The organism is Candidatus Nitrosopumilus sp. bin_32a, assembly GCF_054095935.1.
This window is the reverse complement of sequence record NZ_JBSWSN010000001.1, coordinates 1-162,710: the sequence shown is the minus strand read 5'-3', so window position 1 is coordinate 162,710 and position 162,710 is coordinate 1. Positions and strand designations below refer to the sequence as shown.

The following is a 162,710-nucleotide window of genomic DNA, read 5'->3' as shown; positions in this document are numbered from 1 at the left end:
TGATGAAACAAAAGATCCGCAGAGCTATGTTGACAGATACAACAACGAGGCAACCTACAAGAAATGGTTTGATGAGAACTTTGCAGAGTATGATTCCATCTATCAGGCAGTTGGATTAGAAGAGCCATTACTTATTCCAGCATCCTTTGTTGATGAAACAAAAGATCCGCAGAGCTATGTTGACAGATACAACAACGAGGCAACCTACAAGAAATGGTTTGATGAGAACTTTGCAGAGTATGATTCCATCTATCAGGCAGTTGGATTAGAAGAGCCAGTTGTTAAAGAGAAAAAGTTTGGTATTTGTGGTACTGGGACAAAACTAATCGATGGAGTATGCACAATTGTGGAGAAACCATCAGTAAAGCCTTGGTGGCAATTCTGGTGATAAATTAAAAGCTAAGTTTTAATCACAATAGTTTTTTTAGTAAACAATGGGTAAACTTGGTAGAAATCTTAGAATTTGTGGAGAATGTGGAATTGCATATACTTCAGTTAGTTTTACTAGATATATTGATCAGTGCCCAATTTGTAAATCTAGAAGATTTGAATCAATTCCAGTAAAATCTATAGATGAACAGAAACAATCCTCAACATAGATTTTTTAGTAGAACTGAATTTTTAAGAACATTGTCTGAAGATCCAGAAATTGCAAAAATTATGCAAAAAAAGATGGAAGAGATGCTCAAACCAAAACCAGAAGTCAAAATTGAGCCTGGAATCATTGATTTGAATGACTCTAATTTTGATCAAATAATATCTGCTGAGAATCCAACTCTGGTTGATTTTTGGGCAGAATGGTGTGGTCCCTGTAAATCAATGCATCCAATATTTGAGAGTCTCTCAAAGACATATCCAAATGTGAAATTTGCTCGAGTCAATGTAGATAGTAATCAAAACATATCAATGAAGTTTGCAGTGCAATCAATTCCCACATTTATCATGTTCAAGTCAGGACAAATTGTAGATAAAATGATGGGAGCAGTAGGCGCCCCTGGAATTCATATGATTTGTAAAAAACATTCCAAATAAGACATTTTTTTTGTAGTCAAATTGCACAACTAACGATATTTCTTTAAAAAAATTATAGTAATGTGACGAGAAAGGCGGGAAAGATTGATTTGGACAAGCAGGCATTATCTGAACTTGCATGTGAGGATGCAATAATTTCAGACAAGCAAAGGTTTGGAAGAGTTCGTACTAGCATGATGAAACATTTACGATCAGAGCATGGGAATGAAATTGCAAATAGAGTTCTCTCAAGAATCAACAAAAGAGCATCAAACGGCTCTAGTGAGATGAAAGAGTCAACGAACAAGCCACAATTAGAATATGATTTCAATTAGAATCATTTTTTTCATTTAGAATCTTTTTGTTTCATTTATTCTCAGTTTGTTTTTTAAAATTTGTTCAGTACATACAGCATCAAGGATATCATCACTAGACAGTATGATTGTTTAATGAAAACAACATTTACAATCGCTGCAATTGCAATGTTTGCAGTAATTTTGGGAATGGGCGCTCTTTCTCCAGCTATGGCTGTAAAGATGGACAAAATTGATGTTTGTCACTTTGCAGAAGAAGAGATTGAGATTGATCCAGTAACTGGAGAAGAAACAGTAACTCCAGCAGAATGGAAAGTAATCAATATCAATGGAAATGCTGAGAAAGCACATGTTGGAAAACACACTGACGGTGAAAGCTTTGATGAAAAAATCTCTGATGAGTTCACAGTTGAAGATTGTTTAGCAAGAAATGTAGTTGCTGAACCAGAACCACCAGTAGAAGCATAAAAGATAACATCAATCTTTTTTCTTTTTTATTTTTTTAATCTAGTAACCGTATACGGGTTCAATCTCTCTTTGAATTCGTACTATATCGTTGAACACTTCCTGCTCTTCTGGACTTAGCTTGTGCATGAATTTCTGAAGAATTTGTTTTGCCTCGTGTGATGGCGGGAATGTATAGTATACTTCTTCCTCAAAGATTTGTCTTCCAATTGTAACATCTTTTACAGAACATGCCACCTCGTCTCCTGCTTTTGCAGAAGATACAGTTTTTTTGTCCAGTTGCAGTTGATGTATGTATCCTACTTTGTGTCCTGCCATATTCATAAATGGAATTTTGTGTTTTAGATTTCCAACATCAACACGAACGCCAAATACCGCAGGATTGTTATTTCTAAACACCATTCCTTTCATGAATGTAAATTTTGAAATTGGTGTCAGCTCTGCAAACATTGCATCTTCTTCATTTGCAGAATCTTCCTCAACCCAGGCGTTATAGTTGTCAATTAAGCTGTAAATTACTTTGTCCTCAAACAATTTGATGTGACTTGTTTCTGATTCATCTTGCGCATCTTCTAACAATTTGACATTAAATGCCAAAACAACTCCCAGATGTCGGTCTTTTTCTTTGATAGCTTTGGCTTCAATTACATCTCGTCTAGTTACAGGGCCAATGTCAGCTTTTGCAACAGGGACTTGAGAGCGCTTTAGCATCTCCATTATGGCCTCAAGTGAGCCTATGGTATCGCATTTTAGAATAACTCCATTAGTTTCCGTATCAACAAATACAGATTTCATCTCAGACTCTATGAGTTTAGTATATTTTGCAATCTCCTCATTATTTGTTGCAACATAAAGAGTACTTCCTGGAAGAACCCCCTCAAGATCAGGTGATGCAATTTTGAATCCAGCTGCTGCTTCCACTTGAGAAACAGGTTTGAATTTATCACGAGGATCACGCATTTCATCAAGAGGTTTTGGTAAAAGTAATGCCTTAGGTTTTGTAACTATTACGCCATCACGTTTTGCAACAACGATGCTGTTTTCTTTTTTTATGATACCGTCAATGAGTATTACATTTGCAGTTTGGCCCAACCCAATCTCATCTTTTACTTCAAGTACAATTCCACGTGGTTCTTTTTCATCTTGATTCAATCTGTTTTGCAGATACTGTTGTGTCAAACCAACTAAAACACTGAGTAATTCAGGGATACCAACTCCAGAACGAGCAGAGATTGGAACTATAGCAATTTCTGATTTAAAGTCCTGTACACGGTAGAATGCTTCTGATTTGTATCCCAAAATGGACAAAGTTCCCACAACATCATACACTTTTTGATCCAAATCAGCTTGAATTGATGCATCTTGCTCCTTGATTGATTGGCTGATGAATTTCGTATCAGACTTTCGCCATCCAGATATTTGATCACATTTGTTTAGCGCTACAACAAAGGGTACTTTTCTACTTTGTAAAATTTTCAGACTTTCATTTGTTTGTGGTTGAAATCCACGATTAACATCAACTACCAGTATTGCAATATCAGCAGCAGATCCCCCTCTAGAACGAAGATTTGTAAACACTTCGTGCCCTGGTGTATCAATTACCAATAGTCCAGGAACTTTATTTTCGGATTGTTCTAGTTTTTTGTATAGAGGACCACACATTTCTTTAATTGTCTCAGTCGGAAGAAAACTTGCACCTATGTGTTGAGTAATTCCACCAGCTTCTCTTCCCTGAACACCCGTACCACGAATTCTGTCCAAGAGAGATGTTTTTCCAGAGTCTACGTGACCAAGAACTGCCACTATGGGCTGACGAATATGCAAATCAGATCACTCAAATGCTACCCTCGATTCGTGATCAAAACTTTCTTGTGAATCCGATGCGTGAATAATATTTTCACTAAATCCCAATCCAAAGTCTCCTCTGATAGAACCAGGGTCTGCCTCAAATGATTTTGTTGCACCAATCATAATTCTTGTAGTTGCAATTGCATTGTTTCCTTCAATGATAGCAGCTACAACAGGTCCTGATGTGATAAATGATGTTAGCTCACCAAAGAATGGTTTGTCTTTGTGAACACCATAGAAATTTTCAGCTTGTGCTTGAGTGAATGTAAACATCTTTAGTTTCAAAAGTTTGAATCCTTTCCTTTCAAATCTTGTTACAACCTCGCCAACTAGATTTCTAGCTACGGCATCCGGCTTTACAATGAATAATGATTGTTCAGTCAATTCTACTTCTTTCTAATTCCGCCTTTAACGTATTTTTTGGTCCACTTTAGTTTTCTTGGATCACGTTTTAGGACTAGACCATTCTTTTTGCATTTTGAAGAACAAAACCATAGAACTGTTCCATCATTTTTAGCAAGCATAGTACCAGATCCTTTTGCAACTGGTCTATCACAGAAATTACATGGTTTAACTAAAAGACTCATATCATATCACCTAATGAATTTTCTTTGCTTCTCTCTCAGTTTCTCTTAGCATAAGAATTTCTCCCATTCTAACAGAACCTTTTACATTTCTTGTAAGAATTCTACCTTTATCCTTACCAGTAAGAACTTTAACTCTAACTTGAATTACTTCACCAGCAATGCCAGTTCTACCAACAATTTGAATAATTTCAGACTGAACTACTTCTTCAGCGTTTTGACTCATTCTTCAGTCTTACCGCCTTTAATTTTAGCTATCGATGATACAACTTGGTCTACAATGTGTTGTGCATCACCTGCATCCAAAATTGCTGCAGCGGCAGAAGTAATATCAATACCTAATGATTTGCCTAACTCCTCTTTGCTTGGTACAAATGCATATGCTGCACCTTGTTCCTCACATAGAATTGGAAGATGGGCTACTACCTCTGGTGGTTCAACATCTTCAGCTATTACAATTAGTTTACTAGTACCACGTTCAATTGCCTTTGTTGCTTCGTTTGTTCCTTTCTTGACTTTACCGCTAGTAGATGCTACTCTTACGGCTTCTAAGATTGGACCAACGAGGTCTTCTGGCGTCTCAAATTTAACATAATATGATTTTCCCATACTTCGTCACCCTAGGGGTTCATTCTCCATTCTATCCATCGATGTGTTTGGTTTTAAAAGTGTTATCTGGAAATAATAGAATTGACTTTTGCAAGATATTCAGACATCAAAGCATCTAATTTCTCCTGACTTTCAGATTCGGCATAGATTCTAACAATGGGTTCAGTTCCACTGGGTCTGATCATTACCCAACTTTTAGGATCAATGGTAATCTTGATACCATCAGAAATATCAGAATTTGGAAATTCCTCTCTAAGTAAAGAGATTAGTTTTGGGACTTTTTCAGCAGAACATGGCATCTTGTCTTTGGTAGTAAATGAAGGAGGCAAACTCGCAATTTCTTCAGTGAGTGGTTTTCCAGAGGTTGCCAGCAAGTCAAGCATCAAAGCCAAGGTCATGCATCCGTCCCTTACCTGATTATGTTTACCGTACATGAAACCACCATTCTCTTCAAATCCAATTAGCGCATCAGTTGGAACCATTTTTCTTGAAACCTCTACACTTCCTACTTTGGTTCTAATTACTTTAGAGTCAAATCTTTCAGCTAAAACTTCAATGTTAGAACCAGAATTCAAACAAGTTACAACCAAAGAGTTTGGATTTTTCTTTAAAATGTGTCGTGCAAGTACAAGTGCAGACTTGTCACCAGTAAGAATATCTCCATTGTTATCACAAAAAATACTTCGATCACCGTCACCATCAAATGCTATTCCAACATCTGCATTATTTTCCCTTACAGTTTTTGAGAGTTCAGAAAGATTTTGTGGTGTTGGTTCTGATCCACGTCCTGGAAACGTACCATCAATCTTTTGATTTATCAGAAATGTTTCACAATCAAGCAGTTCACAAAAATTTGGAGCAGATACAGATTGTGCACCATTGCCTAAATCTAAAACAACTTTGAAATGTTTTGATTCTATTAGTTTAGAATCAATATGTGAAATGATTCCTTTAAGATATGTTTCAATCGTTCTGTTTTCTGTCCCTGTAGTTCCCCATTTTGCAGGTTTTCCTAGCCAGTTTTTTTCCAAGTAAATATTTTCAATGACTAGTTCATCTTCACGTGAAATCTCAACACCGTCTTTTGCACACGGTTTGATTCCATTGTATTGAGGAGGATTGTGTGATGCCGTAATCATAAATCCGCCAGAATATCCTAAACTTTTCACTGCAAATTCCAAACACGGTGTTGGAACAATTCCTGCAACATTGCAATCAACTCCTATTGAATTAAGAGCAGAACTTACTACTTTACATATAGCAGGACTGGATTCTCGTCCATCATATCCAATTAAGATAGGGCCTTTGCCAAAGTATGTTCCAATTGCAAGTGTCATATCGTGAACAAATTCCAGTGTAAAGTCTTCAGAAAAGACTCCACGAATTCCATTTGTTCCAAAAAATTTCGCCACAATACTCTGCAATAATAGATAAATTTGTGTTTAATGGCAAATCCGTTGCGGGAGTCGCCCAGCCTGGTCAAAGGCGTAGGGCTTAGGACCCTATATCTTAGGATTTCGTGGGTTCAAATCCCACCTCCCGCATCTCCTAGATTTCTGTGAATGATTAATAATGAGAAAATCTTCAGCAAACAAGTCATGAAAAAGACAGTAGTTGGAATTACAGTAGTCGGCAAAGACAGAGAGGGAATTGTAGCTACATTTACAAATTTTGCATTTTCTAAGGGCGGAAACATTGAGAAAGTAAATCAAAATGTAATCAAAGGCCTGTTTGGCATGTATCTAGAAGCATCATTTTCAAAAACAATGGATGTAAAGAAATTTGATTCAGACATTCAAAATTTAGCTAAAAATGAAAAGATGGATGTCAGCACACATCATGAAACAAATTCACAGAAAAACATTGCAGTGTTAGTGACTAAAGAACCAATTTGCCTGCAAACAATTCTTGCAAATGCAAAATCACTCAAAGGTAAAATTTCAGTAATTGTCGGCACTGAAAAAACATTAGAGCCATTAGCAAAAAAGGCAAAAATTCCATTTGTTTTGGTAGAAGACAAAATACAAGTCGAAGCTGAAAAAAAAATTATTGAAATATGTAAAAAATACGATATTGATTTGATCTCACTTGCAAGATACATGAGAATTCTCAGTCCAAATTTTGTTTGGAGATATCCAAATAGAATAATTAACATCCATCCATCATTACTTCCAGCATTTCCAGGAGCCTCTGCATATGAACAAGCATTTGAAAGAGGTACAAAGATTGTGGGTGTTACGTCTCACTATGTAACTGAAAACTTGGATCAGGGGCCAATAATATTCCAAGACTCTTTCAAAGTGGATCCAAGCGATACGTTAGAACAAATGAAATCTAAAGGACAGAAACTTGAAGCAGACACGTTGCTAAAAGCAATGAAGATGCATTTAGAAAATAAACTTGAGGTTCGCTGGAGAAAAGTTCACATTAAATCAAAGTGAATTAAATGGTAAATATCAAAACACAGTTTGATCCTAATTTAAGAAAATTAGTTTCTAACAAAAAACAAGTAGCAGTCATTCCAGTAGGTTCAATTGAGCAACATGGTGCTCACTTGCCAATATCAACTGATTCAGATATTGTAACTGAAATTGCAAAAAAGATCTCAGAGAAATACAAATATCTTTTACTACCTACAATAAACTATGGAGTATCATTTGAACATGCACCATTTTTTAATTTGAGTGTAAGAGAATCAACTCTACGAACCATTCTAACTGATTTATGCGCCTCACTACTATCAAATAACATCAAGACAATTTTCATAATTAATGGCCATCATGGAAATCTAAAACCAATAAAGAATTTAGATGTCAAACTCAAAAAAATCTCAAAAAACAAACTGCAAGTATTTCCATTGTCCTACTGGCATTTTATGGAAAGAGATTTTGATCACGCAGGATTTGTAGAAACATCACTAATGCTAGCAATTTCAAAAAATGTCAAAATGAACTTGGCAAAGAAAGGACTAGACACAGATGGAATGACAAGACAAGAAATCATTGAACTTGGAAAACTAGCAAATCAATCATTTCCCAAAGCTACCAAAAATGGCATTTGGGGTGATCCAAGAAAAGCTACAAAGAAGGAAGGACAAGAAATTTTGGATGAAATCATTAAAAATCTCGGAAAAAAGTGTCAAACTTGCCTCACTGGGCGTAGCTCATAGTTTCACCAATGGAAATTTAATATAACGCCTTGATATCCATGTCAATAAGTGATTATTGATGTCCGTTGATATGGCAGTAAAAGTATTGGATGAGAGTATCAATCAAGTTGTATTGATAAAACTCAAAGGAAACAAGACCATTAGAGGTACTCTTTTAGGTTTTGACCAACACATGAACCTGCTACTCGATTCTTCAGAGGAAATTCCCGCTGAAGGCGATTCTACTAGTCTCGGAAGCATTGTAGTTAGAGGAGATAATGTAGTAATGATATCTCCCCCACCAGCACAAAATTAGGTGATTTGCAATGACGAAAGGCACAACTTCTATGGGTGGTTTTACAAAGAAGAAAGTTCACATTAGATGCAGAAGATGCGGTAAGAACTCACTTCACAAACGTCATCACCAATGTGCAAGTTGTGGATTTCCAGAGGCTAAACGCAGAAAGTATTCCTGGATTAAATGGTATACATAGATGCAAGAAATTGTTTTAATTCTTAGTTCATTAGCAGGTGTTGCTACAGCAGCTGCAGTACGTAAAATGCCAAGAGACAAAAATCAATTACTTAGTCTTGGTGCCAGCTCACATATCAAAAGTCAAATCAGTTCATTAAAAATTGAAAAAGACATTCTAACTAAAACCATTTCAAGATTATACCAAGCAGATTCAGAATTTTCTAAAATTCAAAAAGACAAATTGTTACTAAAGTATCAACACCAATTAGGAATAGTTTTAGCTAAACTAGAAAAACTTGAGCAGGCAAGTCATCATCCAGACTTGGGTCCAGTCGGTGATGGTTTGATCACATTAATGGATCAAAAATTATCAAAACTAGATGATAGATTGTATGAGTTATCATCAAAGATGTTAAGTGCCAAAATTGAAACACCAAAAGAGAGCATCCCAGAAGTAAAACAAGAAACAAAACAAAAGATGTCAAACGTGTTTAACTTTGATAAACCAAAAGAAAGTAAAACGGATTCAATTGTTATTCCTCCAACAAAATCAAAGCAATCATTTGAATTAACAACTCTAACAAACATTTCAAGAACAGAACCAAAATTCCCATTATTTGAAAACGAGTCAAAACAAGTTGTAAAACCAATGCCACAACCAAGAGTAATTCCAACAGAGACAATCAAACCAAAAGATGAGATTGTTCAAGAAATCATACAGTCAAAGCCAAATGTTGAAGATAAAATGGAAATCATCCAATCCGTAACTCCTAAACCAGAAATTAACTTTGAGACTAAACCAGACCTAAACAAAGAAGTTGCAAAGATTACAGAACACAAAGCACTTCCAGAACCAATTAAAGAAAAACCAGTTACATTAGATGATGACTTTGATGAGGATGCAGATGATTTAGATAAAATCAAAGGCGACATCATGAGAGTATTATCAAAACTGGATCAAGCAGAGGTAGAGTAATTGACCTACGATGATGCCATAAAGGCATTATCAAGTGATGCGTTAAAATTTGTTAAAGATGATTACGTTATCGGATTAGGCAGTGGACGAGCAGCTACCTCGCTTGTAAAATCACTATCAACATTAATCAAACTAAAAGAATACAATATACGAGGAGTTCCAACATCATTACAAATCAAATTAATTGCAGAAAAAGGCGGCATTCCACTAGTAGAAGCTGATCAAGTAGAACATATTGACATTGTATTTGATGGTGCAGATCAAATTGATTCACAAAAATATGTAATCAAAGGTGGAGGTGGCGCACTATTGCGAGAAAATATTTTGTTTAGTCTTGCAAAAAAAGTCATAGTGATGGCAGATAAGACAAAATTTGTAAAGAATTTTACAAGAACAGTTCCAGTTGAAATTCACCCACTAGCTAGAAACTCTGTAACAAAATCAATTAAAAAATTGGGAGGAGAAACACAAATTCGTTCACTTGATAGAGGTTATCCATTCTTTACAGAAAATGGAAACATAATTTTAGATTGTAATTTTGGAACAATAAAAAATCCTAAAGCATTATCCCAACAAATTAAACAAATTCCAGGAGTTTTAGAATCAGGAATATTCCTTAGAAAGCCAGATATGATCTACAAAGCCAAAGAAAACGGCAAATTTGATATTCTTTAAAATTCTATTTGTTACTAAATTTTCCAACTAGAGGAACAAAAACATATTTTGATTGCTTTTTAATTTCCATCATTCCTTTAGATGTTTTTTGTAACAGGACCAATGACTGAGAAGAGTCACCTACAGGTGCAAGTATGAGCCCATTTTCTTTTAGTTGATCTATTAGAGGTAAAGGAATTTCAGGACATGCAGCAGTAATTATTATTCGATCATAAGGTGATGCTTGTGAATATCCAAGAGTGCCATCACCTAAAATTACATGAACGTTATCTATATTCAATTTTTTTAGATTTCTTTGCGCAAATTTTACTAGTTCTGGATGTCTTTCAATTGAATAGACAGTGCCTGCTCCAACTAGATAAGAAAGAATTGCACTTTGCCAACCAGAGCCCGTACCAATTTCTAGAATATTTTGGCCATTTTTGACATCCAACCATTCAGTCATTCTAGTTACAACTCCAGGTTGGGAGATGGTTTGGTTTTTCATGATTGGTAAAGGTTCATTGTCATATGCATATTCTAATTCTGATTCTGGAACAAACTCATGTCTTGGAATATTTCTCAATGCAGACTCTACACAGTCATCAGTTAGGAATTTTGAATTTTTTAGATAAATGATTAAGTCATTTATTGCAGTACAGTATTTTTTCTCAATTTCAATTTTTGCCAATTAAAACACTTGAAATATCCTTTTTAATTTATACATCAATGTTCTGTATCAAGATTCTCATGTCTTATTGAATTCATGAAATCTTGATGCTGTAACATTAATTCTATCATTTCTTCTCGTAAATCAACATCATCCATAATAGCATTAAGCATAGGTTCCATCATTTGGTTTGACATCGTTGCCATATGAGATGGGTCTTCTAACATCATTGTATGCATGTCTTTAGTTATCTCAGAATTAATCCAGATATGATGAATCATGTCCATAGTTTTATCAGAAGTTGACATTGTCATTGAATGTGAACTCCCCACAAGTGAATCCATTGAATGATGTTCATAGTTAGGACACCATTGACATGCATGCATTCCTTGCCCCATTCCAGAGCCCATCATTGGTTGATGAATTGAATCCATCCACATAGAATGTGACTTAAGATAGGTTTCCATATGTGAATGATTTCTCATCGTATCAATCATTTTTTCTCGTAATTCAGGATCATTAGTCATTGGAGCTAACATGTTTTTTAGTAATTCAGGATTTTTTTTCATTTGAGAAACCCAATCACTCATTGTATTTTGCATAATTGTAGGGTTTTTTTGCATCATTTCATGCCAGTGATTCATTAATTTTTCATTTGATGCCATGCTATTCATTAAATTAGTCATCATTTCTGGACGTTTATCCATCATAGGTTGATTATGAATTCCGTATCCTCTATCAATTAATTTCAAATACGTAGATGGCATCACACATGTAGGATTTCCATTACTTTTCTGTAACAGTAAATATCCAGATTTACAAGTTATCATTTCAAGATCTGCAAATTTCTTCCACTGTTGATGCGGTGTCATTTCTTGAGCAAATGAATTTTCTAAAAATGTAGGACTAAAAGTGATTGTAAGAGTCAAGATAAAGAGGAAAAGGAAATAAAAATTCAATAAGATAAAATAGTGTTTTTCTTTTAAAAACTAATCGTAAATAATCAGATTTTATTTTGAGAATAAATTAATTTTTCTATCTACTAGTTTACCATGACCAAGTTTCCCAATGACTTCAAAGTTCTCAGCAACTAGTTCTCCTCTAACTATTGTTTTAACAGGCCATCCCGTTAGATTTCGCCCTTCATATACAATATAGTCAGAGAATCCACCAAACAAATCCGAAGTTACAGTTTTTTCTTTTTTCAAATCAATTATCGTTATATCAGCATCAGAATCTTTTTCAAGAGTTCCTTTTTGTGGATACATTCCAAAAATTTGGGCAGCGTTTTGACTTGTAAAGCGTACAAACTGCTCCAGTGAAATCTTCTTTTGATTTACACCGTCATTAAGTAAAATTGGAATTACTGTACCTATTCCAGGGAATCCTGCAAGTGCACTCCACACATTATCACCATCTAGTTTGAGTTTGAGTTGATTTGCAACATGATCAGTGCCTATAGTATCGATTTGATTATTTGATAATGCAGTCCATATTGCTTTACGATCGTCTTCAGTTCTAATGGGTGGCATAACTTTGGCAAGATATCCAGATTGATTTTCATAAGATAATGTCAAGTAATGAGGACATGTTTCTACAAAGATTTTTGTTCCCAGTTTTTTCTCTTCTTCAATTTGCTCCAGTGCACCTTTAGAACCAATATGAACAAAGTAGATCACACAATCATAGTCTCGTCCAAATTTGGATATTGTCTTGATAGCTTTGGCTTCAAATTCAGATGAACGGCTAGAAGACCATGCTGCTAACCCATCTTGATTTTTTTCTTTTGCAGTTTTAATTCCACACCCACATGACTCATAGTCTTCTGCATGAACTAAAACTGGACAACCAAGTTCTGCTGCTGCCTTTACTGTTTGTTCAACTAGTTCATTAGTTACATTGACTTGGGCATCAACTAGAGTAGAAGAATTTGGTGGCATGTCCATGTATACATGGCCTACTTCTCCTCCAAGATTCATGTAAATTTTAAAAGATGTGATTCCTTTTTCAATACAATAATTCATCTCATTGATTTGTTGTGGTGTAAAAATTGAAGCATGTATTGCATAATCAACATAATGGTTCTCAGATGCTGCATCAAGTTGGGATTGTAATGAATTTGTAAACGGATCACCTAGTCGAAGCATTCGCATCATTGTAGTAATTCCACCAATTGCTGCAGCATGAGATTCAGTTTTTGCAGCTTCGTTAATTGGAGAATAAACTCCATAGTGAACATGAGTGTCAATCGGTCCTGGAATTGAAACAAGGCCTGCACCGTTGATTTTATTATCACATGCAGGAACATCAGTTGTGAATCCGACAATTTTTCCCTCATCTATGAGAATATTTTTCTCAATCATTCCTTGAGGAAGGATCACATGTGAATCAGCAATTACAGTGTCATACGTCATCCGAAAGTTTTATGAAATGCAGGCTATTATGCGTTGAGAAAATTATAGGTGGGAGTAGTCAGAGAAACACAGAATAATTAAAAAAAGATAGTAGATTAAATGAAATTAGGGATAAAACTTTTGGTAATAGGAATTATTGCAGTTCTTGCACAAGTTTTTGGCGGTCTGTTATTTTAAAATCTCTCAATTCACTAGTAAGAACTAGAGAATTTAGTCACTTTTTTAGAAAATGCATAAAAGAACAACACAAAAGAGTATTCTGAGGGCCGGTGGTTTAGGAGTATAATGCCTCGTTCGCAACGAGGATGTCGAGGGTGCGATTCCCTCCCGGTCCACTTTTCCAGAAACTATTATACATAAATGAAAAATACTGTTTTTATGGAAGTTTTTGACGGCAAAAAAGCTGCACAAGATTACATGTCAAAGCACACTTTGGCATTCTCTACTCCAGAATTAACTTTAATGAGATTTGCATTTTGGTTAGGAGATTCAGTACCAGATCCAAAAAACGAAGGTAAAGGAATTCCAAGAATGATGACATATTTGATAGAACAAGACTTTGAACCAGTCTTAATTGATGATGAGACATATGTGCCATCAGGTGCAGTGAAAAGTTCATCACTGATTGGAAATGCATTCAATGAAAAAATCCCAGATGGAAACTTTTGTGCTGAATGTGGCAATAGTCTTTCATCTACTGCAAAATTTTGTCCAGAATGCGGAACAACACAATAAAAATAATTTTTTAATTTAGAAATTTTATGCTTTAGCGCCACACTTTGTGCAAAACTTTGCGTTTGCTCTAAGTGGTGAACCACATGAAGAACATCCATTTCCACTTTGTTGTGGTGCCATTTGTCTTGGCATCAATGCAGGATCAGGTGATGGTAGAGTTCCAACATCTCCAAATGCTTCTTGTGCAGAAACAATTCCTGGGGGACCTCCGCCTACTGGGTTTCCAGCGGTTCCTGCTCTTGGTTGTCCCATTCCACTGGCCATCATTCCAGGTTGGCCCATTCCAGGCATTAAACCAGGAGATTGCGTGTTTCCAGAACCAGAACCTACGGATTTTTTTAATTCAAAAATTACTTTGATAGCTAGAAATTCTAATGCAGAATATGCAACTGTGTAATCGCCTAATTTTTGAAAGAATTCTTTGTCACTAAGCATGCCTTTCTTGTACATGTTGTTTGTATCTAGAAATGATTCATAGTATCCCTGAGATTCATCAAACAAACTCTGTAGTTTGTCAAAGAGCATGTTGAGTGTATCCACTTCACCAAATGACATAATCTCAGTCAATTTTTGGAATATTAATTACTTTAGGATCAAAAAAGAGGAAAAAACGTGTTTGAATTTATGCAAGTGCTCTATCAATCATACTTTGGTATGATTCTTTAGATGCTGCACCTACTTGTTGGCTAACTATTTCGCCTTTGTTGAGGAGGATTAAAGTTGGAATGCTAAATACATTATATTTTGATGCCAATTCATTGGCCTCATCAACATTAACCTTGACAAATTTTACTTTGCCATCATAGTCAGCTGCCAGTTCTTCAACTACTGGACCTACCATTCTACATGGACCACACCATTCGGCCCAAAAGTCTACAAAAACAGGAATGTCAGAATTTATTACATCTACTTCCCATGATTTTGCATCTGAAATTTGTGTTACAGCCATTCTAAGATTATTTTATTGCACATACCTAAAAACGTTCACCAGAATTAACACCGTATTTTTTGTTGGAAAATTAATTTTGATATATACTTAAATGACGTTTTGGTAAATCTCAAATATGAGTTCTGAACTTAGACTTAAAAAATTAAGAGGATCTGGAGGCTACATCATGGCTACCGTTACTGATGAACAACAAATGAAAGGAAATCTAGGAGGTCCTGATCTATTTTTGGCACCAATCGGAAGACTGGATGCAAGTACCATTACTAAACATTTTTGCAATACTTGTGAAAAAGAATTTGAAGGTCCTCCAAAAATTGAGTTTGAAAATCCAAATGAAGAAGTTGCAGAAAATCTAATTCTTGCAGAACGAGGTCAATACATTTGTAATTCATGTAATGCTTCAATTGCTGAATATAGAGATTTTAAGAAACAAGATGAGGCAGGAGCAGTTGGAGTTGCAAAACCATTAGAACCTCAAGTTCAAAGTGCACAACCAGAAACTGTTACACAACAAGTGACAGAATCCACAACAGTTCAACCAGCTGTAACACAACCAGGTCCGGTAACTTCAGTTACATCAATTGAAGGAAAAGTGGTATTTGATGAAAATGCAAACAAAATTGGAACTGCAAAACAAGTTGGGATTGATTCTACACAATCAATGGTCTTAGTAATTACTAAGGAAGATGGAACAGAAGGCAGCATACCTTGGAGTAACATCAAAAAAATTGGCCAAGTTGTTCTTTTAGGAAATCCTCAAGTTGTATCTCAGCCAGGAAAATGCTCTAACTGTGGATTTGGAAACAAAGAAGGATCCAAATTTTGTGAAGACTGTGGAAGTAAAATCTGATAGCTAGTAAATTTAATCAATGATACTATAGGCGATAATATAATTGGCAAAAAAATCAATCCCTAAAGGAGTAGTAAAAGACATCGTAATTGTCGCAGTAGGGGTTTTGGTAATTTGGATTGGCCTTCAAGTTGCATTTGGAACACAAAATCCATTTTATGTAGTAGCTAGTGGGAGTATGATTCCAGTTTTAGAAGTATATGATGTGCTGATAGTTTCAGGTCATGAACCTTTTGAAGATATTGAAGTAGGCGATATCATTGTGTTTAATCGACCATCAGATCACAATAGAGTAATTGTGCACAGAGTTGCATCAATTATGGATGATGATCCTAAAACAATTAGAACTAAAGGAGATGCAAATCCCGGATCAATTCCAGGTACTGACTTTCCAATTACTCAAGAAGAATACATAGGTAAAGTAGCATATACTTTGCCTCAAGTAGGATACATCACACAATTGCTAAAGCCTCCAATCAACTATGTCATAATTGCAGTAGTTATTGGGATAATGATAGTAAAGCAATTTGTAAAAAAGAAAAATGAGAAAGAACTCGCATTTACAGATCCATTAGATGCAGTTAATCCTAATACTATTGATGAGTTGTCAAATATCAATAAAATAGAAAAAGATTCAGAATATTCAGAACATGTAGAAAAAACAGAAAATGTGGGAGAATTAGATGATACTGATAAGATTGAAGATGTTGCAAAAACACAAGTGGTTGAAGACAAATTTGAAGATATAGAAGATGCCATAAAAGATAAGAAAACAGAATCAGATGAAAATCCAAAGAAAAAAGAAAAAGAATACTAAATTTTCAGGCAAACAGGTTCACATATGCGGATTATGACAAGAGCAATAGATCGTCCTGCTTTGCTTGGTAGTATAGTTACGTCAAAATTACTAAAAAAGGATCCTGAGGAATCATTAGTTTCAAGAATAGTATTATTTATCAAGTAGCAGAAAATAAAATTTCTAATTGAAATATTTTCTTGTTTTTTCAATATTATTTTTGGTTGGTTCTGCCTACGCACAAACTCCATTTCGGGATACTGCAGGCTTGACGTTGAATGGGATAGAATGGTGTGAAGAAAATTATCAACTGTATTATTTTATGGGAAATGATTTTTTTGAACATCATCATCATTCTATTGAATCAAGGATATGTGGAAATTTATACAACGATGATTTGTGGCTATATTCAGAGCCAGACAGATATCAAAAACTAATTGAGCAAAGTAGAATATACTATGGTTTAGAAATTCAAGAAAGTGCTGCAGAGGCAGAAACAGGTAAAGTAGATACAAAATCTGTAAACATCAAAGAAATTCCTCAAGAAATCACTCAGCAACAAAAAGAATTAGAAAAAACAAATACAGAAGAATCAAGCAAGGAAGAAGATAAACCAATAATCACTGAGATAGAAGATTCCTTGTCAACAGAAGAGATTGATAATTCTGAAGGCGGTGGCTGTCTTATTGCTACTGCAACATATGGTTCTGAAATGGCACCACAAGTTCAATTCCTAAGAGAGATCAGAGACAACCAGTTGGTGAGTACAGAATCTGGAATGTCATTTATGAGCGGATTTAACCAACTGTACTATTCATTTTCACCAACAATTGCCGATTTGGAGAGAGAAAATCCTCTTTTCAAAGAAGCTGTGAAACTTTCAATCACACCACTACTATCTTCACTATCTGTAATGTCATATGCAGAAACAGATTCTGAAGTGCTGGGATACGGAATTGGTGTGATATTGATGAATTTGGGAATGTATGTTGGAATACCAGCTAGTGTAATCTATCAAATAAAAAATAAAAGAAAAAAGAACTAAGAGTTCTTGTTAATGTCACCACAGATTCCTGGAGTTGAACCATCTGCTTGACATTCAGGAGCGAATCCTTCAATTTCAATGATTTTTCGATTTCCTTTTCCATCATCTGTTAGTTCAAATTTCATCCAAGATTCGTCGTTGGTATTATCACCATCGACAAATGCATTTGCTGGATTCCATTTGTGCACTAGATAATAAGTTCCATTTGGAACTTTGGAGATGTTGATTTCATTTCCTTCAACTGATTGATGGTATTGATCTACCCAACCAGGTTGAATTCCTTGTAATCCTACTTCACAATCCCAATAGATTCTTTGAGATGTTGGGGATTCATCACCATTATACTTGAAGACATTAGTAATACAGAATCCAACTTTAATTGATGAAGCACCAGGTGCTATTTCTCCTGGAACACCATTGTCATCAACTCGAACTGAAAATTCTCCCACATTATCAATGTGCCAATGATTATGTGTTTCATGGAAAATGAATTGACTTACAGTTTCGCTCCAAACATTTTGATCTGTTAGTCCAAAGTTTCCTTCATCATCATACAGATTTTGAAAAGAATCTTGGGTTGTTCCTTCATTAGCATTAGGATCTGGAAATAGCGGTTGGAACTCTAAAGTGCCAGGTCCAAGATTAGCCCAAACATTGGTAAATCTTAAAAATTCTTTTTGTTGCTGATTATGAATTTGAAGATGTTTTGGAATTCCTGGTGTGACGTCTGGAATTAGTGCATTGCTAGGGATGGATGTTTGATCATTTCCACCATTACCATTGCCATTACCATTGCCATTACCATTGCCATTACCATTGCCACCTTTAGCTGCTGCTGCATCCATAATCATCGGTGTTGCAAACATGAAGCCAATTGCAAGTAATACTGGAAGTATTAGAAGTGGTTTTCGAAATTTTGTTTTTGAAAAAGTCATTAATCAAGACAAGATTGTTTAGTATTTAAAATCCTGTCAGTAAGAAAAATTACAAGTTATTTTGAAAAAAATTTTCTCAATTTTAAATCAGTGAAAATTTGAAATAGTTTCTAAAGAATAGAATCTTTAGTTTTGAAAACACGGTCAAAGTAATCAGATGATTCTTTTGGCTCTTCAACATCATTTGTGATTCCTGCCAAGTTTTTGGCCAGGTTCTTTTTGTACCCTACTTGCATTTGTCTCTGAATTTGGATTCTTTGTGCTTGTGGTGAGCCTGCTCCATGCATAGATTCTGTAAGATACCCAACTGCATTTCTTCCCAAAGTCATATTTTCAATTAATCTCAAAATTCTCATCCTATTTTCAACATCAGCTCCCTTTCTTCCAGCAAGATACTTTCTGAGTAGTGGGCCTGCTTCCGGATGTCTAAAGTCTTTTTCAGATGGTAATGTAACAACTAGACCGCCAGCAATATCTTGTGCTAATCTACTAATTTCATATGGGAATCGTGTAACATTATGCTTGCAAACTTGTGCAAGCATATCCTCATTTAGATAAACACCGGATTTCATCTTGTGTCCTTGATGAGATGATGCAATACCTGCTGCAAAAATTGTTTCATTAAGATGAGTCATCTCAATAATTTTGTCTTTGATATGAGATACGTTAGGGACTCCGTTGTAATCAGCAATTGTTGCCGCTGCTCCAATCAATACATCACCTAGGCCTGTTTTGCATACGTAACTACGTCTGTGATAACAAGTAAAACGTTCTACAAGCATAGATGCAAATTCAAATTCGCCATTCATGAAAACTTTATCCCACGGAATAAACACACTATCTAAAATAATCAAGGCTTCTTGTCCACCAAACTTCGCATTGCCGTCATCAATGTCACCTTCTTCCATACTTCTTGTGTCACAAGATTGTCTACCGTAAATGTAAGTGACTCCTTTTGCATCTGCAGGAATTGCTCCAACAATTGCCCAGTCTTTGTCAGCTTCTGTTAGTCTAATAGTTGGCATTAAAAGAATCCAGTGTGAGTTGATACATCCAGTTTGATGAGCTTTAGCACCTGAAACATAAACTCCGTTTTCATCAGTTTTTACAATTCTTGTGAATAAATCAGGATCATCTTGTTCTGAAGGACCTTTACTTCTATCTCCTTTAGGATCAGTCATGGCACCACCTATCACCAAATTTTCTTTTTGAACCATCTTTACAAATTCCAAGAATCGTTTATGATAATCAGTTCCATGTTTTTCATCAATTTCAAATGTAGTAGAGTGTAAAGCATTCATTGCATCCATTCCAACACATCTTTGGAAACATGTTCCTGTGTTCTGTCCAAGTTTTCTCTGCATTTTATTTTGCAAAACTAAATCTTCTGCACTCTCTGCAATATGTAAAAATCTGTTAACTCTCAATCCAGTAAGTGATGAATCAGCAGATGCTAATGCTTCTTCACGTACTGCAAGATCATAAGTTTCTGCAACAGCATTAATTGATGGCCTAATCATTGGATGATCGACTGGTTCTTTAACTAATTCTCCAAAGAGGTAAATTTTGAGATCGCGTCCTCTAAGGCTCTCAATATAGTCATCACCTGTTCTAATGGTTTTCAAGACATTAGCCATGTAGTATTATTCAATTTGATGTTGTATAATAATCTAAATCAGTACAAGATAATTTTAGGAATGAATTGCGATCAGAGTCCTATTCGGACATCAAGAATTTTACAGCCTTTGCCTTTCTCCATTACAAGAACTGGGTTCATGTCTAATTCTTTGATCTCTTTAAAGTCTGAAACTAGTTGTGACAATCTCTGAATACATTCAGAAAGTTTTGCAATATCAGATGGCTTTTCACCTCTTACGCCTTGTAGCAATTTTTGAGTCTTAATTGATGCAATCATGTCATTAGCTTCTAGATCAGTTACAGGTGCAAGTTTGAATGTGACATCTTTGAGAACTTCAACATAGATTCCTCCCATTCCAAGCATGATGACAGGGCCAAATCCAGGTTCAAGTTTTGAGCCTATGATGAGTTCTTTGCCACCTTTTACCATCTCCACAATCAGAACGCCTTTGATCTCAGCTTTACTGTTGTATTTTTTAGCATTTTTGATAATTGTTTTGTATGCATCTTTGATTTCAGAATCATTTGTCAAATTTACTTTAACACCACCAGCATCAGATTTGTGAATAATTTGCGGAGATGCAATTTTCATTACAACTGGGTAACCAATCTTCTTTGCAATCTTTACTGCCTCTATTTCATTTTTAGCAAGTGCACTTTGTGGCAAAGGCAAACCATATGCTTTGAGAACTTCTTGCCCTTCTTCTTCTAAAAGGTTTGGTCTCTTTTCTTTTTTTACCTTGTCAAAAATTGCTTTTGCTTTTGCTTTGTTTACTTTGAATTTTGTAATTTTTCCTTCTTTGGTATTTACCCAAATTGCAAACTTTATCATTGCAGCCAAAGTTCTAATTGCTCCTTCAGCATAGTTGTAATAAGGAACATCGCCTTTTGCTAAAATTTCCCTATTTGTAATGCCTTCATCTAATCCCATCAAGCTTGCAAGCATTGTCTTTTTGTATTTCTTTGACATTGTAACAATTACTTCTGCTAGCTTATCATAATTCAAAGTTCCTGACGGTGTACACATAGTAATAACAGATCCTACCTTTGGATGTTTGAGTACACGATCCAAAACATTGTGGAATCTATTAAAATCAGCATCACCGACAATATCGACAGGGTTTCTAGAGCTTCCCCATGGAGGAATTACTTCATCTATCTTTGGACGAATACTATCAATTTTGGCCATTCTAATTTTTGATTTAGAACAGGCATCGGTGGAAATAATTGCAGGTCCTCCCGCATTTGATACAATAACTAAACCACCTGCTGTTGGAAGTGGTTGTTTAGAAAATGCAGTTGCATAATCAAAGAGTTCCTCCATAGTATCAACTCGGATAGCGCCAGATTGTTTCAGTAAAGCGTCATAGATTTCATCTGAACCCATCAAGGCTCCAGTATGAGACATTGCAGCCTTTGCACCTTCTGGACTACGTCCTGATTTGAGTACAAGGACTGGTTTTTTGAGTTTTTTAGTAATATTTTTACAAACTTTAAGAAATTCTTGACCGTCTCCCATGTCTTCAAGATACATTACAATAACTTTGGTTTGTTTGTGATTTGCAAGAATTTTTAAAATGTCAACTTCACTCATTACAGCTTTGTTTCCAAGACTAACTACTGCTGAGAAACCAATTCCTTGAGCACTGGCATCTTCAACTAGTGCTGCACATATTGCACCACTTTGTGATATGAGTGCAATTTTTCCAGACTTTGGTGTGACTTTGAGAAAAGTAGAATTCATCATTGTCTTTGGATCAAGATTCATGACACCAAGACAGTTAGGTCCAATGATTTGGATTTTGTATTTTTTAGCTATATCTTTAATTTCTTGTTCACGTTTAGCTCCTTCTTCATCAACTTCTTTGAAACCTGCTGTGATAATGATGACGCCTTTGACTTTTTTCTTTCCACATTCTTCTAACACATCTGCAACCAATGTATTTTTAATTACAATTACTGCAAGATCAATTAGTTTTGGAACATCTAAAACAGACTTGTATGCTTTTTTGTAAAATACCGTATCTCTAGATGGGCTAATTGGATAAACTATTCCTTTGAAGCCATTCATAATATTCGATGTGATTGTAGCACCGACACTTCCTCTTTTATCAGATGCACCAATTACTGCAATAGATTTTGGCGATAAGATAACAGATTCTACCATGTTAAGTTCAATCTGAGATTTTGTATAATAAAGTTATTCTTGGAAATTTCTGATCTCTAGTATTTAGCTTCCCAGCATTTTTCCTGCCAAATTCTCTTTTCTGGGAACCCAAACAATTGATAAATTAGAAAATTTCCCAACGAGTCCCCATGCTTCTCGTGCTAGATTTCTTAATTCTTCATTATTTATTGCAAATTCGTGGTTTAGTTGATTTACGGTATTTTTTGAATCACTGTAAATAATAATTTCTTCGTTTGAATCAACGTACTTGTTTAATGCAGAAATTATTGCCAAATATTCAGCCTGATTGTTTGTTAGATTAGGTTTTTTTTCATAAAAGGATTCCCCAGTTTCTTTTACAAAATAACCGTATCCACTTTTTGCTCCACCAGAACCATCAACGTAAATGCTAATTCCCATCTTTATACAACCTTGTAATCTTCACACTCAAATTTAGAACTACCATGTAAATAATTGTAGACATTCCTTGTGATGCAATTGAGGCCAAATATGGATCATAATTTATTGTCAAGAAATAATATTGTAAGACCCATCTAACTACAGTATAAACAACTTCAGCAATTCCTAGCGAGGTAATTAATTTTTTTAGATCATGTTTAAGTTTTACAGTATCTGTTTTTCCAGATTCTAATTGATACTTTTTTCTATTATCAAAATAAAACAAACTGCTAAAAACTGAAAAATAAATTACATAATCTGCAATTGTAGTATATGTAGTATTAAGGAAATCAGCTTGATCAGATAAAATTTGAGCAATAACAGCTGAGATAATTATTGATGCTGCAAATGCTATGAGAACATTTTTGTTTAATTTTAGATATTCTTGTAACACGTCATGGATTATTGATTGTTACAAATAAACTAAGGTTAGTCCAAAGTAATCTTCAAAAATATTATCAATCCTGCAAGTTCTGCAATTCCTACTCCTAACATGTATGGGAATATTTCATTTGAGAAAATCATTTCCATGGAGAAATAGGCTAATGCACCAATTACATTGTGCAAGAATAACATTCCCGCAACAACTATCATACCTAATGGAAGTTGAGCTCTAGTCTTCCCATACATTCTTCCAAATATTGCAATAAGAACACCAAGTATGCCCATATTAGCAATTGAAACAATTGACAATACTAGAGAAGTAGATTCCATTTAGTGTAAAACACCTCGGGAGCTTTTATTTACTTTTGTCCAATTTTCCTTCAATTTCTTCAAATGTCTCCATATTTACTTCTAGAAAGTTGGATATGAAAAAGATCACACCGTATTTTTCTCCAGCCTTTGTAATCAAGTTATTTTTTTCAAGCACCTTAATGTGATGTTGAATGGCCTTGTAATCAAGGCCTAATTCTTTTGCAAGTTGATTAGTATTTAGTGGATTTTCCTTTAATTTTGAAATTATTTTTAATCGATTTAATCCCCCGCGTGAACCTGCAAATACAAACCATAGTAGTCTTTTTGCATCAGGATCAGTGGCCATAAGTTATGAAATTTCTTGATATTTACTACTAAAAGGTATTCTGAGACACACAATAGTAGAAAGTATAAAAAACATAATCAGTCAAATTTGAATGAACAAAAAAATGATGTTAAATTATGATGCGCCATTATACAGACCGCCCTCAGAAGCTAGATCATTAATTTTTCAAGTAACATTAGGTTGTTCATTTAATGAATGCTCATTTTGTGATATGTATAGATCAAAAGAATATTCTGAAAGAAAATGGGAAGATGTAAAGGCAGAAATTGACATGATGGCAGGATATCTACCCGATACTAGAAGAGTATTTCTTGCAGATGGTGATGCATTAAATCTTGATTCAGAATATATGATTAAAATTGTAAAATACATTAGAGAAAAATTTCAAAACATTGAAAGAATTTCTTGTTATGCAATGCCTATGAACATTCTAAAGAAAACATCTGAAGAACTAAAAAAAATGAATGAGGCAGGACTAGACATGTTCTACCTAGGAATTGAAAGTGGTTCCGACATTGTACTAAAAAAAGTGACAAAAGGAGCAATTGCAAAAACAATTATCAAATCTGTCAACAAGGCAAAAGAAGCAGGATATGTAATGTCATGCATGGTAATTTTGGGATTGGGTGGAAAGAAATATTCTAAAGATCATATCAAAGGGACTGCAGAAGTGATCAGTGCTTGCTCACCACATTATGTAGGTGCACTAACTCTCTATTTAGAAAATGGAATCAAACAAGAATTTATCGACAAGTACGAAGGGGAATTTATCAGAATAGATGATGATGAATCATTAGAAGAGCTATATGATTTGGTTAATCAAATTGAAACAAAAGAAGAGATCGTATTCAGAGTAAATCACGGTTCTAATGCATATACAGTAAAGGGTACTTTTCCTCAAGACAAGCAAGAGATGTTAGAAAAAGTTGAATGGATGAAACAGCATCCAGAGACAGTACGCCCAGAAGGACTACGAGGATTCTAAATTAGACTTTCTTGATACATGTACACTACTTTGAAGATTTTTACTGAATAATCACCATCAAAGATTTTGCTAGTTACACCATTTTCAGAGCTCAATACTCTAAACTTGTACTCGTAATTGCCATCTGAACTTACATCAGTCTGAGCAAAATGAACAGCGTCATTTTCTTTGAATATTTGAATTATTACTGGATAACCTTCAACATGATTTGCAATCTTTCCTTCAACAAATGCCCAAGGTAAAGTATTGTCCTCAGAAGAATGGAAAAAGATTGTCGACTTTTCAAGACCGATAATTCCAGTTAATGGAATAATTTCAGTTTGAGGTTCATGAGTATGACCGTTGATTAGAACTTGACCAGAATGAGGATGTGCAAAGGCAAAATCTACTGAAAATGGTAAAAGGAGAGTCAATGTCAAAATACTAGAAAATAAAATAAACTTGTTCATATCAAGAACTAACAGGATAGGGATTTAAGAATTTTTCAGATTAAATATCATCAATTATTGACTTGAGATTTTCTGGCAGTTCTGGTAGTTCAGTGTGACTCTCATTGTTTTGAAGATTTTCAGGCCCAATTCGTCTAACTCGTTGAGTTCCAAGAAGAGTATCAATATTTCTTTGAATATCTTTTTCAGATAATATGTTCTTTAGTTTTTCAGTGACAATATTTTCATTTTCATATTTTTTTATTCCATATTGAACAAGGATAGTTTTTTCCTCAGATGAAAATTCAGTCATATGGAGTTATTAATTTTTACAGAGTAAAAAACATTGTTAGTTATTTGGAAAGTTTCTTTTCAAGTTCATCAATTTTTGGAATGCCAGTAAATTCTAATTTCCCATTAATTACTAGACCTGGAGCAATAAAAATGGGGTATTTTTCTAAATATTCTGGATTTTCTGTAACATCAATCAAATCATATGATACCTCAAGTTTGTCTAACATTCTTTCTAAGACCTTACAGTTTGAACAGCCAGGAGTAGTTAGAACTTGAACTTTCATGATTCTAAAAATTGATCAGGATTTTGTTCAAATGCCCACCTACATGATGCACAACAAAATCGATATTCTTTGTCTTTATGCATTAATGATTCTCCTTTCTCTCCAATTTCCATTCCACAGACAGGATCTTTCATGTACATACATTTCGTTTTTTCTTGCTAAAATACCAAACTATTGGAAATATAATCAAGCCTACAAATAAAATAGGCACAATATCTTCAGGTATTTCTGATACATGTTCATGTTCATGTTCACCAACATGAAACTCTGGAGGAAGTAAAGTGGTAGAAACAAGATTATTCCATCCAGTATGGATAATTGTACTTTCATACCACTCATGACCGCCAGGAATTCCATTAATAATTAAAAATGCACCAATAACAATTAACATCCAACCAGTTAGATGTTCAATTCGTTGACGGTTTACAGTGATACCCTTTGTCGCATTTATTCCAACAATAGCAAGAACAGATAATAAAATTAAAGGAATTGCACGACCGACTCCATGTACTGCTCCTAAGCTTGCGCCAATTTCCATACTTCCACTTCCTGCAACATAGATCAAAAGCCAATAAAACATAGGGTTGGGGCATCCAACTCCAGCATTACCTAAAAGCAATCCCATGAAAAAAGATTTTGGATAGTCACCTCTATTCTGAATAAATTTTGGAGTTCCAGAATAAGATGGAAGTTTTATCTCAAATAGTTTGAGTTGTGATAAACCAAAAACAAATGCTGCAATACCAGCGATTAAAAACATGTAAACAGAAATTTGATCTAAATCTGCTGTCTGACCTAAAGTGCCGATTCCAAATCCGTAAAGTGTAATTGTGATTGTTAACCCGGTACCAAAAAGCAATGCCATTGCAAGTCCCTTCTTTCCTCCTTTTCCCATACTGAGTGGAATAATTATGAAAACAAGGGGTAAAGTGCATGGGAGAATAATCATAGATAGTCCAGCGAGATATGAAATTACCAACCAAGACGGATAGGATAATTCTTGTCCTGCACTAACTGCGATTGTATTTGTCGCAGCGAAAATTCCACCTAGAAATATTAGTGAAAATAAAATGAATAGGGTAATAATCAGAAATTTTTTTGTCGTAACTTGTTCAGACACAATCATGTTTGATGAGTCGAATATTTAATTAAAATAGAATTTTTGAGGTTAAAAATGGGCCCACGGGGATTCACCCACTGTTTTGGGGATAAAATGAGACGCAAATAGGCATGAAATTATTCATCTAATTCAAAAGGATTCCCAAATTCTGAGAATGACAGTTACATATTATATCTAAAATTACCTTATTACAACAATGGAAGAATCAGTCATACATTATGCATTTCTTGTAGTTCATCTGATAGTAGGATTTGCGTTAGTCTACATAGCTATGAAGGCGTTTAAGAAAACAAAGTATCCTCCCATGGCATTACTGGCAGCAGGTTTTTCATTAATTGTGATTGGAGATACGGTTTTAGGAGATATTTTATCATTTTTAGAACACGATATTCTTGAAACAATTGAAGAAAGTATAGAGATTGCAGGCTTTATTGTACTGATCTTGGCTGTTAAACGAAGCTGAAATGAAAGAGACTGACGAGATAATTGCAATATTGTCTGATGAGCAAAGCAGGGAAATAATCAGTTTACTTTCAAAAACAGAACTGACCATTCAACAAGTATCTAACCTTCTGAACATCCCCCAATCAACTGCATACAGAAAGATACGAAAATTAGAAGAGCTAAAAATTGTCAAAAAGACCAAAGTGGTCAGGACTCTTGAAGGTCAGGATGAGAGTTATTACAAAAACTGGACTTTTCAAATCAATGTAACGTTTAGGGACGGAGAGCTTTCCTACAGTCTAGAACATGTGAAGATGGAAGACAAGATTGTAAGGCTCTGGCAAAAGTTTTCAGAAAAATAGCCCATTCCCAAAAAATGAGAACGATAGTGACGCATTAAATGCACTTTGACGTATAAGATGTATGAATAAATCAATTATTGGAATAGTTGTAGGTTTGATGATAGCAACTTCTGCAGTGTATTTTGTAGAAACCTCAGAAGAACTATTTGAAGAACAAGACATGGTAAAAGGACCATTCTTTCTAATTGTTGCAGTTGCATATCTTCCAGTTGCATATTTGATGTTAAAGAAACAAAGTACGTTACCACACATAGTTGCAATTGCAGGAACAGTTGGAATCATGGCACTGTATGCAGTTACTAGAACAGACATGGCAATGGTGTTTGGGATGGAGGCAGGAAGTATAGGACATCTAGGAATGGTATCAAAAGTACTTCAGGCAGGAATTGTTTTAGGTTCAGTTCTAACACTTGTACAAGCAAGAAAAGAGTCATGGCTCAAACCAAAACTTGAGGAGGTCAAATAATGACCAAACTCTCTTTGTTTTTGACATTGCTTCTTGCAATCACAGTAACTACAGTTCCTGTATTTGCGGATGAAGACGATGATGATGACGATGAAAGAATTGGATTTGGGGAAAGAGAAGATGACGAACGTGAAGACGATGACGATGATGAAGGAATCGGACTAGGGAGCGGAATGTCTGACATGGTTCTATATGTCACAATATCTGCAATTGCGGGAACCATTGGTTATACTGGATTCAAAATCATCAGTGCAAAAAAACCAAAACTGGTAAAAGAATAGGAGATACAAATGAGAAACAGGTATCTTTTCCTAATTTTTCTTCTTTTTTTGATTCCATCACAAGCTTTTGCTGACGATGATAATGATGCAATTGAAGATTTAGGATGGGTTGCAATTGGAGCAGGAGTAATTGCAAATGTTCCATTTATTGCATTTAACAAAGTAAGAAAATTTGCCGTAAAGGCAGGAGGTTCAACTGTTCAGATAGCAAGACAGATGGCACCATCATACAAGCCTATTTTGAATTTCCACATTATTCTAAACTCTATTGGGTATTTTGCAGGGATGCTTCACGGATTATTGCTATCTAGTAATTTAGAGTCAATTTCGCTGTCCCTTGCAATAGTAATGACTGTGCTGATGATCAGCGGGGTTTTGTTGAGATACACTTCATCAAGAAATGCTAAAATGTTCAACAGGTTATTGCATGGACAATTCGGGTTGGTGATTTTGCTAGTTGCATTAATTGCCTTACATGTGCTAACTGCAGACGACTAATTCTGTTTTAGATATACAAAATGAATCCTTAAAGGCTTGAACTATTTTTGGAAATAAAATAGATTCATCTTTGTAAAAACTAAAAATTCATCATTCTTTTTGGGCCCAGCCCCCAAATTGGGTACAAAAATGGGCCCACGGGGATTTGAACCCCGGATCTTCGCCGTGTAAGGGCGACGTCATAACCGACCTGGACTATGAGCCCAGAAACCTACCTTTGTAAAAACCATTTAAACTTTGAGACAAGAGAAAATCTAGAAATTTGATAAAAAATCAAGAAAATCATGAAGGATTATAGTTTTTTTTCCAGTCCAATTGGATTGGGTCATGTAACACGAGATATTGCAATTGTAAATAATTTTGAAAATGTTTCAACAAACTTTGTCACTGGTAGTGGCGCTGCAAAAATCCTAAAAAAACTAGATTATAAAGTACAAGATGTATACAATCCACCATCTTTCATTATTGAAAATGGAACTTTAAAGAATCCAGCAAAGTGGTTATGGAATTATTATCAATATTACAGAGATTGTAAAAATATTTCACAGAAAATCATTGAAAAAAACAAACCAGATTTAGTAATCAGTGATGAGGATTTTGCATCATTAGCTGTTGCACAGGAGATGAAAATGCCAACAATTTTAATTACTGATGTGTTGGAAACTCATTTCACTAAAGGAATAGCATCTTTTGTTGAAAAAAAGATGAATAAATCAATGCAAGGAATTATTGAAAAATGCGACATTGTGATTATTCCTGAAAATGGTGATAGTCAAGACAATATCAAAAGAGTCGGTCCCATAGTAAGACAAACAGATCTAACAAGGAATGAATTAAGAAAGAAATTTTCTTTTGAAAAAAATACCATAGTCGTATCCATGGGGGGTACTGATGCAGGATTATTTCTAATTGAGAAAGTATTGGGCATTATTTCAAAAATTGATCAAGACATTGAAATTATTTTAGTAACAGGTCCAGCAGTAAACAGAAAATTTGAAAATGTGAAAAATTTGGGATTTGTGGATAACTTACATGAATTAATTTTTGCAGCAGATTTGATTATTTCGTTGGCTGGAAAATCAACAATAGATGAGGCTAATGCTTATGGAACACCTGGAATTTTTATACCAATCAAAGGACATTTTGAGCAAGAGGATAATGCAAAAGAGCAAGGATTTGTATTTGAAGACATTGACAGATTAAAAGAATTAATTCTAGAAAAACTTGAAACAAAAAGAAATCCAAGTAATAGAGAAGGTGCTAAAGTGGCATCAAAGATTATTCAAAAATTGATGAATTAGCAATCAAATGCTTAATAGAAGGCAAATTGGATTTGATAAAATACTATGACTAATCTAATAGTTGCCAAATTTGGTGGTAGTGCAATCGGCCCAAATGGTGAAACCATTCCAAAAATTATTCAACGAATAAGTAATTTGAAAGTAAATTCCAAAGTTATTGCAGTTTTTTCAGCACCGCTAACAATTCATAATGAAAAAAAGCGCTCATTGACGGATATAATTTTAGAGCAGGGCAAAAATGCCGAAAACGGAATAGCACCGTCATTAGATATTGTAAAGTCAACTTATCAAAAAATTCTTGAAATGGTTGATGATAAAAATAAGGAAAATTGTAAAAAAACTATTGATTTTCATCTAGAAAAAGCACAAAAAGCACTGGATGAGGCATTGAAAGATAAAGAATTTGCAAATGAGACAAGATCCCAAGCACTGGCATTTTCAGGTGAAATTTTAATGTCACATGTAATGAACCACATTCTAAGAAGTAACAACATCATATCTGAAGCAGTTGAATTTGAGAATTGGCCAATTATTACTGATAACAATATTGAATTTACAAATTTTCTCATAGGAGAATCTAGAGAAAAAATAGGCAAGACTGCAGAGTTGCTAGAAAAAAATGAAGTAGTGGCAATTGGCGGGTTTATTGGAAAAACGGTAGATGGTATTACTACCACATATGAGCGTGGAGGCTCAGATAGAACTGCAGCTGATCTAGGAATATTATTTCATAAGAAATATGAAACTAGCATAGACTTTGAAAAAGATAGTGCGGTGGTTTCAGCAGATCCAAAAATAGTAGACTCTGAATTAAGAGAGATTATTCAATTGTCATACAATGAGGCAAGACTTGCAGGAATGTTTGGTATGAAGATTTTAGATCCTATTGCAATAAAAGAAATTGTAGAAAATGGTGTAGACATGCCAATCACAATTACCAATATGAAGAATCCAGAAAAAATTACTACAATAAAAAGAAGTTTGGAGGAGCAAAAAGGACATCCGATAAAAATAGTAACAGGAAAAGAAAATTGTGCTATTTTTAGAATTGAAACTAGTTGTATTCAAAAATTATTAACATCATTAGAAAAAGACAAACATTACAGTGAATTTGTCATCCTATCACCATTTACAAAAGACGGTCTTGAATTTTCTAGAATATTATTTTTAGATGGAGAATATGTTAAAAGAAATGAAAAATATCTCTTAGGATTTGATTCACTTGCCACAATTACATACAACCGAGGAGTCATTACACTGATTGGAGATGAGATGTGGAGAGTTCAGCAAGTAGTTTCTAGAACTAGTGCAAAGATTGGTGAATCAGGATTAAACATATTGAACATAGATGCACAAGAAGAGACTTCAAGAATAATTATTGTTATAGAAGATTCAGATAACAACATTACAAAAGCTATTAAAACAATTCACCAAGAAATTTCAAAGATCAATTTTATTTAATTAAAGAGTGGAGTTACGGGATTTCTCCTGTAAACGCACTCATGGGTTTATTCTTGGACCTTTATCTAGAGTTAGTCCGGCGTTACCCAAAACACGCGATACTATATGTTACAATTTCTAGTATTTAGACCTGATCTATATAGATCTGTTCACATACGCTCAGCTGCGTACCACAAAATAATCCCAATACCTAACAAAGCATACCATTTGAAGTTCTTCTTATTCATGAAAATATTGACTGAGCCCAAATTCTCATCTTTGTAAGTGCTTAGACGAATTTTTCTCATTTCAAAAGCCTGGCCAACCAAGCCTATTACCAGACAAACAATTCCTGCAAAACCCAGAATCCATTCCATACTACAAGTTATGATTAATCAGATATGTAGTTTCAGTTGTCAAAATCAACAAAAAAAGATAATTCTTTAAATTAGCATTGATTTTTTGCTCTCCTATGAAAGAAGTTGGTAAAATATGGATGAATGGGAAATTAGTACCATTCAAAGATGCCAAAGTTCATGTTTTAACTCACGCATTACACTATTCGACATCAATTTTTGAAGGAATTAGATGCTACGATACCCCAAATGGATCTGCAATTTTCAGACTGCCAGAACATGTTGATAGATTATTCAAATCTGCAAAATTATATTCAATGAAAATGCAGTTCTCAAAAAAAGTAATTTCAGATGCAATTATTAAAACAGTAAAAGCAGGCGGTCTCAAAGAATCTTACATCAGACCATTAGCATATTATGGATATGGAACAATGGGGTTAACTCCTATTACTAACAAAGTAGATGTTTCAATTTCTTGCTGGGAATGGAAGATGGGTGAATCAAAAGCAGGAAAATTCTCTGGAGCAAAATGTAAAGTATCTAGTTGGATTAAAATTGATTCAAGATCTCAACCAATGCAAGCAAAAGCTGCATCAAACTATGCAAATGCAGCTCTTGCAAGAATGGAGGCATTAGAAAATGGATATGATGAAGCAATCATGTTAAATTCTCAGGGCAAAGTTGCAGAAGGTAGTGCTGAAAATATTTTCATAGTTAAAGACGACATTATTCAAACTCCTCCACTTTCAGCAGGAGGATTAGAGGGAATTACTAGAGATAGTATTATTCAAATCATTGAAGAGAATGGTGGTTTTGTAATTGAACGTGATCTAGAACGAGACGATCTCTATAATGCAGATGAAATTTTCATGACAGGGACTGCAGCTGAAGTAAAGTCTGTAACTCAGATCGACAAAGTGAAAATTGGAAATGGAAAGATGGGCAATGTTACTAAAACAGTACAAAAATCATTTACAGATGTAGTCATGGGTAAAGATGAGAGATTTTTGCCTTGGTTGACGTTTATCTAGATTCATGAAGTTTTTTTACCAGCAATAAGGATTAGAAATTATGGATTCATGCTCTCCTGGAGAAACTCAGGAAATTTGCTGGTTTTGTAGGAAAGGTAGACATGGTGATTGTATGAAAGAAATTCCTACGCAGGGAAAATCAGACGGCCCGCATGATTGCACGTTTGATACAAAGCTTATTCCTTGCAAATGTCAGCACTGAACAATTAGTATCAAATACAGCTTTATTTGAAAAAATTTATGAGTTACAATGAGGAATTTTGGAACAAATATTCTGATGAGAATGAAGCAAGGTATAATGCAGAATTTGCAAAATTTGTCAGAGATTTAGCTACATCATTACGTTGTACAAGTGTTGTAGAAATTGGTTGTGGAACTGGAATTGATTTGAGACTGCTTCCAGATACAATACAGTTTGGAGGAATTGATCTAAATGATCATGCATTAGATATTGCAAAGGAAAAATTACCTATTGGAAATTTCAAAAATGGCACCATAACTGATCTGCCTTTTGAGGATTCATCAATAGATTTTGTGTTTACTCATGGATTAATGAATTATCTAGATGATAAGACATTAGAAAAGGGAGTTGCAGAAATGTTCAGAGTTTCTAGAAAATGGATAATGAATTGTGAAAAATTTGAAGAAATAGAAAAACAGATCGATGAAAACCAAAAATCACGGAACATGCAAAATAGATGGTTAGATTACAAAGTAAAATTTGTCAGTAATGTGGATATGCATGAGGATATAGAGCCAGATAAACCAAGATTTACACTATTAAAAAAACTATAATTTTATTTTGATTGTAGTTTGACTTGTTGGACAGAAAGGATTTTGGGTAGAATTATTGTAAAAGTGGTAGGATTATTGGTTACATTAATTTCTCCTTGATGTTGCTCTACAATATTTTTGCAGCTTGCTAAACCAAGACCAGTTCCCTTTTGTTTAGTTGTAAATAATGGCTCAAATATTTTATTCATATTTGTTTCAGGAATACCTTCTCCTGAATCAATGAATTGTAATATTGCCAAGTTATCTTTGGAAGATATTTTAATTTCAATTTTCCCACCATCAGGCATTGCTTGAATTGAATTAACTATTAGATTGATAAATACCGCATCTAGTTTAATCACGTCACAGTCAATGTTTAAATCATTTTTGGAGACTACAACATTTACATCGTTTGGGATGTTTACTTTGTCCAAAGAGTTTTGAACGAGTTCTCTTAGTGAAACATTAGTCAAATTTAGAGGAGAATTTCTAACATAGCCTAAAACATCATCTACTTGATGAGAAATTCTATCAATGCTTTTTTCAATCAAATCAATACGCTTTGTAACAGTTTCATCAGATAATTTTGAGTCAGCTGGAGATTGTTTTAGTAAATCTATAGACATTTTCATTACAGACAATGGATTTCTCAAGTCATGTGCAAGACGGCCAGATAATTCACCTATTGCAGATAATCGTTCAGATTTTAAAATTTCACCAGTTTTCTCTTCTACAAGATTTTCAAGGTTATCTCTTTGAGCAATTAATTCAGTGGTTCTCATTTTAACTAGACGTGAAAGATTTTTGTTGATGGTGATTACTATTACTGCAAAAACTGCCATCATTGCTACAACTCCAAGCATTAGACTTTGAGTAGAAAGAGATTCATCGGACTCTACAAATATTGCATTAACTAATGAAATCAAAATTACCATACAGACAATTGCCAAGGTTAATGGAATTCCAAATCTACTAATCGTATCAAATTGTATATTTTCTGAAAAGAACATTGCTATATTTTGAGAAGATGGAAGATTAGCAACTTTCAATCTAATATGAAATGCAAAAATTAACAAAACAAAACTATAGACATACAGTAGATCAACAGGATGCCCATCATAGTAGGAACCATCTAATTCTGCAAACAAGAAGAATGTGTCTGAAATATTGTAAATAATGAATCCAAATAATACTAACATCCAAGAAAAATTTGCAGATCTTTTTGTAAGATATAATATTCCAACTATAGCTGGAACAACTTGAATTGATGCCATGATAGGGTATGCAAGAGCAATTGATGTAGCAAATGCTTCTTCGCCTTCCATGTCATCATATGCCGCTAATACGGAAGGTACCAAAAATGAAAATGATAAGCCAATTGCAAACATCCAGACTTTTTTATTAGTTGATTTGAGTATAGGGCGTAATGAAATAAACAAAAATGCAATCATGAATGGATATGCACCTACATAGAAAATATCAGCTTCAGATGGGAATGGATCACCTTCCCAAATATGATCATACATTTGCCATATTTGCTCAGCTATAAACCAAAATGCCGCACCAATGGTAAAAACAAAAAATCCTTTAGCTTGGAAATGTTTTTGTTTGTGTAATTTTATTGTAAGAATTGCAGAATATACTGTTAAAATACCAGGAACTATTGCATATGTGGGAATTGAAATCCACATGAATTGTTCATCATCTAGAATAGGTCTTAGTTGATAAATAATTGTAAATCCAAGTAAAGTGCCAACTAATAAAATTAGAGATCGTTTATTATCATTTAATTGCTTGTTGATTAGGTTTTGTTCATTCAATTTTCAATCCTCTTAACATCATATATTTTCCAAAATTTGTAAAATATACGTTATCAGGTAATTTTTTTTGCATTTTCCCTTAAAAACCATTGACTAGAGGAATAGTTAATTTGCCATATGTCACAATTAGAACTTACGTAGTGTTTAATAGTAAAGTATGAAAATAGTATTTTGGGCATGGGTAGGACAGTACTAGTTGTAGAAGACGATGTAGATTTAATTGGAATCTACAAAGAAATTTTAGAAATACATGAATTTGATGTAGATACAGCTGTAAATGGTGAAGAAGGAGTAAAAAAATTCATAGAAAAAAAGCCTTCACTAGTAATTATGGATGGGGATATGCCAGTAATGGATGGGTATCAAGCATTCAAACAAATCAAAGAAATAGATACAAACGCAAATGTTGTTATCGTTACTGGATTTTCAGAATTTGAACCAAAAAGTCAAGAAGCAATCAAAGAAGGGTTGATCAAAGTAATTTCAAAACCGCTTGGGGTTGATGAGTTATTAGAGTTGGCAAGAAAATATACCGAAATTAAAGTAGAAAAATAATTTTATTTACTAGAGTTTTTAATTTTTAAAATTAAAGCGGGTCTAAAGGGATTCGGACCCTTGACAACCGGATTAAGAGTCCGGTGCGCTACCTGGCTGCGCCATAGACCCACCGAAATTGATAAGCCTAGAGTTGTTATTAATCTTAAGATTTTAAAATAAATGAAAATTTAGTTTTGTGCTTTAGCTTCAATTTCATTGTACTTTTCAATGATTGCAGTAAGTGCAGTTGAAACTGGAACATCATTCATCTTTTTCTTTTCGGCTAAAAGTTTCTGGTATGCATCCAATGTAATGTATACTGGAATTGAACCGTTTCCTTCTAGTAATCCTCTAACGTTGTATAGAGCAGTTTCCATTCCTCTCTCAGCAGATTTTGCAAACTTTGCTTTATCCAAAATTGCTCCTAAAGGACCAAATGGCATGTCATAGTCTACGGACATGGTTACTCTTGTAAGATTATTACCTAATGCCTTGAATTCGTTGGTAATTTGCCAGTTCTTGAAAGGACCTTCAATTTGCTTGGCAGTGATTTTTTCATTTCTGATGAATTCAGTTGTTTCACAATCCCACTCTAAACGTTTACCGCTAAAGTCACCGATAATTCTAAAAGTTGTTCCAACACCCATTCCTTCTTTGATATCCATAGGAATCACTGTCATACCTACTGTGTCATTTTTGATTTGATCAGAAACATGTTCTGGTCTTGCAAAGTAGGTAAAAACATTCTCTACTGGTGTTTTAATATCGATTGATTTTGTTACGAGGGTCAACGATTGAGTTTCTTGCCAATAAGGATTTAAAGGTTTTGAAGATTTTCCTTCCAGAATTGATTTACAATATATTCGTCTAGTTTACACGGTATTTTAAATGGCTAAAAAGCGATCAGTTTTCTTAATCTTTGTTTTGCTTTTTTCAGCATATTCAGGATTTGGTTCTGCATACGCTCATTCTATGTTTAATTCTGCTGAGCAGTCATATGGCGGATATAGAGTCCAAGTAGCCACAGCACCAGAATTTCCACAGATTGATGAACCATCGCAATTTCTCATCAAGGTGACAAAGGGATTTGACTATGAGGATGTTGAAGATTTCACCATGGGAATCAGAGTATACTATAATGAACAGCAAGTAGATGCAATTCCACCAACTGTAGTTGAAGGATCTCATTGGGATTTTGACTATGTTTGGAGAAACATAGGGAATCACATAGTCAGAGTTGATTTATACGACATGGAAGGTTCTGATGGAATTCTGACTTATACATTTAACATGGGAACACAGAGCCCATTTGGATATCTATTCATTGGTGCAATTACTACCGGTGCTTTTGTATTTGTAGGAGTGATGTTGTACATCTATCTACCAAAAATATTAAAAAAATCTAAGCAGTGATTGATTTTGAAGATTTTGCAATTCTAAATGCAAATAATGTGGTCAATAATACCATAGCAAATAACCAGATTCCAATTCCCAAGTGAATTGCAACTAGTACAGCATGCAATTTTGTGTCAATTACCAAAGCACCAAGCGTAATTTGGGTAATTACTAACCCTGTTGCAAGGGAACTTGTAATTTTAATTTTTAAGTCTGCATTCTTGTTGATTAAACTTGCAACCATAGTTGCAATTACCAATACCCCAGTAGTTGCAGCAGTTGTTCTATGAACCCATTCAACAAGATATTCTTCAGAAGGCATTATTCCATTAGGACATAGAGGCCATTCAGGACAAGTCAATCCAAGTCCTGCTGCTGAAATATATCCACCAATAAACATCAGCGAATACAAAACAATCATTGTTGTTAATGCAAGATATTGAATGGCCAAAATTTTTCTATTCTACTGTAACAATACCAATCATCCAAGGATGAACCATGCAAAAGTACGGATATTCACCTGCTTCATCTAATGTAACTGAGAATGTACCACCTGCCATAAACAAACTACTATCAAATAATCCATCTGGACCATCTGCGGGGGTTCCACTTGTAACTGTGTGAGCTGCTGAGTCATCATTTGACCAAGTAATTTCTTCGCCTACTGAAACCGTAACATGATATGGAATATAGCATTCATTTGTTTCATCACATCCAGGTACACCAGATCCTTCTGGGAGAGAAATTGTACCATCAAATGCTACAGGTTCTGGTGCCATTACTTCTTCCATTACTTCTGGTTCTGTAACTTCTTCCATTACCTCTGGTTCTGGCACAGATTCCATTACTTCTTCTTCAACTGAAACATCACCTACAAGGATTTTACCAACCATTCCTTGTTCTCTATGACCAGGAACAGTACAAATGTAATAGTAAACTCCTTCCTCACCTGCAATAAACTCTGATGTTCCACTTTCACCAGGTTTTAATGGGTTTGATGCTGTTGCAACTTCACTTCCTGCTATAACTCCTCCAAAACCTTCATCATTTTGAGTAACACCAAATGAGTGGAATGATTTTCCAGCATTATCAACATTAAAAATTACTTTATCTCCAACTTCCATGTTGATTGATGGGTTGTTATCTGGTTCTCCAGGTAATGCATTAAATGCCAAAGTCCTAAAGTCTGATGATTCAATAAAGTGCAAATCTTGTGTAATAGTAGCACCAGTATGTACAGCTGCTGCACCATGATCATCACCACCTGCCATCATTGCTACAACAGGGGCTGGTTGTGAAATCCAATAGTCCCACATTCCAAAGAAGATTGCTCCACCAACAATGCAGATACCCAACATGATTATCATCATTTTTCCAGTTCTTGCTGGAGTTGTTCTGTAAACTTGGGAATTATCGTGACTCATTTCATATATCTCCTAATGTGATGGGTTCTTTGCCTCAAATGGATAGTAGTACTTGCCACCGACTCCAAATGGATCTTCGGTATTTGCAAGTTTTCCTTTTCCAGAACTGTAAATCATGTTTGCTAAGAATATTGCCATACTGACACCAATAATCATGGCACCAACTGTTGCAATTTGGTTCATAGCAATCCATTCTGGGATTGGCGGATAATCGAAAATTCTTCTTGGCATCCCATACAAGCCAAGTACGTGTTGTGTAAAGAATACCAGAACTGTTCCTACAAAGGACATTACAAAGTGAACCTTACCCATTGTTTCATTGTACATTCTTCCAGTTACATATGGGAACATGTAGTATAGGAAACCAATTGAACCAAATGCAATCGTACCCATCACAAAGAGATGGAAGTGTCCTACTACCCAGTATGTATCGTGTGTTGTAAAGTCTAATGGCATGGCAGCATTTGCAACACCGCCTGCACCTGCAGAGAAGAATAATGCAATACCACCAACTGCCCACATCATTGGGGTTGAGAATTTGATTCTACCATTCCACATTGTTGCAACAAAGTTGAACACGTGCATGGCAGATGCTGGAACTGCTGCAAGAGTTCCTACCATGAATACAGTTTTTTCAGTAAATGACATTCCGGTTGCATACATGTGGTGTGCCCATGATGAGAAACCGACAATGGATAACAGAACAAATGCAAAGACGCCGGAGTTGTAGCTGTAAATTGGTTTTCTTGAGAACCTTGGAATAATTTCATACATCATACCGATTGCAGGAATTACCAATACATACACCTCAGGATGGAATGTGAACCAAAACAAGTGTGCATATGCGATTGGATCTCCACCCATTGCAGGATTAAAGAATCCACTTACACCAAGTCTGTCAGTTAGTAACATCAAAAGTGCTGCTGCAAAGGTTGGGATTGCAACAAGAATAATCAAAGATGAAGATAAGAAAGACCATGCTAACAGTGGAACTTGACCAATTGACATGTCAGGATGTTTACATTTTAGAATTGTAACTACAAAATTAATTGCGCCAAGTACTGATGAGATGCCTAGAATTTTTAATCCAAATATCCACATGTCAGCAGCTGGACCAGGTGCACTGATAATAGAATATGGAGGTGTTGCATACCAAGTAAAATCAGCAAAGCCTAACCAGATAAGAGCTCCTGCTGGAGGAATCATCCAAAATGCAATTGCATTGAGTTTTGGATAAGCCATGTCTTTGTATCTTACCATGATTGGGACAAAGTAGTTACCAACTGCAGATGCAAATGGAATGATAAACAAGAAAATTAACGTTGTACCGTGAACTGTGAAAATTCTGTTAAAGGTCATTGCATCACCGATGATTTGTGCGCCAGGTAAGAACAATTCTGCTCTAATTGCAAGAGCCAAGGCACCACCTAAGAACAAGAATGCTAGTGATGTAATTAGGTATAGTAAACCAACATCAGTGTGATGTGTTGAGAACATTATTTGCCAAATTGGACGTGGCTTTTGTAATTCTAGAACCATTAGATAATCTCCTCAGTGTTGGACATTGAAAGTTGTGATAAAAGCGTTGTCAAGCCTTTGGATCCTCCACAATTAAAGTTCCACGCATATTATAGTGAATTAAACCGCAGTATTCTCTGCATTGAATGTCATGAGTTCCTGCATCAGTTGGAGCAAACCATACTGTGTTTACTCTACCAGGAATTGCATCCATCAAAACAACATAATCGTGAATGTTAAATGAATGGTTAACGTCTGTAGAATGAATTTCAAATTTGTAAGCTTTGCCAACTTCAACATGTAGTTCTCCAATTTCTTTAGTACCATCTTCATGTTCAAAAGTCCAGAACCATTGTTGTCCTGTTACAATAATTGTTTCAGCATCTGCTGGAACATGTTCAACAAGTCTTTCTGCTTCCCAAGCTTCTGCTCCAACCCAACACATCAATGCTACTACAACACCGATGTAAATCCATTCTGGCCAGTTAGAGTGTCCAGCCATTATTACCAGTCCGTGCCCTCATATGGAGTTGGTTTTGCTTTTGGATGAGATTCTCTGAATCTCCAGCATTGCCAAATCATTGTTCCAGATACTACTGTACCAACAGTAAATCCGACTGTCATTAATCTATAAAATAGATTCCAAATAACCACTCTACGGTCAAGATATTCTCCTGGCTCATCACCTGCAGCAAATGCTAAATCTACAGCTGGAATTATCATCAAGACTGCCAATACTAAGAATAACCCGACGAATTTCTTCATAGTGATTGAATGACGTGAACTATAATTTCTATTTAAGGGTTTTCAAGATTATTAACTACCAACCCTGATCGAATCGAGAGGGATGCATTACATTAAGTCCTGAAAGGGAGAATTTTTGTTCTTTTTCTCTAAAGATGTTAAGTGAAGCATTTGCGATGATTAATTCAAAGAGATTGGTAGGAGATAGATCCACTATTGTAGATAACATTGCCTTGATTGGATCCATGTGAGTTACAAGGACTACATTTTCATCAGGATGCTTTTCAATAACATGGCTTACAATTCCCAAAACTCGTTTTTTGACTTGATCAAAAGTTTCTACTCCATTATGAGCAATTTCTAATTCACCATTATAGAATTTCATAAAGACATTGCCATGACTGGTAAAAATTTCATCATATGGCATTCCAGTGAATTTTCCCATATCAAGTTCAATTAATCTCTCATCAATGGTAACATCAATTGAATTGTGTTTGCCAACAATTTCTGCAGTATGTTTTGCTCTTTGTATTGGACTGGAATAGATTGCTGATACATTCATGTGTTCAAGTAATTCAGCAGTATGTTCTGCTTGTTTAATTCCAATTTCAGTTAATGGGACTCCTTCTGTTCGTCCAGCTAGAATTCTTTCAGTGTTATTTTTTGCCTGTCCGTGTCTAAGGAAGATAATCTGTCCCAATTTGATCGATTTTCAAATAGAGATAATAATAACATTGTCTGGTATATATCATGAAAATCGGAATTATTGGCGGTACTGGCGGAATGGGTAAAGGTTTTGCTCTAAGATGGTCCCAAAACAATGATGTAATAATTGGTTCCAGGGATGCTGCAAGAGCATCTGAATCAGCTGTAGAATATACAAATCTTGCAAAAGAAGCATTTGGAGAAATTAAAGGAACAATTACTGGAAACGATAATGTTTCAGTTGCAAAAGAAAGTGATGTTTTGATTTTATCAATTCCATATGAGAATATTGATTCTGTATGTTCTGGGATATTATCACAAGTCAAAGACAGTTGTGTTGTTGTGTCTCCAATTGTTCCAATGACAAAAACAGATGTAGGATTTGAGTGCATTTCAATTAAAGAGAACAAACCATTTTCATACAAACTTGTTTCTGAACACATGAGAGATAAATCAAAACTTGTTTCAGCATTTCATGTAATTTCTGAAAAAAAACTAGTCAATCCCACACTGGAATTAGATTACGACATCTTTGTTTGTGGGGATGATAATGATTCAGTGCAAGTAGTAAATGGATTGATTGATGAAATCAAAGGATTAAGAGCGATTTACTTGGGACCAATTGAATTGTCATATCTTGCAGAAATGTCTACTCCATTGTTACTAAATGCAATGATTAGAAACAAGATAAAGAATCCAGGCATCAAAATTATCTAATATCATTTTCATTTAACATGAGTCACGAGTATTATAGACGGGGCAGAAACTGGTTTAGTGCAATTGGTGTGCTTTTTTGTGTAATGGGAGGAATAGTTCTCATTCAGCAATTACTCATATGGGGAATAGACTTTGTTCAAGAATTTTTATTTAATGCAGAATTTACGAACGAAAAAGTTTCAATGTCAATGATAGGCTTTGGGATTTTTATGATAGCATTAGGGTTTAGAAAACATGAAGAAAAGAGATGAATTTCTTACTCAGCAGAAGATATTACGATTAGCGACAATTGGCAAAAATAAAACTCCACATATTGCGCCTGTATGGTATAGATATAATGGAAAAAAATTCCACATTGGAACGAACACCAAAACACAAAAGGCAAAAAATGTAATGAAAAACAACCATGTTTCATGCTGTGTAGATATTGGAATTAATGCACCAGATATTTACGGCGTACTAGTGCAGGGAAATGCCAATATCATTTTAGAAAAAACCAAAGTCAAAACAATTGCAAAGAAAATTCTTTTGCGATATTTTAAAACACTAGAGAATAAATCTGCAAAAGAACTACTAGATGATACTGACTGTATTATTGAGATAATTCCTGAGAAATTTACAGTTTGGAATTACTAACAAATTCTTCAATTTTGTTCATTGCAGAATCCAACACTTGCAAACTTGGCAGATATACTAATCTAAAATGCCCACTACCATATTTCTCACCAAATCCAGAGCCATGAACAGTCAGTACACCTTTTTGTTCCAATAGTTTTGTTACAAATTCTTTATCAGTTTGATATCTATTGTCTTCAATTTTTGGAAATGCATAGAACGCACCTTTTGGATTTGGACATGACAATCCAGACATTTCATTTAATCGTTTAACAACCAAGTCTCTGTGTTTTTTCATTTCTGAAACAAATTTACCAATGTAATCTTGCGGTCCTTGAAGTGATTCCAATGCCGCATATTGTACAGGAAGACTAGTTGCAATTCTGACTCTTGCCAATTTTGGCAGATGCTCACGTAACTCAGATAATTGAGGTGATTGATTAAATGCAATGTACCCAATCCTCCAGCCAGACATCAGATGGACTTTGGAGAATCCATTTAGAACAATCACAGGTGAATCGCCAGCTACTTTTCCAATTCCAACGAATTTATCATCAAAAACTATTTGATCATAAATCTCATCACAGATGATGTAGAGATTGTGCTGATTTGCAATATCCACTAGTTCTTTGAGTGCTTTTTCATTGAATACGACACCAGTTGGATTGTTTGGACTGATCAAACAGATAGCGACAGTCTTTGGCGTGATTTTGGATTTAATATCATCAATGTCAGGTGTAGAGTTATTCAAGTCTACTGCAAACTCGACAGGGACTCCCCCGTGCAATCTGACATAGGAAGCATATGGAGGATAGTATGGACCTGGGAGTAATACCTCATCACCTTCTTCAACTATTGAGGAGATAACCATGTCAAGGCCTTCAGAAACTCCATTTGTAATTAGAACATCATCAGCATTAATTGAGAGTCCTTTGGCATTTTCTTTTTTGGCAATTTCTTGTCTTAATTCCAAGAGACCTTCGGATGAAGAATAGAAATTATCACCTCTGTTAATTGCATCAATCAAAGCTTGTTTCACATTGTCAGGCGGTTGAAAGCCAAACTGGACAGGATCTCCAATGTTGAGATAGTCAACCTTCATTCCTGTTTGCTCTACTGCTCTAGCAGCTAGAACAATATCTCTAATTGCATATTCAACTCCAACTACTTTTTTTGATACCTTCAAAGTATCTAGACAGATATTTAGACCCGTTAAAATCTTACTTGTTTGGACTCGTTGCACAGTCTGGATAGTGCGAGCGGCTTCGAACCGCTAGGTCGAGGGATCGAAGCCCTCCGAGCCCTTTAGATTATCTTATAAAGTAAATTATTTCTCTGCATGATGAAATGAAAATATCACCATTCAAAATTGGATTGATACTAGTCATTGTAGGAATAATATGGACAGGACTAATTTTTGATGAAACTGAGAAAAAATATGATTCAATTCTGCTAGAACAATCAAACTCTTTTGAAGTAAAATCAGAATTTTTTGGTTCTGATATTGGATATTACAAATTATACATGCCTGAATTTGGAGGTGAAGAAATTTTTGTTCAGATACTAGATACCAATGAGAATGTGATTGAAGAGCAAATGGTTCAGACAAAAATGTCAGTAGGATATTTTTATTTTAATGAAAATGGCGAGCATATAGTAAAGATTACAAATATTGCAAAAAATCCAATTGGCATACAAATAGAATTTGGGAACACAAACTCTCAGAAGATGCTTCCATCAGGAATAATGGTTCTTGCAGGTGCCTTACTAATGATGATTATGTCATATATGAAAATAAAAAATTACAAAATAGAGCAACCAGAAGAGAATATCTCATAGATTTGTATGCATTGGATGGTATGTCCAAAGAACAATACTAGATTAAAAATCAACCAAGTGCTAAAAAACAAAAATGCCACGATTGAGAAAGGCAGAAACAATTTGAGTTTGGTGTGTTCTCTGTTTTTTAATATCAAAACTGCTCCTAATGATGCCAGTACCAATCCTAATTCCAATGGCTGATGAGACCATGAGATTAATCCATCAATTCCAAATACATCATGAGATAGAGAATCACCAAAGCCTGAAACAATTTGTAAAACAGAACCTATAATGACTAGTTTAATTCCAGTTTTCAGAGAGCCGTGAACTGATTTTCTGATTATCAATATTGCCCCCATTATTGCAGCGCAGCTAGTCAAAGAAACTCCAAAGTACACTACAATATGAGACGGACTCCAGAAAAATTCGGGACTTTTTTGAAGATGAGAGATGGCATCCCAAAATCCCGCTGAAACAATTACAATTGGACCAATTACTGCCAAGATTGAAACTAGAGAAACTAGAGTACTGGATTTTGCAATTGTAGAATTTGAAAGTCTAGCAATTAGTTTCATTTTGTTTCTATTCTATCATAGGGCTATTTGAAATAATGTAATATTATCAATTAGAAAAATTCAATGTTGTGGGTAATTTTATGAATTAACTATATTAGATAAAACAATGTGAGAAAAACATGAGTCCAGGAATAGGATTAATGAAAAGACGCCTAGAGAAGGAAAAGGATGCAATAGCACTGGCAATTTCAGGGATTGCCAAAAAATATGATGTCAAACCAGACGATATCAAGACTCTGGAAACAAAGTATCATGATGATGCAGGAGATTGGTATGTTGCACTAGGATGGAATGAGAAAAAGGCAATCATCAAGATGGATTCTGTACTTGGTACAATTACGGAAATTAAAGAAATCTAAGTAGTAAAAATATTCTAATTAAATCAAAATCTTAGCGTGAGTCAGACTAGTCATCTTCATCGTCATATTTTTCATGACCTTTTCCTTTTTCTTTGTCTTCATGTTTATCATGGCCTTTTCCTTTTTTGTCTTTGTGATCATCTTCTTTGTCATCATCATGTGATTTCTCATCATTCTTGAAATCCTTTAGCTGTTTTTTGAGTTCTTTCTCTTTTGCTTTGTATTCATCTTTTAGTGTCTTTAGCTGTTTTTTGAGTTCTTTCTCTTTTGCTTTGTATTCATCTTTTAGTGCCTTTAGCTGTCTTTTGAGTTCTTTCTCATCAGTTGTATCATTGTCATCTGTCTCATCATCAGTCTCATCTTCTACAGAAGTGACAAGTACTGTGACTGTTGCAGAATTGCTGGATACCACTCCATCAGTAACAGTATAAGTAAAAGAGTCAGTTCCGTTAAAGTCTGTGTCTGGAGTATAAGTTATGCTAGTACCGTTTGTAGTTACAGTTCCGTTAATTCCCTGCGTTATGGAATCAATAGCAAGTGAATCGTTATCAATGTCATTGTCCAGTGCTGGAATTATGACTGGAGTGTTTTCTGGAGTTGTTGCATTATCATCTACAGCATCAGGAATGTCATTGACTGAAGTAACTGTAACAGCAACATTAGCTAGATTGCTTGTTTTGTCACCATCTGATGCCCTGTAGGAAAAACTTGTTTCCCCTACAAAGTCTGTCTGCGGAGTGAATAGCACATCAGAGCCATCTAGTGTAACATTGCCCTTTGTCACTAAAGGATCAACTTCTAGAATTATGTTCAATGAATCGTCTTCTACATCAGAGTCATTTTCAAGAACATGAATACGAATTGGGACGTTTTGTTGAGTTTCAGCTAGATCATCTTGTGCAACAGGTGCATCGTTAATGGGATTGACAGTAATGGTGACTGTAGCCTCATTGCTGTTATGAGTTCCATTGTTTAGAGCATAAGTGAATGAATCAGTTGAAGCAAAATTTTGGTTAGGCTGATAAGTAAAAGTTCCATTTTGGTTTAGAAGTAGCGTTCCAAAGCCAGTGTCAGTCAGGAGAATTGCCAAGAAATCATCATTGAGATCCGTGTCATTGAATAAAACTCCGTTAGGAGAGGCAGTTAGAAGCAAATCCTCATCTACAGAATAGAAGTCATCTACAGCTGTTGGTATTTGTGCAAAGGCAGAACTTGAAGAGAATATTCCCGAGATCAATACTGCAAACAAGAATAATCCTGAGAGTTTTTGCATGATTGAAAAATCTCAAAATTGCATATAACCTGCAGGCAGAAAAGATCAGTGGCAAGGTAGAGTAATGGTTATAAGAAAAGATCCTTGTAGAATTGATTTTTGTTTACTAAAATTTAGATTGCAAGTATTTCCAAGTTTGGGAATTTTTGAAAATGTATGTTTGCATTTCAACTTACATTTAGATAAATCCCATAGCATTATAGAATAATTGTTGAGACATCCATCTGATGAAAACTCTACTGAGCAGTCAGAGTTAGTAATCTCACTAAATGGCATTGCCAGATGTCACGCGTGCTTGTCAAATGAGAATCTTTGCTGGTTTCATTCAGAAGCAGTAAAAACAACGCTAATCAATGATACACAGGATCAGATTATAGAATTAAATTCAATAAACTAGTCATAGATACTAGTAAAAATATTCCAATTAAATCAAAAAATAAAAAAAGATTATTTGAGTTCTTGAATACGTTTTATGATTTCATTCATCTCAAATACCATTTTTTTCTGGGCTATGACATTTCTTGATTCCAAGAACTGTTTTTGAAGATCTGAAAGAGAATCTCGGAGTTCGGTTATCTGCGTAGGCTTTGGTTCCAAAACAGTTCTTGTTATAGGAACGAATTGATTTGAATCTGTTTGAACTTTGGATATTTTTGCAGTACATCCGTAGCATGGAGCTTCGATGTCATTTTCGTATCTAGGCAATTTTCCGTTAATGTCAAAATTTGACTGAATGTTTTCTTGTGCAAGATTGTGTTTTATGTTGAGTTCTCGCACAATGTTTTGCATTTCAATTTTTGGCATCTTGGCATATTGAACATATTGCTTCATGGCATCAGAAAATGTTCCTCCCTGTTTTAAAACAGAATCCCTTGCATCTCTTGCTAGAGATATTTTTATTTGCAGATAATCAAACTGATCCCAGAATATGCCATTGTTTGTTACATTAAGATTTGAAACATATTTTGCAAATGCGTTCCTAGGTGTAAACTCTTCGTATGTTTTTTCCATTCGCTTGAGTTCCTCTTTTAGAGAGTCTTGTGCAATGGTTCGTTGCTCATCAATGAATTTTTGCTGTGCATTACGCTTGTTTTGAGTCTCTTTTGCTTGTAAAAATTGTTGTTTTGATAATTCAATTTTTGCAAGAATGTCTTGTGAAACAGAATTGTTTAGTTCATCACCTTCAATTTTTTTAAAATCTGATTGTGCAAAAGCATTGGTGCTAAAAACAGACATTATGATTACCGAAGCAATGATTGAGGCGTACAGTAGTTTTGTCATTGAACACAAAATCTTAAAATCATTTAAGAGGAATCCGTAGAAATTATTAGAATTAATCATACATCTGATTTTAATACAAGTTTTCAAGCTGTTTTGAAAGTATTTTTGAATTTAATAAGAACAATTTTGTTTACTAAAGAAATTTAATTATATCAAGTTTTTAGAGAATAGCATGACTAGTGCGATTGTTCTTGGTGGCTCACGTGGAATTGGCAAAGCAATTTCTGATGCTCTCAAATCAATAGAAATTGACGTCTTTGCTGCATCAAAAAAAGACATTGATACATCAAACTTGGGCAGCGTAAGAGAATTTTTAAAAGAACATAATCAAACAGACATTCTGATTTTAAACACAGGAGGTCCGGCTCCAAAACCATTCAGTACCGTTACAGAAGATGACTGGAATCTATATCACAATCAACTATTTCTAGGATTTGTCACCATACTGCAAAATATCAAAATTAGTAACGGGGGCTATATCTTTCTGATAAGTTCTGGTGTAATCAAAGAGCCAAATGCAAAATTGATAATATCATCAGCGTATCGTGCAGCTTTTTCTGAAGTTTTCAAGGTGTTAAGTAAAGAGTATGCTGAGAAAAATATTAGCTGTGTAAACATTGCACCAGGGCCAATAAACACAGACAGAACTAGAGAGTTAATAGAGAATGTAAAAGAATTTGAGAAAACATTGCCTATGAAAAGACTGGGAGAGCCTGAAGAGATCGGAAATTTTGTAAAAGCAATTATTCAAAATAATATAAAATATCTTTCAGGTGTTACGATAAACTTTGATGGTGCAAATTCAAACTGTATTTTTTAAGACTATTTTTTAAATTCAACATTTGGAGTGTCTGGCTGACCTGCAATTGCAATCAATCCACCCTCACGTAGTTGTTGCAGTAACTGCATGACTTCTTTTTCGACTTGGTTTCTTTGCAGTCCTGTTTGTTGAGCAAATACTTCTACTAGTTCTGTCACTTTACGTTGGCCATTACAAGACTTCCAAAAGTCTACAATTGCCTGATTGACCATAAATCCTTGCTCATGCTCATTAGCTAGTACCATTGAACCGTCATCTTGTTGGACCAGTTTTCCAACTCCTTGAGGCAATGCAGTCTCATAATTGATTGGTGCTGGCGTATTCATAGCTGCTCCCATGTTTTTGATTTTCATTTTTCCTTCCTCAGTCATTTTATCCATTGACCATGCAGGCTCCCATACAATGTCAATTTTGACATTATTTACTCCGGGAACTTTTTTGGCATATCTTGTTGCATCTTGAACCAGGGTTTCATGTAAAGGACAACCTTGTGTAGTCATTGTCATTTTGATGTTCACATCATTATTTTCAGTAACATCAATTCCATAGATTAGTCCCATTTCTACAATGTTTAGAGGAACCTCAGGATCCATGCATTGCTTTAGTGAATCCTCAATTGCTTGTGCAGAAACTGTACTCATATTGTATACGGGAATATGAAAATCAATAAAAACTTTCTAATTATTAGCTTGAAATAACCATTAGATTTTTATCGAATAATCAAGGATTATGGCTTAAAACAATCAATAGTTCCTAGCAATATGCTAAAAAGATTTGAGATACTGGGCAGAAAAGACACAGTTTGCCGTTATTGAGATAATAGTTAAACAGCCAAAATTTTACTAGTAATTTTAGATCCATTTTATATAATTAAATCTCGTATGAGAGATATGAGCAGAAAAGAAGATTATAACATTCTAATCAAAAAAGATGGTCAGTTCTATACAGGCTATTGTTTAGAAATACCACAAGCCAGGGGTCAAGGAGATACAAAACGAGAGGCAATTACAGATACTAAAAAAGCAATTCGATTATGCAAATCTTATCTTGAAGACCAAAAGAAATCTATGGCATCAAAATTAATCACCGTCTCACTTTGAGTCTTCCTGTAATTGGCTATAGAGAAATTTTTAAGGCATTGCGAAAAAAAGGATTCTATTCTACGCGCCAAACAGGTAGTCACGTCATAGTAGAGAACGGGAATGGATTATGGACATCCATTCCTAGGAAAAAAGAACTTGGAAAAGGATTGATACTGCAAATAATTTCTGATTGTGGATTGACAAAAAAAGAATTTTTAGAATTGCTCTGATCTAAAAGGATTTTTAAGATTTGATTATTTCACCATCGATAGAATCAAATCGTATAAAAAATGGATTAGTTTGGGTATCAGTTTTTAACTTTGAAATAATTTTGGGATTGATTCCTCATATGGTGCTGTAGCCACACCTTTTTCAGTAATAATTCCTGAAATTAGTTCAGGAGGAGTCATATCAAATGCAGGATTTATCACATTGATATCATCAGGGGCAGTCTTTTTGTCACCAATTCCGGTGACCTCATTTCCTTTACGCATCTCAATTATTACATCCTCAGCCTTTGTTATGAGATCAATTGTAGATAATGGGGCTGCAACATAGAATGGAATTCCATGTTGTTTGGCCATTGTTGCTACCTGATAAGTTCCAATTTTGTTAAAGACATGTCCTGTCTTTACAATTCTATCTGCTCCCACTACAACTTTGTTCACTAGTCCATTTGCCATGGAATACCCAACTGCAGTGTCAGGGATTAGGCTAACATCAAATCCATCATGTTTTAATTCAAATGCAGTTAACCGTGAACCTTGCTGAATGGGTCTAGTCTCAGTTGCTATAACTTTGACATTTTTTCCACTCTCCCTAGTTGCTCTAATTACACCTAGTGCGGTTCCATATGCTACAGTAGCTAGTGCTCCAGCATTACAGTGAGTCATTATGGTATCGTTGTCATCAAAAAGAACCGAGCCGTTCTTGCCCATCGCTTTGTTAATTTCAATATCTTCTTCTGCCATTTTTTTGGCAGTTTCAATTACCAGTTCTCTGATTTGTTCTGCTGTTTCTCCAGTCTTTGCAACATTCATAATTTTTTCCAATCCCCAACCCAGATTCACTGCAGTTGGTCTTGTTGCAAAAAGGATTTTTCTTGCACCCTCCAAGTCAGATAGCAACTCTTCTTTTGTTGCTGCCTTGCTTTGCAAAGCTGCCAACCCCAATCCAAATGCCCCAGATACACCAATTGCAGGTGCACCTCTAACTACAAGAGTACTAATTGCATCAGCAACTTGATTAAAATTATCATATTCTACTACTACAAGTTCATTTGGAAGTTTCGTTTGATCAATCATTACAACTTTGTTATCCTTCCATTCTACAGTTTTTAACATCATATTTCATACCATCAAATATTCTAATTTATTCTTTCATTAAGATGGATAAACCCTCTTTTAGTGAAATTTTAGGTTCAAAGCCCAAATCTTCCTTTGCTAATTCAATTGAAGCTAAACTATGAAGTAAATCACCAGGTCTTGGATCTGTAAAATTTAGTTTAAGATCTTTTTTTGATATAGATATCATTAATTCAGCCAATTCTTTAATAGATGTAGATTTTCCACTAGCTAAATTATACACATTGCCTTTTTTACCTTCAATGTTTGATATTGATTTTACAATTCCATCAACTAAATCATCAACATGTATAAAATCACGCGTATTTTCGCCATCACCAAAAATTGGAAGGGATTGATTTAATTGAATTTTTTCAGTAAATTTAGTAATTACTCCTGCATATTCATTAGATTGGCCTTTTCCATATACATTGAAAAATCGTAATGAAATGCAGTTCATATTATATGCATTGGCAAAAGATTTAGCATAAAATTCCAAACTAAGTTTTTCTGCACCATATGGAGAAACTGGATTAGGTATAGTTTTTTCAGAAACTGGTATTTCTGAAGGATTTCCATAAATTGCAGCAGATGATGCAAAAATAAAATTTTTGATATTATTTTCTATGCAACTACGTAGCATATTCAAACTTCCTTCAACATTAATTTTATGAGTGTTAGCAGGATGCTTAATTGATTCTAAAATATCTATTTTTGCAGCTAGATGGATTACTAAATCAACACCTTCAAGTGATTTTTTTAATAAAGAGTAATTTGTCAAATCACCTTTAATTAAAGAAATATTATTTTTCAATAAATTTAAAAAATCTTCTTCAGAGCTACTTGAAAAATTTTCATATACAATTAGTTCATGTTCATTTTGTAATTTTTTAATTAAATGTTTTCCTATAAAGCCAGCCCCACCTGTTACAAATATTTTCATATATTTTCAGAAATCTACTAACTAATATTTTAATCAAATTTAGTGAATGATAACTAAACATTATATGGTATTCATGAATGAAAAGTAGAGTTGATTACTAAAGCAGAGTTAATAAAATATGATCGTTCACACATGTGTGATATCTATAATCAATGGCCAAAAATTGCTAAAGATGCATATAACTCAGACATTGAGCAGATTAATTTTAAGGATATCAATCATTTAGTTTTCGCTGGGATGGGCGGATCAGGGGCAATTGGAGATATGTTTGCATCTATTTTATCAAAAACACAAATTCAAATCTCAGTTGTAAAAGGATTTCATCTTCCATCAACAATCAATAGTAAATCACTAGTAATTACAACAAGTGTCTCTGGAAATACATTGGAAACTGTAACTGTTTTAAAAGAAGCATATAAAAAAAAATCCAAAATTATATCGTTCTCATCAGGAGGAAAAATTGAGGATTATTGTAAAAAGAACAAAATAGAACATAGGAAATTAGAACAAATTCATTCACCCAGAGCATCTTTTGTGAATTATTTTTATTGTATATTAAATACACTTCAACCGATATTACCAATTAAAAAAGATGAAATTACCGAATCCATTAAAAAAATAGAAATACTTTCTAAAAATATTTCATCAAATAATTTGACTAGAAATAATCAAGCGATATATTTGGCTGAATGGATTACTCTAATTCCGATTATATATTATCCATATGGATTAAAAGCTACAGCAATTAGATTTAAAAATTCATTACAAGAAAATTCAAAATCTCATGCAATAACTGAAAATATTGTTGAAATGTGTCACAATGGAATAGTTTCATGGGAAGAACAAAGAAATATTCAACCAATATTAATAGAAGGGAAAAATGACTATTCAAAAACAAAACTATTACAAAAAATAATTAAAGAATATTTTACAGATAATAAAATAGATTTTAGAGTTGTTTCTTCACCTTCAGGATCAATTATAACCAAATTAGTTTATTTAATTTATTTTTTAGATTTTGTGTCAATTTACAAATCAATAATGAATAAAGTAGATCCAACACCGGTTAAATCAATTGAATACCTAAAAAGTAAATTTTAAGAAAATTATTCATCCAGATGGAAATTTAATTTAGCAGAAATTCTACTTAGCACATAAAGAATTATGCCTGCCATAATGAAAAAGAATCCTACAGAAAGCATAGTAATTGCAAATAAAGTTAAACCAACAGGCAATCTTGACATTTCATTATAAAATTCAATTACAAAGAAGGAACTAATTCCAGAGATTATAAAGAAAAACAATGATGGAATTCCAAAAGCTGCAAGAGGTTTTGTTTCAATTATAAGTTTAAAAATTGTTAAAACAACTGTCAATCCATGTTTTAGTGGATTTTGTGATGATGTCTGAACATTATCAGGATACATTTCTTTTCTTGGAACTTCAAGTATTTTTAATCGATTTACTGCCGCTTTAAGTAAAATTTCAGCAGACATTCCCATCCCTTCAGTCTCTAAACCAGGTACAATTTTTTTTAATGCATCATAACTATATGATCTTAATCCACTTTCTGCATCTCTTATATTACTTCCTGAAAATAAATTTACCATTTTTGTAATTAATTTAATGCCAAATTTTCTATAGGGTTTTACATCATCAGATTTTTCCAAAAATCTAGAACCAATTACAATATCAGCTTTTTCAGAAATGATAGGTTCAATTACTTTTAGCAAATCATTAGAATCATGTTGTAAATCAGCATCAAAAGTTATTGTTACTTGAGCTTTCCTTTTTAATGCTTCAGTGAAACCAGATTTTATTGCACCACCATAACCCAGATTAATTTTATGAGTCAATACTTCTGCACCTGCTTCTTTAGCAATAAAAGCAGAATTATCTGATGAGCCATCATTAATTACTAAAACTAAATCAGCGAATTTTTTACATTGTTTAACTGCTTCAGCAATAGTGGATTCTGCATTATAAGTTGGAATACAGACCATTACATTAACAGATTTACTGACATTAGATTCAGAATAATTTTTTGATTTAACAATTTCTTCAATCATAGGTTTGAAATTTAACTTCATTTTGGCTATTTAAAATAATGCTAAAAGAGAATATTTGATTTAAGCAAAAAATATCCCAAATTTAGGCACAATTATTAAATTTGATAATATCTAATTAATTATTATAGTAAAAAATTTGTAATGATTTATGCTTAAAGCAGAAGACATTATGAATTCTGTAATTTCAATTGATAAAGAAACCAGTATTGGAGAGACAATTTCCAAAATGTTGAAAGAAAAAATTAGTCGTATTTTAATTTCTGAAGATAAAAAAATTACAAAAATTGTAAGTCAAAAAGATATTTGTAGTTTTTTACTAGAAAAACAAAATGAAGCAATAGATGAAATACCTATTGAAAGGATATCAAAAAAAATATTATCAGTAAATCCAACTGAAAATATTAAAACGTGTACAGAATTAATGATTTCGAAAAATATTGGATCATTAGGAATAAAATCTGATAAAATTATTGGGATTTTAACAAAAACAGATATTGTGAAAATTATTCAAAATGAGTTAAAAGGGAAAAAATCAGCTGTGGAAATAATGTCCAATGATTATTTATGGGAATTTTCAAATGTAACAATAAGTAAAATTTTTAAGAAAATGTTTGACTTTAACATTTCTAGATTAATTCTTAAAGATGAAAATGAAATTCCAGTGGGTATTATAACAATGAGTGATTTGTTGAAATTAGGATTTACTGATTTCAATACAAATTCTATCAATGAGACAAAATTAGATACAAATTTGCTATTTCACAGATTTAATTCAGAAAAAATTTCAGGTAACAAAATAAGTACAAAAGAAATTCTTTCTGTTCCTATGACTGAAGATATTTCAAAAATTTGTTCATTATTGTTAAATCAACGAATTAATGGTTTAGGAGTTTTGAATGACAATAACATAATTTGGGGAATTTTAACAAAAACAGACATTCTCAAAGCATTTATCAACAAATAATGATTTCATTTAAAATAATCTGTGTAACTTTTAAATTCATTAATTTTCAATGATATGCGTGTTTGTAAGATTTTTAGGTCAAGCATGTACACTGATTGAAACAAAAAATGAAAGAATAATTGTAGATCCTTGGATAGTTGGACCCTGCAATGTCAATACATGGTATACCCTACGAAGCAAAGCAGCAACAAGAAAAAACATTCCAACAGATGTTGATTATATCTATATTTCACATGAACATGAGGATCACTTTCAAGAAGAAACTCTGAAAGAATTTGATAGGAAAATCCCAATTTACATTTGTAAATTTCCCACAAATAGATTTTACAATGAAATTCTCAAGTTAGGTTTTAAAAACATAATTGAATTGTCCTCTTGGAAACCTGAAAAACTTAGTGATGATTTAGAAATTACTGCAATAAAAAATCCAGATTTAATGTTTGAAGATTCTGCATTATTAATTAAAAGCAAAGAAGGAACAGTTTTTTGCCAAACTGACTGTAAGATGGATTTTGAATCACTAAAAAAAGTCAATGCCGCAAAACCAGATATAGGATTTTTCATGTATTCTGTTGCAAATTGGTATCCTGATGCATATAATTATTCTAAAGAAAAACATGATGAAATTGCAAAAAAACGTAAAGCCAACAAAATTAATGGATTTGTTAATTATGTAAATGTGATTAAACCAAAATATGCTATGGCCTATGCAGGAGGTCCACTTTTTCCCCATAAATCACAACTAGAGTTAAACAATCCTGTTACCGGAGTTTTCGGATGTCCTGATGAACCAAAAACTGCTTGGGATAATAGTGGGAATTCCGGTACAAATGTTCTAGTAATGGCAGCTGACGATGAAATAAGTATTGATGGTACACACATAAAAAACAATGAACCAATTTTATCAACTAATAAAATGGATGCGTTAAATGAATTATCTATAGAAGTACAAGAAGATTTGAACAATAGATGGAAAGCAGAAGGTGAAGCATCTACAAAATTATCAACAAAAGTCATAGATTATTTTAATAGAATTATTTCAGAAAATCCAATCGCACGAAAACATATCGATATGAAAGTTCAATTAATTGCAGACGGTAAAAATGGTGGAGAATTCATCTTAGATATTTCAAAAGATAAAGAATCAGGAACGTATGCTACTGAAGGTAAAACAGATGATTGGAATTATCATATGATAATTCCAGCACATTTAGTAGAAAAAGCAGTTTCAGAAGAATTGTTGTGGGAGACATTATTCTTATCTGCAAGATGGAAGGGGGACAGGAAACCAGATGTATGGAATGAACATTTCATTAATTTGCTATATGATCCTGATCCTACTAGAATTAGTAATATTTACAAGATGTATGACAAGTTACATTAGAATATACATGGAATTAAAAATTAAGAAATCAGATATTCCAATAGGAAAATTAATTGAAGTATCTACAAGTCCTAAAGTAATTATTTTCAATAATGGAGAAAAATATTTTGCCATAAGTGGAATTTGTCCACATGCAAAATGGCCTCTTGAATTAGGATTTGTTAAGGATGAAACATTAACTTGTGGTGGCCACGGTTGGGAATTTAACATAGAAAATGGAGAGTGTATTACAAATCCAGGAAGAGATTTGATAAATTATAATATTTTAGAAAATACAGATGAAATAATTATTTCTGATTAAAAATTATAAATTATTTTGTTCATTAATTATTTCTAATAAATCAATAATATTTTTTTTAGTAACAAATTTTGGATTATTATCAAGATGTTTTTTATCAAGAATTATTGTTTCTGCTGCTTCATCTAGTGGCTGGTGTAATTGTATTTTAGTAAAATTTAATTTTTCAACAAGATTTTGAAATCTTTCATAATACTGGGAATCATTAAATTTATGAGCTACACTAGTAGTAAAAGCCAAAGCATGTCCATGAGAAATCCCCTCATTAGAAAATACGTAAGAAAGTGCATGTCCTAATGTCGTAGAAGAATTACCAAACCCAAGACCATCAATTAGAGAGCCCATTACTATTTTTTCATAATTTTTTGTCAGTATTCCTTCTTCTAAAATATCAAATGCATAATTACATAAGAATTTTGTATAGGGGTTTGAAATTTTGCTGTCAAAAGCTTCTGTACATTGAGCACAAGCATCTATAACAGAATTTTTGAGAATTTTTTCATTAGAATTTTTAATAAAATTAGAATCAACTATAGCAACGTCTGCAAAAATTTTGTCATCATGAAAGCTCTTTTTCTTACCATTTATCTTAAGAACAGAAATTCGAGTTACTTCACTGCCACTTCCAAAAGTAGTAGGAATCATAATTTTTAATTTATTCATTTTAAATGCACAATATTTTGCAACATCCATTGCACTGCCACCACCTATTCCAACAATATGAGTAAAATCATATTTTTGAAATTTAGAAATAATTGTTTCAGCTGTATCAATTGAAGGATTAGATTCTACACCATCAAATAACATAGATTTGTTTAATCCAACATAATCTAACCAACCACGAGATCTTGCATTTTTGGATGTCACAACCAAACATTTTTCTGGAAAGGTGAATTCCCGAGCAGAATTTTTTCCAAAAATAATTTTTGGTGGCTGTTTTATACTCCACATATAAACAGATTAAAAAGATCTCTTATTATAGATTAAATCCTCTGCTTAATTTATCAGATCAAAATGAATGACGGAGCCAATATTTTACACTCAAAATTAAATAAAAATAAAATCATCAGAGTAGCAGGTGCATTTGATGCAATGTCTGCAAAATTGGTAGAATTAAATAATTTTGATGCAGTTTGGGCAGGTAGTTTTGCTATTTCAGCCACACATGCATTACCAGATGCTAGTATTCTCACTATGACAGAATTCCTGTCTGCAGCATCAAGTATGGCAGATGCATGCTCAATACCAATAATAGCAGATTGTGATACAGGGTTCGGAGGACCAAGTAATGTTAGTCACATGGTAAAAAAATATGAAAATGCTGGAATAGCAGCAATAAGTATAGAAGATAAAATATTCCCAAAACAAAACAGTCTACTTCAAAACGGTAAACAAGAGTTATTGTCAGAAAGGGATTTTGTTGCAAAAATTATAGCTGCAAAAAATGCCAAAAAAAATAAAAATTTTATGATCATAGCAAGAATTGAAGCACTTATTGTAGGATTAGGAGTTGATGAAGCAATAAAAAGAGCAAATGCCTATCAAAAAGCTGGAGCAGATGCAATTTTAATTCATTCCAAGAAAAATACTCCTGATGAAATTTTTGAATTTTGTGATTCCTGGAATGGAAATATTCCAATAATTGCAATTCCTACATCATACCCAGATGTAACACTAACTGAACTTCAAAAACACAACATAGGTATTGTAATTTATGCAAATCAATCATTACGTGCAGCACATTGGGCAATGGCTGATCATCTCAAAAAATTATCAACAGCAGAAAAACTTAGTGATGTTAAAACTCAAATGACTACAATGGATGAAATATTTCACCTTCAAGAAATGTATGAAATAAAAAAACAAGAAGTAAATATTGAAGAAAATCTAAAAAAATTAGGTTACATAAATGAATGAAGAAACACAACGTATGATATTTCATTATCTTAAAAAAAAGAAAATTGAAAATTTTATAGGAGTGCCAGATTCAACATTAAAATATTTTATCGATGAATGCTTGAAAAATAAAAATATCATCATAACAACTAGAGAAGAAGAAGCTATTGGAATTGCTACTGGAATGTCCTTATCAAAGAGCAATTCTTTAGTATTTATGCAAAACGCAGGATTTGCAAATTCAATTAGTACCATAACTTCATTAGTTCAACTTTATGAAATTCCTTTAGTTTTATTGATAGGTTGGAGAGGATATCTTCCAGATGATGCTCCAGAACATCTTAAAATTGGAAAAATACAACCCGATCTCTTAAAAATTATAGGATTAAAATCAAAAATTTTAACTGATAAAAATTGGAAAACATGTTGTGATTGGGCAGTAAATAATATTAAAAATGAAAAACCATGCGCTCTAATTATTAGGAGAATGTTTCATGATTAGAAAAGAAGCTGTTAAAATTATTACAGAAAATATTGGAAATAATCCTATTGTTTCTGCAAATGGTTTCATGAGTAGAGATTTGTTTGAAATCAGTGATAAAGAATCAAATTTTTACATGATTGGTTCAATGGGTCTTGCATCTTCAATTGGATTAGGGTTATCTTTAAAAAATCCAAAGAAGAAAATTTTTGTTTTTGATGGAGATGGAAATATTTTAATGAATTTGGGTTCCTTGGTAACAATTGGAAGTCTAAAACCTAAGAATATGGTCCATATTGTTTTTGACAACAATAGTCATGAATCAACTGGTTCTCAACCCACTAATTCATCAAACATAAATATTGAAAAAATTGCAAAAAATACTAACTATAATGTATTTACCATAAAAACAAAAGGACAATTAGTTAATATATTAAAAAAAATTCAAAATGTAAAAGGCCCTATCTTTCTTTTAATTAAAATATCAACAAGCAAAGAAAGAAGCAAAAGAGTTTCATGGAAACCTAAAACTATTAGAGATAGGGTAATGAAATCATTATAGAAATTTATGAAAACAATCATAATTGCAGCTGGAAAAGGAAAAAGAATTGCTAACGAATATAAAAATACACCAAAATCATTAATTCCAGTAAATGGAAAAACAATTTTTGAAAGACAAAAAAATGCCTTAAAAAATAACGGTATTGTAGATTTAATTGTAATTACAGGCTCAGAAAATAAATTTAAAGATACAGATGTCAAATACATTTCAGATAATGAAAATGAAAAGCACGATATTTTAGGTAGTTTAATGGTAGCAAAAGAACATCTAAAAGGAGAATTAATAATTTCATATTCAGATATAATATTTCAAGAAAAAATTATTGAACAATTAATTAATACCAAAGGAGATATTGTGATTGCAGTAGATCTTAACTGGAAAAAATCATACGAAGGTAGAACAGATCACCCCCTTTTTGAAGCTGAAAATGTTTTGTGTAATAATAAAGATGAAGTTATACAAATTAAAAAAAATATTAGTAATAATAAAGACAAAATTGGGGAATTTTTAGGACTTATAAAAATGACTGAGAAAGGTTCAAAAATATTTTTAAAAATGATTAATGACTTACAAAAAAATCATATTGGAAAATTTCATAATGCAATATCATTAGAAAAAGGATATCTTACAGACATGATTCAAGAAATGATAGATTCGTCGGTTAAAGTTATTCCTTCATTTGTATCAGGGACATGGTGTGAAATAGATACAAAACAAGATTTAGATAAAGCAAATAAATTATTTACATAAATTATTTATGATCTCTAATTCTGACTAATTCATTCCAAAGTTTTTGCTCTATTTCTGGGAATTGTCCAATTATATTTTCATTTTCAAAAGGATCATTTTTTAAATCATACAATTCTTTAGTATTGTTATAGATATTGTAAATTAATTTCCAATTTGAAGTTCTTACAGATGCCACATTAGGAGTTTTAGGAGGTTGTTTTTCATGTAGAGGATTTCCTGTTTCAGAATAAGCAACTTGTTCTGGTACTTGTTGATTATTAATCAGTGGAATTAGTGAAATTCCGTCTAAACTTGCTTTGTTTTGATTTAATGGGATTTCTAAATATTCTAAAATTGTAGGCATGAAATCAATTGTTCTGATCTGCTGAGAAATTTCTTTGGATGAAAATCGGTTAGATAGAAAATGAGTAATTGTTTTTAAAGTATAATCATAACAAAATGCACCATATGCTCTTTCACCCAATTTTTCACCCACACTAACACCATGATCTGACATAATCAAAATCAAAGAATTTTTATCTAAATCTAAATCATAAACATGTTTTAAAATTTGAGATAAATAATTTTCAGCATTAAAAAATAGTTTATCATATCTACTTTCATTAGATTTTCGGTTATTAAAAAAATCATCACTATAATTTGTAAATTTTTTTAATACATCATTCATTATTCCTGTATGAATATTACTATAGTGTAAATAAACAAAGAAATTTTTATCATTCTTATATTTATCATTCAAATTAGAAAGAATTTCTTTATGCCTCTGTGTTAAATCATCATTTAATTCATCATGTACAATAAATCTATCAAATCCCTGTTTTGGTAAAACTAATTCATTAATTACATCTGCATATGTATAATACCCATCAATTGAAAGATACTCAGTTAAAGTTTGAAATTGTCCTTTTTTAAAATTAAAAGTAGACCAATAGCTATTGGTTCCTGATCTAGTCCCATAACTTCCACTAAATACTGCATGCATTGCAGCTATGGTGTGAGGTCCATAAGTTATAGAATTGGAAAAAAATATTGATTTTTCTTGAATATGATTAAAAATTTTTGAATTTAAAGAACGATCTAAACGACCTCCATCAATCATAATAATTATTACATTTTCTTTTTTCATATCAAAACAAATTTCTAATTATTATTAAATTTAAGAGCTAGAGCCTTTTGGATCAAACCATAGCATAGTTTCAGAAATAGCTCGTTTAGCATTTTCTTTTCCCACAAATGATAATTCCCTTTGCGAATCTCCATTAATTTTTCCGCCAATTCTTAAAATCAAAATCTTACCTTTACCTCTAAAATTATGAGCAACAAATGGTTTAATGTATGCTGAATCTCCAGGCGCTAAAGATTTTTCATAAAAATTTTCAGTGTATTTCCAATTAAGTATAACAGATGAATCTCCAACATTATAGACATATTGATGTAGACCTATGTTTAGATCTAATTTTTCATCATTAGGATCATTAATAATTATTTCAAATGCTTTAGAATGAGGAAGAGCAGTAGTTGATGCAAGTTCAAAAAATTCATAATTTTTGGAATTTTCAGGATATGTCCAATGTGCATATTCATCATAATGTTTTACAATTACTTTAGATTCAATTTTATCATTCGGCATTAAATCCCTAGAATTAACTTGTAAGGATTTTGCAATTGCTTCTAAATCATTGAGTGTTGGAAGTTTTTTTCCTGTAAGATAACTTTGTAAAACATTATTCTGAATGTTTGTTCTTTTTTCAAATTCAGTAATAGAAAGATTTGATAAATTATAATAATAATTTATCAAAGAAGAACTTGATTGTTCTTTTGTACTAAAATCTAGTGCATAATTTGATCCTATATCAGGTGGCAATAAAGAAATCTCTTGTTGAGCGTCACCAGTAAGTTTACTTCCATAAGTTAAAGCTAAAATTAACCCATTAGATCTTGCTCCTTCTCTTGTAGCAAAAGTGTGAGGAGTGAATGGTGTAATATACATTGAATCTCCAGTATTCATTTCAGAAACATGTTTTTTCCCATCTGAATCTTTAAAATAGAAATTAACTTCTCCAATGAAATAAGTAAATTGATGCATGAAATGACCATTATTCCATTGAACGTCTGGATTGTTTGGATCATTATCTTTTACAGTACATAATTCCAAAATCCATTCAGGTCTAAAAGGAGCAGTTTTACTCATTGCAGTATCACGATATTCATAATATGGTTTTCCTGCTCGTTCCATAATTCTGGAAGATTTTTTAGATTCTTCCGAAGTCATAATCAAAATACCAGTTGGGCAATCATCTGAAATAATATAGAAATCTCTATCATTTACAGGCCAAATTTTTGTAGCCATATCAACTAATTCAGATGAGATTTTTTGTTTTCCAGAAATGATTGCGTTTATTTCATCTATAGATATGCCCAATTCTCTGGCTGCATCCTCAGGTCTTCTTTTAATATCATTAAGTAGTCCTAAAAAATTATTCCCTAAACGAATAAGATAAGATTTGTCCATAGGATTGATTTCTTCTCCCATCAAATTATATATCTTAAACATTTCTACTTATTATATTCTTGGTGAAAATTTACCAAAATTACATAAATGTAAAATAAAGAAAAAAATCAAATTTTAGAAAATAATTCATTAAATATAACCAAGTTTTTTAAGTTCATCTTCAACTTTTTTTCTTTCACTGTCACTTAGCAATTCTTGTGGATTAATTGATACATTTTGCAAAATATCATCAAGATACTCCCTCATTTTTTTAACTAAAATAAGTTCATTTTTAGCAATATCATTTTCTTCAAATGGATCATTTTTCAAATTATATAATTGAAAGCTTGATGGATCATTTTTTTCAACCACCAATTTATAATCATCATATTGAACTCCAATAATTTTTTTCCACTTATTTTCATTAGTTGGTAAATTTTCAATATAACAAATTAATGGTTTTAGATTTTCACCATTTAAAATAGGTTTTAAACTGATTCCATCATAATTCTGAGTTGATTTAATTCCTATAATTTGAAAAATAGTTGGGAAAATATCAATTTGTCTAACAGTAAAATTTGAAACAAAATTTTTGATATGAGAACCACATATTAAGAAAGGGATTACTATATTATCAGAATAAATATCACGAGTATGTCCAATTAGATTGAGAAATAATCTTTTTTGATAGATCGAAAGTAAATTTGGATCAATTTTATTATTTATTTTTTTTATTAAATTTAGTTTATAAATATTATATAATTTCATCCAAAAAAAGTTTAATTTTGTAGGAATAGAAAAACCCAATTTCCAAAGAATGCGAAGTGAAGTGGAAGCTTCAAAAGTAAAATTAGAATTATTGTAAGTAATTTTTGGCAAATATGTTGAATGATCTGCAGTAATTATAATCAAAGTTTCATCTAAATTAATTTTTTTAATTAATTTTCCAATAAAGATGTCAATATTAGATAGAATTCGATCATATTCATCATTTCCAAAGTCTGATTTGTTATATTGATCATCAACTATCACAGGTTTGATAAGATCTAGTAAATGAATATAATATATCCAGGGAGATTTAGATTTTATTAAATCTAATTGATTTAAAATTTTTTTATCAATATTATGATTTAATCTGCCATGAAAATTATCAAATGTAAAATCATTACCATTATCTATTTCAGAGAATAAACCAGTACTTGAAAGAACTTCAGGAACTGTAGCCACAACATGATATCCATTTTGTTTTAATGTTGAAAAATGTGTTTTTGTAAAATCGGATATTTTGAAAAAATTGTCATCATCTGAACCAGTTTTAAATGGATGTAATGATGTTAAAATACTGGAAGTTGCACGTTTTGTTGCAGGTATTGAGCTTAATGTATTTGTAAATAATCCTCCTTTTTCAATTAATTTATCAATATTTGGCGTAACTGAAGTTTTTGATTTTCCATAAAATCTATCTGAACGTAAAGAATCAATTACAAGAAACAAAATATTTGGTTTCATTAATTATTGTATCATCATCATGAATAAATATATCATGAAGTTTCGAGAAAAACTATTAGTCTTGTAGATATTGAATTTTTGTATTAATATGGAAAAAATGAGCATAGGTGTAGATATCGAAAATATCAGTAAATTTTCAGATTTAAAGAAAATAAAAGATAGAAAAATCCTCCAAAAGATGTTTACTGATTTAGAAATTGAATACTGTTTTCAAAAAATTAATCCTTCACAGCATCTTGCAGCTAGATTTGCCGCTAAAGAAGCTATAATAAAAGCATACAATTCCATATCAGAAAAAATGCTTTTTCTTAATGATATAGAAGTTAAAAATAATGAAGATGGAAGACCGTTAGTAAATATTAAAAACAATTTTGCCGCAAATATGGATATACTGTTAAGTATATCACATAACAGTGATAACGCTATAGCATTTGCAGTTATATTGAATAAAAATAAGGACATTCACAATTGACTAAGATTAAACTATTAGATACTACACTAAGAGATGGAAGTTATGCAGTAAATTTTTCTTTTACATCATCAGATACATCAAACATCTGTAAGGGATTAGAGAAATCAGGAATTGAATTTGTTGAAATAGGACATGGATTAGGATTTAATGCTAGAAATTTAGGCCATGGTCAAACAGCTCAAACGGATGAAGAATATTTAATTGCAGCAAAGGATGTCTTGTTAAAATCTAAATTTGGAATGTTTTGCATACCTGGAATTGCACGACTTGAGGATATAGATCTAGCTGCAAAACATGGTATTGGATTTGTTCGAATTGGAACAGATGTAAATAAAATTGAATCTTCAAAAGAATTTGTAAAAAAGGCAAAAGATTATGGAATACAAGTTGCAGCAAATTATATGAAATCATATGCCCTAAGTTCAGAAAAATTTGCTGAAAAAGTAAAACTATCAGAAAATTATGGTGCAGATATTATTTATGTTGTTGATTCTGCAGGAGGTATGCTCCCAGAACAGGTTTCAGAATATTTTAAAGAAATAAGAAAAAAGACTGAAATTCAAATGGGGTTTCATGGACATGATAATCTAGGCTTGGCTATAGCAAACAGTATTACTGCAATAGAATCAGGTGCAGATATTATCGACTGCTCACTTCAAGGATTAGGAAGAAGTGCAGGAAATGCATGTACAGAAATCTTGGCAATGGTATTAGCCAAGAAAAATATAGAAACAGGAATAAATTTTGATGAAATTTTAGAGATAGGTAGAAAATATGTTCAACCTTTAATTTCATCAAATGGAAAATCTCAACTAGACATGATTGCAGGATTTGCAGATTTTCATTCTAGTTATATGCATCATATAATTAAATATTCAACAAAATACAATGTTGACCCAATACATTTGATTATAGAATACTCAAAAACAGATAAAGTTGAAATGAATACAGAAGAATTAGAAAAAATTGCTCAAAAATTAAAACGAGATGGTAGTGTATACACTGCAAAATATAGATTTAACAGATACGTTGGACGAGAACAAGATAGGTAATTTGGAAAATATTCAGAAATTATTTAGAGATGTATTTGAACAAAAATGGAATGAAGATTTTATTTATGATGCAATAAATCAAAGAACAGTAAAGTATTCAGAATTCTTTTCTGAAGTAATATCATGTCAAAAAGAATTGAAAAGTAAAGATCTCAAATCAGGGAATATTATTTGTACTCTGTTGGATAATTCAATAGAGTTTGTAAAAATATACTTTGTAGCATTGTTTTCTAATATTACAATAGTACCGATTGATCCAGAAAAAGGAAGAAGTGAAATAAAAGAAATCATTAATGATGTTAAACCTAAATTAGTGATTTATGATAATTTTGATTGTGAATTTTTAGGGGAAAAAATACAAATAAATGAAATAAATCAACAAGTTTTTCAAGAATCAAAAGATAATTTAATATTAATAAATAATTTAGATATTGAACAAGATTTTCTAATAACATTTACTTCCGGTTCTACTGGAAAACCAAAAGGAGTTGTCCATTCTTTAAAAAATTTAATATTAAGTGCATTATCATTTAATGAAAAATTTAATTTTAATTCTAAAAATATTTTTCTGCATAATTTACCTATGTCATATATGGCCGGTATTCTTAATTTAATTTTCTTGCCTTTTATTTCTGAAAGTAAAATTGTAATTGATCATCGGTTCTCTCTCAAAAGCGCAATGGATTTTTGGAAGATTCCTGAAGAATTTTCTGTCAATACTTTTTGGTTCACGCCTACAATTATTGGATTATTATTAAAATTTGATAGATCAAATAAGGGAGTTGAATTTGCCCAAAATAAATCAATTATTGGGTGTGTAGGAACATCACCACTAAACCCCACCATCAAAGATGAATTTGAAAACAAATACAAAATAAAATTGTATGAAAGTTATGGTTTATCTGAAACACTTTTTGTAACTACCAATTCACCTAATTTGAAGAATCATGGTGTTGGAAAATTATTGAAAAATACCAAAATAGATTTGAAAGAAAAAGAAATAAGAATTAAAGTTCCATGGATGTTTAAGAGATATCATGATTCACAGATAAATGAAGATTTGACTGACGGGTATTTTCTTTCAGGAGATCTAGGAGAAATTTTAGAAGAAAATATTTTAGTAATTTCAGGAAGGAAAAAAGATCTCATAATCAAAGGGGGAATAAACCTTAGTCCGAAAAAATTAGAGGATTTTATAATAGATAGAAAAATTTTTCAAGAGTGTGTGGTTTTAGGTTTTCCTGATAAAGTTTTGGGGGAAAAAACAGTATGTTTCATAATATCAGTAGAAAATAATGATGACTTGAAAAAACAGTTGAATAAAAAAATTATCGATGAGTTGGGTAAAGATTATCATATTGATGAATTTATAGAATTAGTCGAAATTCCAAAAACTGTAAATGGAAAAATCAACAAGCCTCAAATTAGAGAATTATATCATAAGAGAGACAAGTAATGATCATACCCAAAGATATCATAATTCAGTCATCTAAAGATGGTAAATGGATTTTTTATAATGTATTTACACGAAATTCGATTGTTACAAAAACAAATGCATTAAAAATAATTTCAGATATTGAATCAGGTATTAAAATTGAAGAAATTGTTAATACAAATCAAGGAGAAAAGTTTGAGATATGGGACATAGAAAGATTTTCAAATTTTGATGGCTTACTAGCAGATCCTACACGTATAAAACGGAATATTTCAGAATGGCCTGAACCTGAAATTTGTGAAATTTCAAAAGTATTAGAGATTTTTAAGAAAAAATACATCATCATAGACAACTATGAAAGATATTTAGAAATTTTTCAATCAAAAATATCTTTACTAGACAATGAACATATTGGGAATTTTCATCAACAACTAGGGCAAAAAATGCTATTAGAGAGAAAAATTAATCCAGATGATTGGTGGATTTCACAAAAATTTAATGAGGATATTTCAGGTATCAAAAACAATCTCTACAAGTCAGTACAAGAAAACTTTCTGAAAGAATTTTTTGAAAAGACGTTCTCTAAAAATAATACAATTCTGGATTTGGGTTGCGGTGTAGGATATTATAGTAAATTAATGGCAAAAAGTGAAGCAAAAGTAATTGGCATAGATCCAAATCAAGAATTCATAGAAATTGCTAAGAAAAATAGTAATGGTGTGGAGTTTAAAGTTTCAGAAATAGGAAATTCTGATTCGTTGGATTGGATTGAAGAAAATAGTATAGACTATGTGTTTATGAGTGATGCATTATTATTTTATTTTGTTCCTCCAAACCCAAAACAAAAATACGAAATACATGATCTATTATCAAGTATAAAACGAATTTTAAAGAAAAATGGAAGATTGTTTTCATTAGAACCTCACGGTTTATTTTTTTTAAGACCGTGGTTTGGGGAAATTGAAAATCCTTTTACAATTATCACCGAGTATAATAAAAAGAAATTTGATATTACGCCAAATCTTAGTGAAATCATTAAATCATTTTTAGATTCAGGCTACATTATAAGAGATTTAAAAGAACTCTATGGAAATAGTGAAACCAAAATCCAGGATAAACGTGCAGAATCATTTTCAAAAGAATTTCCCCTATGGTGGTTTTTTGAATTAGAGCCTGAAAAATAGAAATATTGCTAGTTAAATGAGATAATAAGATGAAGAAAATTATTGATTTGACCTATATGATAAATGAGCAGATGATCACATATCCAACTCCTTGGCATCCAAAAGTTTCTGTTGAAAGACTGGGGAAAATAGAGGATGTAGGAAGAAATACACGAAAAATAACTTTAGGCACTCATACTGGTACTCATATTGATGCGCCACTGCATTTTGTTAAAGATGGGAAAAGTATTGATAAAATTCCACTAGATAAAATTGTAGGAAAAGTAACAATTGTAGATTTTTCACATTTTGAGAAAAATCAACCCATAGAAAAAAAGGATCTTGAAAAAATAAAGATCACTAAAAGAATGATTTTTAGATTTGGGTGGGGTGAAAAATGGAATAAGATGGAATTTTATGAAAATCATCCATTTTTCACTGAGGATGCTGCAAATTTTCTGGTTTCGCAAGGTGTAGAATTACTTGGATATGACACACCATCGCCAGACAACAGTAAACCGAATAATGGCATTGATTCACCTATTCATAAGATACTCTTAGAAAATGAGATAGTATTGCTAGAATATCTTGCAAATCTAGAAAATTTGGATAGTCTAGAAAATTGGAATATAGTAGTTGCACCAATGAAAATTGAAGGTTCAGATGGTTCTCCGTCAAGGGTTTTTCTATATCAATAGGTAAAATGAAATGAATGTGAAAGAATGGTTGATTACTTGGTTTGAGAAAAATTCAGATCTATCTCAAAAAGAAATTGAATGTAAATTTTCTGAGGATTATTTAGCAAAAGGATGGATAGACTCTTTCAAATTTGTTTCATTTGTTACAGAAATTGAAGAAGAATTTAAAATAACTTTTTCAACAGATGAATTTCAAAATAGGGCATTTTCAACTTTAGAAGGATTGGGTAAAATTATTGAGGCTAGAATTGAAAAAGAATTATGATTTTTCCAAATCAGACATAATCGAGGCATTAAAGAAAACAGAAATTAAAGTTGGGGATAGTATTTTTGTACATAGTAATATTGGATTTTTTGGTAGATTAGAAAATGCAAATAATTCAAAAGAATATTGTGAAATTTTTAAAGATGCAATTTTTGAGGTAATTGGAGAAAAGGGAACTCTAATTGTTCCTACATTTTCTCTTTCATATTGTAATAATCAAATTTTTGATAAAAAAACTACAAAAAGTTTTGAATGTGGAGTATTTTCTGAATTTATTAGAGAATTAAAAAACTCAAAACGTTCTGATGATGCAAATTTTTCTGTTGCAGCAGTTGGAGGTAAATCAGATTATTTTACAAAAAATGTTTCGGAATATTCTTTTGGGATAGATTCTTTTTGGGATAGACTATGGAAAGAAAATGGAAAAATATGTCGATTTAATATGAGTCCGGATTATAATACATTCATTCATTTTGTGGAAAGAGAATTAAATGTGGAATATAGGTATGATAAGGGATTTTCTGGAACTTCCATCATTGACAACAAAAAAATTAAAAATACATACTACCATTATGTTCATGATCTAGAAAATCTAAATCATCTACCAAATTTAATTAAATTGGATATGAAATCTAAAGAGCTAGGATTATCAAAATCAGAAGATTTGGGAAAAGGTCAGATAATTGTAATATCTACGAAAGATGTCTACAATGTAATTCATAAAGAAATTAAAAATGATGTAAATTTTTTAATTAAGGATAATACCTAGAATTTTGAATTTATTTTAATAGTTAATTTAAGAAATATCGGAATAAATTTTTTCAACTAAACCAACATCAACGAATTTGTTTACATAGTCATAGATCTTTTTAAAAGGTAAATCAAATTGTTCAGCTATATCAATAATTGATTTAGTACCTTCAAATTCCATAAAGATTTTTTCCAATAGCAAATTTTGCTCTAAATCATCTTGCCAATCAACCCATAAACCATATCCAGATAGAAATGGCGGACCCATGAATTTTCGCTTAGGGTAGTAGTTTTGTTCCAGTGTTTCAATTATTTCAAGAATAACATCTTTTGATTCTTCTAATTTTTCTGAACTAATTATTGAAATATCATCATCATTTGTATGATATTCAGGATAAGGCCATCTGCTTAAAGAAATCATTGGAATATCTAATCCAGGTCCATTGAATACCATTTCATCATTTGCAATTACCTCTCTAAATTCACCTTGAGAAAAATTAGGATATTTTGTTTTTAGGATATTTTTGGCAATTTTATCTAATACTGTGTTTGATTGCCTACTAAATTGTAAAGCAAACTCATTATCATTTCCCAACATTTCTAAAAATACACCATATTTGAAATTTGGAATTAAATTTTCATTTTGACTCAAATATGCAATAGAACCTATAGTTTCTGGTAAAAATAAAATTGTATAAGAATAATACATGTTATTTTTTTTCAATAATTCTTGTACAACTCCTACAAGTACAGCTACTCCAGCAAGATCATCATTAGCCATGCCAGGATGATCTAAATGTGCTACAAGAACAATAGTTTGATCAGTCTGACCCTTAATAGAAATTTCACCAATTTTTAGAAAACCATCATCATGTTGTGAATTAATTACTACATGGTATTTCTCGTGAGAAAAATTTGAGAGTTTATTATGTTCAATACAAAAACCCCAATCTTGTTCATAGTACTTGAATTGAAAAGGTATTGAATTAGGCCTATTTGGATTTGAATTAAGATGATTCATCAATTCTTTGTGAGGTACTATTTTGTCTATAGATAATGAATACGAAATAACATGTAATGGATGATCATTGAGATCTAAGAGTTTTTTGCCATCAACTTCAATATAAGCATCTGAAATACTCCATTTTTTAGGTATAGTCCATGTCCAACATTTGGTTCCAGAAGGAATATTGTGAATTTTTAATGGGATAATTTTTGAAATGTATGCCAACGCTTCGTCATATCCATCTGAAATAAGATCTCTTCTGGTGTAATAGAGATCTTTTACTATATCATACATGATTGATAGATTAATGACCGATTAATATTATTTAGGTTTAAAATAAAACAAGTGCTGAAGAAATCAATGAAATAATTCATTATAAATTAAATTTTTGATCATTTTTTAATGATTTAGCATATCCTTCATCTCTTGTAATAGATGAATTGATTGTTAGCAAAGCAGGATTTTGTCGGATTATTTTTAAAACATCATTTGTATAAAAAATATTTTTTGGTTTCATTAAATGATAAATCTTTCTAACAAAAGTAAGATCATTTTTTTCATCTACAGTCCATCTATAATTAGAAAGATTCTTGGAATTTTCATAACTGAATATTTTAAAAATATTTTTGTGTTTTGTGATATAAGGTACAACGTGTTCTCGTTCTGATTGCAAATTAGCTTTTTTCCATGCCTGTTCTAAAGCATTAAAAGAAAAAATTGATGCATCTAATCCATCAGGATATGTAGGATTAAGATTATTTGATAAAAAATCAAATTTATGATGCTGAAAAAAATCTAGCATTTTACTAATTAATTTAGGATCAATTAATGGGCAATCTCCTGTAATTCGAATAATTGGATTAGCATTAAATTTTAAACTAGCCTGATAGTATCGATCTAAAACATCAGTAGGGTTTCCTGTAAAAGCAAGGATATTTTCTTGTTCTGCAATTTTAACAAGAGGTTTATCAGATACATTTGTGGAGGTAGCCAGAATAATTTGCTCCACATTTTTGACTTTTTTTACTCTGTTAATTACATGCCAAATCATGGGTTTAGATTGAATTTTTGATAAGACTTTCTTAGGTAATCTAGAAGAACCAGTCCTAGCTTGGATAATAATTGTCGATTTAGTTTTATTTTTAAGAGTTTTTTTCAATTTTCACAAATCATTTTTTGACATTGGGTGAAATTCTTTTAGATTGCACTTAGATATTTTTCCTAGTAATTGTTCATAATTTGAAGACGATAATCCTTTAACGGGTCTTAGAGAACGAATATTTTCGCGGGTAAATTTTTCTCCCTTTTTAATTGGTTTAATAGTCCATATTCCTCTACGCTGAATAACTCTTGTTTGTTTTTCAGAAGTTTCAACTTTTTTGATACCTGTACCCAATGCATTTTCTAACGTACGAATTTCTTTCACCATAGATTCAAAATTATCTGGAGACATAGAATGAGGATGATCAGGGCCTGACATCGTAGGATCCAATGTAAAATGTTTTTCAATTACACAGGCACCTAGTGCTACACTTGATAACGATACTAAAGATCCTGGAGAATGATCAGAGTAACCAACATTCAAATTAAATTTATTTTTGAATGTTTGTAAAACTTTTAGATTTGCATCTGAAATTTTAGAAGGGTATTGAGTTATCGATTGCATTAAAATTATTTTATTATTACCTGTAGATTTGATAGTTTTCACTGCAATAGAAATTTCTTCTAATGTACTTGCTCCAGTAGCTAAAAGGATAGGAAGGTTTTTGGAGCCAATATATTTTAAAATTTCAAGATAGGTAATATCGCCAGAGCCGATTTTAATTGCTGGAGCTTTAAGTTTTACTAGAGAATCTACTGCATCAAAATCCCATGGGCTTGTAAAAAAATCAATTCCTATTTTTTTAGAATATGAATTGAGTTCAGAGTGCCAATCTCTTGGAAATTCAGCATTTTTATAAACATCCCAAACAGATTTTTTCCATTTTTTTTGAAAAGCATTTTTTTGTTCAAATCCTTTTCTAGAGATTAAATTCTCAGTGGTGAATACTTGAAATTTTGCTGCATCTGCACCACATTTTTTTGCAAGTTTTATGAGTTTTTTAGCTAAAGATAAATCTCCATTAAAATTTGAGCCTATTTCAGCTATAATATAACATGGATGATTATTGCCAACAGTTTTTTTACCAATTTTGATTGGTTTAATATTCATATTAAAAATTGGTATTGCTAACTATTCAAGGTTTCTTTCATAATAATTGTTATTGATAATTTAAAATTTGGATTTAATTTTTTTTAATGAATCATTTAAACTTAAAAAATTTTCATTTAATAATTTTTTAGATTTCATATTTGATAATGAAGTGTCTTTTGGTCTTTTTGCTTTAAAAGAAAGATCTGTCGAAGAACCCATTTTAATTAAATTTTTATCAAATAAAAATATATCAGAAAGTAAGATAGCTAAATCATATTTACTAATTTTTTTATCTGAAGATAGATTTAAAATTAAATTTTCTTCTACTGATGAAAGTTTGTAAATTAAAGAGCTTAGATACGAAACTTCAATTGGTGTGAAAAACACATCATTAAATCCAATAATCGGTTCTCCATTAGATAATTTAGATACCATCCAATTTAACAAATTTTTACCTTCAGAGTCATAACCAACAAAATTTGTTCGTAATATAAGATATTTTTTGGCTTCCTGAATTACATATTTTTCTGCTAAAAATTTTGTTTTTGCATAGACATTGATCGGTTTAGGATGATCACTTTCATCATACATGCCTTTTTCACCATCAAAAAGGCTATCAGTAGAAATATGAATTAATTTTGCATTGAATTTGTTTGAGGCTAGAGCAATATTTTTAGTGCCTTCTGAATTTATTTCATATCCTATTTCAGGATTATCTTCAAGGAAATCAAGATCTGTAATTGCAACACAGTTTATAATTAAATCTGGTTTTATTTTTTCTAGAACGTCAAAAATTGAATTTTTGTCACGAACATCAATTTTGAAATCATCTTTTAGACAACTTGTTAAACGAGAAGAATAAACTTCATCGCCATGTTTTTTAAATTCATCAACAATATAATTTCCTAAAAAACCACGACCAAATACAAAAATTTTTTGTTTCATTTTCTTCAGTGATTTTTTGTTAGTTAAAATCTTTCAACCAAAGACACTAAAATTCAATTTATAAATAAACAGATCTGAGGATTATAGATATGAAGATATTGATTTTGGGATGTGGTTCTATAGGCCAGCGACATATTGAAAATCTTCAAAATATCTCAAATAATCATTTGATCGAGGTATTTGATAAAGATCAATCTAAACTAGCAGATTTAAAAATGAAAAATATCGTGATAGCAACAGAAGAATCTGTGGATTCAACTACTTATGATTGTGTCATTATTTGTACTCCACCAATTACACATGTTGGTCTTGCAATTAGAGCTCTAAAAGCTAATTCTAACGTATTTATCGAAAAACCACTATCAAATAATTTAGAAAAATTTGATGAACTAATTCAAATAAGAAATGAAAAAGATCTTCTAGTTTTTGTTGGGTATAGTTTTAGATTTAACAAAGGATTGAATTATATCAAAAATCTGGTTTCTACAAAAGAATTTGGAAAAATTCTTCACGCTTCAGCTTATTTTGGTCAATATCTCCCAGACTGGAGACCAAATCAAGATTTCAAAGAAAGTTACACTCTAAAAAAAGAAATGGGAGGAGGTATTATTCTAGATAGTTCTCATGAATTAGACTACTTAGTATGGATTTTTGGAAAACCAGAATCTATTCAAGCGAATTTTGTATTAACTGATATTCTTCCATCTAATGCAGAAGCTATATGTGATGTCATACTAAAATTTCCTGGAAATATTCTTAGTACAATTCATATGGATTTTGTTAGAAGAAAATACAAAAGAACATTAGAAATTTTGACTGAAAATGCAACATTAGAATGGTCGCTGGAAGAAAATATCGTTAAAATTTTTGAATCAAAATCAAATTCATCAAAAATCATTTCATCAAATGAATCAATTAATGATATGTATGTTGAAGAATTAAATCACGTAATAGGATGCATTAGAGATCATAAAAAATCAGAAATCATTAGTTTGGAAAACGGTATTTCTTCAATGAATTTATCATTTGAGATTTTAAAATGTAATCAATAACTGCTATTCCAATCTATGAATTACAGATTTAGCAATATTTCCTTTGAGTTTTGCTTCTACTTCATTATTTTCAATTGCGGATTTGAGATTCTTCATTGATTTATGAATGAATTCTAAGGTGTAGTCAATTTGTTCCATAGTGTGTGAATATGACAATAAGATTGTGTTTGGATGCATAAAAATTCCATTTTCAATGAGATCTTGTAAAAAGAAGCTTTTGTACAATAATGAATCATTTTCTTCAGAATCATTAAAAATTAGTTTTAATCTTGGAGAAAATCCAATACATTTGGCATCAATTCCTAATTCTTTTGAAAATAAATTAAAATTATCTTTTATTTTTGAACCTAGTTTCCACATATGGCCACAAACATCATTTTGTTCAAATTGTTTTACAGTTGCTTCACATGCTGCCAGCGATAATGCTTCACCTGCATAAGTAGTGGATACAAACACATCATCAAATATTCTCATATATTCAGATTTTCCAACAATGGCTCCCAAAGGCATACCGTTTGCAATTCCTTTCGCAAATGTAGCAATATCAGGAATTACATCAAAGTATTCTTGACCACCACCTTTTGACATTCTAAATCCAGTTAGGATTTCATCAAATACAAAAAGAGCATCGTTATCGTGAGTAATTTTTTTAGCTTTGTTTAAAAAATTATTTTCAGGTTTATCAAAAACAGAAGGTTCCATAATTACTGCTGCAACATTATTTTTATATTTTTCAAAAAGATCTTCAAGACTTCCAATATCGTTATAATTGAAATTTGCTACAAGATTTTTATTAAATTTTGGAATTCCTTGATTCCTATTTGTTAGTATAGAATACCAATCATCCCATACGCCCCCACTTCCACAATATAGAATTACTTCTTTGTTAGTAATTGCCCTACATGCACGTACTGCTCCTGTGACTGCATCTGATCCAGTTTTTGTAAATCGTGTCATTTGTGCACACGGAATTATTCGTTTTAATGATTCAGCTGCATTTACTTCAGTATAATGTGGTAATGAAAAAATTATTCCTTTTTTTAATTGATCTGAAATTGCTGTATTTACGGCAGGGAAATTATATCCTAAAACAATAGGTCCTAAGGCCATCAAATAATCAATGTATTCATTACCATCAACATCAGTTATGGTAGAACCATTTGCACTATCAGCATATACAGGATATAATCCCTCTACAAAACTACTTGGGGATTTGCTAAATGTTTGTGCTAATGCAGGAAGTAAAGGGATTCCTTTCTCTTTTAATATTTTAGATTTCGAAATATCTAGTACCATTTTTTCACTACTCAATAATTTTATTCATTATTAAAAAACACATTCTTTACAAAACATTTTTTATAATAAACCTGATGCAGAAATTAATTCTTTCAGTCTATTAATAGGTATTTTTTCAGCTATATTTGATGAAAATTCAGGGACATTTTCTACTTTCTTTATCCCAGGATATTTTTCTTTTATTTCAGATTCACTTTGCATTGGATTGAATATCACATAATTATCATTAAATTCCCAAGTGTATCGCATTTCATCTTGATTTATCAAGATTTCATGAAGTTTCTCACCAGATCTTATTCCAGTAACATCAAATTCAGAATCACCTAATAATTCAGTTAAAGAATTTTTTAAGTCCATTATGGTATATGCTAAAATTTTTGGTACAAATATTTCAGAACCTTTACCTAATGTTGTAGCTGAAAGAATAAAATCAAGTGCTTCATCCATCATCATACTAAACCGAGTCATTTGAATATCAGTAATTGAAACTTTATCTTTGTTTTTTATTTGATTTATCCATAATGGAACAACTGAGCCACTACTGCCAAAAACATTCCCATATCTTAATGTGATAAATTTTGTTCTGTGTCTTTCAGGATTTATGAAATTTCCTGCAGTTACAAAAATTTTTTCCATTAAAAGTTTTGAAGCACCATACGTGTTAAGAGGGGATACTGCCTTATCAGTTCCAATTCCAATTACTTTTTCAACATTTTGTTCTAAACAAGCATCTATAACGTTTTGAGTTCCAATAACATTTGTTTTAACAGCTTCAAAAGGATTATACTCTATTACAGGCACATGTTTTAATGCTGCCGTATGAAAAACAATATCAACATCTTCTAGTGCACGAGTTAATCTCGGGTAATCACGAATATCACCAATAAAAAAACTCAATTTATTTTCATGTTCAATGAAACGTCTCTGCATTTCAACTTGAGCACTTTCATTTCTACTTAGTAATCTAATTCCTTTAATTGGCAAAGTGAGAAGTTTTTTGGTAAGAGCTTGTCCTAAAGAACCAGTTCCTCCAGTAATCAATATTGTTTTATTTTCAAACATAATTTTAGAATGAAATGACAGTTAATAAGCGATACTTTAAAAGAAGATTTGAAAACCTTGTTTGTTTAATTATTGTAAACTGGTTTTGCTGCACCCGATGAATCTTCTCCAGTTAAACTAGAGGCTGTAACTAAGGTAGAAAAACACATCCACCTTCCATCATCATTGTCCCAATTCAATTCTACATTTTTATCAACAGGGTCAACTCCATGGGATAAAGTAGGATAAAAAACGAATGCATCTCCTGGTTTAAGCTCTTTATCAACATAGATTTTTTTTCCATCATTGTCTCGATAAAACAAACCACCAGTTTCATAATCTTTTGGACATTCACTAAGAATCGTATTGACAACTACTTTTTGACCATTATCAGGATCTTGATGTTCCTGCATATATCCACCACCTCGAGGATAATGTTGTACTAGTGGAAGGGAAATATAGCCATCAGTGATATCTGACAGGGCATATTCTTCTGGTAAATCAGATAAAATATTTCTCAATCGAAATAATCGTTTAAAATAATTTTTTACGGGTTTAGATTCCTCATTCCAATAAAAAAAAGCATGTAAATGTAAAATACATTTTATTTGAGATTTTTCTTCATTATTATCAATTCTATGATAATTTGGAGACTTTTCAGATATCTTAGGTGATGATGGCGGTTGTGATTTTCCCATTTGAGTAGCATATTTTCGTATTTTTGAAGCTTCATCCACAGATAATAGATTTCTGATAATTACTGGTTTTTTTGATTTAACATGGTTTTGAATTACAGAATAATCATGGTCTAATGTAATTTGATCTCCATCTCTTGAAATAGTATTTACATCTAAAAGATCATCCATGTTAGAAACAAAATTTTATGATTTATAATACTTGTTCTTCATTTCTCTCATCATTAGGTAATTGGAGGAACTTTAGGAGTTCCAATGAACTATTTCCTTGAAAGGATAAGTAATCATCAATAAATTTAGAACCATGATCTATCATTTTTTCTTGTAAATTAGTATTAGTTTGTATATCTGAAAAAATTTTTTCAAAAGAATCCATATTTGTTCTAATACAAGAATCAGATTCAAAGATAGTAGGAATTCCCCAGTCATAATTTTTAACAGAAATTGAAATCACAGGTTTAGAAAAGATTTGAGCATCCAGTATAGTTGTAGAAATATCAATTGTAAGAAAAATTGAACAGTTTTTAATTAAATCTGTAATATCTCCTGTTTTGATAATTTTGATTTTAGGATTTATAGAATTTACTAAATTAGTTATATCAAGCTCTTCTTGGAATGGATGAAGCTTAATTACAAGATTTTTTCCATTTTTAGTTACAACTTCACAAATGTCTCTAATTACATTCTCATATTTTTCTAAAGTGTCAATTGTTAAATCTTTTATGATACTGGCAGTTGGAGATGACGTAGCAAGTAACACATAGTCATTTTTTGATTTTTTTTGATTTTTAGTGAATAACAAATCATGTGAAGGACTACCAATAATTTTTAATTTTTTTTCATCAACACCATAATTTTTTGCAAACATGAATTGATTTTGACCCCAAACCAAATATTTTGAAGAATGAATAGGATCCACTCCATCAAAAATTCTCCTTTCAGCATATTGTGGATTTAGAGTTTCATAACTTAAGCCGTGACTAATTAAGAAGGCAGGGATATTCTTTTTTAGAGCAAAATTTAGTAGGATTTGTTCTGTAAATCCAGATTCATTTTGAATTAACAGTGAGCTAAAAGATATTTTTTCAAAAATTCCTTTTGCAATTTGAATTTCATTAATATTCTCTTCAAGTCTTTGTTTAAAAAATTCTTTCAGTATTGGTTTAACAATTGACCAAAAAGAAATTCCATCTAGTGAAAAATAATTATTAAAAAAAATTTCATCATTTAAAACATTATCAATCTTTTTCTTAAAAACTTGGAATGTATTTTTTAGATTTTCAGATAAAACTGATGGATTTAATATTAAAGGAGATAAAATCTGAGAGTTTGAATTTTTGATGATTGAATATGATTTTTTATTCCATATGGAAGGTCGTCTTCTATTGTATAATGATAATGATACAGATGAATTTTTTGAATCAACAAATAATTGTTCATATTTAATTGGATCAAATTCTACCAATAACACGTTAGTAAGTAATGAATCTTTTTTTGGTCCAAAAAACTTGTGAATAATTTTTTCAGAAAAATTTTTGATTGAGCGATAATTCTTTCTAGATAATTCGAATGAAAATTCAGTGTTTGCAAAATTAAATTGATATTTGATTGATTGATTAAGTAATTGTTGATTATCATTTTTTTGATCATCGAATTTTTCAATTTTATTAGAAAATATTGTCACGTATTGAAAAAGTGATGATGATACGACATATGAATGATTTTTTAATGATTCTGTTATTCTAAAAATTTCATAAAAAGTTTTTAAAATTGGTAATAGAGAATGTTGAAAATCCCTATAAAATAAATGACCAATATTCACTCCTTCATATTCTAATTCTTGAGAAATTAAATCATCTAGCGCCCATTGGGAGAATTGGTGAGATAATCTTTGTAGTTTTTCAAAATCTGAAGATTTAAGAAAAGTATCAGATGGTATATGAGGAATTAAATTTTCTTTTAATAGTTTATGAGTGGCATAATCAAAAGAGATTATTTTTAATGATTTTTTAATTAAAATTATTTCTTTCAGTTTTTGTAAATTCAAAGAATTGTCCAGTAGAATTATAATCTCTGATTCTGAGGTCAATTCTTAATCCATTTATTCCAATCATAATCATCAAATGAAACATTAGTCATTTCATTATCATCGGGTTTCCATGCAAGATCAGCGATTGTTAATACAGTTGACTCTTCTCCAACGATGTTAATATGAGCTGAAGGATATCCGTGTGGGATTTGAACTAAAACGGGAGATTCCTCACTTGATTCAATCTCTACATAATTTCCAGATTTATCTTTTGCAATAAATACAACTTTTCCACGAATACATGTAAAGTAACTATTTCGTTTAAGATGTAAATGAGGGCCTTTTATTTCACCAGGTTTTACAGTAGTGATATAGATCATTTTAGGGATATCCTCAATGATTCTATCCCAGTCTCTCCAAATTACAGTTAAAGAACCATTTACATGCTGATCATGAATATCTTTAGTTAGATGTTTTTCTAATTTAATAGAATCGATGGAGTTATTTTTCATATAGTCAATCTAAAGTAATACCATTATAAAATATTAAGAGAAAATCGTGCATGTATTGAATTTAATAAATTCACAGATATTTTAGAGTTTAATTATAAGTCGTATTAAATCAAAGTGGTAAATTGAAAATATTAGTTACTGGTGGATTGGGGTTTATTGGAAGTAATTTCATATTAATTATTAAAAAACGATTTCCCACATGGAAAATCACCAATCTAGATGCAGAAAGTTTTGGTTCAAATAAAAAAAATCTCGACCAAATTAAAAAAGATGAAAATTATCAATATGTTAAAGGAAATATTACCAATGCAAATCTAATTGGAAAATTAATTTCTCAAAATGATTTTGTAATTAATTTTGCGGCAGAATCACATGTTGATAGAAGTATCAATAACCCAGAATCATTTATCAAATCAAATTATGTTGGAACGTATACTATTCTAGAAGCAATTAAAAAATATAAAAAAACATTGATTCAAATTTCAACAGATGAGGTATTTGGAAGTTTAAAGAATCAAACTGCAACAGAGAATTTTCCATATAATCCATCTAGTCCTTATGCATCTACAAAAGCTGCAGCTGAACTATTAGTAAAATCATATGTAACTACATTCGGATGTAAAGCCATCATTACCAGATGCACAAATAATTTTGGTCCTAGGCAATCACTAGAAAAGCTAATTCCTAAAATTATTTCTTTGGCAAATAAAAATAAAAAAATCCCAATTTATGGAAATGGAAAAAATGTAAGAGACTGGATATTTGTAGAAGATCACTGTAATGCAATTATTGATATTTTGTTAAAAGGTAAATCAGGTCAGTCGTATAATATTTCTGCATCAAATGAAGTGGATAATCTAACAATAGTGAATACAATTCTAAAAATAATGAAAAAACCCAAAAAGCTGATAAAATTTACAAAAGATCGACCGGGTCATGATTTTAGATATAGTTTAGACTCTTCAAAAATTAAAAAAGAACTGAAATGGAAGATAAAAAACAATTTTGAAGATGGGATTAAAAAAACAATTGAGTGGTATATCCAAAATCCAGAATTAATAGTAAACATATCAACAAAGGAATTATCCAAGGCGGAATGGAAAACTAGATAACTAATGATTCTCTAATTTTTCTAATAGTTGAAAGGCATAATTTTACATGGTGGTCATGGGACTCGTTTAAGACCACTTACACATACAGGTCCCAAGCAATTGCTACCAATTGCAAATAAACCAATGTCAGAATATTGTTTAGATGCAATAAAAGATGCAGGTATTACTGAAGTCTGTATAATTATTGGGGGGATTGGATCTGATAAAGTTAAGGAGTATTATGGAGCAGGAGAAAAATTCGGAGTTAATATTACATACATTGAACAAGATGAACCAAGAGGTATTGCCCATGCAATTTCTCTCTGTGAAAATTATATTGGAAATGAGAAATTTTTAGTATTTTTAGGAGATAACATAATTAAAAAAGACATTAGCGAATATGCAAAGGATTTTCAACAAGATGATGTTGATGCTTCATTACTTTTATGCAAAGTGTCAAATCCAACTCAATTTGGTATCGCAGAATTAAATGATGATAAAACCATTAAAAAAATTATGGAAAAACCAAAGAATCCGCCTTCAAATTTAGCTGTAACAGGAATTTACTTTCTTACACCTAAAATTTTTGAAATTATTTCTAGATTAAAACCATCTTGGAGAAATGAACTAGAAATAACTGATGCGTTACAAATGTTACTCTCTGAAAAAAACAAAATAAAATATTACATGATTACTGATTACTGGAAGGATACGGGAACTCCAGAAGATATAATCTTTGCAAATTCAGAAATTTTAAAAAATATGAAACCATTTTTCTTAGGTGATAAAGACGAACAAACAGAAATTTCAGGAAATGTCATGATAGGAAAAAATACACATATTTCTAAAGAGGCTAAGATTATTGGTCCTGTAATAATAGGGGAAAATTGTGTCATAGATTCAGAAATTGGACCAAATGCAAGTATTGGCAATAACTGTATTCTAAAGAATTGTAAAATTGAGAATTCTATAATTATGAATAATTGTAAAATTGAAACTGATTCAAAAATTGAAAATAGTATAATTGCATCAAACTCAGAAATTCAATCAAATTCAGAAGAAAGTAATGGGAAAATGTTGCTTTTAGGTGAAGGTAGCAAAATTAGACTATAGAGTAGAAAAGAATTTTTAAACAAAATTATAGCTATTTAAGATTAAATTACAAAGTTGTCTTCCAAAAATCCGCTAATTAGTATAATAATCACAAATTACAACGGGGGAGATTTACTATCTCAATGTTTGCAATCAGTGTATAATTCAGAATATCAAAACTACGAGGTGATTTTAGTAGATAATGCTTCAACGGATAATAGTCATATTCTTGCAAAAAAAAAATTTCCAAGTATAAAATTAATTTTAAATAAAGAAAATTTGGGATCAGTTGGAAGGAATTCAGGGATTAAAATCGCCAATGGTGAACATGTTGTCTTATTAGATAACGATACAAAAGTAAATTCAAATTGGTTGAATGAATTTTTAAAAAACTATGAAAAGTATGGGTATGGGATGTATCAGGGGAAATTACTATTAATGGATGAACCAAATAAAATAAATTCTGCAGGTTGTATGATAAACATTTTTGGATTTAGTTTTGCTAGAGGTGTAGGGGAAATAGATAATGGTCAATATGATAAAAAAATTGAAATAAATTTTCCTGCAACAGCTTGTGCATTTATTCCAAAAAGAGTTTTTGAGGAAATTGGATTGTTTGATGAAAAATTTTTTGCATATTTGGATGATACAGATTTTGGATGGAGAGCAATAAAACAAAATATTAAATCATTTTTTGTTCCGACAGTAATTGTATATCACAAGTGGAGTAATACAACAAAATGGAGTCCATTCAAATATTATCTTCTTGAAAAAAACAGATTAATTTGTGTCAATACATTATTTTCAAAAAAAACAATTTCAAGATTGCGTCCATTTTTAAATTTCATAGATTTTGGGGTTACCAAAGTATATGAAAAAAAAGGGATGCTATCTGAGAAAAAAAGAGCTGATGAATTTATTAAAAATAATAAGGATTATTTAGAAAAAAAACAGAGTGATATTCAGAATAAAGCAATAGTTGATGATTTTCACGTAATTAAAGAATTCTCAGATTGTGTTCCTGTTCCAGAAAAATCATTCCAAGGGTTAGGTATACTCAATGTTTTTCTTTGTATAAGTAGTAAAATTGCAAAGAGATTAGTCAGATAGAAGTTGATCAAAAATAGACTTTTTTACTAAAATCAACCTATAGATTCACGGAGAGTGCATCATGTATTTATTTACTAATGAAAAAAGAGAATTATGAAGAAAGTGGTGAATTGATTGAAGTATAAAAATATCTTATTGACTCGTCCCCCAACAGGCTCAAATGCCCTTCAAGGGGGATCTGACGCAGATCCTCATCCCCAGCCTCCTTTAGGTTTAGCATATCTTGCAGGAGTTATTGAAAAAATTCCTGATGTGAATGTTTTAGATATTCTAGATGGAAATTTCTCTGAAAATTATATCGAAGATGTAAAAAAAGTTGTTAAAGACAAAAAACCGGATTTAGTAGGTTTTAGTGCATTCACCCCATTTGCTAATCCAGCTTTAATGGCAGCATCTGAAGTGAAAAAGATTAACCCAGAAATTTTAACAGTTTTAGGAGGACCACATGCAGTTTTAGCAGATGTTACAATGAAAAAATGTCTAGACTTGGATGTGATTGTTTATGATGAGGGAGAAGGACAAATTGAAGAAATTGTTATGGGAAAACCATTGTCTGAAGTTGCAGGGTTATTTATTAGAAAAGAAGGAAAGATAGTTCCAACACAGCCTAGAGAATACATTAAAGATATGGATTCATTACCGTATCCTGCATATCATAAAATGCCTCATTTCCCAGACGGGTATCACCCACATCCTCCAAAAAGTACAGGGAAAAAATGGAGTAGTATTATGTGGTCAAGGGGATGTCCATTCTTTTGCAATTATTGTAATAGAGAAAATAGTTTTGGATTACAATTCAGAAACCAATCTCCAGAATATGTAGTTGAACATATCAAGTATCTTCATTCTGAATATGGAATTGAAGAATTGACATTTTATGATGATGTAATGTCATTAAATAGAAAAGCTACTATGAAATTGATGGAAGCAATGGATCCAAAAAAATTAGGATTTAAATTAATTTGGGATGCAGAAACTAGAGTAGATTTGGTAGATCAAGAAATGCTTTTTGCAATGAAAAAAGCAGGATGTAGAATGATGTCTTATGGAATAGAACATGGGGAGTTTATTTTAGAAATTAAAGGTGGAAGAGCTACATTAGAGCAAGCTGAAAATGCAATCAAATGGACTCACAATGCAGGTATTGAAACAGTTGGATATTATATGATTGGTTTGCCAAAAGAAACTCCAGAAACAATTAGAAAAACAATTGACTTTGCTAAAAAATTAGATTGTACATATGCTCAATTTGCAATTACAATGCCATTTCCAGGCAACAAACTCTATGATGAAGCAGTAAAATCAGGAATGATCACACTAGATGACACATGGGATAAGTTTGTGTATGCAGGTGTAGGAGCAGGTGGAATTAAGGCACCTGTTTTAACAACAGATGCATTATCTGCAGAAGATTTAGAATATTGGGCAAAAAAGGCTTACAAAGAATATTATTTCAGAGCTTCATTCATTTGGAAAAAATTATTGCAAACTAGAAGTCTAAAAGATCTTTCAATGTATTATAATGGATTCAAAATGCTTTTGAAAGATACTGCATAATCAGAATAATAAAATAATTTAAAGATTATTTTCTTTGAAAAAATCTAGAGTTTTTTTAATTCCATTTCTCAAAGTTACATTAGAAGTCCAACCTAAAGAAGATAGTTTTGTATTATCAACTAAAAAGTCACCAACATCAGTTTTACTAGTATATTCAGGTGATTGTACATACTCGACTTGGGTGTTAGTAAATTCTTCTAAACACTTACCAATTTCATAAAACCAAGTTTTTGCTCCATTAGCTATCCAATACACATTCCCAGATTCTCCTTTTTTCATGATTACACTTAATGCATTTATTACATCAGAAACAAAAATTACATCTCTAAAAAATTTACCTTCATTAAAAATTGAAACTGTTTTATTTTTGTATGCATTGTAAATCATATAATTTAAGGCATTTTTGTTGGGAATTTTATATTGTTCTCTAGGACCAAAACAATTTGTTATTCTAAAAATAATTGTGTCAATACCATAAACGTTATGATAAATTTTACAATAATGTTCACTTAGAAGTCGATGAGCGCCATACATTGTAGATGGATTGCATGGAGTTTCTTCATTTATTGGTAACATTGCATTTTTACCAATTACAATAAAAGTACTCCCAAGAATAAACTTACAATTTAAATTTGATTTTCTAATTATTTCTAAAATGTTTAATGTGGAAATAGAATTTGATTTTACATCTTCAAAAGGAGTTTCAAATGATTTTTTGTGGGAAGTTTCCCCTGCAAGATGAAAAATTATATCAGGTTTATGTTTTAGTATGGATCTTTCAATTTTATCATAATTTGAAACATCTATTTTATCAATTTGGATTTTTTCTTGTAAATGAGTAATATTATGAGCCTTATGTTCACTTCTCACAGCTAAAATAATTTGATGGTTTTCACTTATTAAAAAATCTGCTAAATGACTACCAATGAACCCTGAACCACCGGTGATTAGAATTTTCACAATTTCTCTGTTAAAGACCTATTATTAAATTAGAAATATAATTAAAGATTATTAAAAATAATACAATAAAAGAACATTAATTTATTCAAATAAAGTAATTTTATCAAAATATGGATTCAATAAAAATTTTAATTCCAATTCATACTAAACCAAATATTATTTCAGATACAACATTACTATTTGGATGTCTTTTACCAGAACTAAGGAAAAAAATTAATGTGATAATAGTTTGGGTAGTGTACCAACCAAATAAAATAAAGACTTTAAAAAAATATAATGAAGTAATTTTAGATTTCCATGATTATGAAAATTTTATAGATCTACTACAAAAAGAAAAACCTGATTTAGTATATGCTGCAGCAACATATTCAATTATAGATTATGCAATTTCGTCGGCATCCAGATATCTAAATATTCCTGTTTTATCAAAAATCTACAGTAGACTAGGCATAATTAAAGAAAGAAAAACTATGTTGAAATCAATGGTTAGCAGAGTTTTTGAAGATAATGTTCCAAGTGATGATGAAATTACTAAGAAGCAATTTATGAAAAGAGGTAGATTTTTTTTCTATAAATTCAAATATTTGATTAAAACTCTTAATGCTTGTAAAATTAACAAAATAAAATCTTTGTTTATTGGATTACATATTTTAACATATTTTCTAAATATAGGACGTCATGAAGGATATCCAGAATTTGCAAATACACTACATTGGTTAGAAGGTGAGAGTAATTTACAAAAATTAATAGAAATGGGATATGATAAAAAATCTTTAGTAGTGACAGGCAATCCAATATATGATTCTGTAATGAAAGAAATTATTAAAACAAAAGAAGAAGAAAAATTAGAAACAAAAATACTTTTTCTCCCAATTGCATTTTACGAACACGGGATGTGGACAAAGGAACAAAATGAAAATAATTTTAAATCAATAATAAATAAAATAAATTCTAGCCAAACATATTCTTTAAAAATTAAGATTCACCCATCAAGCAATAGATTTTCAGAATACAAAAAAATGATTAATGAAATTGACACAAATATTTCACTTTTTCAAGAAGGAGATGCACAAAAATTCATTGTTGATTCTGATATAGTTGTTTCATACGCTAGTCACTCAACTGCATTGGTTTTTGTGTTATTAAACAAAAAACCTCTTATTTTATGCAATTTTGACAATCAAGAAAAAGGACCTCTTTTAGAGAGAGAAATAGCAATTGAATGTAACAATCCTTTAGAATTAAATAGTATTATTAAAAACACATTAGAAAATAATCCTATTTCTGAAGAAAAAATTAACAATTTTCTAAAAGAATTTTTCTATAAATTAGATGGCAATGCATCTACAAGACTAGCAAATGAAATATTGAAAATAACTAAAAAACATTAGGGTATTGAGAAATCCTTATCAATTTTGCTGGATCTGCTAAAAATAATTTCAAATGCTTCAGCAGCATTATACCCTGCAAGAGAACCCCATCTTTGTGCAGCAGCAATAGTAGCTTCTTTTGATCTTGGATGTGGAAATTTTCTAATTTCATATTTGTAAGCTTTTAATGCCTTCACTTTTAGTTCTAGTTCTTTGGAAATATCTACATAAAAATTTGGATTGAATTCATATGGTCTATTCCAATCAGTTGATGCAGGAATTTCAAATGAAAAAATTTTTGAAATTTTTGATGTAGGAACTGGTCTTGCAGCAGTTATGCTTGCTTTAAATGCAATTTGATGATCAATGTTAAGATCATTATAATGATGAGTGAAAATTACATCACAGTCAATTTCTTGAATATCTTTTTCAATTTCTTTAGTTATTTGGAGTAGAGGGATTTGATCTAATTCCAAATTAGGAAGATCTAGAAATCTCATATTGGAAACTCCTAAAAGTTTTAGAGCTTTTTTTGCTTGATCTTTACGTAATTGAATTTCTTTTTCCATTTTCTTCATTTCATCATCAGTAGTTTCATATTTTGGTACACTGACATATCCAGAAGTCCTTCTAGAAGTAATTCCTTCAGATAAAAATAAAACTTTGACATTATGATTTTTAGAAATTTGTTTAAGAGTACCAGCCATGCCAATTGTTTCATCATCAGGATGAGCAGAAACTACTAGAACATTCAATTTAATTCAGTCCTTATCAATTCAGCTACTCTAAATGCACCTCGTCCATCTACCAATTTTGGTCCAACTTTATTCATTTTTTGTCGTAGTTTATAGTTCAATATCATATTAGATGTAGATTCTACTAATTGTTTTGAATTAATTTTTTTATTAAAACCTAAATTAACTCCAAATCCATGTTTTTGCATCAATAAAGCAGTCTCTTCTTCTAGTTTTTCTCCACAAGTAACTATACTAGGAATTCCACATCTACTTAATTCTAGAAGGGTCATACCACCAGCAGTTATTGCTAAATCATGTTTTAGCATTACCGAACTCATATTTTTTACATTATGAATGATCTTTAAAGGTTTTTGAGAATTATTTTTGGCAATTTCAAGTTCATCCCAACAGCTAAAAGAAAGACCCACGACTACCGTGATACTGAATTTATGATTAACTAAGTTAAGGGATTTGATAACTTGTGGGATCAAACAATGTGTATCAGCACCACCTTGAAGAATTAATATTGATGAAACAGTTTTTTTGATCTTATATTTTTGTGTAAAATTTTTATTTAAAATTGCATAATTTAATCCTGAAAAAGCATATTTTGTTACACCACTTTTAGGATATAACATATTGATTCCAACATCAATTAAATTTTTATTTTTTCCAACATAATCTATTGCATATATTTTTAAAAACGATTTTTTAAGAATTTTAAGAATTTCAGGGTTTTCATCTTTTTCATCTAGTATTATCACATCAGAATTTATTTTTGAAATAGTATTTTTTTCTTTTTCAATATCATTTGATAATAACTTACAATCAAATTTCTTCTTTACCATTTGTTGTACAATCTTATTTTTTGTTAAAAAAATAATTTTAATTTGTTTTTGTTTTAAGGACATTGCAAGGTTAAGAGTTCTATAAACATGCCCCATTCCAATTTTTGAATCACCATTTACTTTAATGTAAATTTCAAAAGTTTGATTTTGTTTCATTTCAGACATTATTGAATTTTTTATCTTTTTCATATGATTGTTTTGTGCCCTCATCAAATGGAATATAATTATTCAACTTTAATAAGTTAGGTTCATTGTTTATAATTTTATCAATATCATTTATTGTAATAGGATTATCTTTTGGTAATCTATTTATTAATTCTTGAAGAAAAATTAAATCATCTTTTCTATCAACTGTACATCGAATATTAGAAAGATTTCTAGAATATATGATATTTTTTACATTAAATATTTCAGGATGAAATTGAACAAAGGGGAAAACATGTTCTCTTTCTGAAGGTTTTTTTGCATCTTTCCATGCTATTTCAAGAGCATTAAATGATGAAACTTCAACAGTCATGCCTTGAGGAAAATTACATGCAGAATCTATCCACTTGCCATTACTGAATTCGATATTATTAGAAACATAATCGTATTTATTTTGATTAAATTCATTTATCAACATATCAATTACATTTGGATCTATTAATGGACAATCAGATGTAATACGTATGATTGGATCTAAATTAAATTTTTTTGCACATTGATAATATCTATCAAGTACATCAAATTCAGAACCAGAAAAATAGATATAATTATTTTTTTTACAAAAATCAATTATTATTTTATCAGAAGGATTTGTAGTTGTTGCAACAATGACATCATCTAAATTTTCAGATGATAACGACTGTGCAATCACATAATCAAGAATAGTTTTATTGTTAATTGTTTTTAAAATTTTTCCAGGTAGTCGTGTAGAATTAAATCGAGCTTGTATAATTGCAACATTTTTTTTATCAAGTTTGGACATAATCTAACTTGATTTCTCCAGTTATAACTTGCATAGTTTGAGGACCTATGTTAAACAACATATCCAATATTGAAAGATCTGGTATGAATGAATTTGACATTCTTTGAGGGTATTCAGGATGAGTGTATTTTTGATATTCCAAATTCAAATTATTTTGTGAAAAAATTTCGTCATCAATGTAATTATGTCCTCCTATACCTGAAACATAAGTGTCTGCTCCAATTTTTTTACAAACATCCACTAATCTTTGAGTAGAATTAGATTTTATATTTAGTTCAGATTCACGAATAATCTCAACTTTAATTCCCAACCAACTAATTATTTGTTTAATGATATCAAAATCAAGTTCAAAAAGATAATTCCATTCTTTTTTATACAAATTTTCGAAATAATCACTATACAAATTAAAAAAGGAACTATTTTTGTAAGAGTGAAAAATTTTTTTCCAATGCGTATCTTTCCAATCTATTTCATTGTTAATTTTAACTTCTAAATTTGGTGAAAATTTATTTTCTTTATTTATTGGAACTGTTAACCATGTCCAATTATTTGTTGCAATTATTCTATTTCTATTTGTAAATCGTTTGTCATATTGTACATCATCCATTATTACAAATGCATCACCAAGACTAAGCTTATGAAAGAATCCCGGATATGGTAAATAATATGGTTGATGGATAACTGCCTTCATAAGAAATCTATTTTCTCACCTAATAAAAAAATTTGATTTTCATTTAATTTATTAGAATAAAGATCCAAGTTTGGTTGTGAAGAATGTTAAATTAGGTAAAAGAATGGTAGGTGATTCAAACCCTTGTTATTTTATTGCAGAAATTGGTGGACTTTTTAAAAATTTTGAAGAAGCAAAAAGATTAATCGATTCAGCTGTAGAATTTGGAGCAGATGCAATAAAATTCCAAACTTTAGAGGCTGAAACAATCACAACAAAAAACAATTATTTTAACTTGGATGTTACTGGCAAGGTTCTCCAGTATGATTTTTTCAAGAAATTTGAACCCTCCAAAGATGTTCAAAAACAAATTGTTGACTATGCAAATACTAAAAGCATCACAGTATTTTCTGCACCAAGCCACATCAAAGATTTAGAGTTGATGGAAGAATTAGAATTGCCAATTTACAAAATTGGATCAGATTTAGCCTGTCATATACCTCTTCTAAAAAAAATTGCCAAATTAGATAAACCAATTATTCTTTCTACAGGTATGTGTAATATGGATCAGGTAAAAGATTCAGTAAATGCAATATTATCTGAAGGTAATGAAAATTTAATTATTTTACATTGTGTTTCAGATTATCCAGCAAAACCAGAAGAAACAAATTTGAATGTAATACAAACGCTAAAAAACGAATTTAACTTACCTGTTGGATATTCAGATCATACTATTGGTACAGATATTCCATTTGCTGCTGCAATATTAGGTGCAAACCTAATCGAAAAACATTTTCGTCATGATTTAAACAAACCATCAGCTGATGACGTACATGCGTTAACACCTTCAAATTTTGAACAGTTGATTAAATCAGTTAAAAAAATTGAAAATTCGATGGGAGATGGAAAGAAAAGACCTACAGAATCTGAGGAAAAAAATCTTGTAAATAACAGAGTGAGTATTGTATCTCTAATGGATATCCCCCAAGATACTATAATTACATCAGATATGATTGATATTAGAAGACCAGGTACAGGATTAGCTCCTAAAAACCTTGAAAACTTAATTGGGCGAAAAACAAAAAAATTCATTGCAAAAGACGAACCAATTAGTTGGGAAATGATTTAACAATTAAAATTTAATATGACTTTTTCAAAGTAAATATATGAAAATAGATGAAATTGTTAAACAATTAGAAAGTAAAAGAAAGGACTGTATAGCGTTTCAAAAAAAATACACTACAAGAAACATGCAAGATCTTTTGAAATACTACGAAGGGGGAGAATGGGCTCTCACATATTGTTTAAAACTAATTGAAGAAGTGAAAAATGGTGATTAGTCAAGTGCCTACTGTTTGAGACCTATTACTAACACCATCAAATGTAACATTTCTACCATCAATCTCCTTTGATGATTTTTCTGTTTTTCTAGGATAGAAACAATGTTTACAAGGATCAAGTTCTTTTACACCCAAATGTTTTAGATGAGTTTCTCTAGCTTTTTGGAGTTTTTTACCATGCCATACTTGATAAACAGTTTCACTATTTAGATCACCTACATTTACCGTACCCATCTCATCATTAAAACATAATTTCACTTCCCCAGTTGCATCAACAGTCATGCGTTGGTATAATACTGGACAGGTAAAATTTTTGATGTACTCTATATCAGTATCCATTCTAAGATAATCAAGTAAAGGTGGAGATGCAACTTGATCAGTTATAGGCGCAAAAGTGGAAAAATATTTTTCTGGATTTTTGGCAACTGCAGGCCATACTCCCTGAACTTTAATGATAGGTTTTACAGATTTGTATTTTTTCTTAATTTCATGATATTTTTTTATTTTTTCAAGTGATTCTTCATACTTTAATGGAAATCTTATTTGTTCATATGTTTCATCGACACCATCAAAAGAAATGGTTAACCAATCTAAACCAATTTTTAACAATTCTTCAAATTTTTCTGGATCTAAAAATCCACCATGTGTTAAAGTTGATACTTCTTTGATACCTTTTGATTTGGCATATCTTATCATATCAATTATTTTGGGGTGAAGAAAGGGTTCTCCTCTCCAACTCAATCTAATAGAATAGTGTGATTCATATTTTGTACATTCATCTATTATTTTTTTAAATAATTCATAATCCATTAATGATTTTTTAATTTTAGATTTAAATTCATCAGTTGTTGTGTAACACATAGGACATCCAAGATTACAAGCATTTGAAAGTTCTAAATCAATATGAGTAGGAAATTTGCTTACAACGTGAATTCTAGGATATATATGCCAACGAAATCTATCTAACATGTAACTAAAAAGATGACCTTTTCCTCTTTTCAAATTAAATTTGAAATTATCTAATCTAGAAGATAGAAGAGTTACGTTCTTGTTAATTTTCACTAATCTATTGGTTGTATTATCTGGTTAAAAATATTCACATCAAAATACTAAGGAAAAGATGAATTTCTCTCAAATATCAATATTTTTCTAAATAATTATGAAATAAGGTCAAAGATTAATAATATAATAAGGAAGATCGAAAACTAGATTGAATATTTTAGGCATAAATGAAGGACATATGAGTTCTGCTGCACTGATTTCAAATGGGAAATTAATTGCAGCCTGTTGTGAGGAAAGGTTCACTAGAAATAAAAACCAACAAGGATATCCTAAAAATGCTATAGAATATTGCCTCAGTGAAGGAAACATTTCAAAAACAGACGTCGATTATATCGCCTCAGCAACTTTAGATTTACCTGTAATGTTTGAAGCCACAAAAAGATATCAAAATTTTTCAATTCATGATTATGTTAAAGAAAACGAAGTATACTGGAAACCAAAATTATTAGAAAATAAAAATGTCAATTATTTTGATTTTTTTAAAAAAATAAAAAATGAATACTATGATTTTTCATTTTTAGAAAAAGAATCAGATCAAGAAAAATGGTTTGAAGAATTTAGGAATGAAAGAAAGAAAAATTTAAAAAATGAGTTTGGGATTAAAGAAGAAAAAATAGTTTTTACTGATCATCATTCTGGTCATGCTCATTATGCATATTTAATGTCACCATTCAGAAAAAACGTACTAGTTTTAACTGCAGATGCATGGGGTGATGGATGTAATTGTTCAATATCTATTGGAAACCAAAATGAAATTGCTACAAAATTTAGATCTTCTAATAATAATTTAGCTAGACTCTATAGAAACATGACATTGTATTTAGGAATGAAACCAAATGAACATGAGTATAAAGTAATGGGTTTGGCACCATATGCTACAGATTATCAAATGAAAGATGTTTATGAAATTTTTAAAAATACATTGTATGTAGATGGTTTAGAATTCAAGTATAATGAAAAACCTACAGATAACTATTATTGGTTCAAAGAAAAACTTGAAGGATATAGATTTGATGGTATAGCTGGTGCATTACAAAAATATGTTGAAGAAATGATGGTGCAGTGGATTAAAAATGCAATTAAAGAATTTGATTCAAAAACAATTGTAATGAGTGGAGGATTAGCATTAAATATTAAAATCAATAAAGAAATTTCTCAAATTCCAGAAGTAGAAAAAATGTTTGTTCCTGGTGGAGGTGGAGATGAATCTCAATCAATCGGGGCAGCATTATGTTTGTATCTAGAATTGGATAATCAAAATGCATTTGAGCCCCCATTGCATGATTATTTAGGACCAAAAACAGATATTGAAAATTTAGAAAAATCATTTTGTAAATATGATATTGAATCAAAATTTTCTATAAAAAAAGGAATCAGTAACAAAGATATCGCTGAGATGTTAAATAACAATCTAATAGTAGCACGCTTTTCTAACCGAAGTGAATTTGGACCAAGAGCGTTAGGTAATAGATCAATATTAGCAAATCCATCTAATTTAGAAAATTTAAGAAAAATTAATACTCAAATTAAATATAGAGATTTTTGGATGCCATTTACACCATCAATTAAAGAAGAAAGAATCGAAGATTATTTAATAAATCCAAAAAAAATCAATTCACCATTTATGACTATAGCATTTGAAAGTACTAAATTAGCAAGAAAAGATCTTGTTGCAGCTATTCATCCATCAGATTTTACTTTAAGACCACAATTTGTAAATAAAATATCAAATCCAGAATATCATAATTTGATTGAGGAATTTGAGAAAAAAAGCGGTATAGGAGGATTATTAAATACATCATTGAATTTACATGGAGAACCAGTGGTAGGAAATATTGATGATGCACTTCACACATTTGTAGAGTCAGAATTGGATGTTTTAATAATTGAAAATGTTGGAGTTTTTAGAGAAAAATGATTCAAAAAAAACAAAAGACTAAAAAATCAAAAGACATACTAAAACTACCAATCTTTTTGTGTAAAAAGCACTTAGAAAAAAATCCTATCGAATTTGAAGTAAAAACATCAAACAAATGGAAATATTTAGCTGTACCAATTCCATCTTACTCGAGTTCATGCCACATATGCACAAAATCACTAAAAGAACCATCATTTTTTCTACGAGAAGCTAATTTCAAAGGTATGGATTTAAGATATGCAAATCTTAGATATGCAAATCTTACTAATGCTGATTTGAGTGATGCTGACTTAAGATACGCTGACTTGAGTAATGCAAATTTAGCAAATTCAGATTTATCAAATACAGATATGAGCTTTGCAAATTGTTATAATACAAATTTTAGATATGTCAGTTTTAGAGGTTCAAATTTAAAAGAGACTAATTTTTACAACGCAAATCTTTATGATACCAATTTCAGACATGCCAAATTAACTAAAACAAGTTTTAGATTTGCTAATTTAGCTAGTGCAACGTTTAATGGTGCAATTATTAAAAAAGCAATTTTTAATACTGCGCATATACAAAATACACATGGTCTGAATTTAGACTAATTATGATTCTTATTTTTTAAAAATAACATAAAATTCATGGGTAATTTTTTAGATTTTAGTAATTTTCTAAGATCATCAAAAGAATAAATTTTAACATCGTTCATATTTCCTAAAATTGGTACATCCATTTCTCTTGGTACATAATAAGAAACTCGGTAACCTAAATCTGAAAAAAAATCAAAAAGTGATCCAGTAGCATCTTCTCCCATAATAAACAAATGCATTTCTAATTGTATTAATGGTTTAAATTTTTGAAGTGATTGTTTCATTCCTTGTAAAATATTTTTTTCATATCCTTCTACATCCATCCTAACAAAATCAAGTTTATCAATTAATTTTTCATCTATAAAAGAATCAATTTTTTTTATTGGAATAGTAACAGTTTCAATAATTGCATCTGGAGGTGCATCAACTAAATCATCAGAAACAACACGTGACCAATTAGAACGATTACTAACAGAAAAATTAATTTCTCCATCTTTATCACCACATGCAAAATTATATAATTCAATGTTAGATTTTTCTTGTAGTTCAACATTTTTTTGTAAATATTTAAAATTAAGTGGAGAGGGTTCTATTGCAATTATTTTTCCTTCTTTACCAATAATTTTACTTTCTAAACAAACATAATATCCAATATTACTTCCTACATCCATGCAAACCATTCCAGGTTTTAAAAATTCTTCAAATAATTTTGTACTTAAAGGCTCATGAGTTTTAAACATCAATAATTCTTCAGAAATTCCTTTATCATTAGGAATTGTTATAAATTTGTATCCATTGATAGTTAATGTATTCTCTTTTGAAGTATCTAAAGAAATTCTTTTTAAAATTCTATAATTATAAAAGAAAATCCCTTTCAAGGTTTTCCAGAATCCAAATTGCTTGAAAAAATACCCATACATATACGATATCTTAGAAGCATAACCTGAATCCATTCATTTATGAAGTAAATTAGACATAATTAATCTATCAAAAAATGAAAATTATACAAATAATTTAGTTTAAAATAATACTAATTTTTATAAATAATTTGTAGAAAATGGAAAATTTTGATGTAAACAATGTAAATCAGAAAAATCTTTGGAGTGGTGAATTTGGAAATAAGTATGTCGAAAGAATAAATACGAAAAAATTTCAAAATGAGACTTATAAAAATAGAACTGGATTTACAGAGGAAGAAATATTTAAAGAATTTTTCAATGATTTAGATAGAAATATTTCAATTTTAGAAGTTGGTTGTAACAGAGGATTAAAATTGTCAATTTTAGAGAATATGGGATTTCAAAATATTTCAGGTGTCGAAGTAAATCAAAATGCTGCAAAGATTGCTAAAGAAAAATTACCATCAGCAAAAATTTACAATGAAAGTATAGAAGAATTTGATTCACAATCAAATCAATATGATTTAGTTTTTACAGCAACAATGTTGATTCATGTTAATCCATTAGCAATTGAAGATATACTACTAAAAATTATTAATTTATCAAAAAAATATATTTTCGGATTTGAATATTATTCAGAACAATTAATTGAAGTTCCATATAGAGATCAAAAAAATGCATTATGGAAACAAAATCTTCCAGAATTGTTTAAAAAAATTGATTGTTCTTTAGTCATTGAAAAACAAAGAATTATTCCATACAAAAATGATCAACTTAAAGATATTACGTATCTTCTAAGGAAAAATCAATGATATTTCAGTAGTAATTTCTTAATAAAGTGTTAAATTATCTATCATGGTTTGATAATGTTTAGGAGAAAGAAATGATAAGATTTTTAGAAAATATTAAAAACTTAATTTTAAAAACTAGAGATTTGCAATATATTGGAGCAGCAAATTTAGTCACCAAAGGTATTTCAGGTTTATTCTGGATTTACATTGCCACGCTAATGACAGTTGAAGCATATGGTCAAGTAAGTTATTTAATTGCAATTGCAACAATGGCTACACGCATATCGTTATTTGGTTCTGCACAAACAATCATTGTTTATACTGCAAAAAAAGTAGCCATTCAGCCACCAGTATTTTTAATTACAATAATTCTGGGTATAGTTTCATCAATTGTAACATATTTTATTTTAAATGAAATTATTGTAAGTATCTATATAATTTCATCATTAATCTTTGATCTAGGAATAGCAAGTCTTCTAGGTGCAAAATTATACAAAAGATATGCACAATACTTCATTGTTCAAAAAACTATATCTGCAGTACTAGCTTTATCTTTATTTTTTATAATAGGGCCAAATGGAGTAATTTTAGGGATTGGAATTTCTTTTCTATGTTTAATTCCAATAATAATTAAAGGGTTTAAAAAAGACAAATTAGATTTTTCAGTTCTAAAATCACGACGAGGGTTTATGATAAATAGTTACAGTATGAATATCGAAAAAATACTTTCAGGTCAAGTGGATAAAATAATAATTGTTCCATTACTAGGTTTTGCAACTTTAGGGAATTACCATTTAGGTTTTCAATTCCTAGGATTATTATTAATACTTCCAAGCTTAGTCTACACCTATACTTTACCAAGAGATGCCAGTGGAATTGGCACTCGTAGAATAAAAATTATGACAATTCTTATTTCTGTAGGATTTGCAATACTAGGAATTACTATTGCACCCATAGTTTTACCTATAGTATTTCCTCAATTTGAAGAAGTTGTAGAAGTAATACAAATTTTGAGTATCTATATAATTCCTAATTCTATCAGTACTGCTTTTGTTTCACATTACTTAGGAAAAGAAAAAAGCAAAGTTGTAATTATTGGTCAAAGTATTACTGTGGGGATCTACATACTAGGAATTTATACACTAGGGGAAATATATGGAATTAATGGAGTCGCAGTTTCATTCGTATTATCAGGAGTTGCACAAACAGTTTTTTATTTAGTCTTAAAAAAATTCAAATCAATATAAAAAAATCAAAAGATATTGGCAGATACTTTAATAGACTTTGATTTTTTGAGAAGTCAAGGGATTTTTAATTTGGGAATAATAAAACTAGTTGAAGAAAAGTTAGAAAAAAAATTGAATAATGAAATTTTATTAATTGGAATAATAATGATTGTTGGATTAGTATTTCGGATCATCATTACACCATGGAATTTACCTTCAATGGCACCAGATGTTATTGTTTTCTTTACAGAAGCTTTCAATTTTTCTCACAACAATTATGATTTATTTAACAGTCGATTTTTATGGCCTTATTCATTATCCATTATTTTTAGGATTTTTGAATTTAACACATACGTAGAATATGTAAATTTGATTAGAATTGTCTCAATTGGGATTTCAATACTTACAATTCCATTAGTTTATCAAATTGGAAAAAAATTTGTTGAAAAAAAATATTCTATTTTAATAGCATCATTTTTTGCTTTTAGTTTTCAAATCATAGAGAATTCAACATGGGGAATTACAGAACCATTTTTTCTTTTGCTTTCTTTAAGTTCATTATATTTTATGTTAAATTATAATTCAAAATATACAATTTGTAGTTTTATTTTTGCAGGTTTGGCTTTTGATACTAGATTAAATGGAATTGTAATTTTAATTATAATTATAATTGGATATTCAATGAAAATTAGACCTAAGAAAAAATTATTTCTAATAATCATAGTGGGTTTAGCAATGTTTATTTTAATTTCAATCCCACATTACTATGATTCTGATTCAAATACATCCCCAATAATTAATAGAATATCAGGGACGGTTTCTGGATTTGAAAATAACCTTAATCCACATCTAGTACAAACAGCAAAAATATTTTTTACTGATGAACAATTAGATCCAAATTCAAAAAAATTTCATGAAATAACAAATACAGAAATTTATTTTTTAGCAATCATAAAAGAGATGTATCACATTATTTTAGTCAATATTCAATTTTTAATTTTCCTAGTACCTATTGGCCTTTTATTTATTTTCAAAAGTAGAATTTGGAAAGAGTATCTTTTGATATTGGGTATAGTAATATCAATAATTATTGCAATCCCTCAATATACTTTATCATCTGAAGTTAGAAATTTGTTATTGATTTTACCATTTGCATCTATAATTGGAACGATTGGAATTAAAAATATCATAATAAAAAGTCAAATAAAAAATATAATTTTATTGATAATAATTTTGAGCATAATAATTACTTCAGTTATTATCCTTTATCCACATACAAACAATGAATTAATTGTTGAAAAAGAAAGATTTGGGAATTATGTAGCTCTGAATTATTCTGGCAAAATTACTGGAGATCTACTTTATCATGTTGAAAATAATTTATTTGATTTAACATCAATCCCATTAAAGTATAAACAAGGAAACAACATAATAACTGAATATTCATTTTTTAGCATTCTTTCAGAAAATCAATTTATAAAATATCTTAAACTGAATGAAATATCATATGTAATTATAGATGACAAGATAGATAATAGATACCCAATGTTCCAAGAGATTTTCCAAAATGACAAAAAATATAATTATTTAACAAAAGTTTTTGATTCAGAACAAGATTATAAAATTCTTAAAGTAAAAATATTCAAAGTTAACCTAGAAAATTTTAAATAAATTAATGTACAATTTAATTAAAATATATAATTTAATATCTAATATAATTCTTGGATAATAGAATTTATTTCTTTTTTTGAAAGGGGTTTAAGTGAATCAAAATATGAATGAATATTTTTAGGTTTTTTAGATTTTGGATAGATTTTTGGAGAAATGAATTCATTTAATCGTGGAATAATAAAGAAATCTTTTGTTTCAAGAACATGTTCCATTTCAAACTCAGTAAGTAGATATTCAATTAATTTTTCGCCTGGTCTTGAACCAATAATCTTGGTTTTAATTTGAGATGGTTTATAACCATATTTTGGAGATAAAAGCTCCTTCATTGATTCAAAGAGATCTTCAAGACGCACTAGTGGCATTTTCAATACGAATGTCTCACCGCCTTTAGCAATTTGTGTAGCAGAAATTATTAAATTTACAGCGTCATCTTTAGTCATAAAAAATCTCTTCATTCTAGTATCAGTAAGTGAAATTGGACCACCATTTTTGATTTGTTTTTCAATTCTAGGTAAAATAGAACCCCTACTTTGGAAAACATTTCCAAAGCGGACTGATGCAAATATTGTTGATTTGTTTTTAGTAGTTTTTGCAGAAAGTAATTTTTCACCTAAGAGTTTAGTTGCACCCATTACACCAATTGGATTTACTGCTTTATCAGTACTAATTAAAATTAATTTTTTTACATTTTCATCCAATGCAGATTTTGCAATATTTTTTGTGCCAATAATATTTACATTGATTGCTTCAATAGGATTTAATTCACATCGATCTACATGTTTTAAAGCGGCTGCATGAAATACAATATCAATTCCTTTAACTATTTCAGAAACTGTTTCTTCATTTTGAATATCACCTATAATAAATTCAATATTTTTATTATTTCCATATGTAGATTCCATTTCATATAATCCATTTTCATCATTGCTAAATACACGAATTAGTTTGGCTTTATCCAAAAGCGCTTTTTTTGTAATTGATTCACCAATTGAACCAGAACCTCCTGTAATCAAAATAGATTTTCCACTAAGATAAGAAGCCATAATTTTACTTTAAGGTATGATTAATTAGTTATATGTTTATCAAAATTGTGACTATATAATGAAAATTCAATTAAGAAAACCATTTTTTCCAAATAAATCTATACTAAAAATTCAACATCAGATAAAAAATGTTCTAAAATCTGGACAGTTAACTCTTGGAGAAAATGTAAAAATATTTGAAGAAAATTTTGCAAAATATTTTGATATGAAATATGCAGTTGCAGTGTCTTCTGCAACTGCAGGTTTGCACATATCTCTTCTTAGTTTAAATATAAAAAAAGATGATGAAGTGATTGTCCCTGCAAAAACTTTCATTTCAAGTGCAAATGCAGCACTTTATTGTAATGCTAAACCTATATTTTGTGATGTAGATGAGTCAACGTTCCAATTAGATCCATCAAAAATTGAACAATTGATTACCAAAAAAACAAAAGCCATAATCCCAGTACATCTTGGAGGAAATGTTTGTGACATGAAAAAAATTATAAAAATTGCAAAAAAATACAAACTGTCCATAGTTGAAGATGCAGCACATGCTCATGGAGCCACATTTAATGAAAAATTTGCAGGTACATTTGGGGAAATAGGTGTATTTTCATTTTATCCAGATAAGATAATGGCAAGTAGTGATGGCGGAATAATTGTTACCAACAATCGCACATTATTTAATAAATTAATTTTACTTAGAAATGTAGGAAGAAAAAGTATTGGTGAATATGATTATACTGAAATTGGATATAATTATAGAATGAATGAAATTCAAGCTATTCTTGCACAAGAACAATTAAGATTATTACCAAAAATGTTAAAAAAACGAAGGGAAATTGCAAAAAAATATGATTTAGAATTTAAAGAATTATCAAATATTAAAACTCAAAAAATACCACAAGAAGTTAATTCGGGGTATTATGCATACATAATGAAATTAAAAAAAGGTAATTTGAGCAAATTTAGAAAAAATCTTCTAACGAAAGGAATTGAAACAAGCCCAATGTTTACCACAGTCTATAAAACCAAAGTCTATAAAAAATTAAAAGGAAAAAATAATTATTGTCCAAATTCTGAGAAATTAGATTCACAAACTTTTACCATTCCATTACATCCTGAATTGACATCTAGACAAATTAACTACGTAATAAAAGAAATTAAAAAGCTGGACAGATAAAAATGGATTGTTATATCGATAAAGTGAAAAAATTCAATAAAAGAATTGATTATACCAAAGATACCAATACTGCACGATTATTTTTAGAATTTTGCATTCCGTTGATAAAATCTAAAAAAATATTTTTTATAGGTACTGGATTAGGCGGAGACTCTAAAATTGTTAAAAATATTAAAAATTTTGAAATTATAGGAATAGAACCAAGACAAACATTTCAAGAATATGCCTTAAAAGAATACAAAAAGATAGGAGGAAAATTACTTAAAAAAAATCTCGGTGATTTTGCAAAATCATCCAAAAAAATATCTGGAATTTTCTTATTTATACATAGTATTAATCACATATCAAAAAGTCAAATTTTAGAATTTGAAAAAATTGCCAAAAAATCATTTATAATTATAATAAATCCAAATCCCCAAATTGGAAAAATTGTTGGTAAAACAGATACTACAGTTATATCATATCTTAATTCTAGACAGATTCAGAAATTATTAAACGTGGAAATTATCTTTGATTTCTTTTACAATCCTATAAAAATTAAAAATGAAAATATATTCTTACGAGAAGTTATCGTACTAAAGAAAAATTAAAAATTTAATAATTTTTTATATATTTCAATAAATTTTTCACCTATTTTATCCCAAGAATAATTTAAGGCGATCTGATAAGCATTTTCAGATAAATCAAGTCTCAGTTGTTTATCTGAAATTAATATTATTATTGCTTGTAGAAGTTCATTAGGGGAATTTGGTTTAATACAATATGCAGTGTCTAAATGTCGTACATCATTTTCATAAACTTTCAATGATGTGGTAATCACCGATGTTTTGCATGCCATAGATTCTAAAAGAGTTGAATTCATACCACCTTCCATAAGAGAAGGTTGAATCAACATATCTGAACCACGAATTAATTCAATTGTTCTTGTATTTGGTTGATAGCCTAAATAATGAATATTTGTATATTTTTCTGAAGTATTTTTAACTTTATTTGCTTCAGGTCCAGATCCAATTATAATGAGATGTGTTTCTTTTGGAATTTTTTCACAAATTGCAAGTAAATCCAAAATTCCTTTTTCTTTTGAGAGTCTACCTACAAAAATAATTTGATTTTTAAACAAACGTTCTTCTTTTTTTGAAAGAGATTCTAAATCAATAGCATTTGGTATATAATGAGATTCGTAACCTAACTGATAATAATATTTTTGTATTTCTTTTGATGCTACGATAATTGCATCTGCATGTTCAAGGATTTTTCTTTCAAATTTTCCGGATAATTTACTCAAAATACTTCCATGTAATAGTTGAACTTGGTTTTCAAAAACACCCCATAATGATATTATTTTTTTACCAGAAATATTATTCATTGCAAGACCTGAAGCAGGATTATGTGCATGAACAACATCATAATTTTTTTTATATTTTGTTTTAAGAAAAGATGAAATCATAAAACTTGGATTTTTTAATCCTTTTACAGGAATGATAAAAGTATTTTCTGAAGATATTACATCTACTTGATGACCTTGTTTTTTTAGAAATTTTATTTGGTTTTGAACAACTCCCGCTATTCCACCAATACCTGAGCTAGTGGGTGAAATGATAAGAATTTTCACAAATCAAAATTAATTGTAGACTTTTTAAGGTCTTGGATTAAAAAATCTTATTACATTGTAGCTTGTGCAGCGTCATGGAACATCTGACTCTTTGCACAGCCAGCGGCAAGCTCGTCACCTGCTCCGCGTCTCATGAGTCCCCTATACAGACCGTCTTCCAATTTGACGCCTTCTCTCTCTTCCCATTCCTCTACAGTGATAGAGTATTTCTTTTGGATTCTGTCTCTATACCATTCTGGAATTACATTGAATGCACAGAATGGGACTATCCTGAGATCCGGAGTCACATAGTGAATATCACATCTTTGCAGTCTTTCAAGGTCTTCATTGTATTTGTCTTGAAAGTGCATCATGCCAAGGAACAATCCTTTTACGTGCCACGAGCCAACTGAATCAAATGATCTCTTCATGAGTATGTTACCAAACATCTTTGCCAAATCCAATCCTGCCGGTTGCTTCTTTGTATCAACGAATCCTTTGAGTTTTCTAACAACTTCAAGCATTGTAAAGTACTTGTTTTTACCAGAACGAATCTCTTCTGCCTTGTCTTCAAATAATTCCAGCATTCCTTGAATATCACAGAATTTTGTTAATGGGACAAACTTTTTCGTATCTGCATCTTCAAAAATATAAGTTCCTGCACCACAAGCAAAGTGAATAGACAATTCATACTTTGGTTTGCTTGAGAATGCTTCAATTACGTTTGTTAGTGGCATACAACTTGGGACTGGGAACCAATCATCAACAGTTACTTCACCGTTTGTTTGCTCTTCGATTCTTTGAACACAATCAGGAACTGTGATTCTGTATTTTTCACGCTCAGACTTGCCCATTCGTCCAGTTAGTGATACTGGTTGAAAGTTTACTGCATGGACTACATCCATGTTCTTTTGTGCATATCTGATAATTCCACCTAGTTCATGGTCATTAATTGATTTAATCACTGTTGGAACAAATACTACTGTAGTACCTGTTTTTCTGCAACTGTCAAGTGCATATGGAATTTCCCAGTGATTTTTAGGATTTGTTCTTGCAGTTACACCATCAAAGGAAAGATACAGGTTGTTACATCCAGCAAGTCTGACTTCCCTTGCAGCTTCTGGATCCATTGCGTGTCTGATACCATTAGTATTCATTTGAATATGGTCAACACCTTCCTCTTTCATAATTTTGATAACATCAGCAATATCTTCTCTAAGCATTGGCTCACCGCCAGTAATTTGCATAGAGTTTCCTGGAATTGGTCTCTCTGCTCGTAGAGTCTTCATCATTCCTCTAATCTGGGTATGGTCTGGCTCGTACATGTAAGCGCCTTCAAGGCCCTTCTTTACATAAAAGAAACAGTACCAGCACGTCAAATCACATCTGTTAGTTACGATCATGTTTGCCAATCCACTGTGAGATAGGTGGTTTGAGCACAATCCACAGTTATTTGGACATGAACATTTGTCAATCATTACGTTTGGAGAATGAGCACCCTTGCCATCCATCCAGTATGTACTGAATTTCTTGTACATTTCATAAGAACCAAAGTATAATTCCTCACATTCACCGTGAGTTGGACAAACTTTTGACATGAAAACTTGATTATCTCGCTCAAAGACTTCAGCATCCAGAATCATGTTACAGTCTGGACAGATACTTTGAGTGAATCTAATTGTGGATTTTTTACCTAAATTTTTAACTGATTGATTGGATATCTGAATTAGTGCCATACCTGTATTGTTGATTTTTCTGAGATGGTATATAATCGATTTCATACTTGGCCCCGGGTGGAATTTAGGAAGCAGTCACACCTGGTTTAAATATCAAAAATGATCGAATAGATCGCAGATGAGCATATCCGATAAAACACGAAAGTCATTAGAAAAAATCGGCCTTACCAGTTATGAAATTAGAACATTTTCAGCATTACTCAAGTCAGGAGAACTAACAGCATCGGATCTTAGCCAAAAATCAGGAGTCCCATATTCAAAAATTTACGAAGTGTTGGGAACACTGGAAGAGAAAGGTTGGATTGGTTCAGATGATGCAAGACCAACAAAATATTTTGCAAAATCTCCATCGACAGGATTAGAGACTACAAAGCAAAAGATGGAAAACGATTTTTCACAGAATCAAAACATAATTCTAAATGAACTGGTTCCATTGTATGAAAAAAGTGGCACCAGTGAAAGGCCAGACATTTGGGTCTTATCTGGCGCAATAAACATTGCAGCTAAAATTTTGGAAATGGTAGATACATGTAGAAATGAGGTAATGATTGCATTACCAGAAGCAGGTGTAGATCTAGTAAAACAAGCATTGCCAAAACTAAGATCACTTCATGATAAAGGGGTACAAATTACAATTCTCGCATCAGATAAAATGGATAAAGAATCAATCACGGCAATCAAACGAGTTGCCAAAGTAACAATCAAGAAAGGATTGTTTGGAGGAGGCATAATTTCAGATAAAAGATACGTAGTGATTCTCTTAGGGCCAGAATTAGGAGGAGTAAATTCTTCCGAAGTTGTTGCTATATGGGCAGATCACGCAGGATTGGCAGGATTTGCACGTCAATACTTTGAATATTTATTAAAAGATTCCAAGAAGGTATAGACATGGATGAATTGGATGAAAATGAAGAGACACTCTTTGTAGGTACTGCAGAAGCAGAACATGTAGAGATGTATCTTAAAGCAATTTGGCACATCAAAGAAAGAGGCGAGGATGTAAAAATCAGCACAATTGCAAAAATGCTCAATGTCAGACAACCAAGTGTTGTTCAAATGCTCAAAAAACTAAATCTAAAAAATCTTGTAAATTACAACAAGGCAGGTGTAAGACTAACAGAAGATGGTGAAAGAATAGGTGCAAGTATGATGAGAAACAGCAGATTACTTGAAGTACTAATGGATAGTGCACTCAAGGTAGCAATCGATGAGGAAATGGTTTGTGGAATTGAACATCATATGAACAAGCAATTTACAGATGCTCTTTGTGTAATGCTAAAGCATCCAAGAAAATGCCCACATGAACATGAAATTCCAATGGGCGAATGTTGCAAGTCAGCATAATCATCAACCCAAAAGATATATCATCTTAGAAATTATATTTAATCATGGCATGTTTCTGTGGATGCAAGACATATGAAAAAAATGAAGATGGATTTAAAATTGCATGTGTAAAATGTGGACATGGACCTCAAAATCATAATGACGAATTCAGAGATGCTGCAAGAAAGAATGAATCACAAAGTCAAAAACGTGATGCAGACTTTGGATGATTATTCGCCAATAATTTTAACTAAAACTCTTTTTGGTCTTTTGCCATCAAACTCACCATAGAAGATTTCTTCCCATGGACCAAAATCCAATTTACCATTAGTTATAGCAACTACAACTTCGCGTCCCATGACTTGTCGTTTTAAATGAGCATCTGCATTATCTTCACCTGTTTTGTTGTGATCATATTGCGAAGTGGGTGCATGGGGAGCCAACCCTTCCAACCATTTTTCATAGTCATGTAACAATCCACCTTCATTGTCATTAATGAAAACACTTGCTGTAATGTGCATTGCATTTACAAGACAAAGGCCTTCCTGAACTTTACTCTTTGTTACAAGTTTGCTTACATCAGAAGTAATATTGACAAAGGCTCTTCTAGTTTGAACTTCAAATGTTAGGTATTCAGTGAGTGATTTCATAATTTTTTAATTATTCTCATTAATTAAAATCCTAAGCCAGGCTCAGAACTCAAGATCCTCATCATCGTCAGAGGGATAGGTACATCACGGCCCGCAAGGCATGTTTCAAGCAGTTTCCTATTGAGTCTTTCAAGAAGCTTGGTGAACTACCCAACAAGTTGAGTGATTTCTTCCTGCTTCACAGACCTCATTGAGATCTCTACAGGCGTTACTTCCCGCAGTTCCTGCGGTAATTCATAGTTGGTTTTTGCTGACAGATTAAAAATTTCTAATCCCTTTTTTAAAATATTGATACTTGCATTATAGTCTCTATCCATTACCAAATTGCATTTATCACATCTATGAATTCTCATAGCTAAACTTTTTGGTACTTTGCTGCCACAACGTGAACAGTCAATAGTAGTATTTTTGGCGGGTACTTCAACAAACAATTTACACTTGTATTCCAATTTTTGTAAAAATGTACCCCAACTAGCATCCATTATACTCTGAGCCAATCTATGATTTTTTACCATATTTAGCTTTTCTAGTTTTTCAACAAATATGACATCATTGTTTTTTGCATACTGTGTAGATAGTTTGTGTTGAAAATCCTTTCTCCTATTTGCTATCTTTTCATGAATCTTTTGCATTTTGAGAATTGATTTCAATCTATTGTTTGATCCTTTCTTTTGTCTTGAGACCTTGCGTTGTATTCTTTTGAGTGGTTTTAGCATCTTTTTGAGGTTGTATGGATTTGGTGTTTGGTTTCCATTACTGTCATAGGTAAAATTTTTGATTCCAACATCAATTCCCACTCCCTTTGAAAATGAAATCTTTGGAATGTTAGTCATTGATTCTGAAATATCTACCGTAACACACACAAACCATTTTCCTGATTTTGATTTTGTAACTATTACTTGTTTGATTTTTGCATTGTCTGGTATTTCCCTATGTTGTATAATTTTGATCTTGCCTATTTTTGAGAGGTGTAGAAAACTATCTTGGATTTCGAATCCAGACTGATTATAGGTGAATGTTAGATATTCATTATATCTTGCAAATTTTATGGATCCAGTTTTGTATCTTTTTTTGTTTAGTTCAATTAATGATTTTTGTGCTGATTCAAATTGTGTTGATACCATTTGAAGCATTTTAGAGTGATAGTTATACAGCCATGGTTCAGATTGTTTTAGTTCTGTTAAAATGTAATTCATATCGTTTCTGGTGAGAAATGATTTTTGAGTTTGCCCTACAAATTTGTTGTATAGCCATCTACATACTGCCAAATTATTTTGTAATCGATATTCCTGGTTAAAATTTGGATATAACCGGAATTTATAATTTCGAGTAAACATATCTACTTTTAATACATTGATCTTAAAACATCTGTGATAGAAAAGAAGCTAATCTTAGATTAACTTATGAGACATATTCATGGATAGGAAAAGGGTTGATACGTCAAGCAGTATAGAAACAGCTTTACATAATATTATAAATGGCCAATAGTTCAATCATTCCAAATGGTTGCAATAGATACTCCTTCTTCATTAGAAAGTTTTAGGAGATTTGTCATTTCAAGTACATGTATGTCTTATGCACCAAGAGCTTATTTGGAGGATTCAGAGGTTTTTGCTGAAAGAGAAGAGAAGCTCGGATCAATCTATGTTGAAGCAGCTGATAAGGTTACTTTGAAAAAAATTAGAGATATCACGTTTGTCAATGGCAAGGATGTTTTAGGAATAATCTATAACTCAAAAAGTGGAAATACATCGCTAAAATGGAGACAATTAAAAAGAAACAATGGCAAAGTTACAGGAGAAGCATCTGCAAACTCTTTGGCAAATTTATCTGAATCAGGAGTTCTCACTTTAGAGTGGGTTGAAAATTATCTAAAAAAGAAATCAGAAGAAGAGAAATCAATCTAAACTCTTTTCTTTTTGCAAATTAGAATAATATCATGATTACAAAGACGATAGATGAGAATTCGATATCAGTAATCCCAGAAGACACTGAAGATCTTTTGAATTTACGCCGAATTATCAAAGAAAATGACAAGGTGATTGGAGATACAACTAGAGTTCTAAAACAAGATAAAGATTATGCAAGGCCAGACAAAGGCGAGAGAATTAAAGTTAGAATTTCATTAACTGTGGAAAAAATTTCACTTGATGATGTCTTGGATAGATTAAGAGTGGGCGGTACAATTTCCGAGTCAAGTAATGAGTCAGTACCACACGGATCACACCATTCATTTATTTTAAAACTCAATGATGGGATTACTATTTCAAAGAAAAAATGGTCACCAATAGAAAAAAAACTTTTAGAATCAAGTAACGATCAAATCAGTTTTGTTCTAGTGGCAATTGACACGAGTGATAGTGGGATTGCAAGACTAAGAGGCACACATTTGGAATTTATGCCAAACATCTATTCAGGTTCTGGTGGAAAAAGATACAAAACTAATTTTAATATTGATAAATTCTTTGAACAGGTGCAACAAGCGTTATCAAGTATTTTCAAAGAGGGGGACACCATAGTAATTTTTGGCCCAGGTGAAACAAAGAAAAGATTTGCAAATTTTATAGAAAAATCACAAAAGATTCAGAAATCTAAGATTCAAGTGGTTGAAGGAATTGATTCTGGAGGGGAAGACGGAATTTACACGTTTACAAAATCACAAACAATGCAAGAAATAATGTCAGATAGTAAATTAGCCAAAGCATCATCGATTATTGATGAAATCATGATTTTGGCAAACAAGAAAAGTAAAAAATTCACTATGGGGTATGATGAGACTTTTAATGCAAATCAAATGGGTGCAGTTGAATCACTGGTATTTTCAGATAAAGCAATACAGGATAACGATGAACAAGAAATGATGAATTTTCTAAATGATGCAGAAAACAAGGGAGTGAAAATTTACAGTGTTGACTCTTCTACAGATATTGGTCTTAGGGTTACAGGTTTGGGAGGAATTGTTTCCCTGTTAAGATATACAGTGGAATCCTAAGTCGTAGATTCTACTAGCCATTTCAGATAAGATTTGCCAATTGAGGTAACATCAATTTCCACTATTTCTGGAACATCATACGGATGTGTTTCTTTGATTTTCTTTTTAAGCAGAGTCTTGTTTTTTGCTATTGTTTTGAATATGGCTAGATATTCTGATGAATTTTCTACTTTTCCCTTCCAAGCGTAAATTGATGAAATTTTAGAAATATTGACACATGCAACTGTCTTGTTTTTTACAAGTTCGTTTGCAGTTTTAGAAATTGACTTTTTGTTAGGATATGTCGAGATAATTATCACGGGTTTCATAGTAACCGATAAATGACTGTACCTTAAAAAATTAACAATTAGTTTGGAACTTGATTTTATTACTCAGAATTCGATAATCTATGTCTTGATGGCTTGGGTGGTCATCATTATAATTGCAAAAGCCCTCAAATTAGAAAAATATGGTTTTGAATTAAAAGCGTACAGTCTAGTATACAAGAATAAAAGCGTAAACGAGATATTAATCAAAATTCTAGGAAGAACAAAAAGAGGCATCAAAATTTTTGCAGATGTAAGTGTGATTGCAGGCTTCATAATGATGGGATTTGCATTTTACTTTCTGTTAAACAATGTTTCAAACTATTTTGTTGCACAATCAAATTTTTCAGAATTAACAGTGCTAATCCCAGGAGTTACATTAACTTCAGCACCAGCTATTGCATACTTTTTACTTTCAATTCCAATCGTATTAGTCATTCATGAAGGAGCACACGGCATAGTAGCCGCATTAGAAAAAATAAAAATAAAGACTGGAGGATTTGCCGTATTCATTGCATTGTTTGCAGGATTTGTAGAACCAGACGAGGAAGAATTTGATAAAGCTAAAAAGATTTCAAAATTAAGAGTGATTGGAGCAGGTGCCACATCAAATGTATTGTTTGCAATTGTTTTAGGTGCCATTATGTTAACAAATCCAATTTTTGGAATGGTTTTAGAGAGTATTCCATTATTTGGAGACGTTATCTTAAACACATTCTATGAATTATCACAAGGGGTCTTGATACTTTCAATTATAGAAAACTCAGGGGCTGAACAAGCAGGATTGCTTGCGAATGATGTAATCACTACAATTAACGATGTGCCGATTCGCGGTCCAGCTGATTTCCCCATCTTAAATCCAGGTGAAACAGCTAGTGTTTCTGTACTTAGGGATGGGCAAGCATTAGAATTTGGATTAGAGGTAATGTCTGATCCAGCTAATCCGGAAAGAGGATTAATAGGAATTATGAGAGATAATTCAATCCCATACAAACCTGTAATGGATTTCATTGACTGGACAAATGTGGATTTTAACATTTCAATGTTCTTGTTATGGCTTTGGATGATTTCATTTTTCATAGGTATTATCAACATGCTTCCTTTGCCAATTCTTGATGGAGGAAAATTCATTCATACAATTATTGATAAGAGATTTTCAGACAAATCAGTCAACATAGTAATGTGGGGAATATACGCATTCACCTTTGCCTTGTTTGGCCTCAACATTGCCTTATCATATCTGAAATCAGGTTGGTTTACAATCTAAAAAATACCTAAAGAATCATTAATGAAAAAAACTTAGTTGATTTCATGAATTGTGATAGATGTGAAAATCCTGCAGCTTATACGAGAAAATATTCTGGAGAGAAACTTTGTTCACAATGTTTCTCAAAATCAATTGTAAGGAAAACTGCAAAGACTATTTCAAAATACAACATGATTAAACATGATGAATTAGTCGCAGTTGCAGTATCAGGAGGAAAAGACTCTCTGGCATTATTGAAAATAATCAACGAAATGGCATTAACTCACAGTTTTAGAATAAAAGCAATTACTATTGATGAGGGGATTCCAGGATATAGAAATGAGGCATTAGAGATCGTTGAAAAATTTTGTACTGAACTAAATGTAGAACACAAAGTTTACGCATACAAAGATCTTTTTGAATTGACATTAGATGAAGCCCTTGATTTGAGAGAAAATGAAAAAACTTCATCATGTTCAATTTGTGGAACACTTAGAAGAAGAGCAATAGATCATGCAGCAAAAGATATCGGAGCTGATGTAATTGCAACTGGTCATAATCTAGATGATACATTACAAACATTTGTGATAAACATGCTTTCAGGAGATACAACGAAGATTGGATGGATGGATCCTGATACTTCTGCAAATGATTTAAGAAAAATAAAACCGTTTTGTGAGATTTATGAATCAGAAATAGTTTTTTATGCATTCACAAATGATATGCCATTTCAATCTGAACCCTGTCCACACATGAATGAAGGGATAAGAACGGAAATTCGTGAATTTTTAAACTCGTTAGAAAATCAACATAGTGGAATTAAAAATAATTTGTATCAATCAATTCTCAAAGTTTCAACAGCAGTAAAGAATTCTAGTTCCAAAGTAAAAACAAAATGTGAAAAATGTGGAAATGATTGCACAGGCAATGTATGCTCAGTTTGCAGTGTAGTTTTAAAACTAAAAGAAAATCAAACCTAATGCAAATATAACATACTTTCTTAGGAAAAACGGTAGTAGGTAAGATCAGGGTGCCAGCCGTGCCCTATTCTGAAACCGGCTATATGCAGAGATCAGCAACTGTTGGGTAAATCTCTAGATGGGTAATTCCCGCTTGGTGTGCGGAAATGAAATCACGCCGAGGCGGGTGGTTGCAGGACTAGAAATATCCGAAGGGATAACTTCTAAGACCGAACCATCGAAAGGGATGAGGTCCGGGAGGGAGCAATCCTAAGGTGGAGCATCCACGCTTCCTCGTCAACGTGGCGGATCTTGTACGCCTTGAAATGGGGCTATTCGTCTAGACTGGAGCCAGCAGATCTACTACCTTTATAATTAAAATAAAAATTCCAACCTCATGGAAGGAATAATCTCATTTGGAAACAAAAGAAATTATGAAGACTTTAAAAAACAGATCCCAACTCCAGTACTACCATTATTTGATTCAATTAGAGAATTTTGCTTCTCTTTAGGAGACAAGGTAATTGAAGATGTAAGAATGCACAGAGTAGTTTTTTGTAAATCAATGACATTTAGATGGTTTGCAGATGTAGAACCTGAAAGAGAAGGAGTGATTATAAAAATTCAAAAGAGCAGAAAAGATCCAGTCCAAACTATTCAGATAAAAATAGATCAAGGAATTTCTGAAGTAAGCAAAACTATCAAAGATGCATTTGAAGAAATTCACTAGTATAATACATCAAATTTTGAAAATTCTTCAGTAAATTTCTCATTATGTATTGCTACATCCTCAACTCTTGCATTGGCAGGGCCACCGTGAGCCCATTCAATTAATCGATCAATTTTTTCTCCGTCACCTTCTAAGACAGCTTCTACTCTACCATCTTTGAGATTTTTTACCCAACCAAAAACATCATTTTTCTTTGCCATTACTTTCAATGTTTGCCGGAAAAAAACACCTTGTACCTTTCCAGTTACATAAAGTCTAACACGTTGTTTTGACACAAACAGTATTTCACTGAGCTATTAATCAATTTTAGCTTAAAAGAAAAACTACTTTCTTTCTTTAATTCTAGCTCTACCAGTCTTTCTTGCAGCAATGCTACCAACCTTTGCACCAGGAGGAGCATCTCTTGAAACTGTAGAACTTTGTCCAACGTGTTGATGACGACCACCACCGTGTGGGTGTACATATGCTGCTTGAGCAACACCTCTTACAATTGGATATTTCTTTCCTTTAGCTTTAAAACTACGCCACTTGTTACCTGCACTCATAAAGTGTCGCTCACTTGCTCCACCACCAGCCAGAGTACCAATCATAGCTCTGTTTTTAGGATTAAGGGTAGTAAATTTTCCAGATGGGAGTTTAACTGTTACACCATCATCACCGTGTGAAAAGATAGTAGCATCAGTACCTGCGGATTTAACAATAGCACCACCATCTCCAAAGTGCTTTTCAATATTACATACAATTGTGCCATCAGGAATATTTTGAACGCTGATGACATTTCCTTTTTTAATTTCTGATTTTAATCCAAATTGCAAAGTTGCACCTACCGTAGTTCCAAGAATTGCAGGTACGAATGAAACAGAGCCATCTTCAAATCTCACTTTTGCTAATGGCGCTTCTCTACCACGCTCGTGAACAAGATCAATAATTTCACCCTCATGTTGTTCTGAAAGTGGAAAACGTGGATAATTTGCTTTTGCGCCTACTTTTCCAGTAGATGTAGATCTAAACTGATTGCCTCCACGGCCTCGTCTTCGAACTAATGGTCTTTTACCCAAGTTGATCGTTTCCGACTGAAAGAGAATTTTAAGCTTGTGGTATTAGCTGTTAGTTTTGGAAATTACCACAAAGGTATAAAAATTAGAATTCAGGCAAGTATGTATGAGTCAAAATGCTCTTTCTCTCAAAGTTCTTGAAGCATATACACGAGATGTTGGAAGAGGAGTAGCAAGAATTGATTATGATTCTATGGATACATTAAATGCATCAACAGGCGATGTAATTGAGATTAAAGGTAAAAGAAGAACAGTAGCAAAATGTCTTCCACTTTATCCTTCAGATGAGGGTAAAGGAATTATCAGGATTGACGGTTTAGGCAGAAATAATTCAGGAATTGCAATTGGAGATACAATATCTGTTAGAAAAATTAAAGCAGTGGCTGCAGAAAAAGTAGTAGTTGCACCACTTGAAGCAATTCCTCCAATTGATGAAAGATATCTTGCAGATGCTTTAGAAAGCGTTCCCTTGATAAAAGGCGATAATGTAATGGTCCCATACTTTGGTGGACGTTTAACTTTTCAAGTTATTGGAGTAAATCCAGCAGCCGATGCTGTTTTAGTAACTCAAAAAACTGTTTTCCATATTGCAGAGAAAGGAGAAACATTACGTGGCGTTCCTCAAGTAACCTATGAAGACATTGGTGGAATTTCAAATGAAATTAAAAAAGTTAGAGAGATGATTGAACTTCCATTAAGACATCCTGAAATTTTCGAAAAATTAGGAATCGAAGCTCCAAAAGGTGTATTGTTGTATGGTCCACCAGGTACTGGTAAAACTTTACTTGCAAAAGCAGTAGCAAATGAAAGTCAAGCTCATTTCATCAGCATATCTGGTCCAGAAATAATGAGTAAGTTTTATGGTGAAAGTGAAGCAAGATTACGAGAAATTTTCAAAGAAGCAAGAGAAAAAGCTCCATCAATTATCTTCGTTGATGAAATTGATTCTATTGCACCAAAAAGAGAAGAAGTTACAGGAGAAGTCGAACGAAGAGTTGTTTCTCAAATGTTATCATTAATGGACGGATTAGAAGCAAGAGGTAAAGTTATTGTTATTGCAGCAACCAATAGACCAAATGCAATTGATCCTGCACTTAGAAGGCCAGGAAGATTTGATAGAGAAATCGAGATTAAAGTTCCAGATAAAAAAGGAAGGAGTGACATTCTTGCAATTCACAGTAGAAACATGCCATTGGCAGAAGATGTCGACATGAAAAAAATATCAGCAGTTAGTCATGGATATGTCGGTGCAGATTTAGAATACCTCTGTAAGGAAGCTGCAATGAAATGTTTGAGACGATTATTACCTGTTTTGAATTTAGAAGAAGAAAAACTTCCACCAGAGACTTTGGATAAACTGATTGTAAATCATGATGATTTCCAGAAAGCCTTGATTGAGGTAACACCATCTGGAATGCGAGAAGTATTCATTGAAAATCCAGATGTGAAATGGGAAGATGTTGGCGGATTAGAAGATGTTAAACGAGAATTACAAGAAGCTGTAGAATGGCCAATGAAATATCCTGGCCTCTACGATAAACTAGGACATAGTATGCCAAGAGGAATATTACTACACGGTCCAAGTGGTACTGGTAAAACTCTACTTGCAAAAGCAGTAGCTACTCAAAGTGAAGCAAACTTCATTTCAGTTAGAGGCCCCGAACTCTTATCTAAATGGGTAGGGGAATCAGAGCGAGGAATCAGAGAAATTTTCAAACGTGCACGTCAGTCTGCACCATGTGTCGTATTCTTTGATGAAATTGATTCTATTGCACCAATCAGAGGAGCTGGCGGAGAAACAGCAGTTACTGAAAGAGTAGTAAGTCAATTACTCACAGAATTAGACGGTATGGAAAACATGCACGGGGTCATAGTATTAGCAGCAACAAACAGAGCAGACATGATTGATCCTGCATTATTAAGACCAGGAAGGTTTGATAAAATTATTCAGATTCCACTCCCAGATAAAGAAAGTAGAAAGAGTATTTTGAAAATTAATGCTGAAAAGATTCCAACTGTTACTGATGAAAACGATCCTGATCACATAAACTTTGAAAAATTATCAGAAATAACTGATGGACTTAGTGGTGCAGATACAGCATCCATTGGAAATACTGCAGTATCACTGGTTATTCATGAATTCTTAGATTCACATCCAGATGTAAAGGATATTGAAAAGAAGGATGTTGATGTTAAAGTTACCATGAAACATTTTGAGGAAGCAGTAAAGAAAGTAAGAGAACAAAAAGACCTCAAGATAGGCGAAAAATTGGTAGCTTCCTATTACAGGTAGTTTTAATAAAATAACAAATCTAATCCTCGTAAATGTCAGAGTATACCGGATATGAAGGAAAGTCTCTAGAATTTCTCAAGAAAAATAAAATTTCAATTGGAGATTCTATAAAAATTCTAGCAGATATTACTTATTCAGGAATTGTTATGCCCAGATACGAACACAGTGATGACAAACATATTGTTTTGAAATTAAAGAGCGGGTACAATATCGGTTTAGAGATCGCTAAAATTGAAAAGATTGAGAAAAGTCCAACATCAGAAAAAATTGTTGAAAAAAATGAAAAGATTGAGAAAAATGAAAAGCTGCCAAATATTCTATTATTATCAACTGGGGGAACAATTGCAAGTAAAATTGATTACAGAACAGGTGCAGTTACGCCAGTATTAACTGCTGAAGAATTAAATTCATCAGTTCCTGAGCTTGCTAAAATTGCAAATATAGACACCAAAGTGTTATTTTCAGAATATTCTGAAAACATTATGCCTGAACATTGGTTAGAAATTGCTCAAACAGTAAACGGGTATTTGAATTCAGATTATTCTGGAATTATTATTGCACATGGGACAGATACTATGCATTACACATCATCCTATCTTTCTTTTTCATTGGCAGGGTTTCCAATTCCAATAGCATTAGTTGGTTCGCAAAGATCATCAGATCGTGCATCTTCAGATGCAGCATTGAATCTAATTGGAGCTGTAAAATTTCTTACAGAATGTAAAACAAATGGAATTTACATAGCAATGCATCAGGATGAAAATGATGAAGCAATTGCGTGTCATATTGGAACAAGAGTAAGAAAAAACCATACTAGTAAAAGAGGAGCATTTCAAACAGTGGGAAATGATCCTGCATTTTTAATTGTAAATAGTAAAATTCACAATAACATGAAAAATGATTTTTTTGCAACTGACAAATTCAACCCTAAAATAAAAATAAATGATAAAGTTGCTCTAGTAAAATATTATCCTGGATATGATCCAAGCATGTTAAAAAATATCATAGATGCAGGATACAAAGCAATAATCTTTGAAGGTACGGGATTAGGACATATTGGAAAAACTATGTATCCAATAGTAAAAATGGCAAATGAAAAAGGCATCTTTATGGGAATGACTTCACAGTGCATAGATGGCAGAGTAAGAATGACAGTTTACGAGAGTGGCAGAGATCTTCTTGATTTAGGGATAATCCCCCTAGAAAACATGATTCCAGAAATTGCATTGGTAAAAGCAATGTGGGCTACAGGAAATACCGAAAATCGTGAAGAAATTAAAGAAATTATGCTAAATAAGATTGCATCAGAATTTTCAATATAATTAGGTGATGATATGGAAGAATTTTCAATAAAAAATGTAGGTGTCAAAGTAGGATTAGAAATCCATCAACAGTTAGCAACAAGCAAGAAATTATTCTGTAACTGTAACCCAATAGAATCTGACGAATATTCAATGAAGTTTCAAAGAAAATTACGTGCATCTAAAAGTGAATTGGGAGAATTTGATCCTGCAGCACTGTTTGAAAGTACAAAATCAAAAACAATAATGTATTATGCAAATGATGAGAGTAGTTGTTTAGTTGAACAAGATGAAGAACCACCACATGAACTAGATGAAGATGCAAGAAAAATTGCATTGATTATTTCTTCGGCTTTAAAATCAAATATCTTTAGTGAAATTTATCCGATGAGAAAAACTGTAATTGATGGTTCCAATACAACTGGATTTCAACGTACTATGTTAATTTCTCAGGGAGGATTTTTTGATGTAGGAGAAATAAAGATAGGAGTTCAGTCAATTTGTTTAGAAGAAGATGCTGCCAAAAATTTGGGAGATGAGGGTTCTGTAAGAAAATTTGGTTTAGAGCGTTTGGGAGTTCCTTTAGTTGAAATTGCAACAGAGCCATTTGAAGTTGAATTGGCAGAGATTAAAAAAATTGCACTATCATTAGGAAGAATTTTGAGAAGTACAAAAAAAGTAAAAAGAGGATTAGGATCTATAAGACAAGATGTTAATGTATCAATAAAGGATGGAGGAGGAGTTGTAATTGAAGTAAAAGGAGTACAACAATTAGATCAATTAGAAAAAGTTGTAGAATATGAAGCTAAAAGACAGGATGGTTTATTAAAAATTTCAAAAAAAATCAAAGAAAAAAATTGGATTTACGATAAGGAAAATAGTAAAGACATTACAGAATTATTTTCAGAATGTAAATCAAAAATTATTCAATCCGCCTTGAAGAAAAATCAGAAAATAATGGCAATTACATTTAGAAATATGGCTAAAATGTTTGGATATTCACCTTATGAAGGCATAAGATTGGGGAAAGAGATAGCAGAATTAGTTAGATTTTTTGGAATAGGAGGAGTTTTTCATTCAGATGAATTACCTAACTATGGAGTAGAAGAAACAGATTTAGAAAAATTAAAGAAATTTTCAAAAATTAGTGAAAATGATGCTTTTTTAATTTTAGCGGCACCTGAAGAAAAAATTTACACCGTAATTGATCAAATTGTTTTAAGAATTGAATATATCAAAAATCATGGAATACCAGTAGATACTAGGTTAGCTACTCAATCAGGAGAAACAAAATTTCTTAGACCAAGACCAGGAGCTGCTAGAATGTATCCTGAAACAGATATTCCTCCAATAATAATTACAAAAAATGAATTATTTGATGCAGAAAAAAACATTCCAAAATCTTGGGATGATTCTATTAAAGAACTAGAAACAAAATACAAACTCAATCAACAATTATCTGAACAGGTTTTTGATTCACGATATATTGGATTGTTTGAAAGAATTGTTGAAAAAATTAAAACTAATCCCACATTTGTTGCATCAGTTCTTTGTTCAACAATTACAAATTTGGAAAGAAGCGGATTGAATTCTGACTTGTTAAAAAATGAGGAAATTTTTAAATTATTTAATTTATTAGAAGAAGGGAAAATTTCTAAAGAATCAATTGAAATAATATTTGAAAGTATAATGTCTGGAAAATCAAAAACTACAGAAGAAGCAATGAAAAATGCATCAATTGAATCCATTAATGAAGAAGAGCTAGAAAAAATTATTGCAAATATAATAGATAAAAATGAAGGAATAATTAAAAACCAGAAAGAGAGAGCGGTTGGGCCGTTGATGGGAATTGTTATGAAAGAATTAAGAGGTAAAGCTTCTGGTGAGATAATCAACAGTCTTCTTTTAAAAAATATTAAAAAGAAATTAGAAAATATGTAGTTAACAAATGCGGGAAGTGGGATTTGAACCCACGAACTCCTAGAAGATAAGGATCTGAACCTTACACCGTTGACCAGGCTGGGTGACTCCCGCATTGGAAAAATTTGAGATCTAGAATAAGTTTCTTTATTATACCATGAAACAACCATACCAGATTAATCAAGAGATAAAATGGAATTCAGGGAAGTATATTGTTCAAATTGTAAGAAAGCTTTGGGGCATTACAATACTAAATTCTATAGTGAGGATAAAATTGGTGAAATGGTGAATACGACATATTCTACACACATTAGAAATGGCCATCAAGTCATCATTCGAAAATTGAAAAAAGGTTAAGAAGATTGTATTTTTTTAACTGCTTCTGAAAGATTTGAAATTCTATGAATATTATTTTCAGAAATATGTTGATTCCATGGTTGTGAATACAGAATTACTTTTTTCTTATTTTTAAGAAATTTTGCTGCATTTAGTGGAGAATCATCAATAAACACATCATAATCTAAATCAGCTTTCATTGGGCCATCAATTACAGATACATAATTATCATAAACAATATTGTGATGAGTCAACCAAGATTTGACATAAGAGTCAGTAGAACGTTCTCTTGCAGTTACAATATCTACTTGACCAATATTGGTAAGGGATTCTGTTATTGATGATAAATTTTTTTCAGTAGTGGGAATGCTAGGCCAATTTTTCCAACAAGAACTAAGCTCATTGTAAAAATCATAACGATCTATATTAAATTCATTCCAAAATTCCCAACTAGTTATCTGATGTTTAGCAATTTCAGGTCTAATAGAATTACTATAATTTATCCAGGAGATAATAACGTCTGCAAGTACACCATCAACATCTAATGCAATTTTCATTTTATTCATTAATCACTAGTTTTTCGAAATTCATCTAAAAGATTCTTTTGATGTTTACTAAGTTTTTTAGGAACATTTACTACAATTCTTACAAATTGATCCCCTTTTCCTCTATAATTGATATGTGTCACTCCTTTCCCTCTTAATTTGATAATCGTGTTTGGTTGACTACCTGCATCAACTTTAATTTTTTCTGTTCCCTCCAAAGTTGGAACAGTGATTTCACATCCTAAAGCAGCATCAATCATAGAAACATCATGATCATAAAAAATATCCTTTCCATCACGATTAAACTTTGAATGCGGTTGCACTCTGACTCTAACAATTAAATCACCATTTACACCATCTGGTATTTCATTTCCTTCACCAGACACAGTATAATCACCTGAATCAATTCCTGGAGGAATGTCAAATGTTACAGTTTTAGAACCTCTTTTCCTTCCTTGTCCTTTACATTCATTGCATGGTGTTTCAATTATAGTTCCTTGACCTCTACAAGGAGAACACGGTGCAGCAGTAACAAATGAAGCAAACCCCATATTACGAGTTTGTCTAACTTGTCCTTGACCATTACATGTTCCACATGTTTTCTTGTTAGTACCTGGCTTTGCACCAGAACCATTACAAATATCACATTGAACCTGTTTTTGTAAATTGATTTCCATTTTTTTGCCATGCAGTACCTCTTCTAATGTTACATGAGTTTCATAGAGAAGATCAGAACCTCGTTGTTGTTGATTAAAACCAAATCCCCCACCTCCACGACCAAAAATGGATTCAAAAATAGAATCAAAGCCTCCCCCCTGTGCACCTTGAAAAATATCTTCATTAGAATATCTTCCATCTACACCAGCATGGCCATGTTGATCATAGACTTGTTTTTTTTCAGGATCTGAAAGAACTGCATATGCTTCAGAAATTTCTTTGAAATGTTCTCCAGCTTCTGAAGATTTGTTACGGTCAGGATGAAATTTTAATGCTAATTTTCTATACTGTTGTTTGATTTCATCAGGAGAAGAGGTTTTTGTGACACCTAAAACTTCATAATAATCACGTTTTGCAGCCATGAATCATACCTTTATCATAATTATAGTATAAATGATTGAATTAGAATCTTAGTTGGTTTTTGTTTCATCAGTTGAGGATGACTCGTTGGTTTGTCCTTCCGCTCCCTGTTGTCCTTCCGCTCCCTGTTGTCCTTCCGCTCCCTGTTGTCCTTCCGCTCCCTGTTGTCCTTCCGCTCCAGGTGGAGGTGAAGCATTTTTGTAAAGTTCAGTTGTCACTTCATTAACCAATGTTTGTAGTGCTTCAAGTTTAGGTTTTAATTCATCTGGTTCTTTATCTAGAACTTCTCTAAGTTCCTTTACAGCGTCAGTGATTTTAATTCCTTGTTCTTGTGAAATTTTATCTTTAAGATCATGATTTACTAGTTTTTCTACAGTGTAAATGTAACTTTCTGCTTCATTCTTTAAATCAATTTTCTCCATCTTCTTTTTATCTTCATCAGAGAATTTTTCTGCATCTTGTTTTAATTTTTCAATTTCTTCTTTAGATAATTTTGATCCAGATTCAATAGTAATTTTTGCCTCTTTTTGTGTTCCAAGATCTTTTGCTGTAACATTAATTATTCCATTTGCATCGATGTCAAATTTTACTTCAATTTGAGGAATTCCTCTTGGAGCAGGTGGTAAATCTGTAAGATTAAAGCTCCCTAAAGATACGTTATCAGTTGCCATTGGTCGTTCACCTTGAACAATATGAATAGTTACAGCTGTTTGACTATCAGCGGCAGTTGTGAAAACTTTACTCTTTGAAGTTGGAATAGTGGTGTTTCTTTCAATTAATGGTTCTCTAACACCACCTAAAGTTTCAATTCCCAATGTCAAAGGAGTAACGTCAAGTAAAACTATATCACTGCTAACATCTCCAGCAATAATTCCTGCCTGAATTGCAGCTCCCATTGCTACAGCCTCCATTGGATCTACACCAGATTCAGATTCTTGTCCAATAATTTCACTTACAAATTTTTTCACCAATGGAATTCTTGTTGGTCCACCAACCATGACAATTTTATTAATATTAGAATTTGTGAGTTTTGCATCTTCTAGTGCTTTTAATATAGAAGGCTTGCATTTCTCAACAATAGGTCTTATCAACTCATCTAATTTAGAACGAGTTATTCTTAATTCAAGATTTTTAGCACCTGAAGAGGAATCATGAGCAATAAATGGTAAATTAACATCAGTTTCCATAACAGTAGATAATTCAATTTTTGCTTTTTCAGAAGCTTCTCTGATTCTTGTCATTGCAGTTGAATCTTGGGAAAGATCTACACCTTCTTTTTTCTTGAATTCATCAACAATAAAATCAATTAGAACTTTATCCATATCTGTACCACCCAATTGAGTATCACCAGATGTACTAAGAACTTCAAAAACACCACCGCCCATTTCCATTATTGTAACATCTAGTGTACCACCACCAAAATCAAAGACAAGAATTTTCATGTCTTCTTTTGCTTTATCTAATCCAAATGCCAGAGCTGCTGCAGTTGGTTCATTAATTATTCTAACAACATCAAGTCCTGCAATGGTTCCAGCATCTTTAGTAGCCTGACGTTGATTATCATCAAAATATGCAGGAACCGTAATTACTGCTTTCTGTACAGGTTCTCCAATAAATGCCTCAGCATCTTTTTTGATTTTTTGAAGAATGAATGATGAGATTTGCTGAGGTTTGTATTCTTTATCTAAAATTTTAAAAACATGATCAGAGCCCATCTTTCTTTTAGCAGCAAAAATGGTTCTATCAGGATTAGTTACAGATTGTCTTCGTGCAGGTTCGCCGACCAAAAGATCACCATCTTTAGTAAATGCTACAACTGACGGGAATGCTTTGCCTCCTACTGTAGCGCCTTCTGCAGCTGGAATAATGGTTGGTTTACCACCCATTACAACTGCCGCAGCAGAGTTACTTGTTCCTAAATCAATTCCAATTATTTTAGCCATATTTTATCATCATTCCTTTTTTGAAATTTCAACTAACGTCGGTCTTATAACTCTCTCATGAGAAATATATCCCTTCCTGATCTCTTTTGTAATTGTATTATCATCCAAATCAGGATCTATGATTATCGATATAGCCTCATGGAAATTTGGATCAAAAATTTCTCCTAAAGCATCAATTGGTTTAATTTGATATTTTTGCAATAAAGAATTCATATTTTTTAAGATTGAGTCTAGACCGTCTGAATTAATTTTACTTTCAGAAAAAACTTCTTTAGCTCTAAGAAAATCATCATAAACTTGTAAAAAATCTAATGCAAATTCGTTAATTTTTGAATTTATTCCATTTTCTATATCAGTTTGGGTTTTCCTACTTAGATTTTGAAAATCAGCTAATACAAGTTTTAATTTTTCTTCAAATTCAAATGATCTTTGTTTTTCTAATTCTAATTGTTTAGTTAATTCATCAATGGTGGATTCTAAAGATATTGATTCTGTCATGTAAGAATTATTTTCTTCATTATTTTCAGATATGACATTTACTGGGATTTCATCAGAATTAGATTCATTAGACAATTCAATCAAAATAGTAATTTAGCTAATTTATACTATTATTGATTGTTTCACATAAAGGATTAGCTTTTACAATTATCAAATCAGAATCCTGTTTTGTCTTTTCAATATTATCAAAATCAGATTTTGAACAGGCTACAACAATTGTAGTTTTATCACTATGAAATAGATCAAAATTTGGATCTTCATACGCCTCCACATCACCAATGTAATCACGTAACCTTGATGTCAAATTTTGTAGCATTTCAATTTTATCTCCACGCATTGCATGTTGATCGAGTGTCCAAGATAATGCAATCTTTGTTCTACTTGCTTTAAGATCATTTTTCTTTAATGTTGAACGAATCTCATCAATTAATCGCTTGATGTATCCGTCAATTCCTTTAACACTTCCATTAATTAGATACATTAGAGAATTTGCACCTTCAAAAGACGAGCCTAGAGATTTCAAATCAAATAAACCACTAACCATATTGTCCAAATATATTTCCTGAAAATCATCTGAAGAAAGATCATTTTTGGTAATATCATCTTGAGCATATTTACAAACTTCTAAAATGCTACATAAACTTGAAAATCGAGACAAAACATCAATAGCATGAAAATGTTCAGAGGATGAAATTGCTACAAATTTTTTCTCTTTTTTACCTACTGTAAGGAGTTCTGCAAGTATTGGATCTTCCTTTCCATTAAATGATCCAATGATTTTTGGTTGTTCTTTAAGATCCTCAATAGGATAATAAAAATACGAAATATGTTTTCCAGTTTCAAGACCTGTTACATGTTCTAGTAATGAAATATTTTCATTGTTACCTCCAAATCCTGTTGGAAGTGTGAATATTACTGAGCTGTTTTTTTTCATTGAAGTTACTGCATCTTTAAATTTTGAATGAATTTCAGTTTTGATATCTTGTCCAGTTTTTCTAATTCTTGGAGTAAAGAAAAGATATTGTGCTTTTGAAATTGCTACATCAATTGGTTCCATAGCTAAAAGAGGTTCATCTTCTTTTAGAGAAGATACGTTTGGATATGTTTTGGCAATTTCAGCTTTGAGTGAAATTGCTGAAGGAGTTGATTCATCTATTATGTAAACATCTGCACCTTTGATTGCCATTTGAGATGCAATTGCATATCCTTCAGTGCTAAGACCATAAACGACAACTTTTGCTCCCCCCATAGATTACAGCTGGTATTGGACTAAGAAAAACTTATTGAACTTACCATAATTAGAGGAATTACTTGAAAATCTGGATAGATATTCTTACACCAAAACAATTATTGTTTTCTGAACCAATAATTGAAAAATTAAGGAAAAAACACCATCTTTTGTGTACTTCAAGAGATTATGAGGAAGTTTCAAAATTAGCAAAAATACGTGATTTTGACCTCATTTTTGTAGGAAAACATGGTGGAGGAGATAAAAAAACTAAACTCAAAGCCAGTATTGACAGAATGGAGAAACTGTCTAGAAAAATCAAGATATTTTCTCCAGACATTGTAATTAGTTTTTGCTCTCCAGAAGCAGCAAGAATTGCATTTGGATTAGGAATTAAACATATAGCATTTTGTGATTCTCCACATGCAGAAGCAGTAATGCGATTAACGTTACCATTAATTCAAAAATTATTAATTCCTTTTACAATACCTAAAAAAGAATTTTCAAAGTACGGGATTGATGAAAAAAATATTATTCAGTACAAAGCAATTGATGCATTTGTTACAATACAGCGAAAAATTAATGAGAAATCAAAACTGCCATTCAAAAATAACAATAAAAAAAATATTCTGATAAGAGTAGAAGAAGAAGAGGCATCATATACTTCAAAATCTAGCAAAATTATCCCAATCATAAAAAAAATTGAAAAAGAATATGAAAATGAAAACATTGTAGTATTGGGAAGATATACAAAACAAATTGAAAATTTACAAAAAATAATTAGTAAAAAAGTTAAAATCGTAAAAATGACATATGATGGGAAACATTTGCTAAATAATACAGATATTTTCATTGGATCTGGTGGTACCATGACTGCCGAATCTGCATTAATGGGAATTCCTACAATATCATACAATGCAGTTCCAAATATCATTGAAAACTTTTTAGTAAAAAAATATTTGATAAAAAGGGAAACAAGTCCAAATAAGATTTCAAATCACATTAAAAAAATTTTTGAATCTACTAATAATGAGAGTCAAAAAAGGGCAGAAGGAATTAGAAAACATATGGAAAATCCCATTGAAAAATTGATCAAGATAATAGAAGAATAGTTGAATTTAGTTTTAAGAGTCAAATTCAAATAAAAAGTTCATTAAGGGAATGAGAGTGCTCGATTTAGCAGCCCGGTAGTGTAGCGGTCAAGCATAGAGGCCTTTGAAGCCTTTGACCCCAGTTCGAGTCTGGGCCGGGCTACTTTCTTTAAAAATAATCAATTTTTGTACACGAATATAACATAGATAGTTTTTTTGAAATTAGGCATATGACGGATATCATTTTAGGAATGGGTGAAGTTGGAGAAACTCTATTTGATCTTCTAGAGGAGAGAAAATGTAATTGTGTTGGAATTGATGCAGATAGCTCAAAATGTAATAACTATTCAGAAAATGATAAAATTAAGGATCCAGAATATCTTCATGTTTGTCTTCCTGGAGAATTAACAGACTTTATTGATATTACAGTTAACTGGATCAATAAGATTGAAGGCCTAAAAGCTGTTCTAATACATTCTACGGTAAAACCTGGAACAACAAAAAATATACAAAATAATTCTAAAATACCAGTTTTATTTTCACCAGTTAGAGGAGTTCACAGAAGATTTTTAGATGATATTAAAAAATACACAAAATTTATTTCATCAGATGATAAACAGATAGATCCTAAAATTAAAACAGATTTAGAAAAACGATTTGAAAAAATAGAATGGATGTCAACAACAAAAACTGCAGAGTTAGCAAAAATTTTGGTTGATACAACATACTATGGATGGCTAATCAATTATGCTCAAATTACAAAAATGATTTGTGAAAAAGAAGGCATAGATTTTGACGAAATGTGGAAATTTGCAGATGAGATTCATGAAAATTTAGGCAATAGACCAAAAATGTATCCAGGCATTATTGGAGGACATTGTGTTATTCCAAATCTAAAATTAGTAGAATATGAAAATTTAGACATTGTTAAAAAAATTAATGAATTATATGAAAAATTTAAAAAATAATTTTAGTTACTAAAAGTCTAATTTTGTAAGTAATCGTGAAGCAATGATAAATAATGTTGATGCAATTGCCACAAGAATAATCATTTCGATAATTACAAACTCATCAATAGTTCCAAAAATTCCTGCTCTAATTACATCTACAAGATATGTTAATGGGTTTAGATAAAATGCTGTTCGTAAAGGTTCGGGGGCACCGCCAGCTGGATAAAATGCAGTACTAACAAAAGCGAAAAAAAGAAAAACAGTATTAATAATTACATTGAATCCTTCACTTGAGCGTAATCTAGTTGAAATAATTGATGCCAATGAACCAAAAAGTACTGAACCAATGATAGCGCCAAAAATGATTATTGGAATTGTAACAAATGAAAATTCTACAGATTCAAAGAATACTGGATATCCAACTACAGCTATTAATCCAGCACTAACTAATCCAATTATTCCAATAGTGCAGATATTACTTAGAATGTAATGACTCCTAGTGAATGGTCCAGACATAATTTGTTCAAACATTCCGTGTTTTCTATCATTCCAAATAATGATGCCAGAAATTAGTGTACTATTCATTATGTTAAATCCAATCATGCCAGATGCTAAAAATGCTGGATAATCAAGTTCTTTATTTCCAAATGGAACGGCGTTGATTAACGGTGCATATGCAAAACCAGCTACAAAAATATAGATTAAAGGAAAAATTACTTGCCAAATCAAAAATCCAGGATTGAGAGAAATCGTGAGATTTCTATTTACAAGTCTAATTATTGGGTGCATTGTCTCTTACCATATTCAAAAAGATCTCTTCAAGATTTGTTGGTACCGCAGATAGATCTTCAATGTCAATTTTATTATCATTAAGTATTTTCAATACTTTTAACAGTACTAATTCAGATTGCTCTGAACGAATAATTATATTAGTTCCAGTTTCAAAATCAATTTTACAATCATGAATACCAGACAATAGAGAAATAATTTCAGATAGTTTCTCCAATAAATGAATTTTAATGGTTTTTACTTTTCCAAATCTATTTTTTAATGCATCAGGAGAATCAACAGTAACAATTTTTCCTTTGTCAATAATAGCTATTTGATCACATAGGTATTCTGCTTCAGATAGAATGTGTGTGGTGTAAAAAATTGTCAAACCTGTTTTAACTTTATTTTTTAAATAATCTAATAATTTTCTTCTAGCACTTGGATCTAATCCAACTGTTGGTTCATCTAAAAATAATAATTCCATATCATGCATAAATTCACGTGCAACTTGGACTCTTCTTCTTTGACCAATGGATAGATCTTCATTTCTTTTCTTACGAATTTCGACTAGATCAAAATCATCCAAGAGTTGTTCCATTCTTTTTTTACGTTCAATTTTAGGAACATTCCACATCATACCATATTTTTCAAGAGATTTTTCCACTGATAATGTAGGTTCATAGCTGGGCTGCTGTAAAACAACTCCAATTTTATGACGAATTTTAAGGGGTTCGGCTACAGCGTCAACACCCAAGATAGTTAGTGAACCACTTGATGGTGGAATTAGAGTAGTGAGGAGTTTGATTGTAGTGGATTTTCCAGCACCATTTGGTCCTAAAAATCCAAAAACTTGGCCTGATTTTACGGATAGAACAAGATCATCTACAGCTTTAACTGAACCATATGATTTTGATAGATGGTTAACATCAATGCAGGACATATCAAAACTGCGATCTTCCTATTAATTTAGTTAGTGAGATAAATCAAGATAGTTTTTCAAAAATTTGAATTAATTGCAATAAATCATGTAGAGATTTGGAAAATTGTCGAACAGACAGATTTGAAAATTCAATAAAAATGTGTTAAAGCGATCATTTTATTAGAAAAATAAAATTTCAAAAGAATGAAATTTTTATTAATAGAACAAGTTTATCAAAAATGAATTGTCTGAATTTGAAAATCTTATTGATAAATTACTTGCACAAAAGCCAGAGTTAACTAAAAGTGATCTTGAAGAACAGATTAAACAGAAGAAAGAAAAAATTGGTGCAGGTTATTTAACAGATCAAGGTGCATTATTTCTAATTGCTTCCGATTATGGGATAACATTATCAGAACCAGAAAAACTCGAGATTAAATTAAAGGATCTATATGCAGGAGCAAAAGAAATTTCATTAGAAACAAGAGTTTTGAATCTCTCACCGGCAAAACAATTTTCTAGAAAAGATGGTTCTCCATTCTATCTTAGAACAATGACCGTGTACGATACAAATTCCACAGCCAGTGTAAAGCTATGGGATGAAAAAGCAAATCTTCCTGGTCTTGAAAATCTAAAACCAGGTGATCTAATCAAAATAATTAAAGCTTATGTAAAATCTGATCTGGATGGTTCTCCAACAATTAACATTGGTTCTGGATCAAATATAGAAACTACAGATACCAAAAGTGAAATCCCAACTATTGATAATATTACAAAAGATGTTAGTGAATCTCAAGAGGGACAAAAAGATCTAGTGATTTCTGGAATTATTGATGGAATGATTAGTGGAATGGAATTTACAAATTCTCGCGGTATGCCTGGAAAAGCACTAAGAATGAGGCTAAAAGGTAAAGATGGAAATGGAATGAGAGTAGTACTTTGGGGAAAAGATGAATCCGCCATCCCAAATATGATCGCACAATCTGCCAAAGTAAGATTACTTGGTGTCAGAGTAAAATCAGGAAATCAAGGATTAGAAATTCATGGAAATGATGCTACAATAATTGAAATTGAGGGTGGTAAAGAAGCAGAACCAATAATTACAAGAGTTCTATCTATAACGCCAACAGACAGTGGCAAAAATATGATTTTGGCCGTCGACAATAAAAAGAATTTATTTAATATCAGTGATTTATCAAACTCAACTAGCATCTGTGTAGAAGGAGATGTCATAGAATGTATGCCATCAAAAGTTTATGGAAATTCAATTACATTGGATGAAAATTCTTTTGTAAGAAAATTAGATAATGATGAATCTATTCCTTTATTGTCTCAACTCAGAACAAAAATTAACGATATCAAAGTAGATGCAATTTACTGTATTGAGGCAATAGTATTGAAAGTTCCTGAAAGACGTGAAATTCAAACAAAATCAGGTGAATCAATAGCACTTTCAGAAATGTTTGTTGAAGATGATACAGGACAAATTTGGGTAAAAGGTTGGAGAAATCTATCAAGAATTATCGATAAATGTGAATTGGGAGAAATTATTTCAATTACTGGACTTAATGCAAAACCAGGACTAGAAGGTAGAATAGAATTATTCATTAGTCCGTTTTCTAAAATTATAAAAAAGAACTAAGAATCCCAAAAACCTCTAGTTACAACATATTGTCTTTCTGCTTCATAGATTTGTTTGAACAAATGTTCCTCATCAACCATATTCCTCAAAATTCTTGCAGCAGTATCAGCACCTACACCATATCCAGAAATCACAGTAATAGCAGTTTTACCGAAATTTTCAACTAAAGATGCAACTTTCCAGGCACGAACAAACTTGTGTTTTTCTTCTACAGATAGTTTTTTCCCATCATGCTTTTTTCTAATTATTTTAGGTAAATCATAATCTGAATAATATGTCGCAGTGATTTGTCTTGCCTTACAATAAGGACAAACCATCGAATTTTTTACCTCATGAGTTTGCATTACACGTTCCCATTTTCCACAACGAGCACAAATCAAGCGATGTTTAGTTTTTTCCAGTCTAGCTTTAACAAGATCAAGAATTCCTTTGTCAAGATTTGCAGGAGAAGAATAATATTTTGCAGTATGATCTAGAATTGGTTCAGCTAATTTTGAAAATTTATCGACTTCTAACCATGTAATATGAATTTCATCATCTTTAATCTTTTTTAAGATCATTTCAGAATTTCTAAGATCATATTTATCATGGAATAATTCACGTAATGCTTCATGTACGAGTGCTGTTTTAGAATATCGTTCGTATAAAAATCGAGCAGATTTTCTTTCATATACTGCACCACGGCCTACAACACCGAATTTTTTTGCAACACACCAAGTTCTCCAATTTACATTATGAGTTCCAGTTAAAGATCCACTGACAATAGATTGTAAATCATAATCGTCTTTTAGTATTTCAATGAAAAGTTTTTCTGAAATTCTTGAATTAGAAGATAAAACAATTCTATACCCATCAGAACGAGAATCAACAATTGAGCCCAACATTGTAGAAAGCATTGAAGAAAGCAATGTAGACAATGTGGAATTGATCTTAGTGCCCAAACAAGAATGAATTACAATTGAGCCTTGAGATCGATTAGATTCAATTACAATGTTATTTTCATCTGGAATTTGATTAAAAGTTAGTTTTTCTATTATGTTATTTGTTAATGTGATATTTCCACTCTTAACTTTACTACGAAAATTTCCTACTTTTCGTGCAGTTTTATAATCAATTGCAATACTTTCTCCTTCCCAGTAGGGGACTGTCACTCCTCCTCCTCTGAATGGTTCGACATTAACACTGAATGATTTTTCATCTACATTGAGAATTCTCCATTGTGAACCTTTTAAAACAAAGATATTTCCTGAGTCACCAAAATCACCTACAAATCTTTGATCTAAAGATCCAATAATTTTTTTACCGACACTATCAAAAACTTTGAATTTTAAAATATCCGGTATTGTTGAGAGATTTTCAAAATAATATTTGAATGATCTGCCTTTCTTCCAATAAGTCATTTTTGTTCTATCAAAAAATATCAAATAATTTGAATCAAGTAAATCTAGTACGTCAATTAGATCTTTAATTTTTAAATTTCTAAATGGATATGCTTTGATTACTAAATTAAAAGCCAATTCTACTGAAATTTCACCAATTTGCATCGATAGTCCAACTAAATGATGAGCTAAAACATCAAGTGAACCATCATGAATTTTTTGCTCTTCAATTGAGCCTTCTTGAATACGATCAAGAATGGCTCTTGCTTCAAATTCATCATCAGGGTTATTTGTAATGATTAATCCTTGAGCTGACGCATCGCGATTGTGTTTACTTCTTCCAATTCTTTGAACAAACTTTGATACTTGTCTAGGAGAACCATAATGAATTACTAATTCAATGGTTCCAATATCTAGACCTAACTCTAGTGAAGATGTGCATACTACAATACCACGTTTTCCTTCACGTAAAGTTAGTTCAGTTTCTTCCCTAACTTGTTTTGAGAGAGAACCGTGGTGTAATTCGATAGGAAAAGATGATTTTTCTTTTAAAATTGATGCTAAAAACTCAGCTTCTCCTCTAGTATTAGTGAAAAGAAGAACGGGGGAATCTAATTCCAATTCTAATACATATTCAATAATTTTTTCTGCTACATCGGTAATTGTCCCATCAACATATTTTATTTCTACTTCGTATTTTCTTACAGAAGTATCTTGTATAATCTTACATTTTCGTTTAGTACCTACAACAAATTTTCCAGCCTCATCAACATTTCCAACTGTAGCAGACAATCCAACTTTTGTAAGTGGATATTTTGAGTTTAATTCTAGCCTTTCAATACTTAATGAAAGTTGAGAACCTCTTTCACTAGATAGCAACTCGTGTACCTCATCAATTACAATCCATTCTAAATCAGTTAATGCAGTAAGCATTTTGAGTTGTGTTAAGAGAATTATCAGGGTTTCAGGAGTTGTAATTAGAATATCGGGTGGATTTTCAGTTATTTTTTTTCTATCCTTTTGACTAGTGTCACCATGACGGATTTCAATTGTCAATTGGTTTTCATGAGCATATTTTGTGATTCTTCGAAAGACATCACGATTCAATGCCCTTAATGGAGTAATGTATAGAGTTTTGATTTTTCCACTTTTTTTAGCATTTTTTACAAGTGAAAAAATTGGTATGACTGAGCATTCAGTTTTACCAGAACCTGTTGGTGCAATTACAAGACAATCTTTTTTTTGTAAAATTATTGGCGATGCTTTCTTTTGAATTTCAGTTAGTTTAGAAAAGCCAAATTTTCCAAATAAAGAACTAAGAAGATGATTCGATTGTGTTATTTGATCGTGATCGTTCATAAACAATTACACCGACTAAGCCAAGTGCAAATAAAACTACAGTAATAATTGGTATTGAATCAAAAATCCCTGCCATCATTTAACCTAAGAATAGACCGTTAAAAATCTTCACTATTATCAGACAGGCCAATTTTATTAATGGTGTAAGAAAAACTTTCTTTTTTTAATGCCCAATAAATTTGACCGCTAAATTTTGATGAATTTTTAAAAAGATGTATTTTGATATGGGTGTAAGGATCAATTGCATTTTGCATGTTTTCTATTTCAATATCGTTTGCTATTCTAATCATATTAGTAATTATTATTGGAATTTTTTTTGCGATTGCTAATTTTGATAATTCATGCATGTATTTCATAAATAGTAGATTTTTTTCAAATGTAGATTCATCTTTTTGATATTCATAAGAAAATAAATCAGTTATATTATCAATCACAATTAAAGTAAAGTCACTTTGTTCAAGGTTGTTGATTGATTTGATTTGTTCTGAAGTATTTGTAATTCTAGATACAGTGATTTTTTCCAACAAATTCATCTCTATTTCTAATTCTTTTTGAATTTCGATGATTCGTTCTGGTCTAAATCCACCAGTAGTGTCGAAATACAAAACATTACCACCATTTTTAATTGAATTTATAGACAATTGTAATAAGAATAGAGTTTTTCCAGTTCCATTTTCACCAAAGACATCTACAATTACATTATTAGGAATTCCACCTGACAAGAATTTGTCTAATTTTTGCAAACCTGTAGAGATCATTTGGATAATTATTAGAAAAAGAAGAAAAAATTTAAGGAATTTCAATTTTCATAAAAGAGGTAAGGCTTTTATGCTAGAGAACAAAGTTTCAAAATAAGTGAACAATTAGTGTCCCAACCAACTACTAGCGCAAAAAGACCTCTAACGACTCTTCAAAAAAGTACCAAGAAGAAAGTTACTGTAAGACTGAAAAATGAAGTAGAATACAAAGGAAAGATGGACAATGTTGATTCTTATATGAATTTGATTATGACTGATGCTGAAGAGCTTCATGATGGTAAAACAATTGCAAATTACGGCAGAGTTATCGTAAGAGGCAACAATGTATTATTTATCAAACTAGAAAACGAACTCTAGTTAGTGACGTGGTTTTATGACCAACAATTTTCTATTTACATCTGAATCAGTAACTGAAGGACATCCAGATAAAATATGTGATAATATTTCTGATGCGTTTTTAGATGAATATCTTAGACAGGATCCAGATTCAAGAGTGGCAGTGGAAACAATGGTTACCACAGATTTTGTAGCAGTTGCAGGTGAAGTTACATCTAAAGCGAATTTTGACAAAAAAGCTCAAGAAGAATTAGTCAGAAAAACAATTAGAGAAATTGGATATGACAATAAAGATTTGATGTTTGACACAGAATCTTGTGAAATAACTTTACGTCTTCATGCGCAAAGTCCAGATATCAGTCAAGGTGTTACAGCCACTGAAGAAAAAGAACAGGGAGCAGGTGATCAGGGATTAATGTTTGGATATGCAACAAATGAAACAGAAGAGCTAATGCCAATGCCAATTTTACTCTCTCAAAAACTTGCACAGAAACTTGCTGAAGTTAGAAAAAATAAGGTTCTCACTTGGGTAAGACCGGATGGAAAAACACAAGTTTCTGTAAGATATGAAGATGACAAACCAACTAAAATTGAAACAGTTGTCGTTTCAACACAACATGCTCCAGAAGTTTCTCAAGAAGAAATATCTAGAGAAATTATTGATAAGGTAATCAAACCAGTTTTAGGAAATCTTTGGAATGATAAAATCAAGATTCACATTAATCCAACAGGAAAATTTGTGATTGGTGGTCCACATGGAGATGCAGGATTGACTGGAAGAAAGATTATCGTTGATACTTATGGTGGATTTGGAAGACATGGAGGAGGAGCATTTTCAGGAAAAGATCCATCTAAAGTGGACAGATCTGCATGTTACATGTGTAGATATATTGCAAAAAATCTTGTGGCTGCAGGATTAGCTGATAGATGTGAAGTTCAATTAGCATATGCAATAGGAGTAGCAGAACCAGTATCACTTTATGTTAATACATTTGGAACAAACAAAATTCCTGAAAGTAAAATTGAGGAATTAGTTAGAAATAATTTTGATATGAAGCCATCAGGAATTATTTCACAATTGGATTTGAAGAGACCTATTTACAAAAAAACTGCTGCTTATGGTCATTTTGGAAGAAATGAGCCAGAATTTACATGGGAAAAAACCGATAAATCTGAAGTATTAAGACAATCTTCCGGATCGTAGTAGTTCCAATACAGATTGAAATTTAATTTTAGATATTTTAGATAATCTTTTGTGATTTCCTTTAAAATTACCAATTAAGATGTTGAGATCATCAATTCCAAAATCAGGTTTTGAATTTATAATTGCATCATGATATGCGTCTTCAAGTTTGATTTTTCTAATTTTTGTTTTAGTTCCTTTAGAAAAGAGTTTAACATATTTTTCAAAAGTTATATAGTCAGGTCCAACAAGATCGATAATTTTATTATTGAATTTGAATTGAAATGTTGACTCAAAAATAACTTTTACAACATCAGACACGCATATTGGTTGAATTGAATATGTACCAGAACCAGGAATCATAATTTCTCCAGATTTGATTTGCTTGTTTAGATTTTTTGAAAGCAAATCATCTTTTCCAACAATATATGAAGGTCTAAAAATTACAAAGTCTAATCCAGAGTCAATAATTTGTTTTTCAGCATTATATTTTGAAATAAAATAACTTAATGATGTCGTTGGTGAAACTCCTAAACCACTTAAAAAAATGATTTTTTTAATTCTAGCTTTCTTACTTAGATTTACAACATGTTTTGTTAAATTAGTATTTATCGTATCATAGTCAGTATCTACAGATTGTTTTCCTATTCCAACAAGATGAATTAATGCATCCGAATTTTGTATTTTTTCAAGTATTATTTTTTCTTCATAATTCTTTGAAATGATTTTAGTTTCAGATTTAAAATTATTAAAATCATTTCTAGATATTGAAATTAATTCGATATTTTCTTCTGATAAATATTTTCGAAGATTTTTTGCAATAAAACCACTAGCTCCAGTAACAACAATCTTTAGAGGTTTAACCATAATAGAACTAAGCTTGTTTTAATTTTAAATCTATTTGAATAATTTTCAAAAATTAAGAAATAAGAGTTAATACCATAAAATGAATACAACCAATGTGCAAGAAGAAAAGACAAAATTAAAGACAGGGTACACTACGGGAAGTTCTGCAACAGCAGCATCAAAAGCTGCACTATTATCAATAATTAATCAGAAAAAAATTGAAAATGTGGATATTTTATTACCAAAAAGATCCTATATTCAAATTCCAATACATTCATGTGAATTTGAATTAGACAAAGCAAAATGCATAGTGATCAAAAATGGAGGAGATGATCCTGATGTTACTCATGGGGCAGAAATTATTGTGGAATTGTCATTTACTGAAAAAATAAATGAAATTGATATCGATGGCGGAGAAGGAGTAGGCATAGTAACTAAACCGGGATTGGGTTTGGAAATCAACAAACCTGCAATAAACCCAGTTCCTAAAAAAATGATCACTGAGAATTTAAGAGAAACAGGAAAAGAAATTCTTTTAGAAAAAGGAATCAGAGTAGTTATTTCAGTACCTAAAGGAAAAGAGTTAGGGCCTAAAACAGACAATCCAAGGTTGGGAATCATAAATGGAATTTCAATTTTAGGAACTAGTGGAATTGTTATTCCGTTTTCTACTGCAGCTTATGCAGCATCAATTAGACAAAATTTGGATGTGGCAATTGCAGCTGGGAATGATACAGTAGTGCTTACAACTGGTGGAAGGAGTGAAGATTTTGCAAAAAAAATAGTAGATTTACCAGTACATTGTTTTGTACAAATAGGTGATTTTTCAGGATATGCAATTCAGCAATGCGGTAAAAAAGAAATCAAAAGAGCATATGTTGTGGGTTTCATTGGAAAGCTAGCAAAAATGGCAGCAGGAGTTAAACAAACTCATGTTAAAGGATCGAAAGTAGATATGAGTTTTCTTGCTGAATTAGCTCAAAAATGTAATGCTAATGAAAGTATAATTCAAGATATAAAAAAAGCAAATACAGCTAGACATGTTTCAGAAATCATTCAAAAGAATAAGATCAATGGATTTTTTGATTTGATTTGTGCTGAGACGTATAAACATATGAGAAAACATTCTGAAGAAAAAGTTCCAATAGATGTAATATTGTTTGATTTTGAAGGAAATATTTTGGCTCGAAAATCTGAACAGTAAGGTATTTTATTAAAGTTAAAAGATTTTGATTATGGAAAAAATTTCAGTTCTTGCTATTACTAAAAATGGAGTAAATATTGGAGAAAATTTAAAAAAACTATTTCCTGATTGGGGTATATTTGCTCCTTCAAAATTGACAACTAATGTAGTGGGGATTACATGGTATTCAGAGCCTACAACAGAGAAAATTGTTGAACTTTTTAAAAATAATAATGCATTAATCTGTATTTTTTCATTAGGGGCAGTAATTAGATTAATTGCTCCATATTTGAAAGACAAAAAAACAGATCCTGCAGTTATTGTAATTGATGATAAATCAAATTTTGTTATTAGTGTTTTATCTGGACATATAGGAGGAGCAAATGAACTTACTGAAGAAATTGCAAAAAGACTAGGAGCTTTATCTGTAATTACCACAGCAGCAGATGTAAACAAAACAATTTCAGTAGATCTAGTAGGAAGAGAATTTAATTGGAAAATAGATGATGATTCAACAGTAACTAGAATCAGCGCACATATGGTAAATGAAGAACCAATTGGTATATTTCAAGAAACAGGAGAGAAAAATTGGTATAAAAAATTACCAAAAAATGTTGTAATTTATGAAAATATGGAAGATTTAAAAAAATCAAAGTCTAAAGCATATTTGATAATTTCAGATAAAATAATTGAGGATGAAATTTCAAAAGAATCTGTGATTTATAGACCTCCCAGCTTGGTAATTGGGATTGGATTACATTGGGATACTACAAAAGAAACTATTAGGGAAGGAATTGAATTTTGCTTGGAAAAATTCAAACTAAATTCAAAATCAATTGCAAAACTAGCATCAATAAAAAAACCAAAAGACGTACAGGGATTAATAGAACTCGGGGAAGAAATGGGAATTCCAGTAGAGTATGTAAATAGAGAAGATTTGGCAGAGATTTCTGCTCCAAATCCTTCTGAAACAGTAAAAGCTTTTGAAGGAACTGCAAGTGTGTCAGAAGCTGCTGCGATAAAAGTATCAAATGGGGAATTGATAGTAGAAAAGCAGAAATTCCCACCAAATCTGACTATAGCCATAGCGAGGATTTTGAATTGAAAAGAGGATTGTTACTTATTGACAGAGGCAGCAGAGAAAGAGAAGCATCTGAAGAATTAGATGTAATTTGCCAAGGAATCAAGGCAAAAGGAGACTATGTTTTTACAGATTACTGTTTTCTAGAGGTAGAACCACCATATATCGAGGATGGAATTCCTAAATGTCTGAAACAAGATATTGATTCTTTGACTATCGTTCCTTACTTTTTGTATCCTGGTAAAAAAGTAAAAATTGCAGTTACTGAGGCAATGAAATATCAAAAAGACACCAAAGTAAAATTTGTAGTTACAAAGCAAATGAGCATGCATAAAACATTGGTTGATGTTGTTGAAAGTAGAATATCTACAACATTAAAAGAAAATGAAATTACGCTTTCAAATAATGAAGTAGATGTGATGATTATTGGACATGGGAGTAAGGATCCTAATGCCCAAATGTCATTGGATTACATTGTAAATAATCTAAAAGATTCCTATAGAAATGTCAGTAGATGTTGGTTAGAGATAGAACAACCAGATATTTTTGAAGGAATTAAAAATTGTGAAAAAAATAATCCCAAAGTTTTGATAATTGTGTTTTATTTTCTTCATGAGGGAGCACATGTAAAAACTGATATCAGTAATGATTTGATACCAGCGCTTGAAAAATCTACTATAGAAAAAGCATACATTACAAAACATATAGGAACTGATCAAAAAATGATAGATTTGATATTAGAGAGAGCTAAAGAGGTAGAAAATGCAAACTAAGAAAGGTCAATCAATTGAAGATGCCAGTATGCAAATGATTGAAGATGAAATAGGCTCACATAATTTTAGTGAAAAAGAATGGCCTATCGTTAGAAGAATTATTCATTCAACAGCAGATTTTGATTTTGCAGATAAAAATAAGTTAATTTTCCACAAAGATGCAATTGAGAGCGGAATGAATGCTTTGAGAAATGGTTGTAGCATAGTAGTTGATGTTAATGGAGTAATTGGAGGAATGAATAAACAAAATCCAAAAGATTTTGGAAACAATATAGTTTGCAATATTTCAAAACCAGAAATAATGGAATTGGCAAAAAAAGAAGGTAAAACTAGATCCCAAGTATCAATGAGGACTGCTGCATCAGATATTGATGGAGGAGTTGTGGCAATAGGAAATGCTCCAACTGCCCTTCAGGAAGTAATTCAGATGGTCAAAGAGGGCATAGTAAAACCAGCTTTAATCATTGGAATTCCAGTAGGATTCATCTGCGCTGCTGAATCAAAAGAAGAGTTGTCAAAGTTGGAAGAAACACCATTTATTACAAATATCGGTAGAAAGGGAGGCAGTTCTTCAGTTTCTGCCACAATCAATGCAATTTTTAAATTAATTAGAGCAGAATCATCTTTTTGAATAGTTTAAACAGTTCTTAACAAAAATTTCTGCATAGTTTGAGCTATCAAAATACAGATGTCCATATGAGGCCAAAGTATTATCTTGAATCAATCCATCTTGATGTTTCTTAATTCCTTCACCAATTTCCAAACTATAAGCAAATTTTGAATCAGATGAAATAGAATCTAATTGCGAATAATGAAATTCATGACCTTGAAAATTATGGAATTTGTCCGAAATTGAATTTTTTGTAATGATCTTACCTTTTGTATAGTTGAGTCTCATTTTCTTTGTCATTCTAGTTTCAGCATCAAACAGACCAATCATTTTATATTTTTTATTTTCAGATGAAATTGATTTTGTTAAATACATTAAACCACCACATTCAGCATAAATGGGAAGGTTATTTTCAGACAATTTCTTGATTGATTGTTTCATAATTTGATTTTTTTCAAGATCATTCCCTAAAATTTCAGGAAATCCACCGCCAATGTAAATTCCATCACATTTAGGAATTTTTTTGTCTTTCACAGGACTAAAAAATTTTAAATTTGCACCTTCACGACGTAGTGCCTCTAAATTATCTTGATAATAGAAATTAAACGAAGTATCAAGTGCGACAGCTATGGTAGTTTTTGTTTTCTTGTATACAGGTTTTGATTTTTTGTTTAGTTCAGTAGTATTTTTTGCAATTTTAATAATTTGGTTAACATCAAAATATTCAGATATTATTTTTGAAATTTTTCCAATTTGTGTTTTGAGAGCTTTGCTTTCTAATGTAGAAATTAATCCTAGATGTCTAGATGGCATATTCAATGAAGGATTTTTTGGAACAACGCCAATAATTGGAAGTTTTGTAATTTTTAGTGCACTTTTACACAAAAGTTCATGTTTTTTGCTACCTATTTTATTTAAAATAATTCCAGCAATATGAGAATTTCTGTGAAATTTTAGAAAGCCAAGTGCAGTTGCAGCAATAGAGCGAGAAGTTTTACTTGCATCTAAAACTAGCAGTACAGGTGATTTTGTAAGTGATGCTACATGATGAGTGCTAGCATAATTTGAATCTCCACTAAATCCATCATAGTATCCCATGACACCCTCTATTACAGATATATTTGATTTAGAATTCAAAGTGAAACTATTCAATAGTTGATTTTCACCCATAAGCCACGCATCCAAGTTGTGTGTTTGATTTTTTGAAATACTAGAAAGATATCCCGGATCAATATAGTCAGGTCCAACTTTAAATGGTTGAACAGAAAAACCACATTTTTGTAATGCATAAATTATTGAACATGTTATTGATGTCTTTCCGACTCCACTAGTAGCACCTGCAATCACAATTCTAGGAATTCTCAATTTGCATGACTAGGATCATTTTTTATTTAAATTGATAGATTATAGATGTCCTCAATGTTTTTAGTGAGAACTATTGAATAGAATTTATGGAAAATGATGGTTTGACTATAGTATATACTGGAAAAGGTAAAGGTAAAACAACTGCAGCTTTAGGAATTGCTTTACGTGCAACAGGATATGGGAAAAAAATCTGCATGATCCAGTTCATTAAAGGTTCATGGCATTATGGTGAAATAGATTCATCAAAAAGACTCGAACCTGAATTTGAAATGGTTGCAGTAGGTAAAGGGTTTGTTGGTATAATTGATGATAAAAGTCCAAAAGAAGATCATCAAAGAGTCGCAAAAGAGGCAATTAGAATTAGTAATGAAAAAATACAATCAGGAAATTATGATATTGTAATTTTAGATGAGATAAACTATGCAGTAAATCTCAATCTAATTTCACTAGATGATGTACTAAACATAATAAAATCAAAACCAAAGAGCATAGATTTGATATTAACAGGAAATTATGCTAAAGATGAGGTTATTGAAATTGCAGATCTTGTAACAGAAATGAGAGAGATAAAACATCCATTTCAACAAGGAATTAAAGCAAAAAAAGGCATTGATTTCTAACCAGCAAACATTAATTTACGCATGAAGGAGTTTTAGAAGAAATGTCTACTGAAATCCAAGAAATGCCTGAACAAGGTGAGATTATTCTTGCAACCATTACCAAAGTGATGGATCATGGGGCATATGTTACACTGGATGAATATGACGATATTCCAGGATTTTTACATATTTCAGAAATTGCTCCCGGATGGATTAGATCAGTAAACAGATTTGTCAGAGATGGGGAGAAAAAAGTTCTTCTTGTAAAAAAAGTAAATGCTCAACGAGGAGATATTGATCTCTCTTTAAAACAAGTTTCAAAAGATCAGAAAAAGCAAAAACTCAAAGAAGTTAAAAAGTTTGAAAAAGGTAAAACTCTATTACAAAATCTTCAAGAAAAAGCTAAATTATCAGATGAAGAAATCGAAAAATTAGAAGACAGTATTTATTCAAAATTTGATTCAGTCTATGATGCCTTCATATCTATTGGAAGAAATGGAATAGAATCAGTTAAAGAACTAAAACTTGCAAAAAAAACTGCAACTATAATTGAAGATATCTGCTCAAAAATTAAACTTCCTTCAGTTGAAATTAGAGGAATTATGGAAATTACAAATAATGAATCTAATGGTGTTGAAATAATTAAAAAAACATTGTTAGATATAATAAAGAAAGATTCAACTATAGATATTACATATTTAGGCGCACCAAAATACAGACTGTCAATTACTTCAGAAGATTTCAAATCAGCAGAAAAATTACTAAAACCAATAATAGAAGAAATTGAAACAAACATAGAAAAGAAAAAAGGCACATTCAAATTTACTAGAGAAGATTCAAAGAAAACTAGAGAGAACTAAAATGAGATTTTTATTAAGAAAATGTTCAAAGTGTAATCATTATACATTAAAAGAGAAATGTCCAAAGTGTAGTGCAGATACTATTTCTGCTCATCCTGCAAAGTTTTCACCAGATGACAAATATATGAGATATAGATTAGCTGAAAGATATTCTTAAGACATAGGCTTGTAGTCTTTGTTTACTTCATAAACAAAAACTCCAATCATAGGTCCAACTTTTTCTTCAATAAAACTAGGAGAAGCATAAACTAATCTCACTGGCCCATCACCATCGGATGTAAATTTGATATCTTTTTCATAAATTGCAAGCATGCCAGGAACATAAGTTGCAGATTGTTGTTGTATATTATTTGGATTTATGTAGCCTAATACCGAGAATGGGAACATTTTTCCAAGCAAAGTTTCATTCCAAAAAAAGTCAGTACCACTTATTCCATCATTATGCAAATACTGTGCCGTATCATATCCGGCAATTCTTATGAACCATTGTTTTTTAGACTCATCACCGCCTCCTTTAAGACTGTAAAATGACCCTTCTGCATCCACGCTTAATTTTTCACCTGCTACAAAAACTAGTACATAATCAGCTTGCATTTCATTTAGGGTGTTCCAAGCAGAATCAGGATTACTTAGTAACATTTTAGCTATATTTTCAATAATACTTGTATGAACAGTTGAATTGTCTGCCAATGATGCTCTTTCACCCATTGTTTGAATCCAATAACCATAATCCCACCAAGAAGCAACGACAGCATCTTTAGGAGTGTTATCTTTAATCCAGTCCATTGCATCTAACCAATCATTTGTAGCAACAGGAAAAGCAGATCCTCCATTCAAGATTGTAGGAGGCATATTTGTAATTGATGATGGTTCTGAGCCGGCAGGATAAATCATAGGAATTACTAATAAAATAATAATTCCAGCAACATATGGTAGTTGTAATAACTTGCCAAGAGGTTTTTTTGATTTTAATTTATTTTTGAAAAATTCTTTTGTTAATGCAGTTAATCCTAATGATGCCAGAATAATGATGGCAATTGAAGCAAAAACTTCCAATCTTACAAAAGTTGAACTTACATAAACGCCAACAAACCCTAAAATTAATGAAAATGACAGCATATCATTGCGAATCAAACTAGAATTCTCAGTTTGAATATTTTTAATCATCAACCAAATACCGATTCCTGAAAAAAGCATCAAAACTGAATGAAACAAGAATGATTGTTCTATTGTGGTTGTAGCATGTTCAGAAACAGAATCAACTAAAGGATCAGTTGTTGTCAAAAATGGATTTAACGCGTTTAGATATCTATGGCTAGGTAGAGGTAAAAATTGCGAATCAGAATTTATTAGCAATACAGTTGGCGCAATTACTAAAAGTGCAAGTAGGAAAATTAAACCATTTCTTGTTTTATTTTGTGAACTCTTATTTTGAATAATAATGCACAAAATTAAAAATAATGTTGGAACTATTAATGAAATTCCTCCAAGACCAAAAATAAAACTTGAACTTACACGTTCAATTCCTAATGAAACTAAAAGTGTAGTAATTGTGTACAGAGGAATAGCCCATACAATGAATTTATGATCCTTTCTCAAAAAAGGTAGAGTAAGAAAGAAAATCCCTATTGGAATAATGAAAAATTGATTACCTCCCCATGCTGAAATTGAAAAAGTAGTAAAAATACCGGCTCCCACAAGTTTCAAAATAGCAATTCGTTTATTTTGTGAATTTATCCCACTTAACAAAAAATAAACAGTCAGTAAACTAAAAAATAATCCTAAAGGTTCTGACTTGAACCAACCTATAGGACTTCGAATTAGTATTGGTATAGAAACAGAAAACAACATGGCTGAAAATAATCCAGCCGTGGTTCCACCAATCACTCTAACTAGAGCAAAAATTACAATAGCAGATAATGAAGCAAATATCACAGGAAATAAAATTGTAAAATCATAAAGATCCATCCCGCCGCCAAAAATCCAATATGTCGTAGCAGCTGTCAAATGAAGCATAACTTGAGAGGTTGCTGAAACATCTCTACCTATAGGATACCAACTAAGACCATCATTCCATTCAAAGTATGCAGGAATTCCATTGTCAACAATGTATTGAGTTGCACGATAATTAAAAAAAGGATCAAACTCATTTAATTCATAACCAAAATCAGCAGGTTGAACACGCAAAAGGAATGATACAGTAAATGATAAAATAAGAATCCCAATTACTAGTAGATGATTTAATTTAAAATCAAAGTTACCTACGGAGCAGAGTTTGGAGTTTGCTATCAATTAACATTTTTCAAAAAACTTTGCTTATTACTCTTTGTATAAAAAATTCTAAAAGAGTTAAAGATTAAGGAGCGTATTTTCCTTGAAGGACAGTCTCTGCAATAATATGATTTTTCATCTCCAATTCAATTTCTTTTTTAGTGGAACCCCTGCTAGCAACTAGCCTTTGATCTAAGGCATATAATTTGAAAACATACGTATGTTCTTTATCTGGAGGAGCAGGGCCTCCATAACCAATTTCACCAAAGTCAGTTTCCCCTTCACTACAATTTTCAGGTGTAGAATTTTCTTTAAACTCGCAATTTTTAGGATCTATATTCCATACAACCCAATGCACCCAAACTTTGCCAACAGCTCCCATTGCATCAGGATCATCCATTACCAAAGCAAGGGATATCGTATTTTCAGGAATTTCGTTAATTTTCAGAGGAGGACTGATGTTTCCATGTTTATATCCGTATTTTTTTGGAATGACTTCACCATTTTCAAATGCTTCACTCTCAAGACTCAAAGTCATGAAAATTATTGATAATTACTCAATCTTAAATATTTCTAAGATTCCAAAACAATTTTGTTATTTGAAAAAGACACTATTGAACTTCCATTATTTTTAATCTGTTTTTTTAGTTCTCTATCCATTGTAGCTACAATCACTCTATTTTTTGAAACATAATCGAGTAATTCTTTGTCTGCAAATGAACCAAGTATTGGGATTATCTTAAAATTTTTGATATAATTGAGAGTAGATTGGATGTCTTGTTTTTTTTCAGGGTTTTTTTCTAATTCAAATAATTCATTTTTTACAACTTGAGGTACGACAAAACTAATTTGTCCTATCTCAACATCAAGATTGTCTAAATTTTTGATCCTGTTTGTGGCTAGATGAATTAAAAAACTTGTGTCACAGATTACTTCAACCAATTATTCCTGCACCGATAAGTCGCCATCTTTCATTAATTCTTCTACTAATTGCAACATTACCACCTTCAAACATACATGCAGGTCTTCTTAGTTCTATCTCAACATTTGTTGATTTTATTTTTTTGACTGTACCTAAAACCGGGGCAGTGCCAATGTTAAGTCGAAGTAATTCTCCGGCTGAAATTGGCTGTACCTTAATGTCTTCAGTAGCACCTACTGCAGAGTCAAACAGATTAACATCTAATTTTAACAGAGTTGAATTATCAGGAAGGGTACCAGGTTTGCCGATTACTGAGCCAATAAATGAATCACTTCTAGTCATTGATGGATCTAATTTTGTTCCTATAGCAACCAAGCCACCAGGTTTCACTGATTCGACAATTCCTGCCGCAGTCCCTAATGAAGTAATTTCAGTAAGTAATGGTTCGTATGTCTTTTTCTTTTCATTTACAATTCCAGGTTTAATTTCAATCTCATCACCAACATTAAAAACTCCTTGAGTTAAGCTTCCACCAATAACACCGCCTTTGATGTCTTTTAATTTTATTCCAGGTTTGTTTACATCAAAAGAACGCAAAACATGCATCACAGTATCTGCTTTTTCATCCCTTTCTGGTGTTTTGATTGTTGATTCTATTGCGCCAATTAATGCATCAATGTTTAATCCAGATTGTGCTGAAATTGGAATTACGGGAGCTTTGGCAGCATAACTCCCTTTAACAAATGTTGTAATTTCTTTATAATTTGCAAGAGCTTCCTCGTATGAAAGTAAATCAACTTTATTTTGAACTACAACTATCTGCTGAATTCCAAGAGTTTGTAGTGCTAAGAGATGCTCTTTTGTTTGTGGCTTTGGAACTTTTTCATTTGCTGCAGCCAAAAGTAATGCACCATCCATTAATGCAGAGCCTGAAAGCATATTTGCCATCAAACTTTCGTGTCCAGGGCTATCTACAAAACTTACAACTCTAGATAGTTCACTTTCTTTTCCACAATTATTGCATTTTGGAGTTGTAGAATATCCTAGAGGTTCTGCACATTTTTTACATTTGTAAAATGCTGCATCAGAATAACCAACACGAATTGTAATGCCACGTTTAAGCTCTTGACTATGTACACTAGTCCATGAACCAGTCAAAGCTTGGATTAGAGTAGTTTTTCCATGATCTACATGACCTGCAGTACCAATGTTAACACATGGTTGATAACCGTATTTTTTAATGTACCAATCAGGAAGAGTTTCTCTCCAATGCATGTGTCAAAAAGTAGAATCGGTATATGTTAAGTTATTCTTTTTTATCTTCAGTTTTTTCTTCTGTTGCTTCTTCTACAGGAGCATCAACTGGTAATTCTCCATCAAATTTACAATTTACTTGATAGATTTCTTCTGATACGGTATTTCCTCGCATTAGTTTTCTTTTTCGTGTTCCATGCTCTGCATCTTGTAAACCAACACCTTTAACAAGCAAAACTCTTTTTCTTGCTCCACCGTGAAGATCATTTCTCATCGGAACTCCAGATTTGTCACTGCCTCCAGTGAGTTTTAATTTTCCAGTTAATCCTACAATTGATGCATCAGTTTCATTTCCTAATTGTAATCCTAACAATGGATTAGCATCGCTATCTTTGAGTTCTTTTGAAACTGACTTTCCTTTAATGTCAGAGATTGTAAGTTTGAAGTTTGCCAATTATTCCAAAAAAAAGTTGAACGACTAATTAACCTTTGGACATTATTTTTAAATCAAGATTTACAATGATAGGCATGGCAGAAGAGATCAGATGTCCTAGATGCAATAATAAAATGGTCGATATGCAAGCATGCCATATGTTTTGCCCAAATTGTGGAGCTCATTTAGATTGCTCCGATAAAGGAAATTATTGGTAATTAAATTCCAGGTCTATCCGGGATATAATCAGCTGACATGTTGATAGCTTGGTCTTTCATAATCTCAAGATAGGTTTCATAATCTGCTTTAAAATTACAATGTGGGCATTTTACATTCGTTATATCGTCGTCTAATATTGCAACTTTTTCACACTCTGGGCATCTTGCATCCATGTTTAGAGTTGTCAATTAAGATATTTAATCATAATTGACTGTACTGTTTTAGGCGGAGTTAGTTTAGTCTGGTATGACGTCAGCTTCCCAAGCTGAAGGCCGCGGGTTCAAATCCCGCACTCCGCATCATAATTCTCTAATTGCTTGTTCTATTATTCCTCTGTCAGGGGCTTTTGGATAATATTTTAAATAATTTTTGAGATCGTCTTTGGCATCAGAATTTTTGTTTTGTTTTTCCCTAAGATAAGCACGGTTTTTGTATATCTTTGCAGAACGTTTTGGATTAATTTCAATGGCCTTGCTGTAATAATTTTCTGCCTTGTTAAATTCTCCCGTTTTAAGATAAAAATTTCCCAGACCGTTATACGTCAGATATGAGTTCTTGTTAATTTGCAAACATTTTTCATAATATTTTACACATTCTGGAGAATTTTGAGCGTTAAGCATTGCTCCAAACAGATTAAGGGCAGTAGAATTGTTTGCATCAAGCTCAATAGATTGTTTTAATGATTCAAGTGCTTCAGTATTGTTTTTTAAAATATTTTGTTTTTCAGAAATAAGACACAATCTGTTTGATTTGTCACTAGAATCGTTTTCTAGGTTTACAGATGCTAATATGTCAGAAGGGGCCAAAATTAACAATAGTTTTCCCTCTTCAGACCATTCTTTTTCAAAAATATCTTGAGGAATTGCACCTTCTTGTTGCTCTCCTTCCTGATTTCCTGTCTGAATATAATGTAAAATTGTTTTTTCTTGCGCATCATATCCTGTGATTACAGAAGCATGTTGTGTAATTTCAGGGATTCCTGGAAGAAATACAATTGGTGGGATTCCCAAATCAATAATTTTTTTCAATTCAGATAGAGATGAATGAACAATTTTACAAGTCAAGCCATGTCTTTCTGCGGCTTCTATTCCCTCAATCAGAATACTGCCATCAAATCCAGAATATTTTTTTGCAGATTCTATGGCTTCGGCCATAGGCAAATCAATGTTCCAATATTTTGATACTACATTAATTGGTAAAGGAAGACAAATATTTTCATCATTTACAAGCGGTAAAAGTAATTCGTGATTCTCTTCCCCCATAAGATAAAGAAATTTTGAGAGTTATTAAAATCAATCAGAGTGAACAAAACTTTTCAATTAAATCATTGCCATCTTGACTCATTTCTGGATGAAACTGAGTTCCATAAATTGGCTTTTTTTCATATTGAATGATTTCATTCTTACAGTTATTTGATTTGGCAAGTGAGATCAAAACACTAGGTAATCTAGATATCTCATAACTGTGACTCTCAAAGACATCAATTGAATTTCTACAAATAGGATTTTCCGTTATAATTTGGATTGATTCAGTTCCTTTTTGGAGAGAAGAAATTTTTCTAATTGTACCACCCAAAGTAAGCGCTAAAATTTCTGCACCATAACAAATTCCAAGTAATTTTTTGTTATTTTTGATGCAATGTGCGATAATTTTAGAATTAATTTCATTGATTTTTTTTTCATTCTTTCTACGTCCTGAAAGAATAAAAGAATCATGGTTTGAAAGCAGATCCAAATTCAAAGTGTATGGGGATTGTTTTTCAAAGGAAATATTTTTTTGGATTAAGAAATCAGTTAATTTTTCTGTATAGATGGATCCGTTATCAACAACAAGAAGCAATTAGTTGCCTACCTCAATTGAGACATAATGTATCTCAGGAAGTCCATCTTTCACATATACAGTTCCAATATTGAGATTGGCATCTTCTTCCCACATGAAGACTCTGTCACTACGTGGTTTTACAAAGTCATCTATGAATTCCAATAAGAATTCTTCAGCATCCGCACGATCACTTTCAGTAAAGAAGAATAGTTCCCCTTCATTAAATGACAGTGGTATCTGGATAGCAGTTGGTTCAGAGACAGAAATACCATTTGTTTCAAATACAGACTTTATGATATCAATCCTATCAGTTCTAACCAATTCAACATAATCATCATCAGCAGTAGTTGTAGTTGATGCAACGCCGGAAACTTTCTTCAGGTATGCTTCAAATGCTTTTTCTTGGGTTTCACCTAATCCAACGAAATATTCTCCGTTAAATGCTGCACCCACTGCTGCAATAGTTCCCAGTTGGGCAACAACTCCACCAGCACCTGCAGTATAAACAGGAATAAAGTAAACATCATGATCACCTACACGATACAAAATATTATCACCGACTCTTGGATTTCTCAGCAATGTCTTTAGTTGAGCAAATTCCGGATCTCTATCAAGTGCTTCTCTAACAGCTGTAGGGCCAATTAATTTAGTATCAGAATCTAACGGGACTTCATAAAATTGCATGTCCCCTAGTTTTTCAAGATCATTTTCAACTACCATGTATCCTGCAAGGTTTCTACCCTGAGAGCCTCTTAACTCCAATGAAAGTAATCCTAAGAATTCTGTTTGCTCAAATCCGGGAGGTTTTGCTTCAACATAATAGGTGTCAAGACCTCGTGGAATTTCATAGAATTCATTTGCCTGAATAAATGTCTCGACATTTGTTACATGGTAAATATTATACATCTCAGTTTTCCAGTTGAATAATTCAACTGGGTATCGAATTTGTTCTTCAAGCCATGCTGGCATTGGTTGAAATTGTTCATTGTACTGGCTTGCAAACATTTCAGTAAAGAAATCATCTCCAGTTTTTAACAATTGAATATCACCATTGTAGGAATCGACAAGGGCATATCCTACTAAACGCAAGTATGGATTTCCTACAGACCAAGGGACGTCACCTGTATCAAATCCAATGATTAGTGGGATTAACCAATAGGAATTTTTGCCATCAGTTACAGGAAGTGAATCCAATTCTTTTCCAAACAGATCATATAGGAAATACGGATACAGTGTTTCCATTCTATCATGGACGTCTTTGTATCTCATAATGTGGACTGATTCGCCTGGGAATGATAGCAAAAAGTTTGGCTCAAATATCCAGCTCAATGGGGGTGAAACATCCAATCCGCCTAAACCAGAATAAGATACGCCTCCAAGTTCGGCACTGTTTTCATTATCTCTTGAATTAGGATAAGCAGACCAAGTTTGCTCAAACAGTCCTCCTTCACCATAGTAAATTTCTCTTTGTTTGAAAAATTCACCACTGTCAACAATTTGTCCATCAGTAGCCTCCAAGGTAAGGAATCCATTTGGAACATGGGTATAAACAAGATGTTCATTGTACCATCTGTTTTCAAGGCTGACAGATGTTGGTAAGATTGGCTTCATTGAAGCAGTCCAGTATAATGTGTTGTTAAAACGAAGAATGTCATTATCTTCAAAGTCCACATACGGAATCAGTCCTATCTCAGGCTTTAATTTAGCAAATGCTGCTTCCCAATCCCAAACTCGAATAACATCAAGAACATCACTATTTTGTTTTACATAGTTTTTGATATTATTTGCAGAAACGGATGTCAGTTGAACATCATGAATATTTTCTTGAACATCATTTAATTCTCCAAGATAACGATTTACTCCTATTTGTTGAGCTGTGTACGGTCCTAAAAATTCAATCTTCTTTGCATCAGCAATACTGTTATTCACTGAAACAACACCGGCTACTATAATTGCAATTGCAATAATTGTTAAAAATCTAATGTATACATCGCGCTTAAACATATGAGTTAGTACACGTGCTCTAATTCTATCAACTACTGAAAATGAAATTAATGCAAAGCCTATGACAAGAGTGCCTCCAATCACATATCTTGTATTGTAATCAATTTGATCTGTGAAAAACAGATTAATTCCTGCCCAGATTATTCCAATTCCGATTATTCCCTCAATAGTTGAAACATAGTTTAGATATCTTGGTTTTCCTTCATTGGAATCTTGGAGATAAGATGTAACTACGTTAATTATTCTATGAATTCCGACATACAAAACCAAACGGAGCCCAATCGCTGCGAGCAATGGTGGAAGCAATATCACCAAGGCTGGAATCATAGGAACAACATTTTCTGCTGCATAGTTTGGATTATTGTCAGGAGTTACAAAGGGTAAAGTAAACAATGATGGCAAATTTTCCAGTCCCAAAGTATTTCCATCAATGAAAGACATGGCTGCAAAACCAAACATGATATTTGCAAAGAAAGCTCCGAAAAGCAGAATCTTTGTAATTTGCCAGATTACAAATTGTGCTGATGATAATTTGTAATCTCTAAAACTTTTTAGAGCATTTGAAATTGGTTGTTGTCCTCCGCTTCCTAAAAATCCAATTCCGGTGCTAATTGCATACCAGAAAATAGAAGAACGGCCTGCAATGTTAACTCGAATAAGTGCAATTGCAGATAGAATTATTGTTGAAACAAGTGTGTAATAGAGAGGCTTGGTGAATTGATCGCCAAATTCTGTGAAATTCATCGATAAGATAACTGCCTGATTTCCCACCATAGTGAAAATCGCTATTCCGATAATTGCAACAATTCCTAATCTGATGTATTTTCCAGCATCAGGAGGCGGGGTTTGCTTATCAGTAGAGGCGCTATACAAAACTGAATTTTCTTGAGATTTGGTAAATTAATGTCTTACCAGCAAAATCAAGCTATTCTAGCTAATTTTTTGCAAATCATGTAAGCTGCAGCAAATGTAGGAACTGTCACTTTTTCATTATTGCACGGACCAAACTTTTTGTTTCTTAATTTAAATTCAATTGGACAGTTTGCAAAAACTTCTACTGTTTCATCACTAAGAAAAGATGCATCAACATATGGATCAAACTTTGTCAAATCATCACAGTGAATTTTGCTAAGACCACTTTTACTGTTAATTGATCCAGGCAATCTAAAAATTCTGTGTATGTCCATTGTTACATTCGGATCAATTTTTACTCCAATGTTTTCTGAAACATCATCTAAAGTTTTTTGAAAAGACGGATAACCGCTTGCAAGTAATTCTGTTATAATTTTTGAGCGTTTTGATTTTGAACCAAAAACATGTTTTGCAAATCTACCTCTCCATCCCCTTTCATCAAAATCAGGTAATGCAGCACGATCTTGTTTGAATTTCTTCATTCCAAATGTTTCCGGAATTGCTCCACGAAGAGAGATATAATCAGTTAGTTCTGATCTTTCCCTAGATCCAATTTCTTGAAATTGTGAATCATAAACATAAACATGGAATCCCTCATTGCCAGAAAAATAGACTTGGATGTTTTCTTTGATGATTGCTAGATCATCAATTAGGATTTGGGATAATTTTTCTACTTCTGTTTTAGAAGCGTCAATGCAATTTTTGCAAGGCAAAGATTTTTTTTCTAATTTTGATGAATTGCATTTTGGACATTGGATTAAAGTTTTTGAGACTTCGTTGCAATCATTGCAAATTGATACTGTGTGACTTTCTCTACATGGCAAATTAAGATCTTTTGCATCAATATCAAAAATTAGATCTGCCTCTTTCCAATCTTTTTCGTTCATTGGTAAATTAGGAAATGTGTAATATGCATTTGAACAATAAACATCAGACGGAATATTTTGCATCAGTAGTAGACGTAATTCTTTATCATCTTTGATAGGAATGTGTCGAGTCATTCCTGAATTAAATTTCTGATAGCCAAATTCTCTTTCAGATGTTCTATCTGGAACTTTGATTAGATCAAAATGATTAAAGTAATATTTTTTGAATGAATCCTCTAGGAACAGTATATCAGTTTCTTGCATTATTTTTTCTTCCTTCCAAATTGTAAGGGATTAATGATGTTATCACATTCTGAAGTAGCAAAACAGAGACTTTGAGTTTTCAATTTCTCACAAGATGGACAAGAGTATTGGGTGCCACTTCCTGAAGTTCCTGCCAAATGATTTAGTTGGTATAGTGTAACACGCTCATTGTAATCAGGTGCGTTTTTGAATAATGGTGCAATTTGTTGTACTGTTTGTCCTTTTGATAAAAGAAAAGTTGCAAGCATAAATCGTCCAGAATGAGGAAGGTTTTCTCCTTTTTCAAGAATTTCAATTGCATGTTTTATACACGGTGGATGTTCTCCTGTTGTTACAGTGTAAGAAGGAGTAAGGGCCTTGCCAATTGAGGTTAACTCATTTACCATATTTTCAAGTCCAGGAATCATTGGCGGAGTTGGTGCATTTGTAATTTTAGAAGTAATATAATTTCCTAATTCTTTTCGAATCAATCTAACTGTTTTATCTGGTGTTAGAAGCACTTTTCCATTTTCAACATGTCTATTGACTAATTTCCATTCCCTTTCATGAAAATCTATTGAATGTTTTAGATAATCAGATACGGGAATCTTAAAAAACTCATCTTCTTTTATCACTTCAATATTGAACAAATCATAAATAATTCTAATAGCCAAATCAATTTTTGATTTATCAGAAGCTTTTCCCAAATCTTTTTCAAGATGATTTTCTGCACGTCTGGCTTCTGCAAGAGCAAATCGTTTGACGAGCGTATGCATTCCACTTAATTTTATCAAAACTATTGCAAGTAGAAAAGAAAAAATCTCTTTTTCACGAGCAGTGTCAGATGCTTCTCCATCTATAATTTCAGATTTGTAAATGCCACCTTCCGTAGAGACTTTAAGCCTATGATATGCCTTATTCACGACAGATTTAAGATCGGGATCAGTTCCAAACTGAGATAGTGGAAAACCTTTTTCTTTCAAAAATTTTCCAGCACCCTCTAGGAACGGGTATTTTGCAAGTTCGTCAGTACCTAACTCTAGCATGCTAGTAATCCACAGAATTCACTTAAAAATCTGATTTTTGAATTTTGACTCTGGTTTAAATTATGTTTTAGGAATAATGAGTTTATGCAAGTTGGATGTCATGTTTCAATATCCGGATCCATTGACAAATCAGTAGATAATGCAGTTGAGAGAGAATGCTCTGCATTTCAAATTTTCACTAGAAACCCAAGGGGATGGCATGCAAAAGAACTCACTAAAGAAGACATTGATAATTTCAAATCAAAATTAAAGGCAAGCAATATTGATAGATTTGCAACTTGTGCACACATGCCATATTTACCAAATCTTGCATCACCTAAAGATGATGGATTTGAAAAATCTGTTAAAACTTTGATTAACGAAACTGAAAGATGCGCACAGTTAGGAATCCCATATCTTGTAACACATCTTGGCAGTCATTTAGGAACTGGGGATGAAGCTGGAATTAAGAGACTGGTTGAGGGGTTGACAAGAGCTGGAAAAACAAAGAACGATGTAATGATTCTGCTAGAAAATACTGCAGGGCAAAAAAATTCTGTAGGTTCTGATTTTAAGCAGTTGGGAGAGATTTTCAAACAACTAAAGCCCACAAAAAAGTTTGGTGTATGTATAGATACATGCCATGCATTTGTTTCAGGATATGATTTAAAAACTGAAAAAGATGTAAAGGAGACTTTTTCTGAATTTGACAAACATGTTGGAATAGATAATTTAAAAATTCTTCATCTCAATGATGCTAAGGGAGAACTTGGTTGCAATTTAGATAGGCATTATCATTTGGGGTTGGGTGGAATTGGAGAAAAAGGAATTTCAGCTGTTGTCAAATTTGCCAACAAGAAAAAAATCCCCATAATCTTAGAAACCCCAATTGACGATTATAGAGATGATTTTGAAAATGTACGAATTGCAAAGGAATTTGCGTAGAAATTTATTTCATGGTTGAGTGAATGCAATAATGGACTATGAAGCAGTAATGAAACTAGCACTTGAGCGTGGATTTTACTTTCCTAGCTGTGAAATTTATGCAGATGCTCAGGCTGGATTTTGGGAATATGGTCCATCAGGGGTTAGCTTGAAAAATAAATTTCTTGAATTGTGGAGAAGAGAACTAATCAGAAGAGATGGAATGCTTGAAATTGATGGCTCTCAGATTATGTCAAAATCAGTTTTTGAGGCTTCTGGACATTTGGGAAATTTTGCGGATCCAATAATCAAATGTACAAAGTGTAATGCAACATTTAGAGCAGACAGGACCATTGCAGAACTAGTCCAAATTGAGATTCCTGAAAGTGCAGATTTGGAAGAGTTTGACAATGCTATTTCACAAAATAATATCAAGTGTCCAAAGTGTAAAGGGGATTTTGATAAGACAAAGAATTTCAACATGATGTTTAAAGTCGGGATTGGTCCTGAAGAAGAAGAGGCATATCTGCGACCTGAAACATGCCAATCAATCTTTGTGGATTTTCCCAGACTATACAAGACAATGAGGGGGAAGCTTCCTCTAGGAATTGCACAAGTTGGAAAAAGTTTCAGAAATGAGATAGCTCCAAGACAGAGTCTACTTCGTCTGAGAGAGTTCTATCAGGCAGAAATTGAGGTATTTTGCAATCCAAACAATCTGTCAGAGATGGAAAAGTTTTCAGAAATTCAAGATGTCATTCTTAGAATTCAGACAGATTCTGATCCTGTCTCCATGACATGTAAAGAAGCAGTGGAGTCAGGTGTTGTTCCAAACAAGCTTGTGGCATATTACTTGGGAATTTTGACTGAATTTTATGAAAAGACAGGAATTGACATTACAAAAAGCAGATTCAGGAAACTAGGTGATAAAGAAAAGGCATTCTATGCAGAAGTTGCATTTGATTTTGAAGTAGAAACTACAATTGGATGGCTGGAACTTGTTGCATGTAACTACAGATCTGACTATGATTTGACCAGTCATGCAACAAAGAGCAAGCAAAAGTTTGAGATAATGGATGGAGATGACAAAGTTCTACCTCACGTATTTGAGATATCCATGGGAATTGACAGAAGTCTGTATACCATTTTAGAGCATAGTTTGAAGGATGATAAAGAGCACGAAAGAACTGTTTTGGCATTAAAGCCATACTTGTCACCAATTCACATCGGAATTTTATCTCTAGTAAAAAAAGACGGATTAAAAGAAAAAACAGATGAGATTTATCTTCAGTTAAAACGAAAATGCGATGCATTTTTGGATCACTCTGGTGCAATAGGCAGACGATATAGAAGACTGGATGAGATTGGATCGCCTTTTGCGATTACCGTTGATCATCAAACGCTAGAAGATGACACTGTGACAATTCGTATGAGAGACAGCATGGAACAAAAAAGAATTAGTATTTCGGATCTTGATTCTGAAGTTATTCAGTCAATTGCTTATCCATAAATTTAGATTTTAGAAATTATTGAGAAAATACTGTAACAGTTTCAGAGTGATATCTGTATTTTATCTTCACAGCAATGTCTTCTGCTGCATGTGCTTGTTGTACATATCCATCTTCAGATTCCAATGATACGCTCCATTGTCCTACAATTGGATCAATTGATGTAATTGAGAATCTCTCAAGTGCATTATCTGCACCAGAATATCTAACTCTAAGTATTTGATCACCATATGAAATACTTTCTAATCCACCACGATTTGCTCTGGTACTGTCCTTAACTAGACATTCATCTGCACTGCCAATGATACATTGACCTTGAGGATCAGTTACTGTAAATCTTGCAGTAGAATCAGCATTTGATGCATAAACTAGTGCAGGATCTGCAAGTATTGTGTCATCTCTTTGTATTAATTGCAATGCAGGCATTTCAGTTCCAGATACTGTTACAGTCTTTGGATGTGTTGCAAGTACTGATGGTGTTGTGCTGATTTTACTGTCATACAATTCGACTACACCTTGGATATCATATTCTACATATACATCGGATTTTGGTACATTCCAATTAAAGATGATTTGTGTCTGACCAGTACCAAATAGTTGTGATCTCTTTGAAACTATTTCACCATCAACCACTAAAGATACGATTCCGTATGATGGTTCATCCTCATTGAACAGATAGAATTCCGGTTTTACAATAGATCCTGATGGTTTGATAGTTGGCATGTCCACTTCAACTGCAATATCAGATACGCTAGTTGGCTTTGTACCAATGTTGTAATGAATTGATTCTGTCTGTGATCCATCCTCATCAGTAATGTGTAACCAGTAAGTCATTCCAGGCTCCACTATCCAGAATGATGGAATTGTTGCACTAACCACATATGTAGAGTTTGACACATACAATGGTGTAGCATCCATCTTAATTCCAATGTAATCAGAATCTGTCTGTCCCATAGTAATTGATCTTAACTCTACACGCTCTAGTGGTGTTTCACTATCAATGATTGCAGATACTCTCAAGTCTTGGCCGCTAACAAACAAGAATTCTGATTTTACAGCATCAATTACAGTGGCATTACCAATCTGAACTTTGGTGTCAAATATTCTTGCTGCAGCTTCTGAAACATCTGGTAACATATCTTCAGGGACTGGAACAATTACCGTTGTACCTTCACATGAAAGTAGTCTAACTGAAGCTTGCACAGTGATAGATGTTGTTCCTTTTTCTTCTGTAACTGATACCATCATGAATGACTCTTCAGATGAAATTGGAATTTCATAGAGGTATCTGTCAACAGTAGAGAATTTGTTAAGTTCCTCATATGGTTGGATTTCTGCCAATGTTCCATATACAACTCCAGATTTTGCAGTAGACACCTTGATTGTTGGTGGCACATCTGCATCACTTGAGACTAGGATTCTTGCCATGTTATCGTTACATTTGTCATATGAAATCTCGTTGATTGCAAGTGGGGAGCCTAGAATTCCTCCAAAGCCACCCATACCACCACTGGCACCACCAGTTCTACCACCACCTCCACTTGAGCCACTACCAGTTCCAGTACCTCCAGTACCTCCACCAGGTCCTGAAGAGCTTCTCTTGGAGGATATAGATTTCTGTGAATAGTGTTCTGAATCAAACACCACATCACAGAAGTCTGAATCTACTGTTGATGGTGTATTTGATAGTATAGTATCAATTCCTGAAACCCATGTTCCTCCAACAAGTGTATGTATTTCAATATCAGCACATCCACTTGCAAGCGTGATTATTTCAGAAGATGTTGGTTTTGGTACCAATATTGTCATTTTTGGTTTTGATTCATAATTAGAAGAATCACCAAAGTTGAAACCAACACCTTCTTCTTCATAGCGAGATTTAACATCAATTGCCATTACTAATTCATTTGAAATTCCACTACTAGCTAATGTGGGGGAGTTGATGTATCCATCATCAATTTCAACAACTATCCAATCTTTGGTAAATGTTCCAATTGAGGAAGAACTTGCTTTTGAAGTGATGTCAAGTTTTGACATACCACCAAAGCTTGGAATAACTGATGACTCTACTGGGAGAATTATCTGCTGTCCAGGATTGAATTTAGTGATAGGTGGAGTAGATATAACTTGATGAGAAGTAGATTCAATAGATGTTGCCATAGGAATAATTACCGTTAATGTTTTGTTAGTTGAAAGAGTATATTTTGGAATCTTTATTGTGTTTTGTACAACAGAAGCGTCAATTCCAACTGAATAATCAGCATTATATTTTATGTTTGATTGTTGTGATATGGCAATTGATTTACCAGTAGAATTGTTTACACCTACTCTAACTGTTTTTGGAAGATCATCAGATTTGGCAATAGTTTTTGTAGATGAAGTGGTATCATCGATGATTGTTGCTGAAAATCCTGTTAGTGTTGAAAGTTGTGTTGCATTTAGATTTGGTACAGTTTTAGCTAATTTTGGAGAAGATACTGATAGATCAGTTGTTGTACTAAATAATTCAAATTCATCCACGTGATTAATTACATCACAGCATACAGAGGTAATTATTTCATTGATATCTACTGTATATCCTGAAGGAATTGTAGTCATCATGATATTGTAGTCGTTTTCCGGAACTGAAAGTATTCTAATTTCACCATTATTTCCATTTGCATCATTTGGTCCATTGTCAGTGACATTTAGAATGCCGGTTCCAGTTAATGGATTAGGTGTAATGCTAAATGCAGATCCAGCAACTGGAATATCATCGGTGGTGACTCTAATACTCAATGTGCCTATCAAATGAATTTCTTCATCTATTATGAGTGATTCAGATAGTGAGACAGATGCAGCTTTGGTTGTATCTACTGTACCGTCATTTAGTGATAGTGATTCTGTGAGTGAGACAGATGCAGCTTTGGTTGTATCTACTGTACCGTCATTTAGTGATAGTGATTCTGTGA

Annotated in this window: 180 protein-coding genes, 8 tRNA genes, 1 other RNA gene and 1 pseudogene; 96 read left to right on the top strand and 94 right to left on the bottom strand. The window is 31.8% G+C overall.

Annotated elements, in window-relative coordinates:
- The 5 genes and pseudogenes from ACW9XH_RS00950 to ACW9XH_RS00930 all read left to right on the top strand — a co-directional run.
- A pseudogene (locus tag ACW9XH_RS00950) lies at positions 1-388 on the top strand (fibronectin type III domain-containing protein); the annotation flags it as partial.
- Between the two features lie 46 nt (positions 389-434).
- Positions 435-599, top strand: a complete 165-nt coding sequence (locus ACW9XH_RS00945; RefSeq protein WP_457758777.1) for a hypothetical protein — start codon at positions 435-437, stop codon at positions 597-599.
- A gap of 31 nt (positions 600-630) precedes the next feature.
- On the top strand, positions 631-1,032 hold the full coding sequence (trxA, locus tag ACW9XH_RS00940) for a thioredoxin (RefSeq protein ID WP_457758776.1): 402 nt from the start codon (positions 631-633) through the stop codon (positions 1,030-1,032).
- 89 nt (positions 1,033-1,121) lie between these two features.
- On the top strand, positions 1,122-1,346 hold the full coding sequence (locus ACW9XH_RS00935) for a hypothetical protein (protein WP_457758775.1): 225 nt from the start codon (positions 1,122-1,124) through the stop codon (positions 1,344-1,346).
- Between the two features lie 114 nt (positions 1,347-1,460).
- Positions 1,461-1,793, top strand: a complete 333-nt coding sequence (locus ACW9XH_RS00930) for a hypothetical protein (RefSeq protein ID WP_457758774.1) — start codon at positions 1,461-1,463, stop codon at positions 1,791-1,793.
- 39 nt (positions 1,794-1,832) lie between these two features.
- Here ACW9XH_RS00930 and infB read toward each other — a convergent pair whose 3' ends face one another.
- The 6 genes from infB to glmM all read right to left on the bottom strand — a co-directional run bounded on the left by infB (position 1,833) and on the right by glmM (position 6,243).
- The gene (gene infB, locus ACW9XH_RS00925; RefSeq protein ID WP_457758773.1) at positions 1,833-3,614 is read right to left on the bottom strand and encodes a translation initiation factor IF-2; all 1,782 of its coding nucleotides are present in this window, start codon (positions 3,612-3,614) and stop codon (positions 1,833-1,835) included.
- Positions 3,615-3,620: 6 nt separating this feature from the next.
- A complete protein-coding gene (gene ndk, locus ACW9XH_RS00920; protein ID WP_457758772.1) occupies positions 3,621-4,022 on the bottom strand; it encodes a nucleoside-diphosphate kinase in 402 nt (133 codons plus the stop codon).
- A 2-nt stretch (positions 4,023-4,024) separates the two neighbouring features.
- Positions 4,025-4,225, bottom strand: a complete 201-nt coding sequence (locus ACW9XH_RS00915) for a 50S ribosomal protein L24e (RefSeq protein ID WP_457758771.1) — start codon at positions 4,223-4,225, stop codon at positions 4,025-4,027.
- A gap of 10 nt (positions 4,226-4,235) precedes the next feature.
- Complete coding sequence (locus tag ACW9XH_RS00910) at positions 4,236-4,448, bottom strand: 30S ribosomal protein S28e (RefSeq protein ID WP_179362942.1); 213 nt, start codon at positions 4,446-4,448, stop codon at positions 4,236-4,238.
- Positions 4,445-4,831: a 50S ribosomal protein L7Ae gene (gene rpl7ae / locus ACW9XH_RS00905; protein ID WP_457758770.1), complete on the bottom strand. Its 387-nt coding sequence runs from the start codon at positions 4,829-4,831 to the stop codon at positions 4,445-4,447. Before rpl7ae ends, ACW9XH_RS00910 begins: the two co-directional genes overlap by 4 nt.
- A 62-nt stretch (positions 4,832-4,893) precedes the next feature.
- The gene (gene glmM / locus ACW9XH_RS00900; protein WP_457758769.1) at positions 4,894-6,243 is read right to left on the bottom strand and encodes a phosphoglucosamine mutase; all 1,350 of its coding nucleotides are present in this window, start codon (positions 6,241-6,243) and stop codon (positions 4,894-4,896) included.
- 47 nt (positions 6,244-6,290) lie between these two features.
- Here glmM and ACW9XH_RS00895 point away from each other — a divergent pair.
- From ACW9XH_RS00895 to rpiA, 7 genes are all read left to right on the top strand, one after another.
- Positions 6,291-6,375, top strand: a tRNA-Leu gene (locus tag ACW9XH_RS00895).
- A gap of 54 nt (positions 6,376-6,429) precedes the next feature.
- Positions 6,430-7,272, top strand: a complete 843-nt coding sequence (locus ACW9XH_RS00890) for a formyltetrahydrofolate deformylase (protein WP_457758768.1) — start codon at positions 6,430-6,432, stop codon at positions 7,270-7,272.
- 5 nt (positions 7,273-7,277) lie between these two features.
- Positions 7,278-8,000: a creatininase family protein gene (locus ACW9XH_RS00885; RefSeq protein WP_457758767.1), complete on the top strand. Its 723-nt coding sequence runs from the start codon at positions 7,278-7,280 to the stop codon at positions 7,998-8,000.
- Between the two features lie 58 nt (positions 8,001-8,058).
- Positions 8,059-8,295 (top strand): LSm family protein, encoded by a 237-nt coding sequence (locus ACW9XH_RS00880; RefSeq protein WP_457758766.1) that lies wholly within the window; start codon positions 8,059-8,061, stop codon positions 8,293-8,295.
- 10 nt (positions 8,296-8,305) lie between these two features.
- Positions 8,306-8,473 (top strand): 50S ribosomal protein L37e, encoded by a 168-nt coding sequence (locus ACW9XH_RS00875; RefSeq protein WP_008297772.1) that lies wholly within the window; start codon positions 8,306-8,308, stop codon positions 8,471-8,473.
- Entirely contained in the window at positions 8,474-9,430 is a 957-nt protein-coding gene (locus ACW9XH_RS00870; RefSeq protein ID WP_457758765.1) for a hypothetical protein, read from the top strand.
- Entirely contained in the window at positions 9,431-10,105 is a 675-nt protein-coding gene (gene rpiA / locus ACW9XH_RS00865; protein ID WP_457758764.1) for a ribose-5-phosphate isomerase RpiA, read from the top strand.
- Positions 10,106-10,109: 4 nt separating this feature from the next.
- Here rpiA and ACW9XH_RS00860 read toward each other — a convergent pair whose 3' ends face one another.
- From ACW9XH_RS00860 to ACW9XH_RS00850, 3 genes are all read right to left on the bottom strand, one after another.
- Positions 10,110-10,775: a protein-L-isoaspartate(D-aspartate) O-methyltransferase gene (locus tag ACW9XH_RS00860; protein ID WP_457758763.1), complete on the bottom strand. Its 666-nt coding sequence runs from the start codon at positions 10,773-10,775 to the stop codon at positions 10,110-10,112.
- A gap of 35 nt (positions 10,776-10,810) precedes the next feature.
- The gene (locus ACW9XH_RS00855; protein WP_457758762.1) at positions 10,811-11,683 is read right to left on the bottom strand and encodes a hypothetical protein; all 873 of its coding nucleotides are present in this window, start codon (positions 11,681-11,683) and stop codon (positions 10,811-10,813) included.
- Positions 11,684-11,764: 81 nt separating this feature from the next.
- On the bottom strand, positions 11,765-13,168 hold the full coding sequence (locus ACW9XH_RS00850; RefSeq protein WP_457758761.1) for a dihydroorotase: 1,404 nt from the start codon (positions 13,166-13,168) through the stop codon (positions 11,765-11,767).
- Between the two features lie 263 nt (positions 13,169-13,431).
- On the opposite strand from ACW9XH_RS00850, the gene ACW9XH_RS00845 reads away from it, so the two are divergent.
- Positions 13,432-13,503 (top strand) — tRNA-Ala (locus tag ACW9XH_RS00845).
- A 43-nt stretch (positions 13,504-13,546) separates the two neighbouring features.
- Positions 13,547-13,903: a zinc-ribbon domain-containing protein gene (locus ACW9XH_RS00840; protein WP_457758760.1), complete on the top strand. Its 357-nt coding sequence runs from the start codon at positions 13,547-13,549 to the stop codon at positions 13,901-13,903.
- 24 nt (positions 13,904-13,927) lie between these two features.
- Here ACW9XH_RS00840 and ACW9XH_RS00835 read toward each other — a convergent pair whose 3' ends face one another.
- Both ACW9XH_RS00835 and trxA (ACW9XH_RS00830) read right to left on the bottom strand, forming a co-directional pair.
- Positions 13,928-14,458 (bottom strand): zinc ribbon domain-containing protein, encoded by a 531-nt coding sequence (locus tag ACW9XH_RS00835; protein WP_457758759.1) that lies wholly within the window; start codon positions 14,456-14,458, stop codon positions 13,928-13,930.
- A 67-nt stretch (positions 14,459-14,525) separates the two neighbouring features.
- On the bottom strand, positions 14,526-14,852 hold the full coding sequence (gene trxA / locus ACW9XH_RS00830; protein ID WP_179362930.1) for a thioredoxin: 327 nt from the start codon (positions 14,850-14,852) through the stop codon (positions 14,526-14,528).
- A gap of 115 nt (positions 14,853-14,967) precedes the next feature.
- Here trxA (ACW9XH_RS00830) and ACW9XH_RS00825 point away from each other — a divergent pair, with 115 nt between their 5' ends.
- The 3 genes from ACW9XH_RS00825 to ACW9XH_RS00815 all read left to right on the top strand — a co-directional run bounded on the left by ACW9XH_RS00825 (position 14,968) and on the right by ACW9XH_RS00815 (position 17,543).
- Positions 14,968-15,702: a hypothetical protein gene (locus ACW9XH_RS00825; RefSeq protein WP_457758758.1), complete on the top strand. Its 735-nt coding sequence runs from the start codon at positions 14,968-14,970 to the stop codon at positions 15,700-15,702.
- Between the two features lie 43 nt (positions 15,703-15,745).
- Positions 15,746-16,519 (top strand): signal peptidase I, encoded by a 774-nt coding sequence (locus ACW9XH_RS00820; protein WP_457758757.1) that lies wholly within the window; start codon positions 15,746-15,748, stop codon positions 16,517-16,519.
- Between the two features lie 199 nt (positions 16,520-16,718).
- A complete protein-coding gene (locus ACW9XH_RS00815; RefSeq protein ID WP_457758756.1) occupies positions 16,719-17,543 on the top strand; it encodes a CFI-box-CTERM domain-containing protein in 825 nt (274 codons plus the stop codon).
- Here ACW9XH_RS00815 and ACW9XH_RS00810 read toward each other — a convergent pair.
- From ACW9XH_RS00810 to ACW9XH_RS00780, 7 genes are all read right to left on the bottom strand, one after another.
- On the bottom strand, positions 17,540-18,478 hold the full coding sequence (locus tag ACW9XH_RS00810) for a lysyl oxidase family protein (RefSeq protein ID WP_457758755.1): 939 nt from the start codon (positions 18,476-18,478) through the stop codon (positions 17,540-17,542). The two genes, ACW9XH_RS00815 and ACW9XH_RS00810, sit on opposite strands and share 4 nt — an antisense overlap.
- A gap of 110 nt (positions 18,479-18,588) precedes the next feature.
- Positions 18,589-20,115, bottom strand: a complete 1,527-nt coding sequence (locus tag ACW9XH_RS00805) for a 4-hydroxyphenylacetate 3-hydroxylase family protein (protein ID WP_457758754.1) — start codon at positions 20,113-20,115, stop codon at positions 18,589-18,591.
- 71 nt (positions 20,116-20,186) lie between these two features.
- Positions 20,187-22,283: a 4-hydroxybutyrate--CoA ligase gene (locus ACW9XH_RS00800; RefSeq protein ID WP_457758753.1), complete on the bottom strand. Its 2,097-nt coding sequence runs from the start codon at positions 22,281-22,283 to the stop codon at positions 20,187-20,189.
- Positions 22,284-22,346: 63 nt separating this feature from the next.
- Positions 22,347-22,703 carry a reverse transcriptase-like protein gene (locus ACW9XH_RS00795; protein ID WP_457758752.1) on the bottom strand — a complete coding sequence of 119 codons (357 nt, stop codon included), beginning with the start codon at positions 22,701-22,703 and terminating at the stop codon, positions 22,347-22,349.
- The gene (locus ACW9XH_RS00790) at positions 22,693-23,136 is read right to left on the bottom strand and encodes a hypothetical protein (protein WP_457758751.1); all 444 of its coding nucleotides are present in this window, start codon (positions 23,134-23,136) and stop codon (positions 22,693-22,695) included. Before ACW9XH_RS00790 ends, ACW9XH_RS00795 begins: the two co-directional genes overlap by 11 nt.
- Before the next feature lie 35 nt (positions 23,137-23,171).
- Positions 23,172-23,456 (bottom strand): hypothetical protein, encoded by a 285-nt coding sequence (locus ACW9XH_RS00785; protein ID WP_457758750.1) that lies wholly within the window; start codon positions 23,454-23,456, stop codon positions 23,172-23,174.
- 25 nt (positions 23,457-23,481) lie between these two features.
- Positions 23,482-23,784 carry an ArsR/SmtB family transcription factor gene (locus ACW9XH_RS00780; protein WP_457758749.1) on the bottom strand — a complete coding sequence of 101 codons (303 nt, stop codon included), beginning with the start codon at positions 23,782-23,784 and terminating at the stop codon, positions 23,482-23,484.
- A gap of 103 nt (positions 23,785-23,887) precedes the next feature.
- Between ACW9XH_RS00780 and ACW9XH_RS00775 the strand changes: the two genes are divergently transcribed.
- Complete coding sequence (locus tag ACW9XH_RS00775; RefSeq protein ID WP_457758779.1) at positions 23,888-24,769, top strand: radical SAM protein; 882 nt, start codon at positions 23,888-23,890, stop codon at positions 24,767-24,769.
- Here ACW9XH_RS00775 and ACW9XH_RS00770 read toward each other — a convergent pair.
- Genes ACW9XH_RS00770 through ACW9XH_RS00750 form a run of 5 tightly spaced genes read right to left on the bottom strand, consistent with a single transcriptional unit; the run spans position 24,766 to position 26,901 of the window.
- On the bottom strand, positions 24,766-25,218 hold the full coding sequence (locus ACW9XH_RS00770) for a hypothetical protein (protein WP_457758748.1): 453 nt from the start codon (positions 25,216-25,218) through the stop codon (positions 24,766-24,768). The two genes, ACW9XH_RS00775 and ACW9XH_RS00770, sit on opposite strands and share 4 nt — an antisense overlap.
- Before the next feature lie 40 nt (positions 25,219-25,258).
- Positions 25,259-25,510, bottom strand: a complete 252-nt coding sequence (locus ACW9XH_RS00765) for a hypothetical protein (RefSeq protein WP_457758747.1) — start codon at positions 25,508-25,510, stop codon at positions 25,259-25,261.
- 40 nt (positions 25,511-25,550) lie between these two features.
- Positions 25,551-25,775 carry a thioredoxin family protein gene (locus ACW9XH_RS00760; protein WP_457758746.1) on the bottom strand — a complete coding sequence of 75 codons (225 nt, stop codon included), beginning with the start codon at positions 25,773-25,775 and terminating at the stop codon, positions 25,551-25,553.
- Positions 25,772-25,909 carry a YHS domain-containing protein gene (locus ACW9XH_RS00755; RefSeq protein ID WP_457758745.1) on the bottom strand — a complete coding sequence of 46 codons (138 nt, stop codon included), beginning with the start codon at positions 25,907-25,909 and terminating at the stop codon, positions 25,772-25,774. The genes ACW9XH_RS00760 and ACW9XH_RS00755 overlap by 4 nt, the downstream gene beginning before the upstream one ends.
- The gene (locus tag ACW9XH_RS00750) at positions 25,906-26,901 is read right to left on the bottom strand and encodes a cytochrome c biogenesis CcdA family protein (RefSeq protein ID WP_457758744.1); all 996 of its coding nucleotides are present in this window, start codon (positions 26,899-26,901) and stop codon (positions 25,906-25,908) included. Before ACW9XH_RS00750 ends, ACW9XH_RS00755 begins: the two co-directional genes overlap by 4 nt.
- A gap of 190 nt (positions 26,902-27,091) precedes the next feature.
- On the opposite strand from ACW9XH_RS00750, the gene ACW9XH_RS00745 reads away from it, so the two are divergent.
- The 5 genes from ACW9XH_RS00745 (at position 27,092) to ACW9XH_RS00725 (ending at position 28,946) form a co-directional block, all read left to right on the top strand.
- Positions 27,092-27,358: a DUF7521 family protein gene (locus ACW9XH_RS00745; RefSeq protein ID WP_457758743.1), complete on the top strand. Its 267-nt coding sequence runs from the start codon at positions 27,092-27,094 to the stop codon at positions 27,356-27,358.
- A 1-nt stretch (position 27,359) separates the two neighbouring features.
- Entirely contained in the window at positions 27,360-27,701 is a 342-nt protein-coding gene (locus tag ACW9XH_RS00740) for an ArsR/SmtB family transcription factor (RefSeq protein ID WP_457758742.1), read from the top strand.
- A 61-nt stretch (positions 27,702-27,762) separates the two neighbouring features.
- The gene (locus tag ACW9XH_RS00735) at positions 27,763-28,167 is read left to right on the top strand and encodes a hypothetical protein (protein ID WP_457758741.1); all 405 of its coding nucleotides are present in this window, start codon (positions 27,763-27,765) and stop codon (positions 28,165-28,167) included.
- Positions 28,167-28,448, top strand: coding sequence for a hypothetical protein (locus ACW9XH_RS00730; protein WP_457758740.1), 282 nt, complete (start codon positions 28,167-28,169; stop codon positions 28,446-28,448). The genes ACW9XH_RS00735 and ACW9XH_RS00730 overlap by 1 nt, the downstream gene beginning before the upstream one ends.
- A 48-nt stretch (positions 28,449-28,496) precedes the next feature.
- Positions 28,497-28,946 carry a hypothetical protein gene (locus tag ACW9XH_RS00725; RefSeq protein ID WP_457758739.1) on the top strand — a complete coding sequence of 150 codons (450 nt, stop codon included), beginning with the start codon at positions 28,497-28,499 and terminating at the stop codon, positions 28,944-28,946.
- 130 nt (positions 28,947-29,076) lie between these two features.
- Here ACW9XH_RS00725 and ACW9XH_RS00720 read toward each other — a convergent pair.
- Positions 29,077-29,151, bottom strand: a tRNA-Val gene (locus ACW9XH_RS00720).
- A gap of 79 nt (positions 29,152-29,230) precedes the next feature.
- Between ACW9XH_RS00720 and ACW9XH_RS00715 the strand changes: the two genes are divergently transcribed.
- Positions 29,231-30,247 carry a UDP-N-acetylglucosamine--N-acetylmuramyl-(pentapeptide) pyrophosphoryl-undecaprenol N-acetylglucosamine transferase gene (locus ACW9XH_RS00715; RefSeq protein WP_457758738.1) on the top strand — a complete coding sequence of 339 codons (1,017 nt, stop codon included), beginning with the start codon at positions 29,231-29,233 and terminating at the stop codon, positions 30,245-30,247.
- Positions 30,248-30,292: 45 nt separating this feature from the next.
- Positions 30,293-31,708, top strand: coding sequence for an amino acid kinase family protein (locus ACW9XH_RS00710; protein ID WP_457758737.1), 1,416 nt, complete (start codon positions 30,293-30,295; stop codon positions 31,706-31,708).
- Between the two features lie 149 nt (positions 31,709-31,857).
- Here the strand turns inward: ACW9XH_RS00710 and ACW9XH_RS00705 are convergent, their stop codons facing one another.
- Positions 31,858-32,064 carry a hypothetical protein gene (locus ACW9XH_RS00705; protein WP_457758736.1) on the bottom strand — a complete coding sequence of 69 codons (207 nt, stop codon included), beginning with the start codon at positions 32,062-32,064 and terminating at the stop codon, positions 31,858-31,860.
- 95 nt (positions 32,065-32,159) lie between these two features.
- Here ACW9XH_RS00705 and ACW9XH_RS00700 point away from each other — a divergent pair, with 95 nt between their 5' ends.
- Both ACW9XH_RS00700 and ACW9XH_RS00695 read left to right on the top strand, forming a co-directional pair.
- Positions 32,160-33,074, top strand: a complete 915-nt coding sequence (locus tag ACW9XH_RS00700; RefSeq protein WP_457758735.1) for a branched-chain amino acid transaminase — start codon at positions 32,160-32,162, stop codon at positions 33,072-33,074.
- Between the two features lie 240 nt (positions 33,075-33,314).
- Positions 33,315-33,869, top strand: coding sequence for a class I SAM-dependent methyltransferase (locus tag ACW9XH_RS00695; RefSeq protein ID WP_457758734.1), 555 nt, complete (start codon positions 33,315-33,317; stop codon positions 33,867-33,869).
- A 2-nt stretch (positions 33,870-33,871) separates the two neighbouring features.
- On the opposite strand, the gene ACW9XH_RS00690 is transcribed toward ACW9XH_RS00695, so the two are convergent.
- Positions 33,872-35,668 (bottom strand): sensor histidine kinase, encoded by a 1,797-nt coding sequence (locus tag ACW9XH_RS00690; protein ID WP_457758733.1) that lies wholly within the window; start codon positions 35,666-35,668, stop codon positions 33,872-33,874.
- A gap of 177 nt (positions 35,669-35,845) precedes the next feature.
- Between ACW9XH_RS00690 and ACW9XH_RS00685 the strand changes: the two genes are divergently transcribed.
- Positions 35,846-36,223, top strand: coding sequence for a response regulator (locus tag ACW9XH_RS00685; RefSeq protein WP_457758732.1), 378 nt, complete (start codon positions 35,846-35,848; stop codon positions 36,221-36,223).
- 37 nt (positions 36,224-36,260) lie between these two features.
- On the opposite strand, the gene ACW9XH_RS00680 is transcribed toward ACW9XH_RS00685, so the two are convergent.
- Both ACW9XH_RS00680 and ACW9XH_RS00675 read right to left on the bottom strand, forming a co-directional pair.
- Positions 36,261-36,334 (bottom strand) — tRNA-Lys (locus ACW9XH_RS00680).
- Positions 36,335-36,393: 59 nt separating this feature from the next.
- Positions 36,394-36,996, bottom strand: a complete 603-nt coding sequence (locus tag ACW9XH_RS00675; protein ID WP_457758731.1) for an SRPBCC family protein — start codon at positions 36,994-36,996, stop codon at positions 36,394-36,396.
- 97 nt (positions 36,997-37,093) lie between these two features.
- Between ACW9XH_RS00675 and ACW9XH_RS00670 the strand changes: the two genes are divergently transcribed.
- A complete protein-coding gene (locus tag ACW9XH_RS00670) occupies positions 37,094-37,618 on the top strand; it encodes a hypothetical protein (protein WP_457758730.1) in 525 nt (174 codons plus the stop codon).
- Here the strand turns inward: ACW9XH_RS00670 and ACW9XH_RS00665 are convergent.
- The 6 genes from ACW9XH_RS00665 to ACW9XH_RS00640 are packed head-to-tail and all read right to left on the bottom strand — an operon-like array spanning position 37,608 to position 41,986.
- A complete protein-coding gene (locus ACW9XH_RS00665) occupies positions 37,608-38,051 on the bottom strand; it encodes a COX15/CtaA family protein (RefSeq protein WP_457758729.1) in 444 nt (147 codons plus the stop codon). The genes ACW9XH_RS00670 and ACW9XH_RS00665 overlap by 11 nt on opposite strands.
- A 7-nt stretch (positions 38,052-38,058) precedes the next feature.
- Positions 38,059-39,024 carry a plastocyanin/azurin family copper-binding protein gene (locus tag ACW9XH_RS00660; protein WP_457758728.1) on the bottom strand — a complete coding sequence of 322 codons (966 nt, stop codon included), beginning with the start codon at positions 39,022-39,024 and terminating at the stop codon, positions 38,059-38,061.
- A 12-nt stretch (positions 39,025-39,036) separates the two neighbouring features.
- Entirely contained in the window at positions 39,037-40,563 is a 1,527-nt protein-coding gene (locus ACW9XH_RS00655; RefSeq protein ID WP_457758727.1) for a cytochrome c oxidase subunit I, read from the bottom strand.
- 49 nt (positions 40,564-40,612) lie between these two features.
- Positions 40,613-41,044, bottom strand: a complete 432-nt coding sequence (locus ACW9XH_RS00650) for a cupredoxin domain-containing protein (RefSeq protein WP_457758726.1) — start codon at positions 41,042-41,044, stop codon at positions 40,613-40,615.
- Positions 41,045-41,046: 2 nt separating this feature from the next.
- Positions 41,047-41,307, bottom strand: coding sequence for a heme transporter CcmC (locus ACW9XH_RS00645; protein ID WP_457758725.1), 261 nt, complete (start codon positions 41,305-41,307; stop codon positions 41,047-41,049).
- A gap of 55 nt (positions 41,308-41,362) precedes the next feature.
- Positions 41,363-41,986: a histidine phosphatase family protein gene (locus tag ACW9XH_RS00640; protein ID WP_457758724.1), complete on the bottom strand. Its 624-nt coding sequence runs from the start codon at positions 41,984-41,986 to the stop codon at positions 41,363-41,365.
- Positions 41,987-42,036: 50 nt separating this feature from the next.
- On the opposite strand from ACW9XH_RS00640, the gene npdG reads away from it, so the two are divergent.
- The 3 genes from npdG to ACW9XH_RS00625 are packed head-to-tail and all read left to right on the top strand — an operon-like array spanning position 42,037 to position 43,344.
- Positions 42,037-42,708 carry an NADPH-dependent F420 reductase gene (npdG, locus tag ACW9XH_RS00635; protein ID WP_457758723.1) on the top strand — a complete coding sequence of 224 codons (672 nt, stop codon included), beginning with the start codon at positions 42,037-42,039 and terminating at the stop codon, positions 42,706-42,708.
- Between the two features lie 17 nt (positions 42,709-42,725).
- Positions 42,726-42,959: a hypothetical protein gene (locus tag ACW9XH_RS00630; RefSeq protein ID WP_457758722.1), complete on the top strand. Its 234-nt coding sequence runs from the start codon at positions 42,726-42,728 to the stop codon at positions 42,957-42,959.
- Entirely contained in the window at positions 42,943-43,344 is a 402-nt protein-coding gene (locus tag ACW9XH_RS00625; protein ID WP_457758721.1) for a pyridoxamine 5'-phosphate oxidase family protein, read from the top strand. Before ACW9XH_RS00630 ends, ACW9XH_RS00625 begins: the two co-directional genes overlap by 17 nt.
- Here ACW9XH_RS00625 and ACW9XH_RS00620 read toward each other — a convergent pair.
- Positions 43,325-44,509: an aminotransferase class I/II-fold pyridoxal phosphate-dependent enzyme gene (locus ACW9XH_RS00620; protein ID WP_457758720.1), complete on the bottom strand. Its 1,185-nt coding sequence runs from the start codon at positions 44,507-44,509 to the stop codon at positions 43,325-43,327. The genes ACW9XH_RS00625 and ACW9XH_RS00620 overlap by 20 nt on opposite strands.
- 44 nt (positions 44,510-44,553) lie before the next feature.
- Here ACW9XH_RS00620 and ACW9XH_RS00615 point away from each other — a divergent pair.
- Together ACW9XH_RS00615 and ACW9XH_RS00610 are read left to right on the top strand one after the other, a co-directional pair.
- A tRNA-Arg gene (locus tag ACW9XH_RS00615) sits at positions 44,554-44,628 on the top strand.
- Positions 44,629-44,670: 42 nt separating this feature from the next.
- Complete coding sequence (locus ACW9XH_RS00610) at positions 44,671-45,162, top strand: hypothetical protein (RefSeq protein ID WP_457758719.1); 492 nt, start codon at positions 44,671-44,673, stop codon at positions 45,160-45,162.
- Here the strand turns inward: ACW9XH_RS00610 and ACW9XH_RS00605 are convergent.
- Complete coding sequence (locus ACW9XH_RS00605; protein WP_457758718.1) at positions 45,126-45,719, bottom strand: hypothetical protein; 594 nt, start codon at positions 45,717-45,719, stop codon at positions 45,126-45,128. The genes ACW9XH_RS00610 and ACW9XH_RS00605 overlap by 37 nt on opposite strands.
- A 119-nt stretch (positions 45,720-45,838) precedes the next feature.
- On the opposite strand from ACW9XH_RS00605, the gene ACW9XH_RS00600 reads away from it, so the two are divergent.
- The gene (locus ACW9XH_RS00600) at positions 45,839-46,078 is read left to right on the top strand and encodes a hypothetical protein (protein ID WP_457758717.1); all 240 of its coding nucleotides are present in this window, start codon (positions 45,839-45,841) and stop codon (positions 46,076-46,078) included.
- Between the two features lie 46 nt (positions 46,079-46,124).
- Here ACW9XH_RS00600 and ACW9XH_RS00595 read toward each other — a convergent pair whose 3' ends face one another.
- Both ACW9XH_RS00595 and ACW9XH_RS00590 read right to left on the bottom strand, forming a co-directional pair.
- Positions 46,125-47,351, bottom strand: a complete 1,227-nt coding sequence (locus ACW9XH_RS00595; RefSeq protein WP_457758716.1) for a cadherin-like domain-containing protein — start codon at positions 47,349-47,351, stop codon at positions 46,125-46,127.
- Positions 47,352-47,798: 447 nt separating this feature from the next.
- Positions 47,799-48,632 (bottom strand): hypothetical protein, encoded by an 834-nt coding sequence (locus ACW9XH_RS00590; protein WP_457758715.1) that lies wholly within the window; start codon positions 48,630-48,632, stop codon positions 47,799-47,801.
- A 172-nt stretch (positions 48,633-48,804) separates the two neighbouring features.
- On the opposite strand from ACW9XH_RS00590, the gene ACW9XH_RS00585 reads away from it, so the two are divergent.
- Positions 48,805-49,452 carry an SDR family oxidoreductase gene (locus ACW9XH_RS00585; protein ID WP_457758714.1) on the top strand — a complete coding sequence of 216 codons (648 nt, stop codon included), beginning with the start codon at positions 48,805-48,807 and terminating at the stop codon, positions 49,450-49,452.
- Between the two features lie 2 nt (positions 49,453-49,454).
- Here the strand turns inward: ACW9XH_RS00585 and ACW9XH_RS00580 are convergent, their stop codons facing one another.
- Positions 49,455-50,093, bottom strand: a complete 639-nt coding sequence (locus tag ACW9XH_RS00580; protein ID WP_457758713.1) for a PqqD family peptide modification chaperone — start codon at positions 50,091-50,093, stop codon at positions 49,455-49,457.
- Between the two features lie 249 nt (positions 50,094-50,342).
- Here ACW9XH_RS00580 and ACW9XH_RS00575 point away from each other — a divergent pair, with 249 nt between their 5' ends.
- Complete coding sequence (locus ACW9XH_RS00575) at positions 50,343-50,552, top strand: type II toxin-antitoxin system HicB family antitoxin (protein ID WP_457758712.1); 210 nt, start codon at positions 50,343-50,345, stop codon at positions 50,550-50,552.
- Positions 50,549-50,764 (top strand): type II toxin-antitoxin system HicA family toxin, encoded by a 216-nt coding sequence (locus ACW9XH_RS00570; RefSeq protein WP_457758711.1) that lies wholly within the window; start codon positions 50,549-50,551, stop codon positions 50,762-50,764. Before ACW9XH_RS00575 ends, ACW9XH_RS00570 begins: the two co-directional genes overlap by 4 nt.
- An 84-nt stretch (positions 50,765-50,848) precedes the next feature.
- On the opposite strand, the gene mtnA is transcribed toward ACW9XH_RS00570, so the two are convergent.
- Together mtnA and ACW9XH_RS00560 are read right to left on the bottom strand one after the other, a co-directional pair.
- On the bottom strand, positions 50,849-51,880 hold the full coding sequence (gene mtnA, locus ACW9XH_RS00565; protein WP_457758710.1) for an S-methyl-5-thioribose-1-phosphate isomerase: 1,032 nt from the start codon (positions 51,878-51,880) through the stop codon (positions 50,849-50,851).
- Positions 51,881-51,905: 25 nt separating this feature from the next.
- Positions 51,906-52,820, bottom strand: coding sequence for an NAD-dependent epimerase/dehydratase family protein (locus tag ACW9XH_RS00560; RefSeq protein WP_457758709.1), 915 nt, complete (start codon positions 52,818-52,820; stop codon positions 51,906-51,908).
- 90 nt (positions 52,821-52,910) lie between these two features.
- Between ACW9XH_RS00560 and ACW9XH_RS00555 the strand changes: the two genes are divergently transcribed.
- A complete protein-coding gene (locus tag ACW9XH_RS00555) occupies positions 52,911-53,921 on the top strand; it encodes an SIS domain-containing protein (RefSeq protein WP_457758708.1) in 1,011 nt (336 codons plus the stop codon).
- Positions 53,922-53,926: 5 nt separating this feature from the next.
- On the opposite strand, the gene ACW9XH_RS00550 is transcribed toward ACW9XH_RS00555, so the two are convergent.
- Positions 53,927-54,910, bottom strand: a complete 984-nt coding sequence (locus ACW9XH_RS00550; protein WP_457758707.1) for a glycosyltransferase family 2 protein — start codon at positions 54,908-54,910, stop codon at positions 53,927-53,929.
- 127 nt (positions 54,911-55,037) lie between these two features.
- Between ACW9XH_RS00550 and ACW9XH_RS00545 the strand changes: the two genes are divergently transcribed.
- From ACW9XH_RS00545 to ACW9XH_RS00535, 3 genes are read left to right on the top strand one after another with little or no spacing between them, the layout of a single operon-like run.
- Entirely contained in the window at positions 55,038-55,853 is an 816-nt protein-coding gene (locus ACW9XH_RS00545; protein WP_457758706.1) for a CBS domain-containing protein, read from the top strand.
- Between the two features lie 58 nt (positions 55,854-55,911).
- On the top strand, positions 55,912-57,237 hold the full coding sequence (locus ACW9XH_RS00540) for an MBL fold metallo-hydrolase (protein WP_457758705.1): 1,326 nt from the start codon (positions 55,912-55,914) through the stop codon (positions 57,235-57,237).
- A 7-nt stretch (positions 57,238-57,244) separates the two neighbouring features.
- Positions 57,245-57,538, top strand: coding sequence for a Rieske (2Fe-2S) protein (locus tag ACW9XH_RS00535; protein ID WP_457758704.1), 294 nt, complete (start codon positions 57,245-57,247; stop codon positions 57,536-57,538).
- A gap of 3 nt (positions 57,539-57,541) precedes the next feature.
- On the opposite strand, the gene ACW9XH_RS00530 is transcribed toward ACW9XH_RS00535, so the two are convergent.
- Entirely contained in the window at positions 57,542-58,486 is a 945-nt protein-coding gene (locus tag ACW9XH_RS00530; RefSeq protein WP_457758703.1) for an iron-containing alcohol dehydrogenase, read from the bottom strand.
- 63 nt (positions 58,487-58,549) lie between these two features.
- On the opposite strand from ACW9XH_RS00530, the gene ACW9XH_RS00525 reads away from it, so the two are divergent.
- Genes ACW9XH_RS00525 through ACW9XH_RS00510 form a run of 4 tightly spaced genes read left to right on the top strand, consistent with a single transcriptional unit; the run spans position 58,550 to position 61,224 of the window.
- Entirely contained in the window at positions 58,550-59,452 is a 903-nt protein-coding gene (locus ACW9XH_RS00525; protein ID WP_457758702.1) for an isocitrate lyase/phosphoenolpyruvate mutase family protein, read from the top strand.
- Positions 59,445-59,933: a thiamine pyrophosphate-binding protein gene (locus ACW9XH_RS00520; protein ID WP_457758701.1), complete on the top strand. Its 489-nt coding sequence runs from the start codon at positions 59,445-59,447 to the stop codon at positions 59,931-59,933. The genes ACW9XH_RS00525 and ACW9XH_RS00520 overlap by 8 nt, the downstream gene beginning before the upstream one ends.
- Positions 59,926-60,474, top strand: a complete 549-nt coding sequence (locus ACW9XH_RS00515; protein WP_457758700.1) for a thiamine pyrophosphate-dependent enzyme — start codon at positions 59,926-59,928, stop codon at positions 60,472-60,474. The genes ACW9XH_RS00520 and ACW9XH_RS00515 overlap by 8 nt, the downstream gene beginning before the upstream one ends.
- Positions 60,475-60,480: 6 nt before the next feature.
- Positions 60,481-61,224, top strand: coding sequence for a phosphocholine cytidylyltransferase family protein (locus ACW9XH_RS00510; RefSeq protein ID WP_457758699.1), 744 nt, complete (start codon positions 60,481-60,483; stop codon positions 61,222-61,224).
- 1 nt (position 61,225) lies between these two features.
- Here the strand turns inward: ACW9XH_RS00510 and ACW9XH_RS00505 are convergent, their stop codons facing one another.
- From ACW9XH_RS00505 to ACW9XH_RS00495, 3 genes are all read right to left on the bottom strand, one after another.
- Positions 61,226-62,350 carry a sulfatase family protein gene (locus ACW9XH_RS00505; protein ID WP_457758698.1) on the bottom strand — a complete coding sequence of 375 codons (1,125 nt, stop codon included), beginning with the start codon at positions 62,348-62,350 and terminating at the stop codon, positions 61,226-61,228.
- Between the two features lie 30 nt (positions 62,351-62,380).
- Entirely contained in the window at positions 62,381-63,736 is a 1,356-nt protein-coding gene (locus ACW9XH_RS00500; RefSeq protein ID WP_457758697.1) for a helix-turn-helix domain-containing protein, read from the bottom strand.
- Between the two features lie 129 nt (positions 63,737-63,865).
- Entirely contained in the window at positions 63,866-65,224 is a 1,359-nt protein-coding gene (locus ACW9XH_RS00495; protein ID WP_457758696.1) for a sulfatase family protein, read from the bottom strand.
- A gap of 97 nt (positions 65,225-65,321) precedes the next feature.
- Here ACW9XH_RS00495 and acpS point away from each other — a divergent pair, with 97 nt between their 5' ends.
- The 7 genes from acpS to ACW9XH_RS00460 are packed head-to-tail and all read left to right on the top strand — an operon-like array spanning position 65,322 to position 71,078.
- Positions 65,322-65,696: a holo-ACP synthase gene (gene acpS, locus ACW9XH_RS00490; protein WP_457758695.1), complete on the top strand. Its 375-nt coding sequence runs from the start codon at positions 65,322-65,324 to the stop codon at positions 65,694-65,696.
- Positions 65,693-66,748: a 4-hydroxy-2-oxovalerate aldolase gene (locus ACW9XH_RS00485; RefSeq protein WP_457758694.1), complete on the top strand. Its 1,056-nt coding sequence runs from the start codon at positions 65,693-65,695 to the stop codon at positions 66,746-66,748. The genes acpS and ACW9XH_RS00485 overlap by 4 nt, the downstream gene beginning before the upstream one ends.
- Complete coding sequence (locus ACW9XH_RS00480) at positions 66,684-68,204, top strand: class I adenylate-forming enzyme family protein (RefSeq protein WP_457758693.1); 1,521 nt, start codon at positions 66,684-66,686, stop codon at positions 68,202-68,204. The genes ACW9XH_RS00485 and ACW9XH_RS00480 overlap by 65 nt, the downstream gene beginning before the upstream one ends.
- Positions 68,204-69,367: a class I SAM-dependent methyltransferase gene (locus ACW9XH_RS00475; protein ID WP_457758692.1), complete on the top strand. Its 1,164-nt coding sequence runs from the start codon at positions 68,204-68,206 to the stop codon at positions 69,365-69,367. The genes ACW9XH_RS00480 and ACW9XH_RS00475 overlap by 1 nt, the downstream gene beginning before the upstream one ends.
- Positions 69,368-69,396: 29 nt before the next feature.
- Positions 69,397-70,044 (top strand): cyclase family protein, encoded by a 648-nt coding sequence (locus tag ACW9XH_RS00470; RefSeq protein WP_457758691.1) that lies wholly within the window; start codon positions 69,397-69,399, stop codon positions 70,042-70,044.
- Between the two features lie 10 nt (positions 70,045-70,054).
- Positions 70,055-70,309 (top strand): acyl carrier protein, encoded by a 255-nt coding sequence (locus tag ACW9XH_RS00465; protein WP_457758690.1) that lies wholly within the window; start codon positions 70,055-70,057, stop codon positions 70,307-70,309.
- Positions 70,293-71,078, top strand: a complete 786-nt coding sequence (locus tag ACW9XH_RS00460; protein WP_457758689.1) for an AAC(3) family N-acetyltransferase — start codon at positions 70,293-70,295, stop codon at positions 71,076-71,078. The genes ACW9XH_RS00465 and ACW9XH_RS00460 overlap by 17 nt, the downstream gene beginning before the upstream one ends.
- 27 nt (positions 71,079-71,105) lie before the next feature.
- Here the strand turns inward: ACW9XH_RS00460 and ACW9XH_RS00455 are convergent, their stop codons facing one another.
- The 4 genes from ACW9XH_RS00455 to ACW9XH_RS00440 all read right to left on the bottom strand — a co-directional run bounded on the left by ACW9XH_RS00455 (position 71,106) and on the right by ACW9XH_RS00440 (position 75,204).
- Complete coding sequence (locus tag ACW9XH_RS00455) at positions 71,106-72,359, bottom strand: DUF4910 domain-containing protein (RefSeq protein WP_457758688.1); 1,254 nt, start codon at positions 72,357-72,359, stop codon at positions 71,106-71,108.
- 79 nt (positions 72,360-72,438) lie between these two features.
- Positions 72,439-73,224 carry a cytidylyltransferase domain-containing protein gene (locus ACW9XH_RS00450; protein ID WP_457758687.1) on the bottom strand — a complete coding sequence of 262 codons (786 nt, stop codon included), beginning with the start codon at positions 73,222-73,224 and terminating at the stop codon, positions 72,439-72,441.
- Positions 73,225-73,227: 3 nt separating this feature from the next.
- On the bottom strand, positions 73,228-74,277 hold the full coding sequence (locus ACW9XH_RS00445; protein ID WP_457758686.1) for an N-acetylneuraminate synthase family protein: 1,050 nt from the start codon (positions 74,275-74,277) through the stop codon (positions 73,228-73,230).
- 60 nt (positions 74,278-74,337) lie between these two features.
- Positions 74,338-75,204, bottom strand: coding sequence for an SDR family oxidoreductase (locus ACW9XH_RS00440; protein ID WP_457758685.1), 867 nt, complete (start codon positions 75,202-75,204; stop codon positions 74,338-74,340).
- A gap of 89 nt (positions 75,205-75,293) precedes the next feature.
- Here ACW9XH_RS00440 and ACW9XH_RS00435 point away from each other — a divergent pair, with 89 nt between their 5' ends.
- Positions 75,294-76,256: a Gfo/Idh/MocA family protein gene (locus tag ACW9XH_RS00435; protein WP_457758684.1), complete on the top strand. Its 963-nt coding sequence runs from the start codon at positions 75,294-75,296 to the stop codon at positions 76,254-76,256.
- Between the two features lie 3 nt (positions 76,257-76,259).
- Here the strand turns inward: ACW9XH_RS00435 and ACW9XH_RS00430 are convergent, their stop codons facing one another.
- The 5 genes from ACW9XH_RS00430 to ACW9XH_RS00410 all read right to left on the bottom strand — a co-directional run bounded on the left by ACW9XH_RS00430 (position 76,260) and on the right by ACW9XH_RS00410 (position 81,829).
- Positions 76,260-77,552, bottom strand: coding sequence for an aminotransferase class III-fold pyridoxal phosphate-dependent enzyme (locus ACW9XH_RS00430; protein ID WP_457758683.1), 1,293 nt, complete (start codon positions 77,550-77,552; stop codon positions 76,260-76,262).
- Between the two features lie 60 nt (positions 77,553-77,612).
- The gene (locus ACW9XH_RS00425; RefSeq protein WP_457758682.1) at positions 77,613-78,614 is read right to left on the bottom strand and encodes an SDR family NAD(P)-dependent oxidoreductase; all 1,002 of its coding nucleotides are present in this window, start codon (positions 78,612-78,614) and stop codon (positions 77,613-77,615) included.
- Between the two features lie 65 nt (positions 78,615-78,679).
- A complete protein-coding gene (locus tag ACW9XH_RS00420) occupies positions 78,680-79,459 on the bottom strand; it encodes a hypothetical protein (RefSeq protein WP_457758681.1) in 780 nt (259 codons plus the stop codon).
- Between the two features lie 22 nt (positions 79,460-79,481).
- The gene (locus tag ACW9XH_RS00415; RefSeq protein ID WP_457758680.1) at positions 79,482-81,377 is read right to left on the bottom strand and encodes a hypothetical protein; all 1,896 of its coding nucleotides are present in this window, start codon (positions 81,375-81,377) and stop codon (positions 79,482-79,484) included.
- Positions 81,374-81,829 (bottom strand): WxcM-like domain-containing protein, encoded by a 456-nt coding sequence (locus tag ACW9XH_RS00410; protein ID WP_457758679.1) that lies wholly within the window; start codon positions 81,827-81,829, stop codon positions 81,374-81,376. The genes ACW9XH_RS00415 and ACW9XH_RS00410 overlap by 4 nt, the downstream gene beginning before the upstream one ends.
- A gap of 122 nt (positions 81,830-81,951) precedes the next feature.
- Between ACW9XH_RS00410 and rfbB the strand changes: the two genes are divergently transcribed.
- The 4 genes from rfbB to ACW9XH_RS00390 all read left to right on the top strand — a co-directional run bounded on the left by rfbB (position 81,952) and on the right by ACW9XH_RS00390 (position 86,679).
- Positions 81,952-82,941 carry a dTDP-glucose 4,6-dehydratase gene (rfbB, locus tag ACW9XH_RS00405; RefSeq protein WP_457758678.1) on the top strand — a complete coding sequence of 330 codons (990 nt, stop codon included), beginning with the start codon at positions 81,952-81,954 and terminating at the stop codon, positions 82,939-82,941.
- 27 nt (positions 82,942-82,968) lie between these two features.
- Positions 82,969-84,033, top strand: coding sequence for a glucose-1-phosphate thymidylyltransferase (locus ACW9XH_RS00400; RefSeq protein WP_457758677.1), 1,065 nt, complete (start codon positions 82,969-82,971; stop codon positions 84,031-84,033).
- 54 nt (positions 84,034-84,087) lie between these two features.
- Entirely contained in the window at positions 84,088-85,122 is a 1,035-nt protein-coding gene (locus tag ACW9XH_RS00395; protein WP_457758676.1) for a glycosyltransferase family 2 protein, read from the top strand.
- 114 nt (positions 85,123-85,236) lie between these two features.
- Positions 85,237-86,679, top strand: coding sequence for a B12-binding domain-containing radical SAM protein (locus ACW9XH_RS00390; protein WP_457758675.1), 1,443 nt, complete (start codon positions 85,237-85,239; stop codon positions 86,677-86,679).
- Positions 86,680-86,697: 18 nt separating this feature from the next.
- Here the strand turns inward: ACW9XH_RS00390 and ACW9XH_RS00385 are convergent, their stop codons facing one another.
- On the bottom strand, positions 86,698-87,639 hold the full coding sequence (locus ACW9XH_RS00385) for an NAD-dependent epimerase/dehydratase family protein (protein ID WP_457758674.1): 942 nt from the start codon (positions 87,637-87,639) through the stop codon (positions 86,698-86,700).
- Positions 87,640-87,749: 110 nt separating this feature from the next.
- Here ACW9XH_RS00385 and ACW9XH_RS00380 point away from each other — a divergent pair, with 110 nt between their 5' ends.
- The gene (locus tag ACW9XH_RS00380; protein ID WP_457758673.1) at positions 87,750-89,030 is read left to right on the top strand and encodes a hypothetical protein; all 1,281 of its coding nucleotides are present in this window, start codon (positions 87,750-87,752) and stop codon (positions 89,028-89,030) included.
- On the opposite strand, the gene ACW9XH_RS00375 is transcribed toward ACW9XH_RS00380, so the two are convergent.
- Genes ACW9XH_RS00375 through ACW9XH_RS00360 form a run of 4 tightly spaced genes read right to left on the bottom strand, consistent with a single transcriptional unit; the run spans position 89,027 to position 92,252 of the window.
- Positions 89,027-89,764 (bottom strand): PIG-L deacetylase family protein, encoded by a 738-nt coding sequence (locus tag ACW9XH_RS00375; RefSeq protein WP_457758672.1) that lies wholly within the window; start codon positions 89,762-89,764, stop codon positions 89,027-89,029. The genes ACW9XH_RS00380 and ACW9XH_RS00375 overlap by 4 nt on opposite strands.
- A complete protein-coding gene (locus ACW9XH_RS00370) occupies positions 89,761-90,759 on the bottom strand; it encodes a PseG/SpsG family protein (protein WP_457758671.1) in 999 nt (332 codons plus the stop codon). The genes ACW9XH_RS00375 and ACW9XH_RS00370 overlap by 4 nt, the downstream gene beginning before the upstream one ends.
- Positions 90,752-91,561, bottom strand: coding sequence for a cytidylyltransferase domain-containing protein (locus ACW9XH_RS00365; RefSeq protein ID WP_457758670.1), 810 nt, complete (start codon positions 91,559-91,561; stop codon positions 90,752-90,754). Before ACW9XH_RS00365 ends, ACW9XH_RS00370 begins: the two co-directional genes overlap by 8 nt.
- The gene (locus ACW9XH_RS00360; protein ID WP_457758669.1) at positions 91,548-92,252 is read right to left on the bottom strand and encodes a WbqC family protein; all 705 of its coding nucleotides are present in this window, start codon (positions 92,250-92,252) and stop codon (positions 91,548-91,550) included. The genes ACW9XH_RS00365 and ACW9XH_RS00360 overlap by 14 nt, the downstream gene beginning before the upstream one ends.
- Positions 92,253-92,328: 76 nt before the next feature.
- On the opposite strand from ACW9XH_RS00360, the gene ACW9XH_RS00355 reads away from it, so the two are divergent.
- Positions 92,329-93,360 (top strand): N-acetylneuraminate synthase family protein, encoded by a 1,032-nt coding sequence (locus ACW9XH_RS00355; protein WP_457758668.1) that lies wholly within the window; start codon positions 92,329-92,331, stop codon positions 93,358-93,360.
- Positions 93,361-93,397: 37 nt separating this feature from the next.
- Positions 93,398-93,571 (top strand): hypothetical protein, encoded by a 174-nt coding sequence (locus ACW9XH_RS00350; protein ID WP_457758667.1) that lies wholly within the window; start codon positions 93,398-93,400, stop codon positions 93,569-93,571.
- On the opposite strand, the gene ACW9XH_RS00345 is transcribed toward ACW9XH_RS00350, so the two are convergent.
- The gene (locus ACW9XH_RS00345; protein ID WP_457758666.1) at positions 93,572-94,633 is read right to left on the bottom strand and encodes a radical SAM/SPASM domain-containing protein; all 1,062 of its coding nucleotides are present in this window, start codon (positions 94,631-94,633) and stop codon (positions 93,572-93,574) included.
- A 148-nt stretch (positions 94,634-94,781) separates the two neighbouring features.
- Here ACW9XH_RS00345 and ACW9XH_RS00340 point away from each other — a divergent pair, with 148 nt between their 5' ends.
- Together ACW9XH_RS00340 and ACW9XH_RS00335 are read left to right on the top strand one after the other, a co-directional pair.
- Positions 94,782-96,551, top strand: a complete 1,770-nt coding sequence (locus ACW9XH_RS00340; protein WP_457758665.1) for a carbamoyltransferase C-terminal domain-containing protein — start codon at positions 94,782-94,784, stop codon at positions 96,549-96,551.
- Positions 96,548-97,144, top strand: a complete 597-nt coding sequence (locus ACW9XH_RS00335) for a pentapeptide repeat-containing protein (RefSeq protein ID WP_457758664.1) — start codon at positions 96,548-96,550, stop codon at positions 97,142-97,144. Before ACW9XH_RS00340 ends, ACW9XH_RS00335 begins: the two co-directional genes overlap by 4 nt.
- On the opposite strand, the gene ACW9XH_RS00330 is transcribed toward ACW9XH_RS00335, so the two are convergent.
- Entirely contained in the window at positions 97,141-98,082 is a 942-nt protein-coding gene (locus tag ACW9XH_RS00330; RefSeq protein WP_457758663.1) for an FkbM family methyltransferase, read from the bottom strand. The genes ACW9XH_RS00335 and ACW9XH_RS00330 overlap by 4 nt on opposite strands.
- A gap of 104 nt (positions 98,083-98,186) precedes the next feature.
- Here ACW9XH_RS00330 and ACW9XH_RS00325 point away from each other — a divergent pair, with 104 nt between their 5' ends.
- The 3 genes from ACW9XH_RS00325 (at position 98,187) to ACW9XH_RS00315 (ending at position 101,716) form a co-directional block, all read left to right on the top strand.
- Positions 98,187-98,840: a pseudaminic acid biosynthesis-associated methylase gene (locus ACW9XH_RS00325; protein ID WP_457758662.1), complete on the top strand. Its 654-nt coding sequence runs from the start codon at positions 98,187-98,189 to the stop codon at positions 98,838-98,840.
- A 71-nt stretch (positions 98,841-98,911) separates the two neighbouring features.
- Entirely contained in the window at positions 98,912-100,066 is a 1,155-nt protein-coding gene (locus tag ACW9XH_RS00320; protein WP_457758661.1) for a lipopolysaccharide biosynthesis protein, read from the top strand.
- A gap of 15 nt (positions 100,067-100,081) precedes the next feature.
- Entirely contained in the window at positions 100,082-101,716 is a 1,635-nt protein-coding gene (locus ACW9XH_RS00315) for a hypothetical protein (protein ID WP_457758660.1), read from the top strand.
- Between the two features lie 38 nt (positions 101,717-101,754).
- Here ACW9XH_RS00315 and ACW9XH_RS00310 read toward each other — a convergent pair whose 3' ends face one another.
- On the bottom strand, positions 101,755-102,759 hold the full coding sequence (locus ACW9XH_RS00310) for a polysaccharide biosynthesis protein (protein ID WP_457758659.1): 1,005 nt from the start codon (positions 102,757-102,759) through the stop codon (positions 101,755-101,757).
- A 58-nt stretch (positions 102,760-102,817) separates the two neighbouring features.
- Here ACW9XH_RS00310 and ACW9XH_RS00305 point away from each other — a divergent pair, with 58 nt between their 5' ends.
- Both ACW9XH_RS00305 and ACW9XH_RS00300 read left to right on the top strand, forming a co-directional pair.
- Positions 102,818-103,924, top strand: coding sequence for a DegT/DnrJ/EryC1/StrS family aminotransferase (locus ACW9XH_RS00305; RefSeq protein WP_457758658.1), 1,107 nt, complete (start codon positions 102,818-102,820; stop codon positions 103,922-103,924).
- 2 nt (positions 103,925-103,926) lie between these two features.
- Positions 103,927-104,514, top strand: coding sequence for a hypothetical protein (locus ACW9XH_RS00300; protein WP_457758657.1), 588 nt, complete (start codon positions 103,927-103,929; stop codon positions 104,512-104,514).
- Here the strand turns inward: ACW9XH_RS00300 and ACW9XH_RS00295 are convergent.
- Together ACW9XH_RS00295 and tes are read right to left on the bottom strand one after the other, a co-directional pair.
- Positions 104,511-105,536: a glycosyltransferase family 4 protein gene (locus tag ACW9XH_RS00295; RefSeq protein ID WP_457758656.1), complete on the bottom strand. Its 1,026-nt coding sequence runs from the start codon at positions 105,534-105,536 to the stop codon at positions 104,511-104,513. The genes ACW9XH_RS00300 and ACW9XH_RS00295 overlap by 4 nt on opposite strands.
- A gap of 50 nt (positions 105,537-105,586) precedes the next feature.
- Positions 105,587-107,296: a tetraether lipid synthase Tes gene (gene tes / locus ACW9XH_RS00290; protein ID WP_457758655.1), complete on the bottom strand. Its 1,710-nt coding sequence runs from the start codon at positions 107,294-107,296 to the stop codon at positions 105,587-105,589.
- 73 nt (positions 107,297-107,369) lie between these two features.
- Here tes and ACW9XH_RS00285 point away from each other — a divergent pair, with 73 nt between their 5' ends.
- Genes ACW9XH_RS00285 through ACW9XH_RS00275 form a run of 3 tightly spaced genes read left to right on the top strand, consistent with a single transcriptional unit; the run spans position 107,370 to position 108,804 of the window.
- The gene (locus tag ACW9XH_RS00285; RefSeq protein ID WP_457758654.1) at positions 107,370-108,137 is read left to right on the top strand and encodes a TrmB family transcriptional regulator; all 768 of its coding nucleotides are present in this window, start codon (positions 107,370-107,372) and stop codon (positions 108,135-108,137) included.
- 2 nt (positions 108,138-108,139) lie between these two features.
- Complete coding sequence (locus ACW9XH_RS00280) at positions 108,140-108,595, top strand: metal-dependent transcriptional regulator (RefSeq protein WP_457758653.1); 456 nt, start codon at positions 108,140-108,142, stop codon at positions 108,593-108,595.
- A gap of 44 nt (positions 108,596-108,639) precedes the next feature.
- Positions 108,640-108,804 (top strand): hypothetical protein, encoded by a 165-nt coding sequence (locus ACW9XH_RS00275; protein WP_457758652.1) that lies wholly within the window; start codon positions 108,640-108,642, stop codon positions 108,802-108,804.
- Here the strand turns inward: ACW9XH_RS00275 and ACW9XH_RS00270 are convergent, their stop codons facing one another.
- Both ACW9XH_RS00270 and ACW9XH_RS00265 read right to left on the bottom strand, forming a co-directional pair.
- The gene (locus tag ACW9XH_RS00270; protein ID WP_457758651.1) at positions 108,805-109,224 is read right to left on the bottom strand and encodes a secondary thiamine-phosphate synthase enzyme YjbQ; all 420 of its coding nucleotides are present in this window, start codon (positions 109,222-109,224) and stop codon (positions 108,805-108,807) included.
- Positions 109,225-109,370: 146 nt separating this feature from the next.
- Positions 109,371-110,561 carry an RNA-guided endonuclease InsQ/TnpB family protein gene (locus ACW9XH_RS00265; protein ID WP_457758650.1) on the bottom strand — a complete coding sequence of 397 codons (1,191 nt, stop codon included), beginning with the start codon at positions 110,559-110,561 and terminating at the stop codon, positions 109,371-109,373.
- Positions 110,562-110,726: 165 nt separating this feature from the next.
- Between ACW9XH_RS00265 and ACW9XH_RS00260 the strand changes: the two genes are divergently transcribed.
- Both ACW9XH_RS00260 and ACW9XH_RS00255 read left to right on the top strand, forming a co-directional pair.
- Entirely contained in the window at positions 110,727-111,131 is a 405-nt protein-coding gene (locus tag ACW9XH_RS00260) for a hypothetical protein (RefSeq protein WP_457758649.1), read from the top strand.
- Positions 111,132-111,163: 32 nt separating this feature from the next.
- Positions 111,164-112,216 carry an mRNA surveillance protein pelota gene (locus ACW9XH_RS00255; protein WP_457758648.1) on the top strand — a complete coding sequence of 351 codons (1,053 nt, stop codon included), beginning with the start codon at positions 111,164-111,166 and terminating at the stop codon, positions 112,214-112,216.
- Here ACW9XH_RS00255 and cutA read toward each other — a convergent pair.
- On the bottom strand, positions 112,213-112,524 hold the full coding sequence (gene cutA, locus ACW9XH_RS00250) for a divalent-cation tolerance protein CutA (protein ID WP_457758647.1): 312 nt from the start codon (positions 112,522-112,524) through the stop codon (positions 112,213-112,215). The two genes, ACW9XH_RS00255 and cutA, sit on opposite strands and share 4 nt — an antisense overlap.
- An 88-nt stretch (positions 112,525-112,612) precedes the next feature.
- On the opposite strand from cutA, the gene ACW9XH_RS00245 reads away from it, so the two are divergent.
- The 4 genes from ACW9XH_RS00245 (at position 112,613) to ACW9XH_RS00230 (ending at position 115,456) form a co-directional block, all read left to right on the top strand.
- A complete protein-coding gene (locus ACW9XH_RS00245; protein WP_457758646.1) occupies positions 112,613-113,788 on the top strand; it encodes a site-2 protease family protein in 1,176 nt (391 codons plus the stop codon).
- Positions 113,789-113,832: 44 nt separating this feature from the next.
- A complete protein-coding gene (locus ACW9XH_RS00240; protein ID WP_457758645.1) occupies positions 113,833-114,747 on the top strand; it encodes a TIGR00269 family protein in 915 nt (304 codons plus the stop codon).
- A gap of 33 nt (positions 114,748-114,780) precedes the next feature.
- Positions 114,781-115,092, top strand: an RNA gene (ffs, locus tag ACW9XH_RS00235) — signal recognition particle sRNA.
- Positions 115,093-115,123: 31 nt separating this feature from the next.
- Positions 115,124-115,456 carry a hypothetical protein gene (locus tag ACW9XH_RS00230; protein WP_457758644.1) on the top strand — a complete coding sequence of 111 codons (333 nt, stop codon included), beginning with the start codon at positions 115,124-115,126 and terminating at the stop codon, positions 115,454-115,456.
- On the opposite strand, the gene ACW9XH_RS00225 is transcribed toward ACW9XH_RS00230, so the two are convergent.
- Together ACW9XH_RS00225 and ACW9XH_RS00220 are read right to left on the bottom strand one after the other, a co-directional pair.
- Positions 115,453-115,731, bottom strand: coding sequence for an acylphosphatase (locus tag ACW9XH_RS00225; RefSeq protein WP_457758643.1), 279 nt, complete (start codon positions 115,729-115,731; stop codon positions 115,453-115,455). The two genes, ACW9XH_RS00230 and ACW9XH_RS00225, sit on opposite strands and share 4 nt — an antisense overlap.
- Before the next feature lie 48 nt (positions 115,732-115,779).
- Complete coding sequence (locus tag ACW9XH_RS00220) at positions 115,780-116,514, bottom strand: 50S ribosomal protein L2 (RefSeq protein ID WP_457758642.1); 735 nt, start codon at positions 116,512-116,514, stop codon at positions 115,780-115,782.
- A 103-nt stretch (positions 116,515-116,617) separates the two neighbouring features.
- Here ACW9XH_RS00220 and ACW9XH_RS00215 point away from each other — a divergent pair, with 103 nt between their 5' ends.
- From ACW9XH_RS00215 to gatE, 3 genes are read left to right on the top strand one after another with little or no spacing between them, the layout of a single operon-like run.
- Positions 116,618-118,804, top strand: coding sequence for a CDC48 family AAA ATPase (locus ACW9XH_RS00215; RefSeq protein ID WP_457758641.1), 2,187 nt, complete (start codon positions 116,618-116,620; stop codon positions 118,802-118,804).
- A 32-nt stretch (positions 118,805-118,836) separates the two neighbouring features.
- Entirely contained in the window at positions 118,837-120,126 is a 1,290-nt protein-coding gene (gene gatD, locus ACW9XH_RS00210) for a Glu-tRNA(Gln) amidotransferase subunit GatD (protein ID WP_457758640.1), read from the top strand.
- Positions 120,127-120,138: 12 nt separating this feature from the next.
- Positions 120,139-122,046, top strand: a complete 1,908-nt coding sequence (gene gatE / locus ACW9XH_RS00205; protein WP_457758639.1) for a Glu-tRNA(Gln) amidotransferase subunit GatE — start codon at positions 120,139-120,141, stop codon at positions 122,044-122,046.
- Between the two features lie 8 nt (positions 122,047-122,054).
- Here the strand turns inward: gatE and ACW9XH_RS00200 are convergent.
- The 6 genes from ACW9XH_RS00200 to ACW9XH_RS00175 form a co-directional block, all read right to left on the bottom strand.
- Positions 122,055-122,139: transfer RNA gene (locus tag ACW9XH_RS00200), tRNA-Leu, on the bottom strand.
- Between the two features lie 239 nt (positions 122,140-122,378).
- Positions 122,379-122,918 carry a 5' nucleotidase, NT5C type gene (locus ACW9XH_RS00195; protein ID WP_457758778.1) on the bottom strand — a complete coding sequence of 180 codons (540 nt, stop codon included), beginning with the start codon at positions 122,916-122,918 and terminating at the stop codon, positions 122,379-122,381.
- Between the two features lie 8 nt (positions 122,919-122,926).
- Positions 122,927-123,985 (bottom strand): molecular chaperone DnaJ, encoded by a 1,059-nt coding sequence (gene dnaJ, locus ACW9XH_RS00190; protein ID WP_457758638.1) that lies wholly within the window; start codon positions 123,983-123,985, stop codon positions 122,927-122,929.
- A 48-nt stretch (positions 123,986-124,033) separates the two neighbouring features.
- Positions 124,034-125,926 (bottom strand): molecular chaperone DnaK, encoded by a 1,893-nt coding sequence (gene dnaK / locus ACW9XH_RS00185; protein ID WP_457758637.1) that lies wholly within the window; start codon positions 125,924-125,926, stop codon positions 124,034-124,036.
- A gap of 9 nt (positions 125,927-125,935) precedes the next feature.
- Positions 125,936-126,499 carry a nucleotide exchange factor GrpE gene (locus ACW9XH_RS00180; RefSeq protein ID WP_457758636.1) on the bottom strand — a complete coding sequence of 188 codons (564 nt, stop codon included), beginning with the start codon at positions 126,497-126,499 and terminating at the stop codon, positions 125,936-125,938.
- A 22-nt stretch (positions 126,500-126,521) separates the two neighbouring features.
- Positions 126,522-127,673, bottom strand: coding sequence for a hypothetical protein (locus tag ACW9XH_RS00175; RefSeq protein WP_457758635.1), 1,152 nt, complete (start codon positions 127,671-127,673; stop codon positions 126,522-126,524).
- A gap of 62 nt (positions 127,674-127,735) precedes the next feature.
- Between ACW9XH_RS00175 and ACW9XH_RS00170 the strand changes: the two genes are divergently transcribed.
- From ACW9XH_RS00170 to ACW9XH_RS00160, 3 genes are all read left to right on the top strand, one after another.
- Entirely contained in the window at positions 127,736-128,764 is a 1,029-nt protein-coding gene (locus ACW9XH_RS00170; protein WP_457758634.1) for a DUF354 domain-containing protein, read from the top strand.
- 69 nt (positions 128,765-128,833) lie between these two features.
- Positions 128,834-128,906: transfer RNA gene (locus tag ACW9XH_RS00165), tRNA-Gln, on the top strand.
- A 67-nt stretch (positions 128,907-128,973) separates the two neighbouring features.
- Positions 128,974-129,711, top strand: a complete 738-nt coding sequence (locus tag ACW9XH_RS00160; RefSeq protein ID WP_457758633.1) for an NAD-binding protein — start codon at positions 128,974-128,976, stop codon at positions 129,709-129,711.
- Between the two features lie 9 nt (positions 129,712-129,720).
- Here the strand turns inward: ACW9XH_RS00160 and ACW9XH_RS00155 are convergent, their stop codons facing one another.
- Complete coding sequence (locus ACW9XH_RS00155; RefSeq protein WP_457758632.1) at positions 129,721-130,482, bottom strand: ABC transporter permease; 762 nt, start codon at positions 130,480-130,482, stop codon at positions 129,721-129,723.
- A complete protein-coding gene (locus tag ACW9XH_RS00150; RefSeq protein WP_457758631.1) occupies positions 130,466-131,404 on the bottom strand; it encodes an ABC transporter ATP-binding protein in 939 nt (312 codons plus the stop codon). Before ACW9XH_RS00150 ends, ACW9XH_RS00155 begins: the two co-directional genes overlap by 17 nt.
- 223 nt (positions 131,405-131,627) lie before the next feature.
- On the opposite strand from ACW9XH_RS00150, the gene ACW9XH_RS00145 reads away from it, so the two are divergent.
- Complete coding sequence (locus tag ACW9XH_RS00145; RefSeq protein WP_457758630.1) at positions 131,628-133,025, top strand: single-stranded DNA-binding protein; 1,398 nt, start codon at positions 131,628-131,630, stop codon at positions 133,023-133,025.
- On the opposite strand, the gene ACW9XH_RS00140 is transcribed toward ACW9XH_RS00145, so the two are convergent.
- A complete protein-coding gene (locus ACW9XH_RS00140) occupies positions 133,022-135,763 on the bottom strand; it encodes a DEAD/DEAH box helicase (protein ID WP_457758629.1) in 2,742 nt (913 codons plus the stop codon). The two genes, ACW9XH_RS00145 and ACW9XH_RS00140, sit on opposite strands and share 4 nt — an antisense overlap.
- 98 nt (positions 135,764-135,861) lie before the next feature.
- A complete protein-coding gene (locus ACW9XH_RS00135; protein ID WP_457758628.1) occupies positions 135,862-136,521 on the bottom strand; it encodes an ATPase domain-containing protein in 660 nt (219 codons plus the stop codon).
- A gap of 108 nt (positions 136,522-136,629) precedes the next feature.
- On the opposite strand from ACW9XH_RS00135, the gene ACW9XH_RS00130 reads away from it, so the two are divergent.
- Positions 136,630-136,878 carry a U6 snRNA-associated Sm-like protein LSm6 gene (locus ACW9XH_RS00130; RefSeq protein WP_457758627.1) on the top strand — a complete coding sequence of 83 codons (249 nt, stop codon included), beginning with the start codon at positions 136,630-136,632 and terminating at the stop codon, positions 136,876-136,878.
- 16 nt (positions 136,879-136,894) lie between these two features.
- Positions 136,895-138,061 (top strand): methionine adenosyltransferase, encoded by a 1,167-nt coding sequence (metK, locus tag ACW9XH_RS00125; RefSeq protein ID WP_457758626.1) that lies wholly within the window; start codon positions 136,895-136,897, stop codon positions 138,059-138,061.
- Here metK and ACW9XH_RS00120 read toward each other — a convergent pair.
- A complete protein-coding gene (locus ACW9XH_RS00120; protein WP_457758625.1) occupies positions 138,038-138,907 on the bottom strand; it encodes an SDR family oxidoreductase in 870 nt (289 codons plus the stop codon). The genes metK and ACW9XH_RS00120 overlap by 24 nt on opposite strands.
- A gap of 79 nt (positions 138,908-138,986) precedes the next feature.
- On the opposite strand from ACW9XH_RS00120, the gene ACW9XH_RS00115 reads away from it, so the two are divergent.
- From ACW9XH_RS00115 to ACW9XH_RS00100, 4 genes are read left to right on the top strand one after another with little or no spacing between them, the layout of a single operon-like run.
- Positions 138,987-140,090, top strand: coding sequence for a cobalt-precorrin-5B (C(1))-methyltransferase (locus ACW9XH_RS00115; RefSeq protein WP_457758624.1), 1,104 nt, complete (start codon positions 138,987-138,989; stop codon positions 140,088-140,090).
- A 31-nt stretch (positions 140,091-140,121) separates the two neighbouring features.
- Positions 140,122-141,174 carry a cobalt-precorrin 5A hydrolase gene (locus ACW9XH_RS00110; protein ID WP_457758623.1) on the top strand — a complete coding sequence of 351 codons (1,053 nt, stop codon included), beginning with the start codon at positions 140,122-140,124 and terminating at the stop codon, positions 141,172-141,174.
- The gene (locus ACW9XH_RS00105; protein WP_457758622.1) at positions 141,171-141,923 is read left to right on the top strand and encodes a sirohydrochlorin chelatase; all 753 of its coding nucleotides are present in this window, start codon (positions 141,171-141,173) and stop codon (positions 141,921-141,923) included. Before ACW9XH_RS00110 ends, ACW9XH_RS00105 begins: the two co-directional genes overlap by 4 nt.
- The gene (locus ACW9XH_RS00100; protein ID WP_457758621.1) at positions 141,913-142,554 is read left to right on the top strand and encodes a precorrin-8X methylmutase; all 642 of its coding nucleotides are present in this window, start codon (positions 141,913-141,915) and stop codon (positions 142,552-142,554) included. Before ACW9XH_RS00105 ends, ACW9XH_RS00100 begins: the two co-directional genes overlap by 11 nt.
- Here the strand turns inward: ACW9XH_RS00100 and ACW9XH_RS00095 are convergent.
- Entirely contained in the window at positions 142,543-143,898 is a 1,356-nt protein-coding gene (locus ACW9XH_RS00095; protein ID WP_457758620.1) for a cobyrinate a,c-diamide synthase, read from the bottom strand. The genes ACW9XH_RS00100 and ACW9XH_RS00095 overlap by 12 nt on opposite strands.
- Before the next feature lie 86 nt (positions 143,899-143,984).
- On the opposite strand from ACW9XH_RS00095, the gene cobO reads away from it, so the two are divergent.
- The 3 genes from cobO to ACW9XH_RS00080 are packed head-to-tail and all read left to right on the top strand — an operon-like array spanning position 143,985 to position 145,514.
- Positions 143,985-144,518: a cob(I)yrinic acid a,c-diamide adenosyltransferase gene (cobO, locus tag ACW9XH_RS00090; RefSeq protein WP_457758619.1), complete on the top strand. Its 534-nt coding sequence runs from the start codon at positions 143,985-143,987 to the stop codon at positions 144,516-144,518.
- A 41-nt stretch (positions 144,519-144,559) separates the two neighbouring features.
- A complete protein-coding gene (locus ACW9XH_RS00085) occupies positions 144,560-145,357 on the top strand; it encodes a S1 RNA-binding domain-containing protein (protein WP_457758618.1) in 798 nt (265 codons plus the stop codon).
- A 1-nt stretch (position 145,358) separates the two neighbouring features.
- The gene (locus ACW9XH_RS00080; protein WP_457758617.1) at positions 145,359-145,514 is read left to right on the top strand and encodes an RNA-protein complex protein Nop10; all 156 of its coding nucleotides are present in this window, start codon (positions 145,359-145,361) and stop codon (positions 145,512-145,514) included.
- Here the strand turns inward: ACW9XH_RS00080 and ACW9XH_RS00075 are convergent.
- The 6 genes from ACW9XH_RS00075 to ACW9XH_RS00050 all read right to left on the bottom strand — a co-directional run bounded on the left by ACW9XH_RS00075 (position 145,511) and on the right by ACW9XH_RS00050 (position 150,629).
- The gene (locus ACW9XH_RS00075) at positions 145,511-147,649 is read right to left on the bottom strand and encodes a DUF6541 family protein (protein ID WP_457758616.1); all 2,139 of its coding nucleotides are present in this window, start codon (positions 147,647-147,649) and stop codon (positions 145,511-145,513) included. The two genes, ACW9XH_RS00080 and ACW9XH_RS00075, sit on opposite strands and share 4 nt — an antisense overlap.
- 64 nt (positions 147,650-147,713) lie before the next feature.
- Positions 147,714-148,166, bottom strand: a complete 453-nt coding sequence (locus tag ACW9XH_RS00070) for a YbhB/YbcL family Raf kinase inhibitor-like protein (protein ID WP_457758615.1) — start codon at positions 148,164-148,166, stop codon at positions 147,714-147,716.
- Positions 148,167-148,201: 35 nt separating this feature from the next.
- The gene (locus ACW9XH_RS00065) at positions 148,202-148,570 is read right to left on the bottom strand and encodes a PIN domain-containing protein (RefSeq protein ID WP_457758614.1); all 369 of its coding nucleotides are present in this window, start codon (positions 148,568-148,570) and stop codon (positions 148,202-148,204) included.
- Positions 148,563-149,825 carry a translation initiation factor IF-2 subunit gamma gene (locus ACW9XH_RS00060; protein ID WP_457758613.1) on the bottom strand — a complete coding sequence of 421 codons (1,263 nt, stop codon included), beginning with the start codon at positions 149,823-149,825 and terminating at the stop codon, positions 148,563-148,565. The genes ACW9XH_RS00065 and ACW9XH_RS00060 overlap by 8 nt, the downstream gene beginning before the upstream one ends.
- 31 nt (positions 149,826-149,856) lie before the next feature.
- Positions 149,857-150,258, bottom strand: a complete 402-nt coding sequence (locus tag ACW9XH_RS00055; protein ID WP_457758612.1) for a S6e family ribosomal protein — start codon at positions 150,256-150,258, stop codon at positions 149,857-149,859.
- A gap of 197 nt (positions 150,259-150,455) precedes the next feature.
- Complete coding sequence (locus ACW9XH_RS00050; RefSeq protein WP_457758611.1) at positions 150,456-150,629, bottom strand: zinc-domain-containing protein; 174 nt, start codon at positions 150,627-150,629, stop codon at positions 150,456-150,458.
- A 52-nt stretch (positions 150,630-150,681) separates the two neighbouring features.
- Between ACW9XH_RS00050 and ACW9XH_RS00045 the strand changes: the two genes are divergently transcribed.
- Positions 150,682-150,755 (top strand) — tRNA-Gly (locus ACW9XH_RS00045).
- On the opposite strand, the gene ACW9XH_RS00040 is transcribed toward ACW9XH_RS00045, so the two are convergent.
- Genes ACW9XH_RS00040 through ACW9XH_RS00020 form a run of 5 tightly spaced genes read right to left on the bottom strand, consistent with a single transcriptional unit; the run spans position 150,756 to position 157,348 of the window.
- Entirely contained in the window at positions 150,756-151,718 is a 963-nt protein-coding gene (locus tag ACW9XH_RS00040) for a tetratricopeptide repeat protein (protein ID WP_457758610.1), read from the bottom strand.
- 34 nt (positions 151,719-151,752) lie between these two features.
- The gene (locus ACW9XH_RS00035; RefSeq protein ID WP_457758609.1) at positions 151,753-152,295 is read right to left on the bottom strand and encodes a type 1 glutamine amidotransferase; all 543 of its coding nucleotides are present in this window, start codon (positions 152,293-152,295) and stop codon (positions 151,753-151,755) included.
- Entirely contained in the window at positions 152,296-155,154 is a 2,859-nt protein-coding gene (locus tag ACW9XH_RS00030; RefSeq protein ID WP_457758608.1) for a UPF0182 family protein, read from the bottom strand. It abuts the gene before it with no gap.
- A gap of 47 nt (positions 155,155-155,201) precedes the next feature.
- Positions 155,202-156,323, bottom strand: coding sequence for a DNA primase small subunit domain-containing protein (locus tag ACW9XH_RS00025; RefSeq protein WP_457758607.1), 1,122 nt, complete (start codon positions 156,321-156,323; stop codon positions 155,202-155,204).
- A complete protein-coding gene (locus ACW9XH_RS00020) occupies positions 156,323-157,348 on the bottom strand; it encodes a DNA primase (protein ID WP_457758606.1) in 1,026 nt (341 codons plus the stop codon). Before ACW9XH_RS00020 ends, ACW9XH_RS00025 begins: the two co-directional genes overlap by 1 nt.
- A gap of 84 nt (positions 157,349-157,432) precedes the next feature.
- Between ACW9XH_RS00020 and ACW9XH_RS00015 the strand changes: the two genes are divergently transcribed.
- On the top strand, positions 157,433-158,272 hold the full coding sequence (locus ACW9XH_RS00015; RefSeq protein WP_457758605.1) for a deoxyribonuclease IV: 840 nt from the start codon (positions 157,433-157,435) through the stop codon (positions 158,270-158,272).
- Positions 158,273-158,303: 31 nt separating this feature from the next.
- Complete coding sequence (glyS, locus tag ACW9XH_RS00010) at positions 158,304-159,761, top strand: glycine--tRNA ligase (protein ID WP_457758604.1); 1,458 nt, start codon at positions 158,304-158,306, stop codon at positions 159,759-159,761.
- 16 nt (positions 159,762-159,777) lie between these two features.
- Here the strand turns inward: glyS and ACW9XH_RS00005 are convergent.
- A partial coding sequence (locus ACW9XH_RS00005) for a hypothetical protein (protein WP_457758603.1) occupies positions 159,778-162,710 on the bottom strand: 2,933 nt, incomplete at its 5' end.

What these genes read in the sequence shown, in the direction of transcription:
- ACW9XH_RS00945 (WP_457758777.1), top strand. Translation starts at nt 435, where the DNA reads ATGGGTAAACTTGGTAGAAATCTTAGAATTTGTGGAGAATGTGGAATT.
- ACW9XH_RS00930 (WP_457758774.1), top strand. Translation starts at nt 1,461, where the DNA reads ATGAAAACAACATTTACAATCGCTGCAATTGCAATGTTTGCAGTAATT.
- ACW9XH_RS00915 (WP_457758771.1), bottom strand. Translation starts at nt 4,225, where the DNA reads ATGAGTCTTTTAGTTAAACCATGTAATTTCTGTGATAGACCAGTTGCA.
- ACW9XH_RS00910 (WP_179362942.1), bottom strand. Translation starts at nt 4,448, where the DNA reads ATGAGTCAAAACGCTGAAGAAGTAGTTCAGTCTGAAATTATTCAAATT.
- rpl7ae (WP_457758770.1), bottom strand. Translation starts at nt 4,831, where the DNA reads ATGGGAAAATCATATTATGTTAAATTTGAGACGCCAGAAGACCTCGTT.
- ACW9XH_RS00890 (WP_457758768.1), top strand. Translation starts at nt 6,430, where the DNA reads ATGAAAAAGACAGTAGTTGGAATTACAGTAGTCGGCAAAGACAGAGAG.
- ACW9XH_RS00885 (WP_457758767.1), top strand. Translation starts at nt 7,278, where the DNA reads ATGGTAAATATCAAAACACAGTTTGATCCTAATTTAAGAAAATTAGTT.
- ACW9XH_RS00880 (WP_457758766.1), top strand. Translation starts at nt 8,059, where the DNA reads ATGTCCGTTGATATGGCAGTAAAAGTATTGGATGAGAGTATCAATCAA.
- ACW9XH_RS00875 (WP_008297772.1), top strand. Translation starts at nt 8,306, where the DNA reads ATGACGAAAGGCACAACTTCTATGGGTGGTTTTACAAAGAAGAAAGTT.
- ACW9XH_RS00870 (WP_457758765.1), top strand. Translation starts at nt 8,474, where the DNA reads ATGCAAGAAATTGTTTTAATTCTTAGTTCATTAGCAGGTGTTGCTACA.
- ACW9XH_RS00850 (WP_457758761.1), bottom strand. Translation starts at nt 13,168, where the DNA reads ATGACGTATGACACTGTAATTGCTGATTCACATGTGATCCTTCCTCAA.
- ACW9XH_RS00840 (WP_457758760.1), top strand. Translation starts at nt 13,547, where the DNA reads ATGGAAGTTTTTGACGGCAAAAAAGCTGCACAAGATTACATGTCAAAG.
- ACW9XH_RS00835 (WP_457758759.1), bottom strand. Translation starts at nt 14,458, where the DNA reads ATGTCATTTGGTGAAGTGGATACACTCAACATGCTCTTTGACAAACTA.
- trxA (WP_179362930.1), bottom strand. Translation starts at nt 14,852, where the DNA reads ATGGCTGTAACACAAATTTCAGATGCAAAATCATGGGAAGTAGATGTA.
- ACW9XH_RS00825 (WP_457758758.1), top strand. Translation starts at nt 14,968, where the DNA reads ATGAGTTCTGAACTTAGACTTAAAAAATTAAGAGGATCTGGAGGCTAC.
- ACW9XH_RS00810 (WP_457758755.1), bottom strand. Translation starts at nt 18,478, where the DNA reads ATGACTTTTTCAAAAACAAAATTTCGAAAACCACTTCTAATACTTCCA.
- ACW9XH_RS00805 (WP_457758754.1), bottom strand. Translation starts at nt 20,115, where the DNA reads ATGGCTAATGTCTTGAAAACCATTAGAACAGGTGATGACTATATTGAG.
- ACW9XH_RS00800 (WP_457758753.1), bottom strand. Translation starts at nt 22,283, where the DNA reads ATGGTAGAATCTGTTATCTTATCGCCAAAATCTATTGCAGTAATTGGT.
- ACW9XH_RS00795 (WP_457758752.1), bottom strand. Translation starts at nt 22,703, where the DNA reads ATGGGAATTAGCATTTACGTTGATGGTTCTGGTGGAGCAAAAAGTGGA.
- ACW9XH_RS00785 (WP_457758750.1), bottom strand. Translation starts at nt 23,456, where the DNA reads ATGGAATCTACTTCTCTAGTATTGTCAATTGTTTCAATTGCTAATATG.
- ACW9XH_RS00780 (WP_457758749.1), bottom strand. Translation starts at nt 23,784, where the DNA reads ATGGCCACTGATCCTGATGCAAAAAGACTACTATGGTTTGTATTTGCA.
- ACW9XH_RS00775 (WP_457758779.1), top strand. Translation starts at nt 23,888, where the DNA reads ATGATGTTAAATTATGATGCGCCATTATACAGACCGCCCTCAGAAGCT.
- ACW9XH_RS00770 (WP_457758748.1), bottom strand. Translation starts at nt 25,218, where the DNA reads ATGAACAAGTTTATTTTATTTTCTAGTATTTTGACATTGACTCTCCTT.
- ACW9XH_RS00765 (WP_457758747.1), bottom strand. Translation starts at nt 25,510, where the DNA reads ATGACTGAATTTTCATCTGAGGAAAAAACTATCCTTGTTCAATATGGA.
- ACW9XH_RS00760 (WP_457758746.1), bottom strand. Translation starts at nt 25,775, where the DNA reads ATGAAAGTTCAAGTTCTAACTACTCCTGGCTGTTCAAACTGTAAGGTC.
- ACW9XH_RS00755 (WP_457758745.1), bottom strand. Translation starts at nt 25,909, where the DNA reads ATGAAAGATCCTGTCTGTGGAATGGAAATTGGAGAGAAAGGAGAATCA.
- ACW9XH_RS00750 (WP_457758744.1), bottom strand. Translation starts at nt 26,901, where the DNA reads ATGATTGTGTCTGAACAAGTTACGACAAAAAAATTTCTGATTATTACC.
- ACW9XH_RS00745 (WP_457758743.1), top strand. Translation starts at nt 27,092, where the DNA reads ATGGAAGAATCAGTCATACATTATGCATTTCTTGTAGTTCATCTGATA.
- ACW9XH_RS00740 (WP_457758742.1), top strand. Translation starts at nt 27,360, where the DNA reads ATGAAAGAGACTGACGAGATAATTGCAATATTGTCTGATGAGCAAAGC.
- ACW9XH_RS00735 (WP_457758741.1), top strand. Translation starts at nt 27,763, where the DNA reads ATGAATAAATCAATTATTGGAATAGTTGTAGGTTTGATGATAGCAACT.
- ACW9XH_RS00730 (WP_457758740.1), top strand. Translation starts at nt 28,167, where the DNA reads ATGACCAAACTCTCTTTGTTTTTGACATTGCTTCTTGCAATCACAGTA.
- ACW9XH_RS00715 (WP_457758738.1), top strand. Translation starts at nt 29,231, where the DNA reads ATGAAGGATTATAGTTTTTTTTCCAGTCCAATTGGATTGGGTCATGTA.
- ACW9XH_RS00710 (WP_457758737.1), top strand. Translation starts at nt 30,293, where the DNA reads ATGACTAATCTAATAGTTGCCAAATTTGGTGGTAGTGCAATCGGCCCA.
- ACW9XH_RS00705 (WP_457758736.1), bottom strand. Translation starts at nt 32,064, where the DNA reads ATGGAATGGATTCTGGGTTTTGCAGGAATTGTTTGTCTGGTAATAGGC.
- ACW9XH_RS00700 (WP_457758735.1), top strand. Translation starts at nt 32,160, where the DNA reads ATGAAAGAAGTTGGTAAAATATGGATGAATGGGAAATTAGTACCATTC.
- ACW9XH_RS00695 (WP_457758734.1), top strand. Translation starts at nt 33,315, where the DNA reads ATGAGTTACAATGAGGAATTTTGGAACAAATATTCTGATGAGAATGAA.
- ACW9XH_RS00685 (WP_457758732.1), top strand. Translation starts at nt 35,846, where the DNA reads ATGGGTAGGACAGTACTAGTTGTAGAAGACGATGTAGATTTAATTGGA.
- ACW9XH_RS00670 (WP_457758730.1), top strand. Translation starts at nt 37,094, where the DNA reads ATGGCTAAAAAGCGATCAGTTTTCTTAATCTTTGTTTTGCTTTTTTCA.
- ACW9XH_RS00660 (WP_457758728.1), bottom strand. Translation starts at nt 39,024, where the DNA reads ATGAGTCACGATAATTCCCAAGTTTACAGAACAACTCCAGCAAGAACT.
- ACW9XH_RS00655 (WP_457758727.1), bottom strand. Translation starts at nt 40,563, where the DNA reads ATGGTTCTAGAATTACAAAAGCCACGTCCAATTTGGCAAATAATGTTC.
- ACW9XH_RS00650 (WP_457758726.1), bottom strand. Translation starts at nt 41,044, where the DNA reads ATGGCTGGACACTCTAACTGGCCAGAATGGATTTACATCGGTGTTGTA.
- ACW9XH_RS00645 (WP_457758725.1), bottom strand. Translation starts at nt 41,307, where the DNA reads ATGAAGAAATTCGTCGGGTTATTCTTAGTATTGGCAGTCTTGATGATA.
- npdG (WP_457758723.1), top strand. Translation starts at nt 42,037, where the DNA reads ATGAAAATCGGAATTATTGGCGGTACTGGCGGAATGGGTAAAGGTTTT.
- ACW9XH_RS00630 (WP_457758722.1), top strand. Translation starts at nt 42,726, where the DNA reads ATGAGTCACGAGTATTATAGACGGGGCAGAAACTGGTTTAGTGCAATT.
- ACW9XH_RS00625 (WP_457758721.1), top strand. Translation starts at nt 42,943, where the DNA reads ATGAAGAAAAGAGATGAATTTCTTACTCAGCAGAAGATATTACGATTA.
- ACW9XH_RS00610 (WP_457758719.1), top strand. Translation starts at nt 44,671, where the DNA reads ATGAAAATATCACCATTCAAAATTGGATTGATACTAGTCATTGTAGGA.
- ACW9XH_RS00605 (WP_457758718.1), bottom strand. Translation starts at nt 45,719, where the DNA reads ATGAAACTAATTGCTAGACTTTCAAATTCTACAATTGCAAAATCCAGT.
- ACW9XH_RS00600 (WP_457758717.1), top strand. Translation starts at nt 45,839, where the DNA reads ATGAGTCCAGGAATAGGATTAATGAAAAGACGCCTAGAGAAGGAAAAG.
- ACW9XH_RS00595 (WP_457758716.1), bottom strand. Translation starts at nt 47,351, where the DNA reads ATGCAAAAACTCTCAGGATTATTCTTGTTTGCAGTATTGATCTCGGGA.
- ACW9XH_RS00590 (WP_457758715.1), bottom strand. Translation starts at nt 48,632, where the DNA reads ATGACAAAACTACTGTACGCCTCAATCATTGCTTCGGTAATCATAATG.
- ACW9XH_RS00585 (WP_457758714.1), top strand. Translation starts at nt 48,805, where the DNA reads ATGACTAGTGCGATTGTTCTTGGTGGCTCACGTGGAATTGGCAAAGCA.
- ACW9XH_RS00580 (WP_457758713.1), bottom strand. Translation starts at nt 50,093, where the DNA reads ATGAGTACAGTTTCTGCACAAGCAATTGAGGATTCACTAAAGCAATGC.
- ACW9XH_RS00575 (WP_457758712.1), top strand. Translation starts at nt 50,343, where the DNA reads ATGAGCAGAAAAGAAGATTATAACATTCTAATCAAAAAAGATGGTCAG.
- mtnA (WP_457758710.1), bottom strand. Translation starts at nt 51,880, where the DNA reads ATGATGTTAAAAACTGTAGAATGGAAGGATAACAAAGTTGTAATGATT.
- ACW9XH_RS00560 (WP_457758709.1), bottom strand. Translation starts at nt 52,820, where the DNA reads ATGAAAATATTTGTAACAGGTGGGGCTGGCTTTATAGGAAAACATTTA.
- ACW9XH_RS00550 (WP_457758707.1), bottom strand. Translation starts at nt 54,910, where the DNA reads ATGAAGTTAAATTTCAAACCTATGATTGAAGAAATTGTTAAATCAAAA.
- ACW9XH_RS00545 (WP_457758706.1), top strand. Translation starts at nt 55,038, where the DNA reads ATGCTTAAAGCAGAAGACATTATGAATTCTGTAATTTCAATTGATAAA.
- ACW9XH_RS00535 (WP_457758704.1), top strand. Translation starts at nt 57,245, where the DNA reads ATGGAATTAAAAATTAAGAAATCAGATATTCCAATAGGAAAATTAATT.
- ACW9XH_RS00530 (WP_457758703.1), bottom strand. Translation starts at nt 58,486, where the DNA reads ATGTGGAGTATAAAACAGCCACCAAAAATTATTTTTGGAAAAAATTCT.
- ACW9XH_RS00525 (WP_457758702.1), top strand. Translation starts at nt 58,550, where the DNA reads ATGAATGACGGAGCCAATATTTTACACTCAAAATTAAATAAAAATAAA.
- ACW9XH_RS00520 (WP_457758701.1), top strand. Translation starts at nt 59,445, where the DNA reads ATGAATGAAGAAACACAACGTATGATATTTCATTATCTTAAAAAAAAG.
- ACW9XH_RS00515 (WP_457758700.1), top strand. Translation starts at nt 59,926, where the DNA reads ATGATTAGAAAAGAAGCTGTTAAAATTATTACAGAAAATATTGGAAAT.
- ACW9XH_RS00510 (WP_457758699.1), top strand. Translation starts at nt 60,481, where the DNA reads ATGAAAACAATCATAATTGCAGCTGGAAAAGGAAAAAGAATTGCTAAC.
- ACW9XH_RS00505 (WP_457758698.1), bottom strand. Translation starts at nt 62,350, where the DNA reads ATGAAAAAAGAAAATGTAATAATTATTATGATTGATGGAGGTCGTTTA.
- ACW9XH_RS00500 (WP_457758697.1), bottom strand. Translation starts at nt 63,736, where the DNA reads ATGGACAAATCTTATCTTATTCGTTTAGGGAATAATTTTTTAGGACTA.
- ACW9XH_RS00495 (WP_457758696.1), bottom strand. Translation starts at nt 65,224, where the DNA reads ATGAAACCAAATATTTTGTTTCTTGTAATTGATTCTTTACGTTCAGAT.
- acpS (WP_457758695.1), top strand. Translation starts at nt 65,322, where the DNA reads ATGAGCATAGGTGTAGATATCGAAAATATCAGTAAATTTTCAGATTTA.
- ACW9XH_RS00480 (WP_457758693.1), top strand. Translation starts at nt 66,684, where the DNA reads ATGGTAGTGTATACACTGCAAAATATAGATTTAACAGATACGTTGGAC.
- ACW9XH_RS00475 (WP_457758692.1), top strand. Translation starts at nt 68,204, where the DNA reads ATGATCATACCCAAAGATATCATAATTCAGTCATCTAAAGATGGTAAA.
- ACW9XH_RS00470 (WP_457758691.1), top strand. Translation starts at nt 69,397, where the DNA reads ATGAAGAAAATTATTGATTTGACCTATATGATAAATGAGCAGATGATC.
- ACW9XH_RS00465 (WP_457758690.1), top strand. Translation starts at nt 70,055, where the DNA reads ATGAATGTGAAAGAATGGTTGATTACTTGGTTTGAGAAAAATTCAGAT.
- ACW9XH_RS00455 (WP_457758688.1), bottom strand. Translation starts at nt 72,359, where the DNA reads ATGTATGATATAGTAAAAGATCTCTATTACACCAGAAGAGATCTTATT.
- ACW9XH_RS00445 (WP_457758686.1), bottom strand. Translation starts at nt 74,277, where the DNA reads ATGAATATTAAACCAATCAAAATTGGTAAAAAAACTGTTGGCAATAAT.
- ACW9XH_RS00440 (WP_457758685.1), bottom strand. Translation starts at nt 75,204, where the DNA reads ATGAAACAAAAAATTTTTGTATTTGGTCGTGGTTTTTTAGGAAATTAT.
- ACW9XH_RS00435 (WP_457758684.1), top strand. Translation starts at nt 75,294, where the DNA reads ATGAAGATATTGATTTTGGGATGTGGTTCTATAGGCCAGCGACATATT.
- ACW9XH_RS00430 (WP_457758683.1), bottom strand. Translation starts at nt 77,552, where the DNA reads ATGGTACTAGATATTTCGAAATCTAAAATATTAAAAGAGAAAGGAATC.
- ACW9XH_RS00425 (WP_457758682.1), bottom strand. Translation starts at nt 78,614, where the DNA reads ATGTTTGAAAATAAAACAATATTGATTACTGGAGGAACTGGTTCTTTA.
- ACW9XH_RS00420 (WP_457758681.1), bottom strand. Translation starts at nt 79,459, where the DNA reads ATGGATGATCTTTTAGATGTAAATACTATTTCAAGAGATGGAGATCAA.
- ACW9XH_RS00410 (WP_457758679.1), bottom strand. Translation starts at nt 81,829, where the DNA reads ATGAAAAATAACTCCATCGATTCTATTAAATTAGAAAAACATCTAACT.
- ACW9XH_RS00380 (WP_457758673.1), top strand. Translation starts at nt 87,750, where the DNA reads ATGGATTCAATAAAAATTTTAATTCCAATTCATACTAAACCAAATATT.
- ACW9XH_RS00370 (WP_457758671.1), bottom strand. Translation starts at nt 90,759, where the DNA reads ATGTCTGAAATGAAACAAAATCAAACTTTTGAAATTTACATTAAAGTA.
- ACW9XH_RS00365 (WP_457758670.1), bottom strand. Translation starts at nt 91,561, where the DNA reads ATGTCCAAACTTGATAAAAAAAATGTTGCAATTATACAAGCTCGATTT.
- ACW9XH_RS00360 (WP_457758669.1), bottom strand. Translation starts at nt 92,252, where the DNA reads ATGAAGGCAGTTATCCATCAACCATATTATTTACCATATCCGGGATTC.
- ACW9XH_RS00350 (WP_457758667.1), top strand. Translation starts at nt 93,398, where the DNA reads ATGAAAATAGATGAAATTGTTAAACAATTAGAAAGTAAAAGAAAGGAC.
- ACW9XH_RS00335 (WP_457758664.1), top strand. Translation starts at nt 96,548, where the DNA reads ATGATTCAAAAAAAACAAAAGACTAAAAAATCAAAAGACATACTAAAA.
- ACW9XH_RS00330 (WP_457758663.1), bottom strand. Translation starts at nt 98,082, where the DNA reads ATGGATTCAGGTTATGCTTCTAAGATATCGTATATGTATGGGTATTTT.
- ACW9XH_RS00325 (WP_457758662.1), top strand. Translation starts at nt 98,187, where the DNA reads ATGGAAAATTTTGATGTAAACAATGTAAATCAGAAAAATCTTTGGAGT.
- ACW9XH_RS00320 (WP_457758661.1), top strand. Translation starts at nt 98,912, where the DNA reads ATGATAAGATTTTTAGAAAATATTAAAAACTTAATTTTAAAAACTAGA.
- ACW9XH_RS00310 (WP_457758659.1), bottom strand. Translation starts at nt 102,759, where the DNA reads ATGGCTTCTTATCTTAGTGGAAAATCTATTTTGATTACAGGAGGTTCT.
- ACW9XH_RS00305 (WP_457758658.1), top strand. Translation starts at nt 102,818, where the DNA reads ATGAAAATTCAATTAAGAAAACCATTTTTTCCAAATAAATCTATACTA.
- ACW9XH_RS00300 (WP_457758657.1), top strand. Translation starts at nt 103,927, where the DNA reads ATGGATTGTTATATCGATAAAGTGAAAAAATTCAATAAAAGAATTGAT.
- tes (WP_457758655.1), bottom strand. Translation starts at nt 107,296, where the DNA reads ATGAAATCGATTATATACCATCTCAGAAAAATCAACAATACAGGTATG.
- ACW9XH_RS00285 (WP_457758654.1), top strand. Translation starts at nt 107,370, where the DNA reads ATGAGCATATCCGATAAAACACGAAAGTCATTAGAAAAAATCGGCCTT.
- ACW9XH_RS00280 (WP_457758653.1), top strand. Translation starts at nt 108,140, where the DNA reads ATGGATGAATTGGATGAAAATGAAGAGACACTCTTTGTAGGTACTGCA.
- ACW9XH_RS00275 (WP_457758652.1), top strand. Translation starts at nt 108,640, where the DNA reads ATGGCATGTTTCTGTGGATGCAAGACATATGAAAAAAATGAAGATGGA.
- ACW9XH_RS00270 (WP_457758651.1), bottom strand. Translation starts at nt 109,224, where the DNA reads ATGAAATCACTCACTGAATACCTAACATTTGAAGTTCAAACTAGAAGA.
- ACW9XH_RS00265 (WP_457758650.1), bottom strand. Translation starts at nt 110,561, where the DNA reads ATGTTTACTCGAAATTATAAATTCCGGTTATATCCAAATTTTAACCAG.
- ACW9XH_RS00260 (WP_457758649.1), top strand. Translation starts at nt 110,727, where the DNA reads ATGGTTGCAATAGATACTCCTTCTTCATTAGAAAGTTTTAGGAGATTT.
- ACW9XH_RS00255 (WP_457758648.1), top strand. Translation starts at nt 111,164, where the DNA reads ATGATTACAAAGACGATAGATGAGAATTCGATATCAGTAATCCCAGAA.
- cutA (WP_457758647.1), bottom strand. Translation starts at nt 112,524, where the DNA reads ATGAAACCCGTGATAATTATCTCGACATATCCTAACAAAAAGTCAATT.
- ACW9XH_RS00245 (WP_457758646.1), top strand. Translation starts at nt 112,613, where the DNA reads ATGGCTTGGGTGGTCATCATTATAATTGCAAAAGCCCTCAAATTAGAA.
- ACW9XH_RS00240 (WP_457758645.1), top strand. Translation starts at nt 113,833, where the DNA reads ATGAATTGTGATAGATGTGAAAATCCTGCAGCTTATACGAGAAAATAT.
- ACW9XH_RS00230 (WP_457758644.1), top strand. Translation starts at nt 115,124, where the DNA reads ATGGAAGGAATAATCTCATTTGGAAACAAAAGAAATTATGAAGACTTT.
- ACW9XH_RS00215 (WP_457758641.1), top strand. Translation starts at nt 116,618, where the DNA reads ATGAGTCAAAATGCTCTTTCTCTCAAAGTTCTTGAAGCATATACACGA.
- gatD (WP_457758640.1), top strand. Translation starts at nt 118,837, where the DNA reads ATGTCAGAGTATACCGGATATGAAGGAAAGTCTCTAGAATTTCTCAAG.
- gatE (WP_457758639.1), top strand. Translation starts at nt 120,139, where the DNA reads ATGGAAGAATTTTCAATAAAAAATGTAGGTGTCAAAGTAGGATTAGAA.
- ACW9XH_RS00195 (WP_457758778.1), bottom strand. Translation starts at nt 122,918, where the DNA reads ATGAAAATTGCATTAGATGTTGATGGTGTACTTGCAGACGTTATTATC.
- dnaJ (WP_457758638.1), bottom strand. Translation starts at nt 123,985, where the DNA reads ATGGCTGCAAAACGTGATTATTATGAAGTTTTAGGTGTCACAAAAACC.
- dnaK (WP_457758637.1), bottom strand. Translation starts at nt 125,926, where the DNA reads ATGGCTAAAATAATTGGAATTGATTTAGGAACAAGTAACTCTGCTGCG.
- ACW9XH_RS00175 (WP_457758635.1), bottom strand. Translation starts at nt 127,673, where the DNA reads ATGGGGGGAGCAAAAGTTGTCGTTTATGGTCTTAGCACTGAAGGATAT.
- ACW9XH_RS00160 (WP_457758633.1), top strand. Translation starts at nt 128,974, where the DNA reads ATGACGGATATCATTTTAGGAATGGGTGAAGTTGGAGAAACTCTATTT.
- ACW9XH_RS00155 (WP_457758632.1), bottom strand. Translation starts at nt 130,482, where the DNA reads ATGCACCCAATAATTAGACTTGTAAATAGAAATCTCACGATTTCTCTC.
- ACW9XH_RS00150 (WP_457758631.1), bottom strand. Translation starts at nt 131,404, where the DNA reads ATGTCCTGCATTGATGTTAACCATCTATCAAAATCATATGGTTCAGTT.
- ACW9XH_RS00140 (WP_457758629.1), bottom strand. Translation starts at nt 135,763, where the DNA reads ATGAACGATCACGATCAAATAACACAATCGAATCATCTTCTTAGTTCT.
- ACW9XH_RS00135 (WP_457758628.1), bottom strand. Translation starts at nt 136,521, where the DNA reads ATGATCTCTACAGGTTTGCAAAAATTAGACAAATTCTTGTCAGGTGGA.
- metK (WP_457758626.1), top strand. Translation starts at nt 136,895, where the DNA reads ATGACCAACAATTTTCTATTTACATCTGAATCAGTAACTGAAGGACAT.
- ACW9XH_RS00120 (WP_457758625.1), bottom strand. Translation starts at nt 138,907, where the DNA reads ATGGTTAAACCTCTAAAGATTGTTGTTACTGGAGCTAGTGGTTTTATT.
- ACW9XH_RS00115 (WP_457758624.1), top strand. Translation starts at nt 138,987, where the DNA reads ATGAATACAACCAATGTGCAAGAAGAAAAGACAAAATTAAAGACAGGG.
- ACW9XH_RS00110 (WP_457758623.1), top strand. Translation starts at nt 140,122, where the DNA reads ATGGAAAAAATTTCAGTTCTTGCTATTACTAAAAATGGAGTAAATATT.
- ACW9XH_RS00100 (WP_457758621.1), top strand. Translation starts at nt 141,913, where the DNA reads ATGCAAACTAAGAAAGGTCAATCAATTGAAGATGCCAGTATGCAAATG.
- cobO (WP_457758619.1), top strand. Translation starts at nt 143,985, where the DNA reads ATGGAAAATGATGGTTTGACTATAGTATATACTGGAAAAGGTAAAGGT.
- ACW9XH_RS00085 (WP_457758618.1), top strand. Translation starts at nt 144,560, where the DNA reads ATGTCTACTGAAATCCAAGAAATGCCTGAACAAGGTGAGATTATTCTT.
- ACW9XH_RS00080 (WP_457758617.1), top strand. Translation starts at nt 145,359, where the DNA reads ATGAGATTTTTATTAAGAAAATGTTCAAAGTGTAATCATTATACATTA.
- ACW9XH_RS00070 (WP_457758615.1), bottom strand. Translation starts at nt 148,166, where the DNA reads ATGACTTTGAGTCTTGAGAGTGAAGCATTTGAAAATGGTGAAGTCATT.
- ACW9XH_RS00060 (WP_457758613.1), bottom strand. Translation starts at nt 149,825, where the DNA reads ATGCATTGGAGAGAAACTCTTCCTGATTGGTACATTAAAAAATACGGT.
- ACW9XH_RS00050 (WP_457758611.1), bottom strand. Translation starts at nt 150,629, where the DNA reads ATGGATGCAAGATGCCCAGAGTGTGAAAAAGTTGCAATATTAGACGAC.
- ACW9XH_RS00040 (WP_457758610.1), bottom strand. Translation starts at nt 151,718, where the DNA reads ATGGGGGAAGAGAATCACGAATTACTTTTACCGCTTGTAAATGATGAA.
- ACW9XH_RS00025 (WP_457758607.1), bottom strand. Translation starts at nt 156,323, where the DNA reads ATGCAAGAAACTGATATACTGTTCCTAGAGGATTCATTCAAAAAATAT.
- ACW9XH_RS00020 (WP_457758606.1), bottom strand. Translation starts at nt 157,348, where the DNA reads ATGCTAGAGTTAGGTACTGACGAACTTGCAAAATACCCGTTCCTAGAG.
- ACW9XH_RS00015 (WP_457758605.1), top strand. Translation starts at nt 157,433, where the DNA reads ATGCAAGTTGGATGTCATGTTTCAATATCCGGATCCATTGACAAATCA.
- glyS (WP_457758604.1), top strand. Translation starts at nt 158,304, where the DNA reads ATGGACTATGAAGCAGTAATGAAACTAGCACTTGAGCGTGGATTTTAC.